The sequence below is a fragment of the Pantoea vagans genome (assembly GCF_004792415.1).
GTDB classification, from domain to species: Bacteria; Pseudomonadota; Gammaproteobacteria; order Enterobacterales; family Enterobacteriaceae; genus Pantoea; species Pantoea vagans.
Genome location: NZ_CP038853.1, coordinates 1,664,392 through 1,894,448 on the forward strand (window position 1 = coordinate 1,664,392; position 230,057 = coordinate 1,894,448).

The window sequence follows — 230,057 nt, forward strand, 5'->3', positions numbered from 1 at the left end:
GTGGCAGGCCGGAACCCACGCCAAGGTTAGAAATACTAGCCATGTTCATTCCTTTATAAGGTCGACAGAGAAATTGATACCTGGGTTATCGGCCTTGAATAAGGAAAGTTTAAAATTATTTGCCTTAGGGTAATGAGGTAAATAAGCACTATAGAGAAGGGTAATTCAGCGACTAGAAAATTAATGAATCAGGCCTAAAGAAGTTCGGCAGGGTGGCGATAACTTAAAACGTGACAGGCTGAAGCAGAAAAATTCGCCTGGTACTAAAAAAATTCTAAAGGTTGTTAAACGGCAGACGATAACAACTTTGACGGCGCTGAAGCCGGCGGGTTGAAGCCCACACCTTAACCGAAAGACTTGATTAACAGGAAAATTTATCATGGCCCAAGTCATTAATACCAACAGCCTCTCGCTGATCACTCAGAACAACATCAACAAGAACCAGTCAGCTCTGTCTACTTCAATGGAGCGTCTGTCTTCTGGTTTACGTATCAACAGCGCGAAAGATGACGCTGCTGGTCAGGCAATTGCCAACCGTTTCACCTCTAACATCAAGGGCCTGACTCAGGCTGCTCGTAACGCCAACGACGGTATCTCTGCTGCGCAGACGACTGAAGGCGCGCTGTCAGAAATCAACAACAACTTACAGCGTGTTCGTGAACTGACTGTACAGGCTCAGAACGGTACTAACTCAGCGTCTGACAAATCTTCAATCCAGGACGAAATCAAGTCACGTCTGAGCGAAATTGACCGCGTATCGGGTCAGACTCAGTTCAACGGCGTGAACGTGCTGGCTAAAGATGGCTCAATGAAAATTCAGGTTGGCGCTAACGATGGCGAAACCATCACCATCGACCTGAAGAAAATTGACTCTTCTACGCTGAAACTGAACACCTTCAACGTAAATGGTCCACAGGGTACCCCAACTGCTGCAGCTGCAGCTGACTTCCAGAAAGTCTACGGCTCAACCAGTAACGTAAGCAAAGCAACTGTAGCAGAAAATACTGGTGGTGATCTGGCCACTCGCCTGGGTGTTGCAGCAGCTAACGTTACTGTAACTGCAGACAAAGTTTACAAAGATGACAACGGCAACCTGTTTGCTAAAGTCAACGTGGCTTCAACCAGCGCTGCTGAAACTAACAGCCTGAAAGCTAACGGCTTTGATATCGCTAACGGTTCTAACCAGGACTTCTACGTTGCAGTTGATGCGCAGTCAGCAGCAACAACCGCAGGTGGTGATACCGCTGCGTTCACACTGGATACGGCTAACATGAGCCTGTCTAACGTAACCACGGGTTCAACTTCTGACCCGCTGGCCAAACTGGACGAAGCGATTGCAAGCGTGGATAAGTTCCGTTCTTCACTGGGTGCGATTCAGAACCGTCTGAACTCAGCCGTGACTAACCTGAGCAACACCACCACTAACCTGTCTGCAGCACAGTCTCGTATTCAGGATGCTGACTACGCTACTGAAGTTTCAAACATGTCTAAAGCGCAGATCGTACAGCAGGCTGGTAACTCAGTGTTGGCGAAAGCTAACCAGGTTCCACAGCAGGTTCTGTCTCTGCTGCAGGGCTAATCGCCTTCCGACCCCATTCAAAACCCCGCTTCGGCGGGGTTTTTTTTATGCGTACGATTAGCCCCTCTTTGCCCTGTTTCTCTGCCAATCAATCTCACACGGTTCATTTATTCTCCACTCAGACTCCTTTTTAAAATGCTTATTTAGAGCGGGTAAATAATGAAAAATATTACTGTCGTCGAACCGCTGTTTGTCAGTGCCTTTAAATGCATCGGGAGCGAATGCCGCGATCATTGCTGTAAAGGCTGGGATATCACTCTGGATAAGCCCACAGTCAATCGCTATCTGAAATCTTCGCTGATTGAAATCAAAACGCTGGCGGCTGAAAATATCACGACTACCCGTAAAAGCTTTGCCAGTTGGGGAACGATGAAGCTTAACACAGCTGGCAACTGTGCATTTATGGATGAAAATCGCCTGTGTAAGGTGCATTCGCAACTGGGCGCAGCCGCATTAAGCAACACCTGCGCGACTTATCCGCGTGCGGCAAATACATTTAAATATGAACAGCAAAAAACGCTGGCGCTATCCTGCCCGGAGGCAACCCGGCAGTTATTAGCCCTGCCAGATGCGATGCTATTTGAGCAGACTATCCGGACTCAGCATGAAGCCAATAAAGCGAAAGATCTCGATCAGCATAAGAAGCTGCTGAATCTGATGTGTCTCAATATTGTCAAATATAGCGGTGTAAATCTTGATGAAGCGTTTTATGCGCTGGCCAGCTTTCTGCTGGGTGCAGAAAGAGTAAATCCTGGAGATGACTGGCTGGTACAGATGGAGAGTCACTTTTCTGACGTGCTGAATAATCTGGAGCAGGGTGAAATCAGGCTGAATCTTGATCAGGTTAAGCCCGATCATAATCTGCAGTGGTCTTTACTGCTGCGATTACAGAGCTGGTTCAGCACCATGGCGGATAAGCGTGCGTTTCCTACCCTGAATCATTACGTCAATAAGCTGATTTACATTCAGGCTGAAGGCGCTAAAACCGATGACGTGAGTCAGTCGATGATCCGGCTGGATAACGTATGGCAGACTCAGGTCATGCCCTGGCTCGCGGAGCGTCCATGGATAATGAATAACTATATTCAGTACCGCATCTATGATGATTTTTTCCCTAATGACGAAGGCCGTAGTCCATTACTGAGTCTCTATCTTCTGACGGCGGAATGGTTCCTTCTTAAGTCCCTGATTGCCGCAAATGTTGAACTGGTCGGCACCCTTAATGAAGAAGATATTATTAATATCATCTATAGCTATCACTCAATAACCAAACACACGGCACAATCGGTGCTGGCGTTTCTGGATGAGATTGATAAGGTCAAGGTCAATGACGATCTGTCGCTGATTTACCTGCTTAAGTAAATAAAGACTCCGCTTCAGCGGAGTCTTTATTTATCCCATTCCCAAAAGAGACTCAAATTTTATCTCAGGTCAGGGTTTAGCGCTCGTTTAACGCATTTCGGGTCATGTCATGGGCAGTATGCTGGCTGTTCAGGCATAATGACTACCCGGAATACAGATCCTGCATGAAGACCTTTATCATTAATCTCGCCTCATCAACCGGGCGTCGCGCCACTATTGCTGCACAGTGCGACGCCGCCGGACTCGACTACGAATTTATTAACGCTGTAAATGGCCATGCATTAACTGAAGCGGAAATTGCGCAGCATACCCGTACGGTTAATTATGCGTTCAAACCGGGCGAAATAGGGTGTGCATTAAGCCACATCGCTATTTATCGGAAAATGAAGGATGAAAAAATTGCACAGGCGTTGGTTCTGGAAGATGACGCCTTATTTACCGAACAGCTCGGCGCGGTATTATCCAGTCCGGCAATGCAGTTATCCCCGGATAACCCGACGCTGGTACTGTTATCACGCGTCAATAGATACGTTGATAAAGCGATCGCTGCGGTAGCCGAAACATCTCATCTCTATCCGGTCTACAGCGCCACCACCGCACACGCTTATGTGATCAATCTGGAGGCCGCTACGCGACTGCTTAAACTGCTCTATCCGGTCTGGATGGCTGCCGATAAATGGTGCCTGTTTGAAGAGTATGGAGCTATGAAGCTACTGGCGGTGCATCCTGCACCGGTGCTGCTGCATGATCTGGCGCAGCAGACCACCATCCAGCATTTCAGCGATGTTGCTCAGCATAACCAGCAAAAACGCGATATCTGGACGATGCTAATGGCAAATCGACCGCTCCGCGTCAGACTGCGTCATCGCTATCGTCGGGCTATGCTTCCGCTGCTTCATCGCATCGTTGATGTCAACGCCGCTGCAGATCGTCAGAAATAGCGAAAATCCGTTTAGTGCGGTGCGGGCGCGAAGAGGGCCAGCGCCGCCGGTCGCAACGCAGATGATCGCCCATCCCGTTACAGTTCCCCCCCGTACTGCCGATAACTCCTCACAGAACAACATCATTTTTGATTTTAACTTTGTGGAGTGTCTATGCGCTTCAATTATGACCTTTTACCGGGCGAGCAGCTGACCTTCGATGAGATCGCCCGGCGTTATGCGCTGCAATATCCTGATGATAAAGAGCTGACGGCGCGTGCCTTGCTGAGTCCGTCAACCGGCCTGCGCACGCTGAAAATCCGTGCGGTGTTCGCGCGGGAGGAGAGCAACAGTCCGCTGGAAGATCTGCTGTTCATCTCCCATGACAACGAACGTAAAAATTATCTGCGCCGCTTTGAGCACTACCTTAAGCAGAATCTTTCTTTCCTCTATTTTCGTCGCAGCGACAACGAGAAGCGCGACAACCTGTGGAAAGTGATGGGCAGCAGTCAGGTCTTCGCGATGATCGATCCACAATCGGCCACGGCACAGAACCTGTTAAACAGTCGCGGCTACAAACTGGTGCTGATGCATCAGGATGATGAAGACATTTACTGGCAGCTCTTTAATCCGCAGGCGGACCCCTGTTTTCCGCAGTCGCAGCGTATTCAGTTCATCGTGGTGCTTAGTACGCCGCAGCACAAAGTCCCTGCGGCAGTGATGCCAGGCACTGAAGTGGGGCGTCGCGTGAAAGCACGGGTGCTGCAGCGTGCCAGCCAGGCGGAATTCAGCGCCGGTGTCAAAGCGCGCTACGGTGCCTGCGTGATGACCGGCACCGAGCTGACCGAACGGCACAACTGGCCCTGGGTGGAAGCCTGCCATATCGACACGCAGGAGGGCGATGACGGCGTCCTGGCAGACAACAGCATCGATAATGGCCTGTTTTTACGCAGCGATCTGCAGCGGCTATTTATTAACCGACTGATTAGCATTGATGCTGAATCAGGAACGATTCAGGTGCATCCCGGCGAGGAGGCGCGGCAGCACATTGCGCCCTGGTATCAGGAGCTGGAGGGTCGTGTCTGTAGTTTGTGGGCCGCGGTGCCGCCCGCCACACGGCAACGGCTGCGCGCCCGTCGTTAATTTCAGGAAGCGTGCAGAAATAACTGCACGCTGACTTAACAAAAATCAAATAGCCTCGTTTTACCCCGCCTATTCAGCCAATCGAAAACGCTACAGAATTGGATAATCATGCCGATAACTTCATTAACGCAGGGTAGTCAACGTGAACGATTTCTATACCGCCGAAGGCGTGATGGACAAGCATTCGCTCTGGCAGCGCTACGTGCCGCTGGTGCGCCATGAAGCGTTGCGTCTGCAGGTTCGCCTGCCGGCCAGCGTTGAGCTTGACGACTTGCTGCAGGCAGGTGGAATAGGGCTGTTAAATGCCGTAGAGCGTTACGACGCGCTCCAGGGCACAGCTTTCACCACCTACGCCGTGCAGCGTATTCGTGGCGCAATGCTCGACGAGCTTCGCAGTCGGGACTGGGCACCACGCAGCGTGCGTCGTAACGCACGTGAAGTGGCGGGCGCAATGCACAGAGTGGAACAGTCGCTGGGGCGTTCTGCTTCCGAGCAGGAAGTGGCGCAGCAGCTGAATGTTTCCATGGAGGAGTACCGGCAGATCCTGCTGGACACCAACAACAGTCAACTCTTCTCCTACGACGAGTATCGGGAAGAGCACGGCGACAGCGCGGAGCTGGTGACGGAAGGCCATGAAGAGGCTAATCCGCTTCATCAGCTGTTAGAAGGGAGTCTGCGTGAGCGCGTCATTGAAGCGATCGAAGCGTTACCCGATCGTGAAAAGATGGTGCTGACACTGTACTACCAGGAAGAACTGAACCTGAAAGAGATTGGCGCAGTACTTGATGTGGGTGAATCCCGTGTCAGCCAGCTGCACAGTCAGGCGATTAAACGCCTGCGGGCCCGACTTGCGGGAGCGCGCTAGCAGTATCAGTTCCTGGCGATTCAAAATTATAAGAAACCGGGGACTCAGTAATGGGAGCCAAGACCAAGGCCAGACCGTTAAGTCGTTATCTTAAAGACTATAAACACAGCCAGACCAACTGTTCACACTGTGGCAAGGTATTAGATCGAATGGCGCTCGTTTTTCGTGGCCAGATCATCAATAAAGAGGCCATCGCTCGGATGGACCAGATGATTGATGAGCAGCTGTGGCTGAAACTTCAGCCCGAACTGACCGCGCTTTGTCGTTTTTGTAGTGATATTTTTTGTAATACCCATCCTAATTACTTCGACATTATGGCGTTTAAACAATATTTGTTTGAACAGACAGAGATGAGCCCCAGCACGATTCGTGAATATGTGGTGCGTCTGCGTCGACTGGATGAGATGCTGAAAGCCAAAAATTTCCCGGCCGAAAAGCTTAAAGGAAATAGCTGGCATCAGTGTCTGGAAAGCGATCTGCCCGATGCCGGTAATAACAATTACCGTATCGCGCTGCGTAAGTACGATCAGTTCTTAGGCTGGCAGCAGGCGTAAGCCTGTTCTGCACCGATTGCTCCCCCGCGTGCCTCCGGCACGTTATCTCTTACCCGCCAGCCGGGTTAAGGGAAGGGGGAGCACGGCGCTTCTTTCTTCTCGTCTTTATACTACCGCATCTGCTGTCACCTGAATCAGAGTGATCCTTTTCGCATCTTCTGCAACACTGTAAGGATAATTTTCATGCCCGACCGGAGGCAGCATTGTCTTTACATCTGTTACATCAATTCCCGCGTCTTGAATTGCTTGGCGCACCCACACCGTTAGAACATCTGCCACGTCTTTCCGACTATCTGGGTCGCGATATTTTCATCAAACGTGATGACTTCACGCCGGTAGCGATGGGCGGCAACAAGCTGCGCAAGCTGGAGTTCCTGGCAGCTGATGCGCTGCGCGAAGGCGCAGATGTGCTGCTGACCGCGGGCGCAATCCAGTCTAACCATGTGCGCCAGACGGTGGCCGTCGCAGCCCGGCTTGGCCTGAAGTGTGTGGCACTGCTGGAAAACCCGATTGGCACCCACGCTGAAAACTACCTGAGCAACGGCAACCGTCTGTTGCTGGACCTGATGGACGCGGAAGTGATTATGGTTGATGCACTGCACAACCCCACTGAACAGCTGGCAGAAGAGGCCACGCGTCTGGAAGCGCAGGGATTCCGCCCTTACATTGTGCCGGTCGGCGGCTCAAATGCGCTGGGTGCACTAGGCTATGTAGAGTGCGCGCAGGAGATCGCCCATCAGAGCGAAGGCGTGGTCGATTTCGCCGCCGTGGTTGTCGCCTCGGGCAGTGCCGGCACCCATGCCGGACTGGCGGTAGGCCTGGAGTATCTGCTGCCGGAAACTGAGCTGGTCGGCGTCACCGTTTCACGTCAGGTCGAAGCGCAGTTGCCGCTGGTAGAGCGTTTACGTCAGTCGCTGGCGGAGACGCTTGAAGTGCAGGCTACGGCACCGATCACGCTGTGGGATGACTATTTTGCGCCACGCTACGGTGAACCCAATGATGAAGGCATGGCGGCAGTGAAACTGCTGGCGCAGCTGGAAGGCATCCTGCTCGACCCGGTGTATACCGGCAAGGCGATGGCCGGATTGCTGGATGGCATCAGCCAGAATCGTTTCCGCCGTGAAGGCCCGCTGCTGTTTATTCATACGGGCGGCGCACCGGCGTTATTTGCTTATCATCCTTCGGTCTGAGACAAGCGAATAAAACAGTTTATACTCCGTGCGTTATCATTCTGGACTGGCAGCAACATAGGGTGCTGCCCTTATAAGAACACACACACAATACTGTCAATAATGGGGTGAATATGTCCTTTTCTCGTGCAGGTCGTCAGATGGTGATGGGCGTGATGGCTGTGGCGCTGATTGCAGGCGTCAACGTTAAAACCTTTGCAGCCGAAAACCTGCTGAACAAAATTAAAGAGCGCGGCACGCTGCTGGTGGGCCTGGAAGGGACTTATCCGCCATTCAGCTTCCAGGATGAAAAGGGCAAGCTGACCGGCTTTGAAGTGGAATTCGCGGAACAGCTGGCGCAGCACATGGGCGTTAAGGCGAGCCTGAAACCGACCAAATGGGACGGCATGCTGGCCTCACTCGACGCGAAGCGCATCGATGTGGTCATCAACCAGGTCACCATCTCTGATGAGCGTAAGAAGAAGTATGACTTCTCCACGCCATACACGGTTTCCGGCATACAGGCGCTGACGATGAAAGCCAACGCGGGCACCATCACCAAACCGGCCGATCTGGCGGGCAAGAAAGTGGGCGTGGGCCTCGGCACCAACTACGAGCAGTGGCTGCGTGAGAACGTGAAGGGCGTGGACATCCGTACTTATGATGATGACCCGACAAAATATCAGGATCTGCGCTCTGGCCGTCTGAATGCCATCCTGGTTGACCGTCTTGCCGCGCTGGATCTGGTCAAGAAAACCGGCGATACCATGGCAGTTGCGGGTGATGCCTTCTCCCGTCAGGAATCGGGCGTTGCAGTGCGTAAAGGCAACGACGATCTGCTGAAAGCGATCGACCAGGCCATTGCTGATATGCAGAAAGATGGCTCGCTGAGCAAGCTGTCTCAGAAATGGTTTGGCGCGGACGTGACGAAATAATGCAGGAAAGTCTTAAACTGGTGCTGGATTCAGCACCTTTTTTATTAAAAGGCGCGCTGTTTACGCTGCAGCTCAGCATCGGCGGCATGTTCTTCGGTCTGCTGCTGGGCTTTATTCTGGCGCTGATGCGTCTGTCGCGCTTCTGGCCGGTTCGCTGGCTCGCGCGGATCTATGTCTCGATTTTCCGTGGCACCCCGCTGATCGCCCAGCTGTTTATGATCTACTACGGCCTGCCGCAGTTTGGCATTGAGCTGGATCCGATCCCCTCTGCGATGATTGGTCTTTCCCTGAACACCGCCGCCTATGCTTCTGAGTCACTGCGTGGCGCAATTGCATCGATTGAGCGCGGACAGTGGGAAGCGGCGGCGAGTATCGGTATGACCCGCTGGCAGACCCTGCGCCGGGTGATCCTGCCGCAGGCTGCACGTACTGCGCTGCCTCCGCTGGGTAACAGCTTTATCAGCCTGGTGAAAGATACCTCGCTGGCGGCGACCATTCAGGTGCCGGAACTGTTCCGCCAGGCGCAGCTGATCACCTCGCGTACGCTGGAAGTTTTTACCATGTATCTGGCGGCCTCGCTGATCTACTGGGTGATGGCAACGGTGTTATCTGCGTTGCAGAACCGGCTGGAACAGCATGTTAATCGTCAGGATTCGGAGTCGAAATGAGCGCCATCGAAGTCAGAAAGCTGGTGAAATCCTTTAACGGCCAGAAGGTGCTGCACGATATCGACCTTGATGTGGCCGCCGGTGAAGTGGTTGCAATTATCGGCCCCAGCGGCTCGGGTAAAACCACGCTGCTGCGCAGTATCAACCTGCTGGAAGTTCCGGATAGCGGCACTATCCGCGTCGGGGAGATTACCGTGGATGCGGCGCTGGCACAGAGTAAGCAAAAGGAGCAGGTGCGTCGTCTGCGTCAGCAGGTCGGGTTTGTTTTCCAGAACTTCAATCTGTTTCCGCACCGTTCGGTGCTGGAGAACATCATTGAAGGGCCGGTTATCGTTAAAGGCGAAGCGAAAGCGGATGCGGTAGCCCGCGCCCGCACGCTGCTGGCGAAGGTCGGGCTGCACGGCAAGGAAGAGAGCTATCCGCGTCGTCTGTCGGGTGGACAGCAGCAGCGCGTGGCGATCGCGCGTGCGCTGGCAATGCGGCCGGAAGTAATCCTGTTTGATGAACCAACCTCGGCGCTGGATCCGGAGCTGGTGGGTGAGGTGCTCAGCACCATTCGCGCACTGGCTGAAGAGAAGCGCACCATGGTCATCGTCACGCATGAGATGAGCTTTGCCCGCGACGTCGCTGACCGCGCTATTTTTATGGATCAGGGACGCATTGTGGAGCAGGGCGAGGCGAAAGCGTTGTTCAGTAATCCTCAGCAGCCGCGTACCCGTCAGTTTCTCGATAAGTTCCTCAGTCAGTAACCTCACTGCCTTCCCGGGAAGGCAGTTTTAACCGCCTTAATAATCTCACTTTTTAAACGATAACGGGCGGCTGTCAGCATAATGCGCGCCGTAATATCACAACCTATTATTCAGCCGTTAAACCTTTTGCCACATCTGACAAATCTTTTCCTTTCATCGGATATTTAATGGTTTTTCCTGATGCCGCTTTCTCTTATTTATATTTGCTGCAATATGAAACATTATTACCCTTTAGCGTGGCTTTGGTGCTGATAATTAGCCTGTTTGCATACTGATTAATAAGTGTAAGGAAAGGTTCTGCTGAGTAAATAACTGTGGCATCAGGGCCACCCGACGGCTTTTAAGAGTTTCGCTACATTCATCATCGGTTCAATGGCGAATAATCGCTGGATAATCATAAAAGCAATACTGATTTCCTCGCTTTTACTTTCCAGCATTCTGACCTACATAGCAGGAGTCATTGAATGAGCCAGACTAAGTCAGACCAGATATTATGGGTAGATACCCTGAAGGGCGCCTGCATATTGCTGGTGGTCCTGTATCACACGGTGTTACCGGGTTTTGAAGGGACGATGAAATACCTCACTGCCGGGTGGATCCCCGCTGAAATATGGATGCAGTTTAATACGGTCCTGTCGCCGCTGCGTATGCCTGCTTTTTTCTTTGTGTCGGGATTGCTGGCGACCAATGGCATTATTAACCGGCCCTGGAAACAGGTCTTTACCAGTCGTATCACCAATCTCTTTTATCTCTATATTCTGTGGGGGTTTATTCAGTGGTGGTCAATTATCGGCATCTCCACTGAAATTACCGGCCAGCGCATTTCGCAGAATCTGAATGCCGCCTATGCCGGTTCGCTGTTTGAATTTCTCAAGCTGACCTTTATGGCCATGAGTACCTCGTGGTATCTCTATGGGCTGGGACTCTATTTCCTCTGCGCCAAAATTTTCCGTCAATATAAGCTGGCCCTGGTAGCGGTGGCGATTCTGCTGAATTATCTGGCGGTTGAAAAAGTGATCCCGTTCTGGGGGCCGCAGAGCCTGGCGCAATATTTCCTGTTCTTCCTGTTAGGGGCGTTCTGGAGCCAGACGATGCTGCGCCTGAGTGAATGGCGGCGGGAGAACCTGATGCCCTGGGCGCTACTGGCGGCAGTTGCCGGGATTCATGTGATATTCGGCCTGGATAAGAGCCTGTTCCTGTGTGTGCTGGCGGTGTTGTTCAGTATCGCTGCCTGCCGCTGGCTGAATCAGCATTTCAGCATGCGCTATCTCAACTGGGTCGGCCGCAATACGCTGCAGATTTACGTCATCCACCGTATTTTCATCGAGTTCTTTGGGATGTCCGCGATTCTGTTCGCGCAGCGGCATCATCTGTTTGAGCAGGCGTGGTTTTCGTTCCTGTGGGCCTGTTTCTATCCGGTGGCTATCGTGGGGCTCTGTTCGCTCTGCTCAGTGGCGATCTGGTCGCTGACCAATCGCGGGGTGGGGCAGTCGCTGTTTGTGTTTCCGACGCTGATGAAGAGGGTGCCTGGCGGCGGGTGAGGGGCGCTTTGCAGCGAGGTGGACGGTAGCTTCCACCCGGAAGCGGGCAGGGTACGCTTTGCAGCGGGCTGGCACTGAGAAGGTTTCGCCCGCCAGGCGATGGGGAGTTTCAGGGTGCCGGTGCAGGCGGACGCGTTAAGGGGCGGACGCCCGCCCCTTAACAATCCCGGCGGGTAGCGGCCCGCCAGGTCTTGAGTTCGCTGCGCGAAAGGGCGCTGAGAGGGATTTCGTTCGTCTGGCGAGCTGGGCATGCTTTGCAGCGGGCTTACTCTGAGCGGGTTACGCCCGCCAGGCGGTCGGGAGTTTCAGGTTGCCCGTGCAGGCGGACGCGTCAAGGGGCGGACGCCCGCCCCTTAACAATCCCGGCGTCCGGCAGCCTGCGCGCCCCGCTTTGCGGGGTGCCCTCGTCACGCCCTGCGGCCGACGGACCGTCCGGACGCGCCATCCCTGGCGCGAACCGTCCTTTCGCCGACGTCCTGTCGGCTCATCCTGGCCTCCGGTTGTTCCTCAGCGCTTCGGATGCCTCTGGCAAACCCCCGCCTGTTATCTCTTTTTTTTTCTGTGGTGCTGTATTGTCTGCTGACCTGTAAAGCCAAAGCCAATCCCGGAAACGTAAAGCGATAAAATACCCAACTTAAGAAGAAGAAATAACAGCGAGGGGTCAGGGAGGCCGTCAGAACCGCTGAGCGGATGAGGGATTTCAGGACGAGCGACAGGGATGTCGCGAAGAGGCGGGTTCGCGCCAGGGATGGCGCGTCCCGGCGGTCCGTGAGAAATCCGGAAGAAGCGAAGGAACCGCGAAGCGGCGGTGAAGCAGGCCGGAGCCGGGGGTCAAGGGGCGCGGCGACTGGCGCCCCTTGTCGGTCGCCTGCAGAGGCGTGTCTGAAACTGCCCAGCTGATCAGGCGAACGAAACCCCTCTCAGCGCCCGTTCGCGCAGCGAACACCCCCAGCTTTAGCGCATGCATCCGGCAGGCGAACGAAACCCCTCTCAGCGCCCGTTCGCGCAGCGAACACCCCCAGCTTTAGCGTATGCATCCGGCAGGCGAACGAAACCCCTCACAGCGCCCGTTCGCGCAGCGAACACCCTCAGCTTTAGCGCATGCATCCGACAGGCGAACGAAATCCCTCTCAGCGCCCGTTCGCGCAGCGAACACCCTCAGCTTTAGCGCATGCATCCGACAGGCGAACGAAATCCCTCTCAGCGCCCGTTCGCGCAGCGAACACCCTTAGCCTCAGCGCCGCAGCAGCCCGTTCGCGCAGCGAACACTCCAGCGCAGGTTCGCCGCAGCGAACAACCCCCTTAAGCCTCAGCGCTACCCAATGGTCATCAGACTCGCATTACCACCCGCCGCCGCGGTATTCACACTCAGCGAGCGCTCAATCAGCAGACGCTCAAGCAGCAGATTGGTCTCGCCACGGGCGAAGCCCTGCACCGAGACAATTGCGCCGTCACGCGCCGCGATCTGCTCACACAGCGTACGCAGCTGATCGGCATCGCCGTGATAGATCACCGCATCAAACTCTGCCGCTAATGGATCACGAGCCAGCGTGATGCGCGCTTTCACGGCATCAGGCAGCGAGGCCCGCAGGGCACGATGCAGCTCATCATCCTGCCACAGCGCTTTACTGCCGACGCTGGTCACAGCAGCCAGCTGGATTAACGCATCCTGCTCATTGTCCGCCAGACAAAGCACCATATCGCGCGGCAGCAGCGAGAAGGTATTGCGCTCGCCCGTTGGGCCAGGCAGCAGACGGACTACGCCCGCCTGAGCCAGCTCGCCATAGTGCTGGCAGAGTTGCGCCAGTTCAGGCTTATCTTTCACCCAGCTGCTCAGCGCCTGATGCGGTGCCAGCAGTGACTGACGCAGCGTGCTGTCTGCCGGACGCTCGGCATCCTGACGATCAAAGGTCAGGCGCAGCGCGCCATCCGGGCGACTGGCCAGCAGGCGGTAGAGATAGAGCGGACCGCCCGCTTTCGGACCAGTTCCGGATAAGCCTTCGCCGCCAAACGGCTGAACGCCAACCACCGCGCCCACCATGTTGCGGTTCACGTAGAGGTTACCGACACGGGCGTTGGCCGTAACCTGTGCGATGGTCTCGTCGATGCGGGTATGCACACCCAGCGTCAGGCCATAGCCGGAGGCGTTGATCTGCTCAACCAGCTTCGGCAGGTTGTTGCGGGTGAAGCGCACTACATGCAGCACCGGTCCAAAAATCTCTTTATCCAGATCGCTGACCTGATTCAGCTCAATCAGCGTCGGTTTGACAAAGGTGCCGCTGGTCCACTCTTTGCTGTCCTGCGGGTTATCCTGCACCGCCTGGTAAACCGTGAAGCCCTTATTACGCATCGCCTGAATATGGCGTTCGATATTGGCTTTCGCCTCGGCATCAATCACCGGGCCGATGTCGGTTGAGAAGCGCTCCGGATTGCCCATGCGGCACTCCGCCATCGCGCCGCGCAGCATCTTCAGCGTATGGTCGGCGACATCTTCCTGAATGCAGAGCAGGCGCAGGGCTGAGCAGCGCTGTCCGGCACTGTCGAAAGCCGACGCGACGATATCGATCACTACCTGCTCAGTCAGCGCGGAGGAGTCGACGATCATCGCATTCATCCCGCCGGTCTCCGCAATCAGCGGCACCGGACGACCGTGTTGATCAAGGCGACCGGCCAGATTCCGCTGCAGCAGGGTCGCGACCGCGGTCGAGCCGGTAAACATCACGCCACGGACCCGATTGTCACCCGTCAGCTGCGCACCCACGGTTTCACCCTGGCCCGGCAGCAGTTGCAGCACGCCCGGCGGTACACCCGCATCCAGCAGGATCTGAACCGCCTGTGCGGCAATCAGCGGTGTCTGCTCAGCCGGTTTAGCCAGCACGCTGTTGCCTGCTGCCAGTGCAGCCGCAATCTGACCGGTGAAGATCGCCAGCGGGAAGTTCCATGGACTGATACAGACCACCGGACCCAGCGGACGATGCGTTTCGTTGTCAAAATCGTCGCGCACCATTCCGGCGTAGTAATAGAGGAAATCAACCGCTTCGCGCACTTCCGCGATGGCGTTGTTATAGGTCTTGCCTGCTTCACGCACCAGGATGCCAAGCAGCTGCTGCATCTGGCCTTCCATAATCTGTGCGGCGCGTTCCAGAATCGCCGCGCGCTCCTGCGGCGGGGTGGCAAACCAGATCGGCCCGCTGTTCACCGCGGCATCCAGCGCCACAGAGACGTCCTGCTCTGTGGCTTCACGTACCTGACCCACACGATCGTTTGGTGCAGCCGGGTTCAGAATGTCGCGCAACTCACCCGCACCCGCTTCACCGTCGATCATCGGCTCGGCCAGGCAGGGCTGTGCGGCACTGCTCAGCAGGGCGCTGGAAAGTGAGGCGAGACGGTGCTCGTTAGCCATATCCAGACCCGCTGAGTTGACGCGGTTCTCGCCATACAGCTCGCGCGGCAGGGGGATCTTCGGATGCGGCAGGCCAATGGCGCCTTCGCTGATACCCAGTTTCTCGACGGCGGTCACCGGATCGGCCACCAGCTCATCAATCGGCAGCGAGGTATCGGCAATGCGGTTTACAAACGAGGTGTTGGCTCCGTTTTCCAGCAGGCGGCGCACCAGATAGGCCAGCAGGGTTTCATGGGTGCCGACCGGCGCATAGATACGGCAGGGGCGATTCAGCTTACCGTCAGCGACTTTGCCGACCACCTGCTCATACAGCGGTTCACCCATGCCGTGCAGACACTGGAACTCATACTGCCCCGGATAGTAGTTGTTGCCTGCCAGCTGATAAATCGCGGCCAGGGTGTGGGCGTTGTGGGTGGCGAACTGCGGATAGATCAGGCTGGGAACGGAGAGCAGTTTGCGCGCGCAGGCCAGGTAAGATATATCGGTGTAAACCTTACGGGTGTAAACCGGGTAGCCTTCCAGACCTTCCATCTGGGCGCGCTTAATTTCGCTGTCCCAGTACGCGCCTTTCACCAGACGGATCATCAGACGACGGCGGCTGCGTTGCGCCAGATCGATCAGCTCATCGATCACAAACGGACAGCGTTTCATGTAAGCCTGAATCACGAAGCCGATGCCATTCCAGCCTTCCAGCTCTGGCTCGAAACAGAGTTTCTCCAGCATATCCAGCGACAGTTCCAGCCGGTCTGCCTCTTCTGCATCGATGTTGATGCCGATGTCATAGGAGCGGGCCAGCAGCGTCAGCGACTTCAGAATCGGATAGAGCTCTTCCATCACGCGCTCATACTGTGCGCGGCTGTAGCGGGGATGCAGCGCCGAGAGTTTGATGGAGATGCCCGGACCTTCATAAATGCCACGACCGTTGGAGGCTTTACCAATAGCGTGGATCGCCTGCTGATAAGAGAGCAGATAGGCTTTAGCATCGCCTGCGGTCAGGGCCGCTTCGCCCAGCATGTCATAGGAGTAGCGGAAGCCTTTCTCCTCCAGCTTGCGGGCGTTCGCCAGCGCTTCAGCAATGGTTTCACCGGTGACGAACTGCTCACCCATCAGACGCATCGCCATATCCACGCCTTTGCGGATCAGGGGCTCGCCGCCCTTACCGATGATGCGGTTGAGCGAGCTGGAAAGATTTGCCTCGTTGTGGGTCGAGACCAGACGGCCAGTAAACAACAGGCCCCAGGTGGCGGCGTTGACAAACAGCGACGGGCTGCGGCCCAGATGCGATTGCCAGTTGCCGTTGCTGATTTTGTCGCGGATGAGCGCATCGCGCGTTGGCTTGTCAGGAATACGCAGCAGCGCCTCTGCAAGGCACATCAGCGCCACGCCTTCATGTGAAGAAAGAGAGAACTCCTGAAGCAGGCTTTGCACCATACCGGCGCGTCCGGTTGCACCTTTCTGGTGCCGCAACTTGTCGGCGAGCTGATAAGCCAGCTGATGGGTTTTCTCTGCCAGCGCTGCCGGTAAGCGCGCCTGCTCCAGCATCATTGGCACCGCATCGGTCTCCGGACGACGCCAGGCGGCGGTCACTGCTGAACGGGTCACCGACTGAGGTAAAATCTGCTCTGCAAAGTCAAGGAATGGCTGGTGCGTCTCCTCTGGCTGGGTGTCGTCAGACTCGGCCGCCGCCTGGGCAGAAAGCGGGATCTCCGGCACGGCATCGCCGTTCTCCAGCTGGCCCAGGTAGTTAAAGATGGCCTGTTTAATCAGCCAGTGTGGCGTGCGATCAATACGCTGCGCAGCCAGTTTGATGCGCTCACGTGTTGCGTCATCCAGTTTCACACCCATGGTGGTTGTAGCCATGACTCCAGAGCTCCTTGATAGTGGTTCGATACGGCGTTGGCTGCACTATCACTTAAGTTGCAACTTTGTGCAACCGTGTTAAATGTGAGCCAGTTAACACCCTTCTTACATCGGCAATTGTTAAATCACGCAATGCGGCACGGATATTGCTGCAAGATCCTCGCCAGGTCGGCAGGCCTGATAAAAAGCGGGTTTATGGCCGGTTATACAGAGGTACAACCGGATAACTGTGAGCGAGTGCAACCTATCAGCACGTTTTCACAAACGGTTAGTGAAATCACTGTAACGCCTGTGTTAAATCCATTGTGCGCGGAACGCCTTTCCGGCAGGATACCGCGCCGCTGGGAAATGACTGACGCCCTGACGAAGAAAATCGACCCGCTTTGCCCCGTTCCGGCAGGCGGGTAGCTGGCGATTTCTCTGGGATATCAAATAATAAGTGGAGAGACAGATGAGTGTAAGTACACCGATGCTGGTGACCTTTGTGGTTTATATTCTTGGGATGGTATTAATCGGTTTTGCGGCTTATCGCTCGACCAAAAACTTCGATGATTACATCCTCGGTGGCCGCAGTCTGGGTAGCGTGGTCACGGCACTCTCTGCCGGTGCATCCGATATGAGCGGCTGGCTGCTGATGGGCTTACCGGGTGCCATCTTCATTTCCGGCATCTCTGAGAGCTGGATTGCGATTGGCCTGACCATCGGTGCCTGGCTGAACTGGAAAATCGTGGCGGGTCGCCTGCGTGTTCAGACCGAGCATCACAACAACGCGCTGACCCTGCCGGACTTCTTTACCAGCCGCTTTGAAGATCACAGTAAAATCCTGCGCGTGATTTCCGCCATCGTCATCCTGGTGTTTTTCACCATCTACTGCGCCTCGGGCGTGGTGGCCGGTGCGCGACTGTTTGAAAGCACCTTTGGCATGGACTACCAGACGGCTCTGTGGGCGGGTGCAGCAGCAACCATCCTCTATACGCTGGTCGGCGGTTTCCTGGCGGTGAGCTGGACCGATACCGTTCAGGCAAGCCTGATGATTTTTGCGCTGATCCTGACGCCGGTGTTTGTCATTATCGCAGTAGGCGGCTGGTCCGATTCGCTGACGGTGATTGAGGCGAAAAGCCTTGAAAACCTCGACATGCTCAAAGGGCTGAACTTCGTCGCGGTCATCTCCCTGCTCGGCTGGGGTCTGGGCTACTTCGGGCAACCCCATATTCTGGCGCGCTTTATGGCGGCAGATTCGCATCGCTCTATCCGCACCGCGCGCCGTATCGGTATGGCGTGGATGGTACTCTGTCTGGCGGGCGCGGTGGCAGTTGGCTTCTTCGGTATTGCCTACTTCCAGAACAACCCGACCCTGGCAACCGGCGTCAATGACAACGCTGAGCGCGTCTTTATCGAGCTGGCACGCATTCTCTTCAACCCGTGGATTGCCGGTATTCTGCTGTCAGCCATTCTGGCAGCCGTGATGTCCACGCTGAGCTGTCAGCTGCTGGTCTGCTCCAGCGCCCTGACCGAAGACCTCTATAAAGGCCTCCTGCGCAAAAATGCCAGTCAGAAAGAGCTGGTATGGGTAGGGCGTCTGATGGTGCTGCTGGTGGCGTTGATTGCGATTGCGCTGGCGTCGAACCCGGAAAACCGCGTACTGGGCCTGGTAAGCTACGCCTGGGCGGGCTTTGGTGCGGCGTTTGGTCCGGTAGTGCTGTTTGGCGTCTGCTGGAAGCGTATGAACCGCAACGGTGCGCTGGCGGGGATGATCATCGGTGCCCTGACCGTACTGGTATGGAAACAGTATGGCTGGCTGGGACTGTATGAAATCATCCCTGGCTTCATCTTAGCCAGCATCGCGATTGTGGTCTTCAGCCTGATGGGACGTGAACCCTCAGTCGAAGCGCAGCAGCGCTTTGCCGCCGCAGAAGCGGAGTTCCAGACCAAATAAGCGAAGCGTTAGTCATGAAAGCCCGCCCCGTAAGGAGCGGGCTTTTTTTTGTTACAAAGATAAATCACCCAAAGATGAAATTATCTCCGCCAGTAACTTGTTTTTTTCGCAGCGATAATGATAATCGGTATCGTTTACACTTTACCTGATTTTACTGTTCATTGACGCTGCTTAACATTCAAGAGGTTGGCGATGTTTGTTCCTTTTCTCATCATGCTGCGCGAAGGGCTCGAAGCCGCGCTGATTGTCAGCCTGATAGCCAGCTATCTCAAGCGCACTCAGCGCACCCAATGGTTTCCGGCGATGTGGGCGGGCGTGTTTATCGCTGCTGCGCTCTGTCTGGGCCTTGGCCTGTTCATCAATGCCACTACCGGTGAATTCCCGCAAAAAGAGCAGGAGCTGTTTGAGGGCATCGTGGCGGTGATTGCGGTGGTAATCCTGACCTCAATGGTGTTCTGGATGCGTAAAGTCGCCCGCAACATCAGGGTCGAGCTTGAGCAGGCGGTGGATCAGGCGCTGCAACGTTCCGGCCGGGGCGGTCTGGCGCTGGTGCTGATGGTGTTTCTTGCCGTGGCCCGTGAAGGGCTGGAGTCGGTGTTCTTCCTGCTGGCGGCGTTTACACAGGATGTCGGTTATGCGCCGCCGATTGGCGCGATACTGGGTCTGGCAACCGCCGTGGTGCTGGGCATGCTGCTTTACTGGGGCGGTATCCGCCTGAACATGGCGCATTTCTTCCGCTGGACCAGCGTTTTCATCCTGTTTGTCGCGGCGGGCCTGGCAGCCGGTGCGATTCGTGCCTTCCACGAAGCGGGATTATGGAATCGCTTTCAGGATGTGGCCTTCGATCTCAGCAATACCTTATCAACCCATTCGCTGTTCGGCACGCTGCTGGAAGGCATTCTGGGTTATCAGGAGACGCCAAGCGTCAGTGAAGTGACGGTTTACTTCGTCTACCTGATCCCGGCGCTGATTCTGTTCTTTATGCCTGCGCGTCCAGCAGCATCAGCGACGGTGTAATCAGACATTTTTAGGCGCGCCCGCCGCGCCTGCAACTTAACAGGGAATATTGAGATGACAATGCGTTTCCGCCGCAAGGCACTGCTGCTTCCTCTGCTGGCAATCTCCGCATCGGCGACCGCAGCGGTTCCTCAGGTTACCGTAAGCGTTAACGACAGGCAGTGTGAGCCGATGAGCCTGACGGTCAAGGCTGGCAAAACCCAGTTCCTGATTAAAAACAACAGCCAGAAAGCGCTGGAGTGGGAGATCCTCAAAGGCGTGCTGGTGGTGGAAGAGCGTGAAAACATCGCGCCGGGCTTCAGTCAGAAGCTGACCGCTAATCTGGAAGCGGGCGAATATGAGATGACCTGTGGCCTGCTGAGCAATCCAAAAGGCAAGCTGATTGTAAAGGGTGAGGGCGCAGCGACAAACAGCACTTCCTCACGTATGCAGCTGGAAGGGCCGATCACTGAATATAAAGCTTATGTAACGGAGCAGGTGAACCAGCTGGTGAGCAGCACTCAGGCGTTCACGGACGCGGTTAAAGCGGGCGATGTGGAAAAAGCCAAAGCGCTGTTTGCCCCGACCCGTCAGTACTATGAGCGCATTGAGCCGATTGCTGAGCTGTTCTCCGATCTCGACGGCAGTATCGATGCCCGTGAAGATGACTACGAGAAGAAATCAGCCGATCCGAAGTTCACCGGTTTCCACCGTCTGGAAAAAGCCCTGTTTGCTGATAACAGCACCAAAGACATGGCGGACTACGCGGATAAGCTGAATAAAGATGTGAAAGATCTGCAGGTGCGCATCAGCGAACTGGCCTTCCCGCCAGCCAAAGTCGTCGGCGGCGCAGCCGGTCTGATTGAAGAAGTGGCTTCCAGCAAAATCTCCGGTGAAGAAGATCGCTACAGCCGCACCGACCTGTGGGATTTCCAGGCCAATATCGATGGTGCACAGAAAATCGTTGAGCTGCTGCGACCGCTGGTGAGCAAAGCGAATCCGCAGCTGCTGGCCAAAGTTGACGCCAACTTTAAAAAAGTGGATGCGATCCTGAGCAAGTACCGCACCCAAACCGGTTTCGAATCCTATGAGAAGCTGACCAGCGCCGATCGTAACGCGCTGAAAGGGCCGATCACCGCCCTGGCGGAAGATCTTTCATTACTTCGTGGCACTCTGGGTCTGGATTAATCATGAGTCGTAAGGAAGATGACGCGCAGCCTGCGCGTCGTCGTTTACTGAAAGGACTGGGTCTGCTGGGCGGCGCGGCGGCCATCGGCGGCGGCTGTCCGTTCCATACCGCTGCCGCTGACAGCTTTTCGCCGGGTACGGTGACGCCGCAGGCGCGACAGCAGACGCAGCCGTTTTATGGTCAGCATCAGGCGGGTATCACGACGCCCCAGCAGGCATCAATGATGCTGGTGGCGTTTGATCTGCTCAGCAGCGATAAAGCTGAACTGAAACGTCTGTTTCAGCTGCTGACCCAGCGTATCGCCTTTCTCACGGCGGGCGGTCCGGCACCTGCGGTCACCAATCCGCAACTGCCTCCGATGGACTCCGGTATTCTGGGGGCGACTATCGCGCCGGATAATCTGACGATTACCGTGTCAGTCGGGCATTCGCTGTTTGATGAGCGCTTTGGTCTGGCGCCGCATAAGCCGAAAAAATTGCAGCCGATGACGCGCTTCCCCAATGATTCGCTGGATGCCAGCCAGTGTCACGGTGATTTGCTGTTGCAGATCTGTGCCAACACTCAGGATACGGTGATTCATGCCCTGCGTGACATCATCAAGCATACGCCCGACCTGCTGGGTGTACGCTGGCGGCGCGAAGGTTTCATCTCCGACCACGCGGCACGCAGTCAGGGGCAGGAGACGCCGATCAATCTGCTGGGCTTTAAAGATGGCACGGCGAATCCTGATACCCGTGATTCTGCACTGATGAATCAACTGCTTTGGGTGACCGCGGACCAGGAAGAGCCTGCCTGGGCACGCAACGGCAGCTATCAGGCCGTGCGGCTTATCCGCTTTCACGTGGAAATGTGGGACCGCACGCCGCTGGGTGAGCAGCAGACCATCTTTGGCCGCGAGAAGCTGAGCGGTGCGCCGCTGGGGATGAAGCATGAGCGTGACGTGCCGGATTACGCCCATGACCCGGACGGCGACGTGATTGCACTGGATGCACACATCCGTCTTGCTAACCCTCGCACGCCTGAGACGGCCAGCAGCCTGATGCTGCGACGCGGCTACAGTTACTCGGCGGGTATCTCCGCCTCCGGCCAGCTGGAGATGGGGCTGCTGTTTGTCTGCTACCAGCACGATCTGGAACGCGGATTTCTTACCGTGCAGCAGCGTCTGAACGGTGAAGCGCTGGAAGAATATATCCGGCCTTTCGGCGGCGGTTACTTTTTTGCTTTGCCCGGTGTCCCCGACGCCAGCCATTATTTAGCGCAGCCGTTGCTGGAGTCCTGATTAAATTTTAACCATCACAGGCGGCCCATCCCCGACCGCCTGCCTTTTTGGTTTCTGCGCTTTGCTTACTGAGTTTTCGCTGAGATTAAGCCGTTGCCTGGTATATATAAAATAATCTAAGCACCTGTAATGTAAGAGTTTTACATTTCACCTTAAAAGAAATAGTTACGTGTGATTAGCAATTCCTTTGCCAGCAGGTAAAATTACTATTGCAAAGGTCTAACGAAATGATGCACTTTATTCAACAGGCGTAATCGGATGTGTCGATGTATCACACTGGAGTTCGCGCATGGGTCGAGTCTTTTATGGAACGTTACTGTCACTGAATAAATTGCGCCTGACCGCGAGGGCAATTCTTCCTCGCTATTTCTCCCTTCCTTCAACCATTTCTTTTGTCTTAGCACAGCCTGTTTTATCCGGTGTTCAGCCACGCTATTGCGCTGCTGCATACCCACTATCCTGTCCTGTCATGGCTCAAAAGGAAGCCAACTGTAACCTCTAAAGCGTTCACGTAATCGCAACGGGCCATCAGCCTCGCGCGGGAAATGAAACCAACTGAAAGGTGCCACTATGGGAAGACAGAAAGCAGTGATCAAAGCGCGTCGTGAAGCGAGAAGAGTGCTTCGTAATGACTCACGGAGTCATCGTCAGCGTGAAGAAGAGTCGGTCACTTCGCTGGTGCATATGAGCGGACTGGATGCAATTGGCATGGCGCGCGATACGCGTGACCGGCTACCGATTGAAGCCCGCAATGAAGCTCAGGCGCACTATCTTAATGCCATAGGAACGAAACAGCTGATCTTTGCAACCGGTGAGGCCGGATGTGGTAAAACCTGGATCAGTGCTGCGAAAGCGGCTGAGGCCCTGATTAATAAGGATATCGACAGGATTATTGTTACGCGCCCGGTACTTCAGGCAGATGAGGATTTGGGATTCCTGCCCGGTGATATTTCTGAGAAATTCGCCCCTTATTTCCGCCCGGTTTATGACATTCTGGTTAAACGTCTTGGCGCATCATTTATGCAATATTGTCTGCGTCCGGAAATTGCCAAGGTAGAGATTGCGCCCTTCGCCTACATGCGAGGCCGCACCTTTGAAAATGCTGTGGTGATTCTGGACGAGGCGCAGAACGTAACCGCCGCGCAGATGAAAATGTTCCTGACCCGACTGGGCGAAAACGTCACGGTTATTGTTAACGGCGATATTACCCAGTGCGACTTGCCCGCTGGGGTGCCTTCCGGTCTCGCGGACGCGCTGGCGCGTTTTGAAGAGGACGAGATGGTGGGCATTGTGCGCTTTGGCAAAGAGGATTGTGTGCGTTCTGCGCTGTGTCAGCGCACCCTGCACGCATATAGCTAGCGTTCGATTGAGTAGAAGTGTAGCGCCCAAACCCGGCTCCGGCCGGGTTTTCTTTTGGGGCAGGGCTGCGCCCGCGGTCGTACTCACACGCCGGTCACCATGCAATAGGCAAAAAAAAAGCCTGAACATAAGTTCAGGCTCTTCTTTAGAATGTGGCGGTGAGAGGGGGATTGATTCGCTGCGCTCACCCTGCGGGCAGCGTCGCGGGCTCCGCTGTCCAGCATGCTGCGCATGCGGTCGAACCCCGGCGGGGCTTCTCACCCCCTTACTGTGCAATAGGCAAAAAAAACCTGAACTTTCGTTCAGGCTCTTCTTCAGAATGTGGCGGTGAGAGGGGGATTGATTCGCTGCGCTCACCCTGCGGGCAGCGTAGCAGACTCCGCTGTCCAGCATGCTGCGCATGCTGTCAAACTCCGGCGGGGCTTCTCACCCCCTCTCGCAGTGCATTAGGCAAAAAAAAAGCCTGAACATAAGTTCAGGCTCTTCTTTGAATGTGGCGGTGAGAGGGGGATTCGAACCCCCGATACGTTGCCGTATACACACTTTCCAGGCGTGCTCCTTCAGCCACTCGGACACCTCACCACATTTACTTCGCTGACCGCGCTGGGTCAACGGGGCGGTACTATAGGGAGTCGGCTGAAAAGGGTCAAGCACTATTTTTTTCTTTCGATCTATTCGCTTAAGCTCTGAACGAATCGATTTACTGCGGCTTAAAACCGGGCATTTATGCGCCATATTCCACAGTAATAAAAAAGCCGATAGGGTAATGTTAAGGACGGCGTGACGACTGAAATAACCCGGAGCAGCGTCCGGGCCTGTATCCCAGCCAGACGCCGCTCCGTCAGACGCTAAATCAGCTCTTCACCCGATTAGCGAAGCTCTTACGCAGCTTCTGCAGTTTCGGTGGGATGACTGCCATGCAGTAACCGTTGCGCTGACCAGCACCGTCCCAGTAATCCTGATGATAGGCTTCCGCGGGATACCACTCTTTCAGCGGCTCAATCGTGGTCACAACCGGCACATCATGATCAGCCTGGGCGCGTTCAATGGCGGCGCGCGCTTCTGCTTCCTGCCCGGCATTCGCCGGGAAAATGGCAGAGCGATACTGGGTGCCGATATCATTGCCCTGACGGTTCAGCTGTGTCGGATCATGCGTAACAAAGCTGATATCCAGCAGATCGCCGTAAGTTACCTGCTCCGGATCAAAGCCAATGCGGATCGCTTCTGCATGACCGGTTGCGCCGCTGCAGACCTGCTCATAAGTCGGATTAGGACGGGCACCGCCGGTATAGCCGCTTTCAACCGACTCTACGCCGATCACATCCTTAAATACCGCTTCGGTACACCAGAAACAGCCGCCAGCGATAACTGCGTATTCGATTGCCATAATAATTTACTCCTGTCAGGTCGAAAGAGGTGAATGGGGGCACAGCAGAGCGCTTTCAACTAGATGAGCATCTCCGGTTTAAAATCTCCGCTCTTATCCAGCATTTTGTCGCTCATCACGCTAAACCGGCCTTCACCGGTGTAGTGCAGGGTCGGGGGATATTCCGGCTGCTCGGCGACATGCGCTTTGACGATCTCAAAAATAAACAGGTTGTAGCGGGCGACCATGGCGTCGTCATAAAGCTGACATTCGAAGCTGGCAAAACATTCGGCAATCATCGGCGCACCCACTACCTGAGCCGGCTCCGGCGTCAGGCCAAACGCTTCAAACTTATCAATACTGTCCCCATGGCTGTTGCCGACAGCCACCACTTCATTAATCAGCGAGGCAGAAGGAATATTCAGCACGCACTGACCGCTGTTGCGGATCAGCTCATGGCTGTGATTCATACCGGCAATCATGCAGCCGACCAGTGACGGCGAGAACTCCAGCACCGTGTGCCAGCCGAGCGTCATAATGTCATGCTGATCCTGATACTGCGAGCTGAGCAGCAGCACCGGTCCCGGCTCAAGGTATTTGCGGGCTTTGCTGACCGGAAAAGCATATTTGTGCATGCGTTGGCTCATGGCGTAGCTCCTTTAACGGAAGGGTGCCATTAAGTGTAGAGCACACTGCGGGTGCGGCGGGAAGGTCAGCGGCCATAAAGGCAAGGTCAGCGGGGAAGCAGGGCAGAGCAGACATTTTTACCGGCAGCCTCACGAGCTTAAGGTTTCCTTAATATGCAGTCGCGATACTGCCTGCTTTAACGGAGGATAATGCTATGAAAACTGCGCCTGCTACCCTGTCTGTTACTGCTTCACGTCCGATGAGCGAATATGCGGCACTGCTGATCGCCGCAGCAACGGTTGTTCTGTTCCTGTCTGCCTGGTTTACCGCTTAAAACTTAATGACGGCCCGGCAACCGCTCCGGTCGCGACGGTTCTCTAAGAAAAACTGAAAACGGTGTAACTGGACGATGCGGCTGACAATGCTCAGCCCGAGTCCGATACCGCCATAGCGACTGTCCATCCGGATAAACGCTTTACTCAGCTCGCCACTTTTACTCTCATCAATGCCCGGTCCCTCATCTTCCACTACCATCATGGGCTGTGGCACAGACAACAGCTGCACGCTGATGGTGCTGTTATCCGGACTATAGCGATGGGCGTTCTCCACCAGGTTACGCAGCAGCATCTTGAGCAGGGTCGCATCACCACGCACAAACTGCTCCTGCGGCAGATCGAGCACCAGCGTCTGCTGATGCGCCTCCAGCATAATACTCAGCTCCGCTTCCATCGGCAGGATCACATCTTCAATCAGCCCGACGTTCTGATAGGTGCCCGAAGTGAATGACTGTCCGGCGCGCGCCAGATTCAGCAACTGCGACACGCTGTGCGTCATCTGATCAAGACGCTGCACCAGCGGCTGAACTTTGACATCGCTGTTGCGTTCGATTAACTCCAGATGCAGCCGTAATCCCGCCAGCGGCGTGCGCAACTCATGCGCTACGTCGGCGGTAAACAGCCGTTCGCGCTCCAGACTGCTGTTGAGGCGGGCGACCAGCTGATTGATCGCCTGAGTCACCGCATCGATCTCATGAACCTGACTGTGACAGGCGACGGGATCGAGATTCTCTTCGCTGCGGCTTTCGAGTTCCCGCTGCAGCTGATAGAGCGGCCGGGTGATCCATTTCACCGCCTGATAGCAAAGCAGCAGCGTCAGCGTAATCATCACCAGGCTCGGCACCGCCAGGCTGGCCACCGCTTCATGGACTTCGCGCTTCACGTGACTGTCCATGTTGCGCTTCTGCAGTTGGGCTTCCACCAGAAACTGAATCTGCTCTTTACTCTCATGCCACAGCCAGACCACGCTGATCACCTGGAAGACCAGCAGGATCAGACCAATGGTCAGGATCAGGCGAAAGCGCATACTGCGGTGATCGAAACGTTTTATCATGTTGCCTCGCGAACGCCATCCTGCGTCACCAGCGCATAACCAAACCCGCGCACGGTACGAATGGCGCTTTTGCCAATTTTGTCGCGCAGATTATGGATATGCACTTCCAGCGTATTAGTAGAAGGCTCGGTCTCCCAGTTATAGATGTCCTGGTAGAGAATTTCCCGGTGAACCGGATTGCCGGCCTTCAGCATCAGTCGTGACAGAATCGCAAACTCTTTGGGTGTCAGATCCAGCAGCACATCGCTGAGGGTGATCTGACGATGGGTCATATCCAGCGCCAGCGCGCCGACTCTCACCTGACTGTCGCCCTGATTGACGTGACGGCGGATCAGTGCGCGGATCCGCGCCAGCAGCTCATCCAGCGAAAACGGTTTAATCAGATAGTCGTCAGCACCCGCGTCGAGCCCGGCTATGCGCTCGCTGATGGTGTCGCGTGCGGTCAGAATCAACACCGGCGTCATCTTCTTCTGCCGGCGCAGGCGTATCAGGAAGTGCAGTCCATCTTCATCCGGCAAACCCAGATCCAGCACCACCAGACTATAGAGACCGCTGGCGAAATGCGCTTCTGCATCCCGCACCCGCGTCACGCCATCGCAGACATAGCCTTCGCCTTCCAGCGCCAGCATCAGGCCCTGCAGCAGCAGCGCATCATCTTCAACAATCAGTATCTTCATTAAGGTTGGCTCCGACACGACGTCAAAATATCATCCGCAGGCACATATTCGTGGGTCGCGGTGCCGGTTAATCCCAGCATGGTTGAAAACAGATTATCCTGTGAAAAATCGTCTGTCGCCGCCAGTTTATTCAGACAGCCGCGATTAACCGCATAACGTTTCTGATAATCATCGGACAGCCAGATCAGCATCGGCACATGTTTCTGCGTATCCGGGGCAATAGCATAGGGCAGGCCATGCAGGTAAGCGCCATTTTCACCCAGCGATTCACCGTGATCAGAAAGATAGACCAGGCTGGTGGTGAAGCGATCCTGATGCGCGCGCAGGACATTGATTGCCTTATCGACAATATGATCCACATTGACCAGCGTGTTGTCATAGGTGTTGATCAGCTGTTGTTGCGAACAGTCCTGAATCTGATTGGTGTCACAGGTCGGTTCAAACTGACGGAACTGTGGCGGATACCGATGGCTGTAGGTCGGGCCATGACTGCCAATGGTGTGCAGGACAATAACCCCGTTGCCTTTCAGCTGGCTGATGTAGTCGTCCAGACCGTGGAACAGCACGTCGTCATAACACTCACCATTAATACACATGCCGGGCAGGTTCAGGCTGGTCATGTCCTGATGCGGCACCCGGTCACAGGCCCCTTTGCAGCCACCATCATTTTCATTCCATAACACGCTGATGCCAGCGCGCTGAATAATATCCAGCAGTCCCTCCTGATGCGCGGCCAGCACATCATCATAGTGCGCGCGCGGCATGTTGGAGAACATGCAGGGCACCGAAACCGCCGTCGCCGTGCCGCACGAGGTGGTGTGCGGGAAGTAGATTACATCGTCTTTCGCCAGTAAAGGATTGGTCAGACGAGCGTAACCGCCCAGCGAGAAGTTTTGCGCGCGCGACGTCTCTCCCAGCACCAGAATCGTCAGATTCGGCTTACCGCTGCTGCGGCTGGGCTGCAGATGGGCATCTTCACCGATGCGCACCAGCGGCACATTCTGCAGTTGCTCATGCTTATACCAGGAGAGCGTTGCCGCAATGCTGTTCGACGGGCTGAGCGCTTTAACCAGCTCGCGGTTGTTGCGGAACAGCGAAGCGTAATCTTTATAGAAGAGCAGGGCGACCAGCACGATCAGCGCCGCCGACAGCAGCACGCTGAGCACGCGCGCCAGCACGCCACGCCACTGCTGCCGTTTTATGCGCGGCCAGAACACCAGCAACGCCATCAGCACGCCCGAGGTGAGCAGGGTGAAGAGCAGCTGCGGCGTAATCAGCGCAAAGGATTCAGAAGCGGTGGTATCCATCATGTTGGTGATCATCGAGCGATCGACCACGATGTTATAAGTCTGAATAAAAAACTGTGCCGACGCAGAGAGCAGAATAAACAGGGCGGCCAGCAGACGATCCAGCCAGACAAACGAGGCCAGCGTAATCACGATGTTAATCACGCTAAAGGCGACGAAAGGCATCGATAAAAATACCAGCGTGGTATGCAGATTGTTCAGCGGCATCACCGCCAGCACCTGACGGTAGTAGGCAATATTAAGGAAAACCGCGATATAAACCGCAGCCAGGATCAGCAAGGTAAGGCGGCTAATCAGCGGCCTCTTCAGAGTAAACGCCATGTGAGCAGGAACCAGAGTAATAAAAGTGTCACGAGATTGCGCTTTCTATATTAGGAATACCTTAAGAAGCTTAAGCTTTGAAGAATGTCATTTGTATGGAGTACGTAACGGGCATCACTCCAGCGTGATGCGGACCGATACCGCTACGATTATTAAAAAAGGAACAGGTGTGAATGGCGCTTTTCTGCTGACTTAACCGCAGCGGCTGGCATGAAAAGTGCATATTTCTGGCATAACCCCTGTTAATGACTACACTTAATGTGAAGATGTTCTCAGTTAGCCAGTATTGTCAGCAATGCGCTTGCAAGTTTGAGGAGAGTGACCTATCCAATCACCGCGTTTTACCCCTCAATCACCGCTTTATCAGAATTTCCCGCTTGCTGACCTGACTGCGTCAGGACATTCTTGTTTTAACTCAATGTTTTATTAAATTTGATTTTCAGGAGAAGTAACGTGACCCAAGCGGCAGACACCCATGCCAGGTACCCGACATTAAGCAGCGGGCAGTACGCCTTCTTTTTTGATGTCGACGGTACGCTGGCAGCGATACAGTCCCGTCCCGAAGCGGTATTTATTCCTGAGCAGGTCATCGCACAACTTCAACAGCTCTCTGCGCTGTCTCAGGGCGCACTGGCGCTGGTCTCCGGCAGACCCATCGAACAACTGGATGCGCTGGCTGCACCGTGGCACGGCCCGGCGGCGGGCGTGCATGGCGCTGAGCGTCGTGATGCAGAGGGTCATGTGCAGCGCATCAGCCTGCCTGTTGAGGTTGAACAAAATCTCAGGAAGGAATTGCAGGATGCGATGGCATGCTGGCCTGGCACTCAGCTTGAGGTGAAAGGCATGGCCTTTGCACTTCACTACCGTCAGGCGATGCAGCATGAGCAGGATGTGTTGCGACTGGCTGAACAGTCAGTGAAGCGTTTCCCGGGACTGGCGCTTCAGCCAGGGAAATGCGTGGTTGAGATTAAACCGGCAGGCATCGATAAAGGTGCCGCAATCAGCGACTTTATGCAGCAGCCCCCTTTTGCCGGACGCACGCCAGTCTTTATTGGCGACGATTTGACGGATGAGAAGGGCTTCCTGGCCGTCAACGAACGGCAGGGCGTCTCAGTTAAAGTCGGCGAAGGGTCAAGCCAGGCCGGTTATCGGCTTAATGATGTCGATGCCGTTTATGGCTGGCTGGAAAGAACATTATTACTATTAGAGCAAGACAACGTCGGTAAGGAGTTTAGGTTATGAGTCGTTTAGTGGTTGTATCTAACCGTGTCGCCATGCCAGATGGGTCTAAAACGAGTGCAGGCGGCCTGGCCGTCGGCATTCTCGATGCACTGAAAAGCACCGGTGGATTATGGTTTGGCTGGAACGGTGAAATCAGCGAATTCACCGGCGAAGAAGTAGAAGACGTCAGCGTGCAGGAACATGAAGGTATCGAGTATGCTTCCTTCCCACTGAGCCAGAACGATTACGATCTCTATTATTGCCAGTTCTCGAACACGGTTATCTGGCCCGCCTTCCATTATCGCCTCGATCTGGTGCAGTTCCAGCGTGAAGCGTGGGAAGGGTATTGCGAAGTTAATGACGCGGTGGCGCAGCGCTTAAAACCGCTGATCAAACCGGATGATATTGTCTGGATCCACGATTATCACTTCTTACCCTTTGCTGCAGCGCTGCGTCGGGCCGGTATTAATAACCGCATCGGCTTCTTCCTGCATATTCCGTTCCCGACGCCAGAAATATTCAATGCACTGCCTCCGCACAAAGAGCTGCTGGAAATGCTGTGTGAATATGACCTCCTTGGCTTCCAGACTGAATCGGATCGGGTGGCGTTCCTGGACAGCGTCAGTCAGCTTACGCAACTGCAGAATAAAGGCGACAAAAAGCATCGCGCCTTTGGCAACACCTTTATGACTGAGGTCTATCCGATCGGGATCGAGCCAGACAGTATTAAAGAGATGGCCGAAGGGCCACTGCCGCCGAAAATGGCAGCCATGAAGAAAGAGCTGGGCGATGCACGCAACATTATTGCCTGCGAACGCCTCGACTATTCCAAAGGGCTGCCAGAGCGCTTTCTTGCCTATGAAGCGCTGCTGGAAAACTTCCCGCAGCATCGCGGTAAAATCCGTTACTCGCAGATTGCACCGACCTCACGTGGTGATGTACAGGCCTATCAGGATATCCGGCATCAGCTGGAGACCGAAGCAGGACGGATTAACGGTAAGTACGGTACGCTGGGCTGGACCCCGCTTTACTACCTTAACCAGCATTTTGACCGTCGCCTGCTGATGAAAATCTTCCGCCTGACCGATGTAGGTCTGGTGACGCCGCTGCGTGATGGCATGAATCTGGTCGCGAAAGAGTATGTCGCTGCGCAGGACCCGGACGATCCGGGTGTACTGGTGCTGTCGCGCTTTGCTGGTGCCGCCAACGAGCTGACCTCAGCGCTGATAGTGAATCCGTATGACCGCGATGAAGTCGCTGCTGCGCTGGATAAGGCGATTACCATGCCGCGCACCGAAAGAATTTCACGCTACAACGACATGATGGCGGTATTACGCAAAAACGACATTACCGCCTGGCGTGAGAGCTTCCTGAAGGACCTGGAGCGCATTGACCCACGCAGTGTTGACCACAGCACCGTGAACAAGGTAGCGACCTTCCCGAAACTCGCCTGACCTGAGCCTATATCGCAATAATGGAAGCAGCGATACCACCCTGGTATCGCTGCTTTTTTTTCGGCCCAGCTCACAGAAAACTCGCCCGCTATCTGTTAATGACGCTGTGCGGCGATTTTGTGCCGATGTCCTCAGTGGCAGCGCAGAGTGGCCCGATATATGCAGAGAACCCCAAAACCCAGTCATACCGCTGTCTGCCGCTTTCTTTAACTACTTTGCTAAAGTTTTTCTTCAGACTGCCGATAGTGATAGTGCCAACGCATAACCCACCGTTAATTCATTCGTCTTTCTTATGTAACCCCTTGTTACATCGGGTGTCAGAGCCTGAACATTCCGCTGTCACTGTTAACACCAGGTTGCCATAAGCCCCCCTTACTGCCGTAGAAACCTTAACGATTTCATTACTCACACCCTGCGATACTCCCCTTAAGTAACTAATTTAACAGCAAATAACGCCCTGTCCTACCAGCATAATATGCTGACAACCCTGATTTAGATGGTTCTAAATAGGGTGTTAAAACGATTAACACCCGATAATCATTCCGGACTGCTTAAAGCGTCGAATAGCGATGCTTTTACCCCCTATTAAACCTTTCTCAGGACGAATTGGACTTAAAAACACACTTTTTTGTTCAAAAAGTGACCAGTCGGTAAGCAATCGTAAAGGGTTGCTGAAGAAATTTGCGTTAAAAGTGTGATCTACATCACACTTTATCTAAAATTTCATCTGGCTGTCGTTGTATGTCGAAATCAGACGATATAGATTTGCGTTGTTTTCGGAATAGTCCTAAAAAATGTAAGAAGGCGTCACGGAAGATGTCCGGAACTCGAAAATAGAATGGCATGGATTTTCGACCTTCAGTGGGTCTGAAACCCACGAAAATAGAAGGCGAAAAACAGTGACATTGAAATTATGTGAAGTTTTTTTTGCCATCTTTTGATTTAACAAACAGCAGCTCGAACCGCAGATTTTAATCTGCGATACAGTTACGTCGCATCTCTCAGGATGGAAAAATAATGGGCACCTCTGAAGTACTGAAACATATTTATGACCTCAACTTGTCTTATTTACTGCTCGCGCAGCGTTTAATTAACCAGGATAAAGCTTCTGCAATGTTTCGCCTCGGCATTGACGAGAAAATGGCGAACGCGTTATCTGAATTAACATTGCCTGAGATGGTAAAAATGGCGGAAACCAATCAACTGGTTTGCCAGTTCCGTTTTACCGATAGCAGCACCATTAATCGCCTGACGCAGGAATCACGCGTGGATGATTTACAACAAATCCACACCGGCATTTTATTATCGAGCCGTTTACTGCGTAATGCGTCTAAAGATGAAGCGCCTGCTAAAAAGAGAGCAATGTCATGAGTGAGAAAAGTATTGTTCAGGAAGCACGTGATATTCAGCTCGCGATGGAGCTGATCACTTTAGGTGCGCGCTTGCAGATGTTAGAGAGTGAAACTCAGCTGAGCCGTGGTCGTCTGATCAAGCTCTATAAAGAATTACGTGGCAGTCCGCCGCCAAAAGGCATGCTGCCGTTCTCCACGGACTGGTTTATGACGTGGGAGCAGAACATCCATGCTTCTATGTTCTGCAACGCCTGGAAATTTTTACTGAAAACTGGCCTGTGCAGTGGCGTCGATGCTGTCATCAAAGCCTACCGCCTGTATCTTGAACAGTGTCCTCAATCGGACGAGGGCCCGCTGTTGGCGCTGACTCGTGCCTGGACCCTGGTCCGATTCGTTGATAGCGGTATGCTGGAACTGGCCGATTGCAAATGCTGCAACGGCAGCTTTATTAATCATGCGCATCAGCCGGTTGGCAGCTTTACCTGCAGCCTGTGCCAGCCACCATCACGTGCCGTAAAAAGACGTAAACTTTCTGCAGAACCTGCCGATATGTTTCCACAACTGCTGGATGAACAGGTTAAACACGCCGTTTAAGTTTGTTCGCACTGTGGAAGCCATCCAGCAGCGGTTAATACCGCTGCTTTTTTTTTGCTTGCGGTTCAGGAATAACCTCTGCGGCTCTCTGGCTTAACTTCCACCAACACGTTACGGACGTAAGGATTTTTTTGTGCTGATAATTATAGGTTACCTGATTGTTTTAGGCTCCGTGTTGGGCGGATATGCGCTGGTAGGTGGCCATCTGGGCGCACTTTATCAGCCAGCCGAATTATTAATGATCGGCGGTGCTGGTGCCGGTGCTTTTTTAGTCGGTAACAATGGCAAGTCGATTAAAAAAACGCTGAAAGCGCTGCCTAAGTTATTTCGCGGCTCCAAATACAACAAAGCGGTTTACATGGATTTGATGGCGCTGCTTTATCGCCTGATGGCGAAGTCGCGTCAGCAGGGGATGTTATCGCTGGAACGCGATATTGAAGATCCCAGCCAGAGTGAAATTTTTGCTAATTATCCCCGCATCCTTGCCGATAAACAGTTAGTCGATTTTATTACTGACTACTTGCGCCTGATGGTCAGCGGCAACATGAACGCCTTTGAAATCGAAGCGTTGATGGATGAAGAGATTGAGACCTACGAACACGAGTGTGACGTACCAGCGCAAAGTATTGCTGCGGTGGGTGATGGTCTTCCGGCCTTTGGTATCGTGGCCGCGGTAATGGGCGTGGTGCATGCGCTGGCTTCGGCCGATCGTCCGGCTGCTGAACTGGGCGCGCTGGTCGCGCATGCGATGGTGGGAACTTTCCTGGGCATCCTGCTGGCGTACGGGTTTGTCTCTCCACTGTCGTCAGTACTGCGTCAGAAATGTGCGGAAACCACCAAGATGATGCAGTGCATTAAAGTGACATTGCTCTCGAGCCTCAATGGTTACGCGCCGCAGATTGCGGTGGAGTTTGGTCGTAAGACGCTCTATTCCGCTGAGCGTCCGTCGTTCAGCGAACTGGAAGAGCATGTGCGTAACGCCAAGAACCCGGCTAAACAGACTTCTGACGAGGCTTCATGAAACACGGCAATCGCCCCATTGTGCTGATCAAAAAGCGCAAACATAAAGGCCATGAAGGCAGCCACGGATCGTGGAAGATTGCCTACGCCGACTTTATGACGGCGATGATGGCCTTTTTTATGGTGATGTGGCTGCTGTCGATCGCCAACCCGCAGGAGCTGGTGCAGATTGCAGACTACTTCAAAACGCCGCTGAAAGTTGCGATCACAGGCGGTGCACGCAGCAGTGACAGTGACAGCCCGATCCCGGGTGGCGGCGATGATCCGACCAAAAAGATTGGCGAAGTGAACAAAGTCGTCGATATGGACGCCCAGAAACGCAAGCTGGATGAGATTCGCCTTAACCGGCTGCGTGAAAAGCTCGACCAGATGATTGAAGCGGATCCGCGTCTGAAAGCGCTGCGGCCGCATCTGATCATCAACATGGTGGAAGAGGGGCTGCGTATTCAGATTATCGACAGCCAGAATCGCCCGATGTTTAAGACCGGTCGGGCCGAGGTGGAGCCGTATATGCGCGATATTCTGCGTGCCATTGCGCCGATCCTTAACGACATTCCGAACCGTATCAGCCTGGCCGGACATACCGATGATTTTCAGTATGCCGGCGGTGACAAGGGCTACAGCAACTGGGAACTCTCTACCGACCGCGCTAACGCTTCACGCCGGGAACTGGTGATGGGCGGCCTGGATAGCGGCAAAGTTTTACGGGTGTTAGGTATGGCCGACACCATGCGCCTGAAAAATCGTGGCGGTAACGACGCAGTTAACCGCCGCATCAGCCTGCTGGTGTTGAACCATGACACTGAAGCAGCAATAGAAAAAGAGAACGCAGAAAGTGATGCCGTCCAGATCAGCGATCCGGCGGCCATTGAACAGATTCGCGCACCTGCAACACCAGGCAGCGCGGTGAATACAGCAGCCCCCTCACAGCCGAGGTGATTCCCGTGAGTATGGACATCAGCGATTTTTACCAGACGTTTTTTGATGAAGCCGATGAGCTGTTAGCGGATATGGAACAACACCTGTTGGGCCTTGACCCGCAGGAGCCAGATTCGGAACAGCTTAACGCCATCTTCCGTGCCGCTCACTCCATTAAGGGTGGGGCCGGAACCTTTGGTTTTACGGTACTACAGGAAACGACCCATATCCTGGAAAACATTCTGGATGGTGCTCGTCGCGGCGAGATGCAGCTCAGCACCGACATCATCAACCTGTTTTTGGAAACCAAAGATATTATGCAGGAACAGCTCGATGCTTATAAAACCGCGCAGGAGCCAAACGCGGAGAGCTTCAAATATATCTGTGAAGCACTGCGCCAGCTGGCGCTCGAGGCCAAAGGTCTGCCGGTTGATGTTCCGGCTACGGTAACCACTGCCAGCGCGGAACCGGCCAGCGCCAGCGGTCTGCGTGTACAGCTGATCGACCTCAAAGAGAAAGAAGTCGACCTGATGCTGGAAGAGATGAGCAATCTCGGCACCCTGACTAATGTGCAGAAGGGCAGCACCACGCTGGACGTCTGCATTGATGGCGTCGGTAAAGATGACATCGTGGCGGTGCTCTGCTTCGTGATCGACGAAGCGCAGATCCGCTTCCCGGCCGCTGACGAAGCCGTTGCCGCGCCGGTCGCTGCTGCTGTTGCAGCCGCACCGGTGGCAGAAGAGGTTCACACCGCCAGCGTTACCGAACTGCCTGTCGCAGCGGTGAAGCGTGAAAGTAAGCGCGTCGCAGCACCGGCCAAGTCGAGCGAATCGACCAGCATCCGTGTTGCGGTCGAGAAGGTCGATCAGCTGATCAACCTGGTCGGTGAACTGGTGATTACCCAGTCGATGCTCGCCCAGCGTTCCGGTGAACTCGACCCGGTGGCGCACGGCGACCTGCTGAACAGCATGGGCCAGCTGGAGCGTAACGCCCGCGACCTGCAGGAATCGGTGATGTCGATTCGTATGATGCCAATGGAATATGTCTTCAGCCGCTTCCCGCGCCTGGTGCGTGACCTGGCGAGCAAACTTGGCAAAGAGGTCGAACTGACCCTGCTGGGCAGCTCAACCGAACTCGATAAGAGCCTGATCGAACGCATCATCGACCCGTTAACGCACTTGGTGCGTAACAGTCTTGACCACGGTATCGAAACGCCAGAGAAACGTCTGGTGGCCGGTAAAGTGGCAACCGGTAACCTGACGCTTTCTGCGGAACACCAGGGCGGCAACATCTGTATCGAAGTGTCAGATGATGGTGCCGGTCTGAACCGTGAACGTATTCTGGCTAAAGCCCTGTCATCGGGCCTGCCGGTTCACGAGAACATGAGCGACGAAGAGGTCGGCATGCTGATCTTCGCACCGGGCTTCTCTACCGCGGAGCAGGTGACGGATGTTTCAGGACGCGGCGTCGGAATGGACGTGGTGAAACGAAATATTCAGGAGATGGGCGGTCACGTTGAAATCGCCTCGAAGCAGGGCAAAGGCACCACTATTCGTATCCTGCTGCCGCTGACGCTGGCCATCCTTGATGGCATGTCCGTTCGCGTCGCCGATGAAGTCTTTATTCTGCCGCTGAATGCGGTGATGGAATCACTGCAACCGCGTGCCGAAGAGCTGAAACCGCTGGCGGGTGGCGAGTGCGTGCTGGAAGTGCGTGGTGAATATCTGCCACTGGTCGAGTTGTGGAACGTCTTTGATGTGCAGGGTGCCAAAACCGAGGCCACGCAGGGCATCGTGGTGATCCTGCAGAGCGCGGGCAAACGTTACGCGCTGCTGGTTGATCAGCTGATTGGTCAGCATCAGGTGGTGGTGAAGAACCTGGAAAGTAACTATCGCAAAGTGCCGGGCATCTCCGCCGCGACCATTCTTGGCGATGGTAGCGTAGCGCTGATTGTTGATGTATCAGCACTGCAGTCACTTAACCGTGAAAAACGTGTGGCCGGCGCTGCCGCCTGACAGATAACGAAAGGGTAAATAACATGAATGGAATGGCAACCGTGACAAAAATTGCTGGCGAAACTGTGGGTCAGGAGTTTCTGGTCTTCACGCTGGGCGACGAAGAGTACGGCATCGATATCCTCAAAGTTCAGGAAATTCGCGGTTACGATCAGGTAACGCGTATTGCGAATACCCCTGAATTCATCCGCGGCGTCACGAACCTGCGCGGCGTAATCGTGCCGATTATCGATCTGCGCGTTAAGTTTGCGCAGCCAGACGTTGAGTACAATGACAACACCGTGGTCATCGTGCTGAATCTGGAAAATCGCGTGGTCGGTATCGTGGTCGATGGCGTTTCTGACGTGCTGTCACTGACCCAGGATCAGATTCGCCCTTCACCGGAGTTCGCGGTAACCATGTCTACCGAGTACCTGACCGGTCTGGGTGCGCTGGGCGATCGCATGCTGATTCTGGTCGACATTGAGAAGCTGCTGAGCAGCGACGAGATGGCGCTGGTGGATAACCTGCGTACCGCGTAATAGCCTCCTCACGGGCTGGCTCTGGCTGGCCCGTGATTGTTACATCATGTAATAATTTACTTAATATTCATATATTTAAAATCGCTTCTCCCCCTAATTTCCTGCTGTCACCTGCCGATAATCTCACTGTCACTTTTAAATCACCTACATTGTTCAGGGTTACTCATGTTAACGAAAATCCGTGTGGTCACCAGCCTGTTGCTGGTGTTGCTGGTGTTCGGGCTGTTGCAGGCCTTCTCCGGTTCAGTTTTCTATTCCGCATTAAGCCACGACAAGCAGAGCTTCGCCGTATCGCAGCTGGCGATGCAAAACACGCAGGTGCTCAATGACGCCTATATGAGTCTCAACCAGAGCCGTGTGCTGCTGACCCGCGTTCAGCTGCGTATCGCCACCAGTAAACTGGAAGGTAAAACGGCCGATATCGCCGGTCTGTTTGAGGATAGTCAGCGTTTCCAGCAGGCAGCAGCGGGTTTCTACAAGACGTTCAAAGATACGCCAGATACCCCAGGACAGGATGAGCAGCTTAACAATCAGCTTGACCAGCGCTTCAATGATTATGCGGGCGCGCTGAACAGCCTGCAGAGTGCGCTACAGGTCAATGATATGGCCGCAGCCGCAAAAGCCCCGGTGGCACCGAGCCAGAGTGCGTTTCTGACGCTTTACCGCGAATGGCGCGCCGATCAGAGTCGCCTGACCACACTGGGTGTGGCTGAGAACAGTAACGCCTATACCCGAATGATGTGGATCCTCTCTGCCATCATGGCTGCCGTGGTCGCGGTGATTGTGCTTTGCTGGTTTGGCCTGCGCAAAATCGTAATAACGCCGCTGAATGGCAGCATTAATCACATTCAGCATATCGCCCAGGGTGATTTAACCCAGCCGATCGCGGTGGAAGGGCGTAACGAGATGACGCAGCTCGCCGCCAGCCTGCATGAAATGCAGCAGTCGCTGGTCCGCACCGTGACCAATGTCCGTGAAGGATCGGATGCGATCTTCACCGGTGCCAGTGAAATCTCTGCCGGAAACAATGACCTGTCCGCCCGTACAGAGCAGCAGGCGGCGTCACTGGAGCAGACGGCGGCCAGTATGGAGCAGCTCACCGCCACCGTGAAACAGAACGCCGAGAACGCCCGCCAGGCGTCACAGCTGGCACTCAGCGCGTCTGAAACCGCAGAAAAAGGCGGTAGCGTCGTAGCGGGCGTGGTGAAAACCATGAGCGAAATCGCCGGCAGTTCGAAGAAGATTGCCGATATCACCAGCGTGATTGATGGCATCGCGTTCCAGACCAATATTCTGGCGCTTAACGCCGCCGTTGAAGCGGCGCGTGCCGGTGAACAGGGTCGCGGTTTTGCCGTGGTCGCGGGCGAAGTGCGTAGTCTGGCACAGCGCAGCGCCCAGGCCGCCAAAGAGATTAAAGGACTGATTGATGATTCAGTCAACCGCGTCAGCGTGGGTTCGCAGCTGGTCGGCACCGCCGGGGAAACCATGAGCGATATCGTCAGTGCGGTCACGCGCGTCACCGACATCATGGGCGAAATCGCCTCGGCGTCGGACGAGCAGAGTCGCGGTATCGACCAGGTCGGGCAGGCCGTTACCGAGATGGATCGCGTCACCCAGCAGAACGCCTCGCTGGTGGAAGAGTCCGCGGCAGCGGCCGCTTCGCTGGAAGATCAGGCCAGCCGGTTAAGCCAGTCAGTTTCGGTCTTTAAAATCAAACGTGAAGCCAGGCCGACGCTGACAAAGCATCTGCCGATTGCTTCGACCGTAACAAAGGCGCTGGCACCGTGCAAAGCCCTGACGACCCCGGTGAATGATACAAACTGGGAAACCTTCTGATGTAAAGCTGCGCATCCTGGGGGATGCGCAGCAACCCCCTTTATTCCTCTGCGTAAAGCCAAACTCCGCAACGCATGCTGATAAAAATAATTACAAAAGCCACAACTCTCCTGAAAGCGTCGAAAAGCGTTAATTAATCACAAAAACCCGCCGATATAGCCGCTGCACCTTAATCAACCTGCAGGGGAACGAGATGTTAAAAAAAATAAAAGTGGTCACCAGTTTAATCGCCGTACTGGTTATCTTTGGCGCGCTTCAGCTGATTTCTGGCAGCCTTTTCTGGTCGGCGCTGAATAATGATAAAGAGGCGTTTGCGCTGTCGCAGATTTCTAATCGCAACGTCACGTCGATGACAGATGCCTATATCGCCCTGAACAACAGCCGTACCGTGCTGAACCGCGCCATGCTGCGCTTACAGACCAGCATGGCCTCGCAGATGAATGGCGGTCAGCTCGACGATCTGATGAACAGCGCCAACGCCAGGCTGGCAGAGGCCGACCGTCACTTTAAAATCTATTACGATCTGCCCGCCACGCCGGGGCTTGAAGTGGCACTGCGTGACAAACTCGAAGCGGATTACGCGCAATATGAAAAAGGGCTGAAAGGCATGGTCGCCAGCCTGCAGGCCCGCGATCTGGAAGGGATGTTTAAACAGAATATTGAACAGAAACAGGTCGCGATGCAGAGCAGCTACGGTGAGTGGCGTGCACGTCAGACCGAGCTATCCGATCAGGGTATCGCACAGAACCATAAAGCCTTTACTCAGATGATGTGGCTGCTGGGCACCATTGGCGTCGCGGTCATCGTGGTGATCCTGGCCTGCTGGTTTGGCCTGCGTCAGGTTCTGATTCAGCCGCTGCAACACCTTCTGACCCAGATTCGCGCTATCGCCTCCGGCGATTTGACCCAGCCGATTGTGGTTGAAGGACGTAATGAGATGAGCCAGCTGGCTGCTGGTATCCATGAGATGCAGCAATCGCTGGTGATGACGGTCGGTAATGTGCGTGACGGCTCAGATGCCATCTTCACTGGTGCCAGCGAAATCGCCGCCGGTAATAACGACCTGTCAGCCCGCACCGAAGAACAGGCGGCCTCGCTGGAGCAGACTGCAGCCAGCATGGAGCAGCTCACCGCCACGGTGAAACAGAATGCTGACAACGCCCGTCAGGCCTCGCAGCTGGCGCTGACTGCCTCTGAAACCGCGCAGCAGGGCGGCAAAGTGGTGAATGGCGTGGTGACGACCATGAAAGAGATTGCGGGCAGCTCGAAGAAGATCGCAGACATCATCAGCGTGATCGACGGTATCGCCTTCCAGACCAACATCCTGGCGCTGAATGCCGCGGTTGAAGCGGCGCGTGCCGGTGAACAGGGTCGCGGTTTTGCGGTAGTGGCCGGTGAAGTGCGCAGCCTGGCACAGCGCAGTGCTCAGGCCGCCAAAGAGATCAAAGGCCTGATTGAGGACTCGGTGTCGCGCGTCAACAGCGGTTCACTGCAGGTTGAAAGCGCCGGCAGCACCATGAATGAGATTGTGGGTGCCGTGACCCGCGTGACCGATATCATGGGCGAGATCGCTTCTGCATCAGACGAGCAGAGCCGCGGTATTGAGCAGGTCGGTCTGGCCGTTACGGAAATGGATCGCGTGACCCAGCAGAACGCCTCGCTGGTGGAGGAGTCTGCCGCCGCCGCCGCCGCACTGGAGCAGCAGGCCAGCGTCCTCACCCAAGCCGTCTCGGTTTTCAAAATTTCCCGCGCCTGATTTTCTGCCTTTCAGCGTGGCGGCGGTTTAAAGCCGTTGCCACGCATAAAGTTCCCCCCGACGCCGCCGATAAATAAACACGAATCGCCAACCAATGAGGTGTTTATGTTTAGTCGAGTACGCGTTGTTTCCGGCCTGCTATGTGTGCTGGCGCTGTTTGCGCTGCTGCAGCTGTTTTCCGGCGGAATGTTTTTCAAAACTGTCAGTTCAGATAAAGAGAATTTTGCCTACAACCAGCGTCTGAATACGTTGCAACAGGCGATGGGCACCTCATGGGTTTCGCTGGTTCAGGCGCGTAACACCCTTAACCGCGCCGGTATCCGTTTTCTGCAGGATGCGCAGATGTCGGGATCGGGCGCCAGCGTAAAAGAGCTGGTCGCACTGGCGGGCGAAGAGCTGAAACAGGCTGAAGTCAACTATCAGATTTTCAACGATAACCTGTCAGAACAGGGCAAAACGGCTGAAAACGTCGTGGCGTTGCAGGCGAATTATAAGGCCTATCACGATGCGCTGGCAGAACTGATGGTGTTCTTCACCACCGGCAACTTCAAAGGGTTTGTGGATCAGCCAACGCAGAGTTTCCAGGACAAGTTCCAGAAAGATTACAGCGCCTGGCTTGAGAACAACAAAGCCCTGTCACAGCAGGGCGTGGAAGCCAACCAGCAGGCTTACAGCCGCTCCATCACTATCGTCATCGCCACGCTGGCCGTGACGTTGCTGATGATTATCCTGGTGTGGAACGTGATGCGTTCAGTGCTGATCCGTCCTCTGCGTCAGAGCATTGAGCACATCCAGCACATCGCACGCGGCGATCTGACCCAGCCGGTTGAGATTACCGTACGCAACGAAATTGGTGAGTTACTGACGTCACTGCAGCATATGCAGCAGGAGCTGGCGCGCACCGTCCGCACCGTGCGTGACGGCTCAGATGCCATCTATACCGGTGCCAGCGAAATCTCCATCGGCAATAACGATCTCTCTTCGCGTACCGAACAGCAGGCTGCCTCGCTGGAGCAGACCGCTGCCAGCATGGAGCAGCTCACTGCGACCGTGAAGCAGAATGCCGAAAACGCCCGTCAGGCGTCGAAGCTGGCGCTGACCGCCTCGGAAACCGCGCAGCAGGGCGGCAAAGTGGTGGATGGCGTGGTCACCACCATGAAAGAGATTGCAGGCAGCTCCAAGAAGATTGCCGATATTACCAGCGTGATTGACGGCATTGCCTTCCAGACCAACATCCTGGCACTGAATGCGGCGGTTGAAGCCGCACGGGCCGGTGAGCAGGGGCGCGGCTTTGCCGTCGTGGCGGGTGAAGTACGCAGTCTGGCGCAGCGCAGCGCCCAGGCCGCCAAAGAGATCAAGGGTCTTATTGAGGATTCCGTAAGCCGCGTTAATACCGGCTCGGTGCTGGTAGAGAGCGCCGGTGACACCATGAGCAACATCGTCAGCGCCGTCACACGCGTCACCGACATCATGGGCGAGATTGCCTCTGCGTCAGACGAACAGAGCCGTGGCATTGACCAGGTGGGCCTTGCCGTGACCGAGATGGATCGCGTCACGCAGCAGAACGCCTCACTGGTTGAAGAGTCAGCGGCAGCGGCTGCAGCGCTCGAAGATCAGGCAAGTCACTTAAAACAAGCGGTATCAGTGTTCAATATTGGTAAAGAATTTGTCGCGCAGGCCGTTAACAAGACAACGGCGACAAAAACGCTCCAGTCAGATGCACCGTTAGCCGTTGGTCGTTCGTCTGCGGTACGCAGCGACGACAACTGGGAAACCTTTTAATCGCCCGTGGCCCGGCCGCCATTGAGCCGCCGGGCATCGCAGCAGACAGTTAATGTATTCAGTTCGGGCCAGGTGCAGAGATGAAAAAATCGACGATTTTAGATCAAAATGAGACGACAACGCTGCTGTCGCAGATGGTGCAGCGTTTACCGCTCTCCGATACGCATTTTCGCCGTATCAGCCAGCTGATCTATCAGCGTGCCGGTATCGTACTGGCCGATCACAAGCGTGAGATGGTTTATAACCGTCTGGTTCGTCGCCTGCGCACGCTGAATATCGATGATTTCGGTCGTTACCTGGCGCTGCTGGAGTCCGATCCGAACAGTGCCGAATGGCAGGCGTTTATCAACGCCCTGACCACCAACCTGACCGCGTTCTTCCGCGAAGCGCATCACTTCCCGATTCTGGCGGAGCATGCACGTAAGCGCCAGGGCAACTTCAGCGTCTGGAGTACCGCAGCGTCAACCGGCGAAGAGCCTTATTCCATCGCCATGACGCTGGCGGAAACGCTGGGTACCGGGCCAGGTAAGTTCCAGGTCCATGCCAGCGATATCGACACGCAGGTGCTGGAAAAAGCGGTGTCAGGTGTTTATCGCCAGGAGGAGCTGCGCACGCTGTCACCGGCGCAAATGCAGCGTTTCTTCCTGCGCGGCACCGGTCCGCACGCCGGAATGGTGCGGGCGCGTCCCGAGCTGACCAACCTCGTCACCTATGCACAGCTTAACCTGCTGGCCAACGACTGGGCGCTGCCGGGTCAGTTCGACGCTATTTTCTGTCGCAATGTGATGATCTATTTCGATAAAGAGACGCAGGAGAAGATTCTGCGTCGGTTTGTCCCGCTGCTGAAGCCGGGCGGCATCCTGTTCGCCGGACACTCAGAAAACTTCAGTCAGATCAGTAAAGAGTTCTGGCTGCGCGGACAAACCGTCTATGGACTGACGAAGGAAAGATGATGAGCAAAATCACCGTGATGTGCGTAGATGACTCTGCGCTGATGCGGCAGTTGATGACCGAGATCATCAACAGCCATCCGGATATGGAGATGGTCGCTACCGCGCCCGATCCGCTGGTCGCCCGCGATTTGATCAAGCAGTTCAATCCGCAGGTGCTGACGCTGGATGTGGAAATGCCGCGCATGGATGGCCTCGATTTCCTGGAGAAACTCATGCGGTTACGGCCAATGCCGGTGGTGATGGTTTCATCGCTGACCGGGAAAGGCTCCGAAATCACTCTGCGGGCGCTGGAACTGGGGGCGGTGGATTTCGTCACCAAACCCCAGCTCGGCATCCGCGAAGGCATGCTGGCCTACAGCCAGATGATTGGCGACAAAATCCGCGCGGCGGCCCGGGCCCGACTGCACAACCGTGCTGCGATGCCGGTGCCGGCGACGCTGAAAGCGGGGCCACTGCTGAGTAGTGAGAAGCTGATTGCGATTGGCTCCTCTACCGGCGGCACCGAGGCGATTCGCCACGTGCTGCAGCCGTTACCGGCGACCAGCCCGGCGTTGCTGATTACCCAGCATATGCCGCCAGGCTTTACCCGCTCTTTTGCCGAGCGTCTGAACAAGCTGTGTCAGATCACGGTGAAAGAGGCCGAAGACGGTGAGCGTATTCTGCCAGGGCACGCTTATATCGCGCCAGGCGCAATGCACATGGAGCTGGCCCGAAGCGGTGCCAACTATGTGGTGAAACTGAATGAAGGTCCACCGGTTAACCGGCACAAACCCTCTGTGGATGTGCTGTTCAAATCGGTGGCAACGTACGCCGGACGAAATGCGGTGGGGGTCATCCTTACCGGCATGGGCAACGACGGTGCCGCCGGGATGCTGGAAATGCACCGGGCAGGTGCCTGGACTATCGCCCAGAACGAAGCCAGCTGTGTGGTATTTGGCATGCCGCGTGAGGCTATTGCCACAGGCGGCGTGAGCGAAGTCGTGGATTTAAGCAACATCAGCCAGCATATGCTGGCGAAAATTAGCGCCGGACAGGCATTGCGTATTTAACAGGCCCGTCCCGCCGGGCGAGACAACTCAGGAGTAGATATGGCTGATAAAAACATGCGCTTTTTGGTAGTAGACGACTTCAATACGATGCGTCGTATTGTGCGTAACCTGCTGAAAGAGCTGGGCTTCAATAACGTAGAAGAAGCGGAAGATGGTGTGGATGCCCTCGGCAAACTGAAAGCGGGCGGTTTCGACTTCGTGATTTCCGACTGGAACATGCCAAACATGGATGGCCTGCAGCTGCTGCAGACTATTCGTGCCGACGCGGCGATGAGTTCGCTGCCGGTGCTGATGGTGACCGCGGAAGCCAAGAAAGAGAACATTATCGCCGCCGCGCAGGCGGGAGCCAGCGGATATGTCGTGAAGCCATTCACTGCGGCAACCCTGGAAGAGAAGCTGGGTAAAATTTTCGAAAAACTGGGCATGTAAGGGGATGTGATGAGCGACTTTCCGAAACCAACTGAGGATGCCGCGGCACACGACATCATTTCACGTATTGGCTCACTGACGCGCATGCTGCGCGACAGTCTGCGCGAGCTGGGGCTGGATAAAGCCATTGCCGATGCAGCTGAAGCCATTCCTGATGCCCGCGATCGTCTTGATTATGTGGTGCAGATGACGGCGCAGGCCGCCGACCGTGCGCTGAACTGTGTTGAAGCAGCACAACCCCATCAGGATAAGATGGAAGCCGGGGCAACCCAGCTGAAAGGGCGTTGGGATGCGTGGTTTGAAAACCCGATTGAACTGGGTGATGCGCGGGAGTTGGTGACGGATACGCGCGAATTCCTCACCGCCGTGCCTGAGCACACCGCCTTTACCAACAAGCAGCTGCTTGAAATCATGATGGCGCAGGATTTCCAGGACCTGACCGGTCAGGTGATCAAGCGCATGATGGATGTGATCCAGGAAATTGAGCGCCAGCTGTTAATGGTGCTGCTGGAGAACATGCCAGAAGTCAGCGCTGAGAAGCGTCAGGAAGGCACCAGCCTGCTGAATGGACCGCAGATCCACGCCGATGCACCGGGCGTGGTGGCGAACCAGGATCAGGTTGATGACCTGCTGGACAGCTTAGGGTTCTAAGCTTCGTCCGCCTGCGGGCGGACAAAACGGCTCCCGGCGTTATAAAACAGGGTCACCTTCGGGTGGCCCCGTTCCGCATTGTCAGACCCATCCCCGAAAGAACGCCTGTTTTCCCCATCTTATCTCCGCTTTAACTTAAGCCAGATTTGGCATCCTATGCTCAGAATTCCTGCCAACCGAGGTTTGTCGTGGCTGAAGATAGCGACGAAGACAAAACAGAATCGCCCACGGCCCACCGACTTGAGAAAGCACGTGAAGAGGGCCAGATTCCGCGTTCGCGCGAACTGACGTCACTGCTGATGCTGCTGGCTGGCATCATGATCCTGTGGATGGGCGGCAACATGATGGCGCACCGGCTGGCGGCCATGGTCGCCACTGGACTCCGTTTTGACCACGGCATGGTCAGGGATGACAAAATTATCGTCAGCCACATCGGCAGCCTGATCACCCAGGCACTGATGGCCCTGCTGCCGCTGATGGGCGGTCTGGTGCTGGTGGCGATTGCCGCGCCCATGCTGCTGGGCGGACTTGTTTTCAGCGGTAAATCGATCAAGTTCGACCTGAAGAAGATGAGCCCGATGGCGGGGTTCAAGCGGATGTTCGCCGCGCAGGCCTGGACCGAACTGTTTAAAGGCATCCTCAAAACCATTCTGGTCGGCGCAGTGGGCTGGTGGTACATCTGGAGCCACTGGCCGGAGATGCTGCGACTGATCAGTGAGGCGCCCGTCACCGCGCTGATTCACGGCATGGAGATGATCGCGGTCTGCTGTTCACTGGTGATGCTCGGGCTGATCCCGATGGTGGGATATGACGTCTTCTGGCAGCTCTACAGCCACTTCAAAAAGCTGAAGATGTCGATGCAGGAGATCCGCGACGAGCATAAGCAGCAGGAAGGTGACCCGCACGTTAAAGGGCGTATCCGGCAGCAGATGCGCGCCGCCGCGCGACGCAGAATGATGGCCGATGTGCCAAAAGCCGATGTCATCGTCACCAACCCGACGCACTACTCGGTGGCATTGCAGTACAACGAGAAGAAGATGAGCGCGCCGAAGGTTGTGGCCAAAGGCGCGGGCGAGATCGCCCTGAGAATTCGTGAACTGGCTGCCGAACACCGCATCCCGGTTCTGGAAGCACCGCCGCTGGCGCGTGCGCTATACCGGCATACCGAAATTGGTCAGCACATCCCCGGCGCGCTCTATGCTGCCGTGGCCGAAGTACTGGCGTGGGTCTGGCAGTCGCGTCGCTGGAAGCGCGAAGGCGGCCTGATCCCAACCAAACCAAAAAACCTGCCGGTTCCGGCAGAGATGGACTTTGCAGGAGAGAGCAAAAACGATGGCTAATAACCTGGCCGCAAAACTACGTTTACCGGGCAACTTTAAAGATATGCAGTGGCAGGTGCTGGCTGGTCCGGTGCTGATCCTGATGATCCTGTCGATGATGGTTCTGCCATTACCGCCGTTCATCCTTGATCTGCTGTTCACCTTTAATATTGCGTTGTCGATCATGATCCTGCTGGTGTCGATGTTCACCCAGCGGACCCTGGAGTTTGCGGCGTTCCCGACCATTCTGCTGTTCTCTACTTTGCTGCGTCTGGCACTGAACGTGGCTTCAACCCGTATCATCCTGATGGAGGGGCACACCGGTGCCGCCGCGGCAGGACAGGTCGTTGAAGCCTTCGGTCACTTCCTGGTGGGCGGTAACTTCGCCATCGGTATCGTGGTGTTTATCATCCTGGTCATCATCAACTTCATGGTTATCACCAAGGGTGCAGGTCGTATCGCCGAAGTGGGCGCGCGCTTTGTATTGGACGGGATGCCCGGTAAGCAGATGGCGATCGATGCCGACCTCAACGCCGGTCTGATCGGTGAAGATGAAGCGAAACGCCGCCGTGCTGAAGTGACCCAGGAAGCGGACTTCTACGGTTCGATGGACGGGGCCAGTAAGTTCGTTCGTGGTGATGCCGTCGCCGGTATCATGATCATGGTGATCAACGTCATCGGCGGCCTGCTGGTGGGTGTGGTGCAGCACGGTATGGATGTCGGGCACGCCGCAGAGACCTATACGCTGCTGACCATCGGTGATGGTCTGGTTGCCCAGATCCCGGCGCTGGTTATCTCTACCGCAGCCGGTGTTATCGTGACGCGCGTCGCCACCGATCAGGATGTCGGCGAGCAGATGGTTACCCAGCTGTTTAAGGATCCCCGCGTACTGATGCTCAGCGCCGGGGTGATTGGCCTGCTGGGTCTGGTGCCTGGCATGCCTAACTTCGTCTTCCTGCTGTTCACCGCCGCCTTGCTGGGTCTGGCCTGGTGGCTGCGCGGACGCGAAACGCAGCCGAGGAAGAAAGTGGACGTTGCTGGCAGCATCAGCAACAAAGCGGCGGCGGACACGCCAGCCGCCACCGAAGCCTCCTGGACCGATGTACAGCTGGAAGATACGCTGGGCATGGAAGTGGGCTATCGCCTGATTCCGATGGTCGATCATCAGCAAAACGGCGAGCTGCTGGGCCGTATCCGCAGTATCCGTAAGAAAGTTGCGCAGGATGTCGGTTTCCTGCCGCCGGTGGTGCATATCCGTGACAACATGGAGTTGCCACCTGCGCGCTATCGCATCCTGATGAAAGGGGTGGAGATTGGCAGTGGTGATGCCTATCCTGGCCGCTGGATGGCGATTAACCCGGGCACGGCTGCCGGCAGTCTGCCGGGTGAAGCGACTGTCGATCCGGCCTTTGGTCTGGCGGCGGTCTGGATCGACAGCGCGCTGAAAGAGCAGGCGCAGATTCAGGGCTTTACCGTGGTAGAAGCCAGTACCGTGGTCGCAACACACCTTAACCATCTGATCGGCCAGTTCGCCAGCGAGCTGTTTGGCCGTCAGGAAGCGCAGCAGCTGCTGGATCGCGTGACGCAGGAGATGCCGAAGCTAACTGAAGATCTGGTGCCGGGGGTGATCTCGCTGACCACGCTGCATAAGGTACTGCAGAACCTGCTGGTGGAGCGGGTCTCGATTCGCGATATGCGCACCATTATTGAAACGCTGGCGGAGCATGCGCCGGTACAGAGCGATCCGCAGGAGCTGACCAGCGTGGTGCGTGTGGCGCTGGGCCGTGCGATTACGCAGCAGTGGTTCCCGGGCAATGAAGAAGTGCAGGTCATCGGGCTGGATTCCACACTGGAGCGTCTGCTGTTACAGGCATTGCAGGGCGGTGGCGGCCTGGAGCCGGGTCTGGCCGATCGACTGTTAAGTCAGGCACAGGCGGCATTGCAGCGTCAGGAGATGCTGGGCGCGCCACCGGTGCTGCTGGTCAATCATCCGCTGCGTGCGTTGCTGGCGCGATTCCTGCGCCGCAATCTGCCGCAGCTGGTGGTGCTCTCGAATCTGGAGCTGAGCGACAATCGCCAGATCCGTATGACTGCCACCATCGGAGGCAAATAATGCGCGGGCTGCTGATGGTGCTTTTCATGCTGCCGATGCTGGCTCAGGCGGCCGGTGGTGCCTGGAGTGCCACGGCCAACGGCCCGCTGCTGGCGAATCGCGGCAGCTGGCAACGGGCGCAGCCGCTGACGCCACCCGCCGATGTCGGCGGGGAGGTCAGCATCATTAACTGGCGTTATGAGCTGAGCAGACCAGCGCCGTCGGGCCTGGAAGTGCGGCTTTGCGGCGAGCAGCGCTGCACCACGCTTGAGGGTGCCAGCGGCACCACGCGCGGGCTGGCACATCTCAACGCTGGCGAAACCCTGCATATGGTGTTTGGTTTTGCCGGCAGCGGGGCGCTGCCACCCGGATTGCGGGTGGTGAGCAGCGAAGTCATGGTTAATTATCAGTAAAAGTCTTGCTGCTGAGTTGATGAAAAGGGAGACAGACGAACACCGTCTGGCTCCCTTTTTCATGATGGTGCTGGCTGTGAAATGATGTTGACCTGGCACGCCTGCCAGATGATGCACCTGTTCGACGCTCTGTCATGACCCTATGCGTGATAAAACTTTCACGCCACCTGATTCTCTTTCTGCGTCAGAAAATCCTTTAAGGGCGTTACACGGCTGATCTCCTCCTGAGCCCTGGTGTCATGCATGACTTCCCAGATATCGACACTGTTTTGCAGGTTAAGCCAGAACTCAACGCTGGTGTCAAAGGCGGCGGCCAGCCTGAAAGCCATATCCGGCGTCAGCTTCCGGTTGTTGTTCACCAGGGCACTGACCGTGTTGCGGTGCACCTTGAGCATCTCCGCTAAGTCGAGAATCTTCAGGCCGGTTGGCTCCAGATATTCGTAAAGTAATACATCGCCAACAGTGGTCGGTTTGCGTGTCGCCTGGTTCATAGTCTTGCTCTCTTTATTTACTGACAGAGGTTGATAAGGCTCTTTCATTCAGGCAGCAGGCTAGCGCACCGCAGCACAGTGCGCAAGTGCGCAATATGTCTTCAGGCGTTAACGCCCTTCATTCCCTCCTCAGAATAACGACCGCCTTTGACCTCAATCTGCTGATGAATCGTATTCAGCAACCGCACGTCATCCTCTTCCAGCCTGATATCCGCGGCCTGCGCATTCTCAGTGAGATAAGCAATCTGTTTAGTGCCCGGTATCGGCACAATTTTTTCATACTGGGCCAGCAACCACGCCAGCGCAATCTGCCCGGTGGTGGCGTGATATTTCTCCGCCAGCGGCGTTACCGCGTTAAGAAGTTGCAGATTGTGGTCGATATTGTCCTGCTGGAAACGGTCATTGTTTTTGCGGAAATCGTCTTCGGCAAAATCGCTGTTGTTGCGATATTTACCCGTCAGAAAACCTCTGCCCAGCGGTGAGTAGGGCACCAGTCCGATGCCAAGCTTTTTCACCATCGGCAAAATTTCTTCTTCGATGTCACGTGTCCAGAGTGAATACTCCGTCTGCAGCGCGGCCAGCGGATGGATCGCGTGCGCCCGACTCAGCGTTGCAGCAGAGGCTTCACACAGCCCAATCCGGGCGATCTTCCCCTCCTGCACCAGACGGCTGAGACACTGTATGCTCTCCTCAATCGGTGTCGCCGGGCTGATGCGATGCAGATAAAAGAGATCGATACGCTCAACGCCCAGCCGTTTCAGGGAAGCATGGCAGCTGCGGGTGATGTAGTCGGGCTGATTATTGATGGTGCGGGCATAGGCCTCGTCCGCCGGACGCTCAATGCCACATTTGGTGGTGACGGTAAATTTCAGCCGTTCGGCTTTGCTCAGCCCGGCAAGAAACTGGCCTATCAACTGCTCGTTGTGGCCGCGCCCGTAAAGGTCGGCGGTATCGATAAAGGTGATATCCAGGTCGCGCAGCTGGCTGAGCAGTTGCAGGGAATGACGGTCATCGGTCTGACCATAAAATTCGCTGAGCCCCATCGCGCCATAACCGATAGCGCTGACCTCCAGACCCTGAGTTAACGTTCGCTTTTTCATTGTCTCTCCTCGTAAGTGAGACGCGATTGTTTCACCGTAGGCCGAAGCATGGAATTGCTCCTTCCGTCATGCAGAAAAGGTATCAGCGAGTTTCAGGCAATATGGGTACGGATAGCACAGCGACTTAGTCGCGCGGATGGGCGGGGGTTTCGGGTTCAGCAGGCTGCGAGAGTGCGATCAGCGCATTCACTACTGCCGCACGGGTTTCATCGGCGCGAATCGCCGCATAAACGTCAATTGACAGCTGTTTAGCTGCATCGTCAGTCAGTGGCCGGTAACAGAGTCCTGCCTGATTAAAGGTGCATTTTGACTGCGGCATCAGCGCAAACCCTTTGCCTCTGGCGATGTGTGCCAGCATCAGCAGGGAATCTTCTGGCTCTCTGACCCGTTTCAGTGTGACGCGGAGCGTGGCGAAGTAGCGCTCGCATTTATCGTAAAACTGCGGATTGGCACTGCGCGCAAACCAGAAAAGTGGAAGGTCAGCCAGCGCCTCCAGCGCAACGTTTTCAGACAGGCTGGCGGGATGTGCTGACGGCATCGCAACCCACAGTGGCTCACGGTATACCCAGGCGTACCGGACGGCATCTTCCGCTTCCGGACCTTTTTCCCCGGTCAGGATCAAATCCAGGCTATTTTTCGCCAGGCACTGCAGCAACTGAGCCGAAGTGAGGCTGGGCATCTCCATCTCGTCGCTGGCATAAAAACTGGCGAGCTGCTTATTAAGCGGCGCGATGAGTTCGAAATTCAGCGTGCGGGTCAGCCCGATACGCAGCTGTGCTGCGACAGGCTGCGCATCCTCTTTTAGCGCATTCAGTGCGATAAGGATCGCTTCCGCTTTCGTAACCAGCGCCCGGCCAGACTCAGTCAGGGTGACCTCATGCGTCGTACGGCTGAACAGCGGCTGGCCCAGCAGATCTTCCAGACTCTGAATCTGACGGGTGAGCGGAGGCTGCGTCATGCTAAGGCGTTCTGCGGCCCGGCGAAAATTAAGCTCGTGCGCGACCGCCAGAAAGCACTGTAACTGTTTAATGGTGGGAAGGTGGCTGCTGATGAGATGCGCGGCTAAAGACATGGCGCCATCCTGCTGCTGAAAGAGTGAGGGAGTGTAGGGGAAACGTGTGAAGTCAGCAACGGAGAGGGAATTCCCTCTCCGTTGCAGCGATTACATGCGCTCGACGGTGTCGATACCCAGCGTATCCAGACCCTGCTTCAGCGTCTTCGCGGTCAGCGCGGCCAGCTGCAGTCGGCTCAGACGCGTCGCGTCTGATTCTGCGCTGAGAATCGGGCAGTGCTCGTAGAAGCCAGAGAACAGACCGGCCAGATCGTAGAGATAAGCACACATCACGTGTGGTGTACCGTCGCGCGCCACCTGCGTGATAACCTCTTCGAACTGCAGCAGACGGGTTGCCAGCTGTGCTTCGCGCTCTTCGCTAATCACGATCTCTGCATCCAGCGAATCGGCATCAATGCCTGCCTTGCGGAATACGGAGAGCACGCGGGTGTAGGCGTACTGCATGTAAGGCGCCGTGTTGCCTTCAAACGCCAGCATGTTGTCCCAGTCGAAGATGTAGTCGGTGGTGCGGCTTTTTGACAGGTCAGCGTATTTTACCGCGCTGATGCCCATCACTTCCGCCAGCGCTTTGACTTCCGCTTCGCTCATCTCCGGGTTCTTCTCACGCACCAGCGTGTAGGCACGCTGCCAGGCTTCGTCCAGCAGATCGGAGAGCTTGATAGTGCCGCCGCTGCGGGTTTTAAACGGACGGCCATCTTTGCCCAGCATCATGCCAAACGCATGGTGCTCCAGCGGTACCGATTCCGGCACATAACCCGCTTTACGCACGATAGTCCACGCCTGAACCAGATGCTGATGCTGACGGGAGTCGATGTAATAGAGCACACGATCGGCTTTCAGCGTTTCGTAACGGTATTTCGCACAGGCGATGTCAGTCGTTGTGTAGAGGTAGCCGCCATCCTTTTTCTGAATGATGACGCCCATCGGCTCACCTTCTTTGTTCTGGAATTCATCCAGGAACACCACGGTCGCGCCTTCGCTTTCAACAGCCAGACCTTTCTGTTTCAGATCGGCAACAATGCCAGGCAGCATATCGTTATAAAGGCTTTCACCCATCACGTCATTGCGCGTCAGCGTAACGTTCATGCGGTCATAGATTTTCTGGTTCTGACTCATGGTGATGTCGACCAGCTTCTTCCACATCTGGCGGCAGTACTCATCGCCACCCTGGAGTTTCACGACATAGCTGCGCGCACGCTCGGCAAACTCAGGATCTTCATCGTAGGTGCGCTTGGCTTCACGGTAGAAGCCTTCGAGATCGGCCAGTGCCATCTCAGCGTGGTTTTCATTCTGCTGTTTTTCCAGGAACGCAATCAGCATGCCGAACTGCGTACCCCAGTCGCCAACGTGGTTCGCCCGGATCACCTTATGGCCCAGAAACTCCAGCGTGCGCACCGCCGCATCACCAATGATGGTGGAGCGGATGTGGCCCACGTGCATCTCTTTCGCAACGTTGGGCGCAGAGTAGTCGACCACAATGGTCTGGGGTTCGGCCAGCTGCACACCAAGACGCGGCAGACTTAGTGCTTCGCGGGCATGCTTTGCCAGCCAGTTGTGGTCGAGGAAGATATTGATGAAGCCCGGTCCGGCAATTTCAACTTTGCTGGCGATGCCGGTCAGGTCGAGGTGCTGAATCACCGCTTCCGCTAATTGTCGCGGTGCCTGTCCCAGCTTTTTCGCCACGGCCATAATGCCGTTGGCCTGATAGTCTCCAAACTGAACCCGGGCAGACTGGCGAACCTGCGGTTCGCAATCGGTGGGTGCGCCGGCTAAAACCATTGCCTGACTGACTTTTGCGGAAAGAAGTGCCTGAATATTCACCGAGTTACCTTCATGTGCTGAACAACGCCCGGACCAAAAGCCGGGCTGTCATCATCTTGCCTGAGCGCATCGCGTAACGAATTGATAGAAACGGATGGGGCAGACAAAACGGAAAAAAATGAGGGGAAAAGTATACGTGAAATGTGGGTGGGCGTCAGCAGTTGGATGAAGCGGGGAAACAGAGCTGAAGAAGATGTTTCCCGGAGGCGTTAACGACGTCGCAGATGACGGCGTGGGTTCTTTACGCTTTTATCTTCGCGCACCTTCCAATGGCGGGAAATTGCAAACCCCATCAGTGCGATCAGGACAGCGACAACGATGAGCATAGACATAGAGCCATTCCTTTTGGTTGTGTTAGGTCAAATTTATAGGAAGGTGGGGGAGGCTGCAATTGTTTGCTCTTCAAATAAGAGTTATCTTATTGTATTAAAGAAGTTGATTTAAATCAATATATTAGACTGCTTTCATCAAGGAACTCATGGTCCTAAACAGGGGATAAATCCGAAATGAAAGATGTTATTATACGGTTTTGCGTTAAATTCCGGTCCAAATAAGATGAATCTTACCATTTTGTGACGCCGGACACGCGGCGCACAATAAACCAGACTGATTATAAATGCTAAACAAATAGAGAGGAATCCCGGTGGCTGAGCGATCTTTTCCGTCAGAATTGGATGATTTAAAGACAGATTTGGAACGTTTTGAAGAATCGTTGCAAATTTTTGCGCAGAGACTGGGTTTGCGCCTTAACGATCTGGACGTTGACCATATTGCGGTGCGTTGTCATCAGGACACGACGGCGATGCGCTGGCAGCAAGGCCTGCAGCAGATTGGTACTGAGTTTTCGGCAGCGATGATCAACGGACGACAGATTTGCCTGTTTAAACTACATGATCCGCTGTTGGTGGCGGGCAGGCAGGTTGATGTGGTTGAGCTGCCATGGCCGGGTGAAAAGCGTTACCGCCATGAAGGCTGGGAGCATATTGAGGTGGTGTTGCGCGGCGATCATCAGACGCTGGGCATGCGCGCGATGGCATTGCTCTCCGATGACGCGCTGACGCAGCCGGGTATTTCATTTAAAACCAGCTCACCAAAGGGCGAGAATGAGCGTCTGCCCAATCCGACCCTGGCGGTAACGGACGGGCAGACGACAATCAAGTTTCACCCATGGCGACTGGAAGAAATTGTCGCCAGCGAGCAGAACTAGATACGGGCGGCTACTGCGCGCTTCAGGCGCGCAACGGCCTCATCCAGCAGCGCACGAGTGCAGCCGAAATTGAGCCGGACAAACTGGTCATTGCCAAACTCACGTCCGGCCGATAAACCCAGTCCGTGCTTCTCAAAATAGAGTGCAGGGCTGGCCACGCCCAGCGCACTGGCGTCGATCCAGGCCAGGTAGGTCGCTTCCGGCACGGCGACGGACAGGCCGGTCATTTTATTGACCTGTGACACCAGCCAGTCACGGTTACTGCGCAGGTAGGTATTCTGCGCCTGCAGCCAGGGTTCACCTTCGCGCCATGCCGCTGCCGCAGCGGCGAGCGCCAGAATATCCACATCCGGCACAATCCCGCGTCGCATCCGGTTAAAGCGCGAACGCAATTCGGCATTAGGAATAATGGCAATGGACGCACCCAGACCGGCAATATTAAAGCTCTTGGAAGGTGACATCAGCGTGACACTGCGCTGCGCGGCATCTTCACTCAGCGACGCAAACGGAATGTGTTCAGCGCCCGGCTCCAGCAGCAGATCGCTGTGGATCTCGTCGGAACAGACGATCAGATCGTGCTTCTGCGCAAATTCCAGCTGTGCCTGCAGTTCGTCGCGGCGATAAACGGTGCCGCCCGGATTCTGCGGATTGCACAGCATTAACAGTCGCTCTTTGCCGGTGAGCTGATCGTCAGCCGCATCCATATCCACTACCCAGCGCCCCTGTTGCAGCGTCAGCGGCAGACTGAGCTGACGCCGTTCTGCCAGTTTTGCCGAACCGCGAAACGGCGGATAGATGGGCGTGGGGGCAATCGTCAGCTCGTCCGGTGCGGTAAACGCACGCACGGCGAGATTCAGTCCGCAAACCACGCCCGGCAAAACTACAATCCACTCCGGATTAACGTGCCACTGATAGCGTGAGGCGAGCCACGCTATCGCACTGTCAATAAACTCAACCGGCGTATCGCCATAACCAAAAATCCCATGCGCGGCGCGGGTCTTAATTGCCTCGATAACGCAGTCAGGCGATCGGAAATCCGTATCTGCCACCCACAACGGCAGAATGTCCTGGTCCGCATATTTGTTCCATTTAAGGCTATCGCTGTGACGACGGTCTATCCGTTGGTCGAAATTGAATGCCATAGTTAACTTTCCCGGTAAACTCATTCCAGCAGCCAGACTAACTGATGAATCTGCCTTGAACCAGAGTCATGTAAAGGAGAAGAGAATGACCACACTGGAAATTTGCTGCTATGGCGTGGATTGCGCCGTGACCGCACAACAGGCGGGCGCTGATCGGGTTGAACTTTGTGCCGCACCGCGTGAAGGCGGCCTGACGCCGTCGGCGGGGATGCTGAATGCCGCCCGGCGCGAGGTTTCGATTCCGGTTCATCCTATTGTCCGGCCACGGGGTGGCGATTTTTGTTATACCGCACGTGAATTCGAGGCGATGAAATCGGATGTGGCGTTAATCCGTGAACTCGGTTTTCCCGGTCTGGTGATTGGGATGCTGGATGAGGACGCCCATATTCATCAGGGCCAGATGCGACAGATTATGGCGCTGTGTGAGGGTCTGGCGGTAACCTTTCATCGCGCCTTCGATCTCTGTCACAGCCCTAAGCGCGCACTGGAAGCGTTAACGGATTTGGGGGTGGCGCGCATTCTGACATCCGGTCAGCAGCAGAGCGCTGAAAACGGAATTGCATTACTTCGGGAACTAAATGAGACCAGTACCGGTCCTATCATTATGGCGGGTGCGGGCGTGCGTCTCAGCAACCTGCAAAAGTTTCTCGACATGGGGATTGATGAAGTCCACAGCTCGGCCAGCCGCCTGATGGCGTCACCGATGCGCTACCGCAAAGCGGGGGTCTCCATGTGTTCAGAAGCCGAAACCGACGAGTTCAGCCGCTACTGTGTAGACGGCGATGTGGTTGAGGCGATGAAAAGCGTGATGCAGATGAGCACCGTTCGGGTTGCCTGAACCACAACAGATTTTGCCGCGCAGCACGCCGATCATTGACGTGGTGTTTGCAAGTACCAAACCCCAGTATGCTTGCTGGGGTTCTTTTTATCCGAAACAAAGGTTTATGATAAAAGCGATCTGGTTGTTGCCAAAATGACTCAGCAACAATAAACATCTGTAAATCTATGAACTCATTATTGAAGCCAGGATGATGATCCCATTAAGGTGCTTAACTCTGCTCAGCGCCTTAACGGGATTAGGGACTACTGAGCCGTCTTGCATCCAGCGTGCAAAAACATAGCTGTAGGGCGGGGTCAAAATGCCGTGTCTCCACAACTATTGCTTTGTTCAGACTGACAAACACCTCTGTGAAAAAGCCTGAATTGTATGAAATCTTTATCAGTCTTTACCCTTTGCTGTCTGCATTTATCATAACGGTTGGGCGCATTCATCAGTTCAGGAAAATCTTCCAGGAGTTTTTTTGTCACAGAGAAAAGCTCCCATCGTTATGTGCTGATATTCCTGGCAGCGTGGTTTAGGTCATACGCAAATGTGTGTCTGTAAACTTTACAGACCTGTACGGTTCTGCCTCCTGACTGTCGTGACAATCACTGGAAATCATCCGGCTCAGTCGACGCTCTTAACCTGATTCCCTTTTACTAAGCATCAGGGTGCATTAACCACAGCGAGATGGTGATTAAATACACGTCTTTCAGGCGTTTGAGTGTGCCCGCCTTGCTATGCAAGGGGCAGTGGAATACATCCTCCTCACTAATCTCCAACACAGCAACCCCTGGGCTCAGGACACCAAACTGTGAACCAAAGTTTCATTGCCGGATTGCAGATTTACAACGCCAGCATCTTCATTACAGATAAGGCGTTTGTCGAGAGCAATGCCTGTGAAATAACAACAGAATGAGTATGCAAAATATGCATTTCAATAAATGCTTGAATTGCAATTTTTAAAAATGCCAAAAGCGCAAAAACCCGGGCAAGCCGGGTGTTGAGTGCTATTATGAGGTTCAGCCGTGACGCTTAAACGATTGCGACTGGCTAATCATGACTTTGCCGAAGATGTAAAAGCGGTGCTCATTTGTTTCATCAATGAACCAGTCCCGATAGCGTGTGTTATCAGAAATGACGACGATTTTATCAGGAACAATCTGCAGACGCTTGATGTGTATTTTTCCATCAAAACCAAATACATATATCCCATCACCATCAAACTGAGTCACTGAAACATCTACAAAAATCAGGTCTCCAGGTTCAATAGTCCCTGACATGCTGTCGCCGCGAACGTTAACCATCTTTACAGTAGTCTGAGGCTTACCGCCGAAGAAGTTTCTGGCATGGTCGGCGTTGTACTCAATAGAGCGAATAACATCTACGATGTCACTTCCTATATACGCTCCTGGACCAGCACTCACATTTACATCAAGCAAATCCACACGATACACATCCCCCCCTTGTATGACTTTTTCGGAATCCTTACTGTTATTATATACAGTATTTTCTGGATTGGGAGGAATAAATAATTCTCCAAGGCTTACATTTAGTACGCTTGCAATTTTATTAAGCGATTGCTCAGTAAAGGATTTTTGCTTTCCTGTTTCAAGACGTGAAATATTTGCCTGATCGACGCCCACAGCATCTGCCAGATCGTTAAGCCTCATTCCCCGCGCAAGGCGAAGTTCTCTGATTCGATTTCCTATGTTCATAGGCCTATTTAATGACTGGCTTGCATGAAACGCAAATTAACTTGCGCAATCCGAATGCATACTCTAGCATGCGTATTATGCAATGAGTGATAAAAAGTGCACAAAATACCTATAAATTGCGTTTTGCGCAACAATGATCGCTTAGTGAAGTCGGTTTGGCTATTGGCTGGATAGAGGAGATCTGAGCCGTATGGAGCGCGGAGTGAGGGTTGAATCACGGAATACAGTTCAGTAACTGGCAGTGTTCATTCATGGGGAAATCAGTAAACCAGGCATTCTCTGTACCCAGCACTTTTCAAACTGGCACCATGTTTCAAATAACTACGTCATCAGTAACGAAATCAGAAGAGAGAGGGATAGCCGAGGATCAAACGCACTGGCATGAAGAAAAGGCACCAGCATGGCTGGGAGCGGCAATGGAAAAGATTATTTCAGGTATCCCGGGTGGGTTTACAAAAGCTGCTGAATCTCCTGGCAGGACTAAAGGGCGTTATTTAAGGGCTAATGGGCTAATGGGCTAATGATAATAAGATTTTTACAATGCACCTGGCCATGATTACAAATCAGACAAGTAGCATCAGGCACATTGCTAACGCTCTATCCCCGCGGTCAAACACCTTAAATGTTCCGCTGGTGGATATTAAAAATATTGATAATGCAGACATTAATCTATGCCTGATGAAATCAGTCGATGCCGTTAGAAAGCATTCAGCCTGCATTTACAAAATAACACGCTGACAGTCTGGTGGATGCGAATGAGCATATTTGAGAAAAAAGCCATCAATGCATGGCGATGCGGGCAGGGCAATTGACGCTAATGTATTGCCTGTTTTGTGTATCAGAAAAGGTGAATGCCGGGGATTGCAGTTCGTGGCGCTCGATGCGACTAAATTAACGTTTGTGGAGAACTAATCGCGTGATCAATTTAACCAGGCATTCAGGATTACCGCCATTTCATTGCCTTCATTCTGCCTGTGGTCGCTTATGTCATGGACCAGGGCATTACGGGCTCAATATACCAGGGATTATTAACGAAGTTTGTTACAGCTTTGTCGACAGGGCTGTAGACAATATAGATCAGTCGATGAAGGTGAAAATGCGAAAACTGACCGTATTGTCCATGATATATGCAGTATGCATGTGCGGGTCATTAGCGGGGAGTCAGAAAAAAACCAGATTATCTAATCGCATGAAAACGATGAACATGATGAGTGCTTCATTTCTCTCAAACTGTGTAAGCAATATTTCAGGGAGGTCAAAATAATTCATGAGCTTACTTCTGAAAATTAAGCCATTAGTAATTAGCCCGATGCTCGCCAAGCGTATTGGTTTGAATGAAGCGATAGTGCTGCAACAGATTTGCTACTGGCTGGAGGACACCCTATCTGGTGTCGAATATAACGGTACGCGCTGGGTTTATAACACTATCGAAGAGTGGACAAATCAGTTTCCATTTTGGTCATCGGACACAGTTAAACGTACTCTGAAATCACTTAAAAAACGTGATTTGATTTTTGTAGAGCAGCTGAAAAAAACACAGCATGATCGGACTAATTACTACGCAATCAATCATGCAAACCCACTGTTGGCCGATGAGGGTAATTTGCCCTCATCGAAGAATGCAATCCTCACTCGTCGGGCAGGGCACTCTGCTCTCTTCGACCGGGACAGTCTGCCATCGTCCATAGGTGCAAATTGCCCTCCTCTTACAGAGAATACAACAGAGAATACAACAGAGATTACAACAACCCCTACTTGTCAGTTTGCTACGCAATCAGACGATGAGTGGTCGTTCGTCAGGCGTTCCCGGAAAGTCTTATGCCATCTGAACAAGATTACCGGCGCTAAGTACACTGAGGCGCAGTCGTCGATGGGCCACATCCAGGCCCGGCTTAAAGATGCGTTTACAGTGGAAGAGCTTTGTCTGGTGGTGGATTACAAGCATGTCCACTGGGAAGGCACTCAGGAATATCAGTATATGCGTCCCAAAACGTTGTTCATCCCTGGCAATCTGCCTGGCTATCTGCAGTCAGCTGCCAAATGGGATAAGGCCGGGCGCCCACCGCGTTCTGAGTGGAAAGCCCTGAAACGAAACATTCAGCGGGATATCACGGTGGTGCCAAAACCTGATTGCTCCGTGCCCCATGGTTTTCGCGGCTAAAAGGAGAACAATATGGTCAATAACGAATTAAAAGTTCTTAAATTAATTACCCGCAGAGGTCCGCTAAAGGTCCGCGAACTCTGCATGCTGACCGGCATGCATGAAACCACTATAAAGCGTGTTATTAAACCACTCTTAACCAGAGGAGTGCTTAAACTTGTCAGCGACTGGCGTTATTCAATCAACAGCGAAATGGTCATAGAAGAGAGTGAACAATATCGCCAGCATGTAAAGCAGGCTACCTTGCTTGAGGCTAAAGGCTTTTGGTTGCGTGCGGTACAGGTATGGCGTGAAGCAATACTTGTAGCTCGATTGGATGCATCCCGAAGTGAAGCTAAAGAGAACTGCGATCGCTGTGCAATCAATGGAGCCCGGACTTACGTAAGTTATAGTGGGATTGAGACAGGGCGTATCCCTGAAAACACATTGCGTGAGGATCATCAGTGAAGGCAAGTCTACTGCGCCATTTCGGTGCCAATGAGATCGTATATCTGAATTATTAACTGCTGAACATTTATGAGGAGTATTTCGAAAGTAATTACAACATACAATATGTCATGTCAAACCAGTGGCAGGAGATTATGCGACATCTTTATCGCGGGTAAGTTTGACTTCCCCGGGTTGTTAAAGTCACTGATCGCGGCATTAAATCATTGACTGCGACAATCGTCAGTGCAAAGAGAAACTGGCTCAGCATGGGCAGACCAGACAGTACAAACGATGGGTAGAGTGGCAGAACTGGGCATGACTCGGCAGCGAAGCTGACGTTTCTTATAGCATCGCCAGACATGGTCGGAAGAGAATGGCAACGAATACCCATCATTTATTCGTGATATCGCTTTGCAGAGCGCCTCACGATGATCCGCACCAGGATACGAAAGTAGTTGAAGCAGAATATGGCAGCCAGGCTGAACCGTTATTCAGGTTCCTTAATTTCGCGACTAAATCTGGTGTAATCGCGACAAATGAAAAACTGAATGTGTGGGGAGAATTAAATATGCGTGATATGTCACAGGTATTAGAACGTTGGGCAGGATGGGCTAAATCAGAAAGTCGCAACATCGGTTACCCAACAATTGCAGCAGGGTTTAAAGGGCTGCTGCCGCAGGATTCAAAATTAACGCTTAGATGTAGTGATGAAGACGGGCTGATTATAGAGGGTTGCCTGTCAAGGCTTAAAGCCAGACGTCCGGATGAGCACGCGCTCATTGTGATGTATTACTTTTTCAATATTTCCAAGCGTACCCTTGCGAAGCAGGCTAAACGCGATGAGAAAATAGTAAGAATAGAAATACAGATGGCAGAAGGGTTTATTGAGGGATGTCTGGCAGCGTTGGATGTGCGGCTTGATATGGACGACGAATTGACGCCGAAAAAAAATTTTAAAAAACCTTTAATGCGGTCCGCAACTTCTCTAGTATTCTGATAAGGTTGATTGCTTTGAAGCAGGTTGAATGTGCTAATAAAATATTGAGCATTGAAATTCAGAATGCTGAAAAATTTATTAAGGGGCTGGATGCGCGGCTTGATCGGGGCGACGAATTGACCGAAAAATTTTTAAAAACTTCTCACGCGGTCCGCGACTTCTTTAGTATTCTGATAAAGTCGACTCTTGTGACGCAGGCAGAAAACGATAAGAAGATAGAAGAAATCAAAGCTAATATAGCTGAAGGCTTTATTGCGGTGTGTCTGACAACGTTGAATGCAGGCATTGTAAGGAAGAAGAGTTGACGCAAAAAAATATAAAAAAACGCTAGCGCGGTCCGCAATTTCCCTGGTAATGTGATAAGGTCGATTACCCGCTAATGCAGATTATCGGCAAAAGTCAGTTCCTGATGTGGATGTCAAAACGCCTCAGACCTCACCAGTCTGGAGGCGTTTTTATTTATCCCCTATAAAGGATAAGTCCTCATCTATCCCCTTGCGGGGATAAGATCCTGACCACTGTTGCCATATGTTAGGCAGTTAACCACGTAGTGCCAACGCTACTACCCTAGGAATGAAAGCAGATTTAATCCCCTTCAAATAAACCCGGTGCAGCCAGAATCCGCACATAGGCTTTCTCAGGATATATTTGAGGCCCTCATTCAGGCCGAAATGCGTTAACAGGCGTTAGAAACGGCGCTGGATGCGCAGGGAAAGCGGCTTGAATGAGTTACAACCTGATCGCTTTAGATATTCTGATTAAATGGCTCACTTCGGCGGGCCTTTTTTATTTCAACCTGCCAGCACCCAGAATACCGTAATTTTCAGGATGGCCATCAGCGACTTTTATGCAAAAAAATCCGTACAGCGGCGTGTTCTTTCTCATTAGCTACCCAACGGCGACCAGGCTTTTGTATCTCAATAGCCTGAAAGCTAACGGTCTTGTCCGGCTCGGAAAATAGACAATTTCTAATTGGTCAATTCCCCGAACCGGGATGGATATGTTTCGTATGAATCAACATGCAGACACTGCAATCAGCGGAGGCACCTGGATGGCAACTCTTTCGAGCCTGGCAGGTGTCGTGACACTCGACAGGGTGTACATGGTCACCGCCCTGGCAGGCTTGGTGATAGCCATCTTTGGGTATCTGGACAAACACCGTACAGAGACATTAAAGCGCAAAGAAATTGAACAAAACATGCTTAGCGAGCAGGAGCGCCTTGAACTGGACCGCGTTCGTGCACAGGCGGTGCTCGATTACCTCAACGGGTCTAAAGACTCACCTGCTGTACAGAAATCACCACAGGTCATCCAGGGCATTAACAGGGTGCTCGACTCCGTCAAGGATTAAACATAATGCTATCCCCACAGCTGAAAACAAAGCTAAGTGCAGCAATGCTGGCACTGATTGCTGCTGGTGCATCAGCGCCCACCCTGATGGAACAGTTCCAGAAGGAGAAAGAGGGAAGCAGCCTGAAAGCTTATGCTGACGCGGGTGGCGTGTGGACGATCTGCGGCGGCGTAACGCAAATAAAAGGTAAGTCAGTCCTACAGGGCATGAAGCTGACAGCCGATCAGTGCCGGATCCTCGACAGAGCGGAGCAGGCTAAGGCGCTGGCATGGGTAAACAGGCATGTAACCGTTCCGCTGACGGATCCACAGAGAGTCGGAATTGCTTCGTTTTGTCCCTGGAATATTGGTCCTGGTAAATGTCTGCCGTCATCATTTTACCGTAAGCTGAATGCCGGGAATCGCAGGGGCGCATGTGCAGAGATGAAACGCTGGATATTTGACGGGGGTAAAGACTGCCGCATACGCTCTAACCACTGCTTTGGACAGGTTGTGCGTCGCGATCAGGAATCAGAGTTAACGTGCTGGGGGCTGGATCAATGACGAGATTACTGCTGATAAGTATTGCGGTAGTAATGTGTCTGACCTGTGCAGGATTGCTGGCACTTCATTATCACGAGCAGGCTGTCACATTTGAATCTCAGCGCGACAAGGTAAAAGAACAACTGAGGCTGGCTAATGACACCATTATCAATTTGCAGATGCGCCAGCGCGATGTGGCCGCGCTTGATGCGAAATATACAAAGGAACTGGCAGAGGCTAAAGCCGGGCTTGATTCTCTTCAGCAGTGCGTTAGCTCTGGTAAGTGCAGGCTGCACCTCAACGCAACCTGCCCCAGAGGTGAGGCCACCATCACCGCCGGCCTGGATGTTGCAGCCAGCCCCGGACTTACTGACGCCGCTCAACGGAATTATTTCATCCTCAGAAAGCGAATCAGCCTTGCCGGAAAACAGATAGCGGGATTGCAGCAGTACATCAAAGAGCAGTGCCTGAGGTAGAAAACTGATGTTTATTTTTTTGTACCAGCAATTTACCCAGCCGATTCATCTGGCCCTGCATAAAGCGGGGCTTTTTTATGTGCCTGACCCGGGCATACCTTATCCCGGAGTCTGCAAAAATCGAGCCTTAAAGCCCCCCTCAGAATTGCGAATATCTTAGCCAGGCCTGACAGCTCATGGCGTACGACCTGACGGCTCGATAACTCGCTGCAATTGCTCCTTTTGAAGCGCGGGAAAGTAGATCTGCACAGTGTGACAGCAAAATGCCAAAAAACAGTAGTCCTGTAACAAAAATTTCTGGATAGGGGCATCGAAAATACCCGGAAGCTCACAGTCAGCTCCCTGTAATCGGAAGCCCGAGAGGTCCTGGATGGGAATACATCAGGCGTTATGCCGGAACCGGCGGCGGCTGGTCAGATCGTAAGGGATGGAGCACAAAGTATGTCATCAGTTCTGATGACAGCCTTCACACACTCAGAGATAAGGCCAGCAGCGCCTCACGAACCAGCATTCTACTGACGATAAATCGGCATGTATTAATCACTTTAAATCAATATCTTATGAAGATTTGGCAGGTGGTGCCATAAAGGGTAGCGTGCGGCTCGATTCAGCGACGTGACAAGCCCTGGCGTCGCGGCCCGCGACGATACCGATTTTGTATAGGTCCACTTTAGGCTAATGAAAACTGCAAGAGGGTTATCCGTTGAACAACGACAGCACGCAGCCTGGCTATCTGATCCCCACAGATACAGGCCCGGAATACGATGAGGCACTGGAGCATCAGATCAGTCGATGGATATGTGGCGTAACCGGACTGGCGACCGACATGGTGATGCCACGCTGGACAGAGCCGCAATCTCAGAAAGGATTGACCTGGTGCGGATTTGGTTTATCAGTCACCCCGCGTGATGGCACGCCGGCAACTATTCAGGGAGATGAAAGCAGCGAGCAGTGGACATGGGAGCAGGTGACGGTGCTGAGTAGTTTTTATGGTCCGTCCGGCGCTGGCATGGCCTCGCGATTCAGAGAGGGCATCGCAGTGGAACAGAATGCTGCCACGCTTCGTAGCGCGGCAGGTCTTTCACTTATCGAAACCGGGACAATCTCTGACCTGTCCCGGTTTATCGATAACGAATGGGTGCGCCGTTATGACATCACTACGACGCTTTCCCGCAAAAACATCCGTACCTATGGCGTTAAATCGCTGGTGGACGGTTCCATATCAATCACCGGAGAATAACTTATGGCACAGGGCTTACCTGTATCCAGCATTGTAAATGTTGACGTGATTCTGTCGCCCGCTGCGGCGGCAGGTCGTAATTTTGGTTCACTGCTCATTCTGGGCACTTCAACGGTCATTCCGGTGACCGAGCGCCTGCGGCTTTATACCCGTACAGAAGACATTAGCGCAGATTTTGGGGCAGACAGCCCCGAATATGCGGCTGCACAGGTTTATTTTTCTCAGTCACCGCAGCCGACGCAGGTCTATATCGGGCGCTGGGCAAAAACGCTGGAAGCCGGCGTGGCCGGTAGCACTGAAACACTGGCGCAGGCTGTCACCGCCGTTCTTCAGTTCACCAACTGGTACGGCCTGGCCATTGCTGATAAAGACGATCTGACCGCAGCGGATATCACAGCCACCGCTGCTGCTATTCAGGCGTCAGGCGAGAGCCGCATCTTTGCTGTGACTTCTGCAGATTCCGACATTCCTGATCCAGCGTCATCCACCGATATTGCATCAACGCTGAAAAAAGCGGGTTACAGCCGGACTTTCATTCAGTACTCAACAACCAGCAAATATGCTGCGCTGTCAGCATTCGGGCGCGCCTTTACGGTGAATTTCACCGGCAGTAACACCACCATCACGATGAAATTCAAAGATGAACCCGGCGTAGCTTATGAAACGCTGAGCAATGCTGCAGCGGCAGCGATCGATGCGAAAAATGCCAACGTCTATGTCTATTACGCGAATGACACGGCAATCCTTCAGCAGGGCGTTATGGCTAACGGCGATTTCTTCGATGAACGTCACGGGCTGGACTGGCTGCAGAACTTTGTACAGACCAACTATTTCAATCTGCTTTACACCTCACAGACCAAAATTCCCCAGACTGACGCGGGCGGGACCCGGCTGCTGGCTAATGTGGAGCAGTCAATGGAGCAGGCAGAAAAGAACGGTCTTATTGCGCCGGGCGTCTGGAATGGTGGCCCGATTGGAGAGCTTTCATCCGGCGATACCCTGACAAAAGGGTATTACTGCTATATCACACCCATCGCTGAACAGGCACAGGCCGATCGCGATAAGCGCAAAGCTCCCCTGCTGCAGATGGCCTGTAAGCTGGCAGGTGCGGTGCATTATGGCGATGTTCAGATCAACGTAGTCCGTTAAGGGGATTCTTATGAGTACTTATAGTTTTATTGATGTTACAGCGTCGCTGGCCGGTCCTTCAGGTGCCGTGGACCTGGGTTACGGAGCCGCAAACTCTGAGGAGGGGATTGTGGTTGCCATGACCGAGGCCAAAAACACGATGACAACGGGTGCAGATGGTGAAGGCATGCACAGCCTGCATGCGGGAAAAAGTGGCACAGTGACGATTAATCTCCTGAAAACCTCACCCGTGAATAAGAAGCTCTCAATCATGTACAACGCGCAGAGTCTTTCTTCCACGCTGTGGGGTAATAACGTGATTGTTGTGCGTAATACCGCATCCGGTGATTTGGTCACTGCGCGCGGTTGCGCTTTCCAGAAAGTACCGGACTTCAGTAACCCGAAGGTAGCAGGAACGGTAGCGTGGGTTTTTGACTGCATCAAAATCGATAAACTGCTCGGGGAATATTGATTATGGAATTTGAGATTAAAGGTGTGCGTTATCGCACCGCAAAACTCACTGTTTTTGATCAGCTTAAAGTTACCCGAAAACTGTTGCCGGTGCTGGCTGGCCTGTTTTCTGAGTTCGGCACTATTCGAAATCTTTTGCCAAAACCGGGCGATGAAAAAACGACCGGCACGCTTAACAGCTATGCACCACTTTTCGAAAAGCTGCTGCCGCATGTTGCGGATCAGCTGGCCGGGCTAAGTGAAGAGGATACCAACGCGATCATTTTCCCCTGTCTTGCCGTTGTGTCCCGCCATCAGGATAAAGCCTCATGGGTGCCGGTCACCAGACAGGGTGAACTGATGTTTGATGACATTGATCTCATCAGTATGCTGCAGATGGTGGGGCGGGTCGTGGGTGACAGCCTGGGAAATATTTTGCCCGCAGCCCCCGTCAGCGAGACTGCGGGCCAGTTGTTACCGGACTGATACTGGACAGTCTGCCGGACGATGAAAACTTCCTGATGCGCCCGGTGGATGCCGGGTACATCAGTTATGACAAGCTGCTTGACGGAACTGTCGATCTGGCTGACATCGCCCGGATGAATGACTGGCTGGATATGAAGGCTGACAATGAGGAGCGGATAAGACGCTGGAGAGAGGCGAATGAACGCTGAAACAATCAAAGATTTTCTGATAAGCCTCGGGTTTAAGGTTGATGATGCGGGTGCAAAAAAATTTGATGCCACTATCGCCGCAACCACATTACAGGCCGTTAAGCTGGCAGATGCTGTTAAAGCGACTGCATTATCAGTGGTCGCATTTACAACAAAAATCGCCAGCGGACTCGATAACCTCTACTGGATGTCGCAGCGTACCGGAACCAGCGCCAGAAGTATCGAGCAGATAGGCTATGCCGTATCTCAACTGGGTGGAACAGTTGATGGCGCACGTTCATCACTGGAGGGGCTGGCACAGTTTGTCCGTAATAGCCCCGGTGCTGAAGCCTTGCTGAATCGTCTGGGTGTAAAGACGCGGGATGCCAGCGGCAATCTGCTGGACATGGCGTCTGTTTTCACCCGCGTCGTTCAGATGCTGAATAAAATGCCTCCTGACCGCGCAAATCACTATGCGCAGATGCTGGGCATTGATGAAAAGACCCTGATAGCAACGCGCCGTGATGTGGGTCGGTTCAGTACACAGTACGCGCAGATGACGCAAGCTATCGGCTACAACCCTGACGTCGCGGCTGCCAGCTCTAACCGGTTTATGACCGCTCTGCGTTCATTTGGGCAGATGGCAGACATGACGCGGGATAAAATTGGTTCCGGTCTGGCTGACGGTCTGGCAGATTCAATTGATACGCTGACAAAGAAGGTGGTCGATAATTTTCCACTGATTGAGCGTACGATTACCCTCGGCATCGAGGGTATCGTGTGGCTGGGGGAGGTAATTGGGAAGGTAATTTTCAGGCTGATTCAGGCGGCCAATGATATCCGGGACTGGTGGAATACCCTTGATAGCAGTACGCAGCAATTGACAGCGATACTGGGCGGGCTTGTGGTTGCCTGGGGGCTTCTGAACAGTGCGTTTATGGTCTCACCAGTCGGTATTGTTGCTTCTCTGGGGATGGCAATCATTGGACTTTATGATGATTACCGGAAATGGAAAGAAGGCGGGGAATCGCTGATCGACTGGGAGGCGTGGGAGCCGGGGATTACGCAGGCCGTAAACAACATCGAGGGCATGGTCAGCAGTATTAAGGCGCTGGTAAGAGAAGCGGCTAAGTTGTTTGGTATCGATCCGAAAGCGTGGAGTCTGAAGTGGGAATTTACAGACCTGATGCGCAACCTGGGCGATCTGAAAAAAATGCTGACGCTTCTCGGGGACCTGCTGAACGCTCTGAACGAACATCGCTGGTCTGACGCAGTCAGCATCGGCAAACAACTGCTGCAACAGGGCAGTGAGAGGCCTGATGCATTACCCGGTGTGACAGAGAATGCCCAGGCGGCCCGAAAGGAGATTAGCGGCTGGTATCACACTTTCATGGATAAATTTAATCGCCTGCTCCTTCAGCGGTCAGGTGGCTCATCGGAACCTCCTGCTATACCGGGCAAGCCGGTAAAAGATACAGATACGCCGGCTCCTGATTACAGGCCAGCGCAACAGGCCAATGCCTTCCGTTATTCCCACCCGGCAAAAGAGGGTCTGACGCTACCGGACGCATTGCCGCCAGCCTTTAAGATGCTGGAGCAGTTATACCAGCTACCGGAAAGGCTTTTGCGCAGTGTGGCAATCTCCGGGTCCGGAGGTAATCCCGACACCGTTTCCGGCGCGGGCGCTCATGGGCTATTTCATATTCTGCCTCCTTTTGATCGCAATGTGGGGTTGCCGGGCAATGAGGCGCTTTACCCGGTAAAAGCCGCTGGCGCAGCAGAGCGATATCTTAATCAGCTACTTAAGGCTGATAACGGTGACCTGGCTAAATCACTGGCTTCTTATAACCTGGGGCTGGGCAATGTGCAGAGATATGGAATGTCACTTATGCCGGCAGAGACAAGAAGCAATCTGCCTGGAGAGATGAGCAACCTGCCGTCTTCTGGATACGGCCCGATTAGTCAGGAAACAAACATTCATGTTCATGGTGTCAACGATCCATACCGGGTAGCCACTGAGGTTGCTGATAAACAGCTGGCGGTTAACTCCCGCTTTATGCAGACCATCGTAACAGGGCCACGCTAATGGACATTCTCTCAACACTGTTTCACCAGCAGAAACGTAAAATTGAGCTGTTCGTTCCCAGTGTAGTCATTTCTGAGAAGCATGTTGACACGCTGGAAATCACCCAACATCCGGTAGAGGACAAGGCACCAATAACTGACCACGCCTTCCGTGTGCCCGCTGAAGTCGTCATGGAGGTAGGTTTTGCTGGCGGGGGGGCGCTGCTTGACCTGCTGGATACTTCATCTTACGGGCTGAGTTACAAGCTGGGCCCGCAAGAGATTTATATGCAGCTTCTGGAACTCCAGCGTAGTCGCGTACCTTTCGATGTGGTCACCGGCAAACGACTTTACCGCAACATGCTGATGCGCGTGCTGGATGTGACCACCGACAAAGCCAAAGAGAATGTATTGTCTGCCACGCTGACGCTGAGGGAGGTGTTAATTACCTCTGCGCAGAAAAACGCAATTGCAGATAAAACTAATATGAGCCAGGGGGTCAGCACCTCCGCTATTCAGAACGCCGGTGTTAAATCACTAAAGCCGGTAAATAAGCCGGGGCTGTACTGAATGGCTAATTTCCCAGGGGGAGTATATGCAGACCAGTGAAATTCCTTTGTCGCCGGATAACCAACAGTTCACCATTACAATTAACGGTGTCAATTACTCGATACTGACGCTGTGGCGAGATGAAGCAGGCTGGGTGATTGATCTGCTCGACAGCAGCGAGGTGGCGATTGTGACAGGTATTCCTCTCGTTACCGGTACAAACCTACTGGGACAGTCCGGCTTTCTTCATCCGGGATTTGGGCTGGTAGTGGTCTGTGATGATCCGGCGCAGAATTATCCGACACGGGATGATTTGGGGATAAAAAGCCACTTGCTGGTCATAACGGAGTAAACAGCATGTCACAGAACTGGATGCGCCATTTTGAGCTGCAGATTGTCAGTGAAAGCGGTAATGGCATCAGCCTGAGCGATTTTAAAGTGGTGTTTAATATCAACTGGACTGTAACCCGCTGGCCCGCAGCAGGAACAATAAAAATCTACAACCTCTCCGCGGATACCGCATCGCGGATACTGGGTAAGGAGTTTGCGAAGGTAAAAATCATTGCCGGTTATGACGGGCTGGCCCGGAACATTAATGCCAGTCAGGTCGGTGTTGTCACTAACCTTGAGGCCGATCAGGTGGGTAAGGTTAATGGCACTAACTTTGGAGAGATATTCAGTGGTGATATCCGTTATACGCTGACAGGCCGCGACGGTCCGACGGATAACTGGATACTGATTCAGGCTGTGGACGGACATAAGGCATTTACAAATGCCTACGTGGTTAAAACGCTGTCAGCCGGTTACAAAGTTGCCGATGTTCAGGCAGCCCTGATGCAAAACTTCAATCTGCATGGTATTACTCAGGGCACAAGAGGTAATTTTCCGGCAACCGTTTTTCCACGCGGGCGTGTACTCTATCAGCCTGCCAGGGATGTGATGGATAATGTGGCCGGACAGTGCGGCGCGACGTGGCAATTGTCTGGCGGTCAGTTACAGATGGTGCCGGTTGATAAATATGTTCGTGATCTCATCGTGCTAAACAGTGACACCGGTATGATCGGTATGCCGCAGCAGACAATGGATGCGGGCATCAATGTTTGCTGCCTGATTAATCCTAATATCCGCATCAACGGCCTGATTCAGATAGACCAAAGCTCAGTGTACCGGGCCAGTCTGTCAGAAGATAAGATTTTGAAACTATCGAAAAGGGTCAGTGAAACCCGTGTAGAGGGAAAACCACCGGATGATGTTAAAAATCTTCAGCCGTCAGCCATTGCCGCTGACGGGGTCTATATTGTCTATTCTATAGACTACAGTGGCGACACGCGTGGACAGGCCTGGTACATGAATCTCATGTGCCGTCCGAAAAACAATGCGACTCTGCAGATACAGGCTGTGGATTAACATGCTCAGCCATGATAACGCGGGAGAATTCCTGTTAAGCTACTGACAGAATCGGTCAGCCGGCAAGCAGTAAATCATTTACGGCTATATTGGAACAACGCCGCTTCAAAGCCAAAATGCCGGTGCAGTAAAAAGCCTCAGGGGCTATTCCACTTCAGAGGCCCCCAGCGCGCGACCTGTCTCAAACTGGTATTAACATCCTCATCCTGAACCCGCCTGCGTGCGGTTTTTTTTTTATTATCCGGAGTTTTCATGACAGTCTCTCCACAGTCGCTGGCAGGCGGTGAACAGCAATCCATGAAGGTACTGGCCGACAGCATTTTCTCCTCGCTGCGTGTTTCCCTGCCCGGCATTATTGAATCGTTTGACCCAAAATCCTGTACCTGCACGGTTCAGCCTGCGCTCAGAGGGCAGCTCACGGACAGCAGCGGAAATTACAGCTCGTCAGCGTTACCGCTGCTGGTGGATGTCCCGGTAATTTTCCCGCGCGGCGGAGGCTGTACCATCACATTTCCGATAGCCGCAGGGGACGAATGCCTGGTGATATTTTCCGACCGCTGCATTGATTTCTGGTGGCAGAATGGCGGGGTTCAGGAAACTGTCGATCCACGCATGCACGATCTGTCTGATGCTTTCGCTATAGTCGGTCCGCAGTCACAGGCGAAAAAAATCAGCGATATTACGACAACGTCTGTACAGATTCGCACGGATGACGGCGCCAGTTTTATTGAGCTAAAACAGGATGGAAACGTCAATATCACGACTGCATTACTGACAGTAAATGGAGACGTAAAGGTAAATGGCTCGGTCACATCAACTGGCGACCAGATGGCCGCAGGCATCAGTCAAACAGGACACATGCATAGCGGTGTCCAGAAAGGGGAAAGCATCACAGGAGGTCCGCAGTGAAATACCGGCGAGAGGATGAGAAGGGCGACTATACCTTCGGTCAGGGTGATAATACCTGGCTGACTAATTCACCGGAGGCGGTGGCACAGGCAGTAAAAAACCGATTCCTGCTCTGGTACGGTCAGTGGTTTCTTGATACGTCGGAGGGAACGCCCTGGATAGAGTCAGTGTTGGGTAAGCAGCGTCCGGACACTTACAATCTGGCTATCCGCAGACGAATTCTGGAAACACGCGGCGTTAATTCCATCATCGCATTTGATACCACCCTTAACACCTCATCCCGGCGCGTACTCTTTAGCGCGACGATTGACACTCTTTACGGAACGACAACAGTCATAAGCGAGGCGTAATGGCACTCAATATAGACACGCTGGGGTTATCGGCAACGATAACGGCCCAGGGCATCAGTGCGCCCGGATACCAGACTATCCTCGCCACCCTCACCGGTTATTTCCAGCAGATATATGGCAGTGATGCTTATCTGGAGCCCGACAGCAAAGACGGACAACTGGTTGCTCTGGTGGCGCTGGCTATCAACGATGCTAACAATACTGCTATACGGGTTTATAACTCTTTCTCTCCGTCCACAGGCATGGGATCTGCCCTGACTCGGAATGTTAAAATTAACGGCATTTCGCGGCATGGAGCAACGAATTCGACAGTTGACGTAACGCTGACCGGCACCACAGGAACGACCATCGTAAATGGTTCAGTGCGTGACACGAATAGTATTTTATGGAACCTGCCTGCGAGCGTCACGATCGGCATTGACGGTACGGTGTTAACGACAGCAACCTGCACAACATCCGGCCCGGTAGCCGCAGTTAAAGGGGCTGTTAACCAGATCAACACGCCCACACGCGGCTGGATGTCCGTTATTAATGCAACTGCTGCTGCAATCGGCAGTGCGGCAGAAACCGATGCTGAATTACGTGTGCGACAGGGGCAAAGCGTTGCACTGCCGGCGTTAACCCCCTTTGAAGCGCTGGACGGTGCTATTGCCAATATAACCGGTGTTACACGTCATAAACTTTATGAAAATGACACGGGTGAGATTGATGACAATGGACTTCCTGCCCATTCCATCGCGGCAATTGTCGATGGCGGGGATGCAACAGAGATTGCTCAGACTCTTCGCAAAAAGAAAACACTGGGTGCGCCCACATATGGAAAAACATCGGTAAGCCTTACGGATGCCCATGGTAATCCCGTAAAAATTTCATTCTCGCGTCCGGTCGCTGTTCCCATTTTTGTCAATATTGAAATAAAGGCGTTTACCGGTTACACCAGTGCCGTCGGGGACAAAATTATAAATGCGATGGTTAATTATATTAACAGCCTGGGAATTGGTAATAACATTTACTTCGGTCGATTATTTTCGCCAGCGAACCTGACAACGGGCACCGATAAAGACGATAGCCAGTTTTACGATATTGTCAGTATCGCTATTGGCACCGGTAAAACATCTGTGACGACATCGAACATAGTCATCGCCTATGACAGTCTGGCCACCTGTACCGCGGCTAATATTTCGATCAGGGTGGTTTCATGAGCAAATATGTGGAACTGATAACTAACGTTCACAGGAATAAATCCCGTTATGCAGATCACGTCGATCTTTCAACGCGGCCACTAAGTGATGTTTCTGCCGCGCTTAATGGACTTGATGACGACTTCGACCTTGACAGGGCAACCGGTGCACAACTTGACATTATAGGGGAGTGGGTGGGCCGTAACCGGCGTATAACTGCTCCGATAGACGACTATTTTTTTACGCTCGATAGTGACAGCCTGGGGTTTGATTTTGGCACATGGAAGGGACGATACACCCCAGATAATGGTGCTATTGACGTGGGCGATACCGAATTCAGGGCAATGCTCCGCGCCAGAATAGGTGCAAACAACTGGGATGGTACCGTCGAAAGTCTGACTCCTGTTCTGGACGGCATATACCCGGACGGTAATATCAAACTATCATTTACAGATAATCAGGATATGACCATGAGTATCTATGTAAACGGCAGCGTTATATCCGGTATCACAAAAGAAATAATCAGGCAGGGGTTTCTTTCCATCAAACCCGCTGGCGTTTCGGTTACATACGTAATAAACGGTGAATAAGATGGCAAAAAATGATTTCAAGGCATTTGCAACGGGTGAAAACGCCAACGTTCTGACTCAGGCTGAATATGAAGAACTGGCTGCACTGCCCGCGGGATTTAGCTCAGGTATTGCCCGAAGTGAACAGCTGAATAAAGTCTGGCGACAGGCATCGACGATTGCTGCGGTAGTGTCGTCATTCATGGCGGATAAGAGCGGCGATGATGTTCTGGATGAAGGGGATATCTCAGCGCTGAAAGCGACGCTTGTAAAAGCATTACTTGCCAATTCTCGCACTCAACTTGATGATGTTTACCTGCAGAAAGCCAGAAGTCTCGCCGATCTGCCAAATAAGCTCACCGCTCGTCAGAATCTCGAACTGGACAAAGTTGGAAACTTTACTTCGGTACAGCAGGGGGGCGGCGATGGGATGCTTACAAATAAAGTTTATGTGGGCTGGAATGGCACAAAAATGATTGCCCAGGTCGACGCGGTTCGTATGGGAGATTTGTATTACGGCAATAATCCACCACCTTATCCCGTCACTAGTGTTAATACTAAAACAGGGGCAGTAACCCTCGATAAATCAGATGTAGGCCTGGGAAATGTGGGCAACTGGCCTGCTGTTCAGGCCAACGGTGGCCTCCATTCATCCGGTAATCACCGTTATTACATGGATTGGGGAACGGACGGTAAACTACATATTACTGTTGATTCGACAGACGTCGGGGAGCTCTTTACCACTCAAAATCCCCCAAATGCTGCACAGACGGGCGCTTACCCTAAAACGGGTGGCATTCTGAATGAGGAAGCCAGCGTTACCGTAATGTCTAATCTCAAAAGTGGTAATTCAGGGCAGGCTCTTTATGCACCTTTGTTTCGATCGTGTCTTAAAAACCGTGGTGGCGACATGGATTTCAAGGATGGCGCTTCGGCATGTTTCCGCATGGTTGAGGTTATCAGCAATTATGCATTTGCTGAGATTCTGTTAGATGGTTTTGGTGTAGTCCAGTCATTTGCATTCCGCAGTGACGGTAGTTTCAGGTCGCCCAGTTCTGTCTATGCAGGCGGTGCTTTTATGCCACCCGATGGTAACGTCTACGGCAGTATGTGGGGCGGCTACCTGAACAACTGGATCAATGGGCAGCTTGGTAACGTAAATAATGCAATCAATGGAGTAAGAGGCACAGCAAACGATGCCTGGAACAAAGCACAGGATGCGCAGGTTAACAGAGTTTCAGATGTCGCCTTGGGTGGTGAAGGCGCATTTCAGATAGTTAAAAATGGCCAGCAGCGTGTTCCTGGTGGTTGTGTGATGACTGGCTGGAATTTTGAAGGCGATAACCCCGGCGGAGATACGGTATTTTACCGTCCGGTTCAGAAGCACTACCCCTCAATAGGCTGGGTAAACGTAGGACATACAGCATGATGTTAATACTGAAAAATTTCACGCAGTACATTCCGGAATATGCGGATTTAATGATTCCCGCCCTCTATTTTCAAAGTGAAGAGGGTGAGGACTGGTATTTTCACCGTATGCGCTTTAGTGCCGACACGCTAAAATTTTGTTATGACAGCGAGAGCGTAATTCGCTCTTTTGGATTTGATGCATCACGCCTTTACCCCGGCGGATATTCCATTGCAGAAGTTGATAAAAGTGCGGTACCTGAAGGTATCGCGATTGATGGTTCATGGATGTTTGATGGTTCCGCAATTGTGCCACGTACTTATACGCGGACTGAAAAAGTTGAGCTGGCAAATAAAAAACGCCTGTCACTTATGGCTGATGCGGTTACTGAAATGTCCCCGTTGTCGGATGCGGTTGAGCTGGGCAGGGCAACCGATGAGCAGTCGGAACGGCTGACGGTGCTCAAAAATTATCGACTTGATCTAATTGATCTTGATGTTTCAGAACCAGATGATATTGTCTGGCCGGAGCTAAACGCATGAAGAATTAATATCAATAGTGGTGTCATAAAAAATATTTATTATCTGAGATGTGAAATATATTAATTTCGGTGTTTAATTGAGTCGATTTAAATATGAGGGTGGAGGAGGGTAAAATGTTGCTTTTGGCTTGGAGAAGCCCCCGGCATTGCTGAATAGAGTCAATGCATCTGCAGTTTCAGGTAATAAGTGGCCAGAAGTACTTGTAGTCGTTACTTTAAAAGAAAAGCCCGCTGGAAAGGCGGGCAAACGACAGTGTTATTTAATTATTTAGTTTTTCATTCTCGCTGAGGTAGCGAATGTTTATAGTAGTATGTTTATCTTTATTTGATAAATTTTATTCCCGTTATTTGTGACGCTTTCTGTTTTTTAAAAAATAACGCCGCCATGAGAGAAAATATACTCTTCAGCGATCACAGAAGAAACTCGCCTATTTTTTGAAATTGACCAATTAGTCCAATCCTCTGAATGCAATAAAATTAATAAAGCCAGATGTAACAGCAAGTGGGCCTGGTCTGTTGGCGCCTGATCATCTGAAATTATGCCCAGTGAATTATTAAATAGATGTAACCAGGTATGGAAGATATATCGCTGCAAGGAATGCGCTTTGACATGATCTTACACTGTCAGACGAAGGATCGATTGATTATATGCAGGGGAAATTTCATATTCAATACTCCCCAGCTTTGAAGCGATCCGACCTTTTTGTACACACGAATAAAGGCGATCCTACTTTACGAGATAAGTCAGTTCTTGTGGCAAGTTAAGGTCAGAGTCAATCAACAAAACTCCATTTTTGGGTTGGCCTGGAGTAAGTTCTTAATTTTAGCATATTTGTTATCAGGCATTTCGATGTCTGGAGTCGCAAATCTAACTTCGAATGGAAGAACGCCAGGCTTGGAAGAGGGTTGATCTGTTACAATAACTATTTCGTCAGCATTATGGCATTGATTGAGGAAGATTTAGCATTAAGAAGGGCCTCATAAATAAAATCTTCTCTAACGGAAAGGCTCACTACACTATTAACTTTTTCTCTAACATAAAGTGTGTATTTAGCATGGCTATGTTATAACGCGCACTATTATGCATCTATGGCGATAGTGTCAGTAGCTAGCGTCCAACCTCCGACAGTGGAGTCTGGATCCTAAATGTGATTAGATGCCTGCATCTGCCAGCCGATGAAGTGCCGCCATGAATCCCAGGGAAAATATTGTCAGCCAGTTCAGTGCATTGTCGCCTGAGTTGCAACGTGCTGCCGAGTTCTCACTCCAGAATACGAATCAGCTGGTGGTGCAATCCATGCGTGCTTTTGCCACAGAAGCGGGAGTGAAGCCTGCCACGCTGCTGCGCCTGGCACAGCGCCTGGGCTATGAGGGCTGGGGTGAACTTAAAGACGCGTTTATTGACGATATAGGTCTGCGCGATGATACCTACGTATCCAAAGCTGAAAAGCTGATCGCAAAACCAACCCAACCTCAGCTCTACGAAGAGGTCTTTCAGGCGCATCAGGCTAACCTTGCGGCGACGCAACATGAGAATCATCAGAAGATGGATCAGGCTGTCACCCTGCTGGATGCGGCGGAAAACGTCTATATCTGTGGATTTCGTGCCAGTTTTCCCATCGCCTGGTCACTGTTTTATATCTATCGATTATTTAACCGCCAGGTTTCATTGATTGATGGCCTGGCGAGCAATATCGAAGTCTTTACCCGCGAACTGACGGCGCAGGACGCGATTCTGCTGACCAGTTTTGCCCCTTATTCACGCGAATCGCTGACGGTGTTACAGGCTGCCAGGCAGGCAGGCGCGAAAATCGTCGCCATTACGGATTCGCCGGTTTCCCCTCTGGCGCAGGCCGCCGACTGTACCTTACTCTTCTCGGTAGAGAGTCCCTCTTTCTTTCCTTCTGTGGTTTCCGGTATGGGGCTGGCCGAATGTCTGCTGGCGATGCTGGTGGCACGTCATGGCCGCGAGGCGGTCAGCAAAATCGAAAATGCCGAACGCTACCTGATTGATTCAGGTGCCTATGTGGTGCCTGGCAAACCCTGAAAGAAGATCCATTTGAATCCGTCATAAGAAAATAGAATGCATATGTATCATTCTTGCGTTGACGTGATCCAAATGGATCCGGCAAGATGCGCTGAGTTATCGCAGCGTATTCAGGAGCAGGACCCAGCATGAGCCATATCATTCACCGCAGTCTGCGCAGCACGCCCGCCGTTGCAACCGGCGCACACGGATCGTACATCTTTGATGCACAGGGAAAACAGTATCTGGATGCCTGCGGAGGCGCTGCGGTTTCCTGCTTAGGTCACGCGCATCCTGACGTGCTGGCTGCGATGCATCGCCAGATCGACCAGCTCGCCTATGCACATACCGGTTTTTTTACCAGTGACACGGTTGAACAACTCGCGGAACATCTGACCCGCCATGCGCCTGGCGATCTCAATTATGCCTATTTCGTTTCGGGTGGTTCCGAAGCCGTAGAAACGGCGCTGAAGCTGGCCCGGCAATATTTCGTTGAAATCGGTCAGCCGTCCCGTACTCGCTTTATTGCCCGCCAGCAGAGTTACCACGGTAATACGCTGGGTGCGCTGGCGGTGGGGGGCAACGAATGGCGTCGTCGCCAGTTTGCCCCGCTGTTAATCGACGTGATCCGCGTTTCTGCCTGTAATGAATATCGCGACCGCCGTGCTGATGAAACACAGCAGCAATATACGCAGCGCCTGCTGAATGAGCTGGAGCAGGCGATTATTGATGCCGGCCCGGAGACGATCATCGGTTTTTGCGCAGAGACAGTCGTAGGCGCGACCACCGGCGCAACGCCGCCTACACCGGGTTACTTCAAAGGCGTGCGCGCCCTGTGTGATAAGTACGGCCTGCTCTATATTGCGGATGAAGTGATGTGCGGCATGGGACGTACCGGAACGCTTTACGCGTTTGAACAGGATGAGGTGGTGCCGGATCTGGTGACCATCGCCAAAGGGCTGGGGGGTGGCTACCAGCCTATCGGTGCGGTACTGGCGAGCGAAAAAATTGTCTCCGCTCTGCAGGCGGGCAGCGGACTGTTCCAGCATGGTCATACCTATATCTGCCACGCAACGGCGGCATCGGCCGCTTTGGCGGTGCAGCAGGTCATTAACCGCGACAATTTATTAGCAGTCGTGAAACAGCAGGGGGATTACCTGCAACGTGCGCTGCGCGATCGGCTGGGCGAGCTGCCACAGGTCGGTGACACCCGCGGGCGCGGCCTGTTCGCCGGGGTTGAACTGGTTCGTGATAAAGCCAGCAAAACGCCGTTCGATCCGGCGCTGAAACTGCACGCCAGAATTAAAGCTAATTGTATGGCACGGGGTCTGATGGTTTATCCCATGGGCGGAACGATTGACGGGCAATACGGCGATCACATTCTGATTGCACCACCCTTTATCATCACGACAGCACAGCTTGATTTTGTGGTGGAAACGCTGGAGCAGGTGATTCGTGAAGAGACGGCCAGCTTATGATTAACCGTCTGCCGCCGCTGGCGCATCACGAATGGGACGATCAGCAACGTCCGCTCGCAGAAGAGATCATTAACGGGCCGCGCGGCGCGCTGCTGCCACCGTTTGAGCCGTTGCTACGCAGCCCTGAGCTGATGGCACACGCACAGCGCATGGGGGAATATCTGCGGTATCGCAGTGCGCTGGGACAGCGTTTATCAGAGCTGGCCATTCTGATGACCGCCCGGCACTGGTCACAGCCGGTAGAATGGGCAATCCATGCGCCGATAGCGCGCGAGAAGGGCATTACTGCGGCCGCCGTGCAGGCGATCAATGAAAAGCGCCCGCCGGAAGACCTCGAACCCGATGAGTGGGTGATTTATCACTTCTGCCAGCAGCTGCACCAGCAGCAGAAAGTCAGCGACGCTACCTGGCAGCAGGCCATCGATTTGTGGGGCGAGAAGGGCGTGGTGGATCTGATTGGCATTAACGGCTATTACAGTTTTCTCTCAATGATCATGAACGGCGCACAGACGCCGGTGCCCGACACGCAGGATCATATTATTCCTGAATAAGTCATCGTTTAATCCGGGCGCAGCCTGATACGCCCTGCATTTCAAATAAATTCTGTTCAGTCATTCCGGCGATAACCTCGCCGGATGATATTCACTGTACGCTATTTCACCGACGCCGGGGGTTAGATATGTCTGGATTATTCTCTAAATTAAAAGTCTCATTGGTATTAGTTGCCTGCTCAGCCAGTTTTATTACTACTGCTCAGGATAAACTGATGGTAGGTGTGGATACCGCATTTGTGCCCTTTGAATTTAAACAGGGCGATAAGTATGTGGGCTTCGATATTGACTTGTGGAATGCTATCGCTAAAAAGATGAACGTCAGCTATGAATTACGCCCGATGGATTTTGGTGGCTTAATTCCAGGGCTGCAGTCCCGTAATCTGGATGTTGCGATGGCTGGTATTACGATTACCGATGCGCGGAAACAGGTCGTTGATTTCAGTGACGGCTATTACAATGCGGATTTACTGATGGCGGTAAAAAGCAGTGATACCGCGATCAAAAAATTCAGCGATTTAGCCGGTAAGAAAGTGGGCCTGAAACAGGGCACCGCGGCGGCCAGCTTTATGAAGAGCAAATATAAAGCCGACTATGTTGAGTTTCCTAACATCGATAACGCTTATCTCGATTTGCAGGCGGGTAATCTTGACGCGGTAGTGCATGATTCGCCGAACGTACTCTATTACGTGAAAAAGGCGGGCAATGGCAAAGTGAAATCCACAGGTGAGACAGACAGCATTCTGCCGCAGCAGTACGGGTTCGCGATGCAAAAGAACAGCAGCCTGACGCCGAAAGTTAACGCTGCATTGCAGGCGCTGCGTGCGGATGGCACCTACGACAAAATCTATGTTAAGTGGTTTGCGAAACAGCCGAAATAATTCAGACAGGTCGGCACAGTCCGACCTCATTTCGCCTTAATGGATCGAACTATGAATTTTGACAGTAAATATATCTGGGAATCCCTGCCGTTATTATTGCAGGGTTTGCAACTGACGCTGATTATTTCATTATCGGGTTTGCTGGGTGGTTTCGTAATCGGTCTGCTGGCCGGAACCTGTCGCGTATTAGGTGGGCGAATAACTAAAACGCTGTCGCTGATTTTCGTTGAGTTAATTCGCGGCACGCCAATTATGGTGCAGGTGATGTTTATCTACTTTGCCCTGCCGGTGGTTATTCCTATTCGTATTGATCCCATTACAGCGGCGATTGTGACCATTGTGATTAATTCCGGTGCCTATATCGCCGAGATTACGCGCGGTGCGATCCTCTCTATCAATAAAGGATTTAAAGAGGCGAGTCTTGCTATGGGATTATCGCAGCGCAGCACCCTGTGGCATGTGATTATGCCGCTGGCACTGCGGCGTATGATCCCCGCGCTGGGCAACCAGTGGATCATCAGTATTAAAGATACGTCGCTATTTATTGTTATCGGTGTCGCGGAGCTAACCCGTCAGGGACAGGAGATTATTGCCGGTAATTTCCGCGCACTGGAGGTCTGGACCGCCGTCGCGATGATTTATCTGCTGGTGACGCTCTGCCTGAGTTTCCTGCTGAAGCAACTGGAAAAAAGGATCCACATTCTATGAGCATGGTTGAATTTAATGCTGTGTCGAAAAATTTTGGCGCGACGCAGGTCCTGCACGATATCAATCTGAAGATAGAGGCGGGCGAAGTGGTAGTGATCATCGGGCCGTCGGGATCGGGTAAATCAACGCTGCTGCGCTGTATTAACAAGCTGGAAGACATCTCTTCCGGAACGCTGCTGGTGGCGGGCAAGCACATCACCGATCCGCATGCGAATGAATGCGACATCCGCCGCGAGGCGGGCATGGTGTTCCAGCAGTTTCACCTGTTTCCTCACCTGACCGCGCTGGAAAATGTGATGTTTGGCCCTGTCCGCGTGCGCAGGCAGAGCAAAGCGGCGGCCCGCGAACAGGCGCTGGCCTTGCTGGACCGGGTCGGCCTGCGTGAACGTGCCAGTCATTACCCCGCAGAACTCTCTGGTGGACAGCAGCAGCGTGTGGCGATTGCGCGCGCACTGGCGGTAAAACCCAAAATGATGCTGTTTGATGAACCCACCTCTGCGCTGGATCCCGAACTGCGTCATGAGGTGCTGAAAGTGATGCGCTCGCTCGCCGAAGAGGGCATGACGATGGTGATTGTGACTCACGAGATTGGTTTTGCCCGGGATGTGGCCTCAAGACTCATCTTTATTGATGGCGGGACCATTGCTGAAGATGGCTCACCTGATAAGCTGCTTAACGACAGCACGAATCCGCGCCTTAAAGAATTCCTGCAACACGTCTCCTGAAAGAAGTGAATGACAGCACAATGAAAAAAATTGCAATCAGTGGTTCGGCGTTTGAAATCGGTCAGCAGCTCGGCGAATTTGGCCGGGAGGCGTGGCATCAGAAACTGACGCACATCGCGCTGTGGCAAACGGTCACGGCCATGAAACACACGGAACAGACTCAGCGCATGCGCGCGCAGGTTCAGGCTGACTTCCCGCAAATCTGGCTTGAGCTGGAAGGGCTGGCCAGCGGTTTGCAGGCATCCATTGACGACGTGTTTGCATGGAACTGCCGGGGCGATCTGGTGCGTTCTACCTCAGACGGCTGCACCACGGTGGCCGGGCAACGCCGCGATGGGGCGTTGGTCATTGCGCACAATGAAGATGGTTTTCCGCAGCTACGGGGTGACTGTGCAGTGGTTCGTGTGCTGCCGGATCAGGGCATCGGGTTCACCAGCTTTGCCTACCCGGGTTCGATTTGCGGCCATACGTTTGCCGTCAATGACCGTGGGGTGGTGAACACGGTGAATAACATTCGTGCCGTGCATCGTCCGGCTGGCCTGCCGCGCCAGATTCTGGCGCGTGCAGCGCTGAATGCAGCCACGCTTGATGAGGCGATTGCGCTACTGACGACGTCGCCGCGCGCAGGCGCTTTTCATCATACGCTGGGGCAGCGGGGCGATAGCCGACTGTTCAGCGTTGAAGCGACCGGTACAGGTTGTTCTGTCACGCAGCTGTCCGGCCTCTTTGTGCATGCTAACCATCTTATCCATCCGCAACTTACTGCGACTGAGCAGGTGATCACCGACAGCTCTGCTTCACGCCAGCAGCGTCTGGATGTGTGGCTGAAAGGAGATCCAGCATTTGATGGTGACGCTGCAAAAGCCATTCTGTCTGATCAGCATGATGTGGTATTGCCCATCTACCGGCTCTCTCCGCAGGATCCCGACGAAGAGAATACGCTGGCAACGGCTATCTTCACGCTGGAATCACAACAGGTTGAGTGGCAGGTGTTCACGCTGGATCGCGGACAGGCCGTTTTGCAGGATGTGGTTAGTGAATAAATAACCCAGACCTGGCGAGAGGATCGCCGAAGGAAAACGTTATAAACCCGCTCAGGCGGGTTTTTTATCGCCAGCGGATGAACGGCTATGCGCCGCGTCTGCTTCCTGTTGCCGGCTGTCAGCCTTCACGTACAGGCGTTTTTAATTGTCATCCAGGACTTTTATCAAAAGCCGCAACACAATCTGCACGCTATCCGTTACGCTGCCACAGCCGATGTCTGTCATGAGAGGTTGAGTTAAATCGTCCCGGATTTCCGCTGTTCATCCCCGCAGCGTTTACACTGAAAGCAACGTCGCCTGGAATTTACCCTATGAAACGCAATCAGATTCTTACTTTAAGCCTGATACTGACCGTACTGTGCAGCGGCAACGCTGCGGCCAGCGCATGCCGCGCTGACAACGCCGCCGTGGTCAACAGCAACACCCTGATTTTGCTGGGGGGCAATGCGAAAGGCGCAGTGAAGCAGGTGATTGCAGGTGAATTTGGCAAAGATGTGAATTCGCAAAAGCGGGTGCTGGGTCAGTTTGACGCCTGTGGCGATCTGACGGTGGCTGACGTCAGCTACGACAAAAGTGAACGTAACGTGATCCTCAGCATGGAGCAACATATCGCCAGGGTACAGGGCGGCTGGGTGGCGGAATATGCGTATCTGGTCAAAGTGCTGAAAGAGGGCAAAGAAGTCGTTGTTGATAACCGGCAGGGGACGATTAACTGGCAGAAAGGCCAGCATGGCAATATTACCAGCGCCTCCGACAGGTTTACCAGCATGGGTAAAACCGGCTTTACCGACACCACCTATCGTTACGATCGCCAGCTACGGCTTGAGAAGAGTGTGGCACGTGGCAGCGATCCGCTGACTAACGGCGAGTTCCATTACCACTGGAATCCAAAGGGGCTGGTGACGCGCACCACCTCCGCCCGGGGAACTGACGAATACACCTACGATCCCCAATGGCGTGAAGTGCGGCTCAACGGCACGGCGACCACACCGCTGAGCACCATCCGCTCGGTTGATGAGTGTCAGTCCTGGGATGAGGTCGGCAACTGTACCCTGAGCTATCTGCATGAAACCGAAATCTTCACGCGTGGCACCATCGAGCGCCATCTCAGTTCCGCCTACAAATATGAGTACTGGGACCAGCCTGCGGCAGAAGAGTAACAGGCGATCGAATGATCGCCTGTTGGCGGCTTATTTCACCGTCTGACTAAAAGCATCCAGCGCCAGCAGGGCGTTGGCGATATCCTCAGGTGACAGATGAGGATTAAGGTTTTTCAGCGTATCACCCTCACTGTTCGCCAGTGCCCCGACTTTCACCAGATTTTCCCAGCTTTCATTCTCCAGATGCATTTCACGCAGCGTGGTCGGCATGTTGATGCTGCGATAGAAACGGATATAGCGCGCAATTTCCTCATCCGACCGCTGCTCCAGCACCATCTGCGTCAGTGTGCCATAGGCGACTTTTTCGCCGTGGGTCAGATGGTGGATATCGCCATCGATTGCGGTAAAACCATTGTGAATAGCGTGTGCAGCTGCCAGCCCGCCGTTTTCGAAGCCCAGCCCCGAGAGCAGCGTGTTCGCCTCAACCACAGCTTCCACGGCGGGCGTGACCCGTTTTTCGGTAACGGCGATATAGGCGCTGTACCCCCACTTAAGCAGTGTTTCTTCGCAGGCGCGGGCAATCGCCAGTCCGGCAAGGGTCGGATCGCCGCTGACCATGGATTTAGCATGGGACCGCGCCACGGCCTGCGCTTCAACCCAGGTGGCCAGGCCATCGGCAATGCCGGAGGCAAAGAGCCGTGCAGGCGCACTGGCGCAGACTGCGGTATCCACCAGCACCAGATCGGGATTTTTGCTGTAGAAGCGATAGCTCTCAAATACGCCGCTGTCAGAGTAAATCACCGACAGCGCGCTACAGGGGGCATCGGTGGAGGCAATGGTCGGCACGATGGCTACCGGCTGTTTAAGTTCGTCCGCCACCGCCTTGACCGTGTCCAGCGTTTTGCCGCCGCCCAGCCCGACCACCACGTTACAGCCCTGACTCTTCGCCAGCGCACTGAGACGGGTGATCTCATTACTGGAGGCTTCGCCATTAAACTGCTGCCAGCTGAATTTCACCCCGGCGGACTGCAGCGTCTGTTGCGCCCGTTCGCCAATCAGTTTCCAGACAACCTCATCTGCCACCAGAAAAGCCTGATCGCCCAGCTCAGTCAGGTACGTGCCCAGCTCATCCAGTACACCGGCGCCCTGCACATATTTACGGGGTGATGAAAAAATAAATTTACTCATAATCACATCTCCTTAATATGAATGGTTCGACCCGATCCAGCCTGGCACAATCCGCTCAGCGTGGCAGGCGATCCCGCATATGACCGCGCCATGGGCTGTTAAGCTGCCTGAACACCCCTTGCTCAGAGATAACGGAGAATCATCATGAGCGCCACGCTCTTTTCATTTCTGTTTGCAATAACCATTCTGACACTCACACCTGGATTTGATACCGCGCTGGTGCTGCGAACCGCCATTGCGCAGGGCTGGCAGCGCGCCTGGGCGACAGCCCTTGGCGTGACGCTGGGTTGTCTGCTCTGGGGCATCGCAGTTGGGCTGGGACTGGGCGCGCTGCTGATGGCCTCTGAGATCGCCTATAACCTGCTGAAGTGGATCGGTGCCGGCTGGCTGCTCTATCTGGGCATAAAGATGCTGCTTAAGCCGCGTCAGCAATCCGTGGAGACAGCTGAACAGCCTGCACAACAGCAGGGCTATCTGGCCTGCTTCAGCCGGGGATTAATGGGAAATCTGCTGAACCCGAAAATTGGCGTATTTTACGTCACTTTTCTGCCGCAGTTTATCCCGGCGGGGGCGTCGGTGGCGCTCTGGTGCACGCTAATGGCGCTGGCACACATGCTGCTGGGGCTGATCTGGAATGCGGTCCTGATTGGCGGCAGCCACTATTTCTCCGGACATCTGCGAAAACCGAATGTGCTGAAGGGGATGGATCGCCTGACCGGCTGCGTGTTTATTGGATTTGCGGCGAAACTGGCGTTGTCTCGCCGCTAGGGCATTAAGGTTTGGTGGCGACCAGCACGGCGCGCAGGGGAGCCGGATAGCCTTCAACCGTTTTGCTGGGGTCCTCGGGATCGAGGAATTCCGCCAGCGACTCGCTGGTCATCCAGTCGGTGCGGCGCTGCTCTTCAGTGGTGGTCAGCGCAAAATCGACAATCCGCACATCGACAAACCCGCTTTTCTCCAGCCAGCTTTTCAGTGCTTCCGCTGAAGGAATGAAGAAGACGTTGCGCATCTGGGCATAGCGTTCACCGGGTACCAGCACCTGATTGACATCGCCTTCAATCACCAGCGTTTCCAGCACCAGCTCGCCCCCACTCACCAGCTGATTTTTCAGCTGTAACAGGTGATCCAGCGGGGAACGACGGTGATAGAGCACACCCATCGAAAATACGGTATCAAACGCCTGTAACGCCGGTAGCTGCTCAATGCCCAGCGGCAGCATATGCGCCCGGCGGTCGTCATTCAGCAGCTTACGCACTGCTTCGAACTGCACCAGGAACAGCTGCATTGGATCGATGCCCACGACCAGATGTGCGCCCGCGCCAATCATCCGCCACATGTGGTAACCGCTGCCACAGCCCACATCCAGCACCGTCCGGCCCGCCAGCGGGGAGATGTGCGGCAGCACGCGTTCCCACTTCCAGTCAGATCGCCATTCAGTGTTGATGTGGGTGCCGTAGAGGAAGTAGGGCCCTTTGCGCCACGGCATCAGGTTACGCAGTAGTTTCTCAATCCCCTGACGATGGCGGTCGCTGATGTCATCGCGGTCGGCGGTGACGCTGTGCAGCAGGTCGAGCTTTTGCGGCTCCAGCAGCGGCAGATACTCCAGCGACTTGTACCAGTCACGAAAGTGACCATGCAGGTTTTCACGCTGCCATTCGCTGATTTGCGCCGGTAATACTTCCAGCCACTTCGCCAGCGGGCCCACTGCAATTTGCTGATAAAAACGGCCAAAGTCGATCATTTCAACGCCACCAGAGATCCAAAATTAAAGCACTGGAACCAGAGTTCGGCGTGCGAGAAACCGGCCTGTTTCAGGCGGGCTTTATGCGCTTCGACGCTGTCAGTCAGCATCACATTTTCCAGCATGCTGCGTTTCTGGCTGATTTCCAGTTCGCTGTAGCCGTTGGCGCGTTTGAAGTCGTGATGCATGTTGAATAACAGCTCACCGACCTCGGCATCTTCAAAGCTGAACTTCTCCGACAGCACCAGCGCGCCGCCCGGTTTAAGTCCCTGCCAGATCTTTTCCAGCAGCGCCAGGCGTGCAGGCGGCTCCAGAAACTGCAGCGTGAAGTTGAGCACCACCAGTGAGGCGTCTTCAATCTCAATGTCGCGGATATCCGCTTCCAGCACCGTAACCGGCGTGTCAGCGCGAAACGCATCAAGATGCCGGCGGCAGCGCTCCACCATCGCCGGGGAGTTATCCACCGCGATGATCTGGCAACCTGGCACATGAATATTGCGGCGCACCGAGAGGGTGGCCGCGCCCAGCGAGCAGCCCAGGTCATAGACCCTGCTGTCCGGGGTAACAAAACGTTCTGCCAGCATGCCAATCATCGAAATGATGTTGGAATAGCCCGGCACCGAGCGCTGAATCATGTCAGGAAAGACTTCAGCTACACGCTCGTCAAAAGTCCAGTCGCCCAGTTTTGCAATGGGCGCTGAGAAGAGTTGATCGCGGTCAGACATATCGAAAATCCGAAGAGACGACGGAAAGGGCGTTATTCTCGCAGAAAGTGGGGCGGGCTGCACCCCTTAACCCAGGCTGGCTTAATGGAGCGTCAGGACCAGTTCCCACGGCATGTAGATCAGGTTGAAAATCACCATGCCGCACAGGGAAAACAGCGTCAGGAGCATGCCATATTTACGGCCCGCCATGGCACTGCTGCGCAATCCCCACGCATGCAGCAGGCGGCTGATAAAGAACAGCAGGCCGGTGAGATGTACCATCCAGATATCGGTGCCGTTCATCTCCATCATCACCAGCAGAAACAGCGCCAGCGGAATGGTTTCAATGGCATTGCCATGAATGCGGATCGCCATTTTCAGGTCGTGATAGCCGCCATCGCCATACGCCACCCGGTAGAACCGGCGGTAACGCACCACATCCAGCGTGAATTTCATTACCAGCAATGCCCCTATCACCACATATAACGCGCTAACCATAGCCACTCCAGCGACTGTCCATAATGATTCTATTCTAACGGGCGTGCAGCCCGCTGTCCTGTAACGCAATCAAAACAGTGACGTCTGTTGCGGCCAGTCTGGTCCATTGCCAATAGCCGGATCGATCTCCTGCAACTGCGGCCACAGTGCCTGCACCAGCGGAAAAACCTGGCCCATATCGGGGGTGTGCAGAAACAGCATGGCGTCGCCCTGTTGCTGCCACTCAGCCAGCTTGGGCCGCCAGATCTGAAACAGGGGAATGCTCTCGTCCACGCTATCGCTGCCGATAAAGCGCACCATCGGCTGGGAGCCGGTTCGCAGGGCATGCGGCGGCACTTTCGGCTTCTGCGAACGCGCGACCAGTGCCGCCGGACTTTGCGAGGTGGAGGCGTGAACCGGACGGCTATCGAGCATCACACGATTGATGCCGCGCTCAAGCAGGCCCCGATTGAGTGACCGTTCCGCCTCGCCCTTGGCGAAGAAAGCCGGATGACGCACTTCGACGCCGTAGTGAAAGCGGCGCGGCAGACTATCCAGAAAAAGCCACAGGTCGTTGAGCTGAGCCGGGGAGAAGCTGGCGGGCAGCTGCAGCCAGTACTGACCGATGCGGTCGGCTAGCGGTTCCATCAGGCGCAGAAAATCGGTCAGCAGATCATCGCTATGCTGCAGCGCCGCCTGATGGCTGATGGTACTGGGAAATTTAAAGCAGAAGCGAAATGCATCGTGCGTCATGTCGCGCCAGCGCATCACCGTTTCCGCATTCGGCAGCGCATAGAGGGTGGTATTTCCCTCTACGCAGTGGAAGTAGCGGGCATAGTCCGCCAGGCTTTCGATACCCCAGCGTTTCCAGTGTGAATGCTGCCACTGGGGCAGGCCAATACGAAGTGTCACGCGCGCTCCTGGCTGCAGGTTAAGAGATTGCATTATCCGCTATGGTCGGGCTGAGGGGCAAATGCACACAGGAAATCGGCGCTTTGGCGCTGATCTGCTTATCCTGTCTGGCTTTTTCCATTATAATGGCCGCCATTTTTGCGACAGCATCGCATCAGGTAACGCGGCCGGATGCTGTCAGCTGCAGCGGCGAAGTTAAAAGGATAGTGTTATGCGTACAGAATATTGCGGACAGCTCAATCTGTCTCATGTGGGTCAGCAAGTCACGCTTTGCGGCTGGGTAAACCGCCGTCGCGATCTGGGCAGTTTGATTTTTATCGACATGCGCGACCGTGAAGGCATCGTGCAGGTGTTTTTTGATCCCGATCGTCAGGACGCATTTAAGCTGGCTTCTGAACTGCGTAACGAATTCTGCATCCAGATCACCGGTACCGTGCGCGCACGCGATGAGAAGAACAAAAACAGCGACATGGCGACTGGCGAAGTCGAAGTGTTTGCCCAGGCGCTGACCATCATCAACCGCTCTGAGCCCCTGCCGCTGGACTCGAATCAGACCAACAGCGAAGAAGCGCGCCTGAAATACCGCTATCTGGATCTGCGTCGCCCTGAGATGGTGACGCGTCTGAAAACCCGCGCAAAAATTACCAGCTTTGTCCGTCGCTTTATGGATGATGAAGGTTTCCTGGATATCGAAACCCCGATGCTGACCAAGGCGACGCCAGAAGGCGCGCGCGACTATCTGGTGCCAAGCCGCGTTCACAAAGGCAAATTTTATGCGCTGCCGCAGTCACCACAGCTGTTCAAACAGCTGCTGATGATGTCCGGCTTTGACCGCTACTATCAGATCGTAAAATGCTTCCGCGACGAAGATTTACGAGCCGATCGCCAGCCAGAATTTACCCAGATCGACGTAGAAACCTCCTTTATGACTGCACCACAGGTGCGTGAAATCATGGAGCGTCTAATCCGCAATCTGTGGCAGGACGTGCAGGGCGTGGACCTCGGTGAGTTCCCGCAGATGACCTTTGCGGAAGCGATGCATCGCTACGGTTCCGATAAGCCGGATCTGCGTAACCCGATGGAGCTGGTGGACGTTGGCGACCTGCTGAAAAACGTGGAGTTCCAGGTCTTCTCTGGCCCGGCTAACGATGAAAAAGGCCGTGTTGCCGCGCTGCGCGTGCCGACCGGTGCCCAGCTGAGCCGTAAGCAGATTGATGAATATGGCAAGTTCGTCGAGATTTATGGTGCGAAAGGGCTGGCGTGGATGAAGGTTAACATCCGTGCCGACGGCCTGGAAGGCGTGCAGAGCCCGGTTGCCAAGTTCCTCAATGCAGAGATCGTTGAAGGCATTCTGAGCCGTACCGGCGCACAGGATGGCGACATCATCTTCTTTGGTGCCGATCGCGCCAAAGTGGTCGCGGACGCACTGGGGGCGCTGCGCCTGAAAGTGGGCCGCGAGCTGAGCATCACCGATGAGAAAGCCTGGGCACCGCTGTGGGTGATCGACTTCCCGATGTTTGAAGAGGACGAAGAGGACGGTCTGGCCGCGATGCACCATCCGTTCACTGCGCCGAAAGAGATGAGCGCAGAAGAGCTGGCGGCCGATCCGACCCGTGCCGTGGCGAACGCCTACGACATGGTGATCAATGGTTATGAAGTGGGTGGCGGTTCAGTGCGTATCCACAACGGCAAAATGCAGCAGACGGTGTTCAGCATTCTGGGTATTGAAGAGCACGAGCAGCGCGAGAAGTTTGGCTTCCTGCTGGATGCGCTGAAGTTCGGTACACCACCGCATGCGGGCCTGGCCTTTGGTCTGGATCGCCTGACCATGCTGCTGACCGGCACCGACAACATTCGTGATGTTATCGCGTTCCCGAAAACCACGGCCGCAGCCTGCATGATGACCGAAGCGCCAAGCGAAGCGAACCCGGCTTCTCTGCTGGAGCTCGGTATTCAGGTGGTTAAAAAAGAAAAGCCTGAGAATAAATAATGGGCTATAAACACCCGGTTTCAGTGCTGGTCGTCATTTCGGCGCGCGATACTGGCCGGGTGCTGATGCTGCAGCGGCGTGACGATCCCGCGTTCTGGCAGTCGGTGACCGGCAGCCTGGAAGCGGGAGAGTCACCGCTGGCAACTGCGTATCGTGAGGTGAATGAAGAGGTCGGCATTGACGTGCTGGCTGAGCGGCTGGAAATAGAGGATTGTCAGCGTCAGATTGACTTTGAAATCTTTCCCCATTTTCGCCATCGCTATGCACCGGATGTCACCCATAATCACGAACACTGGTTTCGCCTGCAACTGCCGGAAGAGCGGGATATCACGCTGACCGAGCATCTGGCGTTTCGCTGGCTGGCACCCGCTGACGCTGCAGCATTAACCCGATCGTGGAGTAACCGCCAGGCAATTGAAGAATTTATCTGAATGCTCGCCATCGCCCGGTATTCCGGCGGCGGATAGATTAAATTTTATGAATCTGGTGAGTTTTAACAGGACTACACCAACCTATTGAACAGTCAGGCGTCATCCTCGCCACGAAATTGTTCACCGTCAGCGCGACGTCGCCTCCGTATACCGCTACGTGAGGATGATGCGCAACGCTCGCCTCTCAGAGCAGTCAGGTTGTCACTTACCTGGCTGAGCACCGACGGTAAATAAGCTCGCAGCCAGGAGAGCCTGCACCCTGTAAAAGATCGGAGAAAAGTTAACATGGCAGGACACAGTAAGTGGGCAAACACCAAACACCGTAAGGCGGCGCAGGATGCCAAGCGCGGCAAAATCTTCACCAAAATCATTCGTGAACTGGTGACGGCGGCCAAGCTGGGCGGTGGCGATCCGGGTTCCAACCCGCGTCTGCGTGCAGCAATGGATAAAGCGCTGGCGAACAACATGACCCGTGACACCATGGATCGCGCTATCGCTCGCGGTGTGGGCGGCGATGACAACGCCAACATGGAAACCATCATCTATGAAGGTTACGGTCCTGGCGGCTCAGCCATCATGATTGAATGCCTGAGTGATAACCGTAACCGTACCGTGGGCGAAGTGCGTCACGCCTTCACCAAAACCGGCGGCAACCTTGGTACCGACGGCTCCGTGGCTTACCTGTTCAACAAAAAAGGCGTCATCTCCTTCGCGCCAGGTCAGGATGAAGACGCAGTGATGGAAGCCGCACTGGAAGCGGGCGGCGAAGACATCGTCACCTATGACGACGGCGCAATTGATGTCTTTACCGCATGGGAAGAGATGGGCACCGTGCGTGATGCACTGGAAGCCGCTGGCCTGAAAGCGGATACCGCAGAAGTGGCAATGATCCCGACGACCAAAGCGGAAATGGATGCGGAAACCGCACCAAAACTGCTGCGTCTGATCGACATGCTGGAAGATTGCGACGACGTGCAGGAGGTTTATCACAACGGTGAGATCTCCGACGAGGTGGCGGAAACGCTGTAATGGCGTTTACCGTCACAGCGTTAACCGGAGAGGCGTAATGTCGATTATTCTGGGTATCGATCCCGGCTCACGCATCACCGGTTATGGTGTTATTCGTCAGACCGGCCGCCAGCTCACCTATCTGGGCAGCGGCTGTATCCGCACCAATACCACCGAGTTGCCCGCCCGCCTGAAGCTGATTTATGCGGGCGTGTGCGAAATTATCACGCAGTTTTCACCCGATTTCTTCGCTATCGAGCAGGTGTTTATGGCGAAGAATGCTGACTCTGCGCTGAAGCTCGGCCAGGCGCGGGGTGCCGCGATCGTTGCTGCGGTAAACCACGATCTGCCGGTGTTTGAGTATGCCGCCCGTCAGGTTAAACAGACGGTGGTGGGCATCGGCAGCGCCGAGAAAAGTCAGGTGCAGCATATGGTGCGAACCCTGCTGAAACTGCCGGCAAACCCGCAGGCGGACGCCGCCGATGCGCTGGCGATAGCCATTACTCACTGTCACGTGGCGCAAAACGCCGCGCGCATGAGTGACAGCAAGCTGGTGCTGACGCGCGGACGGTTGCGCTCAGGTTAGGGCATCGCACAGAACAGACGCTCAGGCTGGATATTCATCCAGCCTTTTTTATGTTATAAAATCCGCCACATTCGTTAGTTAAGGAAGCATTCAGGTGATAGGTCGTTTACGGGGCAACATTCTGGAAAAGCAGCCGCCACTGGTGCTGCTTGAGGCACACGGCGTCGGTTATGAAATTTACATGCCCATGACCTGTTTTTATGAATTGCCTGAACTTCAGCACGAAGCGGTGATTTTTACCCACTTCGTGGTGCGTGAAGATGCTCAGCTGCTGTTTGGTTTTAACAGCAAGCAGGAGCGCGCACTGTTTCGCGAACTGATTAAAGTGAATGGCGTCGGCCCCAAGCTGGCACTGGCGATCCTCTCCGGCATGTCGGCGCAGCAGTTTGTGACCGCTGTTGAGAAAGAAGAGATCGCGTCACTGGTAAAACTGCCTGGCGTGGGTAAAAAGACCGCTGAGCGTCTGGTCGTCGAGATGAAGGACCGCTTCAAAGGGATGCACGGCGACCTGTTTGGCGGCGATTCGGCCTTTACGCTTACCACACCGAGCGCCGAGCCGGAAACCAACGATGCGGAATCCGAAGCGGTTGCAGCGCTGGTATCACTGGGTTATAAACCGCAGGAAGCGAGCCGTATGATCAGTAAAGTCGGCCGACCGGATGCGGATTGCGAAACCCTGATCCGCGAAGCGCTCCGCGCCGCCATTTGAGGTAAGTCATGATAGAAGCCGACCGCCTGGTCTCCGCTGCCAGTATTAACGAAGAAGAGATAATTGACCGCGCCATTCGCCCGAAGATGCTCACCGAGTATGTCGGTCAGCCGCAGGTGCGTGAGCAGATGGAGATTTTCATCAAAGCCGCACAGCTGCGTGGCGATGCGCTGGATCATCTGCTGATCTTCGGTCCGCCAGGTCTGGGGAAAACCACGCTGGCGAACATCGTGGCCAACGAGATGGGCGTGAACCTGCGTACCACCTCGGGTCCGGTGCTGGAGAAGGCGGGCGATCTGGCGGCGATGCTGACCAACCTTGAACCGCATGACGTGCTGTTTATCGATGAGATCCATCGCCTGTCACCAGTGGTGGAAGAGGTGCTCTACCCGGCAATGGAAGACTATCAGCTGGATATCATGATCGGTGAAGGCCCGGCAGCGCGTTCGATTAAGCTCGATTTGCCGCCGTTTACCCTGATTGGTGCCACCACCCGTGCAGGCTCGCTGACCTCGCCGTTGCGCGATCGCTTTGGCATTGTGCAGCGTCTGGAGTTCTATCAGGTGAAAGATTTGCAGCACATCGTGGGACGCAGTGCCGCCTGTCTGGGCCTGGCATTGAGTGACGAAGGGGCGTTAGAAATCGCCCGTCGCGCACGCGGCACCCCGCGTATCGCCAACCGCCTGCTGCGCCGCGTGCGTGACTTTGCCGAAGTGCGGGCTAATGGTGATCTCAGCGGTGAGGTCTCCTGCAGCGCGCTGGATATGCTTAACGTCGACAGCGAAGGGTTCGACTATATGGACCGCAAACTGCTGCTGGCGATCATCGACAAGTTTATGGGTGGGCCGGTGGGGCTGGATAACCTGGCGGCCGCGATTGGTGAAGAGCGTGAGACCATCGAAGATGTGATTGAACCCTTCCTGATTCAGCAGGGTTTTATTCAGCGCACACCGCGTGGCCGTCTGGCCACGCAGCATGCTTATCGTCACTTCGGCATTACGCGCGAAGAGTAATTACATAGCCGGTTTGCGCACCATGCTGAAGATAAACAGGATGGCGGCGCAGAGCACCACGGACGGCCCGGCAGGCGTGTCGTAGAACGCAGAGAAGGTAAGACCGCCGGTGACGGCAATCACGCCGATGACCACCGCAACGGCCGCCATGCCTTCCGGCGAGCGCACAAAACGACGTGCGGTGGCAGCCGGAATAATCAGCAGTGAAGTGATAATCAGCGCACCCACAAACTTCATCGCCACGCCAATTGTCAGCGCCGTAACCAGCATCAGAATCAGCCGGGTTCGCTGGATATTCACGCCATCCACCTGCGCCAGTTCCGGGCTGATGGTCATCGACAGCAGCGAACGCCACTGCCACGCCATCACCAGCAGCACAATTATCACGCCGCCACCCATCATCCAGAGGTCATCAGGCGTTACGGCCAGCAGGTCGCCAAACAGATACGCCATTAGATCGACGCGCACGTTCTTCATCAGGCTGACGACGACCAGGCCCAGCGACAGCGCGCTGTGCGCCATAATGCCCAGCAGGGTATCAATTGCCAGATGCGGACGCCGCTCCAGCCAGACCAGTCCCAGCGCCAGGCAGACCGTCACCAGAATCACCGCGTAGTAGGGGTTCACGTTCAGCAGCAGGCCAAAGGCTACGCCGAGCAGAGACGCATGCGCCAGGGTATCGCCAAAATAGGACATCTTGCGCCAGACGACGAACGAACCCAGCGGACCGGCAGCCAGCGCTAACATCACACCGCCTATCCAGCCTGGTAATAACAACTCAATCATGATGAACCCTGTCCTTTGCGTAAAACGATACGTCCCTGAAGGTCGTGACGGTGATTATGATGATGACGGTAGATCGCCAGCTCCTGCGCGCCACGCGGGCCAAACATCGCGATAAATTCGGGATGCTGCGAGACGGCTTCCGGCGTGCCCGAACAGCAGATATGGTGATTGAGGCACAACACTTCGTCGGTTTTTGCCATCACCAGATGCAGATCGTGGGAAACCATCAGCACGCCGCAGTTCAGTTCCACGCGTAACTGATTGATCAGGTCATACAGGGCAACCTGACCGTTCACATCCACACCCTGCGTCGGTTCATCCAGCACCAGCAACTGAGGCTGATTCAGCAGGGCGCGTGCCAGCAACACACGCTGAGTTTCACCGCCGGACAGCTTCTGCAGCGGGGAGTTGAGCAGATGGCCCGCCTGCACACGTTTCAGTGCTGGCATAATCTCCGCGTGTTTGCTGCCCCGGGTCAGACGCATAAAGCGCTCAACCGTGACCGGCAGGGTGGGATCGATGTGCAGCTTCTGTGGCACGTAGCCGATACGCAGAGCAGGATCACGCTGAACCGAACCGGTTGTAGGGGCGAGCAGGCCGAGCACCACACGCACCAGCGTTGATTTTCCGGCACCGTTGGGACCCAGCAGGGTGAGAATGCGGCCAGGCTGCAATGCCAGGCTGACGCCTGATAAGACATTGCGCTGGTTAAATTTTATCGAAACGTTATCGAGTGTGACAAGTGAGGTCATAGTATTTACAGGTTGCACAGAATTTCGAATGTTATAATATCACATTCCACCTCATGGTCACGATGGAATGACGCAATATGTTACATAATAAAAAGGGCACAATTTTCGCCCTGACTGCTTTATCTGTTTCAGCTTTGTTAACCCTTCCTGCCCAGGCGAATGTCGTGGCTTCACTCAAACCGGTAGGTTTTATTGCTGCTGCCATTGCCGATGGTGTCACACCGGTCGAGGTGCTGCTGCCGGATGGCGCGTCTGAACACGACTATGCCCTGCGGCCATCTGATGCAAAACGCTTAAAAAACGCGGACTTAGTTGTCTGGGTCGGGCCAGAAATGGAAGCCTTTATGGCGAAGTCTGCGGCTGAACTTCCGGCTCAAAAAAACCTCGCGATGGTGAACATCGACGGGGTAAAACCGTTATTGATTAGCGGTGGTGAAGATGAAGATGAACACGCAGCGGAAAAATCCGAAGATCAGGATGCTGAAGCGCATCATCATCATCACGGCGAGTTTAATATGCACCTGTGGTTGTCGCCAGAGATTGCGCGCAAAACCGCGGTTGCAATCCATGGAAAATTATTGGAACTTATGCCGCAAGATAAGGCCAAACTTGACGCCAACCTCCAGCAGTTTGAGGTAGCTTTGGCAGACACGGACAAACGCGTCAGCGCACAACTTGCTCCGGTCAGAAATAAAGGATATTTCGTTTTTCACGACGCTTACACGTACTTTGAAAAGCACTACGGTCTCTCGCCCGCCGGGCATTTTACCGTCAATCCTGAAATTCAACCGGGCGCTCAGCGTTTACACCAGATACGAACACAGTTGGTTGAGCAAAAGGCGGTCTGCGTCTTTGCTGAGCCACAATTCAGACCAGCAGTCATCGATGCTGTCTCCCGCGGAACACAGGTGCGTAAAGGCACGCTTGATCCCCTGGGCACGGACATCAGCTTAGCCAAAGACAGCTATGTGAAATTCCTCTCACAACTGTCGAGCCAGTATGAAAGCTGCCTGAATGGAGCATGAGGAATAGGTAAAAGTGCAGCAGATAGCCCGCTCTGTCGCCCTCGCATTTAATAATTTGCCGCGCCCCCACCGCGTAATGCTGGGATCGTTAACTGTAGTCACTCTGGCCGTCGCTGTCTGGCGGCCTTACGTTTATCATCCGACGGATGATGTGACGCCCATCGTTAAAAACATTGAACTGGATAAGAACACGCTCCGCACGCTGTTGCCGGAAGCCAGTGAGCCGATCGATCAGAGCACACCGGAACCGGACGAAGAGCTGCCTGCGGATGATGTCGACACTGACGTGCCCGAAACGGCAGGGGTGCATGACTACACCGTCTCATCCGGCGATACCCTGAGCAGTGCCCTGAATCAGTATGGCATCGACATCGGTGACATCAATGCGCTGGTGGTGAGCGATCGCGATCTGCGTAATCTGCAGGTCGGTCAGCAGCTGAGCTGGACGCTGGATGATGATGGTGGCCTGAAAACCCTGAGCTGGGAAATATCCCGTCGCGAAACCCGTACCTATGAGCGCACCCCAGCCGGTGGCTTTAAGATGGATGCGGAGATGCAGAAGGGCGAATGGCGCAACAGCGTGATGCAGGGCGAAGTGCGCGGCAGTTTCGCCGCCAGCGCCATGCGAGCGGGGTTGAGCGGGGCTGAAGCCAGCGCCGTGATTAAAGCGATGCAGTGGCAGATGGACTTCCGTAAGCTGCGTGCTGGCGACCAGTTCAGCGTGCTGATGTCACGTGAAATGCTGGATGGCAGGAGTGCGCAGAGTCAGTTGCTGGGCGTGCGCCTGCGCAGCGGTGGCAAAGACTATTACGCTTTCCGCGCGGAAGATGGCAAGTTCTACGATCGCAGCGGCTCCGGTCTGGCACGCGGTTTTATGCGCTTCCCGACGGTTAAGCAGTATCGTGTCTCTTCCAACTTTAATCCGCGTCGTCTTAACCCGGTAACCGGCCGCATTGCGCCGCACAAAGGCGTCGACTTTGCGCTGCCAATCGGTACGCCGGTGCTGGCCGTCGGTGATGGTGAGATCGTGGTAGCGAAAAACGGCGGTGCCGCCGGTAACTACGTCGCTATACGCCATGGCCGTCAGTATATGACGCGCTATATGCACATGAAGAAAGTGCTGGTGAAGCCAGGTCAGAAAGTGAAACGTGGTGACCGTATTGGACTGTCCGGCAACACCGGACGCTCCACCGGACCGCATCTGCATTTTGAAATCTGGATCAATAACCAGGCGGTTAACCCATTAACGGCGAAGCTGCCGCGCATGGAGGGTCTGACCGGCAAAGATCGCAGCGATTACATGGCACAGGTTAAATCCTGGCTGCCTCAGCTGGGTCTGAAGTAAGCGAATTTCGTCAAATCGCGCAAAAACCGACGGCTTCTCCGTCGGTTTTTTGCTATCTGGCGCAGGATGATTGCAAAATTTCAGGTCGACACTATCATAAGCCGGTCATTGCTTGAGGCGAGTGCATGGAAACCCGTAAAAAAAATAACATTGAATTTATTCCCGTTTTTGAACGTTCTTTTCTCAAACCTAAGTACTGGGGCAGCTGGCTGGCAATAGGTGCGCTGGCGGGTCTGGCGTATTTACCGCCGAAAGTGCGCGATCCGCTGCTGGGCCGGTTAGGCCGGTTTGCCGGTAAGCTGGCAAAGGGCGCACGTCGCCGCGCGCTGATTAATCTCTATTATTGCCTGCCGGAACTCAGTGAAGCGCAGCGTGCCACGCTGGTCGATGAGATGTTTGCGACAGCGCCGCAGGCGATGACAATGATGACCGAGCTGGTGCTGCGCGATCCTGCTCGCATCCGGCAGCGCGTTGAGTGGCATGGTCGTGAAATCATCGACCAGATGAAAGCTGAGCAGCAGAATGTGATTTTCCTGGTGCCACACGGCTGGGCGGTGGATATTCCTGCCATGCTGCTGGCGTCAGAAGGCCAGAAGATGGCGGCCATGTTCCACAATCAGAGCGACTCGCTGCTGGACTATGCCTGGAACACTGCCCGTCGTCGCTATGGCGGCCGGATGCATGCCCGCAACGACGGAATAAAACCGTTTATCAGTTCAGTACGTCAGGGTTACTGGGGCTACTATCTGCCCGATCAGGATCACGGTGCTGAGCACAGCGAATTTGTCGATTTCTTCGCTACCTATAAGGCAACATTGCCTGCGGTAGGCCGGCTGATGAAGGTGTGTCGTGCCCGCGTGGTGCCGCTGTTCCCGGTTTATAACAGTGAAACGCATAAGCTTGAGATTTATGTGCGTCCGCCGATGGACGATCTGCTGGAGGCAGACGATCACCAGCTGGCTCGCCGTATGAATGAAGAGGTGGAAGTGTTTGTCCGCCCGCATCCCGAGCAGTACACGTGGATCCTCAAGCTGCTTAAGACCCGTAAAGAGGGTGACATCGAACCCTATTCGCGCAAAGAGCTTTATCCGCGCAAATAGCAGAAAGGCCGCGAAAGCGGCCTTTTTGGTACGTCGGGTTTGGTTAGCGGTAAGTTCGAAAATGCTTAGGGAACACGGTCAGATCGGAAAGGCGCTTAAGCCATCCCTGGCCGCTCGGCCCGCGCGATTACGCACCTCATCCCTGAGGTGCGCCCGTAGCCGGGCCAACGCTTTGCGTTGTTCAAAAACGCTCCCGGCGTTTTTGTCCATGGCGCGGGACGCTTTCCTCCTCTGCCCGTGTTCCCTGCGCTTTAAGTTTATTTGCCGCTTTCAGATTCACCCAGATCCAGCGATTAAGTGATAATAAAAAGGCCGCTTTCGCAGCCTTTTATGAGTGAATAAAAGAGCTGGGTCAGGAAGCATACCCCCTGCGCAAAGACGCAAACCGCCATTCGTGGCATGCTCAACGCAGACGATTACGCAGCTCTGTTATAACGCCTCCAGCCTGCTGCGACGTTTACGCTCGCGCATAAACAGGGTCACGAGACCAAACCACAGCACGCCGCTGATAAAGTTAATCAGACAGAACCACAACGTGCCGCCGCTGAAGTAACCACTTTTTGCCAGCTCAATCCCCACCGCCAGCGTCAGAATACTGATCATCCCCAGCATGGCCGCCACGCTGCCTTTGCCTTCATCGCTGGCGTAGAGCGTCAGTCGATAGAGTCCGGCATTCACCATCCCCGCGCCAAAGGCGTAGAGGCTCAGGCCAGCCGTGATGAGCAGGTAACCGTGGCTGTTCAGCAGGCTTGCCACCAGCGCCAGACTCAGGCCAATCAGAATCGGCCAGGCGGCGAATTTCACCGGCTGTTCAATCGGCACCCGTCCGGCCAGCTTACTCAGCGTCAGGTTACCGGCAATCATCGCCAGAAACACCGGCAGCTGCAGCAGGGCATACTGCATGCGAGAAAGACCTTCGTCATGCATCAGGATCACCGGTGACAGCGCAACCCAGGTGAGGATCGGGATAAACACCAGCCCGATAGCAAAAGACCCGAACATCACCAGCCGGTCTTTCATCAGTCGGCCATAGTTACGCGCCAGGTTCGGCAGGGCGATGGAGTGGCTGCGGTCGCCTGCGGTTTCTGGCATCACACGCCACAGCACCACAAACGCAACGAGGCTGCAGGCGGCAAACAGCCAGAACATACTGCGCCAGCTGCCCACGGTGAGCCAGGCGGCACCGGCAAGCGGACCTGCCAGCGGAGCCAGCAGCGCCACGTTGGCCATCAGCGCCATCATGCGCACCGCCAGCGCCTCATCAAAGGCTTCCTGAATGGCGGCATAGCCGACCGCACCAATAAAGCAGAGGCTGATACCCTGAATAAAACGCAGGCCAACAAACTCTTCAATCGAACTGACCCAGTTGGTCAGTATGCAGGCGACGGCAAAAAACAGGATGCCGGAGAGCATCACCGGTCGCCGGCCAAACTTATCAGAGAGTGGACCCAGCAGCCATTGCAGCACCACGCCACCAATCAGGTAAGCGGTCAGCGACGTAGAAACCCATTCCGGGCCAACGGAGAACTCGCTGGTGACGATCAGCATGCCGGGCTGGATCATGTCGTGAGCGATATAGGTAGCAAACTCGAACAGCACTAACGCCAGAGGAAAAAGTAAAATTCGGCCGGTAAGCTGGCTGATGGGCTGGAAACGGGGCATCTTGCCTCCTTGTCAGAAAAGAAAAACGCGACTGCCAGGCAGTCGCGTCGTTGATTCTACACCGACAATGTAAACGCGGGCGCAATTAATCCACGCGCAGCACGCGGGTCGTGTTAGTGGTGCCGGTGGCGCCCATCACATCACCCTGGGTCACGATAACCAGATCGCCTGAAACCAGGAAACCTTTATCGCGCAGCAGGTTAACCGCGTCGTGTGCGGCCGCGACACCGTCGTTGTTACTGTCGAAGAACACTGGCGTCACACCGCGATAGAGTGCAGTGAGGTTCAGCGTGCGTTCATGGCGGGACATCGCAAAGATCGGCAGGCCCGACGTGATACGTGAGGTCATCAGCGGAGTACGGCCCGACTCGGTCATGGTGATGATCGCAGTAACGCCCTGCAGATGGTTTGCGGCGTACATGGACGACATGGCAATCGCTTCTTCGACGTTGTCGAACTGCACATCCAGACGATGTTTGGAGACGTTGACGCTTGGGATCTTCTCCGCGCCCAGGCAGACCTTCGCCATCGCTGAGACGGTTTCTGCCGGATACTGACCCGCTGCGGTTTCTGCAGAGAGCATTACGGCATCGGTGCCATCCAGCACGGCGTTAGCCACGTCCATGACTTCTGCGCGGGTTGGCATCGGGTTAGTAATCATCGACTCCATCATCTGCGTCGCGGTAATGATGGTGCGGTTAAGCTGACGGGCACGACGAATTAATGCTTTCTGAATGCCGACCAGTTCCGGGTCGCCAATCTCAACGCCCAGGTCGCCACGCGCAACCATCACCACGTCTGATGCCAGAATGATGTCATCCATCGCTTCCTGGCTGGCAACCGCTTCGGCACGTTCCACTTTAGCGACCAGCTTAGCGTCACAACCCGCTTCACGTGCCAGACGACGCGCCAGGTTCATATCTTCGCCACAGCGTGGGAAGGAGACGGCCAGATAATCGACGCGGATTTTAGCGGCGGTGATAATGTCTGCCTTGTCTTTTTCGGTCAGCGCTTCAGCTGACAGGCCGCCGCCCAGCTTGTTAATGCCTTTGTTGTTCGACAGCGGGCCACCCACGGTGACCTCGGTGAAGACTTTCGTGTCCTGAACTTCCAGCACCTTCAGCTGCACGCGGCCATCATCCAGCAGCAGGATATCGCCCGGCACCACATCTTCAGGCAGACCTTTATAGTCGATACCCACGCGCTCTTTATCGCCTTCGCCTTTACCCAGGCTGGCATCCAGCAGAAAACGGTCGCCGATATTCAGGAAAACTTTGCCTTCTTTGAAGGTCGAAACACGAATTTTTGGACCCTGGAGGTCACCGAGAATAGCCACGTGGCGGCCCAGTTTTGCGGCAATCTCACGCACTTTGTCGGCACGTAGCTGATGGTCTTCTGGCGTGCCGTGAGAGAAGTTGAGTCGTACAACGTTCGCACCGGCAGCGATGATTTTTTCGAGGTTATTATCACGATCGGTGGCCGGGCCGAGGGTTGTTACGATTTTGGTTCTTCTGAGACGTCTTGACATCGGGGACTCCGTAAACATTTAAGCGTGTCCGGGTCTGTGGACACAGCATGGTTATCTATTCTATATGATCGACGGGTTGTGATACGACTCACATTGTAAATGTGATGTTAATTTTTTTGCTGATCACTCTCTTCCCGAAGGGTGTTCTTTTCATAACGCGACGCTTTCAACGCCTCTTTCACGCGTTTCAGGTTTTCCCGGAAGGGGGCACCCCGTTCCAGGGTAAAACCGGTCGCCAGCACATCGATCACGGTTAACTGCGCCAGGCGCGACACCATCGGCAAATAGACATCCGTATCTTCCGGTACATCAAGCACTAAAGCTATCGCTGCTTCATGGGCAAGGGGTGAATCGGGAGAGGTGATGGCAATAACGGTGGAACCGTTTACACGGGCCAGGCGAGCCAGTTCTACCATATTTTTTGTGCGTCCAGTATGTGAAATGAGAACAAAAACGTCACCGGCTCGACTATTTATGCAACTCATGCGCTGGATCACAATATCGTCCGACCAGATGACCGGCAGATTAAAGCGCAGAAATTTGGTAAAGGCGTCATGCGCCACGACCGCCGATGCCCCCAGCCCGAAAAAGGCGAGTTTGTCGGCCTGCGCAAGCAGGGTGACGGCCTGTTGCAGCTGCGTGCTGTTCAGCTGATCGCGCACCCGCTGCAGGCCAGCCAGCGCCGAGTCGAAGATCTTGTGGCTGTAGTCCTCCACACTGTCGTTATCCTCCACACCCCGGCTGACCCAGCTGCTGCTTTTCACCAGGCTCTGCGCCAGCTGCAGTTTAAAGTCGGGAAAGCCGCGTGCGCCCAGGCGATGGCAGAAGCGGTTTACAGTGGGTTCACTCACGCCGGCAAAGCCTGCCAGCGTCGCAATGCTGGAGTGCATCGCCGCCTGGGGGGCAGCCAGAATCTGCCGGGCGACTTTCTGTTCCGCTTTGCTGAGTGCAGCGAACTGCGCCTCAATTTTTTCCAGCATATTCATAAGCCGATGACCATTATCGCTTTTATCAATTTCAATTATCACTGTCGTCAGCGCCGATTAACAGAGACTATATCGCGTTAGCAGCCGACAGGCGCAACGGCGGACAAGCCGATGGCGCTTTTTTTTGGGATACTTTGACCGGTGCCAGATTTCCTGACACCAGTAGACACAGAAAAAACCGGCAATCCGCACGTGTCATCACACGCGTGCCGCGCATCCGGTACAGAGTTAATGCGGTTGACCCGGCGAGTCGGTTTACCTGGCGCGGGGAAAAAAGTACATTGTGCTGAAAGAAAATAATAACCTGGACCCGGTGGCAGAGGATGCATCACCACCGGACTATCCTGCAACGAGGAGAGGAAAATGGCGGTAACACAAACAGCCCAGGCATGCGATCTGGTGATTTTCGGTGCCAAAGGCGATCTTGCACGCCGTAAACTGTTGCCTTCACTGTACCAGTTAGAGAAAGCGGGTCAGATCCACGAGGAAACCCGCATTATTGGTGTCGGCCGTGCCGAGTGGGACAAAGCGGAATACACCAAAGTGGTACGTGAAGCGCTGGAAACCTTCATGAAGGAGAAGATTGACGAAGCGCTGTGGGACAAACTCAGCAATCGTCTCGACTTCTGCAACCTCGATGTTAATGACACCACGCACTTCCCGAAACTGGGCAAGATGCTGGACCAGAAAAACCGCACCACCATTAACTACTTTGCGATGCCGCCGAGCACCTTTGGCGCCATCTGTCAGGGGCTGGGCACCGCGAAGCTGAATGCGAAACCGGCGCGCGTGGTGATGGAGAAGCCGCTCGGTACCTCACTGGAAACCTCGCAGGAGATCAACGACAGCGTTGGTGAATACTTCGATGAGAGCCAGGTGTTCCGTATCGACCACTATCTCGGCAAAGAGACCGTCCTTAACCTGCTGGCGCTGCGCTTTGCAAACTCTATCTTCGTGAATAACTGGGATAATCGCACCATCGACCACGTGCAGATCACCGTGGCCGAAGAGGTGGGTATCGAAGGCCGCTGGGGTTACTTCGATAAAGCGGGTCAGATGCGTGACATGATTCAGAACCACCTGTTGCAGATTCTGACCATGATCGCCATGTCGCCGCCGTCCGATCTCAGTGCCGACAGCATCCGTGACGAAAAAGTTAAAGTGCTGCGCTCGCTGCGCCGTATCGACCAGACCAACGTGCGTGAGAAGACCGTACGCGGTCAGTACACCGCGGGCTTTGTACAGGGTAAAAAAGTGCCGGGCTACCTGGAAGAAGAGGGGGCCAATAAAACGAGCGCTACGGAGACTTTCGTCGCAATTCGTGTCGATATCGACAACTGGCGCTGGGCAGGCGTGCCGTTCTACCTGCGTACCGGTAAGCGTTTACCGACCAAATGTTCCGAAGTGGTGGTGTACTTTAAAAACCCTGAGATGAACCTGTTCAAAGATTCCTACTCAGAGCTGCCGCAGAACAAGCTGACTATTCGTCTGCAGCCGGACGAGGGCGTGGATATCGAGATCCTGAATAAAGTGCCAGGCCTCGATCACAAGCACAAGCTGCAGACCACCAAACTGGATCTGAGCTACTCCGAGACGTTTAATCAGTCGCACCTTGCCGATGCTTACGAGCGTCTGCTGCTGGAGAGCATGCGCGGTATCCAGGCGCTGTTTGTGCGTCGCGATGAAGTGGAAGCCGCATGGACCTATGTTGATTCGATTATCAACGCATGGGCGGCAGATGGTGACTCTTCCAAACCATATCAGGCCGGCACCTGGGGCCCGGTGGCCTCGGTGGCGATGATCACCCGCGATGGTCGCTCGTGGAACGAGTTTGAATAACTGAAGTGATGATGAAGCCCGTAACGCGGTGGTGAGATTGGTGATTATGTCAGCCCGGTCTGTTGTAAGACTGTGACTGCGAAGGGAACACGGTCAGATCGGAAAGGCGCTTGAGCCAATCCCTGGCCGCTCGGCCCGCGCCGTCCATGGCGCGGGACGCTTTCCTCCTCTGCCCGTGTTCCCTGCGCCTTAAACTAAGACATTGAGGCCAGGCAAATACGAAACCTGGTTTCATCTGCAGTTACAGCCCGCCACGCGGGCTTTTTTTTCGCCTTGAAATCGTGCCAGCAGATACGACTAAAACTGAACTGCTGTTTCAAAATGGGCGCAGGAGGATAGACGCTCAGGAAGCGAATCATGTATGGTAGTGACGCAATCTACAGGGCAGGAGCCGATGCTCCATGACCGGGCCACAATCCCGGTGTTATCAAGCAAGGGGAACTGATGAAAAACTGGAAAACGAGTGCTGAACAGATTCTGACCACCGGACCTGTCGTGCCGGTCATCGTGGTAAACAAACTGGAACACGCTGTGCCGATGGCGAAAGCGCTGGTGGCAGGCGGTGTCAGAGTGCTGGAAGTCACGCTGCGCACGCCCGTAGCGATGGATGCACTGCGTGCGATGATCAAAGAAGTACCGGATGCGATTGTCGGTGCGGGCACAGTGATTAATCCGCAGCAGTTACAGGAAGTGACCGATGCCGGAGCACAGTTTGTTATCAGCCCTGGCGTCACGGAATCGCTGCTGAAAGCGGCGGTTGAAGGCCCGGTTCCATTGATTCCGGGAATCAGCACGGTTTCTGAGTTAATGACCGGTATGGACTATGGTCTGCGCGAGTTTAAGTTTTTCCCGGCAGAAGCAAATGGCGGCGTGAAAGCGCTGCAGGCGATTGGCGGACCTTTCCCGCAGGTGCGTTTCTGTCCGACCGGCGGTATCTCTCCGGCCAACTACCGTGACTATCTGGCGCTGAAAAGCGTGCTGTGCATCGGCGGCTCCTGGCTGGTGCCTAACGATGCGCTGGAAGCGGGCGACTGGGATCGCATCACCCGCCTGGCTCGCGAAGCTGTCGAAGGCGCGAAGTAAGTAATGGCGGTGAGCGTCTGCTCACCGCACACCTTTACCCCTGAACCGTAACCGCCGCTGCGCTGGCAACTGCACGCGCAATCGCCTGCGTGGTGCTGTCACCGCTGGCCAGCGCGACGCCCAGACGACGCTGACCGCTAATCTCCGGCTTGCCGAACAGCCGAAGTTGCAGACCGGCCCCCAGTGCGGCTTCGACATTCACAAACTGCACATTCTGGCTGGTCAGTTGCGGCAGGATAACGGCAGATGCCGATGGACCATACTGACGAATCCCGCCAATCGGCAGACCCAGGAACGCCCGCACGTGCAGCGCAAACTCTGACAAATCCTGTGAAATCAGCGTCACCATGCCGGTATCATGGGGACGGGGTGATACTTCACTGAACACCACCTCATCACCACAGACAAACAGCTCAACGCCAAACAGGCCATAGCCACCCAGCGCCTTCACCACCTGCGCGGCAACATCCTGTGCCCGCTGCAGCGCCAGTTCGCTCATCTGCTGCGGCTGCCAGGATTCACGGTAATCGCCATCCTCCTGACGGTGACCAATCGGCGCACAGAAGTGAATCCCATCGACGGCGCTGATGGTCAGCAGGGTGATCTCAAAATCAAAGTTAACAACGCCTTCAACGATGACGCGACCGGCACCGGCACGACCACCCTGTTGCGCATAGTCCCAGGCTTTCTCAAGCTGACTGGCGTCGCGGATAAAGCTCTGACCTTTACCGGATGAACTCATCACCGGCTTTACAATGCACGGGAAGCCGATCTCTGCGGCGGCTTCATCAAAACGCGCTTTGCTATCGGCAAAGCGATAGCTTGAGGTCGGCAACGACAGCTCTTCAGCCGCAAGGCGACGAATGCCTTCACGATTCATAGTCAGCTTTGCGGCGCGGGCGGTCGGAACCACGCGCTGGCCCTGCTGCTCCAGCTCAACCAGCGTATCCGTGGCGATGGCTTCAATTTCCGGCACCACAAAGTCTGGCTTCTCTTCGGCAATCAGCGCAGCCAGCGCTGCGCCATCCAGCATATTAATCACATGACTGCGATGGGCGACATGCATCGCCGGGGCATCGGCGTAACGATCAACTGCGATAACTTCCACACCCAGACGCTGACACTCCAGCGCCACCTCTTTACCCAGTTCACCTGAACCTAATAGCATTACACGCGTCGCCGCCGGACGCAGCGCTGTTCCGAGAGTCGTCATACATTCCTCTAAGCAGTCAAAATTCGCGCGCCAGTATAAACGAAAACGTTTGCGTTCTCATCTTTCGTCCATCTGGCACCGCCGTTTGCTGTACTTTTCCCGCTCTGACGTTTCCTGACATCCTTTTGGTCAGGATAGCGGGCTGACATCCTGAAAGGAGTGAATGATGAATAACTGGTTGCAACAGATTCAGTCGGTACTGGCAAAGAAGGGTGGTGAAGGAAAATCGGGCGGCGGCTTAAGTGACATGCTGGCACCGGGTGCGCTGGGCGGTCTGGCCGCCATGCTGGTCTCCAGTAAGTCTTCACGCAAACTGCTGACCAAATATGGCGGCAAAGCGCTGATTATTGGTGGTGGCGCGGCCGCTGGTGCGGTGCTGTGGAATAAATATAAGCAGCGGGTCAGCGAAGCGCACCAGAATGAACCTGACTTTGGCGTGGCTCAGACGCCAGTCGACCAGCGCGCTGAACGTCTGGTCACGGCGCTGGTGTTTGCCGCTAAAAGTGACGGACACATCGACGATCAGGAGCGGGCAGCCATTGAGCAGAATATTCATCAGTCCGGTTACGGCCAGGATGCAGAACAGCTGATTCAGAAAGCGATGAACCGTCCGCTGGATCCGCAATGGCTGGCCGCAGATGTGAAAAATGAGGAAGAGGCGCTGGAGCTTTACTTCCTGAGCTGTACCGCTATCGACGTCGATCACTTTATGGAACGCAGCTATCTCTCCGCGCTGGGCGACGCGCTGAAAATTCCTCAGGATGTCCGTGACGGCATCCAGCAGGATCTTGAGGCTGAAAAAGCCCGTCTGCCTGCCGGTTAATCCTGGCTGAAGTCCGCTGGCTGGTCACACGAAGTGATTGGCCAGCGGCAGCTTCTCTCGTCATACCTGGCTTCCGGCTGCTGAAGTGTTACGCTTACAGATCATTACGTTAATGGAGACGGATGGATGAAAGCACCCATCGCAAAAAAAATTCCCCATGAGATGACGCTGCACGGCGAGACGCGCGTTGACGATTATTACTGGCTGCGCGACGACAAACGTGAAAACAGCGAAGTCCTTGATTACCTGCGTGCCGAAAACAATTACGGCAAAAAAATCATGTCATCGCAGCAGCCGCTGCAGGACCGGGTATTAAAAGAGATTATCGATCGGCTGCCGCCGGAAGATCACTCAGTGCCCTATGTGAAAAACGGCTACCGCTATCAGAGCCGCTACCAGAGCGGTAACGAATATCCGGCCTATTACCGTCAGCCGGCAGCAAGCGAGGAGTCTGGCGAGTGGAGCCTGCTGCTGGATGCCAACCAGCGCGCCTCACACAGCGATTTTTACACGATGGGCGCGCTGCACATCAGCCCCGATAACCGGGTGATGGCGCTGGCCGAGGATTTCCTGTCGCGACGCCAGTACGGCATCCGGTTCCGCAACCTGGAGAGTGGCAGCTGGTATCCTGAAGTGCTGAGTAACGCCTCATCGAGCTTCGCCTGGGGCAACGATTCCCGTACGATCTACTATGTGCAGAAACATCCGCAGACGCTGCTCTCTTATCAGGTGTGGCGACATGAATTAGGTATGCCGCAGTGGGAAGACAAGCTCGTCTACGAAGAGCAGGATGACACCTATCATCTCAGCGTGCACAAGAGCACCTCCAAGCAGTTCATCATGATTGCGCTCTACAGCACCAATACCAGCGAAATTCAGCTGATCGATGCGAACTTCCCTGATGCGCAGCCACATGTGTTTCTGCCGCGCCGTCGCGATCATGAATACAGCATCGACCATTACGATCATCAGTTCTTCATTCGCTCCAACCGCGAAGGCAAAAACTTCGGGCTGTATCGCAGTCGCTATCTGGATGAGTCACGCTGGGAAACACTTATCCCGGCACGGGAACAGGTAGTGATGGAGGATTTCCAGCTGTTCCGCGACTGGCTGGTGGTTGAGGAGCGCCAGCGCGGCTTAACCAGCCTGCGACAGATTAACTGGGCCAGCGGCGAGACCAGCGGCATCGCCTTTGACGATCCGACCTATGTAACCTGGCTGGCATACAACCCGACGCCGCGCACCAGCAAACTGCGCTACGGCTATTCGTCGATGACCACGCCGACCACGCTGTTTGAACTGGATATGGATACCGGCGAACGCCGCATTCTCAAGCAGAGCCAGGTTAAAGGCTTTAACGCGGAAGATTACAAAAGCGAGCATCACTGGATCAAAGTCAGCGATGGCACCGAAGTACCGGTGTCGCTGGTCTATCACCGCAAGCATTATCAGCCCGGTCAGAACCCGATGCTGGTCTATGGATATGGCGCCTACGGCAGCAGCATGGATGCCGATTTCAGCGTCAGCCGTCTGAGCCTGCTGGATCGCGGCTTTGTCTATGCGCTGATACAGGTGCGCGGCGGCGGTGAGCTGGGGCAGCAATGGTATGACGGCGGTCGCCTGCTGAACAAAATGAACAGCTTCACCGACTTTATTGATGTCACAGATGCGCTGGTGGCGCGCGGCATCGGCCACCCGGAACGGCTCTATGCGATGGGTGGCAGTGCAGGCGGCCTGCTGATGGGCGGCGTGATTAATCTGGCGCCTCAGCGGTTCCACGGCGTGGTGGCGCAGGTGCCGTTTGTGGATGTGGTCACCACCATGCTGGATGAGTCGATTCCGCTGACGACCGGTGAGTATGACGAGTGGGGCAACCCCAACGATCCTGAGTACTACCACTACATCCGCCAGTACAGCCCCTATGACAACATTGAGGCGAAAGCGTATCCCCACCTGCTGGTTACCACCGGCCTGCACGACTCACAGGTGCAGTACTGGGAACCGGCCAAGTGGGTGGCGAAGCTGAGATCGCTGAAAACGGATAACAACCTGCTGCTGCTCTGCACGGATATGGATTCCGGTCACGGCGGCAAGTCGGGGCGTTACAAAGCCTACGAGGGTATCGCGATGGAATATACCTTCCTGCTGGGACTGGCGCAGGGCACCCTGCCGCCCGCTCAGGATTACTGAGACTCCGACAGGTATTTATTCAGCGCCTGCCGCAATGGCGGGCGCAGATCGCTGACATTATTCAGCACCCACTTCAGATAGCCCGGATCCTTTCTCGCAATCACCGCAATGGCCTGGCCGCGATATTTGCCGAACGGCAGAATATCGTCGCGCTGGGCCGCCGGTTGTGAACGCACAATCATCTCGGAAGCACCCCAGCCGGAGACCTCCATAATCCGAATCAGCAGCGCCGCCGTGACATAGCAGTCATAGAGCGCGCGGTGCGCATGCAGATCAGCGGGCGGCGTCACATCCAGCTTCAGCGAATGACGCAGTGCCTGGTTGCCATATTTAATGCCCGGCCAAAGCTGGCGCGCCAGCTGCATGGTGCAGATCCATTCACCGTACATCTCCGGCAGCATCCGGCGATCAAAGCTAGCATTATGCGCCACGTAGAAAGCGCTGCCGTAATAGCGCGGGATCGCCTCTTCAATGGTCGGTTTACCAGCGACCATTGCTTCAGTGATGCGATGCACCGCCATCGCCTGACGGCTGATAGGGCGGTCGGGCATGGTGAGATCGCTCATTGGATTCACAATCTGACCGTTGACCACATCCACGGACGCGACTTCCACCACGCCGCCCTGCAGACCGCAGGTTTCGGTATCGATAACGCGGAACATCATTGCTTCATCTTCGGTTCATAAGGAAGGCGCGACAGGCTGAGTGATGCCTGGCGGTATTGCATCAGACGCTGACGAAACCAGTCACGCAGCGCTTCGGGTTGCTCCTGCGCCACCATCTCGGCAACGACCGGCATGTTATAGCGCTCTTTGAACGCCACGCCCGCTGCCGCCAAATCGACATTGATCTTGTCTTTCTCTTCCTGGGACAGCACGGCAAGGTTATGGCTCATAATATTCTCCTGACGATAGCCGGCAAAAGTAATGTTTTCGGCGGTATGAATCAAGGATAAGGATCGCATCGCTGGCCTCGACAGTGCAAAATCAGCAGCGTATCCTTTTGCCACGTTTATCGCCCTGGCGGCGGTTAAAAGGATGATCTTATGCAGAAAAAACCCATTTCCCGCATGGTTATTGCGCTGGCGGCAGCCGGACTGATGGCATTCAGCTCGCTGGCCGCAGCGCATGCGCATCTCCAGTCTTCCGCACCCGCAGCTAAAGCGCAGGTTACGACATCCCCCGATGCGCTGACGCTGAACTTCAGTGAAGATATTGAAGCGGCATTCAGCGGCGTTACGCTGCTGGACAGTGCACAGAAACCCGTTGAGACGACCAAAGCCCGCGTTGAAGCTGACCAGAAAAATCGCCTGATTGTCGGCCTTTCTCAGCCGCTGAAAGCGGGCAGTTATCAGGTTAACTGGCATGTGCTGTCGGTGGATGGACATAAAACCGCAGGAAGCTATCGCTTCAGCGTGAAGTAAGCCGGTGACCACCCTCTGGATCCTGTTGCGCGGACTGCATTTCGCCGCTGTGATGCTGCTGACTGGCAGTGCCTGTTACAGCGCGCTGCTGGCACCCAAACGCTATCGACATCTGCTGGCGCGACGATTAAATCCGCTGGTGAAGGGCAGCGCCTGGCTGGCGCTGCTGAGTGCGCTGGCGATGCTGGCCTGCCAGAATGTGCTGATGAGCGGCGACAGTACCAATCTGGCCGATACCGACATCTGGCTGGCGGTACTCGACACACATTTTGGTGCGGTGTGGCAGTGGGAAATCATTTTCGGCGTTATGGGCATTGTTGCGCTGACACTGACCGGAAAGCTGCGTCAGCAGGTGTTACTGCTGGCGGGCGTGCTGCAACTGGCCTGCATGGCCCTGATTGGTCATGCCGCGATGCGCGACGGCTTGCCCGGTCTGCTTCAGCAGATCAACCAGGTAATGCATCTGATGGCGGCGGCGTTCTGGGTGGGCGGACTACTGCCGCTGCTGCTGTTGATGCGCGAGGCGCGCCAGATCGATCGCCGTACTGACGCGATTCGTACCATGATGCGGTTTTCGCGCTATGGTCATCTGGCGGTAGCGTTAACGCTGCTGAGCGGTGTGATAAACAGCGTGATGATCGCAGGCTGGCCACTGATGTGGCACGATTCACGCTACATTGTATTGTTGCTGTGCAAAGTACTGCTGGTAGCCCTGATGGTGCTGGTGGCGCTGATTAATCGATACTGGCTGGTGCCGCGCTTCCGCCTGGCGGGCAGCGGGACGCAGCAAAAATTTATTCGCATGACGCAGCTTGAACTGCTGCTGGCGTGTGGCGTGGTTGGGCTGGTGAGCGTATTTGCTACTTTGTCACCAGCCTGAATGTAGTTTAAGAGAGAAAAGGGTAGTTATGTTGCTGAAGAAAGTGATCCCCGCAATCCTGTTGTTATCCGTATGCGGCCAGGCGCTGGCGGCACAAATCATTACCGTCAGCCGCTTTGAGATCGGTAAAGAGAAGTGGCCGTTTAACCGTGAAGAAGTGATGCTGACCTGCGAGAAAGATGGTGCGATGTTTGCCATCAATCCAAGCACGCTGATGCAATACCCGCTGAACGATATCGCCGACCAGTTGTTTAAAAACAAACAGGTGAAAGCGCAGCCGATCAGCGTGATACAGGCCGAAGACAAGGCGCATCCGGGCCAGAGGATGAGTCTGCAGCCGATTGTTGAGCGCACTCAGGCGCTGTGCGGTAAATAAACCTCCCGGGTGCAGCTTTGCGCTGCGCCCAATCACCGATTTTTTGCCGTTGCGATCACAAACTGATCCAGTTTATGGCCCTGATCCCTGCGTTTACTGGCATTTCCACCGCGCTGTTCTAACCTTAAATTGCAAGGCGACACCGCCTTCATAAATGCCAACTTTTAGCGCACGGCTCCTTGAGAGCCATTTCCCTGGACCGAATATAGGAATCGTATTCGGTCTTTTTTTGGTTGGCTGAAGCTGAAGCCAGGATTTGAATCAACTCATCAGAATTATTATTTACCAAAGATAGCGGGATTTACCGAAACCTCAGTACACTCATCCATGTATGAAAATACACTAACCCTTTCAAAGACTTTCTGTGTATCAGACTATGACATGCTCACGTTGTTTTTCTTCGAAAATCAGTATCGACCTGGTGACGTTGTCCAGGAAACAACGATTTTAGGTGCTTGTTCCGCCTGCCTCGCTCCGAAAAAAGGGAGCAATAATTACAGAACGCTAAAATCAATATTAATAATGTGCTTAATTGGCAGTCATTGTAAGTGAAGCCAATTACAGCTAATACCAGACTTCATTTGTTCTTTGAGTTTGCTCTTGTCTGATAGATTTTTTTGGAAATGGATACGGTGATAACAGCCAGAAAGATCGAAAAAATTCCTAAAAAAATCATTAATGAAAGCAATGGGTTCAGCATTCCTCCTAAGCTTGTAAAATCACTCAGACTTGCCAGCTGTTCAGGTGTCGTTAGTCGAAGGGTAATCTCCGGTATAATTAGAAAAAAAATAATAACAACAGGGACATAAATCAACATTTTTTTTGCTTTACTCATCTTCTTTCTTGCCCTTAAAGGTGAACATGATCAAAAATTGGTTAAATGATACAACATGGACCTAAATAATGTCACAAACCTATTTGCAATTGAAGATGCAGGCTAATAAGCAGCTAGCGGTAGTTCTTACAAATTCTCTTAATGACATCCATGCAGACCATATATCTACAATTGAAAAATTCAGATTAGGTAGTCAAAGGCTTATGAATTATGGTTCATGTTTCGTTGCCGATGAATATTATCGCAGTTCATGCCGTGATACGTGGAGAGAGGACAAAAGGTTAGTTCTCGCTTTGGGTGAAATATATGCAAGAGATGACGTTAGTCTTGATATGGTTGAAATTTATTTTCGTAAAACGTTAGCAAAACTCGGGCCTCAAAAAAGTAGTGATCTTGTGTCTCGGATCCAGCAATTGATCGGCAAAGCAGCAGAACATGCTTCAACCAAAGCTAACAAGCTTTCCCTGTCACTGACTCTCGCTAATTTAATTCTTGAAAGTGGCGATTTCAAAAAAAACATGTCCAAATCGTTAACTCCTTCTCTACATGGTTTGTGAATGGAGCTACGCTGTATGCTAATGCACAAATTGCCGCAGCTGCAGCTAACAGGCTGAAGTTTCAGGATCCTTCTTACTATCATTCCTTGTGTCAGGAAAATATTGAAATGCTTTACTTTCTGATTGAGCCTCAAATGAGCCAGATAATTTATCAGATAAATTCAGGCGATAATAATGAAGAAAAAATCGCAGATGCTTTATATGAGATATTAAATAAATGAAGCGTGTACTTTTATGGCTAGTACAGTCTTTTTTCTATTTAATACCTTTTGCTGTCATTATGGCAGGTTTGTACATTTTTATCCGGTTTATTCCAGAGCATGCAGGGCTTCTTAGCATATCATGGATAGCTATCGTTTCTTATGTGTATATTAAATACAATAGATGGTATTAGCTCGCTCCGGAAATATTTAAATGTTCTATCCAAATCATGAGCGATTAAAGTGAGAGAAGAGTAACACCCTAAACAGGAGACCTGGTTTATATGTAGTGATTATATCAACTTGTCGTCACTGATTGAGGCTAAGAAAGCGTATCAGTTAATCTGACTAACGATCAGTGGCGTGCTCAAAAATCAATCACTGCTCCCCTATTTTTGTCATTATCTTAGGTCCAGTTAATGCTCATTGACGCTTTTACCTTACTGCCAGCATAACCGATCCTTTCCCGATAGCAGGTCATCCCCAAAATTGACCTCAATCAACCCTCCCCAACATCCTCCCCAAACCCCTTCCAACGTTTACCCACCGTATAAAAACCGGGACGTAACCTGCCCCGGTGATATTCAACCAGGGTCAGTTATGTTCTTAAAAAAAGTTATTCCTTGTGTGATTTTAGCGCTGGCAAGTGCCGCAATGTCAGGTTGTGTGATGGCTGATGGGGGTCATCACCGTGGCCCATCTTCTGACTGGCATCGTCATCATGAAGGCCAGCATAACAACACCAGCTGGAGCCATCACGCCGGACCAGCTACGGCGGCAAACAACGCTTCCCAGCATATGGGACCACCGCCAGCACCGGATAGTGCCGCTCAGCATATGGGGCCGCCACCCGCTGACAGTGGCATTCACCGCTGGCACTCTTAAGAGGCGTTTGAGCAATCAGTACGAAATCATCTGAAGCGAGAGGGGCTTAATCGCCCCTTTTAACGCGCAATGTTTACCTGACCAAATTGTTCAGTAAGCGCGCTTCATCTCTACCCGACAGAGAACGTAAGCCTGACGAAGCGTTGCCGCTAAACACGATCCCTAAAAAACCGACCCCACTCGCAAAAGTCACAACAACTCCCGCAGCAAGCACCCAAAGCTTACCTGTCATCTTGTCATCATCTCCGTTTGGCTTATTCTTAATCTCCAGTCAAAAGGAGGAATGTTTATGAAAGCGGCAATTGCTAATAGTGAACACCAGGTTGAAGTGGTTGAGAAGACGCTGCGTCCTCTCAAAACCGGCGAAGCGCGGCTCAGGATGGAATGCTGTGGTGTATGCCATACCGATTTGCATGTGAAGAACGGTGATTTTGGTGATAAGACCGGCGTCACGCTGGGTCACGAAGGGATCGGCATCGTTGAGGAAGTCGCGCCGGATGTCACCTCGCTCAAGCCGGGCGATCGCGCCAGCGTCGCCTGGTTCTTCAAGGGCTGCGGGCACTGTGAATATTGTAACTCCGGTAACGAAACGCTCTGCAGAGACGTCATCAATGCCGGTTATACCGCCGATGGCGGCATGGCTGAAGAGTGTATTGTTGTTGCAGATTACTCGGTTAAAGTTCCCGATGGACTCGATCCTTTCGCCGCCAGTAGCGTCACCTGCGCCGGTGTCACTACTTACAAAGCGGTAAAAGTATCAGAGGTCAAACCGGGGCAGTGGCTGGCGATTTATGGCCTTGGCGGGCTGGGTAATCTCGCTCTGCAATATGCGAAAAACGTCTTTAACGCCAAAGTGATTGCGATTGATGTCAGTGACGGACAGCTGGCGCTGGCGAAAGAGATGGGTGCCGATCTGGTCGTCAACTCTGCCAGCGAAGATGCGGCACGCTTTATTCAGGAGAAAACCGGTGGGGCGCATGCGGCTGTGGTTACAGCCGTCGCCAAAGCGGCCTTTAACTCGGCGGTGGATGCGGTCAGAGCCGGAGGTCGGGTTGTTGCAGTCGGACTGCCGCCGGAAGCGATGAGCCTGAATATCCCGCGACTGGTGCTTGATGGCATCCAGGTGGTGGGATCGCTGGTCGGAACGCGCAACGATCTGGCGGAAGCTTTCCAGTTTGCGGCAGAAGGCAATGTGGTACCTAAGGTAACTAAAAGGAAGATTGGTGAGGTCAATGCCATCTTCGATGAGATGATTCACGGCAAAATCCGCGGCAGGATGGTGATCGACTTTACCGGTCAGTCTGCCAGTTAGGACCCAACTGAGCGTCACTAAGGCCCGCGTATTGCGGGCTTTTTTTATGCCTGCAGCGCCTGGTCCTGCAACGTGAAAGCCTAAACGTGTATTCTCCACAAACATTAATAAGCGCGGCTTTATGTTTCATTGTGTGATTTTCACTTGCACTTTACCGGTAACATTATAGTTTATGAGGTGAGCTCTTGATTACACACAACTGAAGGAGGGTTATTTATGGCGAAGCATCACTTACTTAAATCCATTGAAATTGCTGCAATTGTACTGTTTGTCCTGATACTGGCGTATCTGGCCGTGACCGGTCTGATGTCATCAACGGGTATGGATCACGCCTGGCCTTATCCCACTAAGTAACTGAGTGCCGCACCAGGGAAACTATAAGTATAATAAATAGAAAATGACCCTCACACAGGGCAGAAAAAACCCCGCCATCGCGAGGTTAATCAGAGGTTACACCAGACTTACCGACAGAAGCGTCAGTTCTTCCGTTTCCAGCGACAGGCTTTTTTTGGTTTCAAACATAAAGGCTTCGAGCGCCTCCTCAACATTGTCACCCTCAATAAAGGCGTGCGTCGTGACATGATTTTCACCTTTTGGCTTAATCACGTAGGAAACAAACCACTTCTTCTTTTCCATAATGCTCTTCCTCTTCTGAAAATGGTGATGCCGCGTGGCGGTAAGGCATTAACAGGCCGTTTTCCCGCCGGGCCCTCAGCGGAACATGCCGTTGAAGGCAGCGTGGCCAACAAAGGCTAATCCAGCGGGGCAGGATGCAGCAGGTCAATCACGTCATCGATTTCATTACTGGCCGCATGGCGATCCAGGGCAACCGCATAGTAGCGTCCCTTACAGTAATGCTTTGTGACCGCCACCCGATGGCCGGTATCACTGTCAGCTTCACCGCCGCTCAGGGTCTGCAGATGGGGCGGGATAACCAGCTCGCTTTCGAGTTGTTCTGCTTCAATAATCACCGCGCCACCGTCACTGGATAGCAGCAGATGCTGAATGCTCATGTTCTCTCCTTTGCGTCAGATTGCTAACCGGGAAAGTGTAGTTCACCTAAACAGGCGTGCTGGCGACGGCGCGTAATCAATGCCTGTGCAGGGCTGATAACGAGCGTCAGAGGCAAAAAAAAAGCCCCAGTCAGGGGCTTAATCATGATTATTAGCGAACTCAGCTGGTCTGATCGGCCAGCTTCGGCTTCAGCACGCGCTTACCCATCTGAATGCCGGGCTTCTCAACATACTTATAGAGTAAAGAAGCCAGCGCATAGGTCACAGGGATAGCGGAAACGCAGACAATCAGGAAGCGTGTCATATCGCTCTTATACTCAATGTCGGTGTGAGTGAGCAGCAGGGCGATCAGCGGGATCACAATCAGCAGGTGCAGCAGATAGACTGAGAACGAGACGTCGCCCAGCCAGGTGCTGAGGCGGTTGTTCAGCAGCTTACGCGGCAGGGCAATCAGCTGTGCCATCATGCTGCCCTGCGGGTATTGCCACAGAATTGCCGCCATACCGACGATCATCAGCGCCTCCATAATCACCTGCAGCTTAATCGCGTCCATGCCAATCGCTACGGTGACGACCGGGCCGAGCAGCGCAAAGGCAACATAGAGCAGGGATTTACGGCGAATCGCTTCGGCCAGCAGCATACCCGCCAGGAACATGTTCAGCTTAATCAGGATCATCGAAGGCATCTCAAACGCCTCATAATAATCGGCCAGCACATAGCGACCGGCGCAGCAGAGCGCCATGATGCCAATCAGCGAGGCAGCATAACCAAAGCGCAGCGTGACCAGCATGATGAACGGGAACAGCAGATAGAACTGCATCTCCAGCCCGATGCTCCAGTCTGGCAGCACGGTGTTAAACCCATACTCGGGCAGCATGCCAAACAGGAAGCTGAAGTGAGTCAGGATGTTTGCCAGTGACTGGTCGTTGTAACGCGACGACTCCGTGGCGGTGCCGGAATAGAAATGCGCAATGGTGTCACGCATCTCACCAAACCACGGGCCATAAATCAGGGCGATGATTAACAGCAGATAGTAGAGTGGGGCGATACGGAAGAAGCGGCGGATCCAGAACTTCTTAATCGTCTCCGCGCTCTGCCATGGCTCCTTCTGCTGGCGCTCGACGTAGTTTTTCGCCATCAGATAACCCGATAACAGAATAAACAGGTCGACCCCGATGCCCGGTGATGAAATCAGCGTGATGTGGCAATGAACCAGTAAGCTGATATGGCCAACCAGAACCCAGAGAGAGGCAATGCCACGTAATCCTTCCAGCTCCGTTGACCAACCTCGTGTTGCAGACATAACTTTTCCTCGTTTTTATCCGGCTTTTGGCGCTCACTAAGCCTTAAGGCAAAAGATATGTAAACGGCCCTTTACAAAAGTAAGAGGATTCCGAGCACAGGAAAGAGAGAAAAATCAATCAGGAAAGGGAGGTAAAGCACAGTAAGTTAAGGGCGTGCAGTGACACACCCTTAACCTGGATTACTGATTATGGGGATCCATCAGGCCAGCTTTAACAGGATCATACCGGCCAGCAGCAGGGTCAGACCGGCCCACCCTTTGCGGTTCAGTCGCTGACCAAACAGCACCCATCCGGCCGCAACTGTGGCGATGATGCCAAAACCGCCCCAGACCGCATAGGCGATCGACAGATCGATACCTTTGACCGCCTGCGCCAGTGCGCTGAACGCGAGCAGGACACAGCAGAGTGACAGTACGCCGTGCAGCGGTTTCTTAAACCCATCAGAGTATTTAAGGAATATGTTGGCGGCAATCTCCAGCATGATCGCCAGCGCCAGCCAGGCGGCATGCACAAAATCAGCCATGACCATGATTAACCTCCGCTGATGATTGGGTGCCGGTCTTGATCAACACAATCCCGACGATCAGCGTCACCAGCCCGCAGATTTTCAGCGCGGACAGCGCTTCACCAAACAGCTGCACGCTGAATAAGGTAATCAGCATGATGCCGATACCTTCCCACAGGGCATAAGCCACGCCCAGCGCGATACGTTTGATGGCGAAACTCAGCAGAATATAGGAACAGGCAATCATGCCCAGCATCATCAGGTAGCCTGAATGGCTGCCATTAACGCTGGACCACTTCATGAAAAGGGTACCAATAATTTCAGTAACAATAGCGAGTGATAATAAAATCCAGGCGAACATGGATGCTCTCCAGCAACGATAAATGACGACCTGCCACAGTACACAGGGCAGACTCAGAACAGTGTCGAAGTGGTGAGGGGACTACAGGGCGTTACGCCAGTGCTGATCGGCGACGTTCCAGCCAGAAAGGAAGGTGGGGGTAAGATGTGACATGAACATTCTGCTCATAAAATTTACAACGCATCCACATTGTTGCTTCTCATCAGTGGACGGATAGTGCCTCCGGTTAAATCCACGCCGGATTTATAGCATTCTGCACATCATGAAATCAACAGCAGATGCTGCTTTATTTGACGCAGGTTAAGGTTTGATGGTTTGAAAAAGGAAGTCTATGTAAAAGGATGTATGGAAAAGGCGAGCCGTCAACCCTGCATAAAAAAAGCCGGGCAACAGTGTGCCCGGCCATTGCTACGTGACACCGTCACAAATTACTCTGTGCGCTGCGGCACGGTGCGAACCGGCGCGTCACCCGCGACATAATAAGAGGCGGTGCTGCGTGGCAGCGGATCGCGTCCACGAATCTTATCGGCAATCTTCTCACCAATCATGATGGTGGTGGCATTCAGGTTACCGGTGATGATCAGCGGCATAATCGACGCATCCACCACGCGTAATCCCTGCAATCCATGCACGCGTCCTTCGCCGTCCACGACGGCCATCGGGTCATTACCCATCTTACAGGTGCCGCATGGGTGATAGGCAGTTTCACCGTGGTTACGCACGAACTCGTCCAGCTGCTCATCCGTCTGGCAATCCAGGCCCGGACTGATTTCACGGCCACGATACTTATCCAGCGCTGGCTGGTTGATGATCTGGCGCGTAATGCGGATTGCATCACGGAACTCATGCCAGTCCTGCTCATGTGACATGTAGTTAAACAGAATGGCCGGATGACGACGTGGATCGCGTGACTTCAGGCGCACATGACCGCGGCTTGGCGAACGCATTGAGCCGACGTGACACTGGAAACCGTGAGCATCTACGGCGTTTGACCCGTTGTAGTTAATCGCCACCGGCAGGAAGTGATACTGAATGTTCGGCCAGGTGAACTCTTCGCGGCTGCGGATAAAGCCGCCTGCTTCAAACTGGTTGCTGGCGCCGATACCGGTGCCGTTAAACATCCACTCTGCACCGATTTTCGGCTGGTTCCACCACTTCAGGGCCGGATAGATAGAAACCGGCTCTTTACATTCATACTGCAGATACATCTCCAGATGGTCCTGCAGGTTTTCACCCACGCCCGGCAGGTCATGCACCAGCGGGATGTCGAACTGCTTCAGCAGCTCAGGCGAACCCACGCCAGAACGCTGCAGGATCTGCGGCGAAGCGATAGCGCCCGCGCACAGCAGCACTTCACGGCGAGCGGTCACTTTGTTAATGGTGTTGCTGTCGCCCTGCAGATACTCCACGCCGACCGCGCGCTTGCCGTCGAAGATGATGCGATCGGTGGTGGCATGCGTAATGATCTTCAGGTTAGGGCGGCCTTTGGCCATATCGAGATAGCCACGCGCGGTGCTGGAGCGACGACCCTTTGGCGTCACGGTACGATCCATCGGACCGAAACCTTCCTGCTGGTAGCCATTCAGGTCGTCGGTGCGCGGATAACCCGCCTGCACGCCTGCCTCAATCATCGCTTCAAACAGCACGTTGTTGCCCGCTTTAGGGGTTGCAACGCACACCGGGCCATCGCCGCCGTGGAAATCGTTCGGGCCGATATCACGGGTTTCCGCTTTACGGTAGTAGGGCAGGCAGTCCAGATAGCTCCAGTTTTCCAGCCCCGGCTCGCTGGCCCAGTTGTCCAGATCCATCGCGTTGCCGCGGATGTAACACATGCCGTTAATCAGGGATGAACCGCCCAGGCCTTTGCCGCGACCACACTCCATGCGGCGGTTGTTCATGTAAGGCTCTGGTTCGGTTTCATACGCCCAGTTATAGCGTTTTCCCTGCAGCGGGAAGGCAAGGGCCGCAGGCATCTGGGTGCGAAAATCAAAACGGTAATCCGGGCCGCCCGCTTCCAGCAACAGAACGCTCACATTGCTTTCTTCGGTCAGGCGGGTCGCCAGAACGTTTCCTGCGGATCCGGCTCCAATAATAATGTAATCAAATTCCATTCGTCGTTCCTCAGGTTAAGTGATTAAAAGACTGACTGAAAACGCGTCAGCTCAACCTGCACTGACTTCACCTGGGTGTAGCTCTGCAGCGTCATCAGGCCATTCTCGCGGCCAATGCCGGAGTGCTTGTAGCCGCCCACCGGCATCTCTGCGGCGGACTCGCCCCAGGTGTTGATCCAGCAGATACCGGCTTCGATCTGATGAATCACACGGTGTGCTTTATTCAGATCCTGCGTCACCAGTCCTGCGGCCAGACCGAATTCGGTGTCGTTGGCGCGGCGGATCACTTCTTCTTCGGTTTCGTAGCTCAGGATCGACATCACCGGCCCGAAGATCTCTTCACGGACAATCTTCATCTCATCCCGGCAGTCGGTGAACACGGTTGGTGCCACCCAGGCACCCTGGTCGAAATCGCCACCGGTCAGACGTTTACCGCCGCACAGCACGCGTGCGCCTTCAGCAATGCCGGACTCGATGTAACGCATCACGTTGTCGCGATGGCTGAAGCTGACCAGCGGGCCAAAGTTGGTGGCCGGGTCACGCAGATCGCCTGCTTTGATACGGGCAACGCGTTCGCTGATTTTCGCCTCGAACGCCGCCTGCAGTTTTGCAGGAATAAAGACGCGGGTGCCATTGGTGCAGACCTGACCGGAGCTGTAGAAGTTCGCCATCATGGCGATATCTGCGGCCAGATCGAGATCGGCATCATCAAAGATGATCAGCGGTGATTTACCGCCCAGTTCCATGGTGACCTCTTTCAGCGTTGAACCCGCTGCATTGGCCATCACTTTTTTGCCGCTGACAACGCCGCCGGTGAAGGAGACTTTATCAATGCCAGGATGCTCAGTGAGCAGCTGACCGGTCACCGAACCGATGCCCGGCAGCACGTTAAACACGCCATCCGGCAGGCCCGCCTCGGTGTAGATTTCAGCCAGCTTCAGGGCGGTAAGCGGGGTCATTTCGCTGGGTTTGAAAATCATCGCGTTACCCGCTGCCAGTGCAGGTGCGGATTTCCACAGGGCGATCTGAATCGGGTAGTTCCAGGCACCGATACCGGCGACCACTCCCAGCGGTTCGCGGCGGGTATAAATAAAGGAGGTTTCACGCAGGGGGATCTGCTGACCTTCCAGCGCCGGAACCAGACCCGCGTAGTACTCCAGCACGTCGGCACCGGTGACGATATCGACCGCTGAGGTTTCGCTGTAAGGCTTACCGGTGTCGAGCATTTCCAGCTCTGCCAGCTCATCATTACGCTCACGCAGAATATCGACGGCGCGACGCAGGATGCGTGAACGCTCCATGGCGGTCATGGCGGCCCAGACCTTCTGGCCTTTTCTGGCGGCAGCAACGGCGCGATTGACATCGTCCTGGCCGGCGGCATGAACCTCTGCCAGCACTTCGCCGTTGACCGGATTAATCGTCTGGAACGTTTCGCCAGACGCTGCGGCAACATAAGCGCCATCGATGTAGAGTTTCTGCTCGGTGAATCGGGACATGTTTTCTCCTTCCGTTATTCGTGCTCGCCAGCCAGTTGCTGACGGATGAATTGGGTGGTCAGTGTGAGGGCGATAGCGGGATCGAATGGCTTACCGCTCAGCGCGGCGCGCAGCCACAGACCGTCGATCAGGGCCGCCAGACCGTGTGCGGCCAGGCGTGCTTTTTCCAGTGGCAGTTCACGCCGGAATTCGACCACCAGTGTTGAGTAGAGCCGACGGCTGCTGACCCGCTCAAGTCTGTTGAGCTGGGGCTGATGCATGCTGCTCGACCAGAAGTCGAGCCAGGCTTTCATCACTGCGGTGTGCACCTGGGTTTCATCGAAATTCCCGTCGACAATGGCACACAGCCGCTGTTCTGCGGAAGCATCGGCCAGCGGTTTCAGCCGCGTCAATACCGCTTCGCGCAGCTGACGCGTCACATCACGCATCGTAGCTTCCAGCAAACCGTTCTTGTCCCTGAAGTAGTGACTGATGATGCCGGTTGAGACCCCGGCCCGTCGGGCAATCTGGGCAATCGTGGCATCATTAATCCCCATCTCATTAATCGTGCTCAGGGTCGCATCAATCAGTTGCCGACGTCGTATCGGCTGCATCCCTACCTTTGGCATAGCTCCAGCTCCACCCTCAAATCGAGCCCCTATTAAATCTTTTTTTGATTGCACGTTCAATATAAAAAGAAAATTTGTTAGGATGCTGTTTTTTAAATGTAGCGTAAGCGAAACGGCAATGAGTGCTAAAATAGGCTGGATTGTCATAGCGATTAACAGGAAGTGACAGAACGAAACAGAGCCGCACGGCCTGAACACCGTGGGCGGCAAGACGTATCCATTGCGTATTTTCAGGACATTAACCAGAGGTAATCGATGAATAATCCACCTGCCGGTGAAAAAGACAGACTCAATCCCGTTGTATTTTATACCTCTGCCGGATTGATTCTGACGTTTTCACTTGTGACGATTCTCTACAGTGAACTGGCCGCGAGCTGGATCCTCAAGGCGGTCAACTGGGTTTCCGCCACCTTCGGCTGGTACTACATGCTGGCTGCCACGCTCTATATTGTCTTTGTGCTCTATATGGCCTGCTCACGCTTTGGCTCTATTAAGCTCGGGCCGGAGCACTCCAAACCCGAATTCAGCGTGCTCAGTTGGTCCGCCATGCTGTTTGCTGCCGGGATTGGCATCGACCTGATGTTCTTCTCGGTCGCCGAACCGGTGACGCAATATATGCAGCCGCCGGAAGGAGCAGGGCAGACGCTGGAAGCCGCCCGCCAGGCGATGGTCTGGACGCTGTTCCACTACGGACTGACTGGCTGGTCGATGTATGCACTGATGGGCATCGCGCTGGGCTACTTCAGCTACCGCTATAACCTGCCGCTGACTATTCGTTCGGCGCTCTATCCCATCTTCGGTAAACGCATCTATGGCCCGATTGGTCACACGGTAGATATCGCAGCCGTGGTCGGCACCATCTTTGGTATCGCCACTACGCTCGGCATTGGGGTCGTGCAGCTGAACTACGGCCTGAAAGTGCTGTTTGATATCCCGGAAGGCCTGACCGCGCAGACTGCGCTGATTGTCCTCTCCGTGGTGATCGCCACCATCTCTGTAACGTCGGGCGTTGATAAAGGGATTCGTTTCCTCTCCGAACTCAATGTGATCATGGCGCTGGGACTGATTCTGTTTGTGCTGTTCTTCGGCAACACCGAGTTCCTGCTGAATGCGCTGGTGCTTAACGTCGGCGATTACATCAACCGCTTCATGGGCATGACGCTCAATACGTTTGCCTTTGATCGTCCGACTCAATGGATGAACAGCTGGACGCTCTTCTTCTGGGCGTGGTGGGTGGCCTGGTCACCGTTTGTCGGCCTGTTCCTGGCGCGTATCTCACGCGGTCGTACCATCCGTGAGTTCGTACTGGGCACGCTGATTATTCCGTTTACCTTTACGCTGCTGTGGCTGTCCGTGTTCGGTAACGCGGCGCTGTACCAGATTATTCACGGCAATACGGAATTTGCGCAGGAAGTGATGAACCATGCGGAGCGCGGCTTCTACAGTCTGCTGGCGCAGTATCCGGCGTTTAAGCTCAGCGCATCGGTTGCCACCATCACCGGCATGCTGTTCTACGTTACCTCGGCGGATTCCGGTTCGCTGGTGCTGGGTAACTTCACCTCGCGGCTGAAAGACATTAACAGCGATGCGCCGAACTGGCTGCGCATCTTCTGGTCCGTAGCGATTGGGGTGCTGACGCTCAGCATGCTGATGACTAACGGGATTACTGCCCTGCAGAACACCACGGTGATCATGGGACTGCCGTTCAGCTTTGTGATCTTCTTTGTGATGGCGGGTCTGTTTAAATCGCTGAAGATTGAGGATCACCGCCGGGCCAGCGCGACGCGCGACACCGCGCCCTATCTGGCGCATGCGACCGACCGTCTGACCTGGAAGAAGCGTCTGTCACGCCTGATGAACTACCCAGGCTCGCGTTACACCCAGCAGATGATGGAAAAGACCATTTTCCCGGCGATGCAGGAAGTGGCGAAAGAGCTGGAACTGCGTGATGCCCGCGTCACGCTGGAAAGTGTCGAAGCAGATGAGGCGAACCCGATTGGCTATCTGGATTTGCGCGTCCATCTGGGCGACGAGCAGGACTTCATTTATCAGGTCTGGCCGCAGCAATATTCGATTCCGGGGTTTACCTATCGCGCCCGCAGCGGTAAGTCGACCTACTATCGACTGGAAACCTTCCTGATGGAGGGCAGCCAGGGTAACGACCTGATGGATTACAGCAAAGAGCAGGTGATCATCGACATACTGGATCAGTATGAGCGACACCTGAACTTCATCCATCTCAACCGTGAAGCCCCGGGCAGCAATATCAGCTTCCCGAGCGTGTAAACCAGGGCCCGTCAGCAGTGTGCTGGCGGGCTTTTTTTTGCCATCGACGAGTTGTTAAACGCCGTCGCCTGCCGATATCGTCTATCTTTAGGGCTTTGCTGGCCTGATGCCTGAAGGGTATAGACAGGGAGTCATATGGGAAAAATATTCAGTACGTTTCTGCCGCTCTACACCACCACGCTGTTGATGCTGCTCGGTTCCGGTCTGCTGACCACCTATGTCTCATTACGGCTGGCCAGTGAGCAGGTTAACGGTGCGCTGATTGGTGCGATTATCGCGGCAAACTATATCGGGCTGGTGATTGGCGGCAAGGTAGGGCACAACCTGATTGCCCGCGTCGGCCATATCCGCGCCTATGTGGCCTGCGCCGGAATTATTACCGCCTCCGTGGTGGGTCACGGCCTGACTGACTTTATTCCGCTGTGGGTCTTTCTGCGTCTGATTATCGGACTCTGCATGATGTGCCAGTACATGGTGCTGGAGAGCTGGCTCAACGATCAGGCGGAATCGTCCCAGCGTGGCATGATTTTCGGCTTATATATGGTCGCGACCTACCTTGGACTCAGTGGCGGACAGGTGATACTGAGCCTGCAGACCGGATTTGGTGTCAGCACGCTGCTGATTGTCGCACTCTGCTTCGCGCTCTGTCTGGTGCCGATAGCGCTGACCACCCGCACCCATGTCAGGCCGATGACACCCGCGCCGATGGAACTGGGCTATTTTATCCGCACCATCCCCAAACTGCTCGGCACCACGCTGGTAACCGGCATGGTCATTGGTGCCTTCTACGGTCTGGCACCGGTTTATGGCAGCAGCAAAGGCTTCACCACCAGCCAGACCGGCTATTTTATGAGTCTTACGATCTTTGCCGGGCTGGTGTCGCAGTTTCCGCTGAGCTGGCTTTCTGACCGCTACGATCGTCAGCGGCTGTTATTTATCATTGCCATGCTGTTTGCCGTCATCTGCGTCCCGCTGATCCTGCTGCCGCATCTGACGTTTGACTGGATGATCGGCATCGCCTTTGCCGCCAGCATGATGCAGTTCGCGCTCTATCCGTTGCAGGTGGCGCTTGCCAACGATCAGGTTGCCGCCGAGCGCCGCGTGTCGTTAACCGCCTGTCTGCTGATGGCATTTGGTATTGGTGCCAGTATCGGCCCGCTGGTGGTGGGTGCGCTGATGCAGCCGCTGGGCAGCAATATGCTTTATCTCTTCTTTGCGCTCTGTGCGCTGGTGATTGGCGGACTCAGTTTTGTCCGTGCGCCAGGTCCGCTTCCCACAACCGAAGTGCCGCTGCCGCACGTGGTCATGCCTGACAGTCTGGCGACCTCACCACTGGGTGCTGCGCTGATCCCGACGCTGGAAGAGGAGGTGATTCAGGCGTCAATGGGCGGTCAGGAGCCGGAAGTGGAGAGCGATGAGGATGCTGAAACGGCTGATGAAGAGGTATTGCCCGATGATCATCCCGGTGATGTTCGGGAAGATCAGCGTCATTAATAGCCGCGACAGGGCATCACGTTGTTCGCCCCTCTCTGCGGGGTTAAATGCATGATGTCCGGATCTGGCTCACTTCTGTCCGGTCGCTGGCTCGACATCCGGGCCAGCAGCGGCGATGCTGGGTAACCCGTTTCTTCAGGAGTCACACCATGCTGGAACTGCGCCCTAATTGTGAACGCTGCGACGTCGATCTGCCGCCATCCTCTCTGGCGGCACGCATCTGCTCGTTTGAATGTACTTTCTGCGCTGACTGCGATGAGCATTTCGCGCATGTTTGTCCCAACTGCGGTGGTGAACTGGTGCGCCGTCCGGTGCGTCCGGCAGAGAAGCTACAGAAATATCCAGCTAAAATGCGCAGCCGATCTCAAATGACGACGAATACGTCAGAGGCAGAATAGCCTGCGCGGCCCGATGTCGTTATGATGAATTTCGTCCCTGACAGAGCTACCACCTTAACTGAGTGCCGGAGATAAGCGCCGGGAGGGACGCACTTTTCAGGCCCGGCGAATTTTTCATTCCCGACAGCGTGACGCCTTCTCTTTCACACCCTGCTTTCTCTCTCCTCACTCCTGTTCACCGTCAGCTCTTATACTCTTAGGGTACTTTCAGCACAGAGAGGCGCATGCACCGATGTATTATGAATTCCTGAATGGCGCAGCATGGCGACGGATTTGGGTCACTGGCGATCTGCATGGCTGCCGCCGCGAACTTGATGCGCTGTTGCAGCAACATCAGTTTGACCCGCAGCAGGATTTACTGATTTCGGTTGGTGACATCATCGATCGCGGGCCAGACAGTCTGGGCTGTCTGGCGTTGCTGCAGGAGCCCTGGTTTCGCTGCGTGCGCGGCAATCATGAAGAGATGGCGCTGTCGGCGTTACAGGGGCAGGACATGGCGCTCTGGCAAATGAACGGGGGCGACTGGTTCTTTCGGCTGCGGGGCGCAGCGTTAATCGCGGCCCGCCACGCGTTGCGGCGCTGCCGTGAACTGCCGCTGATACTGCATCTGCAATTGGGTGAGCGCACTGTTGTGATTGCTCATGCGGACTATCCGGCACGGGAATACGCGCTGAATAAGCCACTCGACTGGCAAAAGATAGTCTGGAGCCGTCAGCGACTGGAGGAGTTGGAGTCAGGTGAGCAGGCGGGCATCCGTGGCGCAGATGCCTTTTACTTCGGTCATACTCCGCTGAAACAGCCGCTGACGATTGCCAATCTGCATTACATCGATACCGGCGCAGTGTTTGGCAATCATCTGACGATGCTGCAACTAAAGTGACTCAGCGGAACAGGCGGCCGTCACGCACCAGTTCGCGTGGATAGCTGTTCTTGATGCGATTGCCGACTTTCTTCGCCAGCCCCAGCGGCTGCTGCTGATAGGTCACAATCATCTCATTGTTAGCCGGTGCCGTTTCCGGATAGATATCGCGGCCGCGATACCACTCTTCTGCTTCTGCCGCCGTAAGCTCAAAGGTCTGCGTCGCATCAGGTTGCGCCAGTGCTATCACCGCTTCATGTTGCCAGCGATAGCCTTTAGCAAAGGTTTCTGCCAGCTTCAGGCCAATGCGCGAGAAGCGCACTTTGCCCAGCAGCGGGGTAACGGCCTTAGGGAACAGCCAGATCTCTTTATCTCGCTGCCAGAGTTCCAGTGCGTCATCCCATTTGACAGAGACAGCAGCGGCAGCCTGTACGATCTCACTTTCCAGCTTACGGCTGAGATGGGAGAAGGGCAGCTTGCCGACTTTGTAGCCCGGCACAGGCAGTGGCTCGACTGATGCGGTTTTACGCAGACGCGCCACGAAAAAGCCTTCGCTGTCGAACATCTGCGGAAAGACATGCAGATAGCCCTCGGGTGTCGCGGCCCGATCGGCACCCTCAAACAGCCCGTCGAGCGGCACGACCTCAACCGCATCCGGATAGCGCTGCAGCAGCCAGTCAATCACCTGCTGATTCTCAATCTGATTCAGTGTGCAGGTTGAATAAACCAGCGTGCCACCGGGTTTGAGTGCGTGAAAGGCACTGTCGAGCAGATCGCGCTGGGTCGCGGCGATCTCTTCGGTGCTCGCCAGCGACCAGTTTTTCAGCGCATCTGCATCTTTGCGAATCACTCCTTCGCCGGAGCAGGGCGCGTCCAGCAGGATGGCGTCGAACTGTTCCGGCAGCGCTGGCCCGAAGACCCGCGCGTCAAAGTGCGTCAGGGCACTGTTGCTGACGCCGCAGCGGCTGATATTAGCGTGCAGCACTTTTACCCGGCTGGAGGAGAACTCATTTGCGAGGATAACGCCCTGATTGCCCATCCGGGCCGCAATCTGGGTGGTTTTAGAACCCGGTGCCGCTGCCATATCCATCACGGCGCTGACCTCTGGCTGGGCGTCAAACAGGGCGGTTACCGGTAGCATGGAGCTGGCTTCCTGGATGTAAAACAGGCCGCTGAGATGTTCAGCCACGCTGCCCAGCGGCAGGCTCTCATCTTCCCGGCTGATCCAGAATCCCTCTTCGCACCACGGCACCGGCGTCAGCTGCCAGTCATAACCCGCCGTCTGGCTCAGAAAATCGGCCACGCTGATCTTCAGGGTATTGACGCGAATACTGCGGCGCAGGGGCTGCTGACTGTAAGCGATGAACTGCGCGAAGCTCGCCTCATCGGGCAGGCTCTGACGCATTAATGAGAGAAAATCGGCGGGGAAAAACGAAGACGCATCTGACACGGGCACATTCCAGTTAAGGCAAAGGCGGCAGTGTACCATGAGGAATGAAAACGGGCAGCCAGGCTGCCCGTTTGAGGGTGTGAATAACGTGAAGGCTCATATTGGCCGCTCGGAATCCGCTTTTTCCGACGGCTCAAAACGCAAAGCGATGGGAGCACACGCCTGGAGCAAAGCATCGCGGTCCAGGGACAAAAACGCCGGGAGCGTTTTTGAACAACGCGAAGCGTTGGCCCGGCTACGGGCGCACCTCAGGGATGAGGTACGTAATCGCCCGCGCTGAGCCTAGCCTTAGAGGGCGTCTTTTGCGTCTTTGCGGAAGGCGTATGCTCCCTGAGCCACTGCTGATTTAAACGCTCAACCGGGCAGAACAGTCTGCCCGGTTGAGTTAGCCTTTACTGCGGAGACGGAATCGCCGTTCCCCAGTTGCGCCACTCTTTCGGTGCTTCATCCTGCAGCAGGAAGTGTTTATCGGGGTTGGCCTGCGGTGCCAGCGGCACCGTCGGTGGCGTCGCAAACTGAATGCCACCGCGAATAAACTGCTGGAAGGTCCCGGTTTTCACCACGCCGCCTACCAGACCGAAGTCGAGGTTGTAGCCGGACGCCAGCCAGAACACCGAATTGTTCCGCACCAGATGCTGATACTTCTTACTGATGCGCAGGGCGATCTGCACGCGGTCCGCCATGTTCCCCAGTGACGTGCCGGTGACGGTACCCACTTCCACACCCCGGAACAGCACCGGCGTACCCAGCGACAGGGAACCCGCCTCGGTGGCATCAACATAAATGTTCAGGCCATTCAGGTAGCGCGAATCGGTAATGGTGCTCTCCTGCAATTCAAAGGTGCGTGCGGCACTGCCTTTGCCCGGATCAACGTTGACGTATGGCTGCAACAGGGTCTCCAGATGATTCACGCCGGTAGCGGAAATCTCCGGTGAAACCACTGAGAAACGGCTGCCGAGGCGGGCAAAGTCATTCACATACTCAGGGTAAAGTACGGCTTTCGCCACGACCTGATTGTTATCTTTGCTTAACGACAGAGATTCCACCTGACCAACGTTGATACCGAGATAACGAATCGGCATTCCGGCAGAGAGTTTGCTGGCGTCATAGGTGTGCAGCGTAATCTGACTGCCCACCGCGCGGGCGGCGGTTTCAGAGGAGTAGAGCATGCGTTTAGCCCCTTTGACCGACTGCGCACCACTCATATTGTCGAAACTGATTGCGCCTTTTAGCGCACGGTTAAGCGGCGAGGCCTGCACCGTCAGGCCGCTGCCGTTCAGGCTGACGCGTGCGCCACCCTCAGCCCAGAACACGCTTTCGCTGGTCAGCAGCTTGCGATACTCCGGCTGAATGTGCACCGCGATATCAAAGGCGTCAGCGCGCGGCGTCACTTTGACAATCTCACCCACCTGGAATTTACGGTAAAGCACGACCGAACCGGCCTGTACGTCAGGCAGGCTGCTGGCGGTCAGCATCAGCGTCGTGGACGGGCCATCGCCGGTAATGCCTTCGTCCGCTTTTTCAGCATCGGCAAACAGCGGATAGGCCGTTTTCGGCTCGCCTTTTTTACCCGGCTCCAGCCGGATACCGCCATCCACCCACTCGCGGGCACTGGCACCTAACACCTGCATGCCATCAAGGCCGAACTTCACATCGAGGCGACTGTTGACGATAAATTTGCTGTCGCCATGCACCAGATTACGGTTTTCAGGATTGACCGCGACGACGAAATTGACGCCATTTTCATCCAGCGAACGCGACATCACCTGACCAATCTGCATGCCGTGCAGCATCAGCGGCTGGCCCTGATCGATGCCGTAGCTCTCAGGTGCGCTGAGTTTTACCGTCAGCACGTTGGGTTTCTGCAGCAGGGTCTCATTGGACGCCAGCACGGTGTAGTGCTGCTGCGGTTCGCCTTCACCCGGCACCAGTTCCAGCGTATTACCGGTCAGCAGTGCGCTGAGGCTGGTATCGGTCAGGCTGATTTTCGGGCTGTGCATCTCGATGCGGGTGCCGCTGCGCATCAGGCCGACCACAGAAGGATCAATCGTCAGCTCGCCGGTCACCTTGCCGCCATCCAGCAGGTTCAGTTTGGTCAGCGTACCGACCTCCAGGCCCTGGTACATCAGCGGCGTGCTGCCGGCCTTGAGATTTTTACCGTTGGGCAGGTCAAGCGTGATCTGTACGCCGCGCTGGCTGTGCGCCAGATCGGGATAGAGCCGGTAGTTCTGCTCCGCTTTGGCGGTTTCCGCCCCCTGCGGTGAGTCAAACGCAATCGCGCCATTAACCAGCGCCGCCAGACTTTCCAGCTGGACTTTAGCCCCGCTCAGGCTGACGTCGGCATTGACGCCCGACACGTTCCAGAAGCGGCTGTTGGTCTTCACCAGATTGATAAAGCGACGGTCAATCAGCACATCAATTGCCACGCCATCGGCTTTATTATCAATGCTGTAGTCATAGACCCGGCCAACCGGAATTTTGCGGTAGTAGACCAGCGAGCCAGTGTTGAGTGAGCCGAGATCGGGCGCATGCAGATGGATCATCAGCTCGCCAGTATTGACCCGATATTTCGGTTGCGTATCCAGCGCGGTAAACGCCTCGCTGGGTTTACCTTTACCTGGCATCATCCCGATGTAGTTACCACCGACCAGCGCATCCAGACCCGAGACGCCCGCCAGTGAAGCTTTGGGCGTCACCAGCCAGAACTGGGTATCTTCACGCAGCGCGTCGCGCATGTCGCTCTTGATGCTGGCTTTAATCTGGATGCTGCGATAATCGTCGCTGAGATTAATACCCTGCACGGTGCCTACTTCCACGCCCTGATAACGGATCGGGGTACGACCCGGCACGATACCATCCGCCGTCTGGAAATTGATGGTGATAGTGGTGCCGCGCTCCTGATAATTGGTCCAGAGCAGCCAGCAGGCGATCAGCATCGCAATGACCGGCAGCAGCCAGAAGGGCGAAATTTTTCGCTTATTACGCAGCGTTGCGTTAGTCGGTGTAGTCGGCGTTTCCTGTTGCATGTGCATCCCAGAGCAGGCGGCTGTCCAGCCACTCAACAGACATAATGGTCAGGATGACGGCCGCGCCAAAAAATAGCGCAGCCGGTCCCATGGTAAAAGCCAGCAGCTGATCACGGTTGACCAGCGACATGGTTAATGAAATGACAAACAGATCGAGCATGGACCAGCGGCCAACCCAGGTCACAAACCTCAGCAACCGGATGCGGGTTCTCAGTCCCTGTTCACAGCGGAAATGAATGCTGAGCAGCAGGGTCAGCATGACCAGTACTTTGGTAAAGGGCACCAGAATACTGGCGATAAACACAATCGCTGCCACCGGAATGTTGCCTTCACCCAGCCCCAGGATGCCGGAGAAGATGGTGTCCTCGCGCCGTGAACCGTTGAGGTAAACCACGGAAATGGGCATCAGGTTCGCGGGTATCAGCAGTACGATCGACGCGATCAGCGCGGCCCAGGATTTCTGCAGGCTGTGGCGGCGTCGGAAGTCGAGCGGCGTGTGGCAGCGCGGGCAGCGCCCCCGTTCGTCAGGTATGCCGGTGTTATGACAGTTGAGGCAGACCTGCATGTCGTCACGGGCCATATTGCCGGGGCTTTGCGGATAGAAATGCTCCCACAGCTGCTCCATATTCAGATGGATCATGGTCAGCACGCTCAGCACCGTCAGGGCAATGTAAGCCGCCAGCCCATAGCCAATCTCCAGCGAAGCATAGTCCTGCACTTTGATGGATGCCACGGCGATGCCGATCAGATAGATGTCGAGCATCACCCACTCTTTGAGCTTCTCCAGCATGATCAATACGGGCCGCAGGTTCATGCCCAGGCGATGACCGATACCGAGATAACAGATGCCGGCGACCAGTGTAACCGGCGCGCCAATAGTGCAGAACGCCACCATCGAAGCGGTCAGCACATCACCCTGCTGGGTCATCTGAATCACCCCTTCCAGTACGCTGGCATTGATGCGCATACCCAGCAGCCGGATATCCACCAGCGGCATGGAAAAGGCGAAGGGCATTAACACGATCATGGTGGCGGCCATGGCCATCAGTCGGGTCATTGGCCAGTCGCGTCCACTGAGAATCTCAGCGTTGCAGCGCGGGCAGTGTGCCGACTGATGCGTTTTCACATCCGGTAAGGAAAAAAGGGTATCGCATTGCGGGCAACGCTGATAACGTGCGTGAGGCAATGTCTGGCTGATAGCGTGAATTTTCATAGGGTGATGCAATTTTCGCTCTTCAGAGGGAACAGATATCGGTCATTAAGACATTGTCTGTGTGCCTGTCTCGGGCATCACGCTTCGATCCACAGAATGCTAAGGGTATAGCAACTAACGCTATGATTCACCTTGTGGCTCTGGATATTTAAAACTTATTTTTAACGAACGGTCTCTATTACCCGTTCAGATGTCATTGGTAACGGTTGAATAATGAACAAAACTGCCTTTTACGCCGATTTGAATCGCGATATGCGCGCCTTGCTGGCGGGAGAAACGGCGTTCCTCGCCGCGATGGGAAACTTTAGCGCGCTGCTGTACGAACGTCTCGATGGCGTGAACTGGGCAGGTTTCTACCTGCTGACGGAAGCCGATACGCTGGTGCTTGGCCCGTTCCAGGGGAAAATCGCCTGTGTGCGTATTCCGGTCGGTAAAGGTGTGTGTGGCACGGCGCTGGCAGAAGAAAAAGTGCAACGCGTAGATGATGTGCATGCTTTCCCGGGCCACATCGCCTGTGACGTTGCCAGTAATGCTGAGATTGTGATTCCTCTGAAAGTGAATGGCACTGTGGTTGGAGTGCTGGACATCGACAGCGTTGAGTACAATCGCTTTGACAGCGACGACGAATCGGGGCTGGTCACACTGACTGATGGGCTTTGTGAAGTGCTTGCGAACAGCGACTTAGAAAAATATCTGCAGCTGACGCGCAGCTAATCGACTGGATCACATGGCATTTAGCGATGTTGTCATTATAATGTCGCCTGTTCATGCCTGCGCTGGTCGGCAAACCCGTTGTAATCAGGAAATTTCATGGAAAATCAACCTAAGTTGAATAGCAGTAAAGAAGTCATCACTTTTCTGGCGGAGCGCTTTCCGCACTGCTTTAGCGCTGAAGGTGAAGCGCGTCCGCTCAAAATCGGTATCTTTCAGGATCTGGTCGAGCGTGTTCAGGGCGAAATGGGTCTGAGCAAAACACAGCTGCGTTCCGCGCTGCGTCTTTATACGTCAAGCTGGCGTTATCTGTACGGCATCAAAGCCGGTGCGATTCGTGTCGATCTCGACGGCAACGCCTGTGGCGTGCTGGATGAGCAGCACGTTGAGCATGCCCGCAAGCAGCTGGAAGAAGCCAAAGCGCGCGTTCAGGCGCAGCGTGACCAGCAGCGTGCTGCACGCCGTGAAGCAGGCGAAAGCGAAGAGGGCGCCGCACCGCGTCGTCCACGCAAGCCCGCGCCACGTAAGCCTGCAGAAGGCGATGCTGCGCGTAAACCCCGTCCGCAGACGACTGCTCCGCGTGCGACCGCCTCACAGCATCGCAAGCCAGCCCCACGTCCGGAGCAGGAAGCCCGACCCATCACTGATACCTCAACTTTGCAACCCGGCCAGAGTATTAAAGTTAAAGCAGGCAAAAGTGCGATGGACGCTACCGTTCTTGAAGTCTCTAAAGACGGCGTTCGGGTCCAGCTCGCTTCCGGCATGGCAATGATTGTGCGCGCAGAACACTTGCAGTTCTGAAACGGAGGCTAACCCCGGCATGAACACCCTTTTTAAAGTTGGACTTATTGCGGGCCTGCTCTTAGCAGGCCCAACCTTCGGCGCAGAGAATATTACCCGCGCCGATCAGATTCCCCAGCTTCACGAAGACCCGCAGGATCCGACGGTCAGTGAGCGCGTCACGTCGCGCTTTACCCGTTCCCACTACCGCCAGTTCGATCTGGATCAGAACTTTTCCGCGAAAATTTTTGATCGCTACCTGAACATGCTCGACTACAGCCACAATGTGCTGCTGGCGTCAGATGTGGCGCAGTTTGCCAGCAAAAAAACCACCGTCGGCGATGAGCTGCGCAGTGGCAAGCTGGATCTCTTTTACGATATTTATAATCTGGCGCAGAAACGCCGTTTTGAGCGCTATCAGTATGCGCTGACGGTGCTGGCGCGTCCGATGAATTTCAGCGGCAATGACACCATCGACATTGACCGCGCCAAAGCGCCCTGGCCGAAAGATCAGGCTGAGCTGAACGCGCTCTGGGATGCCAAGGTCAAATATGACCAGCTGAGTCTGAAGCTGGCAGGCAAAGACGATAACGAGATCCGCGACGTTCTGACCAAGCGTTATAACTTCGCGATCCGTCGTCTGGCCCAGAGCAACGGCGAAGACGTTTTCCAGCTGGTGATGAACGCCTTTGCCCGCGAAATCGATCCGCATACCAGCTATCTGTCGCCGCGTAACACCGAGCAGTTCAATACCGAGATGAGCCTGTCACTGGAAGGCATCGGTGCAGTCCTGCAGATGGATGACGACTACACCGTGATCAACTCGATGGTCGCAGGCGGTCCGGCAGCGAAAAGCAAAGCCATCACCGTGGGCGATCGCATCGTGGGTGTCGGTCAGCCAGGCAAGCCGATGGAAGATGTGATCGGCTGGCGTCTGGATGATGTCGTGGCAAAAATCAAAGGACCCAAGGGCAGCAAAGTGCGCCTGGAAATTCTGCCTGCCGGTAAGGGCACCAAAACCCGTACCGTGACGCTGACGCGTGAGAAAATCCGTCTGGAAGATCGCGCGGTTAAACTGACTATCAAAAATGTCGGCAAGCAGAAAGTGGGCGTGCTCGATATTCCTGGCTTCTATGTCGGTCTCACCGACGACGTGAAAGTCCAGCTGCAGAAACTGCAGAAACAGAACGTCGATAGCGTGGTGATCGATCTGCGCACCAACGGCGGCGGTGCGCTGACCGAAGCGGTCTCGCTTTCCGGCCTGTTTATTCCGAGTGGTCCGGTGGTGCAGGTTCGCGACAATAATGGTCGGGTGCGTGAAGACAGCGATAACGACGGCGTGGTCTACTACAAAGGTCCGCTGGTGGTGCTGGTCGATCGCTTCAGCGCCTCTGCTTCTGAGATCTTTGCTGCCGCGATGCAGGATTACGGTCGTGCAGTGATTGTCGGCGAGCCAACCTTTGGTAAAGGCACCGTTCAGCAGTATCGCTCGCTGAACCGCATCTACGATCAGATGCTGCGTCCGGAGTGGCCAGCGTTAGGCTCCGTTTCTTACACCATCCAGAAGTTCTATCGCATTAACGGCGGCAGCACACAGCGTAAAGGCGTCACGCCGGACCTGCTGATGCCAACCGGCGTTGAAGCGGCTGAAACCGGTGAGAAATTTGAAGATAACGCCCTGCCATGGGACAGCATCAAAGCGGCCACCTATACCAAAACCGGTGATGTTAAACCGCTGGTCGCGCAGCTGACGAAGCAGCATGCTGACCGTATCGCTCAGGATCGCGAGTTCCAGTACATCATGAAGGACATTGCCCGTTACAATGCCCTGAAAGATAAGCGCAACATCGTGTCACTCAATCTTGCGCAGCGCGAGAAAGAGAACCACGAAGATGATGCGTCACGTCTGGAGCGAATCAATGCGCGCTATCAGGCCGAAGGCAAAAAACCGCTGAAGAACCTGGATGAGTTGCCGAAAGATTATAAAGAGCCGGATCCGTATCTCGATGAGACGGTGAAGATCGCTAACGATCTTGCGCAACTGGAGAAATCCCAGCCAGACGCGCCAGCAGCGAAATAATCCGCTGTTGTCAGAAAAAGCACCGCTTTGCGGTGCTTTTTTTTGCCCCCGGAAAAGTTTCCGGTAACCAATGATTAGCGATGGTGAACCCGTCTGCAGGCCGTGCCGCCCGGCAGACGTGTCAGAATGTAAAGTTATGTCTTTTTAGGCACTTAAACGTTAAGGTCGCTTGAAAAGCCGCACAATGCTCATAGGATATGTATCCGCGTATAGGCGCGTGAACTACTGAGGAAGATTAACAAAAATGATGCGTATTGCTCTTTTCCTGATGACCAACCTGGCTGTGATGTTGGTATTCGGGCTGATTCTCAGCCTGACAGGGATCCAGTCAAGCAGTGTTCAGGGCCTGATGATCATGGCAGGTCTGTTTGGCTTCGGCGGTGCGTTTGTTTCACTGCTGATGTCGAAGTGGATGGCGCTGCGATCGGTTGGCGGTGAAGTGATTGAACAGCCACGCAACGAAACCGAGCGCTGGCTGGTGGATACCATTGGCCGTCAGGCCCAGCAGGCGGGCATTGCGATGCCACAGGTTGCGATCTATCACGCACCAGATATCAACGCCTTTGCGACCGGTGCGCGTCGTAACGCCTCACTGGTGGCTGTCTCAACCGGTCTGCTGCAGAACATGAGCCGTGATGAGGCGGAAGCGGTGCTGGCTCACGAAGTGTCGCACATCGCTAACGGTGACATGATCACCATGACGCTGATCCAGGGTGTGGTGAACACCTTCGTGATTTTCGTTTCACGTATTCTGGCGCAGATTGCGGCGGGCTTTATGTCCGGCAACCGTGATGGTGAGGAGAGCAGCAACGGCAATCCGCTGGTCTACTTTGCGGTGTCGATGGTGCTGGAACTGGTGTTTGGTATTCTCGCCAGCATCATCACCATGTGGTTCTCCCGTCATCGTGAGTTCCACGCCGATGCCGGTTCAGCGAAGCTGGTCGGTCGTGAGAAGATGATTGCGGCGTTACAGCGTCTGAAAACCAGCTACGAACCGCAGGAGCCGAGCAGCATGATGGCGTTCTGTATCAACGGTAAGGGCAAATCGTTCAGCGAGCTGTTCATGTCGCACCCGCCGTTAGACAAGCGTATTGAAGCCCTGCGCAGCGGTCAGTATCTGAAGTAGCGCTAAGCAGAGTAAACAAGGCGACCCGCGGGTCGCCTTTTCTGTTTATGGAATTACGTGCGGGTCTGCGTCATGCGCGACACGCTCACCAGCGCCGCCACGGCGGCAAAGCTCCCTGCAAGCAGCAGCGAAACGTGCGTCCCACGTTCATCAAACAGATTAAACATCAGTGCGACCAGCGCGGCACCCATACTCTGCCCCAGAAGACGCGCAGTACCCAGCATGCCGCTGGCTCCGCCACTGCGATTACGTGGCGCGGAGGTGACAATCGTGTGGTTGTTGGGTGACTGGAACAGCCCGAAACCGGCACCGCACAGCATCATGCGCCAGATAATATCGCCATCGCCCGGATTTACCGGCAGCCAGGCGAGCAGGAACAGTCCCAGCGCGAACATCGCCAGTCCGATCCCCCCTAACAACCCGGCATGCACCCGTTCAATCAGACGGCCGGCAATCGGCGCAAATACCATCGTTGCCAGCGGCCAGGGCGTCAGCAGCAACCCGGTCGCCACCTCATTACGCTGCAGGACGTTCTGCAGAAAGAAGGGCAGTGAGACCATCGCCAGCATCTGGGCACAGAACGAACAGACCGACGTTCCCATCGACAGGCTGAAAATCGGGATACGCAGCAGATCAACCGGCAGCAGCGGCACCGCCATATTGAGCTGACGACGAATAAAGAACCAGCCCACGACCAGCAGCGCAACGACCTCGGAGAGCACCAGCAGATGACTCTGTCCCTGGGCAAAGCCGCTCAGAGCGGAAATGATCAGGCCAAAGAACAGGGCGTTCATGATCGCGCTGGGCACATCGAATTTCTGTGTTGTGGCTTTCTGCGGGTTATCAGGCAGGGTTCGCAGCGCCAGCCAGAGTGCAATGGCCCCCAGCGGGACGTTAATCAGAAACAGCCATTTCCAGCTGGCTACCGAGAGTATTGCTGCCGCTACCGTCGGGCCAGCCGCGGTTGATACGGCCACGACCAGCGAGTTGATCGCCATGCCGCGTCCCAGATAGCGCTGCGGATAGATAATGCGTATCAGCGCGGTATTCACACTCATCAGCGCCGCGCCGCCCAACCCCTGCAGCACGCGGGCAAAAGTCAGCATGGTTAGCGTGGTCGAAAAGGCGCAGAACAGTGAGGTCGCAATAAACAGTGCCAGGCCAGCCTGATAGACGCGGCGATAACCCAGCATGTCGCCCAGAAACGAAAGTGACAGCAGCGAGACGATAATCGCAATCTGATAGGCATTCACAATCCAGATGGACTGTGCCGGACTGGCATTCAGTTCACGGGATATGGTCGGTAACGCGACATTAGCAATCGCGCCGTCTAATACCGCCATGGTCAGGCCCAGCGCAATGGTGACGATAGCCATATAGCGCTGACGCGGAGGTAATCCATCCTGAGGAGGAGAGAGTGTCATAAGTTAATTACTAAAGAGGGTGAATATCATCATGCTAATGAAATCAGCGCTGAAAAGCAGCGTCCGGCCGGATAAAAAACTGTCTTAAAATATGACTCAATGGTTAAAACATTGCTGCCGTCCTGTGCATCCCTCTATACTGACAGTCCGTTCCATTTTTTTTGAAACAGGTTTAACAAGGTGCGCGATGTCCTCTGCTGAAAATGATAAACAGCCCGATTCCGTCTCTTCGGTTCTTAAAGTGTTCGGCATTCTGCAGGCGCTGGGTGAAGAGCGCGATCACGGTATAACCGAGCTTGCGCAGCGCGTGATGATGTCAAAAAGTACCGTCTACCGTTTCCTGCAAACCATGAAATCGCTGGGCTATGTGACACAGGAAGGTGAGAGCGAGAAGTACTCACTGACGCTGAAGCTGTTTGAACTGGGTGCTAAGGCGCTGCAGAACGTCGATTTGATCCGCAGTGCGGATGTACAGATGCGTGAGCTGTCGCGTCTGACTAAAGAGACGATCCACCTGGGGGCGCTGGAAGAGGACAGCATTGTCTACATCCATAAAATCGACTCACTCTATAACCTGCGCATGTATTCGCGCATTGGCCGTCGCAACCCGCTGCATACCACCGCGATTGGTAAAGTCCTGCTCGCCTGGCGCGATCGCAGCGATGTTGAGGAAATCCTGCGGGATGTGGAGTTTAAACGCAGCACAGCCAATACGCTGCTGAGCGCGGAAGCGCTGATTACGACGCTGGATCAGGTCAAAGCGCAGGGTTACGGCGAAGATAATGAAGAGCAGGAAGAGGGATTACGCTGCCTTGCCGTGCCGGTGTTCGATCGGTTTGGCGTGGTGATTGCGGGACTCAGCATCTCGTTTCCCACCATTCGCTTTTCGGAAGATGCCCGCCAGGATTATGTGGCAATGCTGCATCGGGCGGCGCGTACGCTTTCAGCAGAAATGGGCTATCACGACTACCCATTCTGAATAAAGCGGGCCATCCGGCCCGCTTTATCACTAGTTATCGATCACTTCTCCGCTTTTCTTCAGCAACGGACAATCCGTCACGCCCACCACGCCACTGTCGGTATGCAGATACTGCGCGCTGATCACGCCGCGAGCGGTAAGATAGCTGCACTGCAGGCCAAGTCCGGCAGCATTTTTAGTACTGCCGGTTAACACACCATAGCCGGTAAGCAGCATTGCCAGCCAGATCACCGCCAGCAAGCCTATTGTGCGAATAAACAGTTTCATTGTGTCTCCTTGTGAAAGATAACTCAGCGCGCCACCTGGTGCTGCCGGTTATGATGATATCAGCATGCCTCGCTTTTCTGGTGGGATCGATCAGAGATAACTGAAACGGCAAATTCTGCATTGCTGTATTCCCCATTATCTTTTGCGATGGCTACAGGTAGAATAGGCGGTTGCCATGTTCTGGCGTTTCCACTGAGTTTTACGAGGCAGTTATGAATGAGTTAGCCGCAAATCCGGGCCCCCTGGTCAGCTATGGCCTGCTGGTCATTATTTTGATTGTGGCGTTTATCGTCTGGTTCTTTGTTAACCGGGCCAGCGTACGCGCAGGTGAGCAAATCCACTTACTGGAATCCTTACTGGAAGAGCAGAAGAAGCAGAATCAGCTGCTGCGCCGCCTGATTGAGATGCAGCCTGGGGCAGAAAATACAAAAACCGATGACGATCGGGAGAAGCGCGACTTTATCCGGTTAATCCCGGAACGTTAATCACAACAGAGAGACGGAATGGCCTGGAAAAATCCGTGGTATGACAGCAGTAAAGCGCATCACACGCCAGAGGGATTCCGTAATCCTGAACCGGAACAACGAAAACCGGGTGACCTGCAACGCTGGCGCAGGGAGCGTAAAGCACAGGCGCTCCCTGCGCCACCCCAGCAGGGTTATGCGGCCTTCACCAGGCAATGGTGGCAGCCCGCGGATATCAGCGGCAGTGACGATCGTATCTGGTGGCTGGGACATGCTGCCGTCCTGTTACGGCTCAATGGACAATATATTCTGATCGATCCGGCGCTCTCACCACGCGCCTCACCGCTGGCGTTTGCGGGGCCACAGCGTAAAACGCCCGCGCCCATCAGCATCGCTGATCTGCCGCAGCTTGATGTCGTGCTGATTTCACACAACCATTACGATCATCTGGATAAACTGACGGTTAAAGCGATTATCCGGCATTTTCCGCAGGCGACCTTTATTGTGCCGCTGGGACTGGCGAAATGGTGCAGAGCGAAGGGCGTGAAACAGGTGCACCAGATCGACTGGTGGCAGCAGATAACGCTCGGCGACCTCTGTTTTGATGCGGTGCCAGCCCGTCACTGGAGTATGCGAACCCCACGCGATCGCAACCGTTCGCTCTGGTGCGGCTGGGTCGTGCGCTCTGCCTCCCTGCGTTTCTGGTTTTCGGGCGACAGTGGCTACAGTGATAGCCTGCTGGAGATTCCGGCCCGGCTTGGCCCGTTCAGCGTGGCTGCGTTGCCGATTGGCGCGTATGCACCCAAATGGTTCATGGCAAGCCAGCATATGGATCCCGATCAGGCGGTGGCGTTATGGCAGGCGGCAGGCAGGCCATTGACGCTGCCTATTCACTGGGGCGTGTTTGAGCTGGCCGATGAGTCGCTGGATGCGCCACCCCAGGAGCTGGCGAATGCGCTACAGCGGGCAGACGAACATAACGGCCGCTTCGCCCCCTGGCGAATAGGCGAAGGTCGCAGTCTGAATAATTGCAGCCAGGAATAATCCTAAAGCCTCCGGTATAAATAAAAGCCGGAGGTTTTTTATCAGACATCAATTTTTCAAATCGAAAGTTAAATTCCTAATAAGGAAAATCCGCATCGTTGCTTTTATTTGGAGCAAGGCTAATGGCTGGCTCCTGATTTTGGTGCAAAAAAAGCGTTATTTGTACGAAATAAAAGTCGCTGTACAGGATTGACGCCCAATCTTTGATATCTGCCACAGTTACCGTTTCGCTTAATCATTTCGCTATTGCCATATTTGTGAAATATTAATTTCTTATGGTATCCATCAGGTTAAGCCTGGCAACACAGGCAGGAGAGGGCGCTGGCTGCCCGCGTACTTTATTCGCAGACGCAGTTGTAAACCCCACGGAACAGGCAATGTGAGCCTTCTGGCAAATATGTGCGCAGGCGCGCCAGGGCTTTAAAAATGGCTTGCCATTATTTTTGGGATATGTGATAACAATTCGTGGGTTAAACGAGGTACAGTTCTGTTTATGCATGGCATCTTCAGTAAAGAAGTACGAGTAAAGACGTTGACGTTGAATACCGCTTCCTTGCCGAACCTTAATTAGTGCCTCATGCAGTAATGTCTCTGGTTTTTCTGTAAGACAGCCTTCGGGCTAAATAAACATCTAAAGGAATTTGCAAAATGGCAAAGATTAAAGGTCAGGTTAAGTGGTTCAACGAGTCTAAAGGTTTTGGTTTTATTACTCCTGCTGACGGCAGCAAAGATGTGTTCGTACACTTCTCTGCTATTCAGGGCAACGGTTTTAAAACCCTGGCTGAAGGCCAGAGCGTTGAGTTCGAGATTCAGGACGGCCAGAAAGGCCCTGCAGCTGTTAACGTCACTGCTATCTGATTCGACTCCACCTCGGTGCAATGCACCCTGACATGGAATCTTAAAGCCCTGGCTCTTCAGCCGGGGCTTTCTTTATGCTTCCGATGCGTAAACGTTAAGGTTACACTGCGCCGCGTTATCTGATGCCGGAGCACCCTATGTCCCTGATTTGCCCTCTTTGTCACTCTCCACTGACCCTCACTGACCGCAGCTGGTGCTGTGAAAACCGCCATCAGTTCGATCAGGCGAAAGAAGGGTATGTCAATCTGCTGCCCGTTCAGCATAAACGGTCGCGTGAACCGGGTGACAGTGCAGAGATGATGCAGGCACGACGGGAGTTTCTTGAGGCAGGCTATTATCAGCCGCTGCGTGAGCAGGTAGTCAGCCTGCTTGCGCCGGTACTGAATCTGCCAGAGTGTAAAATCCTGGATATCGGCTGCGGTGAAGGGTACTACACCGCCGCACTGGCGGAGGCGGCGAACGGAGACGCTGAGATTTATGGCCTGGATGTTGCCAGAATGGCCATCCGGCTGGCGGCTAAGCGCTATCCTGCGGTGCGTTTCTGCGTGGCTTCCAGTCAGCGCTTACCCTTTGCCGATCAGTCCCTGGATGCGATTGTACGCATCTACGCACCCTGCAATGAAGCGGAACTGGCTCGCGTGCTGAAGCCGGGTGGTCTGGTGCTGACGGTCACTCCAGGCCCGCATCATCTGCAGCAGTTCAAAGCGCTGATTTATCGCGAAGTGCAGCTGCATGTGCCGGAACAGAAAGATTATCCTGGCTTCCGGCAGGTAGCGCAGCATGCCCTGCGTTATCCGATGGCATTAACCGGCGCAGCGGCGACGACATTGCTGCAGATGACGCCCTTTGCCTGGCGGGCGCGTGAAGACGTCTGGCAAACGCTGCAGCAGAGTGAGCAGTTCAGCTGCGATGCTGATTTTACCCTGACAATGTGGCAGCGCGACTAGCGCGCCTCGACCAGCGTATTGTAGATGCGCTCCAGGTCGTCGAGTTGCTGCACCGCAATCAGCAGACGGCGTTGCTCCAGCTGAATCACCAGAATGCCATCCTCAGAAAGATTCATGCCCTGAATCCGCCGGTAATCGATCCAGACACCGGCGTAAAACAATCCCTCATTTTTCATCAGCAGCGTGGGTTTGCGCAGCCAGAAGAGCCAGAACGCCATAAAACTCAGCACCATCAGCAGTGAGGTGGTGAGCTGTGGGCCGTGATGACTGACATTGTTCCACAGTAAAATCAGCAGCAGGCCGATGAATATCAGGCTATCAAGTTTATGCTGCCTGCGCAGCGTTACCCGTAAGCGGGTCGGTCCGTGCCGACGCGGCAGAATCGCCTCATGGTAAACGGCAAATCCCATCAGGGCGGCGATACAACACGCAATCAACGCGTCAGTTAAGGACATCACGTCTACCTCAAACAGGGTGAGCTCAGCCGGTTGTGGCTCAGCTCACCACGCTTAAAAGCCGGGAGCAGAGGCTCCCGGCAGGATGAAATTACAGACCGAGCAGGCCGATCCAGTAACCAAAGATACCGATGGCAAAGAAGCCGACGATAATCCACAGCGCATTCACTTTACGGCGTAACAGCCACATACAGCCAAAGGTCAGCAGCAGCGGCACAATGCCTGGCATCAGCTGATCGAGGATTGACTGTACCGTAGTGACGGTGGTTTTGCCGGTGGAGTCAGTAATGCGCGATACCACCAGCGGGATGTTGACGTGCGTCCACTTGTTGACCAGCGCCCCCATGACAAACAGCCCCAGAATTGAGGCGCCCTCCGTGAGCTTCTGCAGGAAACCGCCGCCCATGTCGCTGACGATGTCGATCCCTTTGCGATAGCCATACGCCACGCCGTAGTAGCGGGTCAGCAGACGGGCCAGGTTAAACAGTACGAAGAACAGCAGCGGACCCAGCAGACTGCCGCTCATGGCAATACCGGCACCCAGCGCGGCAAACACCGGACGTACCGTACCCCAGAAGATCGGGTCGCCAACACCGGCCAGCGGCCCCATCAGCCCGACTTTCAGGCCGTTAATCGCACCGTCGTCGATAGGTGCGCCGTTGGCACGCTGCTCTTCCATCGCCATGGTAACGCCCAGTACCGGCGCGGCGACATAAGGATGGGTATTGAAAAACTCCAGATGACGTTTGATCGCCTGCCTGCGTTCATCGTTATTCTCAGGATAGAGGCGGCGGATGACCGGCACCATTGAGAAGCAGAAGCCCAGCGCCTGCATACGCTCAAAGTTCCATGAACCCTGGAAAAGGTTAGAGCGCAGAAAAACGGCGCGGACATCACCGGGGGTCAGTTTCTTTTCAACTTTCGTCATATCAACCATGTGATCACCTGTTCCTTAATCGAGTTCGTTATCAAGATCGTTTGCGGTTGCAGCACCTGTCGGTACGCCCGCCACACGGTTGTATTTCGGGCTGAGCTGAATGTAGAGCACCGCCATCACCACGCCAATGACGCCCAGCGCCACCAGGTTGAAGTTGGTGAAGGCCGCGGTAACGAAGCCCAGGTAGAAGAACGGCATCAGATAGCCTGCGCGCATCATATTGATGACCATCGCGTAACCGACCACCACAATCATGCCACCGGCGATATTCAGGCCGTTGGTGACCACTTCAGGAATGGAACTCAGCAGCGCATGAACGGCACTGGTGCCGACCGAAATCGCCACAATCAGCGCCGGGATGGCGATACGCATCGCCTGTAACAGCAGGGCAGAGACATGGATCCAGGAGATGGCCGTAAGGTTACCTTTCTCGGCGGCTTTATCAGCCGCGTGCTGGAAGGCCACGGTGAGCGTACGCACGATAATGGTCAGCACCTGTCCGGCGGCAGCCAGCGGAATCGCCAGTGCAATACCGGCACCCACACTCTGACCGCCAGCGATGACCAGGATAGTGGAGATGATAGAGGCGAGGGCGGCATCAGGGGCAACCGCGGCACCGATGTTCATCCAGCCCAGCGCAATCATCTCCAGCGTACCGCCGATGATAATACCGGTTTTCATATCACCCAGTACGATACCAATCAGCGTACAGGCGACCAGCGGGCGGTGAAACTGGAACTCATCCAGAATCGACCCCATACCGGCAATACAGGCGACAATAAAAATCAAAATAATTTGTAGCGAGGTTATTTCCATCATACTTCTTGTCCTCAGCAGGATAATCAGGAGCCCGGAAACGCAGGCGCAGAAGTGCTTCTGTTACGCGTTTACTTTCGCAATCAGATCCATCATTTTCAGTTTTTGATCGCTGGAAACTTTTCGCACTTCCAGTTCAATATTGCGTTCATTGAGTTTGCGGAATGCGGCGATATCTTTTTCATCAACCGAGACCGCATTATTGACCTGGGTTTTCCCCTGGCGGAACGCCATCCCGCCGATGTTGACCGTTTTAATATCGACACCCTGTTCAACTACGCGCAGGACATCGGCGGGGTTGGTAAACAGCAGCATGACGCGATCCTGACCATACTTCGGGTTGTTCCACACCCGCACCATTTTGTCGACATCCACCACATGGGCCGTCACGCCGGGCGGCGCGACCTGCGTCAGCAGGGTTTTGCGCACGTGATCGTTGGCCACTTCATCGCTGACCACGATAATACGCTGAACGTTGGTCTCTTTAGTCCAGCGCGTGGCGACCTGTCCATGAATCAGACGGTCGTCAATGCGCGCCAGCCCGATCTTCATGTGATCACCAGGCGCCATTGGCTTAGCCGGTTGTGCCGCAGCGGCCGGTTTCACCGCAGCCAGTGCCGGTGCTTCTTCTTTCGCTTTCAGGGCTTTGACCCCTTCACGACCGGTCTCCACCGCCACGGCGACCAGTTCGTCAAATCCGGGATCGTCATCACGCGCCATCAGGGTTTCGACCAGCATCGGAATATTGACCCCGGCGATGACCTCATAGTGTGGCTTGTCGACAACAATGCGGCTGGCCGCATTGAACGGGCTGCCGCCCCAGGTATCGACCAGAAAAAGAACCCCCTTGCTGGTATCCAGTTCTGCCAGTCGTGCCTGATATTTTTCAATCAGCGTTTCTGCATTTTCACCGGGGACAAAGTCTATCCAGCCGATATTCTCCTGCTCGCCTAACAGCATTTCTGCTGTTTTCAGCAGTTGTTCCGCTGCCCAGCCGTGTGTACCAATTACTATCGCAATGGTCACGTGCTACCTCCGTTCGCTAGAGATGCTCATCTGAGTAAATGAACTGTATTGAGACATGTTTTGATTATCTGTTTAACCCGGTCATTCGACTTTCTGATATAGCGCCGAAAAAACAGGGGTTAACTTCATCAAGGCGGTAAAGTCGCGATTTATTTTAGTGATCGAAAAAATAAATTATGTGATGTCTGTCAGCTATTCACCCCGTCAGGTGGCGCTTTACCTTTTTTATGCGCCCGATCATCCGTTATGCAGATTGTAAAAATAAGAAAATTTTTTGACGCAATTTACCGACCTGATACATTAACGTTCTGTTTATTACTCAGGAGTAACGGGCTTCAGCCCACCTTTATGGATCGTCACCGACGTCGCTTAATCTGTTCTTTGCGCCTGCTGGCGCGTCACCTTTCGCCTCGCGGCGTTTTCACCGCTTTCCCGACTACCCGGATGTCACGCTTCGCTGCGCTGACAGGCACCGGCTCGATCTGTTCCCTGTTCTGGAGTCATAAATAATGGAATTTTTATTCGACCCCTCAATCTGGGCGGGTTTACTGACGCTTATCGTGCTGGAAATCGTACTCGGTATCGATAACCTGGTGTTTATTGCTATCCTGGCCGACAAACTGCCGCCAAAGCAGCGTGATAAAGCACGTCTGATTGGCCTGTCGCTGGCGCTGGTGATGCGTCTGGGCCTGTTGTCGCTGATCTCCTGGATTGTCACGCTGACCACGCCTCTCTTCAGCGTAGGCGGTTTCAGCTTTTCCGGACGAGATTTAATCCTGCTGTTCGGTGGTTTCTTCCTGTTGTTTAAAGCGACCATGGAGCTACACGAGAGGCTGGAGAACCGTCAGCTTGATGGTTCCGCAAATCGGGGATATGCCAGTTTCTGGGCAGTGGTATTGCAGATTGTGGTGCTGGACGCGGTCTTCTCACTGGATGCGGTGATTACCGCCGTGGGTATGGTGAACCACCTGCCGGTGATGATGACTGCCGTGGTGATTGCCATGGGTGTGATGCTGCTGGCGTCTAAACCGCTAACCAACTTTGTTAACGCGCATCCGACCGTGGTGGTGCTCTGTCTGAGCTTCCTGCTGATGATCGGTCTGTCGCTGGTGGCAGAAGGCTTTGGTTTCCATATTCCGAAAGGCTACCTCTATGCGGCGATTGGCTTCTCGATTCTGATTGAGCTGTTCAACCAGATTGCACGTCGTAACTTTATTCGCCATCAGTCAAATCGTCCGATGCGTGAGCGTACCGCAGAGGCGATTCTGCGCCTGATGGGCGGCCGTAACCGTGCTCAGACGGCCAGCAATGGCAATAACAGCAGTAACGCCAGCGCCAGTGAAGAGTCGGCGCTGACGGAAGCGATGCCGCAGGAAGCGTTTAAAGATGAAGAGCGCTACATGATTAATGGCGTGCTGACGCTGGCTTCCCGCTCGATTCGCAGCATCATGACGCCGCGCGGTGATATCTCCTGGGTTGATGCGAATCGTCCGGTGGATGAGATTCGCGGTCAGCTGCTGGATACGCCTCACAGCCTGTTCCCGGTCTGCCGGGGTGAACTGGATGAAATTGTTGGCGTGGTGCGCGCCAAAGAGCTGCTGGTGGCGCTGGAGCAGGGTGTGGATGTGGCGACCTTCGCGGCGAATACACCGACCATTGTGGTGCCGGAGACGCTGGATCCGATCAACCTGCTTGGCGTGCTGCGTCGTGCCAAAGGCAGCTTCGTGATCGTCACCAATGAGTTTGGCGTGGTGCAGGGTCTGATTACGCCGCTGGACGTGCTGGAAGCGATTGCGGGTGAATTCCCGGATGAAGATGAAACGCCTGATATTGTTGCAGATGGCGATGGCTGGTTAGTAAAAGGCGGAACCGATCTGCACTCGCTGCAGCAGTTACTCGACTTCCATGAGCTGGTCGATCCGACAGAAGATCACGCTTCTCTGGCGGGCCTGCTGATTGAGCAGAAAGGGCAGTTACCGCTTCCCGGCGAGGTGATTGATATCACGCCGCTGCACTTCCAGATTATCGAAGCGACGGATTACCGTATCGATCTGGTGCGTGTTACCAAAGATAAACCGCATGACGAGGAAGATGAGGAGTAACGCTTCACGTTGTTACTGAGGCGCTGCCGGTATCACCGGCAGCGCTGAATCTCTCTGACAGCCGCTGCTGAAACGCCGCGGCTGTTTTTTTGTGTGCAGGGAGTTATATCAGGGCGGCGCGGCGCTGACGCGGCAGTTAACGGCGGGCATCAGCCTGATGCAGCGTCAGCCAGGCTGGAAAGTCTTCCAGCGGCATCGGGCGGGCAAAATAGTAGCCCTGCAGATGATCCACCCCGCGTTCGCGCAGATAATCCGCCTGTTCAGCCGTTTCCACCCCTTCAGCCACCAGACTGATATTCAGGCGCTGGGCCAGCGAAATCACCATATCCGTTACCGTGGCGTTAATGGCATCCGTACCGATAGCCGCTGTGAAAATCTTGTCGATTTTGAGCACGTCTGGCTGCAAATCTTTCAGGTAGGAGAGCGAGCTGTGACCGGTGCCAAAGTCATCAATCGCCAGCCGGACGCCAATGTCGTGCAGTTGTGCAATCACCGATTGATCGACGACCGGCAGGGCATCCCGCTCAGTGAGTTCCACTACCAGTTGCGGCACCGGACTGGCAGGCCACCACAGGTTCTGCAGATCGTCCAGAATGGCGCGGTCGCGGAAATGACTGGCGGCCACATTGATGGCGATATGAAAAGCGGGATCATCGGGCAACTGCGGCAGCTGTCTCACCACCTCGTTCAGCACAAAGCGCGTCAGCGGCTTGATCAGATTCTGGCGCTCGGCCAGCGGAATAAAGACATCCGGTGCGATCCAGCCCTGGCGGGCGTTATGCCAGCGCAGCAGCAATTCTATCCCGTCACACTCGCCGCTTTTGCTGTTGATCAGCGGCTGGCAATAGACCATAAACTCACGGGCCGTAATGCCGTAGCTGATTTGCCAGCTGAGGCTCATGCGATTTGCCGTCGCCAGCCAGATAATGTAGCCCATCAGCAGGCTCAGCAGCAGCGCCAGCGGCAGCTGTGAGGGAAGTGTCGCCAGCGCCAGCCGTGTCGGCGAAGGGCCATAGAGGGTGAGCGTAAACGGGTAGCGCAGCGAACCCTGCTCGTAACTCACTTCGTCATCTGCCGGCACCGTTGGCTCTATTAACGGATTGCCATACTCCAGGCTCTCACCATTAACATTAAACACAGCGCGTTCCACCCAGGGCAACTGAGGCTCCAGCAGGTAGTTACTCATCATTTCAATGTTGATGACCTGCAATATTCCCGAACGGTTATCCAGGCTTTTTGGCGTCCACAGCAGTAAAACCGGCGAGCCTTTCAGCAGATACTGATCGGTTGAGAGGGTCATACGCTGGCTGTTGAAGGCAAGGTCAGGATAAGTCTGGCTGAAAGGGATATTGCGCGGGCCGTAAATACTGGAGCAGTAAAGCATGTCGTTTTCGACCAGCAGAATGGCACGTACCGTCTGCAGAGAGGAGATTTTTTCGACGAGCGGAAAACGCACGTCCTGACAGGGAACGCCCACCAGCCCCAGCGTATTATTGGCTGAAACCTCCAGCGGTGAAAACATCCGGTCAAACCGCATAATCGCTTTGTCGGCGAAATCCATCGCCTGCTGTTCAATACGTGACTTCTCTTCGATGTAGCGAAAGGCCAGCGTTAATATCAGCACCACGGTGGCGATTGACAGTGCGATCAGCAAACGCTTGCGTCTGAATTGTCCAACAAATTGCTGGGCCATAAACATCAGTATCCACCTTCACAAAAAGCCAGAAAAAAGCAAAAAATAACGGGGTTAGTATCGGCACGGCCAGGTCAATATTGAGGCCGGAATGCAGAAAAGCGGGTCTGGAAAGCTGCGCAGACCGGACGGCTGCGCGGAAAACACTCTACCGTTTAAACCTGCGCTGAGATAGCGCAGGATGCGGATTTTATTACGTTTGCACGTTATTTATACGATCAAACGTTTCGCTTAATCACACTGAACTTTAATCGCCAGACCGCCACGGGAAGTTTCACGGTATTTCGCGTTCATATCCTTGCCGGTCTCATACATGGTCTCAATAACCTTATCCAGCGAGACGCGGGGTTCACTGGTGCGGCGGAGTGCCATACGCGCCGCGTTAATAGCTTTAACCGAGGCAATAGCATTACGTTCAATGCAGGGAACCTGAACCTGACCGGCCACGGGATCGCAGGTCAGTCCCAGGTTATGCTCCATGCCGATTTCAGCGGCGACGCACACCTGTTCCGGGCTGCCGCCCAGCAGCTCTGCCAGACCGGCCGCCGCCATCGAACAGGCGACACCCACTTCACCCTGGCAGCCCACTTCCGCGCCCGATATAGAGGCGTTCATTTTGTACAGCACGCCTATGGCCCCCGAGGCGAGGAAATAGCGCAGGAAAATATCGGGTGTCACCGGCTCGATAAAGTGATCGTAGTAAGCCAGCACCGCAGGCACGATACCGCAGGCACCGTTCGTCGGCGCCGTGACCACACGGCCTCCCGCGGCATTCTCTTCGTTGACCGCCAGCGCAAACATATTGATCCAGTCGATAACAATCATCGGATCGCTGGAGTGCTTGGTGGAGGAGGTCAGCAGGCGGCGCAGGGAGGCGGCACGACGGGGTACGCGCAGCGGTCCTGGCAACACGCCTTCAGTATTCAGACCGCGATCGATACAGGCCTGCATGGTCTGCCAGATGTGGGTGAAATAGGCATGAATCTCGTCGCGGCTGTGCAGTGCCAACTCATTTTTCATCACCAGACCCGACAGCGACAGGCCGGTTTCGCGACAGTGCGCCAGCAGATCTTTGGCGGAGTGGAACGGCCAGGGCACAGAGACCTCATCCAGTGCCGACTGACCGAAGTGCTCTTCATCCACAATGAACCCACCGCCCACGGAGTAGTAGGTTTTCGACAGGATCAGCAGGTCGCCCGCAAACGCCAGCAGGCGCAGGCCATTTTCATGCAGTGAAAGGTTCTCACTGCGGAACACCATGCCGCCTTCACGCGGGAAATCAACTTCATGCGCGCCTTTTGCCAGCAGCAGACGCTCACGCTGTTCAACATCTTTAATAAATGCGGGAATGGCATCGATATCTACCGTGTCCGGCGATTCGCCAGCCAGACCCATAATAATGGCGATATCCGTGTGATGCCCTTTGCCGGTCAGCGACAGAGAACCGTAAACATCCACGGCGATCCGGGTGACCTCCTGCAGCTTTCCCTGTTCGCACAGCAAATCCACAAATTGTTTACCCGCTTTCATCGGGCCGACAGTATGCGAACTCGAGGGGCCAATGCCCACTTTGAACATGTCGAAAACACTAATCACAGGTGACACTCCTCACATTTATTCTCAGTCTGCCGGGGCAGTTTATGGCGCCCATAGTAATGGTCATGCCCCGGAAAAGAGCAGCTTTTCGCATGAAATAAACTTATCAAAACAGATAGAAAAAATTATAGCTCAGCCCGGCAGGTCGCTGACGGGCTGGAAGGGAGAAAAAGAAGTAGAAAGGTCTCAGAAGGCGATCTGCGTACTCAGTGAACGGATAATCCCTGCTGTCATGCCCCACACCAGATAATCCTGATAGCGCGACAGCCAGACCGGATGGCGTACACCCGCCCTATGCACCTCCAGCGCGCTATAGCGGCTGAGCTGCAGTGCCTCAGCCAGCGGCATCTCGAAGGCACTGCTCACCTCATCCGGATTAATCGTTAAGCGCAGATCGGCTGGAATAATGCCCAGCACCGGTGTTACCTGAAATCCGGTACTGCTGGTGACAGCGGGCAGCGCGCCTAATATCTCGACCTGCTGTGGATCGATACCGACTTCTTCCTGCGCCTCACGCAGGGCGGTGGCGATCAGCGAGGCATCGGTGTCATCCTGCATCCCGCCGGGAAAGGCGACCTGTCCGGCATGTTTGCGCAGGGCGTGCGAGCGCTGCGTCAGCAACAGACCCGGTTCATGACGGGCTACAACCGGCACCAGCACCGCGGCATGACGTCCGGAAAGACGCTGCGTGCTGCGGGCTGGCTGCTGCAGGAGAAAGCGGCTGCGGAAAACCTCAAGCGTCAGTGCCAACTGAACCTCCTGTCTGTTCGAGAGCCGGTAAAATCCGGCTGACTTTGTCGAGCGTTTCCTGATACTCCGCTTCTGGATCGCTGTCTGCCACCAGCCCGCCACCTGCGGCACAGTAAAGCTGCTGGCCTTCGGCAATCAGCGTGCGGATCGTGATGCTGGTATCCATCCGGCCACACAGGCTGATATAGCCGATACTGCCGCACCAGGCATTACGCCGCTGCGGCTCCAGTTCATCAATAATCTCCATCGCCCGAATCTTGGGCGCACCGGTTATTGAGCCGCCCGGAAAACAGGCGCGCAGCAGATCGGTAGCCTGCAGGGTGTCAGGCAACTGCGCCCGTACCGTGCTCACCAGATGATGGACGGCGGGGAAGGGTTCAACCACAAACAGTTCCGGCACCGTGACCGAGCCGGGCAGCGCCACGCGACCAATATCGTTGCGCAGCAAATCGACAATCATCAGGTTTTCAGCCCGATCTTTCTCCGCATGACGCAGTGCCTCAGCCTGTCGCGCATCGGCAATCGGATCGGCACAGCGTGGCCGGGTGCCTTTAATCGGTCGGGTTTCAATCTGGTGTTGATTCAGCGACAGAAAGCGCTCCGGCGACAGGCTGAGGATTGCACTTTCCGGCAGGCGCAGAAACGCGCTGAACGGCGCGCGGTTAGCCGCGTTAAGCAGAGTAAACGCCTGCCACTCATCACCCTGATAACCGGCCTGAAAACGCTGCGCCAGGTTGACCTGGTAACAGTCACCGGCCTGAATATAGGCCTGAACCGCGGCAAAGCGCGTAGCGTATTCGGCATAGCTCAGATTAGAACGCCAGCCGCTGGTCAGTGAAAAAGGCACGTCTTCACGCGCGGGCCACTGCGTCAGCCAGGCGGCGCGTGCTTCAGCGTTCTTCAGTGCCACCAGCGTCAGGGTTTGCTGATGATGATCGGCAATCAAGGCCCAGTCATAGATCCCCACGGCCATGTCCGGCGTTGTAAGATCGGCTGCGGCTTTGTGGGGCAGCAACTCAAACCGGCGGCCCAGATCATAACCAAACAGGCCGAGCGCGCCGCCCTGAAACGGCAGCGCTTCGCAGGCCGCAGGCGTCACGCCCAGCGCATCACACTGTTGCTGCACCAGCAGCAGGGGATCCGCAGTCGATTCGGACGTGCCGGTCGCGTCGCTGATGGTCGTTAGCGGCCCGCGGGTCACCAAGGTGGCGCGGGGATCGGCCGTCAGAATATCGAAGCGGTTGTCGCTGTGGCTGGCCTGCGCGGAGGAGAGCAGCATCGCCCACGGCAGATGGGCAAGGGTGGCGAAACGCTGAGTCAGCGCATCCGGGGTATAATCAAGCGTGAGGGTTTCAACAATCATCGGGCAGACAAATCAGCAGGCAAAGAGGCGGTCAGACTGACATATTTTTTCCCGACTGGCACCTGTTAGTTCCGCATGGGATACTGTCGGCCCCAACGCAGGAGTAGAACATGTTTATTGGATTACCGGCTCTCTCACATGAGCAGCAACAGCAGGCCGTCGAACGTATTCAGGAGTTAATGACGGGTGGTTTATCGAGCGGTGTAGCGATCGCCCAGGTGGCGCAGGAAATCCGTCAGAATCACAAGGGCGAACAGATTCGGGCGTTATTCGACGACGAAGATGAAGAAAACGAAGAGGAATAACACCCGACGTCTTTAGCGTGCAGCGATGATTTTAATTTCGATTTTGTATTTAGGATTCAGCAGCCCGGCCTGAACGGTGCAGCGCACTGGCGCATTGCCCGGTGAGACCCAGGCGTCCCAGGCGCGGTTCATGGCGGGGAAATCGGCTTTATCCACCAGAAACAGCGTCGCATCCAGGATCTTACTTTTATCACTGCCGAGGCGGGTCAGGATCGCGTCAATGACCGCCAGCGCATTGGCGGTCTGCGCTTCTGCGTCAGCATCCAGGTTTTCAGGCACGCTGGTGTAATAGATGGTGTCGTTATGAATAACAGCTTCGGACATGCGATGTTCCGGGTCAATGCGGGTAATACTCATCGGTTTCTCCCTGGTTAAGTGCGCATTAGCCTGGCACACTCCCGATATCGCTGTCACTCTTTACGGCCCTCTCGCCTTACAGGCAGCGTTCAACAATCGCCTGTCTGTCTGCCATCACATCCGGGGACATCCGGAATGTGGTGAAATATTTCACCTCCGCCCCTTTTCTGTGGGGTGAGACGTCCGCAAAAATCGAATCTTCCCAGGTGAAGACGCTGATCTCGCTGCCAGCAGGCTGGGTGTGAGTGGTGTTATCCCGGGCAATAACGCTGGTGGTGGACCAGCCACGATAAATACAGTCGCTGAGCTGAGGGACGGTACGGGTGCTTTGACCCTGAAAAACGGGTGGCTGCAGACGAGCCTGATCAGGCGTGGGAGCCTGGCAGCCACAAAGCAGCAGCACGCCAGCCAGAGAGCCGATGCGGTAATAGTTCATAACATGCCTCCGCCTGAGTCAGGCAGTCGGGTTAAGGCCATCTGCATAACACCGCCTGAACGGCAATGTTAAGCCAGTCTCAGCACGTCAGCCTACGGGTGCCACATCCCAACAGTAAGCTGATTTAATCATTATAATCCGGGCGGTTATTTCCTCGCTGCGTTCCTCTGCAATTGATAACTGCATCACACTGTCGGTCTGGCAGGATTGAATGAGGTATCACAGGTTACTCGCCAGCCCATGACGTTAACAGGCGAGCTAAGGCACGGAATTGAGGGCGCTGATGGCTTAAAAATGATATAAATCCGCCCAAAGTTAACGCCACAGGATGAGGATGAGAACATGGCGAATACGCAGTATCTGTTTTGGGTGATGGCTGGCGCACTGACGCTGCTGTTTATTGTTATTGCGGCGTTTGTGGGGTTATCCAAAGGCAGTAAGCAGGGCGTGATTACGTTTGCGGTACTGTTCGTCATTATGCTGGCGGGCGCGCTTTACATACACCACTAGCGCTGAGTAATCGGATCATTTTCAGACTGTTACAGCAATTTCACGCCTTGCTCACATTTCAGGCGGAAAATGTGCGGCCTCGGGTGCCGGTTAACTATGCTCAGTTGAAATAGCAGCACTGCTATTTATCACCGGAGGTAATTATGTCTGAACGTCCTGATTATGATGAACCGCTGCCAGATGATGCTGAGATCTATCCGGAAGATGAAGAAGAGGATGAGGAAGACGATCCGTCAGAAAAGGATGTTTAACCGTCTGAAAGGGATAGCTGTCGAAGTGCCTTTCTTCTGATTCAGGCTTACACCGCAAAACCGCCAGTCGTGCAGTTTTGCGGTTTCTCACTTCTGTAGCCTGCACCGATTCGCCTCTTTCATCGCTGTTTTATCTCTGAGCCTGCCGATCAATTTGTTCTTCAGGTTTGCTGCTGAGTCTATTTCCTGAGGCAGATAATCCATTTTAATTATCGCGAAAACCGTTATTTGGAATATAAATCCTACAAGTGATATTTATTAAATTAACATCGATAAAAATTATAGACTCGTTATTCAATCCTGTTTTGATTAACCGCATTTTGTCATCTTGCTGACGCAAAGCAGAGAGGAATAGTATTCCTGCCGCACATTAGCTTATTAAGCAGGGATAAAATGAAACAACTAAAAATGTTAAGTCTGGTTATAGCGATTTCGTCTGTCAGCGCAGCAGGCGCCGCAGAGCCACACTGGACGTATGAAGGCAAAGCCGGTCCGGCGCACTGGAGTGAACTGACCAGCGACTTCCACATGTGTCACGAAGGCAAGTCACAGTCGCCCATTAATATTACAAATCCGATCGAGGGACATTTACAGCCGCTTGATCTGGCTTATCACACATCCGCTGAAAAGGTTATTAACAATGGTCACACCATTCAGGTAACCGTTGATGAGGAAGATGACTTTGTGCTGGATGGGGAAAAATTCACACTGCGTCAGTATCATTTTCATACGCCGAGTGAAAACCAGATTAACGGAGAAGCGTTTCCGCTTGAAGCCCACTTTGTTCACAGCAAAGAAGATGGCGATCTGGCCGTGGTTGCGGTGATGTTTAAGGTTGGTAAAGAGAATCCGGCACTGGTGCCATTAATTGACGCAATGCCGAAACAGGAAAACAAACAGGTAAACATTAACCGGCAGGTAGATTTACGCGCACTCTTTCCGGCAGACCTGCACTACTATCGTTTCAGTGGTTCCCTCACCACGCCACCCTGCAGCGAAGGTATTCGCTGGCTGGTGCTGAAAGATCCGGTTACGCTCTCTCAGGCGCAGCTCGACGCGTTTAAGCAGGCGCTGAAAACTACCAATAACCGTCCGCTGCAGCATCTGAATGGCAGGATGATTGTTCAGTAATAACGGCTTTTAGCGCTTCTTCAGCCTGCGCAAATGACGGCTATGTCCTCAGGCATACCGGCAACGCGACGGGTTCTTTTCAGGCGGCTTCGGGCCGCCTTTTCTGTGTCTGTCAGCTGTAAATTCGGGTGGCTTAAGACGGTATTGCTATCGGCATAAAAATCATAAGTGGTTGATATTTTTCGATTTTGCTTTGTTAATCCAATACTGACATAATTACAGTGTTTTTGCCGTTCTTAGTGAGGGTATGTGGCAGACGATTTTGCAGTGGATGGCGCTCTGGCGCTGGCGATCGCAGGCTTTAAGCCGCGTGAAGCACAACGTGAGATGGCGCAGGCGGTATCTGAAGCCGTAAAACAGCAGGGTGAACTGGTGGTCGAAGCCGGCACCGGCACCGGTAAAACCTATGCTTACCTGGCACCCGCTTTGCGAGCCGGTAAAAAAGTGATTGTCTCCACCGGATCCAAAGCGCTGCAGGATCAGCTCTATGCCCGCGATCTGCCCACGATGATCAAGGCGCTAAAGTTCAAAGGCAAAACGGCCTTACTGAAAGGACGTTCCAACTATCTCTGTCTGGAACGCATGGAACAGCAATCTATGGCAGGCGGCGATCTCACCGTACAGGCTCTGACTGACCTGGTGACGCTGCGCAGCTGGTCATCACAGACGGAAGATGGCGACATCAGCAGCTGTGCGGGCGTCACTGAAGACAGCCCGGTCTGGCCGCTGGTGACCAGCACCAACGATAACTGCCTTGGCACCGATTGCCCGCGCTATAAAGAGTGCTTCGTGGTTAAAGCGCGTAAGCGCGCCATGGACGCCGATGTGGTCGTGGTTAACCACCACCTGTTTCTTGCCGACCTGGTGGTGAAAGAGGGCGGCTTCGGTGAACTGATTCCCGAAGCGGATGTGATGATATTCGACGAAGCCCATCAGTTGCCTGACATCGCCAGTCAGTATTTTGGTCAGCAGCTCTCCAGCCGTCAGTTACTCGATCTCGCCAAAGATATTATTACCGCCTACCGCACCGAGGTGCGTGATGCTCAGCAGCTGCAGAAATCCGCTGACCGCCTGGCGCAGTGCGCGCAGGATTTCCGCCTGGCATTAGGCGATCCCGGCTATCGCGGAAATCTGCGCGAACTGCTCAGCGATAATCAGATACTGCGTATGTTCACCCTGCTGGATGATGCGCTGGAGCTCTGTTACGACGTCATCAAACTTTCTCTGGGGCGTTCAGCCCTGCTGGATGCCGCCTTTGAGCGGGCCGCGCTCTATCGTGGCCGGTTAAAACGGCTGCGGGCGATCAACGAGCCGGGCTACAGCTACTGGTATGAATGCACTTCACGCCACTTTATCCTGGCGCTGACGCCGCTCTCGGTAGCGGAACGTTTTCGTGAGGTAATGGATAACCGCAAGGCGGCGTGGATTTTCACCTCGGCGACACTGGCGGTAGATGAGAAAATGGCCCACTTCGCCGAACGACTGGGTGTGAATGCGGCAAAGAGCCTGATTCTGAACAGCCCGTTCGATTTTGCGAAGCAGGCCCTGCTTTGTGTACCACGCAATCTTCCGGAACCTAACCGTCCCGGTGGCGCTCGCCAGCTGGCCGCGATGATGAAACCGCTGATCGATGCCAATAAAGGCCGCTGTTTCTTCCTCTGTACTTCGCATCTGATGATGCGAGAGCTGGCCGCAGAGTTTCGCGCCTCGATGACACTGCCGGTGCTGGTACAGGGTGAAACCAGCAAAGGTCAGTTACTGAAACAGTTCATTGAGAAGGGCAATGCTCTGCTGGTGGCGACCAGCAGCTTCTGGGAAGGGGTGGACGTGCGCGGTGATGCGCTATCGCTGGTGATCATCGACAAACTGCCCTTTACCTCACCGGAAGATCCATTGCTGAAAGCCCGAATGGAAGACTGCCGGATTCGCGGCGGCGATCCCTTTGCCGATGTGCAGTTGCCGGATGCGGTAATCACCCTGAAGCAGGGGGTAGGCCGTCTGATTCGTGATACGGACGATCGTGGTGTGCTGGTCATTTGCGATCAGCGTCTGGTCTCACGACCTTATGGCGCGCTGTTTCTCAACAGCTTGCCGCCGACGCCGCGCACCCGGGACATTGCCCGTGCCATTGCCTTTATCCGCCAGCAACCCGAACCAGACGCATAATTTTATGCTAAGATGCGCGCCGTTTTCTTTCTTCTGAGGTAGTCATGTCAGCCCGAATTTTAGCGCTGGATACGGCGACAGAAGCCTGTTCAGCCGCCTTGCTGAATCAGCAACAAATTGATGCCCGATTCGAGATTGCTCCGCGCGATCATACGCAGCGTATTCTGCCGCTGGTCGAGGAGCTGCTGCTGGCGCAGCAGCTGGAGCTGACCGAGCTGGACGCGCTCGCCTTTGGCCGGGGTCCTGGCAGTTTTACCGGCGTGCGGATCGGTATTGGTATTGCGCAGGGACTGGCACTGGGCGCATCACTGCCGATGATCGCCGTTTCCACCCTGGCGACGCTGGCGGAAGGGGCCTGGCGTCTGCACGGGGCAGCCCGGGTCTTGACCGCTATCGATGCGCGGATGGGCGAGGTTTACTGGGCCGAATATCAGCGTGATGAGCAGGGTGCCTGGCAGGGTGAGGCCAGTGAAAGCGTGCTGTCACCCGAGGCAGCACTCGCCCGGATGCAGGCGCTTTCTGGTGACTGGATGACCGCCGGTACCGGCTGGCAGGCTTATCCGGCACTGCAGCAGGGGCACGATCTGACCCTGAACGCCAGCGACGTTACACTGCCCGCCGCTCAGGATATGCTGCCACTGGCGAGCCTGGCGCTGGCGCAGGGCAATACGCTGCTGCCGGAGACGGCGGAGCCGACGTATCTGCGGAATGAAGTTGCCTGGAAAAAATTACCTGGCCGGTAAAATCCACGCAACTTATTGTTATACGTCCAGTCTAAGTCTTTACCTAACGGGAGAACGTCTATGTCGTCAATGTGTGGTAAAGGGCTTTCAGGTCTGCTGCTGACCTGTGTGCTGGCGTTAACCGGCTGTGTTTCCATTCCTGACACGCTGCAGGGCAGCTCACCTCAGCCGCAGCAGGATCTGTTGCGGGTGATGAGCGATCCCTCGCTCTTTGTCGGGCAGGAATCGCGCTTTGGCGGCAAGGTGGTGAATGTCACTAACCTGAACGGCAAAACCCGGCTTGAGATTGCGGCACAGCCGCTGGATGAGAGCGCCAGACCGCGTCTGGGTGCGGCCTCGGTTGGCCGGATTTATGCTGACATACACGGTTTTGTTGATCCGGTGGATGTCAGAAACCAGTACGTTACCGTGCTGGGTACGCTGAAGGGTACGGAGCAGGGTAAAATTGGCGAGGCCGATTACAAATTTGTGGTCATCGATGTGCGCGGTTATCAGCGCTGGCGGATTGCCCAGCAGGTAACAGCACCGCCACAGCCGATCGATCCCTGGATCTGGTATGGTCCGACCCGTCATCGCGGCGGATACTGGGGACCTAATCCCTACTGGGGAATGGTCAACACCGGACCTTCAGAGGTGCAGACCATCCTGACCGAATAAGTGTAAACATGATTTATCCAGCCCGGTCGCGGTGCTCGCTACCGGGCTTTTTATTGGCCTGTTTTCCCGGCACGAAATTTAGTGATGCACTTCGCAACCTCAACATGCCGAAACAGGCAAACTGGTACAATCAGTTAAAATATTGTTAACAAACCAGATTGGCTGAGGCAGCGATGGAAATACAACATAATTATCGGGGTGGATCCTTGAATAAGGTTTGGCTGAAACGCTACCCGGCAGATGTGCCTGCCGAAATAAGTGCAGATCGTTACACCTCGCTGGTGGATCTGTTTGAGCAGGCCGCAAAACGCTACGCCGATCAACCCGCGTTCCTGAACATGGGTCAGAAGATGAGTTATCGTCAGCTGGAAGAGAAGAGCCGTGCCTTTGCTGCTTATCTCCAGCACCAACTGGGCCTGAAAGCAGGTGACCGGGTGGCGCTGATGATGCCTAACTTACTGCAGTATCCGGTGGCCCTGTTTGGTGTGCTGCGTGCCGGTATGGTGGTGGTCAACGTGAATCCGCTCTACACGCCGCGTGAGCTGAAGCATCAGCTCAATGACAGTGGAGCCAGCGCCATCGTGATCGTCTCTAATTTTGCGCATACGCTGGAAAAAGTGGTGGCGGAAACCGCTGTGCGGCATGTCATCCTGACCCGGATGGGCGATCAGCTGGCACCGATAAAAGCCACACTGGTTAACTTTGTCGTTAAGTATATTAAGAAGCTGGTGCCGAAATACCATTTACCGGGTGCCATTTCGTTTCGCCAGGTACTGGAAGTGGGTGCCACGCTCAATTATCAGCGACCGACGGTTTCGAATGACGATCTCGCCTTCCTGCAATACACCGGTGGCACCACCGGCGTGGCGAAAGGGGCGATGCTGACCCATCGCAATATGCAGGCGAACCTGGAGCAGACCCGCGCGACCTATGGCAAAGTGCTGCGTGACGGAAAAGAATTTGTGGTCACCGCGCTGCCGCTTTATCACATCTTCGCTTTAACCGTGAATGGCCTGCTCTTCCTGGAGCTTGGCGGTCAGAATCTGCTGATCACCAATCCCCGCGATATTCCCGGCTTCGTTAAAGAGCTGGGTAAAGTGCCGTTTACAGCGATTACCGGCGTGAACACGCTGTTTAATGCGCTGCTCAACGATGAGCAGTTCAATAAACTCGATTTTTCAACGCTGCGTCTCTCTGCGGGTGGCGGAATGGCGGTGCAGAAAGTGGTGGCTGAGCGCTGGGAAAAGCTTACCGGACACTATCTGCTGGAAGGCTACGGCCTGACCGAATGTTCGCCGCTGGTATCAGTCAATCCGTATGACATCAGCTGCCACACGGGCAGTATCGGCCTGCCGGTTCCTTCAACCGACGTACGCATTCTGGATGATGCCGGAAACGAAGTGCCGCCGGGGGAGCCAGGCGAACTCTGTATCAGCGGTCCGCAGGTGATGCTGGGCTACTGGCAGCATCCGGAAGCGACAGCGGAAGTGCTGAAAAATGGCTGGCTCCACAGCGGTGATATTGTTAACGTTGACGAGGAAGGGTTTATTCGCATCGTTGACCGCAAAAAAGATATGATTCTGGTCTCAGGCTTTAATGTCTATCCGAATGAGATCGAAGATGTGCTGATGCAGCATCCGAAAGTGCGTGAAGCCGCGGCAATTGGCGTACCCAGCGATCTGTCAGGTGAAGCGGTAAAAGTCTGCATCGTGAAAAAAGAGGCGTCGCTGACCAAAGAAGAGGTGCTCGATCACTGCCGCCGCCAGCTGACCGGTTACAAGGTGCCAAAAATCATTGAGTTTCGTGATGAGCTACCCAAAACCAATGTAGGCAAGATCCTGCGACGTGAGCTGCGCGACGAGGCGAAGCCCGGCGCGAACTGAATCTTTATAAGAATTGAGGTTGAACGCCGGCATGTCCGGCGTTTTTATTGTGTTTAACATGGAGCGCCGCGCGTTGTTGGCTGCGGTGGAAATCAGACGTGAACTATTCCCTTATTGACCAGGATGAACAACTGGCTGACGTGTGCCAGAAAGCCCGCCAGCATACGGCGGTGGCACTGGATACCGAATTTGTCCGCACCCGCACCTACTACCCGCAGCTTGGCCTGATCCAGCTGTTCGACGATCACCAGCTGGTACTGATTGACCCGCTGAATATCCGTGACTGGTCACCCTTTATTGCGCTACTGACCGACACCAGCGTGACTAAATTCCTGCATGCCGGGGGAGAAGATCTGGAAGTCTTCCTGCACCGTTTCGGCGTGCTGCCGACGCCGATGATCGACACCCAGATTCTGGCAGCCTTCTCTGGACAGCCCCTCTCCTGGGGCTTTGCCTCCATGGTGGCGCATTTCACGCAGGTCGAGCTGGATAAAAGTGAATCACGTACCGACTGGCTGGCTCGCCCTCTGACCCAGCGTCAGTGCGAGTATGCGGCGGCGGACGTTCACTATCTGCTGCCGATTGCCCGTCAGCTGATGATCAACACGGAAGAGGCGGGCAACATGGCGGCGGCACTGAGTGAGTGCGATAACCTGTGTCAGCGCCGTCTCGACAGTGTGGCACCGGATGAAGCCTGGCGGGATATCACCAACGCCTGGCAACTGCGTCCGCGTCAGCTGGCGGCACTGCAACGGCTGGCGGCCTGGCGTCTGAAGCTGGCACGTGAAAAGGATATGGCGGTTAATTTTGTGGTGCGCGAAGAGCATCTCTGGAAAGTGGCGCGCTTTATGCCTGGCTCTCTGGGAGAGCTGGATCATCTGGGGCTGTCAGGCCACGAAATCCGTTTCCACGGCAAAACGCTGGTGGCGTTGGTGGCCGAAGCAGAGGCGCTTGACGAGAATGAACTGCCGGCTCCGCTGGGCAATCTGATCGACCATCCGCACTACAAGCAGGTGTTTAAGGCAATGAAGGCGCTGGTGCAGCAGGTGAGCGAGCAGAGCGGATTCAGTCAGGAGTTACTGGCATCGCGACGTCAGATTAATCAGGTGTTAAGCCTGCACTGGGGCCTGAAGCCACAGGGACGTCAGCCGGAGCTACTTACCGGATGGCGGGGCGAACTGCTGAAACCCGGCATTGAGGAGATTCTTGCGGGTTGTTAACCGGTTAAATTTCCCCTGCCACTGCGCAGGGGAAATTCAGGAAACGGTCAGCGTCATTTAGTCACTTCATCCGTTTCCGGCAGCGTGACGTTCAGCTCCAGAATCGAGATGTCATCACCTTTCTGATCGAGCTGTACCGTGACCATTTCCGGATCGATCTTCACATATCTGCAAATCACTTCCAGAATGTCGCGCTTAAGTTGCGGAAGATAGTGGGGCTCACTGTCGCCCCTTCTCCGTTCTGCCACGATAATCTGCAGCCGTTCCTTGGCTATGTTGGCAGTGTTCTTCTTCCGGGATAAAAAGAAATCAAGTAATGCCATGGTTTATCCCCCGAACAGGCGTTTCAGGAAACCCTTCTTCTCTTCTTCGATAAAGCGGAAGGGGCGTACTTCACCGAGTAACCGTTCAACGGTATCGGCATAGGCTTTGCCAGCATCAGATTCGCCGTCAAGAATCACCGGCTCGCCCTGGTTAGAGGCACGTAACACCGATTGATCTTCAGGGATCACGCCGACCAGAGGAATGCGCAGAATTTCCAGCACATCTTCCATGCTCAGCATATCGCCACGGTTTACCCGGCCAGGGTTATAACGGGTCAGCAGCAGATGCTCCTTCACCGGGTCCTGACTGTTTTCAGCGCGGCGGGATTTAGAGGAGATGATGCCGAGGATGCGGTCGGAGTCGCGGACAGAAGAGACTTCCGGGTTGGTGGTGATGATGGCTTCATCAGCAAAGTAGAGCGCCATCAGTGCGCCCGTTTCAATCCCTGCCGGTGAATCGCAGACGATGAAATCAAACTCCATTGCGGCTAAATCGTTCAGGACTTTCTCAACACCTTCACGGGTCAGCGCATCTTTATCGCGGGTCTGCGATGCAGGCAGAATGTAGAGCTGCTCAGTGCGTTTGTCGCGAATCAGCGCCTGGTTGAGTGTGGCATCGCCCTGGATAACGTTAACGAAGTCGTAGACCACACGGCGCTCACAGCCCATGATCAAATCCAGGTTACGCAGACCGATATCAAAGTCGATAACGACCGTCTTTTTGCCTTTCTGCGCTAAACCGGTGGCGATGGCCGCGCTTGACGTGGTCTTACCAACGCCCCCTTTACCGGATGTAACTACAATAATGCGTGCCATAAATGTTGATTTCCTTAACAAAAGAAAAGGGGCCTAATTAAGTGTCTGGATAGTCAGCGCGCCATCCTGCAGGCACAGGCGCGCGGCTTTACCAAAAAATTCTTGTGGGATCTGATCCATGATCCAGTACTCCCCGGCAATCGAGACCAGCTCGGCCGCCAGGTTAGTACAGAAAATCTGGCAGTTGCGATCGCCGCTGGCACCTGCCAGGGCGCGACCGCGCATCATGCCGTAAATATGAATGTTGCCATCGGCAACCAGTTCGGCACCGGCACTGACGCTGCTGGTGATGATTAAGTCGGCGTCACGCGCATAAATCTGCTGGCCTGAGCGCACCGGCGTGTTCACGATGCGGGTTTTCGCTGCTGCCGTCTCGGTTACAACCGGCTGCGGTTCAGGAGTGGGGGCTGGCTGCGGTGCCTCGGCGCGCGGCCTGGCCTCTTTGCCTTCTGCCAGTACCGGCAGCCCTGCACGCGCGATCATGCGTTTCAGGGCTTCATCTTTGCAGCCGCTTACGCCGACAATGCGTAAACCGGTAGCAAGAATCGCCTGCTGCAGCTGTTTCCAGTTAACATCGGCACTCAATGTGGCGACGTTAAGCACCACCGGGGCGTTTTTCAGGAAATCGGGAGCCTGGTCAATCTTGTCCTGGAGTGCCTTGCGAATCACCGCAGGGTCATGGTGATGCAAATGGACGACAGACAGGGTGAAACTGCTACCTTTGAATTCGATTGGCGTTTGCGACATCTGTCCCGACTCAGTCCTGTTTTCACTACCGTTAACCTGACGATGATAAAATCATCGCTGAAGCGCTAACGGTGAATATTCGAAGTTCTGCAAGCATGTTATAGTTACAGCTATATTCAGACAAGCCTCAACGCCGGTTAATTCGAGTAAAAAATATGTTTTGTGTGATCTACAGAAGCCCGTTACGTGACCAGACTTATCTCTATGTTGAAAAAAAGGACGATTTTTCGCGCGTTCCGGAAGAATTGCTGAAAGGATTTGGCAAGCCGCAGCTGGCGATGGTGCTAAAGCTGGCGGGCCGCGACAGGCTGGCTAATGCGGATATCAATAAAGTTAAGCAGGGATTGAGCGAGCAGGGTTATTATTTACAGCTTCCACCGCCGATTGAAAGTCTGCTAAAAATTCATTTAGAGGCCGATAAAAAAGTTTAACTCGGATTCTTCTGTAAATATAAATCCTGTTGGTGCGATACTGCAGGGTTAATATTGCTCTGAAGCTGCGCAAAATTAACGGCGCAGCTTATCTGTTTCACCCCTGTTTAAATACCCAGTCCACATTTTCACACCTTATTTGTACGATTATTCAGCATGCCAGGGGCATCGTTTACGCTTTTTGACAAATTCCGCACCCTGGATGGTTAAAAGGATCTTATTATCACGCTCTGTTGCTGGCATTTCGATCAATGCATCAGCAAACATCAACCCGCCAGCCGCGCTGGCATCACACCTAACCTGAACAGGGGATGAGCATGTATCAGCATCATAACTGGCAAGGCGCTCTGTTAGATTTTCCGGTCAGCAAAGTGGTTTGCGTCGGCAGTAATTATGCAAAACACATTAAAGAGATGGGCAGTGCGACGCCAACCGAGCCGGTGATCTTTATCAAACCGGAAACGGCGCTGTGTGATTTGCGCCAGCCGCTCTCCATCCCCGACGCCTTTGGCGAAGTTCATCACGAAGTCGAACTGGCGGTGTTGATTGGTGCGACGCTGAAGCAGGCGAGTGAAGAACATGTGGCTAAGGCGATTGCAGGCTATGGCGTGGCGCTGGATCTGACGCTGCGCGACCTGCAGTCCGGGCTGAAAAAAGCGGGACAGCCATGGGAAAAATCGAAAGGCTTTGATAACGCCTGTCCCATCTCCGGTTTCATCCCGGTAGCCGAATTCAGTGATGATCCACAGAATGTCGAGCTTAAGCTGGTGGTAAACGGAGAAGTGCGTCAGCACGGCAACACCGCCGATATGATTCACAAAATTCTGCCGCTGATTGCCCATATGAGCCACTATTTTACGCTGCGTGCAGGCGATGTCATTCTGACCGGAACACCTGAGGGTGTGGGTCCGATGCGCTCGGGTGACAAGCTGGAAGTGTCGCTGGCGGGTCACGGCATCAGCACGCGCGTACTCTAAAAACTTGCATCACCGCAGCATAGGCTTTATAAGGTGCGTTTCAGGCACAACCCGGACAAATCATCATGACTGACACCCCTTTCTGGCAACAAAAACGCCTGGCACAAATGAGCGATGAGGAATGGGAATCCTTGTGTGATGGTTGTGGCCAGTGTTGCCTGAACAAGTTGCAGGACGCTGACACGGATGAGATTTACTTCACCAACGTCGCCTGCAATCAGCTCAATATTAAAACCTGCCAGTGCCGTAACTATGAGCGCCGCTTCGAATTAGAAGAGGATTGCATCAAGCTGACGCGCGAAAATCTGACCACCTTCAACTGGCTGCCGCGCACCTGCGCCTACCGGTTGCTGGGTGAGGGCAAAGGATTGCCAGTCTGGCATCCGCTGCGGGCCGGTTCGAAAACCGCGATGCATGCGCAGCGAATTTCGGTGCGTTATATTGCGGTGCGGGAGAGTGAAGTGCGGGACTGGGAAGATCACATTATTGATCGCCCCGATCGCAACGGCTAAACGCCACGACATCATCTGAAACGTAAAAAGGCTGCCAGTGGCAGCCTTTTTTGATCTCAGCACGTTTCGTGTCAGCGACCAAAGAGATCGCGACGCTTAGGTTTGAAAGGCTGAGCAATCAGTACCAGCACGGCGACCAGCAGATAACCGGCAAACACCCCAATCATCCACTGCGGCATGCTGAGCGTCAGGAAAGTCCAGCTGCGTTCTGCACAGTCGCCGCTGGCCAGAAACACCGACGGCAGCCACTTATCCAGTGGTAACCCGCTGGGAAAACGGGCAGCAAAATCACAGGTCGTAAACGGGTTTGGATGCAGCTGAATCATCGTATGTTCATAAGAGAGACGCAGGCCCTCCCAGGCACTGTAAATCCATAACACCAGAGCACCCAGACGCAGCGGTGATTTCGGCGCAATCGCACCGACCAGACCCGCGCCCAGCACACCAAACAGCGCATTACGTTCATAAATACACATCACGCAGGGCTTTAATCCCATCACGTGCTGAAAGAAGAGTGCCGTCAATTCCAGTGCAAGCGCCGTCAGTGCCAGTAATAACCAGGCTCCCCGACCACGAGAACATTGATTCAGATATCGCAACATATTGCATTCCCTGTAAACGTTAATGCCACGCAGTGTAAACCAAAAGCGCGGGCAAACCAGCCAGGGACAGGGAAAAATCGTGTGCAAACATGACCTGATTCTGATCCAGAGCAGGTTACAGGAGGATAAGCGGAGGCCCTCCAGCTGATGCCTGCTCAGTTAACAGCGCCAGGATGGCGACGTTGAGAAAAACCCGGCTGCAATGGGCAGAAAGCGAAACGGCAAGTGCAGGCCATCCGGAACCCGCATACTGTGCTTGAGGATAATTTTCTGCTGCTTTTGAGACTGAATGTTCCGGCACAGAAAAACGTGCATCCGGCCGTCGTCTTATAACAGCAGCGTTCGCCGCCAGCCAGTCTGAAATATGCGCCCGCGCCCGGTTTTAATGGTTACGCAGGCTATATCCGCTATAGGGCGTCTGGTATGATGAGTCCCCATCATGATTAGAAAAGCAACGAGAACACATTGCTATGGTTATAAAGGCTCAGAGTCCAGCGGGATTTGCTGAAGAGTATATTATTGAAAGCATCTGGAACAGTCGCTTTCCGCCCGGATCGATTCTTCCTGCTGAGCGTGAGCTTTCTGAATTGATTGGGGTAACGCGCACCACATTGCGTGAGGTGTTACAGCGCCTGGCACGTGACGGCTGGCTGACGATTCAGCACGGCAAACCGACGCGCGTGAACGATTTCTGGGAGACCTCCGGCCTTAATATTCTGGAAACGCTCGCCCGCCTTGATCACGACAGTGTGCCGGTGCTGATTGACAATCTGCTGTCAGTCCGCAGCAACATTTCATCGATTTTTATCAGCCGTGCGCTGCGCCATCATCCGGACAAAGCGCGTGAAGTGCTGGAGACGGTAAGTGCCGCGGCCGATCAGGCGGATGCCTATACCGAGCTCGACTACCGGGTGTTCCGCGGTCTGGCATTTGCATCAGGCAATCCGATTTACGGTCTGATCCTCAATGGCCTCAAAGGTCTCTACACCCGTGTGGGCCGTCACTACTTCTCTAATCCGGAGGCCCGTCAGGTCGCGCGCGATTTCTATCTGAAACTTCTGGCGCTGTGTGATAAAGAGCCGGGACAGGATGAGATTGTGGATGTAGTGCGCAACTATGGCCGTCGCAGTGGTGAAATCTGGCACAGCATGCAGAAGAACCTGCCAGACGACCTCGGCAATAAACGATAAAAAAAACCGGACATCGCGTCCGGTTTTTTGTTTTTAGCCTATCAGAGCGATGAACCGCGCGGCGGATTACGATCCAGCAATTCGACGCTGCCATCTTCGTTCTGCTGTTCCAGGATCACATCAAATCCCCACAGACGATGCACATGCTTCAGCACCTCGCGACGACTCTTATCAAGCGGCGTACGGCTCTGTGGCACATAGCGCAGAGTCAGCGAACGATCGCCACGCAGATCGACGTTGTAGACCTGAATATTAGGCTCAAGATTACTCAGGTTGTACTGTGCAGAGAGCTGCTGCCGAATGGCGCGATAGCCCACCTCATCGTGGATGGCAGCGATCTCCAGATAGTTGTTGCGGTCGTCATCCAGTACGGTGAAGAGACGGAAATCACGCATCACTTTCGGCGACAGGAACTGGCTGATAAAACTTTCATCCTTAAACTCACGCATCGCAAAATGCAGCGTTTCCAGCCAGTCGGAGCCGGCGATATCCGGGAACCAGTAGCGATCCTCTTCAGTCGGTGACTGACAGATCCGTTTGATATCCTGCATCATCGCAAACCCTAATGCATAAGGGTTGATGCCGTTGTACCACTGACTGTTATAGGGCGGCTGATAAACGACGTTGGTGTGACTGTGCAGGAACTCCATCATAAAACGTTCCGACACTTTGCCTTCATCGTACAGGTGATTAAGTATGGTGTAGTGCCAGAACGTCGCCCAGCCTTCGTTCATGACCTGCGTCTGCTTCTGCGGATAGAAATACTGGCTCACCTTGCGCACAATGCGCAGGATCTCACGCTGCCAGGGCTCCAGCAGCGGGGCATTTTTTTCCATAAAATAGAGCAGGTTTTCCTGCGGCTCAGAAGGGTAGCGTGCCGCTTCAAAAGCCACTGTCTCTTTCTCACGCCGTGGCAGCGTTCGCCACAGGGTATTCACCTGGCTCTGCAGATACTCTTCACGGCTTTTCTGCCGCGCCTTCTCCTCCTGAAGGGAGATTTTCTGCGGGCGTTTATAGCGATCGACGCCATAATTCATCAGGGCATGGCAGGAGTCGAGCAGTCGCTCGACCTCTTCAACGCCATAACGCTCTTCGCAGTCACTGATATAGTTTTTGGCGAACAGCAGGTAATCGACAATCGAGCCGGCATCGGTCCAGCTGCGGAACAGATAGTTATTCTTGAAGAAGGAGTTATGACCATAGCAGGCATGCGCCATCACCAGCGCCTGCATGGTCATGGTGTTCTCTTCCATCAGGTAGGCGATGCAGGGGTTAGAGTTGATAACGATTTCATAGGCCAGCCCCTGCTGACCATGCTTATAGCGCTGCTCGGTCTCGATAAACTTTTTACCGAATGACCAGTGTGAATAGTTGATGGGCATGCCAACGCTGGAATAGGCATCCATCATCTGTTCTGAGGTAATCACTTCAATCTGGTGCGGGTAGGTATCAAGCCGGTAGAGTTTAGCAACCCGGTCTATCTCTGCTAAATAGACATCAAGCAGTTCGAATGTCCAGTCTGGTCCGTCATTGAGTCGTTTGCTGTCTCTGATGGCTTCGTCAAAGATTGTCGTCATAGCGCACCTCTTTTTTGCAAACCGGCTGACCCGAAAGACAACCCGTTCTGGTTATTTAAGGCTTCATCCTGAAAAAGGGAACCCGAAAAAAACTGAGCGAACACAACAATGATAGCCCACTGTCGCTTATCCGAAATGCGAACTCAAACGAATTCTTTGGCACAAAATCATTAAGACAGGTGCGGCAGAGAATTTAATAGCCTTTAATTCGAACGTTATTTGAAAGTGCGGAATATCATCCTGTTTATAAGCAGAATGTATGGGGTTGAATGATTCTCCTGCCATGCGCAGATTTAACTGCTTTCGTTGTCATTTATTTCTGTGTTTATGGATTAAGGCGCATAAAGCGCTGAAATTGGCCGTGCGACAAGATTTTAGTTACCTGAAAAATGAAAAAGATGTGAAATAGATGCTGAATTTATGGGGTGGTGTCCGCTGTGTAAATCCGCTGACTATCATCTGCTGAACAGTGAATTATGCTTTTATATGCCGGGTGGGGGAGCTATGCACGTAGTCATTCTTGGAAGTGGTGTGGTTGGCGTGGCAAGCGCCTGGTATCTGGCGCGTGCCGGACATCAGGTTACCGTCATCGATCGTCAGCCCGCTGCCGCGATGGAGACCAGCGCAGGCAATGCGGGTCAAATCTCACCGGGCTATGCCGCACCCTGGGCGGCGCCAGGCGTGCCGCTGAAAGCGGTGAAGTGGATGTTCCAGCGCCACGCGCCGCTGGCTATCCGGCTCGATGGCAGCAGTTTCCAGCTGGAGTGGATGTGGCACATGCTGCGCAACTGCGACATCAACCACTACCAGCAGAATAAAAGCCGCATGGTGCGGATTGCCGAATACAGTCGTGACTGTCTGAAAGCGTTGCGCGCTGAGACCGGCATCGCCTATGAGGGTCGTCAGGGCGGAACCTTGCAGCTGTTTCGCACGCAGCAGCAGTTCGACAGCGCCAGTAAAGATATTGCGGTACTGCGCGACGCGGGCGTGCCCTATGAGCTGCTGGAGGCGCATGAACTGTCTCGCGTGGAACCGGCGCTGGCGGCAACCCAGCATAAACTCACTGGCGGACTGCGCCTGCCTAACGATGAAACCGGTGACTGCCAGCTCTTTACGCAGCGGCTGGCAAAAATGGCCGAAGAGGCGGGCGTGGTTTTCCGCTTTAACACCCCGGTCGATCACCTGCTGCGCGATGGCAATCGCATTTATGGTGTGAAGTGCGGCGAGGAGATCATCAAGGCGGACAGCTATGTAGTGGCCTTTGGCTCCTACTCGACCGCACTGCTGAAAAACGTCATTGATATTCCGGTCTATCCGCTGAAAGGCTACTCACTCACTATTCCGATTAAAAATCCTGAGGCTGCACCGGTTTCGACGATTCTGGATGAGACCTACAAAGTGGCGGTGACCCGGTTTGACGATCGTATCCGCGTCGGCGGGATGGCGGAAATTGTTGGTTTTAACACCAGACTCACCAAAGCGCGGCGGGAAACGCTGGAGATGGTGGTCAGTGATCTCTATCCTGAAGGCGGTCATCTCGCGCAGGCGAGTTTCTGGACCGGTCTGCGTCCGATGACGCCAGACGGTACGCCGATTGTCGGTGCCACGCCACTCTCCAATCTTTATCTTAATACCGGTCACGGTACGCTGGGCTGGACGATGGCATGTGGTTCTGGTCAGCTGCTGGCCGATCTCATCTCCGGTAAAAAGCCAGCCATTGCGGCGGATGACTTAGCGGTGTTCCGCTACTTACCCGGTTTCGCGGCGACCTCATCGCCGCTGCGTAACGCCAACGCAACTCGTTAAGTATTCAGGGAGAGAAAGGATGTCACGTCCGATTGTCGCTACCATTAACCAGCAGGCGCTTCGTCATAACCTGACTGTTGTTCGCCAGGCGGCGCCCGCATCCCGCGTCTGGTCAGTGGTGAAAGCCAATGCTTATGGTCATGGCATTGAGCGCGTACGCGAAGCGTTATCTGCCACCGACGGCTTTGCGCTGCTTAATATGGAAGAAGCCATTCTGCTGCGCGAGCAGGGCTGGAAAAAACCGATTCTGCTGCTGGAGGGATTTTTCCAGCCAGAGGATCTGCAGCTGATTGACCGCTATCGCCTGACCACCAGCGTACACAGTAACTGGCAAATCAAGGCGCTGGCCAGTGCCAGCCTCTCTGCGCCGGTTGATATCTATCTCAAAATGAACAGCGGCATGAACCGTCTGGGCTTTCGCCCGGAGCAGGTTTCTGGCGCCTGGCAGAAGCTGCGGGCGCTGAGCAATGTCGGTGAGATGACGCTGATGGCCCATTTTGCCGATGCCGAAAATCCGCAGGGCCTGATTGCACCGCTGCAGCGTGTTGAGCAGGCGGCGGAGGGGCTGAACTGCCCACGGTCGCTTTCGAATTCCGCCTGCACCTTATGGCATCCTGAAGCGCATTTTGACTGGGTCCGGCCCGGTATTATTCTGTACGGCGCGTCGCCCAGTGGTGACTGGCAGGACATTGCCGGCAGCGGCCTGAAGCCAGTGATGACTCTGAGCAGTGAGATTATTGCGGTTCAGCAGTTACAGGCGGGCGATGGCGTCGGTTACGGCTACCGTTATCACGCCAGCACAGCGCAGCGGATTGGCGTCGTAGCCTGTGGGTACGCCGATGGCTATCCGCGCCATGCCCCGACCGGCACGCCGGTCTGCGTCGATGGTGTGATGACACAGGTGGTTGGCGCGGTTTCCATGGATATGATTACGGTGGATTTAACCCCCTGTCCGCAGGCGGGCATCGGTTCATCTGTTGAGCTGTGGGGTGAGCAGGTGAAAATCGATCAGGTGGCAAAAGCGGCCGGAACGGTAGGGTACGAGCTGATGTGCGCGCTGGCACCCCGCGTCCCGGTCACGGTTATTTAAGCGCGGTCAGGCTGCCGCGCATCTTTCTGCTGCAGCGCCAGGCGATAAAGGCCAGCGCTGCACCCAACAGCATCATCAGACTCAGCGACAGCTTCTCCGCCACCGGCAGCGCAACGATTACCAGGCTGCCTGCCGCACCACCGGCCATCTGAATAAAGCCCTGCAGGGCGGACGCCACGCCCGCCTGTTGCTGATAGGGCTCCAGCGCATAGCTGGTGGCCGGCCCCACCGTAAAGGCCAGCCCGGCCACCGACACGGCGACCGGGAACATGTAGAGCGCCCAGTGCGTCTGCATCTCCGCCGGGAAAATCTGCATCCCTGCCACCAGCAGCACCGCGCCCAGCAGCATGGTGAAGAATCCCATTGCCAGGCAGAACGGTCGACCCGCTTTACGAATCGCTTTATTCACGAACATGCTGACAAACATGATCCAGAAACCGTTAGCGCCAAACGCAAAGGAGAACTGGATCGGCGTCAGCCCGCCTTCGGTCATTAACACCTGCGGTGCCAGCGACACATAGGTCAGCACCATACCCAGCGCACCGGCATTGGCAAAGGCGAAGGCCAGGAAGCGCGGCTGACGCAGAATTTCAGCGTACTGCTTAATCGGCAAGCCTTTCACCCGCAGCGTATTCGCCGGACGGGTTTCTGGCAGCCAGATAATCACCAGAAGTGTAATCAGCACGCCATAGGCGCAGAGGAACCAGAAGGGTGCGCGCCAGTCAAAGGCGCTGGCCAGCAGTCCGCCCAGCAGCGGGGCCAGAGCCGGGACGATGTTCAGTGCGCCGTTCAGGAAGCCATAGGCGCGGGCGGCATCATCACCGCTGAGTCGGTCACGCACGCCGCTAAAGGCGACTACCGCGCTGCAGCAGACGCCACAGCCCTGCACCAGGCGAGCCACGACAAACAGCGGGAATGAGGTCGCGGTGGCGGCAATGGCGCTGCCGGTGATGTAGAGCCCCAGCCCCAGCAGGGCAATCGGCTTACGGCCATAGTTGTCCACCAGCGGACCGGTCACCAGTTGTCCCAGTCCCATCACCAGCAGAAACAGAGGAATGGTGGTCTGTACCAGTGAGACCGGCGTATTCAGCCCTTCTGCGATTTGCGGCAGCGTGGGCAAATAGAGATCGATGCCTAAAGGTGCCAGCAGCACCAGGCTTAATAACAGCAGAGTAAATTTTTGCATAACAACCAGAGGGTAAACGTTCTGTTAAAAAACGAGCGCAGAGGGTAATGATTCAGAGGCAAAAAAGATAGAGGAAGTCGTGCGGAAAGTGCGATGCCTGCTGTAAACAGGCATCGCAGGCTCTTGCTTAGTAAGCACCGTCGCGGCGTAGCACCACGCCTGCGGTTTTGAACAGGATCGCGATATCGGTCCAGAGCGCCCAGTTTTTGACATACCAGGAGTCAAAATAGACGCGGGTATCATAGTCGATATCGTTACGTCCGCTGACCTGCCAGAGGCCGGTCATGCCTGGCTTGGCCATCAGGTAGTAGTCAACGTCACCGGCATAACGCTCCAGTTCAGCTTCGATGACCGGACGCGGGCCGACCAGACTCATCTCACCACGAATCACGTTCCACAGCTGCGGCAATTCGTCGAGGCTGGTTTTACGCAGGAAGCTGCCAATTCGGGTTACGCGCGGGTCATTTTTCAGTTTGAAATCTTTGTCCCACTCCATCCGGGCCTCTTCACTGGTCGCCAGCAATTTCTCCAGCACCTCTTTGGAATTGGTCACCATGGAACGGAATTTCAGGCATTTGAATTTTTTGCCATTCTGACCCACACGCTCGTGACCATAAATTGCATTGCCGCCGTCACGCTTCACCATATAGCAAAGCAGGGCGAAGATTGGGCCAAGGAACAGCAGCAGCATCGACGCGACGACAATATCAAAGGCACGCTTCATGAAACGGGAGGAGTGTTTCGCCAGGTTATTGCTGACGCGCAGGATCATCACTTCATGACTGAAGATGAAAGACATGTCCGTGCCGTAAAGCGGCACGCCGCGCAGCGTCGGGATCACCGAAACTGACCGGCAGTTCATCTTCGACAGGAACTTCAGCCAGCGATCGCGCATCGGCTGCTGCTCATACTCCATAGCAACAATAAACTGCACGTTGTCACGGTCAATGGTCTGCCAGTTAATATCTTTCCAGGTGATCACTGGCACACCATTCACGCTCTGCTGAGCCGGAACATCATCGACCGAGATAAAGGCCTGCACGTTGTAGCCCAGAATCTCTTCACTCTGCAGCGCCGCATACGCTTCAGTGGCGTTGCGGCCGGAACCGATAATGATGGTCTCTTTCTGCCACTGGCCCGCCTTGTTAATGGCACGTTTAACCAGAGCGCGCATCAGCGGCAGCAGCAGCAGGGCATATGTCCAGCTGAAGACCCACACCATGCGGGAGAAGTCCCATTTAGAGAAGGCGATAAGCGCCAGGTCGAGCAGCGAGAAAACAAATAATGTTTTAACGATCTCTTTCAGCTCAAACCAGAAGGGTTTGCGATAGGTATAATGGCGCAGTCGTACCCAGAACCAGCCGGTACACATCACTGACATAATAAACTGCGCCACAAAACGATATTCAATCTGATGCGGTGGAATAAAGGTATCCAGCTCGCCCCAAATACCCTGTATTGTCGCGGCAGATAAAAACAGCGCCAGGTTAAGTGCAATCAGATCGGAAAAACTCAGGGCGAATTTCACGATGATATTTTTACGCGTTCCGCTCCACGAGCGGCTCGGGCTATTCATTATCAATGTACTTGCCATAAAACCTGCTCTCTTTCTCAAGTAAAAGATGGCCTGATCAGAATCAAATACGCGCTCAGGAGTGGGCCTCTGAAAAATTAAAAAATAATTTTCAGTCTGTTGCAGTCAGTACAGCCAGTGCAGCTGCAAAAAAGGTAACGATTAAAGCGTGATGGTACTCACGAAATGTTGCAGCATTGAGAATGAGTATGCAGGAGTTATTTGACAGAGTTAATACGGAAAAAATCTGAAAACATCAAAAGTGATTAAAGTTTTAAATCGCTAACTGCAGGTTTTTATTGAATAAAATAAGGAAGGGGTCGGTTATAACTAAACTGTTTAAGACGCTTTTTAGGAATTACCGCCAAATCATATGACTGGCGGTAGTGATAGTGGCTCAGGCAGGTTTCTTTAAAATCCAACGGTCCTGCTGTTTATCGTAGTGGCCAATCTGCAGATTCACCGGCTCCCCGTCAATCCAGGCCGGTACGCTGGTATCACGATCCCAGCCATCGAGTTGGGTAATTAAGCCGGGATTAGTGTGACAGGGAATACTGACGGTGTCTGCGTTCTCACTGTCAAGATCGGCATCTACAATCTCATAACGACCAATTTTAACCACGTGTCCCATTCATTTCTCCCGTTTTAACTGGCATAGACAGTTAAGCTTAGCGCACTGAGAGAAAATAACGTGGCTGAATGATTAGGATTATTCCTTCTCTTCAGCCGGACGGACACCAATCTTCACGATGCGGTTATCCTCTTTCTCTGCGACGGTCCAGGTCAGCTGATTCCACTCCACCTGATCGCCGACGACCGGCGAGCCGCCCAGCATTGCCAGCACCAGTTGCCCCAGTGACTGCTGATCGTTAGTGCTCTCATCCAGCTCAAGTCCGTAAATCTGCGCAACGTCGCGCAGGCGGGCCTCTGCATCCAGAATAAAGTCACCAAAGAAGCGCTGATCGAGCGATACCGGCGGTGACTGGCTGAACATCTTGCCCAGCGCCGGAAGATCGCGCTCACGACCAATCACGCAGATGACGTCATTCTCTTTCAGCCGTGTCCCGCCGTTGGGGTGCATCAGTACATTGTCACGGAACAGGGCGGCGATGCGGGTCTCGCGCGGCATCTGCAGGTCACGCAGGGCGGCACCCACGCACCACTTGTCAGCGCTGAGCTGATAAACAAACTGCTCCCACGGATTTTCCGGATGAATATCAAGGCCGACACGGCTGATTGGCGAGGCGGTGGGCGGCACCACCACTTTGGCTTTTTTCGCCGCAAAGCCCAGCGAGGTGCCCTGCAACATCAGGGAAACCAGCACCACGAAGAAGGCGATATTGAAATAGAGCGAGGCGTTCTCTAATCCAGCCATCATCGGGAAGACCGCAAGGATAATCGGCACCGCACCGCGTAAGCCGACCCAGCTGATAAAAAAGCGTTCGCGCGTGGTGAAGCTGCGGAACGGCAGTAGCCCAATAAACACCGATAACGGGCGCGCTACCAGAATCAGCCATAGCGAGAGGATCATCGCCGGCACCGCGATATGCCATAAATCAGACGGCGTCACCAGCAGCCCCAGCACGATGAACATGCCAATCTGGCTCAGCCACGCCATCCCATCAAAGGTCTGCAGAATGCCGTGTCGGTTGCGAATCGGGCTGTTGCCCAGTAAAAAGCCACACAGATAGACCGCCAGGATACCGCTGCCCTCTAACACTGTGGTCAGGGCGAACACCAGAATGCCACCGCTCAGCGCCAGCAGCGGATAAAGCCCTGGGGCCAGACTGATGCGATTAATCAGCTGCTGCAGTGCCCAGCCGCCGCCCAGGCCTAACACAATACCCAGGCCAAACTGCTGCACCAGATGCACCAGGAACATCCAGTCAAGGCCGCTGCGGCCCTGCTCGATCATCTCAATCAGGGTGATGGTCAGAAACACCGCCATTGGGTCATTGCTGCCCGACTCAATCTCCAGCGTGGAGCTGACGCGCTCATTCAGGCCTTTATCACCCAGCAGAGAGAAGACGGCGGCGGCGTCTGTAGAGCCGATGATGGCGCCAATCAGGAAGCCCTGCATCATATCAAGATTAAATAACCAGGCCGCCACCACGCCGGTCAGGCCCGCGGTGATCATTACCCCGACGGTAGCCAGCGACAGCGCAGGCCCCAGCGCAACTTTAAACGAGCTGGCCTTAGTTCGCATGCCGCCATCCAGCAGGATGATCGCCAGCGCCAGGTTTGAAATCAGATACGCCGCCGGATAGTTATCAAAGGCGATGCCGCCGATACCATCAATACCGGTCAGCATACCCAGTGCGAGGAAGATAACCAGAATAGGAATGCCCAGCCGGGATGAGAAAGAGCTGAGCAGAATACTCGATGCGACCAGCACGGAACCGATGATAAACAGACTGTAGACAATAGTGTGGTTCAAACCCGGTCTCCTGAGATATGGCAGTGCGATGCGGCAACTGATGACAAATATCCATGCTATCTCTGAAAGATAATGTTTTATCAAGGAGTTGTCATTGTGAAAATGCGTATTATACGAATTGCTTAACAGCATATGGAATCAGATTAATGTGAAGAATGAGGGGGTTGGCAGGCAAGCGGGAGAAAACAGACTGTTTTAGCAGGTTATTCGGCAGATAAAAATAGCCGGTGGTTAACCGGCTTAGTGCATCAGGCTTCCGTTGCCTGTTTATGGAACAGCGATCGGAACACCGGATAGATATCTTCCGGCTCACGAATATGTTCAATGGCAAAGTTATCAAACGTCGCCTGCAGATGCTCATACTCGCGCCACAGGGTCTGATGCGCCCGGCGGGTGATCTCGATATAACTGTAGTAACGCACGACCGGCAGAATGTGCTTCGCCAGAATTTCATGGCAAAGCGGTGAGTCGTCAGCCCAGTTATCCCCATCCGAGGCCTGTGCTGCATAGATGTTCCATTGCGCCGGGTCATAACGCTCTTTCACCACCTCATCCATCAGTTTCAGCGCACTGGAAACGATGGTGCCGCCGGTCTCCTGAGAGTAGAAGAACTCCTGTTCATCGACTTCTTTAGCCTGCGTATGATGGCGGATATAAACCACATCGACATTCTTGTAGGTGCGGCTCAGGAACAGGTAGAGCAGGATATAGAAGCGTTTGGCCATATCCTTAGTCGCCTGATCCATTGAACCGGATACATCCATCAGACAGAACATGACTGCCTGGCTGGAAGGCTCCGGGCGCTTCTCAAAGTTTTTGTAGCGCAGATCGAAGGTGTCGATAAAGGGCACGCGTTCAATACGCGCCCGTAACTCGGCAATCTCTCTGCGCAGCCGTTCCTCTTCCAGTAACTGAGCCGGTTCAGAGTTCTCAACTTCCTGCAGCGTCTCTTCCAGTTCATGCAGCATCCGGCGTTTACCTGCTGTCATCGCCGTACGACGCGCCAGTGAGTTCTGCAATGAGCGCACAACGCTGATATTGGCCGGCACGCCATTGGAGGTGAAACCGGCCCGGTGGGTCTTATACTCATTCAGCTGACGATGCTGGTTACGACGCAGGTTAGGCAGGGCGAGGTCTTCAAACAGCAGGTCAAGATATTCATCTTTCGATATCTGAAAGACAAACTCATCCTGACCTTCACCATCCTGACTGGCATTGCCCTGACCACTGCCGCCGCCACCGCCACCCTGCGGACGTTCGACGCGGTCGTTCTGCACAAAATGGTCGTTGCCCGGATGGACCCGATGGCGGTTACCGCCGCGCCCCTGATGGAAAATCGGCTCATTGATATCGTCAATCGGGATAGAGACGGACTCACCGCTGCTTACGTCGGTCACCGAGCGTTTATTGATGGCCTCGGAGATCGACTGCTTAATTTGCGACTTATAACGGCGCAAGAAGCGCTGGCGGTTTACCGCGCTCTTGTTTTTGCCGTTAAGCCGGCGATCGATGAAATAGGCCATGGTATTCCCCCAAACTACATTGTAAGCAGGCCGGGCGAACCCGACCCTGTCAGACCGGTATCACTTACCGGCAAGCTTACAGACTCTTATCAGGACGATTTACGCACACGCAGATACCATTCACACAGCAGGCGAACCTGTTTGCGGGTATAGCCTTTTTCCATCATGCGATCGACAAAATCATCATGCTTTTTCTGCTCATCGGTAGAGGTCTTGGTGTTAAACGAGATGACCGGCAGCAACTCTTCCGTATTCGAGAACATTTTCTTCTCAATCACGGTGCGCAATTTCTCGTAACTGGTCCAGTTCGGATTGCGGCCGTTATTGTGTGCCCTGGCGCGCAGCACGAAGTTGACGATCTCGTTACGGAAATCTTTCGGGTTACTGATGCCAGCAGGCTTCTCGATCTTCTCCAGCTCCGCGTTGAGCGATTCACGGTCAAACAACTGGCCGGTATCGGGATCGCGATACTCCTGATCCTGGATCCAGAAGTCGGCATAGGTCACGTAGCGGTCAAAAATGTTCTGACCATATTCAGAGTAGGATTCCAGATAAGCGGTCTGAATCTCTTTGCCAATAAACTCAGCATATTTGGGAATCAGATAGCCTTTGAGGTGCTCAAGGTATTTCTCCGCCTGATCCTGCGGGAACTGCTCACGCTCAATCTGCTGCTCCAGCACGTAGAACAGGTGCACCGGGTTAGCTGCGACTTCGGCGTGATCGAAGTTAAATACCCGCGACAGAATCTTAAAGGCAAAGCGGGTCGAGAGACCGTTCATGCCTTCATCCACACCGGCGTAGTCGTGATACTCCTGCCAGGACTTCGCTTTAGGGTCGGTGTCTTTCAGGCTCTCACCATCGTACACCCGCATTTTGGAGTAGATGCTGGAGTTCTCAGGATCCTTGAGTCGTGACAGGATTGAGAAGCGTGCCAGCGTTTCCAGCGTGCCCGGTGCGCAGGGCGAGGTTGCCAGCTCACTGTGATTAAGCAGTTTGTCGTAGATTTTGATCTCTTCAGAGACCCGCAGGCAGTAGGGCACCTTGACGATGTAAACGCGGTCAAGGAACGCCTCATTATTCTTGTTGTTACGGAACGTCACCCACTCTGATTCGTTGGAGTGCGCCAGAATAATGCCGTTAAACGGCAGCGCCGAAATCCCCTCGGTGCCGTTGTAGTTACCTTCCTGCGTTGCCGTCAGGAGTGGATGCAGCACCTTAATCGGCGCTTTAAACATCTCTACGAATTCCATAATGCCCTGGTTCGCGCGGCAGAGTGCACCAGAGTAGCCGTAGGCATCAGGATCGTTTTGCGCGTGGTTTTCCAGTTTACGGATGTCCACCTTACCCACCAGCGCAGAGATATCCTGGTTGTTCTCATCACCCGGCTCGGTTTTGGCGATCGCCAGTTGTTCCAGAATCGACGGCCAGACTTTTACGACTTTGAACCGCGAAATATCGCCACCAAAGTCGTGAAGGCGTTTCGCAGCCCACGGCGACATGATAGTGCCGAGGTAACGGCGCGGCACGCCATACTCTTTTTCAAGAATATGCGCGTCTTCCTGCGGATTAAACAGGCAAAGAGGATGATCGTTGACCGGACTGCGTTCACCGTCAGCGCTCAGCACATAGATGGGCACCCGCTGCATCAGCGACTTAAGCCGTTCCGCCAGAGAAGATTTACCGCCACCCACCGGACCCAGTAAATAGAGGATCTGTTTCTTCTCCTCAAGTCCCTGAGCGGCATGTTTCAGATAGGAGACGATCTGTTCAATCGCTTCCTCCATGCCGTAAAACTCCTCGAACGCCGGATAGCGTCCCATCACACGGTTGGAGAATATTCTGGAAAGGCGTGGCTCCTGAGCAGTGTCGACCATTACTGGCTCTCCGATAGCCATTAACAGTCGCTCTGCAGCGTTGGCGTATGCACTGCGATCCTGCTTACAGATGGCAAGAAATTCCTGCAGTGTGAACTCTTCGTCCTTGGCAGCTTCATAACGCTGACGATAGTGATCGAATATATTCATAGCGATGCCCGTCCTTTCGTTTTTAGCACAGGTAAGGAGCGTAATTTAAGACTTGTAGCAGCTCCCGGAAGATATTCTCTGTTGAGTACAGCAACCCTTATGCCAACCTGATCTTTTTTATCGGGATACACAACTTTTGTGGTTACTCTGCTCGTACAAAATCTCTGCTGTTAATTCTAACTGTAGATGGCTTCTAGGAAATTTCCTCCATGGGTTTGGGCGAATGAGGGGGAGATCAAGACTAATTCGGGTCAGTTGTGAGATGAGTTCATATGGGTGATGCTTTAACTTAACTTGTTTTTAACCTTTGGTGCCACTTTCATCTGTTGGTTGCTTAAAGGATTTCGATATAAGTTAATCCAGCCGTAAAAAAACGTTAGACTTCCTGTTTGATTGTTATATTTATGGAATGAATAAATTGTGAACCAATTCAAATTTAAGACGCTTGTTGCACTTTTACCCTGTTATTTACTGGCGGCGCACGCCAATGCCGCTCCGCTTTCTGTTGGGGCATCGGTCATCTATGCCGACTCACCTTATCGTGGCGGACAGGACCGTTATCTTCCGGTTCCGGTCATCAATTATGAGGGTGAAGACTTCTGGTTCCGCAGCCTGCAGGGCGGTTACTACCTGTGGAAAGATCCTCAGAATCAGCTCTCGCTGACGCTGCTGGGCTCACCGCAGGAGTACAAACCCAGCGACAATGATCTGGGCGATATGAAAGGGCTGGATAAGCGCCGCATGACGCTGATGGGTGGCGCTACTTATCGTCACACCGCCGACTGGGGGGTTGTCCGCACGGCATTGCTGGGCGACGTGCTGAATAACAGCAACGGCATGATCTGGGACCTGACTTACCTCTATCCCATCCAGATGGGCGACTTCAGCCTGACGCCGGGCATCGGTGCCATGTGGAATAGCGCCAATCAAAACCGTTATTATTATGGTGTTTCCGCGCATGAAAGCGCACGTACCGGCATCAGTCGTTACAATCCGGACGACAGCTGGTCACCTTATGTTGAGCTGAGTGCCAGCTATCAGATTGCAGCGCAGTGGAATGTTGGCGTGGTGGGACGTTACACCCGCTTCGACAGCGAAATTAAAGACAGCCCGATGATTGATAAGAGCGGGCAGACGACGATCTGGACAGGTGTCAGCTACACCTTCTGATAACGCACCGAAAGAGGGCACCCAGTGCCCTCTGTTCTTTTATGGGGCCTCAGAATGAGGCGGGAGAGCAGAATGCGCAACACGATCAACTTCGCTGGCTTCAGCGACCTGCCGGTAATCGGTCAGGGCACGTGGTATATGGGCGAAAACCCGGCTCAGCGGGCCGGTGAAGTCGCGGCCTTACAGGCAGGTCTTGAGTGTGGATTGCAGCTGATTGATACCGCCGAAATGTATGCAGACGGCGGCGCTGAAGAGGTGGTCGGGCAGGCACTGCTGGGGCGTCGCGATAAAGCATTGCTGGTGTCGAAAGTCTATCCGTGGAATGCCGGCGAAGTAGATGCCATTGAAGCCTGTGAACGCAGCCTGCGTCGTCTGCAGACCGACTACCTTGATCTCTATCTGCTGCACTGGCGCGGTAATATCCCGCTGGAAGAGACTCTGCGTGCCATGGAACGCCTGCAGCAGCAGGGCAAGATTCGTCACTGGGGCGTCTCGAATTTTGATACTGATGATATGGCCGAACTGTGGGACGAACCCGGAGGCAATCAGTGCGCGACCAATCAGGTGCTCTACCATCTGGCTTCACGCGGTATTGAATTTGATCTGCTGCCCGTCTGTCAGCAGCGTGGCGTGCCGGTGATGGCCTATTGTCCGCTGGCACAGGCTGGACGGTTGCGGGACGCACTGTTTACCGACGTGGTGCTGAATCAGATTGCACAACAGAAGGGCATCAGCGTGGCGCAATTACTGCTGGCCTGGGTAATTCGTCAGCCTGGCGTCATTGCCATTCCCAAAGCCAGTTCTGTGGTTCACGTCCAGGAAAATGCTGCGGCGCTGGAGGTGGAACTGACCGATGAAGAGTTGCAGCTCATCGATCGTGCCTGGCCAGCACCACAGCATAAATTACCGCTGGATATCGTTTAGCCTTAAGCTTTGTCGCTGGCTGCGACTTTCTTCTTAAGACGGAACGTTGTGGCCAGGCGTGCCGGCTTTTCACCCGCACTGCGCAGCGGCTTACTGATTCGGGCCGTCTCTACACAGACCATTGTTTTATAACCTTCATTCGCCATATCCGCCATGCTGCAGGAGAGTTCTACTCCCGGATTCCAGGTGACAACGTCACTGTGATGGTGGTGGTAAACTTCGATCTGTCGCTCACCGGCTGTATCATTGATGACCGAGCAATCTTCTGCTGCAGTGAAGATACGGTCGATGCGTCCCGGATAGCGCTGTTTGCCATCACTGCTGGCAACCTCACCGTTATTTACTTTGTCGATATAGCTGTTGCCCAGACCGGAAACCTCAACGCCGTTGATGTCACTGACGGTAAAGTAGCTATGCAGTGCTGCCGTGGCTTTAAAGTCACCATGCGCTTCCAGTTCAATTTCACAATGCTGACCCAGGCGGAAGCGGGCAATCAGGGTAAATTCGTGTGGCCACAGTTTCAGCGTCTGAGCGTTGCTCTCAAGCACCAGCGTCAGCATTACGCCATCTTCATTCTCATCATGCGCCGTAAGCTTCCATGTCTGAATCCGGGCAAAACCGTGTGCCGGTTCGCCTGCCGGACCAAACCAGGGCCAGCAGATCGGTACGCCGCCACGAATCGCTTTGCCTGGTGAAAACAGACTCTTGTCGCTCAGCCACAGTACCGGCTTTTCGCCACTTGGCTGCCAGGCGATCAGGTGCGCGCCCTGCAGCGTAATCGCTGCCCGTACTTTAGGGTGACTGACAACAATCGTCGGCAGTTCGCCAACCTGACGTTGCGAAAGGTAAGGGGAGATCTGTGTGACCACGGGCAGAGAAAACAGTTTATCTTGCATGTTCGATTCCTTCCTGTGCGGATCAAAAAAAGGGCGACCGAAGTCGCCCTTAATCTCAATGATGTCTGTCTGCCTTATTTAGCAGAAACCAGCGCAATCAGGTCGAGAACTTTGTTTGAGTAGCCAGTTTCGTTGTCGTACCAGGAAACCAGTTTCACAAAGTTGTCGTTCAGCGCGATACCCGCTTTAGCATCGAATACTGAAGTCAGGACTTCGCCATTGAAGTCGGTAGAAACCACGTCATCTTCAACGTAGCCCAGAACGTCTTTCATCTCACCTTCTGCAGCCGCTTTGATTGCAGCACAGATTTCTTTGTAAGAGGCCGCTTTTTCCAGACGCACGGTCAGGTCAACAACGGAAACGTTAGGGGTAGGTACGCGGAATGCCATACCGGTCAGTTTACCGTTCAGCTCTGGCAGAACTTTACCAACGGCTTTTGCTGCGCCAGTTGATGAAGGAATGATGTTCTGCGATGCGCCACGGCCGCCGCGCCAGTCTTTGTGAGACGGGCCATCAACGGTTTTCTGAGTCGCAGTGGTAGCGTGAACGGTGGTCATCAGACCTTCAACGATACCAAACTTGTCGTTGATGACTTTTGCCAGTGGAGCCAGGCAGTTAGTGGTACAGGAAGCGTTAGAAACGATATCCTGGCCATCATATTTGTCGAAGTTTGCACCACGAACAAACATAGGGGTGTCATCTTTAGATGGACCGGTCAGAACGACTTTCTTAGCACCTGCGGTGATGTGTTTACGCGCGGTTTCGTCGGTCAGGAAGATACCGGTTGCTTCAGCAACAACGTCAACGCCCACTTCATCCCATTTCAGGTTGGCTGGATCACGCTCAGCAGTAACACGGATTTTTTTACCGTTAACGACCAGTGCGCCATCCTGAACTTCTACGGTGCCGTCGAAACGACCGTGCGTAGAGTCATACTTCAGCATGTACGCCATGTAATCCGCGTCCAGCAGGTCGTTGATAGCAACGATTTCGATGTCAGAACGTTTCTGAGCAGCACGGAAAACGATGCGACCGATACGGCCAAAACCGTTGATACCTACTTTGATAGTCATATATTCCACCAGCTATTTGTTAGTGAATAAAAGGTTGCCTGTAAAATTACAAAAACCTTACCAGGCGTCAAGCGGAATCGTGTCAATTGTTGCGACAAATCAATTCGCCTGAGAGGAATTATTCAGTGCGCAACCGCTTGCGCACCGCCAATGATATCGTGCTTCGTCGAATCAATCGCCGAATATATAGGGATGCCCGGAACAAAAGGTGATCGAAGTCACAAATCCGCTTAGCGGAAGGCAGACTGAAAGGGTGAGCACAAAAAAAGACCCGGCTTATGTTGATCATTTGTTAGAATAATAGTCGAATTTTTCAGAATGGCACTTCCCGGAATCCTAAAATGGCTAAAGACACCGCACCCGAAGCAAAAATTGCGCAGCTGACTGAAATGCAGCGCTACGTCACTCAGCATCGCGGAACGGAACCGCCTTACAGCGGCGCGTTGCTCCACAACAAGCAGGAAGGGATCTACCACTGTCTGGTTTGTGAGGCGCCACTTTTCCTCTCAGAGACTAAATATGATTCAGGCTGTGGCTGGCCCAGTTTTTACCAGCCGGTGAATGATGATGCGATTCGCTATATCGAAGACAACTCTCATGGCATGCAGCGTGTTGAGATCCGCTGCGGGAGTTGCGATGCGCATCTGGGGCATGTCTTCCCCGATGGTCCGCAACCGACTGGTGAACGCTACTGTGTTAACTCCGCCTCGCTGAATTTCACCGACGAGCAGGGCGAACAGACCAAAGGGTAAGGCGATGAAGGAACAACTTGAAGCAATGCTTGCGTCGATGACACCTGAAGTCTACGAACGACTGGCAACAGCAGTTGAGATTGGAAAATGGCCGGATGGCGTGGCACTGACGCAGGAGCAGCGCGACAACTGCCTGCAACTGGTTATGTTGTGGCAGGCAAGACACAACGATGCGCCGCAACATATGACCATCGCTAAGGGCGGCGAGATGGTGATGAAGTCGAAGAAAGAGCTGAAAGAAGCGTTCGGCATCGACCCGGATGTCACCCGCATTCATCTGCACTAAAAAAAAGCTGGCGTCATGCCAGCTCCATTTTTAAATCAGAATCGCGCCCTGAGCCGTCATCTGAGCAAAGGCGATTTCACTGTCCTCAGGATTCAGATTGACGCCACGGCAGCCTTCTTTGACTACCTCGACGTGATACCCCAATTCCAGCGCATCCAGCACGCTATATTTCACGCAGTAATCTGTCGCCAGCCCCAGCATCACCAGATGGGTGATGCCACGCTCACGCAGCCAGCTGTCCAGCTCGGTTTTACGACGGTGGCCATTATCAAAAAAGGCGCTGTAGCTGTCGACATCCTGATCTTCACCTTTATGGAACGTCGCATCGAACAGTGAACGATCCAGACCAGGATGGAAGTCGGCACCTTCTGAGCCCTGAATGCCGTGATCGGGCCACCAGATTTGCGCCAGACCATTTAACTCGCCCAGCGTGTAGACCGGCTCACCGGAAACCGAGGCAAAGCTGCCGTGATCGGCCGGGTGCCAGTCCTGCAGGGCCAGTACGCATTCACCGTTTTCACGGAACAGCCGCGCATAGCGATTGGCCACCTCGACCGTGTGGTCGCCCTCATGGACTGCCATCGGGCCGCCGGGGCAAAAATCGTTCTGAATATCAATAATGATGAGTGCCCGCTTCATTACATGTCGCTCCGTTTCAGTCTTCAGTCAGTTCGCCGCGCAAATTCTGCTGCATTCTGGCACGGATTTGATCGGCAGAGAGTTCCTGGCTGAGTAAAAAGTGTAGCTTGGTCAGCGCGGCTTCTACCGTCAGGTCAAATCCGCTAATCACGCCAGCTTCTTCCAGCGCATTGCCGGTGGCGTATCCGCCCATATTCACCTTGCCTGAAATACACTGGGTCAGGTTAACTACCACGATACCACGTTCGCTGGCCTGCTGAAGTTCGGTCAGAAATTCCTTGTTCTGCGGGGCGTTGCCCACGCCATAAGAACGCAGGATCAGCGCCTTCACCGGCTGACGCAGGAAGTTACGCACCACGTCGGCGGAAATTCCAGGATAGATGGTCACCACGCCAATAGGCTGAGGCGTAATGGTGTGAACTTTCAGTTCGCCCTGACCGGATGGGGCAGGTGGCGTATTGAGGCGGCGAATATGAATGCCCGCTTCCAGTAGTGCAGAGAGGTTAGGCGACGCAAAGGCGTTGAAGCCATCGGCATGGGCCTTGGTCGTACGGTTACCGCGATAAAGCGTGTTATTGAAAAACAGAGACACTTCGCTAATCGGGTAGTTAGCCGCCACGTAGAGCGAATTTAACAGATTCTGCTGACCATCTGAGCGCAGCTCCGCCAGGGGGATCTGCGACCCGGTCACGATCACCGGCTTGGCCAGATTTTCCAGCATGAACGAGAGCGCGGAAGCGGTAAACGCCATGGTGTCAGTGCCATGCAGAATCACAAAGCCATCATAGCGATCGTAATTTTTTCGGATATCGTTGGCGATAAACTGCCAGTCTTCCGGAGTCATGTCAGATGAGTCGATCAGCGGCTGATATTCATGAATGGTGAAATCAGGCATCTCGGGGCGGTGGAACTCGGGCATATTCGCCAGCTGCTGCTGCAGGTGCCCTGAGACCGGAATATAGCCCTGCGCAGAGCGCTGCATACCGATTGTCCCGCCCGTGTAGGCTACGTAGATGTTTTTCTTTTGCATTAGAGAACTCAGACTCGCCATAAAACGCGCAGTATAAGGGGAATAGCGGGGAAAAGCAGCCCGACCAGCGGCCGGGCTGAGAGGTTTATCGCACTTCGCCGCAGTTCAGGCAGAAGGCATAACGGTTCTGAGGATCGTTCTGCTTATCGAACAGACCCGGCTGAGCTTTCATGGCACTCATGACATCCAGCATCGGTGCGGGCAGCCAGGCTTTCAGCGTATCCGGCAATACGGCCTGTACAGAGGCGTTCATCTGGCCCAGCACCATATCCAGGAAGGTCGGTTCATCCTGATACCAGCTCAGCATGGGTTTACTGACTTTCGCCAGCTCGCCCGCCTTCTTCACGGCATCATCGAAGTCACCCAGCGCATCCACCAGCCCATTGGCTTTGGCATCGCTGCCGGTCCAGACATGGCCCTGCGCTATCGCATCAATCTGCTCGGGGGTTTTATGACGCGACTTCGCCACCAGACCCACAAAGTTGCGGTAACCATTTTCGATAGTCAGCTGCATCAGCTGCTGAACTTCCGCTGGCAGCGCCTTGGTGGTGGAGATATCCGCCAGCGGGGAGGTCGCGACACCATCTGTGTGCACGCCAATGCTGTCCAGACTGTTCTCCAGCGTATTGATCACGCCGAAGATACCAATCGAGCCGGTCAGCGTGCTGGGGTTCGCCACAATGTAGCTGGCAGGCGTTGAGATCCAGTAACCACCGGATGCCGCCATGCCGCCCATAGAGACCACAATCGGCTTACCTGCGGCCTGGGCCGCCGCCAGCTCTTCACGAATCGCTTCCGAAGCTGTCACGCTGCCACCCGGGCTGTTCACCCGCAGAATAATCGCTTTGATTTTTGGATCGAGGCGCGCATCGCGGATCTGAGCAGCTGTTGTGTCGCCACCGACGTTGCCCGGCGTCTCTTCGCCATCCATGATGGCACCGCTGGCCATGACGACCGCAATGTTGCCATCCTGCTGCGAGGAGGCCGGTTTCACGCTGTAGTCATAGATGCTGACGCTACGGTAATCGTTGCTCTGCTTATCCAGACCAAAGGTTTTCACCAGCTCCTGATCGGCCGCTGCACGGGAACCCAGGGCATCGACCAGCTTGTTATCCAGCGCATATTGCGCGGTGTCGCCTTTAACCGCGTTTAAACCAGCAATAATCGCTGCTGCACCCGGGAAGAGTTGTTTCGGCGTCAGCTGGCGATTCGCCGCCACGGTATTCAGGTAGTTCTGCCACAGCTGACCTACCCAGCGGCTGTCAGCGTCACGTGCCGCGGGTGACATGTCGTCACGCAGGAACGGCTCGACCGCTGATTTGTAGGTCCCGACACGGAAGACGTGTGAGGTGACTTTCAGCTTCTCCAGCAGGGTTTTGTAATAGAGTCCGTTGGTGGCGAAGCCATGCAGATCCACGGTGCCCTGCGGCGACAGATAGATTTTCGTGGCGTAGCTGGCAAGGTAGTATTGCGCCTGGCTGTAGCTGTCGCCCAGAGCATAAATTGGCTTGCCGCTGTCGCGAAATTCACGCAGCGCTTTACCCACATATTGCAGCGAAGGCTGATCGCCACCAGCAAACTCGCGTAAATCCAGCACCATGCCTTTAATGTTGCTGTCACCCTTTGCCTGGCGAATGGCATCGACCACATCAAACAGCGAATTTTCCTGTAAACGGTCACTGCTGGCACCCAGCAGCTGGCGGCCGATTTTACTCAGACGATTGCTCACTGACGGTTTATCCACCAGTACGCCGCTGAGATCGACTTTCAGTGCGCCCTGCTGAATCGGCGCTGAACTGCCGCCCGATCCGCTGACCTGCAGCCAGATCCCCACACCCACCACAATCAATAAAATCAGGAAAATATTCAGAATGAATTCCCTGATAAAATTCAATACCCGCCAGCTCCAGCGGAACAGACCTGCAATTATTCGCCACAATGTGCGCATCAGACTCTCCATAAATATGTAGCAGGAAGTGGCCGCCGCGCGGACCAGACTTCCCCGACGAGCTCATCCTAAAGAGCGGCGTGTTAAAAGTCAGCAGGAAATCACTGCGCACTGTTACAAAAAATCTGCCTGTGCCAGGATAATGGCAACATTACAGAGATCGGGAGAGAAACATGGACGCACTGGAGTTACTGGTCAACCGACGTTCGGCTTCACGCCTGACTGAGCCGGCACCGGCGGGTGACGCACTGGAAAATATCCTGCGGGCTGGCATGCGCGCGCCGGATCACGGCACGCTGCAACCCTGGCGCTTCATCATTGTGGAAAATGAAGGCCGCGACCGGATGAGTCAGCTGCTGGAGAAGGCGGCACGCGATAGCCAGCTGGATGAAAAGGCGATTAATAAAGCAAGCCAGGCGCCGTTTCGCGCACCGATGATCATTACAGTGGTGGCACATTGCGAAGTGCATCACAAAGTGCCGCGCTGGGAACAGATTGCCTCGGCCAGCTGTGCAGTGATGGCGATGCAGATGGCGGCGCTTGCTCAGGGGTACAACGGTATCTGGCGCAGCGGTCCCTGGACCGATGACGAGCAGGTCCGGCAGGGTTTTGGCTGCCGCGAGCAGGATGCCATTGTTGGCTTCCTTTATCTGGGTACCCCGCAACTGAAATCCAGCATCACGGTGCTCCCGCCTGACACTGCGCCTTTCGTCCGTTACTTCTGATCTGCCTGTCCGGTTCCGGCAGGGTGTGTTTCAGCCCTGCCTGTTGCACGGTTCCTGTGCGAACGATCGCTAACACCGCGCGTCATGCTTACACCCGAAGCCCTGCCAGGCTAACATAGCCCGCGAGATTCCAACCGACAGCGAACAACCGGTTATCACTGTGTTCCCCTGATGTTAAGGATGTCCTGATTCAATGCGTTTGTTTATTGCGGAAAAACCGAGCCTTGGGCGTGCTATCGCAGATGTGCTGCCGAAACCGCATCGCCGCGGTGATGGCTTTATTGCCTGCGGCAACGATCAGATCGTCACCTGGTGCGTGGGACACCTTCTTGAGCAGGCGCAGCCCGACAGTTATGACAGCCGTTACGCGCGCTGGTCGCTGAACGATCTGCCGATCATTCCGGAAAAATGGCAGCTGAAACCACGTCCGTCGGTTGCGAAGCAGCTGAAAGTGGTTGAGGGCCTGCTGGCGCAGGCGAGTGAAGTGGTGCATGCCGGTGACCCGGATCGGGAAGGGCAGTTGCTGGTGGATGAGGTGCTGGATTACCTGAACCTGCCCGCTGAAAAACGCAGTAAAGTGCAGCGCTGTCTGATCAACGATCTTAACCCTCAGGCAGTGGATCGCGCCGTAAATCGCCTGCGTGAGAATCGCGAGTTTATCCCGCTGTGCGTCTCTGCGCTGGCCCGCGCCCGGGCTGACTGGCTTTACGGCATCAATATGACACGCGCCTGGACGCTGCTGGGACGCAATGCCGGCTACGATGGTGTGCTGTCAGTAGGCCGGGTACAGACACCGGTGCTGGGGCTGGTAGTGCGGCGCGATGAGGAGATCGAGAACTTCGTGCCGAAAGACTACTTCGAAGTTAAAGCGCATATCCTCACGCCTGATGGTGCCAGATTTGTTGCCAGCTGGATCCCCAGCGAAGCCTGTGAGCCGTGGCAGGATGAAGAGGGCCGGCTGCTCAAACGCGCACTGGCAGATCATGTGGTGGCGCGTATCACCGGTCAGCCCGCCATTGTCACGGCCTACAGCGATAAGCGCGAAAATGACGTCGCTCCGCTGCCATTCTCCCTGTCCAGCCTGCAGATCGAGGCCGCAAAACGGTACGGACTGAGTGCCCAGACGGTCCTGGACACCTGTCAGCGGCTCTATGAAACCCACAAACTGATTACCTACCCGCGTTCAGACAGCCGCTATCTGCCGGAAGAGCATTTTGCCGGTCGTCATGCGGTCTTGAAGGCGATACAGGCGCATCAGCCCCAGCTCACGCCACCAGCAGACTTTAACGCCGATCGCAGAAATCGCTGCTGGGACGATAAAAAAGTCGATGCTCACCACGCCATTATTCCCACGGCCCGAAGCAGCGTGGTGAAGCTCAGTGAAAACGAACAGCATATTTATGAGCTGGTGGCGCGCCAGTATCTGATGCAGTTCTGCCCGGATGCGGTATTCCGTAAATGTGTCATCGACCTTGATATTGCGGGCGGAAAGTTTGTGGCGAAAGCGCGCTTCCTGGCTGAAGCGGGCTGGCGTGCGCTGCTGGGCAGCAAAGAGCGGGATGAAGAGAACGACGGCATGCCGCTGCCGGTAGTGGCGAAAGGCGATGAGCTGCTGTGTGAGCGTGGCGAGGTGCTGGCGAAGCAGACTCAGCCGCCACGCCCGTTTACCGATGCGACGATTCTTTCTGCAATGACCGGCATCGCCCGTTTCGTTCAGGATAAAGAATTAAAGAAAGTGCTGCGTGCGACCGATGGTTTAGGAACGGAAGCCACACGCGCCGGCATTATCGAATTACTGTTTCGTCGTGGCTTCCTGGTGAAGAAGGGCCGTTACATCTATTCCACGGATGCCGGACGCGCCCTGATTCACTCTCTGCCCGATCTGGCAGCGCGCCCGGATATGACGGCGCAGTGGGAATCGACACTGACGCGTATCAGCGAAAAGGCCTGCCGCTATGATGAGTTTATGCAGCCGCTGGTGCAGACCTTAACCGGCCTTATCCAGCAGGCGCGGCAGCAGCCTGCGGCGCATGCATTTCGGGGATTACCGTCCACCGGACAGAAACGTCCGGTGCGCAAAACCAGGCGTAAAGTGAAGGAGACGGAATGAGGCGTTATTCGGTATTTCTGGTCGTGGCTCTGACGCTGGTGACCAGCGCAGTGCAGGCCAACAGTCGTTATCAGTCGATGCCACAACAGGGCAGCAACGGTGTGAACACCGATGTGGTGGTGGATATGCCGCCAGAAGCCTGGACGCAGTCAGAGAGACGTCAGCAGGACTGTCTCCGCTGCTGTATCTTTGAGAACCGCAACTACACAGAAGGCGCGGTAGTGAAATCTGAGGGCGTGCTGCTGCAGTGCGCGCGTGATGAACAGTCTCTTGGCACCAACAACCTGATCTGGAAAATAGTGAAATAGTCGTCGCGTGGCGTTCTGCCACGCGACCATTAATTAAAAGCGGAAGGTTGACCAGATGGGGGCGTGGTCAGACGGCTTCTCCATGCCCCGAATCTCATAATCAATGCCGCTCTCAACGCAGTGCGCTGCCAGATTTTTACTTGCCAGCACTAAATCAATGCGTAAGCCACGATTATCATCAAACCCTTTCGAACGATAATCGAACCAGGAGAAACGGTCCGCCACCTCCGGGTTGTGCTCGCGCCAGGTATCCACCAGTCCCCAGCCCAGCAGGCGATCCATCCACTCGCGCTCTTCCGGCAGGAAAGAGCATTTGCCGGTGCGCAGCCAGCGCTTGCGACTCTCCTCACCAATGCCAATATCCCGATCGGTGCTGCTGATATTCATGTCGCCCATAACCAGAACCGGTTTATCGGCAGGCAGATCGTCGGTCAGCAGGCGTTGCAGATCGCGATAGAACTTCTCTTTAGCCGGGAACTTGGTGTGATGGTCGCGACTCTCGCCCTGTGGGAAATAGCCATTGATCACTGTGATGTCGCCGATCGGGCTGGGGATTTCCGCCATGATCAGGCGGCGCTGGGACTCTTCGTCATCGCCCGGAAAGCCCCGGCTCACTGAAACGGGCTGCGCTTTGGTTAGCAACGCCACGCCGTAGTGGCCTTTCTGCCCATGATAAAAGACGTGATAGCCAAGCTTAGCCACCTCATCCAGCGGAAACATGTCGTCGTGGACCTTGGTTTCCTGCAGACCGATCACATCGGGCTGATGCTGTTCGACAAGCGCCTGAAGCTGATGCGGGCGGGCACGCAACCCATTGATGTTAAATGAAACAAATTTCATGAGATCGACCATTGTTCAGCGAGTAATGGGCAAAGATGGTAGCGATTTTTATTGAAGAAGTCATGGCAGAACAGGCTGAGATTGTGTGAAAGCGGGTAAAAAACGTGAGGAGGTGTAAGGCAGACCAGGTATCGTTTTGGGATTGTCTGCAACATGCAAGATGGTGGTGGGAGAAGGATTATTCGGCGCGTTGCGCCTCACCCTCCGGGCCGCGCTGAAGCGCGTTGTCTCGCGATGCTCGACACGAACCTTGATCGAAGGTTCTCATCCCTCTCCCCACAGAACAGGAGGCTTTGATATTTTTTTGGGATGGAGTGCGACATACGAGATGGTGGTGGGAGAAGGATTATTCGGCACGTTGCGCCTCACCCTTCGGGCCGCGCTGAAGCGCGTTGTCTCGCGATGCTCGACCCGAACCTTGATCGAAGGTTCTCATCCCTCTCCCCGCAGAACAGGAAGCTTTTGAGTTAGTTTGGGATTGTCTGCAACATGCAAGATGGTGGTGGGAGAAGGATTCGAACCTTCGAAGTCTGTGACGGCAGATTTACAGTCTGCTCCCTTTGGCCGCTCGGGAATCCCACCAGAGATATTTGAAGTGGCTTAAGATGATTCAGATTCAGATGGTGGTGGGAGAAGGATTCGAACCTTCGAAGTCTGTGACGGCAGATTTACAGTCTGCTCCCTTTGGCCGCTCGGGAATCCCACCATGGCCTGAATCTTTGTCTCTTAAAGCGGGGCGCATCATACCAAATGCAATAAGGGTGTAAAGCGCCCACTGGCAAAACCGCAACTGTTTGCCCACTTTTTACACGTAGCGCTGAATCTGCAGACAATTCAGCGCCCTGGCTGATTAAAGAATAATCGTACGGTTGCCGTAAACGAACACGCGCTGTCCCAGTACTTTGTACAGTGCGTTGCTCAGGACATTCTTTTCTACGTCGCGACCGGCACGCATCATCTCATCCGCGGTGTAGCTGTGATCGACGTTAATCACATCCTGCATGATGATTGGACCTTCATCGAGATTGTCATTCACGTAGTGCGCGGTAGCACCGATGATTTTCACGCCACGCTCATAAGCCTGATGGTAAGGGCGGGCTCCGATAAAGGCGGGCAGGAAGGAGTGATGAATATTGATAATCTGGTTAGGATAACGCTGCACGAAAGCGGGCGTCAGAACGCGCATATATTTTGCCAGCACCACGTAATCGGGCTGATAGCGGTCAATCTCTTCTACCATGCGGTTATCGTGCTCTTCCCGCGTCAGCCCCTCGTGACTCACCAGCACAAACGGAATATCGAAACGCTCAACCAGTGAACGCAGGGTGTCGTGGTTACCCACTACCGCTGCAATTTCCATATCCAGGCCGCCAAACGCGCTCTTCATTAACAGATCGCCCAGGCAGTGTGCCTCTTTAGTCACCAGAATCACTACACGACGGCGACCGGCACTGTGAAGTTCCCGCACGGAACCCTGCGGCAGGGCGCTGTCGAGATCGGCGAGCAGGGTATTGTCGTTGAAAATCCCTTCCAGCTCGGTGCGCATGAAAAAACGCCCGGTGCGATGATCAACAAACTCATTGTTCTGCACGATATTAAGTTCGTGCTTGTAACAAATATTGGTGATTTTGGCGATCAGACCTTTTGCATCGGGACAAATGGTTCGTAAAACTTTTCTTTGCATGGTTTGCGCTTGCATCTCAATCAGAGTCCTGTCAAAGCATTAGGGGTGTAAACCGCTGGGGTAGCCGTCAGCTTAACCACAACATTTTTTGTATTTTTTGCCACTGCCGCACGGGCAGGGATCGTTACGCCCCATGGGCGGTTTTGTTCCGTCAACATAGTACCAGCGTTGATCCTCGCGAAGAAAGCGTGAACACTCATGAATGGCATGAATGTTGGTTTTCTCGCGGCATCGCGCAAAAAAGGTAACGAAAGCTTCGTTCTCATGGCTTCCATGAATACAACGGGTTACATTCAGGCTAAGCCATTCGGTGCCTGGAAAACTTTCAGATAAAAGCCCCGATAGCGCCGGATGGCGTTTCTCAGGATGCCAGGTTGCAACCAGATAGTCCGCATTATGCTGAACATAGGCGCAATAACGGGATCGCATAAGTTGTTCAGCTGTAACAGGAATCTGGTTACCCTGCAGAAAGGGCCCGCAACATACGCTATACTGCTCTCCGCTACAACATGGGCAGGTTTCTGACACATTGTCTCCCGGGAATGATGAGTCGATTTCACAAGCGCGCTATGTTAGCTGACCCCACGTTGTGACGCTACGTATTGACGGCAGGACCAGATACAAATGAGAAAGGTAAAAATTGGATTGGCTCTGGGGTCTGGAGCGGCCAAGGGATGGGCGCATATTGGCGTGATTAACGCGCTGGAACGTGCGGGCATTGAGATCGACGTTGTTGCAGGCTGCTCAGTCGGCGCACTGGTCGGGTCTGCCTATGTGAATAACCGTCTGCCACTGATGCAAAAATGGGTGAGCGCATTTCGCTACTGGGATGTAATTCGCTTGATGGATGTCTCATGGCAGCGTGGCGGGCTATTACGCGGCGAGCGGGTATTCAGCCATGTCCGTCAGCTGATCCCGAATGATGCGATAGAGCACTGTAATAAACCCTTTGGCGTGGTGGCGACCAACCTGAGTACGGGGCGTGAGCTCTGGCTGACTGAAGGCGATCTTCATCAGGCGGTACGCGCATCCTGCAGTATGCCAGGTTTATTACCGCCGGTGGGCTACAATGGGTATTGGCTGGTGGATGGCGCCGTCGTGAACCCGGTGCCGATTTCACTGACGCGTGCCCTGGGGGCAGACATTGTTATCGCCGTTGACTTACAGCATGACGCACATTTAATGCAGCAGGATCTCTTTTCCGTTACACCTCAGAACAGTGAAGAAGAAGCCGCCGCAGCGGCATTGAGTTGGGGTGGAAAGTTGCGACAGCGCCTGGTGAATTTCACCCAGCGCCGTGCATTTCAGTCACCTGGCGCGATGGAGATTATGTCTACCTCTATCCAGGTGCTGGAGAATCGCCTTAAGCGAAACCGTATGGCAGGCGATCCGCCCGATGTTTTGATACAGCCGGTCTGTCCGCAAATTTCGACGCTGGACTTTCATCGTGCTGAAGAGGCCATTGAGGCAGGCAGGGCCGCCGTAGAGAAGAAAATGGATGAACTATTACCACTGGTCCGTGGCAGATAATCAGGTTGTTCATTCAAAACGGTGACTTCGGGCAATTCTGAAAGGCGCAACTGCGTTTTATGAACCACTATTGAATTATCTGGTACGCAGGGGGAAAGAATGGAAAAACCACTACTCGGCAAAAAGATACTCATTGTCGAAGATGAGGCTGTTTTCCGTTCGTTGCTGGACCAATTTTTGTTATCGATGGGTGCTGTGACGTTACAAGCGGAAGATGGTCTGGAAGCAATTGCACAACTACAACAGCATACTGTCGACCTGATTATCTGCGATCTGGAAATGCCCCGTATGAGTGGCATCCAGTTCGTTGAGCATATTCGTACCCGTGGCAATGTCGTGCCGATTCTGATCATCTCGGCCACTGAAAATATGTCCGATATCGCCCACGTACTGCGTCTTGGGGTGCAGGATGTGCTGCTTAAGCCACTCAAAAACTTCGAACGCTTCCGTGAAGCGGTATATGAGTGCCTTTATCCCTCAATGTTCACCTCAAAAGTGGAAGAGGATGAGCAGCTTTTCCAGGACTGGGATGCGCTGGTTCGCGATCCAAAAGCAGCCGCCAAGCTGCTCAAGCAACTCCAGCCGCCGGTGCAACAGACCATTGCTAACTGCCGGATTAACTACCGTCAGCTGACGATGGCCGAGCAGCCTGGGCTGGTACTTGATATCGCGGCACTCTCCGATAAAGATCTGGCGTTTTACTGTCTCGACGTGACGCGCGCCGGTGATAACGGCGTGCTGGCGGCGTTATTACTTCGTGCACTGTTTAATGGCCTGCTGCAGGAGCAGCTTACGGGCCAAAAACAGCGTCTGCCGGAGTTGAATGGACTACTCAGACAGGTCAATCTGCTGCTGCGCCAGGCGAATCTGAGCGGTCAGTTCCCGCTGCTGGTGGGTTACTATCATCGCGGTTTAAAAAATCTGATTCTGGTTTCGGCCGGATTAAACGCCACGCTTCATGTTCATGCCCATCAGATTCAGCTCAGTAATGGTGTCCCGCTTGGCACTATGGGCAGCACCCATCTTAATCAAATCAGTCAGCGCGCAGACAACTGGCAGTGCCACGTCTGGGGTGCGGGTGGCCGTATCCGGCTGATGCTGTCCACGGAAGAATAAGTGCAAAAAACAGTGAGATTCTGGCGCTGATCTCAGGGCCAGAGTTTAGCTTTACAGTTGGGTAATAGTCTTAATTTCGACGGTTTGGTCCCTTCCAGGATAAATCCGTTCGATACTAACTGATATACTCATTTCCGATTTTAAACCGACATATCAAGTATTAACTTGAACGGCCTATGAGAGAGGTATCTTAATGTCTGCCAATAATACCAAAGTAAAAAAAGCGGTAATCCCGGTAGCGGGTTTGGGTACGCGTATGCTCCCGGCTACCAAAGCGATTCCAAAAGAGATGTTACCGCTGGTTGATAAGCCGTTAATCCAGTATGTCGTTAACGAGTGTATCGCTGCTGGCATCAACGAAATTGTGCTGGTCACGCATTCATCAAAAAATGCCATCGAAAACCACTTTGATACCAGCTTCGAACTGGAATCAATGCTGGAAAAACGCGTTAAGCGTCAGCTGCTGGATGAAATCCAGTCTATCTGCCCGCCACACGTTACCATCATGCAGGTCCGTCAGGGCATCGCTAAAGGTCTGGGTCACGCTGTGATGTGTGCACACCCGCTGATCGGTGATGAGCCATTTGCGGTCATCCTGCCAGACGTCATCATCGACGAATATGAATCCAACCCAACCAAAGATAACCTGGCAGAGATGCTGAGCCGTTATGAAGAGTCTGGCCGCAGCCAGATCATGGTTGAGCCGGTTGCCGATGTTACCGCGTACGGCGTTGTTGATTGCCAGGGCGCAGAACTGAACCCAGGCGACAGCGCACCTATGGTCGGTGTGGTTGAGAAGCCTAAAGCGTCAGAATCACCATCAAACCTGGCCGTTGTAGGTCGTTATGTGCTGTCTTCAGACATCTGGCCTCTGCTGGCGAAAACGCCTCCAGGTGCAGGTGGCGAAGTTCAGCTGACTGACTCCATTGCTATGCTGATGGAAAAAGAGACTGTTGAAGCTTATCACCTGAAAGGCGTGAGCCATGACTGTGGTAACAAGCTGGGCTACATGCAGGCTTTCGTTGAGTACGGTGTTCGTCATCCGGTATTGGGCAAAGATTTCTCTGAATGGCTCGATGGCGCAGTTGGCAACAAAAAGTAATTCATAAACACAGGATAACTCGATGAAAGTCACTGTATTTGGTATCGGCTATGTCGGTCTGGTTCAGGCTGCGGTGTTAGCCGAAGTCGGACATGACGTTCTCTGCATTGATGTCGACGCTAATAAAGTCGAAAATCTGAAAAAAGGCATCATTCCTATTTTCGAACCAGGTTTAACGCCGCTGGTAATGTCCAATTACGAAGCGGGTCGTCTGAAGTTCAGCACTGATGCTGAGCTGGGCGTAAACCATGGTGTTATGCAGTTTATTGCAGTCGGTACACCACCGGACGAAGACGGCTCTGCCGATCTGAAATATGTGACCGCCGTAGCGCGCACCATTGCGCAGCATATGAACGATCACAAAGTGGTTATCGACAAATCAACCGTTCCGGTTGGCACAGCAGACAAAGTTCGTGCAGTAATGACGGAAGCGCTGAAAGCGCGTGATGCCAACATCACCTTCGATGTGGTTTCAAACCCGGAATTCCTGAAAGAGGGTGCAGCAGTTAATGACTGTATGCGTCCGGAGCGTATTGTTGTCGGTACCGACAACGACGACGTGGTCGAACTGTTACGCGAGCTCTATGAGCCGTTTAACCGTAACCACGATCGCATGATCATGATGGATATCCGCAGCGCAGAGCTGACCAAGTATGCCGCAAACTGCATGCTGGCAACCAAAATCAGCTTTATGAACGAGATGTCTAACCTGGCTGAACGTTTAGGCGCGGATATTGAGAAAGTACGCCAGGGTATCGGTTCTGATCCCCGCATTGGCTATCACTTTATTTATCCTGGCTGTGGCTACGGCGGCTCCTGCTTCCCGAAAGATGTGCAGGCGTTAATCCGTACCGCTGAGTCCATTGGCTATCAGCCACGTCTCTTGCAGGCGGTGGAAGATGTGAATGACAACCAGAAAAACAAGCTGCCTACCTTCATTAAGCGTCATTTTGGTGACGATCTGAAAGGTAAAACGTTTGCACTCTGGGGCCTGTCATTCAAGCCGAACACTGACGACATGCGTGAAGCCTCCAGCCGTGTGCTGATGGAAACACTGTGGGAAGCGGGCGCATCTGTTCAGGCATTTGACCCTGAAGCGATGGATGAAGCGCAGCGCATCTATGGTCACCGCAGCGATCTGAAGCTGATGGGAACCAAAGAAGCCGCACTGCAGGGCGCAGACGGTCTGGTCATCTGTACGGAGTGGCAAAACTTCCGTGCGCCTGACTTCGACGTTATCAAAAATGCACTGAAAGAAGCCGTGATTTTTGATGGTCGTAACCTGTATGATCCAGAGCGTATCAGCAAACGCGGTTTCGTTTATTATGCAATCGGCCGCGGAGCGTCTATTCAAACTGCATAATTAACGAGGGATTTATGAACTTTCTGGTCACCGGCGCCGCAGGCTTTATTGGTTTTCATGTCAGTCAGCGTCTGCTGGCCGCCGGTCACCAGGTTGTCGGTATCGACAACCTGAATGATTATTACGACGTAAATCTCAAGCATGCCCGTCTCGATTTAATTAAAACTGATTCTGGTTTTACATTTATTGAGATGGATCTGGCGGACCGTGACGCAATTGCGTCACTGTTCGACCAGCACACATTCCAGCGCGTTATTCACCTTGGCGCTCAGGCTGGCGTCAGGTACTCCATTGAAAACCCTCATGCCTACGCAGACTCAAATCTGATCGGCCACCTCAATATTCTTGAAGGCTGCCGTCATCATAAAATTGAACATCTGCTCTACGCCTCATCCAGTTCAGTTTATGGTCTGAATCGCAAAATGCCGTTCTCAACCGAAGACAGCGTTGATCACCCGGTTTCTTTATATGCGGCGACCAAAAAAGCTAATGAGTTAATGTCGCACACTTACTCACATCTTTATCAGTTGCCGACGACCGGACTGCGCTTCTTTACCGTTTACGGTCCATGGGGCCGTCCTGATATGGCACTCTTTAAGTTCACCCGGGCAATGATTGCGGGTGAAGCGATAGATGTTTATAACCAGGGCCAGATGAAACGCGACTTTACCTATATTGACGATATTGCTGAAGCGATTGTCCGACTGCAGGATGTTATTCCGCAACAGGATGATAACTGGACCGTTGAAACCGGTTCACCCGCAACCAGCTCTGCGCCTTATCGGGTTTACAATATTGGTAACAGTCAGCCGGTTACGTTGATGAACTATATCGAAGCGATTGAGAAAGCCCTGGGGATTACGGCGAAGAAAAATCTGATGCCAATGCAGCCCGGCGACGTACTGGAAACCAGTGCGGATACCGAAGCGCTGTATAAAGGCATTGGTTTTAAACCGCAGACCGGGGTCGAAGAGGGCGTTAAAAACTTCGTTGAGTGGTATCGCGATTTCTACCGCGTCTGATTAACAGAAAAAGGAAGCTTCGGCTTCCTTTTTTATTGGTATCAGGCTAACGCTTAAGCGGCGAAGCCGCATGCATTACAGTAAAAAATCGTCCAGTGATTTACCCTGTTCTTCCAGCGCCTTTTTAATCACGGCCGGAGTCCGTCCCTGACCGGTCCAGGTTCTGGACTCGCCTTTTTCATCGGAGTAACCATATTTGGCCGGACGCACTGAGCGTTTACCTTTTGCCGCAGCGCGGGGAGTGACGGTCAGCGTGTTAATCAGTTCATTCGGGTCGATTCCATCCGCCAGCAGCATTTCACGATACTGATTAAGCTTACGCGTGCGTTCTTCATTTTCTGCCTGAAAATGTGACTCTTCTTCGCGGCGTTCTTTTACCACCACGTCCAGTTTTTCCAGCATCTCTTCCAGTGTTTCGACGGAATACTCTCTGGCCTGGGCGCGCAGCGTACGGATATTATTAAGAACTTTTAGTGCTTCGCTCATTGTCCTGGTCTCTGAATAAGGGAAAAGTTGTGTTGCCCGCTAATAGTAGTGGTGACATTAAATAACTTCAATCTTAAAAAAATATTCAGAACGATAATTGCCAGAGTAATTAAAATAATCACTGTCAAAATTCCACGGTAATGGCAAATAAAAAATAGTTTTCGCGGGTCTGATATGCAATAAATTTAATGTATTTAGCGTAGTAACAAAAATGTCATTCCTTATGTTGCGGGTAAAATAAGCAAAACTTATCCAGCGTGAAGTGTACATAACCGGCACCCTGTGAAGCACGAAGAGGAATAACCACTCAGCCGTTACGCTTTAATTGCCGCTACAGCGCAACGTATTACCTGCACTTTGTGATAATATGCGCGCCATTCCGTTAAGTCCTGATGAAGATATGCTCCTATGGCTCAACTCTATTTTTATTACTCTGCTATGAATGCAGGGAAATCGACGGCACTGCTGCAATCCTCCTATAACTATCAGGAGCGCGGCATGCGTTCGCTGGTCTATACCGCTGAGATCGATAACCGGTTCGGTGCCGGGCAGGTGAGTTCCCGTATCGGACTCTCGTCACCGGCCATGCTCTACAATGCTGAAACCGCACTCTACAGCGACATTGCCGCCGAACATGCTGCGCAGCCAATCCACTGCGTGCTGGTTGATGAGAGTCAGTTCCTGACCCGGGAGCAGGTTAAAGCGCTCTCTGATGTCGTAGACGATCTGGATATTCCGGTGCTCTGCTATGGCCTGAGAACCGATTTTCGCGGTGAGCTGTTTGTGGGCAGTCAGTATCTGCTGGCATGGGCAGATAAGCTGGTTGAACTTAAAACCATTTGTCACTGTGGCCGCAAGGCGAGCATGGTGCTGCGACTTGATAGCGAAGGTAAACCTTTCAGTGAAGGCGAGCAGGTGGTCATTGGCGGTAATGAACGCTATATCTCCGTCTGCCGTAAGCATTACAAACAGGCGATAGAGCAGGGATCGTTACAGGCGATTCACGGCGCACAGACTCCGCTGAATTAACCGCGTCATTCAGGCAATAAAAAACCCGCCGAGGCGGGTTTTTTTATCAGACAGTCAGAAGCGGGCTATCAGACTTTTTTCACTTTCTTATCAACTTTCACGCCTTTTACCGGCTGCTCAGCTACGGCTTCGGCGACACTTGAGAACGGTTCGACAAATTCACGTCCGTAGTAGGTATCGAGCATAATCTGTTTCAGCTCAGCAATCAGCGGATAGCGTGGGTTCGCGCCAGTACACTGGTCATCGAACGCATCATCGGCCAGTTTGTCGACTTTCGCCAGGAAGTCCGCTTCCTGCACACCGGCTTCGCGGATTGAGGTCGGAATACCGAGTTCAGTTTTGATCTCGTCCAGCCATGCCAGTAGCTTCTCAATTTTCTGCGCGGTGCGGTCGCCTGGTGCGCTCAGACCTAAGTGGTCAGCAATCTCAGCGTAACGACGGCGCGCCTGTGGACGATCATACTGGCTGAACGCAGTCTGTTTGGTCGGGTTGTCATTCGCGTTGTAGCGGATAACGTTCGAGATTAACAGGGCATTCGCCAGACCGTGTGGGATATGGAACTCTGAACCCAGTTTGTGGGCCATTGAGTGACAGACCCCGAGGAAGGCGTTGGCAAACGCAATACCGGCGATAGTCGCGGCATTGTGAACGCGTTCACGCGCCACCGGGTTTTTAGCACCCTCGGCATAGCTGGCCGGCAGGTTCTCTTTCAGCAGTTTCAGTGCCTGCAGCGCCTGACCATCAGAGTATTCATTTGCCAGTACAGAAACATAAGCTTCCAGCGCGTGGGTTACCGCATCCAGACCACCGAAGGCGCAGAGTGAACGCGGCATATCCATCACCAGGTTGGCATCAACAATCGCCATATCCGGCGTCAATGCATAGTCAGCCAGAGGATATTTCTGACCGGTCGCATCATCGGTCACCACAGCGAACGGTGTGACTTCTGAACCGGTACCTGAGGTTGTTGTAATGGCAACCATACGTGCTTTGACGCCCATTTTCGGGAACTTGTAGATACGTTTACGGATGTCCATGAAACGTAACGCCAGCTCTTCGAAGTGGGTTTCCGGATGTTCGTACATCACCCACATGATTTTCGCGGCATCCATTGGGGAACCGCCGCCAAGGGCAATGATGACGTCAGGTTTAAAGCTGTTCATCTGCTCTGCACCTTTACGTACGATGCTCAGCGTTGGGTCAGCTTCAACTTCGAAGAACACTTCAGTCTCGATGCCGTGTGATTTCAGCACGCGGGTCACCTGGTCAGCATAACCGTTATTGAACAGGAAGCGGTCAGTGACGATAAAGGCACGTTTCGCGCCGTCCGTTGCCACCTCTTCCAGCGCAATTGGCAGTGAACCCCGACGGAAGTAGATGGATTTAGGAAGTTTATGCCACAACATATTCTCAGCTCGCTTGGCGACAGTTTTGGTATTGATCAGGTGTTTTGGACCGACGTTCTCTGAAATAGAGTTACCGCCCCAGGAACCACAACCCAGCGTCAGAGACGGCGCCAGTTTAAAGTTGTAGAGGTCACCGATACCACCCTGAGAAGCTGGGGTGTTGATCAGAATACGCGCGGTTTTCATTTTGTCGCCGAAATAGTGCACGCGCTCAGTCTGGTTATCCTGGTCGGTGTAAAGGCAGGAGGTGTGACCGATACCGCCCATGGCGACCAGTTTCTCCGCTTTATCTACGGCATCCTGGAAATCTTTTGCCCGATACATCGCGAGGGTAGGTGAGAGTTTTTCGTGGGCGAATGGCTCAGACTCATCCACCAGTTTTACCTCACCAATCAGGATTTTAGTGCTCGGTGGCACGCTGAGACCCGCCATCTCTGCAATTTTGAAGGCAGGCTGACCCACGATGGCCGCATTCAGGCCGCCGTTTTTAAGGATGATATTCTGTACAGCGCTCAGTTCAGCACCCTGCAGCATGTAGCCGCCATGGCTGGCGAAACGTTCACGCACGGCGTCATAAACTGAATCAACCACAATGACAGATTGTTCAGAGGCGCAGATCACTCCGTTATCAAAGGTTTTCGACATCAGAATGGAGGCAACGGCACGTTTCACATTGGCGGTTTCATCGATCACTACCGGCGTGTTACCGGCACCGACACCAATCGCCGGTTTACCGGAGCTGTATGCCGCTTTCACCATGCCCGGACCGCCGGTGGCGAGAATCAGGTTGATGTCAGGGTGATGCATCAGCTGGTTTGACAGCTCAACAGACGGGGCATCGATCCAGCCGATAATGTCTTTAGGCGCACCGGCAGCAATGGCGGCCTGCAAGACGATATCGGCAGCTTTGTTTGTTGCGTCTTTGGCGCGTGGGTGGGGCGAAAAGATAATGCCGTTACGGGTTTTAAGACTGATTAACGCTTTAAAGATGGCGGTTGAGGTTGGGTTGGTGGTCGGGACGATACCGCAAATCAGGCCAATCGGCTCGGCGATGGTAATGGTACCGAACGTATCATCAGTGGCTAACACGCCACAGGTCTTTTCATCTTTATAGGCGTTGTAGATATACTCAGAAGCAAAGTGGTTTTTAATGACTTTGTCTTCGACGATGCCCATACCGGATTCGGCAACGGCCATCTTAGCTAGCGGGATTCGGGCGTCTGCGGCGGCAAGGGCGGCGGCACGAAAGATGGCGTCGACCTGTTGTTGAGAAAAGTTGGCATATTCACGCTGGGCTTTTTTTACACGTTCGACCAGTGCATTGAGTTCAGCGACATTGGTTACGGCCATGGTGTTCTCCTGAAGGAAGTTAAACTTTTTTAGTAAACAATCCTGCGTCCTGAGTATAGTCACGCTGAAATAACGTGACTGGCTGGCAGGGAACGCCTGAATTTTCAACTGTTTACTGAACGAGTCTTCTGCTGGCGTTAACGAGCTTTCTTACGCTGACGCTTATACTTCCGTTAAGAAAAGATTACCTGGTTTGGGGTAGTTCAATTTTGATGCAGATCAATTTAAGCGCAAGCTGACACCTTTCAGCACCCCTTTTTACTGCTTTTCTATTAAGCCGGTCTGCTCCTGCGCTTAGCCCTTATGGTAGTGGCTAAATCCAGCCACTTTTTAATCTCTGGCGGAAAGCGCTAAATGCTTTGCTGTTCATCAGGATAAATAGCCAGGCGCACATCTGGCGTCTCTGCACGTTTTCACATACATTAGGCGCGTTTTCCCCCTGTGGTACGGAGTAATGTTGTGAATCCAGCGCTGTTAGATCTATCAGGCTATATAAAATTTTTTGTCGGGCTCTTTGCGCTGGTCAATCCGGTAGGCATTATTCCGGTGTTCATCAGCATGACGCGTTATCAGGGGGTGGCGGAGCGTAACAAAACCAACCTTACGGCTAATCTGGCCGTTGCCATTATTCTCTGGACGTCACTTTTCCTCGGCGATGCGATTTTGCGGGTGTTTGGCATTTCGATTGACTCGTTCCGCATTGCGGGCGGCATTCTGGTTGTCACCATTGCGATGTCGATGATCAGCGGCAAGCTGGGCGAGGATAAGCAGAATAAACAGGAGAAGTCAGAAACCGCGATTCGTGAAAGTGTGGGTGTAGTGCCGCTGGCATTACCGCTGATGGCAGGACCAGGGGCCATCAGCTCGACCATCGTCTGGAGTACCCGCTACCACAGCTGGATAAATCTGCTGGGATTCACGCTGGCGATTGCCATTTTTGCGTTCTGCTGCTGGCTGTTGTTCCGGGCTGCGCCATTAATGGTGCGCATTCTTGGGCAGACCGGCATCAACGTCATTACCCGAATTATGGGTCTGTTACTGATGGCGCTGGGCATTGAATTTGTCGTCACCGGTATGAAGTCGATTTTCCCCGGCTTACTGAACTAAAAACTCACTTATTTCATGCAGCGAAGCGAAAGGGTGACCTGAAGTGGTGCAGTAAAGCGTTTTATTGCACCATAACAATGCAGTTATTCATCCTGCTTAATAAAAACAGAGGATTATAAATTCCGTTACTGCGGGTTTGCTCACAGACTTTTTTTTGCAAAATAATGTCACTATTTTCACACGACAATCTGCTATCTGATTTCCACTTAACCCGATAAATCCCCATACTTCAGTGCTCAGCCTGAATTTCATCACGTCCTTGCCATTTTAATCAATACAAATACCAAAACAGACGCTTTTTGCGGCTCCATACCGCCCTGGAAGCAGGTTTCCAGCTAAATAGTCTATTTTTCATATCGATATAATATTTTCAGAACGAAAATTAACACTTTCGCTGCCTGACATCTCATGATAAAAGAGAATTAGTTAACATTTTAGCTATTTTGCTTTGGCGCCCCTTCACGGCTTCTGATAATTTTTGGCACAGCGTAAATTTTTTCTCCGAAAGTCCAAAGTGAGAACGCTTTTTGCTTAAGCCTATCGGGATACTTAATTAAAGGTTGGCGTTTCGCATGATTGGGATGAAAAACTTGCAACAACAGCGGTCAGCAATCGCACTCTTTTTGTTCACGGCTTTTTCTCCGGCTTACGCCGCCACGGTTCCGCCTGGAACGGTTCTGGCAGCGCAACAGCAAATAGTGATCAACAACGGAAGCGAAGTCTCCTCACTGGATCCGCATAAAACCGAAGGCGTGCCGGAATCCAATGTTATTCATAACCTGCTGGATGGCCTGGTAAACACCGATAACTTTGGTCAGGTTGTGCCGGGCGTCGCCAAAAGCTGGGAAAATCCACAACCCACAGTCTGGATTTTTACTCTGCGGGACGATGCGAAGTGGAGCAATGGTGAACCGGTAACCGCCGCTGATTTCGTCTATAGCTGGCGTCGTCTGGTAGACCCGAAAACGGCGTCGCCTTACTCCAGCTATCCGCAGGCCGCTCATTTTGCCAGTATCGATGCCATCCTTGCCGGTAAAGCGTCACCCGACCAGCTGGGCGTGAAAGCGCTGGATGCCCATCGCCTGCAGATTACGCTGAGTGAACCGGTGCCTTACCTGGTGGCGATGTTAGCGCACACGGCGATGACGCCGGTTTATGCGCCTGCCATTAAGCAGTGGGGCGACGCCTGGACCCGTCCCGATCACTACATCGGCAACGGTGCCTATACGCTGAGCGACTGGGTGGTGAATGAAAAAATCGTCGTGAAGCGTAATCCCCATTACTGGGATAATGCGCATACGGTGATTGAGCAGGGGACCTTCCTGCCGATCGCCTCTGAAAACAGTGATATCAATCGCTACCGCAGCGGCGGCACGGATATAACCAATAGTGCGGTGCCGCCGGAGATGTTTGGCAAGCTGCGCAAAGAGCTGGGCGATGAAGTAAAGGTCAGCCCGCTGCTCTGCACCTTCTACTACGAAATTAACAACAAAAAAGCGCCGTTCACCGATGCACGAGTGCGCGCCGCACTGAAAATGACCCTCGATCGTGAGGTGATAGCTAATAAAATCATGGCTCAGGGGCAGATTCCAGCCTATAGCCTCACGCCACCCTTTACGGCGGGTATTAAGCTATCCCCGCCTGAATGGTTCACCTGGACACAGGCGCAGCGTAATGAGGCGGCGAAAAAGCTGCTGGCAGAGGCGGGCTTTGATGCCAGCCATCCGCTGACCTTTACGCTGCTCTATAACACCTCTGATCAGAACAAACGCCAGGCAATTGCGGCCGCATCGATGTGGCAGAAAAACCTGGGCGCGAAGGTGACGCTGCAGAATCAGGAGTGGAAAACCATGCTGGAGACCCGTCATCAGGCCCAGTATGACGTGGTGCGTGCCACCTGGTGTGCCGATTACAACGAGCCCTCCACCTTCCTGAACATGCTGATCAGTAACGCCTCGATCAACACCGCATTCTACAGCAGCGCGACCTTTGATCGCTTAATGGCGGAAACGCTGACGGCGGGCAGCGAGGCGCAGCGCGCCGGCCTGTATCAGCAGGCTGAAACACAACTCGACAAAGACTCACCAATTGTGCCAGTTTACTACCGCGTAAGTGTGCGCCTGGTAAAGCCCTGGGTTGGCGGCTTTACGGGCAAAGACCCGCAGGACATGACAGACCTGAAGTACTATTTCATCAAACAACACTGATCTGATCGCCGCTTCGGCGAGACAGTCGGGACACGCATCAGCGTACAGACCATTTTGGGGTCAATCTCCCTGGGAACAGGCCAGGGAGCCCGGAGACGGGGGACGCCGGGGCAGAGCATCGCCACGGTGACGATAATAAAACTGGAGTGTAATAATGAACAACATCACGAAAAAAAGCCTGATTGCAGCGGGCGTTTTCGCCGCAGTGAGTGCCCTGGCAGGGAATGCGGCTTTCGCAGCAACCGTGCCTGCGGGCGTTGAACTGGCTGCAAAACAGGAGCTGGTTCGCGGCAATGGCGATGAAGTCCAGTCGCTCGATCCGCACAAAATTGAAGGCGTGCCGGAAGACAACGTGGCGCGCGACCTTTACGAAGGTCTGCTGGTCAATGACAGCAACGGTAAACCGATTCCGGGCGTAGCGGAAAGTTACGAAAACAAAGATTTCAAAGTGTGGACGTTCCACTTACGTAAAAATGCCAAATGGTCCAATGGCGAGCCGGTGACCGCGCAGGACTTCGTCTACAGCTGGGAGCGTCTGGTCGATCCTAAAACGGCTTCCCCGTACGCCAGCTATCCGCAGTATGGTCATATCCTGAACGTCGATGACATCATCGCCGGGAAAAAACCGATTACCGATCTGGGCGTAAAAGCCATTGATGACCACACGCTGGAAGTCACCCTGAGCGAGCCGGTTCCCTATTTTGATAAGCTGCTGATTAACTCCGTCATGTCACCGGTTTATAAACCGGCAATTGAGAAGTTTGGCGAGCAGTGGACCCAGCCACAGAACTGGGTCGGCAACGGTGCCTTTAAACTGGACGCGCACGTGATTAACGAGCGCATCACCCTGGTCCGTAACCCGAACTACTGGGACAACGAACACACCGTGCTGAACAAGGTCACCTACCTGCCAATCAGTTCTGAAGTCAGTGACGTTAACCGTTACTTCTCTGAGAACGGCAGCGACATGACCTACAACAATCTGCCGATTGAGCTGTTTAAAAAGCTGCAGCGTGACAATGGTAAAGAGCTGCACGTCGATCCTTACCTCTGCACCTACTACTACGAAATCAACAACCAGAAAGCGCCATTCACCGATCCCCGCGTGCGCGCGGCCCTTAAGCTGGGTCTGGATCGTGACATCATGGTGAATAAAGTGCTGGCGCAGGGCCAGAAACCAGCTTACAGCTACACGCCGCCATCCACTGACGGCATGGAAATTCTGCCGCCAGACTGGTTCACATGGTCGCAGGACAAACGTAACGCCGAAGCGAAAAAACTGCTGGCTGAAGCGGGCTACACCGCCGACAAACCGCTGACCTTTAACCTGCTGTATAACACTTCCGATCTGCACAAGAAGCTGGCGATTGCCGCCTCGTCGATCTGGAAGAAAAACATCGGCGTGAACATCAAGCTGGAAAACCAGGAGTGGAAAACCTTCCTGGATACCCGTCATCAGGGTAACTTCGATGTGTCGCGTGCGGCATGGTGTGCGGACTACAACGAACCGACCTCCTTCCTGAACACCATGGTGTCCAACAGCAGCAGTAACACCGCACACTATAAGAGTGATGCGTTTGACAAAGTAGTGCGTGATGCGATCAAAGCGCCGGATGCCAAAGCCCGCGCAGCGGACTATCAGAAGGCGGAACAGATCCTGGATAAAGACAGCACCATCGTACCGGTTTACTACTACGTGAATACGCGTCTGGTGAAACCTTATGTCGGCGGTTACACCGGTAAAGATCCCCTGGATAAAACGCTGTCTAAAGACTTCTACATCATTAAACACTAATAGCTTTCAGGCTATCAGCAGTGGCGGCGCGTCTGGCGCCGCCTTTTTTAATTTTTTATATGTTGTGAAGCAACAGCCTGGTAGGTACGGCAATGTTAAAATTCATCCTGCGTCGCTTGCTTGAAGCGCTACCGACGCTGTTCGTCCTGATTACCATCTCCTTCTTTATGATGCGCCTGGCCCCCGGTAGTCCCTTTACCGGCGAGCGTACGCTGGCACCCGAAGTCATGGCCAACATTGAGGCGAAGTATCACCTCAACGATCCCATTGGTAAGCAGTATGTCGATTACCTTGTGCAGCTGGCGCACGGCGATTTCGGCCCATCGTTTAAATACAAAGACTATTCGGTCAACTATCTGGTCGCACATGCGTTCCCGGTTTCTGCCAAACTCGGCCTGGCCGCGTTCCTGCTGGCGATAGTGCTGGGCGTAACCGCTGGCGTCATCGCCGCGCTCAAACAAAATACGTTGTGGGACTTCGCGGTGATGGGGGTGGCAATGACCGGAGTGGTCATACCCAGTTTCGTGGTCGCGCCGCTGCTGGTCCTGCTGTTCGCCATCAGCCTGAAATGGCTGCCGGGCGGCGGCTGGAATGGCGGGCAGTGGAACTACATGCTGCTGCCGATGGTGGCGCTGTCGCTGGCGTATATCGCCAGTATCGCCCGTATTACCCGCGGGTCGATGATTGAAGTGATGCACTCCAACTTTATCCGTACCGCGCGTGCCAAAGGCCTGCCGCTGCGCCGCATTGTGCTGCGTCATGCGCTGAAGCCCGCATTGCTGCCGGTGATCTCCTACATGGGACCGGCGTTTGTCGGCATTATTACCGGTTCGATGGTGATTGAGTCGATCTACGGTCTGCCGGGCATCGGTCAGCTGTTTGTGAACGGTGCGCTGAACCGTGACTACTCACTGGTGATGAGCCTGACCATTCTGGTCGGTTTGCTGACCATTGTCTTCAATGCGATTGTTGACGTGCTCTATGCCGTTATCGATCCAAAAATTCGTTACTGATAGCGGAGTTCGCCATGATGTTAAGTAAGAAAAACAGCGAAGCTCTTGATGCGTTCAGTGAGAAGCTGGAAGTAGAAGGGCGCAGTCTCTGGCAGGACGCGCGTCGTCGTTTTATTCATAACCGTGCTGCCTCAATCAGCCTGCTGGTGCTGTTACTGATTACCCTGTTCGTGATTTTTGCGCCGATGCTGGCGCAGTTCACCTACGACGATACCGACTGGGCCATGATGTCCTCGCCGCCGGATACCACTTCCGGCCACTGGTTCGGCACTGACTCATCGGGTCGTGACCTGCTGGTGCGCGTGGCGATTGGTGGCCGCATCTCCCTGATGGTGGGTGTGGCCTCTGCGCTCATCGCGGTGATCGTGGGCACGCTTTACGGTTCGATTGCTGGCTATCTCGGCGGCAAAACGGACTCGGTGATGATGCGTATTCTGGAAATCCTCAACTCCTTCCCGTTTATGTTCTTCGTGATCCTGCTGGTGACCTTCTTTGGTCGCAACATCCTGCTGATTTTTGCCGCTATCGGCATGGTTTCGTGGCTGGATATGGCACGTATTGTGCGCGGCCAGACGCTGAGCCTGAAGCGTAAAGAGTTTATCGAAGCGGCCCATGTCGGCGGGGTATCAACCTGGAAAATCGTGGTGCGCCATATCGTGCCGAACGTGCTGGGGGTAGTGGTGGTTTACGCCTCGCTGCTGGTGCCAAGCATGATCCTGTTTGAATCCTTCCTGAGCTTCCTGGGTCTGGGTACGCAGGAACCTTTAAGCAGCTGGGGCGCACTGCTCAGCGACGGCGCTAACTCGATGGAGGTGTCGCCGTGGCTGCTGCTCTATCCGGCGGGCTTCCTGGTGGTGACGCTGTTCTGTTTCAACTTTATCGGCGATGGCCTGCGTGATGCCCTCGACCCGAAAGATCGTTAAGGAGTTTCCCGATGACTATTCATGAATTTCAGCCAGCAATGGCGGCCCGCGCGGGAAGCGAACAGCTACTTACGGTCAAAGATTTACGCGTGACCTTTGGCACGCACGATGGGGATGTGACCGCTGTTAATGACCTGAACTTCTCGCTGCGCGCGGGTGAGACGCTGGGCATTGTTGGTGAGTCGGGTTCAGGCAAATCACAGACGGCCTTTGCCCTGATGGGGTTGCTGGCTAAAAATGGCCGCATTGGCGGCTCGGCGATGTTCAACGGCAAAGAGATCCTGAACCTGCCTGAGAACCAGCTCAATAAACTGCGCGCCGAACAGATTGCCATGATCTTCCAGGACCCGATGACGTCGCTGAACCCCTATATGCGGGTGGGCGAGCAGCTAATGGAAGTGCTTAAGCTGCACAAAGGAATGAACAGCGCACAGGCGTTTGAAGAGTCAGTGAGAATGCTGGACGCGGTGAAAATGCCGGAAGCGCGCAAACGCATGAAGATGTACCCGCATGAGTTCTCTGGCGGGATGCGTCAGCGTGTGATGATCGCGATGGCGCTGCTGTGCCGGCCAAAACTGCTGATCGCCGACGAGCCCACTACGGCGCTGGATGTGACGGTGCAGGCGCAGATCATGACGCTGCTCAACGATCTGAAGCGTGAATTCAACACTGCCATTATCATGATCACCCACGATCTCGGCGTGGTAGCTGGGATCTGCGATAAGGTGCTGGTGATGTATGCCGGGCGCACCATGGAGTATGGCCGCGCCCGCGATGTCTTTTATCAGCCTGCGCACCCTTACTCAATCGGTCTGCTGAATGCAGTGCCGCGCCTGGATGCGGAGGGCGAGAGCCTGACCACTATTCCGGGCAATCCACCCAATCTGCTGCGTCTGCCGCAGGGCTGTCCGTTCCAGCCGCGTTGTTCGCACGCCATGGATATCTGCACTCAGGCTCCGCCGCTGGAGCCGTTTGGCGATGGCCGTCTGCGTGCCTGCTTTAAGCCGGTGGAGGAGTTAGTATGAGCACCGTAGCTGAAAAAAGAGTATTACTGGAAATCGCCGACCTCAAAGTCCATTTCGACATCAAAGATGGCAGGCAGTGGTTCTGGCAGCCGTCAAAAACTCTGAAGGCGGTGGATGGCGTCAGCCTGCGCCTTTATGAGGGAGAAACGCTGGGCGTGGTAGGCGAGTCTGGCTGCGGTAAATCGACCCTGGCGCGCGCCATTATCGGGCTGGTTAAAGCGACAGAAGGTCGGGTGGCCTGGTTAGGCCGCGATCTGCTCGGCCAGAGTGAAGAGGAGTGGCGCAAAGCGCGCAGCGATATCCAGATGATATTCCAGGACCCGCTGGCGTCGCTGAACCCGCGTATGACCATCGGCGATATCATCGCCGAGCCACTGCGCACCTACCATCCGAAAATGGCGCGGCAGGAAGTGAAAGACCGCGTCAAAAATATGATGATGAAAGTGGGGCTGCTGCCTAACCTGATTAACCGCTACCCGCATGAGTTTTCGGGCGGTCAGTGTCAGCGTATCGGTATCGCCCGTGCGCTGATTCTGGAGCCGAAGTTGATCATCTGCGATGAACCGGTCTCGGCGCTGGATGTTTCGATTCAGGCGCAGGTGGTGAATCTGCTGCAGCAGTTACAGCGTGAGATGGGGCTGTCGCTCATCTTCATTGCCCACGATCTGGCTGTGGTGAAGCATATCTCTGACCGTGTGCTGGTGATGTATCTGGGGCATGCAGTGGAGCTGGGTACCTACAGCGAGGTCTACAGCAATCCGCAGCATCCTTACACCCGTGCGCTGATGTCTGCCGTGCCGATTCCCGATCCCGATCTGGAAAAGAACAAGCAGATTCAGCTGCTGGAAGGGGAGTTGCCATCGCCGATTAATCCGCCGTCAGGCTGCGTGTTCCGCACCCGCTGTCCGATCGCCGGCCCGGAATGTGCGAAAACCCGGCCGCTGCTGGAAGGTAGTTTCCACCATGCGGTCTCCTGTCTGAAGGTCGATCCGCTCTAAAGCAAAACGCCGGGCAAGTGCCCGGCGTTTTGTTATCTGATGCTTACTCGCGCCACAGGATATGACAGAGCTTGTGATCTTTCTCGCGGCACAGCAGCACGCGGGCAAAGACATCAGTGATCGGCTCACCATCCGCTTCACCCAGCCCGATGACCACCTCAGCGAAAAAGTCCGGGTTCAGATCGAAATCGACATGATCTTTCCAGTCTTCAGAGGGATCAAACAGCTCTGCGCCACCGCGCTCTTCGAACTGCAGATTGAAGAGAATGACATCTGCCGGGTCGAGATTGTCGACGGCCAGTTCGAGAAAAATATCGTAGGCCTGTTCCAGCGTTTCATCTTCGGTAAGGCGATTATTCAAATCCATAGTCTGTCCTGTCGGCCTGCGGCCATTTACACAATCTGGCTCGTTTTACAGTAAAGGGCTGAAGAAGTAAAACAGTCGTTCGACGATGCGCTGCCACCACGCACGTTTTGCCCAGCGCTTGCCATCCAGCAGGCGTGAGCGGGCGATATAGTCATCCTGCACACAGGCGAGATCGCTGCCAAATCCGGCATCATCCACCACCAGCGTCACTTCAAAATTCAGCCATAAACTGCGCATATCGAGATTGACGGTTCCCACCAGACTCAGCTGTCCGTCGACCAGCACGCTTTTAGTGTGCAACAGCCCATCTTCGAACTGATAGATCTTCACGCCCGCTTCCAGCAGTTCGCTGAAGAAGGAGCGGCTGGCCCAGCCGACCAGCAGCGAGTCATTGTGACGCGGCACAATCACGCTGACACTGACGCCACGCTGTGCGGCTGTACAGATAGCATGCAGCAGATCGTCGCTCGGCACTAAATAGGGCGTGGTCATAATCAGCTGTTCACGCGCGGAATAAACCGCGGTCAGCAGTGCCTGATGGATCATATCTTCCGGGAAGCCAGGACCGGAGGCGATAACCTGCACGGTGTGGCCGCTCTCCTGCTCAAACGGCATGATGTTGCGATCGGGCGGTGGTGGAAGAATACGTTTACCGGTCTCAATCTCCCAGTCACAGCTGAACACAATGCCCATCGCGGTCGCGACCGGGCCTTCCATACGCGCCATCAGATCAATCCACTGGCCCACACCCGCGCTCTGTTTAAAGAAGCGCGGATCCACCAGGTTCATGCTGCCGGTATAGGCGATGTAATTATCAATCAGAACGATTTTGCGATGCTGACGCAAATCCATCCGTCGCAGGAACACGCGCAGCAGGCTGACCTGTAAGGCTTCCACGACGTCGATACCGGCATTGCGCATCATGCCGACCCATGGGCTGCGGAAAAAGTTGACGCTGCCTGCGGAGTCGAGCAGCAGTCGGCAATGAACGCCACGGCGTGATGCAGCCATCAGCGATTCTGCGACCTCATCCGCCAGTCCGCCGGGATGCCAGATGTAAAACACCATCTCAATATTATGACGGGCCAGCTGGATATCACGAATCAGCGCCTGCATGACGTCGTCCGCGCTGGTGAGCAGCTGGAGTTGGTTGCCCTTGACCCCGGCAATGCCCTGACGATGGTAGCAGAGCTCAAACAGTGAACGGGCAACGTCGCTGTGCTCGGTGGCAAAAATTTCCCGGCACTGTTTCAGGTCGTTGAGCCAGCGGGCGGTCGACGGCCACATGGTGCGGGCGCGCTCCGCGCGACGTTTGCCCAGATGCAGTTCGCCAAACGAGAGATAAGCGATAATACCCACCAGCGGCAGAATATAGATTACCAGCAGCCATGCCATCGCCGAGGTTACGGCCCGGCGCTTCATTAACACGCGCAGCGTAACCCCGGCGATCAGCAGCCAGTAACCAAATACCAGCAACCAGCTGATCAGGGTATAAAAAGTGGTCATAAAGTGGACATCCCGTTCGCGCTTTCGTCTGGCAAGTTTACGTGCAGATCACCGCTAACGAAACCCTTTATCCCGGACAGTCTCGATGAGAGATCTGATTTGGCATTACGGCGGAGATCTCTATAATGCCCTCGCACAGGTTTGCACGTATGAAGTCAGAGAGGAAGTGATGAAACGAAGCAGAAATGAAGTGGCGCGCTGGAGAATGTTACGTCAGGTGCATCGCCGCCGCTCCCGCTGGCTGGAAGGGCAGTCGCGGCGTTACAAGCGTATCCATTGCATTCGCCATCAGCTGGCCCAGCAACAACGTCGCTCGATCCTGTTTATTACGCAGTTAGTCTAGGTTATTTCGGGAACAGCCCTGTTCAGGCTTCAAAAAATCCCGATTCTGCCATGACGCGTCGCGCCATTGAATGTTCCTGACGCGACGCACCCCGGTCGGTGACTTCGCGCATCAGGCACTCCATCGTGCTGCCCAGCGCCGTCGGTCTGCGATATCCCGTCCGATCGTACCATTCGTAAGACCATTTTCCCGATTTACGCTGGTAATAGACGGTCAGCCACGCAGAGCAGTTTGCAGGGTAGCCACTCATAACTTCGATTTTCGGATCAACAATCGCCACAATTCGTGATAACAGTGGGTCGAGCAGAGTAAGTGCCTGGCCGGGATACGTTTTATTCATAATTTGCCCGCGATTCCGCTGTGCTTCCATTCAGAGGTTTAACTCACAAGAGCTAAATGTAGACAGCTCTGCCAGATAATTCCTCCCGACTGCTAAAAAAATGACACAGAGATCATTTTTTAAGGCGAAACAGGCCATCTCAGGGTGTATTTATGGGGGTGTACAGCCGCTGACGTTAAACCTGTACAACTTTACATTTTATCAAGTCATTGTTATGTAATGGTTTATCGATTTAATCAGCAGGCAGGGCGATATTTTGCGTTAAATACCTGTACAAGGAAGGCGTTGTTGTATAACTTTACCGCATCGGTTAGTAACTTTTAATGAATCCTATGAGGGTCAACCATGCAGACTAACGTTCGTATCCCCGCTTCAGTATCTGACATCTCCGCTTATTTACACAGTGCTGCGCAGCCTTCCCAGCAGGCCATTCTGGGTTCTGTGGTGACGGAAATTATCGCCTCTGGTCGTAGCCTGAATCGTAAAGCGATTTGCTCAAAACTCATCAGCCGTTTACAGCATGTCACCAGCCCGGAAGAAGAGCAGCACTATCATGCGCTGATCGGTCTGATTCTGGACAGGGGTTAATTCAACGCAACTGTGCCAGTGAGTGACGGGAAATCAAAGCGGGTTAACTGAGCAGGCAGGCCCGCTTAGCCATGAATAAGCGCTTAACGGTTATCCAGCGATCGTCGCGTTCAGCCGTATAAACAGAGGCGTAATGCAGTGCGAAAGCCCTGTCTCGCAGAGGGTATTCACGTTAATAAGCTGTATGAATAATTAACCCGAAAGACGTTGTGACGTCATCATCAGCGTTACATTCACCAACTGCAGTGCTGCCGCCAGCACGATCAGCATCACAATCCACTGCTTTTTATTACGCCAGCCCTTTGCTCGCCAGAGGTATAGCGCACCGCCAATCAGTAAAGCGATAATTGCCAGTAGCCCCGGAATGATTATCTGCATCTTTTCTCTCTGAATATTCAAAACAAAAATGGCTTCTGTGCCAGGCACAGAAGCCATTCTGACTGCAGATACGTTATCAGAAGACGCGTTTAAACGGCTTAACCGAGACCTGTTTGTAGACGCCCGCCGCAAAGTAAGGATCATCCTGCGCCCAGGACTGCGCGGCTTCTAATGATGGGAACTCAGCAATAACGGTTGAGCCGGTAAAGCCCGCCACGCCAGGATCGTTGCTATCCACAGCAGGCATCGGGCCTGCGATGATCAGGCGTCCCTCTTCCTGCAGCAGTTTGAGTCGCGCCAGATGGGCAGGGCGCACGGCGTTACGTTTTTCCAGTGACTCTGCAGTATCTTCTGCATAAATGACGTAAAGCACTAAGGAACTCCTGGTTATCAGAATTTTGCAACACGTTAAGGGATTGACGATTAGAGTGCAAACGAAACCTGTGGGCGGCTAATGGCTCAGCATAAAGGGCTAAAAAGCGCTTTTCTTCAGGCCGGATGGCGGGAGTTATTGAAACTGATTGCTATTTGCATTTAAAATCGCTGTTCTATTCAATCACTGCGACTGTTATGACCACGCTGACTATGCCATTACCTAAACGCACCCCTGTCTCTATGTTGTTGTCTGTTGCGCTGCATGGAGTCGTGATTGCCGGAATTCTTTATGCTTCATTCCAGCAGGTGATTGAGGTCCCCAAAGCATCGCAGCCCATCAGCGTTACCATGGTCGCGCCTGAAGTTCAGCCCGAGCCTGCACCGGCTATCGCAGAGCCACCTGCGCCACAACCTGAACCGCAGCCGGAGCCGGAACCGCAGCCCGTGCCGGAACCGCCAAAAGCGGAGCCGGTACCCATTCCGAAACCTGAGCCGAAGCCTAAGCCTAAACCAAAGCCGGAACACAAACGGGAGCAGCCAAAACGCGAGGTGAAGCCGCGTCAGGAGAGTAAGCCTCAGGCCGATCCGTTTAAGCAGGAAGCACCGGCGACACAAAGCAAACCGGCGACGGCGCCAAAAGCAACGCCGGCTCCCACCGCGTCGGCATCAAACGGTCCTAAGGCACTGAGCGTGAGTAAGCCTGGTTATCCTCAACGTGCCTTTGCATTGCGGGTAGAAGGGCGTGTCAGGGTGAAGTTTGATGTGGACAGCGACGGACGGGTGGATAACATCCAGATTCTCTCTGCTGAACCGCGCAATATGTTTGAGCGGGATGTTAAGCAGGCGATGAAAAAATGGCGCTATCAGAGCGGACAGCCAGGACAGGGTCTTACCATGAATATCGTGTTTAAAATTAATGGTGGCGCCAGCATTGAATAAGGCGTCGGGTCAGGCAGAAGCCGCCTGACCCGTCACTTATTCGGCAGGCTGCTGATTGGCGCGACCGGCTGGCAGAGGACGTGAATTGCCCTCATTGTCGACCGCCACATAAATAAAGACCGCCTCTGTGGCACAGTAGGTCTGCCCGATGGGCTCAGACGACACTTTTTTAATCCATACTTCCACATTAATCGTCATCGAACTGTTGCCGGTCCGGAGACAGCTTGCATGACAGCTCACCACGTCACCCACCGCGACAGGCTTCATAAATGACATGCCGTCGACGCGCACGGTAACAACGCGCCCTTCAGCGATCTCTTTCGCCAGGATAGCGCCGCCCATATCCATCTGTGACATCAGCCAGCCGCCAAAAATATCGCCATTGGCGTTGGTATCTGCCGGCATGGCGAGCGTACGCAGCACCATTTCGCCTTGCGGCAATTTATGTTTTTCGCTCATTGCTTCCACTTCTTATGCAGATGAATGCTAAAAAAATGCCCGGCGTACCGGGCAGATGATTATTTTTGTTCCTGCTGCGGCATCTGACGCCAGATATAAAGCCCGCTGAGCAGGGTAAACAGTAAGGTCAGACCGGAGAGACCGAACACTTTAAAGTTAACCCAAAACGCCTGAGATAACCAAAAGGCGACATAGATGTTCACCAGGCCGCAGATCAGAAAGAACAGCGCCCAGGCGACGTTCAGCCGACGCCAGACCGCGTCAGGCAACTGCAGCTCTTTACCCAGCATGCGCTGAATCAGCGTCTGTTGCATAAACCACTGGCTGTAAAGCAGGGCGGCGGCAAACAGGGTGTAGATCACCGTGACTTTCCACTTAATGAACTCATCGTTGTGGAACACCAGCGTCAGGGTGCCAAAGACGGCCACCAGCACAAAGGTGAAAATCGTCATCTTTTCCAGCTTGCGATAGAGCACCCAGCTGACGACCAGGGCCAGGCCAGTGGCCACAATCAGAGCGCCCGAGGCGACAAAAATGTCATACAGCTTGTAGAAGATGAAAAAGATCACCAGGGGAAGAAAGTCGAGTAGCTGCTTCATAGTTTTTCCATTCAGAGTTGCCTGCGAATGTGCCCGAAGGCACACCGTCAATCAACGTAACAGCATATAGAGCCGATAGAGATAGATAATCAACATGGCTGAAACCACATTGCCTGCCGCGGTAAAAATCACCGACGAGACATTGAGGGGTAATACCGTCAGCGATGAGAAGAAAAGCATCACAATGACTTTAGCCAGCAGCCAGAGCAGAATTGCCGGGGCGATCAGCCTGACATTCTTCCACGCCATCCGCATGCTGGCGCGCATGGCAGCAAAGACACCCATCTTCTCACTGGCCACCATTACTGGCGCCAGCGACAGCAGGATCGTCAGCAGAATGCCTGGCACCACCAGCACCATAAAGCCCAGCTGCGCGACCAGCGTCATCAGGAAGGTGAGCAGCAGCAGCTTTGGCAGCAGCGGTGCTGACGCGCCAATGGCCCGCAACGCACTGACGCGCTGGCCGGAAGAGACCATCGGAATCAGATAGAGCATACCGCCAAGCAGCAGCGTATTCCCCATCAGCGCGGCAAAGGTGCTGGCCGCCGAGGCGCGCAGCAGCACCTGTTGCTGTTCCGGTGACATATTCTGCACTATCTCAAACAACGAACTGGCGCTGTCATCGCCCTGCTGCAGGATGGCCATCTGATCGGCACCAGGTGTCAGCACATGCACCAGCATGACGGTGACAAACGCGGCCAGCAGCGACATCAACAGCACCGTAGCCAGTTGATGGCGCGCGAAATTTCCTGTGTCACGGTATAACGAGCTTGCCGTGATAGACATGTACACTCCTTGGAGGAACCGGGTTAATTAACCCGGCGATTGTACATGTTCTGGCAGCTCCGGGGCACCCGGCAGGGCATAACTTTCTGTAATATGAGGTAAAGAGGGTGCAAAAAGGGGAGGAAGGCCATAACGCGCGCGGGCGCGATCGCAGGCTTCGTTATGGATACCTTCTTCACCCGACATTGAGAACTCCCGACAGGGCGTCGGGCGTTGTTCATAAATGCCGCAGGAGACGCAGCCGCCAATGTCACCCTGCAGGGCGACGCAGCGAGGCGCACGATCGTTCGTACCACGCATGTTGCGCATTAACAGGCTTAGCGGCTCAGTTAATTCAGTGGGCACCAGACCGCCTGCATCGTCGGCTTCAGCCCAGTAAAATGAGACGCGGAAATGGGCGCAGCAGGCGCCACAGCTGACACAAGGGTTAGAGAGTTCACTCATTTGATCACCCGCCCCTCCCAGGGCATCGAACCAAAATCAACAATGAAGATAAGCAACATAGAGCTGGCGAAATTATTCAGCAAGCGGTATTTGCGTGCTGCTGAAAGCTCCGAAATTGATCTAAATCAATTCATTGTTTTTTAAGTAATTTATCTCAGGGCTACTGAGTGCAATTTTCTGTAAATCACGTTAAATAATTGCCAGCAAAAAAAGCGATTCCGTTCGCGACATTAACATTAAGCAAAGGAGTGATAATGAAACTGGCAAAATGCGCGATGCTGCTGGCCCTGGCTCTGCCTCAACTGGCGATGGCCCACGAAGCAGGCGACTTCTTTATGCGTGCCGGCAGCGCCACCGTCCGGCCCACCGAGGGTTCCGATAACGTGTTAGGCATGGGCGAGTTCAGCGCCACTAACGACACGCAGCTGGGCCTGACCTTCACGTACATGGCAACGGACAATATCGGTGTCGAGTTACTGGCCGCCACGCCTTTCCGTCACAAAGTGGGTCTTGGCCCGACCGGTACGCTGGCTACCGTACGCCAGTTACCGCCGACGCTGATGGCGCAGTACTATTTCTTCGACAGTAAAAGCAAAGCGCGCCCTTACGTTGGCGTGGGGATCAACTACACCACCTTTTATGATGCCGATTTCAACCAGACCGGTC

The 230,057-nt window shown here is 54.2% G+C and carries 222 protein-coding genes, 3 tRNA genes, 2 other RNA genes and 1 pseudogene (2 of these 228 only partly in view); 142 read left to right on the forward strand and 86 right to left on the reverse strand.

Annotated features, from left to right (window positions below):
- A protein-coding gene (gene fliD, locus EGO56_RS07705; RefSeq protein WP_135908332.1) for a flagellar filament capping protein FliD crosses the window boundary here: on the reverse strand, window positions 1-43 show its 5' portion. It extends 1,373 nt beyond the left edge of the window; only the first 43 of its 1,416 coding nucleotides appear in the window; the start codon lies at window positions 41-43; its stop codon lies off the left edge, out of view.
- A 336-nt stretch (window positions 44-379) separates the two neighbouring features.
- On the opposite strand from fliD, the gene EGO56_RS07710 reads away from it, so the two are divergent.
- From EGO56_RS07710 to EGO56_RS07760, 11 genes are all read left to right on the forward strand, one after another.
- Entirely contained in the window at window positions 380-1,579 is a 1,200-nt protein-coding gene (locus EGO56_RS07710; protein WP_135908334.1) for a FliC/FljB family flagellin, read from the forward strand.
- Window positions 1,580-1,738: 159 nt separating this feature from the next.
- Window positions 1,739-2,941: a flagellin lysine-N-methylase gene (gene fliB, locus EGO56_RS07715; RefSeq protein WP_135908336.1), complete on the forward strand. Its 1,203-nt coding sequence runs from the start codon at window positions 1,739-1,741 to the stop codon at window positions 2,939-2,941.
- Window positions 2,942-3,105: 164 nt separating this feature from the next.
- Complete coding sequence (locus EGO56_RS07720; RefSeq protein ID WP_135908338.1) at window positions 3,106-3,882, forward strand: glycosyltransferase family 25 protein; 777 nt, start codon at window positions 3,106-3,108, stop codon at window positions 3,880-3,882.
- Between the two features lie 153 nt (window positions 3,883-4,035).
- Complete coding sequence (locus EGO56_RS07725) at window positions 4,036-5,004, forward strand: HNH endonuclease signature motif containing protein (RefSeq protein WP_013358255.1); 969 nt, start codon at window positions 4,036-4,038, stop codon at window positions 5,002-5,004.
- 142 nt (window positions 5,005-5,146) lie between these two features.
- Window positions 5,147-5,869 (forward strand): RNA polymerase sigma factor FliA, encoded by a 723-nt coding sequence (locus EGO56_RS07730; protein ID WP_003854529.1) that lies wholly within the window; start codon window positions 5,147-5,149, stop codon window positions 5,867-5,869.
- A gap of 50 nt (window positions 5,870-5,919) precedes the next feature.
- Window positions 5,920-6,423 carry a flagella biosynthesis regulatory protein FliZ gene (gene fliZ / locus EGO56_RS07735; RefSeq protein WP_013358254.1) on the forward strand — a complete coding sequence of 168 codons (504 nt, stop codon included), beginning with the start codon at window positions 5,920-5,922 and terminating at the stop codon, window positions 6,421-6,423.
- A 203-nt stretch (window positions 6,424-6,626) separates the two neighbouring features.
- Window positions 6,627-7,613 carry a D-cysteine desulfhydrase gene (locus tag EGO56_RS07740; RefSeq protein WP_135908340.1) on the forward strand — a complete coding sequence of 329 codons (987 nt, stop codon included), beginning with the start codon at window positions 6,627-6,629 and terminating at the stop codon, window positions 7,611-7,613.
- A 113-nt stretch (window positions 7,614-7,726) separates the two neighbouring features.
- Complete coding sequence (gene tcyJ / locus EGO56_RS07745; protein WP_013358252.1) at window positions 7,727-8,527, forward strand: cystine ABC transporter substrate-binding protein; 801 nt, start codon at window positions 7,727-7,729, stop codon at window positions 8,525-8,527.
- A complete protein-coding gene (gene tcyL, locus EGO56_RS07750) occupies window positions 8,527-9,195 on the forward strand; it encodes a cystine ABC transporter permease (protein ID WP_135908342.1) in 669 nt (222 codons plus the stop codon). The genes tcyJ and tcyL overlap by 1 nt, the downstream gene beginning before the upstream one ends.
- Window positions 9,192-9,944 carry an L-cystine ABC transporter ATP-binding protein TcyN gene (gene tcyN, locus EGO56_RS07755; protein WP_135908344.1) on the forward strand — a complete coding sequence of 251 codons (753 nt, stop codon included), beginning with the start codon at window positions 9,192-9,194 and terminating at the stop codon, window positions 9,942-9,944. The genes tcyL and tcyN overlap by 4 nt, the downstream gene beginning before the upstream one ends.
- A gap of 464 nt (window positions 9,945-10,408) precedes the next feature.
- Window positions 10,409-11,485, forward strand: coding sequence for an acyltransferase family protein (locus EGO56_RS07760; RefSeq protein ID WP_135908346.1), 1,077 nt, complete (start codon window positions 10,409-10,411; stop codon window positions 11,483-11,485).
- Between the two features lie 1,315 nt (window positions 11,486-12,800).
- Here the strand turns inward: EGO56_RS07760 and putA are convergent.
- Window positions 12,801-16,748 carry a trifunctional transcriptional regulator/proline dehydrogenase/L-glutamate gamma-semialdehyde dehydrogenase gene (gene putA / locus EGO56_RS07765; protein WP_135908348.1) on the reverse strand — a complete coding sequence of 1,316 codons (3,948 nt, stop codon included), beginning with the start codon at window positions 16,746-16,748 and terminating at the stop codon, window positions 12,801-12,803.
- 451 nt (window positions 16,749-17,199) lie between these two features.
- Here putA and putP point away from each other — a divergent pair, with 451 nt between their 5' ends.
- The 5 genes from putP to phoH all read left to right on the forward strand — a co-directional run bounded on the left by putP (window position 17,200) and on the right by phoH (window position 23,507).
- Window positions 17,200-18,684, forward strand: a complete 1,485-nt coding sequence (gene putP / locus EGO56_RS07770) for a sodium/proline symporter PutP (protein WP_135908350.1) — start codon at window positions 17,200-17,202, stop codon at window positions 18,682-18,684.
- A gap of 192 nt (window positions 18,685-18,876) precedes the next feature.
- Window positions 18,877-19,701: an iron uptake transporter permease EfeU gene (gene efeU / locus EGO56_RS07775; RefSeq protein ID WP_135908352.1), complete on the forward strand. Its 825-nt coding sequence runs from the start codon at window positions 18,877-18,879 to the stop codon at window positions 19,699-19,701.
- Window positions 19,702-19,755: 54 nt separating this feature from the next.
- Window positions 19,756-20,868, forward strand: coding sequence for an iron uptake system protein EfeO (gene efeO, locus EGO56_RS07780; RefSeq protein WP_135908354.1), 1,113 nt, complete (start codon window positions 19,756-19,758; stop codon window positions 20,866-20,868).
- A gap of 2 nt (window positions 20,869-20,870) precedes the next feature.
- Window positions 20,871-22,148, forward strand: a complete 1,278-nt coding sequence (gene efeB, locus EGO56_RS07785) for an iron uptake transporter deferrochelatase/peroxidase subunit (RefSeq protein WP_135908356.1) — start codon at window positions 20,871-20,873, stop codon at window positions 22,146-22,148.
- A gap of 570 nt (window positions 22,149-22,718) precedes the next feature.
- Entirely contained in the window at window positions 22,719-23,507 is a 789-nt protein-coding gene (phoH, locus tag EGO56_RS07790) for a phosphate starvation-inducible protein PhoH (protein WP_033732961.1), read from the forward strand.
- Window positions 23,508-24,001: 494 nt separating this feature from the next.
- On the opposite strand, the gene EGO56_RS07795 is transcribed toward phoH, so the two are convergent.
- From EGO56_RS07795 to eptA, 6 genes are all read right to left on the reverse strand, one after another.
- Window positions 24,002-24,089 (reverse strand) — tRNA-Ser (locus EGO56_RS07795).
- A 271-nt stretch (window positions 24,090-24,360) separates the two neighbouring features.
- Window positions 24,361-24,894, reverse strand: coding sequence for a peptide-methionine (S)-S-oxide reductase MsrA (gene msrA, locus EGO56_RS07800; protein ID WP_135908358.1), 534 nt, complete (start codon window positions 24,892-24,894; stop codon window positions 24,361-24,363).
- Between the two features lie 59 nt (window positions 24,895-24,953).
- Complete coding sequence (locus tag EGO56_RS07805; RefSeq protein ID WP_033783350.1) at window positions 24,954-25,520, reverse strand: flavin reductase family protein; 567 nt, start codon at window positions 25,518-25,520, stop codon at window positions 24,954-24,956.
- Window positions 25,521-25,830: 310 nt separating this feature from the next.
- Window positions 25,831-26,889 (reverse strand): two-component system sensor histidine kinase PmrB, encoded by a 1,059-nt coding sequence (pmrB, locus tag EGO56_RS07810; RefSeq protein ID WP_013358238.1) that lies wholly within the window; start codon window positions 26,887-26,889, stop codon window positions 25,831-25,833.
- On the reverse strand, window positions 26,886-27,566 hold the full coding sequence (pmrA, locus tag EGO56_RS07815; protein ID WP_033732956.1) for a two-component system response regulator PmrA: 681 nt from the start codon (window positions 27,564-27,566) through the stop codon (window positions 26,886-26,888). The genes pmrB and pmrA overlap by 4 nt, the downstream gene beginning before the upstream one ends.
- Entirely contained in the window at window positions 27,566-29,194 is a 1,629-nt protein-coding gene (gene eptA / locus EGO56_RS07820) for a phosphoethanolamine transferase EptA (protein ID WP_135908360.1), read from the reverse strand. Before eptA ends, pmrA begins: the two co-directional genes overlap by 1 nt.
- Before the next feature lie 453 nt (window positions 29,195-29,647).
- Here eptA and otsB point away from each other — a divergent pair, with 453 nt between their 5' ends.
- From otsB to flhE, 18 genes are all read left to right on the forward strand, one after another.
- Window positions 29,648-30,436: a trehalose-phosphatase gene (gene otsB, locus EGO56_RS07825; RefSeq protein ID WP_135908362.1), complete on the forward strand. Its 789-nt coding sequence runs from the start codon at window positions 29,648-29,650 to the stop codon at window positions 30,434-30,436.
- Window positions 30,433-31,869, forward strand: a complete 1,437-nt coding sequence (gene otsA / locus EGO56_RS07830) for an alpha,alpha-trehalose-phosphate synthase (protein ID WP_013358235.1) — start codon at window positions 30,433-30,435, stop codon at window positions 31,867-31,869. Before otsB ends, otsA begins: the two co-directional genes overlap by 4 nt.
- Window positions 31,870-32,886: 1,017 nt before the next feature.
- Window positions 32,887-33,240, forward strand: a complete 354-nt coding sequence (flhD, locus tag EGO56_RS07835; RefSeq protein WP_033732952.1) for a flagellar transcriptional regulator FlhD — start codon at window positions 32,887-32,889, stop codon at window positions 33,238-33,240.
- A complete protein-coding gene (flhC, locus tag EGO56_RS07840; protein ID WP_033732951.1) occupies window positions 33,237-33,815 on the forward strand; it encodes a flagellar transcriptional regulator FlhC in 579 nt (192 codons plus the stop codon). The genes flhD and flhC overlap by 4 nt, the downstream gene beginning before the upstream one ends.
- Window positions 33,816-33,948: 133 nt before the next feature.
- Entirely contained in the window at window positions 33,949-34,836 is an 888-nt protein-coding gene (motA, locus tag EGO56_RS07845; protein ID WP_003849139.1) for a flagellar motor stator protein MotA, read from the forward strand.
- Window positions 34,833-35,774: a flagellar motor protein MotB gene (gene motB, locus EGO56_RS07850; protein ID WP_135908364.1), complete on the forward strand. Its 942-nt coding sequence runs from the start codon at window positions 34,833-34,835 to the stop codon at window positions 35,772-35,774. Before motA ends, motB begins: the two co-directional genes overlap by 4 nt.
- Before the next feature lie 11 nt (window positions 35,775-35,785).
- Window positions 35,786-37,768 carry a chemotaxis protein CheA gene (gene cheA / locus EGO56_RS07855; protein ID WP_185948883.1) on the forward strand — a complete coding sequence of 661 codons (1,983 nt, stop codon included), beginning with the start codon at window positions 35,786-35,788 and terminating at the stop codon, window positions 37,766-37,768.
- Window positions 37,769-37,791: 23 nt separating this feature from the next.
- Window positions 37,792-38,289 carry a chemotaxis protein CheW gene (gene cheW, locus EGO56_RS07860; RefSeq protein WP_013358230.1) on the forward strand — a complete coding sequence of 166 codons (498 nt, stop codon included), beginning with the start codon at window positions 37,792-37,794 and terminating at the stop codon, window positions 38,287-38,289.
- 165 nt (window positions 38,290-38,454) lie between these two features.
- Window positions 38,455-40,125, forward strand: coding sequence for a methyl-accepting chemotaxis protein (locus EGO56_RS07865; protein ID WP_135908365.1), 1,671 nt, complete (start codon window positions 38,455-38,457; stop codon window positions 40,123-40,125).
- 193 nt (window positions 40,126-40,318) lie between these two features.
- Complete coding sequence (locus EGO56_RS07870) at window positions 40,319-41,881, forward strand: methyl-accepting chemotaxis protein (protein ID WP_135908367.1); 1,563 nt, start codon at window positions 40,319-40,321, stop codon at window positions 41,879-41,881.
- Window positions 41,882-41,986: 105 nt separating this feature from the next.
- Window positions 41,987-43,663 (forward strand): methyl-accepting chemotaxis protein, encoded by a 1,677-nt coding sequence (locus EGO56_RS07875; RefSeq protein WP_033732948.1) that lies wholly within the window; start codon window positions 41,987-41,989, stop codon window positions 43,661-43,663.
- Window positions 43,664-43,743: 80 nt separating this feature from the next.
- On the forward strand, window positions 43,744-44,616 hold the full coding sequence (gene cheR / locus EGO56_RS07880) for a protein-glutamate O-methyltransferase CheR (protein ID WP_013358226.1): 873 nt from the start codon (window positions 43,744-43,746) through the stop codon (window positions 44,614-44,616).
- Complete coding sequence (locus EGO56_RS07885; protein WP_033783339.1) at window positions 44,616-45,665, forward strand: protein-glutamate methylesterase/protein-glutamine glutaminase; 1,050 nt, start codon at window positions 44,616-44,618, stop codon at window positions 45,663-45,665. Before cheR ends, EGO56_RS07885 begins: the two co-directional genes overlap by 1 nt.
- A 39-nt stretch (window positions 45,666-45,704) precedes the next feature.
- Window positions 45,705-46,094, forward strand: coding sequence for a chemotaxis response regulator CheY (gene cheY, locus EGO56_RS07890; RefSeq protein WP_010258559.1), 390 nt, complete (start codon window positions 45,705-45,707; stop codon window positions 46,092-46,094).
- A 9-nt stretch (window positions 46,095-46,103) separates the two neighbouring features.
- Window positions 46,104-46,745: a protein phosphatase CheZ gene (gene cheZ / locus EGO56_RS07895; protein ID WP_013358224.1), complete on the forward strand. Its 642-nt coding sequence runs from the start codon at window positions 46,104-46,106 to the stop codon at window positions 46,743-46,745.
- 188 nt (window positions 46,746-46,933) lie between these two features.
- The gene (gene flhB / locus EGO56_RS07900) at window positions 46,934-48,085 is read left to right on the forward strand and encodes a flagellar biosynthesis protein FlhB (RefSeq protein WP_013358223.1); all 1,152 of its coding nucleotides are present in this window, start codon (window positions 46,934-46,936) and stop codon (window positions 48,083-48,085) included.
- Complete coding sequence (gene flhA, locus EGO56_RS07905) at window positions 48,078-50,177, forward strand: flagellar biosynthesis protein FlhA (RefSeq protein WP_135908369.1); 2,100 nt, start codon at window positions 48,078-48,080, stop codon at window positions 50,175-50,177. The genes flhB and flhA overlap by 8 nt, the downstream gene beginning before the upstream one ends.
- Window positions 50,177-50,569: a flagellar protein FlhE gene (gene flhE, locus EGO56_RS07910; RefSeq protein ID WP_135908371.1), complete on the forward strand. Its 393-nt coding sequence runs from the start codon at window positions 50,177-50,179 to the stop codon at window positions 50,567-50,569. Before flhA ends, flhE begins: the two co-directional genes overlap by 1 nt.
- A 158-nt stretch (window positions 50,570-50,727) precedes the next feature.
- Here the strand turns inward: flhE and EGO56_RS07915 are convergent, their stop codons facing one another.
- From EGO56_RS07915 to EGO56_RS22605, 5 genes are all read right to left on the reverse strand, one after another.
- Entirely contained in the window at window positions 50,728-51,060 is a 333-nt protein-coding gene (locus EGO56_RS07915; RefSeq protein ID WP_135908373.1) for a HigA family addiction module antitoxin, read from the reverse strand.
- A 101-nt stretch (window positions 51,061-51,161) separates the two neighbouring features.
- Window positions 51,162-52,160: an aldo/keto reductase gene (locus tag EGO56_RS07920; protein ID WP_135908375.1), complete on the reverse strand. Its 999-nt coding sequence runs from the start codon at window positions 52,158-52,160 to the stop codon at window positions 51,162-51,164.
- A 124-nt stretch (window positions 52,161-52,284) separates the two neighbouring features.
- Window positions 52,285-53,232, reverse strand: a complete 948-nt coding sequence (locus EGO56_RS07925) for a LysR family transcriptional regulator (protein ID WP_135908377.1) — start codon at window positions 53,230-53,232, stop codon at window positions 52,285-52,287.
- A gap of 90 nt (window positions 53,233-53,322) precedes the next feature.
- Window positions 53,323-55,053, reverse strand: a complete 1,731-nt coding sequence (gene argS / locus EGO56_RS07930) for an arginine--tRNA ligase (protein WP_135908379.1) — start codon at window positions 55,051-55,053, stop codon at window positions 53,323-53,325.
- 209 nt (window positions 55,054-55,262) lie between these two features.
- Complete coding sequence (locus EGO56_RS22605) at window positions 55,263-55,385, reverse strand: hypothetical protein (protein WP_009089698.1); 123 nt, start codon at window positions 55,383-55,385, stop codon at window positions 55,263-55,265.
- Window positions 55,386-55,696: 311 nt separating this feature from the next.
- Between EGO56_RS22605 and EGO56_RS07935 the strand changes: the two genes are divergently transcribed.
- Window positions 55,697-56,260: a VOC family protein gene (locus tag EGO56_RS07935; protein ID WP_135908381.1), complete on the forward strand. Its 564-nt coding sequence runs from the start codon at window positions 55,697-55,699 to the stop codon at window positions 56,258-56,260.
- Here the strand turns inward: EGO56_RS07935 and EGO56_RS07940 are convergent.
- On the reverse strand, window positions 56,257-57,402 hold the full coding sequence (locus tag EGO56_RS07940) for a MalY/PatB family protein (RefSeq protein WP_135908383.1): 1,146 nt from the start codon (window positions 57,400-57,402) through the stop codon (window positions 56,257-56,259). The two genes, EGO56_RS07935 and EGO56_RS07940, sit on opposite strands and share 4 nt — an antisense overlap.
- Window positions 57,403-57,487: 85 nt before the next feature.
- Between EGO56_RS07940 and cutC the strand changes: the two genes are divergently transcribed.
- Window positions 57,488-58,240, forward strand: a complete 753-nt coding sequence (gene cutC / locus EGO56_RS07945; protein WP_135908385.1) for a copper homeostasis protein CutC — start codon at window positions 57,488-57,490, stop codon at window positions 58,238-58,240.
- Window positions 58,241-59,244: 1,004 nt separating this feature from the next.
- On the opposite strand, the gene EGO56_RS07950 is transcribed toward cutC, so the two are convergent.
- Window positions 59,245-59,940 carry an XRE family transcriptional regulator gene (locus EGO56_RS07950; protein WP_135908387.1) on the reverse strand — a complete coding sequence of 232 codons (696 nt, stop codon included), beginning with the start codon at window positions 59,938-59,940 and terminating at the stop codon, window positions 59,245-59,247.
- 251 nt (window positions 59,941-60,191) lie between these two features.
- Here EGO56_RS07950 and EGO56_RS07955 point away from each other — a divergent pair, with 251 nt between their 5' ends.
- The 32 genes and pseudogenes from EGO56_RS07955 to EGO56_RS08105 all read left to right on the forward strand — a co-directional run bounded on the left by EGO56_RS07955 (window position 60,192) and on the right by EGO56_RS08105 (window position 86,896).
- A complete protein-coding gene (locus tag EGO56_RS07955) occupies window positions 60,192-60,461 on the forward strand; it encodes a hypothetical protein (protein WP_135908389.1) in 270 nt (89 codons plus the stop codon).
- 746 nt (window positions 60,462-61,207) lie between these two features.
- Complete coding sequence (locus EGO56_RS07960) at window positions 61,208-62,101, forward strand: conserved phage C-terminal domain-containing protein (protein ID WP_135908391.1); 894 nt, start codon at window positions 61,208-61,210, stop codon at window positions 62,099-62,101.
- 12 nt (window positions 62,102-62,113) lie between these two features.
- Window positions 62,114-62,548, forward strand: coding sequence for a hypothetical protein (locus EGO56_RS07965; RefSeq protein WP_135908393.1), 435 nt, complete (start codon window positions 62,114-62,116; stop codon window positions 62,546-62,548).
- Between the two features lie 355 nt (window positions 62,549-62,903).
- Window positions 62,904-62,993, forward strand: a pseudogene (locus EGO56_RS22725) (hypothetical protein); the annotation flags it as partial.
- Window positions 62,994-63,098: 105 nt separating this feature from the next.
- Window positions 63,099-63,527, forward strand: a complete 429-nt coding sequence (locus EGO56_RS07970) for an antiterminator Q family protein (protein WP_167493446.1) — start codon at window positions 63,099-63,101, stop codon at window positions 63,525-63,527.
- 14 nt (window positions 63,528-63,541) lie between these two features.
- On the forward strand, window positions 63,542-63,832 hold the full coding sequence (locus EGO56_RS07975) for a hypothetical protein (RefSeq protein WP_135908396.1): 291 nt from the start codon (window positions 63,542-63,544) through the stop codon (window positions 63,830-63,832).
- 704 nt (window positions 63,833-64,536) lie between these two features.
- A complete protein-coding gene (locus EGO56_RS07980; RefSeq protein ID WP_135908398.1) occupies window positions 64,537-64,878 on the forward strand; it encodes a hypothetical protein in 342 nt (113 codons plus the stop codon).
- Window positions 64,879-64,922: 44 nt separating this feature from the next.
- Window positions 64,923-65,420, forward strand: coding sequence for a lysozyme (locus tag EGO56_RS07985; RefSeq protein WP_238349010.1), 498 nt, complete (start codon window positions 64,923-64,925; stop codon window positions 65,418-65,420).
- Window positions 65,417-65,875, forward strand: coding sequence for a lysis protein (locus EGO56_RS07990; RefSeq protein ID WP_135908402.1), 459 nt, complete (start codon window positions 65,417-65,419; stop codon window positions 65,873-65,875). The genes EGO56_RS07985 and EGO56_RS07990 overlap by 4 nt, the downstream gene beginning before the upstream one ends.
- Before the next feature lie 703 nt (window positions 65,876-66,578).
- Window positions 66,579-67,115: a phage neck terminator protein gene (locus EGO56_RS07995; RefSeq protein WP_013358205.1), complete on the forward strand. Its 537-nt coding sequence runs from the start codon at window positions 66,579-66,581 to the stop codon at window positions 67,113-67,115.
- A gap of 3 nt (window positions 67,116-67,118) precedes the next feature.
- The gene (locus tag EGO56_RS08000) at window positions 67,119-68,264 is read left to right on the forward strand and encodes a DUF3383 family protein (protein WP_135908404.1); all 1,146 of its coding nucleotides are present in this window, start codon (window positions 67,119-67,121) and stop codon (window positions 68,262-68,264) included.
- Between the two features lie 10 nt (window positions 68,265-68,274).
- Window positions 68,275-68,715 (forward strand): DUF3277 family protein, encoded by a 441-nt coding sequence (locus EGO56_RS08005; RefSeq protein WP_135908406.1) that lies wholly within the window; start codon window positions 68,275-68,277, stop codon window positions 68,713-68,715.
- A gap of 2 nt (window positions 68,716-68,717) precedes the next feature.
- Window positions 68,718-69,179 (forward strand): phage tail assembly chaperone, encoded by a 462-nt coding sequence (locus EGO56_RS08010; protein ID WP_135908408.1) that lies wholly within the window; start codon window positions 68,718-68,720, stop codon window positions 69,177-69,179.
- Between the two features lie 35 nt (window positions 69,180-69,214).
- Window positions 69,215-69,367, forward strand: coding sequence for a DUF6889 family protein (locus tag EGO56_RS08015; protein ID WP_013358201.1), 153 nt, complete (start codon window positions 69,215-69,217; stop codon window positions 69,365-69,367).
- Complete coding sequence (locus EGO56_RS08020) at window positions 69,357-71,432, forward strand: transglycosylase SLT domain-containing protein (protein WP_135908410.1); 2,076 nt, start codon at window positions 69,357-69,359, stop codon at window positions 71,430-71,432. The genes EGO56_RS08015 and EGO56_RS08020 overlap by 11 nt, the downstream gene beginning before the upstream one ends.
- Complete coding sequence (locus EGO56_RS08025) at window positions 71,432-71,980, forward strand: phage baseplate protein (protein WP_135908412.1); 549 nt, start codon at window positions 71,432-71,434, stop codon at window positions 71,978-71,980. The genes EGO56_RS08020 and EGO56_RS08025 overlap by 1 nt, the downstream gene beginning before the upstream one ends.
- Before the next feature lie 25 nt (window positions 71,981-72,005).
- A complete protein-coding gene (locus EGO56_RS08030; protein ID WP_041456913.1) occupies window positions 72,006-72,311 on the forward strand; it encodes a phage baseplate plug family protein in 306 nt (101 codons plus the stop codon).
- 5 nt (window positions 72,312-72,316) lie between these two features.
- Window positions 72,317-73,366, forward strand: coding sequence for a hypothetical protein (locus EGO56_RS08035; RefSeq protein ID WP_135908414.1), 1,050 nt, complete (start codon window positions 72,317-72,319; stop codon window positions 73,364-73,366).
- A 252-nt stretch (window positions 73,367-73,618) separates the two neighbouring features.
- A complete protein-coding gene (locus EGO56_RS08040; protein WP_135908416.1) occupies window positions 73,619-74,275 on the forward strand; it encodes a Gp138 family membrane-puncturing spike protein in 657 nt (218 codons plus the stop codon).
- A complete protein-coding gene (locus EGO56_RS08045; protein ID WP_135908418.1) occupies window positions 74,272-74,625 on the forward strand; it encodes a contractile injection system sheath initiator in 354 nt (117 codons plus the stop codon). The genes EGO56_RS08040 and EGO56_RS08045 overlap by 4 nt, the downstream gene beginning before the upstream one ends.
- Window positions 74,625-75,827, forward strand: a complete 1,203-nt coding sequence (locus tag EGO56_RS08050; protein WP_135908420.1) for a baseplate J/gp47 family protein — start codon at window positions 74,625-74,627, stop codon at window positions 75,825-75,827. Before EGO56_RS08045 ends, EGO56_RS08050 begins: the two co-directional genes overlap by 1 nt.
- Window positions 75,824-76,396 (forward strand): DUF2612 domain-containing protein, encoded by a 573-nt coding sequence (locus EGO56_RS08055; RefSeq protein ID WP_135908422.1) that lies wholly within the window; start codon window positions 75,824-75,826, stop codon window positions 76,394-76,396. Before EGO56_RS08050 ends, EGO56_RS08055 begins: the two co-directional genes overlap by 4 nt.
- A 1-nt stretch (window position 76,397) precedes the next feature.
- Entirely contained in the window at window positions 76,398-77,804 is a 1,407-nt protein-coding gene (locus tag EGO56_RS08060) for a hypothetical protein (RefSeq protein WP_135908424.1), read from the forward strand.
- Entirely contained in the window at window positions 77,801-78,325 is a 525-nt protein-coding gene (locus EGO56_RS08065) for a tail fiber assembly protein (RefSeq protein ID WP_135908426.1), read from the forward strand. The genes EGO56_RS08060 and EGO56_RS08065 overlap by 4 nt, the downstream gene beginning before the upstream one ends.
- A gap of 1,188 nt (window positions 78,326-79,513) precedes the next feature.
- Complete coding sequence (locus EGO56_RS08070; protein ID WP_135908428.1) at window positions 79,514-80,371, forward strand: MurR/RpiR family transcriptional regulator; 858 nt, start codon at window positions 79,514-79,516, stop codon at window positions 80,369-80,371.
- Between the two features lie 128 nt (window positions 80,372-80,499).
- Complete coding sequence (locus EGO56_RS08075; protein WP_135908430.1) at window positions 80,500-81,828, forward strand: aspartate aminotransferase family protein; 1,329 nt, start codon at window positions 80,500-80,502, stop codon at window positions 81,826-81,828.
- Window positions 81,825-82,379, forward strand: a complete 555-nt coding sequence (locus tag EGO56_RS08080) for a carboxymuconolactone decarboxylase family protein (RefSeq protein WP_185948876.1) — start codon at window positions 81,825-81,827, stop codon at window positions 82,377-82,379. The genes EGO56_RS08075 and EGO56_RS08080 overlap by 4 nt, the downstream gene beginning before the upstream one ends.
- 128 nt (window positions 82,380-82,507) lie before the next feature.
- Entirely contained in the window at window positions 82,508-83,260 is a 753-nt protein-coding gene (gene glnH / locus EGO56_RS08085) for a glutamine ABC transporter substrate-binding protein GlnH (protein ID WP_135908432.1), read from the forward strand.
- A 51-nt stretch (window positions 83,261-83,311) separates the two neighbouring features.
- On the forward strand, window positions 83,312-83,968 hold the full coding sequence (gene glnP / locus EGO56_RS08090; protein ID WP_135908434.1) for a glutamine ABC transporter permease GlnP: 657 nt from the start codon (window positions 83,312-83,314) through the stop codon (window positions 83,966-83,968).
- Window positions 83,969-83,970: 2 nt separating this feature from the next.
- Window positions 83,971-84,693 (forward strand): glutamine ABC transporter ATP-binding protein GlnQ, encoded by a 723-nt coding sequence (glnQ, locus tag EGO56_RS08095; protein WP_135910542.1) that lies wholly within the window; start codon window positions 83,971-83,973, stop codon window positions 84,691-84,693.
- Window positions 84,694-84,713: 20 nt separating this feature from the next.
- Window positions 84,714-85,736, forward strand: a complete 1,023-nt coding sequence (locus EGO56_RS08100; RefSeq protein ID WP_135908436.1) for a C45 family autoproteolytic acyltransferase/hydrolase — start codon at window positions 84,714-84,716, stop codon at window positions 85,734-85,736.
- Window positions 85,737-86,047: 311 nt separating this feature from the next.
- Window positions 86,048-86,896: a hypothetical protein gene (locus EGO56_RS08105; protein ID WP_135908438.1), complete on the forward strand. Its 849-nt coding sequence runs from the start codon at window positions 86,048-86,050 to the stop codon at window positions 86,894-86,896.
- A 30-nt stretch (window positions 86,897-86,926) separates the two neighbouring features.
- On the opposite strand, the gene EGO56_RS08110 is transcribed toward EGO56_RS08105, so the two are convergent.
- On the reverse strand, window positions 86,927-88,024 hold the full coding sequence (locus tag EGO56_RS08110) for a glycerol dehydrogenase (RefSeq protein WP_135908440.1): 1,098 nt from the start codon (window positions 88,022-88,024) through the stop codon (window positions 86,927-86,929).
- A gap of 144 nt (window positions 88,025-88,168) precedes the next feature.
- Between EGO56_RS08110 and EGO56_RS08115 the strand changes: the two genes are divergently transcribed.
- A complete protein-coding gene (locus EGO56_RS08115) occupies window positions 88,169-88,792 on the forward strand; it encodes a LysE family translocator (protein ID WP_135908442.1) in 624 nt (207 codons plus the stop codon).
- A 4-nt stretch (window positions 88,793-88,796) separates the two neighbouring features.
- Here EGO56_RS08115 and cmoB read toward each other — a convergent pair whose 3' ends face one another.
- From cmoB to EGO56_RS08135, 4 genes are all read right to left on the reverse strand, one after another.
- A complete protein-coding gene (gene cmoB, locus EGO56_RS08120) occupies window positions 88,797-89,765 on the reverse strand; it encodes a tRNA 5-methoxyuridine(34)/uridine 5-oxyacetic acid(34) synthase CmoB (protein WP_033732928.1) in 969 nt (322 codons plus the stop codon).
- Complete coding sequence (gene cmoA, locus EGO56_RS08125) at window positions 89,762-90,490, reverse strand: carboxy-S-adenosyl-L-methionine synthase CmoA (protein ID WP_033732927.1); 729 nt, start codon at window positions 90,488-90,490, stop codon at window positions 89,762-89,764. Before cmoA ends, cmoB begins: the two co-directional genes overlap by 4 nt.
- An 81-nt stretch (window positions 90,491-90,571) precedes the next feature.
- Window positions 90,572-90,967 (reverse strand): MAPEG family protein, encoded by a 396-nt coding sequence (locus EGO56_RS08130; protein WP_135908444.1) that lies wholly within the window; start codon window positions 90,965-90,967, stop codon window positions 90,572-90,574.
- 69 nt (window positions 90,968-91,036) lie between these two features.
- A complete protein-coding gene (locus EGO56_RS08135; RefSeq protein WP_135908446.1) occupies window positions 91,037-91,858 on the reverse strand; it encodes a DUF72 domain-containing protein in 822 nt (273 codons plus the stop codon).
- A 211-nt stretch (window positions 91,859-92,069) separates the two neighbouring features.
- Here EGO56_RS08135 and aspS point away from each other — a divergent pair, with 211 nt between their 5' ends.
- The 6 genes from aspS (at window position 92,070) to ruvB (ending at window position 97,595) form a co-directional block, all read left to right on the forward strand.
- The gene (aspS, locus tag EGO56_RS08140; RefSeq protein WP_135908448.1) at window positions 92,070-93,848 is read left to right on the forward strand and encodes an aspartate--tRNA ligase; all 1,779 of its coding nucleotides are present in this window, start codon (window positions 92,070-92,072) and stop codon (window positions 93,846-93,848) included.
- Complete coding sequence (gene nudB, locus EGO56_RS08145; protein ID WP_135908450.1) at window positions 93,848-94,279, forward strand: dihydroneopterin triphosphate diphosphatase; 432 nt, start codon at window positions 93,848-93,850, stop codon at window positions 94,277-94,279. The genes aspS and nudB overlap by 1 nt, the downstream gene beginning before the upstream one ends.
- 285 nt (window positions 94,280-94,564) lie before the next feature.
- The gene (locus EGO56_RS08150; RefSeq protein ID WP_033732924.1) at window positions 94,565-95,308 is read left to right on the forward strand and encodes a YebC/PmpR family DNA-binding transcriptional regulator; all 744 of its coding nucleotides are present in this window, start codon (window positions 94,565-94,567) and stop codon (window positions 95,306-95,308) included.
- Window positions 95,309-95,345: 37 nt separating this feature from the next.
- The gene (ruvC, locus tag EGO56_RS08155; RefSeq protein ID WP_003849205.1) at window positions 95,346-95,873 is read left to right on the forward strand and encodes a crossover junction endodeoxyribonuclease RuvC; all 528 of its coding nucleotides are present in this window, start codon (window positions 95,346-95,348) and stop codon (window positions 95,871-95,873) included.
- Between the two features lie 94 nt (window positions 95,874-95,967).
- Entirely contained in the window at window positions 95,968-96,582 is a 615-nt protein-coding gene (gene ruvA / locus EGO56_RS08160) for a Holliday junction branch migration protein RuvA (protein ID WP_003849207.1), read from the forward strand.
- An 8-nt stretch (window positions 96,583-96,590) separates the two neighbouring features.
- A complete protein-coding gene (gene ruvB, locus EGO56_RS08165) occupies window positions 96,591-97,595 on the forward strand; it encodes a Holliday junction branch migration DNA helicase RuvB (protein ID WP_061062680.1) in 1,005 nt (334 codons plus the stop codon).
- Here ruvB and znuB read toward each other — a convergent pair whose 3' ends face one another.
- Both znuB and znuC read right to left on the reverse strand, forming a co-directional pair.
- Window positions 97,596-98,381: a zinc ABC transporter permease subunit ZnuB gene (gene znuB, locus EGO56_RS08170; RefSeq protein WP_013358169.1), complete on the reverse strand. Its 786-nt coding sequence runs from the start codon at window positions 98,379-98,381 to the stop codon at window positions 97,596-97,598.
- On the reverse strand, window positions 98,378-99,133 hold the full coding sequence (gene znuC / locus EGO56_RS08175; RefSeq protein WP_013358168.1) for a zinc ABC transporter ATP-binding protein ZnuC: 756 nt from the start codon (window positions 99,131-99,133) through the stop codon (window positions 98,378-98,380). The genes znuB and znuC overlap by 4 nt, the downstream gene beginning before the upstream one ends.
- A 77-nt stretch (window positions 99,134-99,210) precedes the next feature.
- Between znuC and znuA the strand changes: the two genes are divergently transcribed.
- From znuA to lpxM, 3 genes are all read left to right on the forward strand, one after another.
- Entirely contained in the window at window positions 99,211-100,158 is a 948-nt protein-coding gene (gene znuA / locus EGO56_RS08180) for a zinc ABC transporter substrate-binding protein ZnuA (RefSeq protein WP_095707041.1), read from the forward strand.
- A 13-nt stretch (window positions 100,159-100,171) separates the two neighbouring features.
- Window positions 100,172-101,503 carry a murein DD-endopeptidase MepM gene (gene mepM, locus EGO56_RS08185; protein WP_135908452.1) on the forward strand — a complete coding sequence of 444 codons (1,332 nt, stop codon included), beginning with the start codon at window positions 100,172-100,174 and terminating at the stop codon, window positions 101,501-101,503.
- A 125-nt stretch (window positions 101,504-101,628) separates the two neighbouring features.
- Window positions 101,629-102,603, forward strand: a complete 975-nt coding sequence (gene lpxM, locus EGO56_RS08190) for a lauroyl-Kdo(2)-lipid IV(A) myristoyltransferase (protein WP_135908454.1) — start codon at window positions 101,629-101,631, stop codon at window positions 102,601-102,603.
- Window positions 102,604-103,032: 429 nt separating this feature from the next.
- Here lpxM and EGO56_RS08195 read toward each other — a convergent pair whose 3' ends face one another.
- From EGO56_RS08195 to EGO56_RS08205, 3 genes are all read right to left on the reverse strand, one after another.
- Complete coding sequence (locus tag EGO56_RS08195; protein ID WP_135908456.1) at window positions 103,033-104,265, reverse strand: MFS transporter; 1,233 nt, start codon at window positions 104,263-104,265, stop codon at window positions 103,033-103,035.
- An 85-nt stretch (window positions 104,266-104,350) separates the two neighbouring features.
- The gene (pyk, locus tag EGO56_RS08200) at window positions 104,351-105,793 is read right to left on the reverse strand and encodes a pyruvate kinase (RefSeq protein ID WP_013358162.1); all 1,443 of its coding nucleotides are present in this window, start codon (window positions 105,791-105,793) and stop codon (window positions 104,351-104,353) included.
- 107 nt (window positions 105,794-105,900) lie between these two features.
- A complete protein-coding gene (locus tag EGO56_RS08205; protein ID WP_167493425.1) occupies window positions 105,901-106,779 on the reverse strand; it encodes a MurR/RpiR family transcriptional regulator in 879 nt (292 codons plus the stop codon).
- Between the two features lie 363 nt (window positions 106,780-107,142).
- Here EGO56_RS08205 and zwf point away from each other — a divergent pair, with 363 nt between their 5' ends.
- Entirely contained in the window at window positions 107,143-108,618 is a 1,476-nt protein-coding gene (gene zwf / locus EGO56_RS08210) for a glucose-6-phosphate dehydrogenase (RefSeq protein ID WP_013358160.1), read from the forward strand.
- Window positions 108,619-109,062: 444 nt separating this feature from the next.
- On the forward strand, window positions 109,063-109,701 hold the full coding sequence (locus EGO56_RS08215; protein WP_010258674.1) for a bifunctional 4-hydroxy-2-oxoglutarate aldolase/2-dehydro-3-deoxy-phosphogluconate aldolase: 639 nt from the start codon (window positions 109,063-109,065) through the stop codon (window positions 109,699-109,701).
- 34 nt (window positions 109,702-109,735) lie between these two features.
- Here EGO56_RS08215 and purT read toward each other — a convergent pair whose 3' ends face one another.
- Complete coding sequence (purT, locus tag EGO56_RS08220; RefSeq protein ID WP_135908458.1) at window positions 109,736-110,914, reverse strand: formate-dependent phosphoribosylglycinamide formyltransferase; 1,179 nt, start codon at window positions 110,912-110,914, stop codon at window positions 109,736-109,738.
- Between the two features lie 166 nt (window positions 110,915-111,080).
- Here purT and EGO56_RS08225 point away from each other — a divergent pair, with 166 nt between their 5' ends.
- The gene (locus tag EGO56_RS08225) at window positions 111,081-111,737 is read left to right on the forward strand and encodes a tellurite resistance TerB family protein (protein WP_135910544.1); all 657 of its coding nucleotides are present in this window, start codon (window positions 111,081-111,083) and stop codon (window positions 111,735-111,737) included.
- 126 nt (window positions 111,738-111,863) lie between these two features.
- A complete protein-coding gene (locus tag EGO56_RS08230; protein WP_135908460.1) occupies window positions 111,864-113,927 on the forward strand; it encodes a prolyl oligopeptidase family serine peptidase in 2,064 nt (687 codons plus the stop codon).
- Here EGO56_RS08230 and exoX read toward each other — a convergent pair.
- Together exoX and EGO56_RS08240 are read right to left on the reverse strand one after the other, a co-directional pair.
- Window positions 113,921-114,589 carry an exodeoxyribonuclease X gene (exoX, locus tag EGO56_RS08235; RefSeq protein ID WP_135910545.1) on the reverse strand — a complete coding sequence of 223 codons (669 nt, stop codon included), beginning with the start codon at window positions 114,587-114,589 and terminating at the stop codon, window positions 113,921-113,923. The two genes, EGO56_RS08230 and exoX, sit on opposite strands and share 7 nt — an antisense overlap.
- Complete coding sequence (locus EGO56_RS08240) at window positions 114,589-114,822, reverse strand: DNA polymerase III subunit theta (protein ID WP_033733020.1); 234 nt, start codon at window positions 114,820-114,822, stop codon at window positions 114,589-114,591. The genes exoX and EGO56_RS08240 overlap by 1 nt, the downstream gene beginning before the upstream one ends.
- A gap of 150 nt (window positions 114,823-114,972) precedes the next feature.
- On the opposite strand from EGO56_RS08240, the gene copC reads away from it, so the two are divergent.
- From copC to EGO56_RS08255, 3 genes are read left to right on the forward strand one after another with little or no spacing between them, the layout of a single operon-like run.
- The gene (copC, locus tag EGO56_RS08245) at window positions 114,973-115,350 is read left to right on the forward strand and encodes a copper homeostasis periplasmic binding protein CopC (protein ID WP_135908462.1); all 378 of its coding nucleotides are present in this window, start codon (window positions 114,973-114,975) and stop codon (window positions 115,348-115,350) included.
- A gap of 4 nt (window positions 115,351-115,354) precedes the next feature.
- Window positions 115,355-116,230 (forward strand): copper homeostasis membrane protein CopD, encoded by an 876-nt coding sequence (gene copD / locus EGO56_RS08250; protein ID WP_135908464.1) that lies wholly within the window; start codon window positions 115,355-115,357, stop codon window positions 116,228-116,230.
- A 28-nt stretch (window positions 116,231-116,258) separates the two neighbouring features.
- Window positions 116,259-116,606, forward strand: a complete 348-nt coding sequence (locus tag EGO56_RS08255) for a YebY family protein (RefSeq protein ID WP_135908466.1) — start codon at window positions 116,259-116,261, stop codon at window positions 116,604-116,606.
- Window positions 116,607-117,183: 577 nt separating this feature from the next.
- On the opposite strand, the gene EGO56_RS08260 is transcribed toward EGO56_RS08255, so the two are convergent.
- The gene (locus tag EGO56_RS08260) at window positions 117,184-117,441 is read right to left on the reverse strand and encodes a hypothetical protein (RefSeq protein WP_238349011.1); all 258 of its coding nucleotides are present in this window, start codon (window positions 117,439-117,441) and stop codon (window positions 117,184-117,186) included.
- Window positions 117,442-117,509: 68 nt separating this feature from the next.
- Between EGO56_RS08260 and EGO56_RS08265 the strand changes: the two genes are divergently transcribed.
- The 5 genes from EGO56_RS08265 (at window position 117,510) to EGO56_RS22285 (ending at window position 120,749) form a co-directional block, all read left to right on the forward strand.
- Window positions 117,510-117,998: a hypothetical protein gene (locus tag EGO56_RS08265; protein WP_238349012.1), complete on the forward strand. Its 489-nt coding sequence runs from the start codon at window positions 117,510-117,512 to the stop codon at window positions 117,996-117,998.
- The gene (locus tag EGO56_RS22485; RefSeq protein ID WP_238349013.1) at window positions 117,995-118,219 is read left to right on the forward strand and encodes a hypothetical protein; all 225 of its coding nucleotides are present in this window, start codon (window positions 117,995-117,997) and stop codon (window positions 118,217-118,219) included. The genes EGO56_RS08265 and EGO56_RS22485 overlap by 4 nt, the downstream gene beginning before the upstream one ends.
- A 579-nt stretch (window positions 118,220-118,798) precedes the next feature.
- Window positions 118,799-119,083 (forward strand): hypothetical protein, encoded by a 285-nt coding sequence (locus EGO56_RS08270; protein ID WP_135908468.1) that lies wholly within the window; start codon window positions 118,799-118,801, stop codon window positions 119,081-119,083.
- A gap of 289 nt (window positions 119,084-119,372) precedes the next feature.
- Entirely contained in the window at window positions 119,373-120,395 is a 1,023-nt protein-coding gene (adhP, locus tag EGO56_RS08275) for an alcohol dehydrogenase AdhP (protein ID WP_135908470.1), read from the forward strand.
- A 216-nt stretch (window positions 120,396-120,611) separates the two neighbouring features.
- Window positions 120,612-120,749, forward strand: coding sequence for a hypothetical protein (locus tag EGO56_RS22285; RefSeq protein ID WP_167493426.1), 138 nt, complete (start codon window positions 120,612-120,614; stop codon window positions 120,747-120,749).
- A 96-nt stretch (window positions 120,750-120,845) separates the two neighbouring features.
- On the opposite strand, the gene EGO56_RS08280 is transcribed toward EGO56_RS22285, so the two are convergent.
- The 8 genes from EGO56_RS08280 to betI all read right to left on the reverse strand — a co-directional run bounded on the left by EGO56_RS08280 (window position 120,846) and on the right by betI (window position 127,793).
- A complete protein-coding gene (locus tag EGO56_RS08280) occupies window positions 120,846-121,031 on the reverse strand; it encodes a hypothetical protein (RefSeq protein WP_013358127.1) in 186 nt (61 codons plus the stop codon).
- Window positions 121,032-121,147: 116 nt separating this feature from the next.
- Window positions 121,148-121,408 carry a hypothetical protein gene (locus EGO56_RS08285; protein ID WP_013358126.1) on the reverse strand — a complete coding sequence of 87 codons (261 nt, stop codon included), beginning with the start codon at window positions 121,406-121,408 and terminating at the stop codon, window positions 121,148-121,150.
- 160 nt (window positions 121,409-121,568) lie between these two features.
- Window positions 121,569-122,711: an acyltransferase family protein gene (locus EGO56_RS08290; RefSeq protein ID WP_135908472.1), complete on the reverse strand. Its 1,143-nt coding sequence runs from the start codon at window positions 122,709-122,711 to the stop codon at window positions 121,569-121,571.
- 200 nt (window positions 122,712-122,911) lie between these two features.
- Window positions 122,912-123,241: a multidrug/spermidine efflux SMR transporter subunit MdtI gene (mdtI, locus tag EGO56_RS08295; RefSeq protein ID WP_095707087.1), complete on the reverse strand. Its 330-nt coding sequence runs from the start codon at window positions 123,239-123,241 to the stop codon at window positions 122,912-122,914.
- Window positions 123,228-123,578 (reverse strand): multidrug/spermidine efflux SMR transporter subunit MdtJ, encoded by a 351-nt coding sequence (gene mdtJ, locus EGO56_RS08300; RefSeq protein ID WP_013358123.1) that lies wholly within the window; start codon window positions 123,576-123,578, stop codon window positions 123,228-123,230. Before mdtJ ends, mdtI begins: the two co-directional genes overlap by 14 nt.
- 428 nt (window positions 123,579-124,006) lie before the next feature.
- Window positions 124,007-125,689 (reverse strand): choline dehydrogenase, encoded by a 1,683-nt coding sequence (gene betA, locus EGO56_RS08305; protein ID WP_135908474.1) that lies wholly within the window; start codon window positions 125,687-125,689, stop codon window positions 124,007-124,009.
- Between the two features lie 23 nt (window positions 125,690-125,712).
- The gene (gene betB, locus EGO56_RS08310) at window positions 125,713-127,185 is read right to left on the reverse strand and encodes a betaine-aldehyde dehydrogenase (protein ID WP_135908476.1); all 1,473 of its coding nucleotides are present in this window, start codon (window positions 127,183-127,185) and stop codon (window positions 125,713-125,715) included.
- A 14-nt stretch (window positions 127,186-127,199) separates the two neighbouring features.
- Window positions 127,200-127,793 carry a transcriptional regulator BetI gene (gene betI / locus EGO56_RS08315; RefSeq protein ID WP_135908478.1) on the reverse strand — a complete coding sequence of 198 codons (594 nt, stop codon included), beginning with the start codon at window positions 127,791-127,793 and terminating at the stop codon, window positions 127,200-127,202.
- 255 nt (window positions 127,794-128,048) lie between these two features.
- Here betI and EGO56_RS08320 point away from each other — a divergent pair, with 255 nt between their 5' ends.
- From EGO56_RS08320 to EGO56_RS08335, 4 genes are all read left to right on the forward strand, one after another.
- Entirely contained in the window at window positions 128,049-130,079 is a 2,031-nt protein-coding gene (locus tag EGO56_RS08320) for a choline transporter (protein ID WP_135908481.1), read from the forward strand.
- A gap of 135 nt (window positions 130,080-130,214) precedes the next feature.
- Window positions 130,215-131,573 (forward strand): MFS transporter, encoded by a 1,359-nt coding sequence (locus EGO56_RS08325; RefSeq protein WP_135908483.1) that lies wholly within the window; start codon window positions 130,215-130,217, stop codon window positions 131,571-131,573.
- Between the two features lie 149 nt (window positions 131,574-131,722).
- Entirely contained in the window at window positions 131,723-131,971 is a 249-nt protein-coding gene (locus tag EGO56_RS08330) for a DUF1272 domain-containing protein (protein WP_033783299.1), read from the forward strand.
- Between the two features lie 232 nt (window positions 131,972-132,203).
- Complete coding sequence (locus EGO56_RS08335) at window positions 132,204-132,851, forward strand: metallophosphoesterase (protein ID WP_135908485.1); 648 nt, start codon at window positions 132,204-132,206, stop codon at window positions 132,849-132,851.
- Window position 132,852: 1 nt separating this feature from the next.
- Here EGO56_RS08335 and rsmF read toward each other — a convergent pair whose 3' ends face one another.
- The 3 genes from rsmF to yebS all read right to left on the reverse strand — a co-directional run bounded on the left by rsmF (window position 132,853) and on the right by yebS (window position 138,519).
- Entirely contained in the window at window positions 132,853-134,280 is a 1,428-nt protein-coding gene (gene rsmF / locus EGO56_RS08340; RefSeq protein ID WP_197732146.1) for a 16S rRNA (cytosine(1407)-C(5))-methyltransferase RsmF, read from the reverse strand.
- Window positions 134,281-134,672: 392 nt separating this feature from the next.
- Window positions 134,673-137,306 (reverse strand): PqiB family protein, encoded by a 2,634-nt coding sequence (locus EGO56_RS08350; protein ID WP_135908490.1) that lies wholly within the window; start codon window positions 137,304-137,306, stop codon window positions 134,673-134,675.
- Entirely contained in the window at window positions 137,275-138,519 is a 1,245-nt protein-coding gene (gene yebS / locus EGO56_RS08355) for a membrane integrity lipid transport subunit YebS (RefSeq protein ID WP_135908492.1), read from the reverse strand. Before yebS ends, EGO56_RS08350 begins: the two co-directional genes overlap by 32 nt.
- Window positions 138,520-138,732: 213 nt before the next feature.
- Between yebS and EGO56_RS08360 the strand changes: the two genes are divergently transcribed.
- The 4 genes from EGO56_RS08360 to htpX all read left to right on the forward strand — a co-directional run bounded on the left by EGO56_RS08360 (window position 138,733) and on the right by htpX (window position 143,216).
- On the forward strand, window positions 138,733-139,233 hold the full coding sequence (locus EGO56_RS08360; protein WP_135908494.1) for a GAF domain-containing protein: 501 nt from the start codon (window positions 138,733-138,735) through the stop codon (window positions 139,231-139,233).
- A gap of 96 nt (window positions 139,234-139,329) precedes the next feature.
- Window positions 139,330-140,031, forward strand: a complete 702-nt coding sequence (gene proQ, locus EGO56_RS08365) for an RNA chaperone ProQ (RefSeq protein WP_033732888.1) — start codon at window positions 139,330-139,332, stop codon at window positions 140,029-140,031.
- Window positions 140,032-140,050: 19 nt separating this feature from the next.
- Window positions 140,051-142,090, forward strand: coding sequence for a carboxy terminal-processing peptidase (gene prc, locus EGO56_RS08370; RefSeq protein WP_135908496.1), 2,040 nt, complete (start codon window positions 140,051-140,053; stop codon window positions 142,088-142,090).
- Window positions 142,091-142,334: 244 nt separating this feature from the next.
- Window positions 142,335-143,216: a protease HtpX gene (htpX, locus tag EGO56_RS08375; protein WP_003852678.1), complete on the forward strand. Its 882-nt coding sequence runs from the start codon at window positions 142,335-142,337 to the stop codon at window positions 143,214-143,216.
- Between the two features lie 53 nt (window positions 143,217-143,269).
- Here the strand turns inward: htpX and EGO56_RS08380 are convergent, their stop codons facing one another.
- Window positions 143,270-144,640 carry an MFS transporter gene (locus EGO56_RS08380; RefSeq protein ID WP_135908498.1) on the reverse strand — a complete coding sequence of 457 codons (1,371 nt, stop codon included), beginning with the start codon at window positions 144,638-144,640 and terminating at the stop codon, window positions 143,270-143,272.
- 187 nt (window positions 144,641-144,827) lie between these two features.
- Here EGO56_RS08380 and kdgR point away from each other — a divergent pair, with 187 nt between their 5' ends.
- A complete protein-coding gene (kdgR, locus tag EGO56_RS08385) occupies window positions 144,828-145,619 on the forward strand; it encodes a DNA-binding transcriptional regulator KdgR (RefSeq protein ID WP_013358108.1) in 792 nt (263 codons plus the stop codon).
- 30 nt (window positions 145,620-145,649) lie between these two features.
- On the opposite strand, the gene EGO56_RS08390 is transcribed toward kdgR, so the two are convergent.
- A complete protein-coding gene (locus EGO56_RS08390; RefSeq protein WP_033732884.1) occupies window positions 145,650-145,886 on the reverse strand; it encodes a YobH family protein in 237 nt (78 codons plus the stop codon).
- Between the two features lie 212 nt (window positions 145,887-146,098).
- Here EGO56_RS08390 and EGO56_RS08395 point away from each other — a divergent pair, with 212 nt between their 5' ends.
- From EGO56_RS08395 to rlmA, 4 genes are all read left to right on the forward strand, one after another.
- Window positions 146,099-146,371, forward strand: coding sequence for a YebO family protein (locus tag EGO56_RS08395; protein WP_135908500.1), 273 nt, complete (start codon window positions 146,099-146,101; stop codon window positions 146,369-146,371).
- A gap of 18 nt (window positions 146,372-146,389) precedes the next feature.
- Window positions 146,390-147,394, forward strand: a complete 1,005-nt coding sequence (locus EGO56_RS08400) for an MBL fold metallo-hydrolase (protein ID WP_135908502.1) — start codon at window positions 146,390-146,392, stop codon at window positions 147,392-147,394.
- A gap of 648 nt (window positions 147,395-148,042) precedes the next feature.
- The gene (gene cspE / locus EGO56_RS08410; RefSeq protein ID WP_003852684.1) at window positions 148,043-148,252 is read left to right on the forward strand and encodes a transcription antiterminator/RNA stability regulator CspE; all 210 of its coding nucleotides are present in this window, start codon (window positions 148,043-148,045) and stop codon (window positions 148,250-148,252) included.
- A gap of 137 nt (window positions 148,253-148,389) precedes the next feature.
- The gene (gene rlmA / locus EGO56_RS08415) at window positions 148,390-149,199 is read left to right on the forward strand and encodes a 23S rRNA (guanine(745)-N(1))-methyltransferase (protein WP_135908504.1); all 810 of its coding nucleotides are present in this window, start codon (window positions 148,390-148,392) and stop codon (window positions 149,197-149,199) included.
- Here the strand turns inward: rlmA and EGO56_RS08420 are convergent.
- The 4 genes from EGO56_RS08420 to manX all read right to left on the reverse strand — a co-directional run bounded on the left by EGO56_RS08420 (window position 149,196) and on the right by manX (window position 152,433).
- Window positions 149,196-149,654 (reverse strand): DUF986 family protein, encoded by a 459-nt coding sequence (locus tag EGO56_RS08420; RefSeq protein ID WP_135908506.1) that lies wholly within the window; start codon window positions 149,652-149,654, stop codon window positions 149,196-149,198. The two genes, rlmA and EGO56_RS08420, sit on opposite strands and share 4 nt — an antisense overlap.
- 91 nt (window positions 149,655-149,745) lie before the next feature.
- On the reverse strand, window positions 149,746-150,591 hold the full coding sequence (locus tag EGO56_RS08425; protein WP_033783289.1) for a PTS mannose transporter subunit IID: 846 nt from the start codon (window positions 150,589-150,591) through the stop codon (window positions 149,746-149,748).
- Between the two features lie 15 nt (window positions 150,592-150,606).
- Window positions 150,607-151,407: a PTS mannose/fructose/sorbose transporter subunit IIC gene (locus tag EGO56_RS08430; RefSeq protein WP_135910547.1), complete on the reverse strand. Its 801-nt coding sequence runs from the start codon at window positions 151,405-151,407 to the stop codon at window positions 150,607-150,609.
- A gap of 63 nt (window positions 151,408-151,470) precedes the next feature.
- Window positions 151,471-152,433, reverse strand: a complete 963-nt coding sequence (gene manX / locus EGO56_RS08435; protein WP_135908508.1) for a PTS mannose transporter subunit IIAB — start codon at window positions 152,431-152,433, stop codon at window positions 151,471-151,473.
- Between the two features lie 509 nt (window positions 152,434-152,942).
- Between manX and EGO56_RS08440 the strand changes: the two genes are divergently transcribed.
- The gene (locus EGO56_RS08440; protein WP_135908510.1) at window positions 152,943-154,535 is read left to right on the forward strand and encodes a TerC family protein; all 1,593 of its coding nucleotides are present in this window, start codon (window positions 152,943-152,945) and stop codon (window positions 154,533-154,535) included.
- Window positions 154,536-154,671: 136 nt separating this feature from the next.
- Here EGO56_RS08440 and EGO56_RS08445 read toward each other — a convergent pair whose 3' ends face one another.
- From EGO56_RS08445 to pabB, 4 genes are all read right to left on the reverse strand, one after another.
- Entirely contained in the window at window positions 154,672-156,234 is a 1,563-nt protein-coding gene (locus EGO56_RS08445) for an EAL domain-containing protein (RefSeq protein ID WP_135908512.1), read from the reverse strand.
- A gap of 225 nt (window positions 156,235-156,459) precedes the next feature.
- The gene (locus tag EGO56_RS08450) at window positions 156,460-157,824 is read right to left on the reverse strand and encodes an L-serine ammonia-lyase (protein WP_135908514.1); all 1,365 of its coding nucleotides are present in this window, start codon (window positions 157,822-157,824) and stop codon (window positions 156,460-156,462) included.
- Between the two features lie 186 nt (window positions 157,825-158,010).
- Window positions 158,011-158,574: a CoA pyrophosphatase gene (locus EGO56_RS08455; RefSeq protein WP_135908516.1), complete on the reverse strand. Its 564-nt coding sequence runs from the start codon at window positions 158,572-158,574 to the stop codon at window positions 158,011-158,013.
- Window positions 158,558-159,937: an aminodeoxychorismate synthase component 1 gene (gene pabB, locus EGO56_RS08460; protein ID WP_135908518.1), complete on the reverse strand. Its 1,380-nt coding sequence runs from the start codon at window positions 159,935-159,937 to the stop codon at window positions 158,558-158,560. The genes EGO56_RS08455 and pabB overlap by 17 nt, the downstream gene beginning before the upstream one ends.
- A 110-nt stretch (window positions 159,938-160,047) precedes the next feature.
- Between pabB and EGO56_RS08465 the strand changes: the two genes are divergently transcribed.
- Entirely contained in the window at window positions 160,048-160,242 is a 195-nt protein-coding gene (locus EGO56_RS08465) for a YoaH family protein (RefSeq protein WP_135908520.1), read from the forward strand.
- Window positions 160,243-160,254: 12 nt separating this feature from the next.
- Here the strand turns inward: EGO56_RS08465 and EGO56_RS08470 are convergent, their stop codons facing one another.
- Entirely contained in the window at window positions 160,255-160,599 is a 345-nt protein-coding gene (locus tag EGO56_RS08470; protein WP_003852699.1) for a RidA family protein, read from the reverse strand.
- Window positions 160,600-160,675: 76 nt separating this feature from the next.
- Complete coding sequence (locus tag EGO56_RS08475; protein WP_095707099.1) at window positions 160,676-161,035, reverse strand: hypothetical protein; 360 nt, start codon at window positions 161,033-161,035, stop codon at window positions 160,676-160,678.
- A 342-nt stretch (window positions 161,036-161,377) separates the two neighbouring features.
- On the opposite strand from EGO56_RS08475, the gene EGO56_RS22290 reads away from it, so the two are divergent.
- From EGO56_RS22290 to rnd, 7 genes are all read left to right on the forward strand, one after another.
- Entirely contained in the window at window positions 161,378-161,545 is a 168-nt protein-coding gene (locus EGO56_RS22290) for a hypothetical protein (RefSeq protein WP_013358089.1), read from the forward strand.
- 644 nt (window positions 161,546-162,189) lie between these two features.
- Window positions 162,190-162,927 (forward strand): carbonic anhydrase, encoded by a 738-nt coding sequence (locus EGO56_RS08480; protein WP_135908522.1) that lies wholly within the window; start codon window positions 162,190-162,192, stop codon window positions 162,925-162,927.
- Between the two features lie 249 nt (window positions 162,928-163,176).
- Entirely contained in the window at window positions 163,177-165,093 is a 1,917-nt protein-coding gene (locus tag EGO56_RS08485) for a DNA repair helicase YoaA (RefSeq protein WP_013358086.1), read from the forward strand.
- 44 nt (window positions 165,094-165,137) lie between these two features.
- Window positions 165,138-165,836, forward strand: a complete 699-nt coding sequence (tsaB, locus tag EGO56_RS08490; RefSeq protein ID WP_135908524.1) for a tRNA (adenosine(37)-N6)-threonylcarbamoyltransferase complex dimerization subunit type 1 TsaB — start codon at window positions 165,138-165,140, stop codon at window positions 165,834-165,836.
- 60 nt (window positions 165,837-165,896) lie between these two features.
- Window positions 165,897-166,493 (forward strand): Slp family lipoprotein, encoded by a 597-nt coding sequence (locus EGO56_RS08495; protein ID WP_135908526.1) that lies wholly within the window; start codon window positions 165,897-165,899, stop codon window positions 166,491-166,493.
- A 206-nt stretch (window positions 166,494-166,699) separates the two neighbouring features.
- Entirely contained in the window at window positions 166,700-168,376 is a 1,677-nt protein-coding gene (gene fadD, locus EGO56_RS08500) for a long-chain-fatty-acid--CoA ligase FadD (RefSeq protein ID WP_135908528.1), read from the forward strand.
- A gap of 98 nt (window positions 168,377-168,474) precedes the next feature.
- On the forward strand, window positions 168,475-169,596 hold the full coding sequence (gene rnd, locus EGO56_RS08505; RefSeq protein WP_135908530.1) for a ribonuclease D: 1,122 nt from the start codon (window positions 168,475-168,477) through the stop codon (window positions 169,594-169,596).
- Between the two features lie 53 nt (window positions 169,597-169,649).
- On the opposite strand, the gene minE is transcribed toward rnd, so the two are convergent.
- Genes minE through minC form a run of 3 tightly spaced genes read right to left on the reverse strand, consistent with a single transcriptional unit; the run spans window position 169,650 to window position 171,482 of the window.
- On the reverse strand, window positions 169,650-169,919 hold the full coding sequence (minE, locus tag EGO56_RS08510; protein WP_008925314.1) for a cell division topological specificity factor MinE: 270 nt from the start codon (window positions 169,917-169,919) through the stop codon (window positions 169,650-169,652).
- A gap of 3 nt (window positions 169,920-169,922) precedes the next feature.
- The gene (gene minD, locus EGO56_RS08515) at window positions 169,923-170,735 is read right to left on the reverse strand and encodes a septum site-determining protein MinD (protein ID WP_003852716.1); all 813 of its coding nucleotides are present in this window, start codon (window positions 170,733-170,735) and stop codon (window positions 169,923-169,925) included.
- Window positions 170,736-170,768: 33 nt separating this feature from the next.
- Entirely contained in the window at window positions 170,769-171,482 is a 714-nt protein-coding gene (gene minC / locus EGO56_RS08520) for a septum site-determining protein MinC (protein WP_061062624.1), read from the reverse strand.
- Between the two features lie 155 nt (window positions 171,483-171,637).
- Here minC and EGO56_RS08525 point away from each other — a divergent pair, with 155 nt between their 5' ends.
- From EGO56_RS08525 to EGO56_RS08535, 3 genes are all read left to right on the forward strand, one after another.
- Complete coding sequence (locus EGO56_RS08525; protein ID WP_003852719.1) at window positions 171,638-171,913, forward strand: YcgL domain-containing protein; 276 nt, start codon at window positions 171,638-171,640, stop codon at window positions 171,911-171,913.
- A gap of 317 nt (window positions 171,914-172,230) precedes the next feature.
- A complete protein-coding gene (locus EGO56_RS08530; RefSeq protein ID WP_013358079.1) occupies window positions 172,231-172,890 on the forward strand; it encodes a fumarylacetoacetate hydrolase family protein in 660 nt (219 codons plus the stop codon).
- A 65-nt stretch (window positions 172,891-172,955) separates the two neighbouring features.
- Window positions 172,956-173,402 carry a YcgN family cysteine cluster protein gene (locus tag EGO56_RS08535; protein WP_013358078.1) on the forward strand — a complete coding sequence of 149 codons (447 nt, stop codon included), beginning with the start codon at window positions 172,956-172,958 and terminating at the stop codon, window positions 173,400-173,402.
- A gap of 71 nt (window positions 173,403-173,473) precedes the next feature.
- Here the strand turns inward: EGO56_RS08535 and dsbB are convergent, their stop codons facing one another.
- A complete protein-coding gene (dsbB, locus tag EGO56_RS08540; protein ID WP_135908532.1) occupies window positions 173,474-174,004 on the reverse strand; it encodes a disulfide bond formation protein DsbB in 531 nt (176 codons plus the stop codon).
- 470 nt (window positions 174,005-174,474) lie between these two features.
- On the opposite strand from dsbB, the gene fadR reads away from it, so the two are divergent.
- Window positions 174,475-175,194 carry a fatty acid metabolism transcriptional regulator FadR gene (gene fadR / locus EGO56_RS08545; protein ID WP_003852726.1) on the forward strand — a complete coding sequence of 240 codons (720 nt, stop codon included), beginning with the start codon at window positions 174,475-174,477 and terminating at the stop codon, window positions 175,192-175,194.
- Between the two features lie 41 nt (window positions 175,195-175,235).
- Here fadR and EGO56_RS08550 read toward each other — a convergent pair whose 3' ends face one another.
- The gene (locus tag EGO56_RS08550) at window positions 175,236-176,771 is read right to left on the reverse strand and encodes a SpoVR family protein (RefSeq protein ID WP_135908534.1); all 1,536 of its coding nucleotides are present in this window, start codon (window positions 176,769-176,771) and stop codon (window positions 175,236-175,238) included.
- A gap of 504 nt (window positions 176,772-177,275) precedes the next feature.
- Between EGO56_RS08550 and EGO56_RS08555 the strand changes: the two genes are divergently transcribed.
- Together EGO56_RS08555 and dadX are read left to right on the forward strand one after the other, a co-directional pair.
- Window positions 177,276-178,577 carry a D-amino acid dehydrogenase gene (locus EGO56_RS08555; RefSeq protein WP_135908536.1) on the forward strand — a complete coding sequence of 434 codons (1,302 nt, stop codon included), beginning with the start codon at window positions 177,276-177,278 and terminating at the stop codon, window positions 178,575-178,577.
- A 19-nt stretch (window positions 178,578-178,596) separates the two neighbouring features.
- A complete protein-coding gene (gene dadX / locus EGO56_RS08560) occupies window positions 178,597-179,667 on the forward strand; it encodes a catabolic alanine racemase DadX (protein ID WP_110330380.1) in 1,071 nt (356 codons plus the stop codon).
- Here dadX and EGO56_RS08565 read toward each other — a convergent pair.
- The 6 genes from EGO56_RS08565 to yeaG form a co-directional block, all read right to left on the reverse strand.
- A complete protein-coding gene (locus tag EGO56_RS08565; protein WP_135908538.1) occupies window positions 179,660-180,853 on the reverse strand; it encodes a multidrug effflux MFS transporter in 1,194 nt (397 codons plus the stop codon). The genes dadX and EGO56_RS08565 overlap by 8 nt on opposite strands.
- Before the next feature lie 127 nt (window positions 180,854-180,980).
- On the reverse strand, window positions 180,981-182,447 hold the full coding sequence (gene wbaP / locus EGO56_RS08570; protein WP_013358070.1) for an undecaprenyl-phosphate galactose phosphotransferase WbaP: 1,467 nt from the start codon (window positions 182,445-182,447) through the stop codon (window positions 180,981-180,983).
- A 376-nt stretch (window positions 182,448-182,823) separates the two neighbouring features.
- Window positions 182,824-183,057: a DUF1480 family protein gene (locus EGO56_RS08575; protein ID WP_013358069.1), complete on the reverse strand. Its 234-nt coding sequence runs from the start codon at window positions 183,055-183,057 to the stop codon at window positions 182,824-182,826.
- 78 nt (window positions 183,058-183,135) lie between these two features.
- Window positions 183,136-184,863, reverse strand: a complete 1,728-nt coding sequence (locus EGO56_RS08580) for a potassium/proton antiporter (protein WP_033783277.1) — start codon at window positions 184,861-184,863, stop codon at window positions 183,136-183,138.
- Window positions 184,864-185,111: 248 nt separating this feature from the next.
- A complete protein-coding gene (locus tag EGO56_RS08585; protein ID WP_135908540.1) occupies window positions 185,112-186,386 on the reverse strand; it encodes a YeaH/YhbH family protein in 1,275 nt (424 codons plus the stop codon).
- A gap of 89 nt (window positions 186,387-186,475) precedes the next feature.
- The gene (yeaG, locus tag EGO56_RS08590; RefSeq protein WP_003852739.1) at window positions 186,476-188,410 is read right to left on the reverse strand and encodes a protein kinase YeaG; all 1,935 of its coding nucleotides are present in this window, start codon (window positions 188,408-188,410) and stop codon (window positions 186,476-186,478) included.
- Window positions 188,411-188,830: 420 nt separating this feature from the next.
- On the opposite strand from yeaG, the gene EGO56_RS08595 reads away from it, so the two are divergent.
- Window positions 188,831-189,580 carry a MipA/OmpV family protein gene (locus EGO56_RS08595; protein ID WP_135908542.1) on the forward strand — a complete coding sequence of 250 codons (750 nt, stop codon included), beginning with the start codon at window positions 188,831-188,833 and terminating at the stop codon, window positions 189,578-189,580.
- A 72-nt stretch (window positions 189,581-189,652) separates the two neighbouring features.
- Window positions 189,653-190,504: an aldo/keto reductase gene (locus EGO56_RS08600; RefSeq protein WP_135908543.1), complete on the forward strand. Its 852-nt coding sequence runs from the start codon at window positions 189,653-189,655 to the stop codon at window positions 190,502-190,504.
- Window positions 190,505-190,506: 2 nt separating this feature from the next.
- Here the strand turns inward: EGO56_RS08600 and EGO56_RS08605 are convergent, their stop codons facing one another.
- Together EGO56_RS08605 and gapA are read right to left on the reverse strand one after the other, a co-directional pair.
- A complete protein-coding gene (locus EGO56_RS08605; RefSeq protein WP_135908545.1) occupies window positions 190,507-191,400 on the reverse strand; it encodes a D-hexose-6-phosphate mutarotase in 894 nt (297 codons plus the stop codon).
- Window positions 191,401-191,474: 74 nt separating this feature from the next.
- On the reverse strand, window positions 191,475-192,473 hold the full coding sequence (gene gapA / locus EGO56_RS08610; RefSeq protein ID WP_013358063.1) for a glyceraldehyde-3-phosphate dehydrogenase: 999 nt from the start codon (window positions 192,471-192,473) through the stop codon (window positions 191,475-191,477).
- Between the two features lie 341 nt (window positions 192,474-192,814).
- Between gapA and msrB the strand changes: the two genes are divergently transcribed.
- Both msrB and EGO56_RS08620 read left to right on the forward strand, forming a co-directional pair.
- A complete protein-coding gene (msrB, locus tag EGO56_RS08615; RefSeq protein WP_013358062.1) occupies window positions 192,815-193,225 on the forward strand; it encodes a peptide-methionine (R)-S-oxide reductase MsrB in 411 nt (136 codons plus the stop codon).
- A gap of 4 nt (window positions 193,226-193,229) precedes the next feature.
- Complete coding sequence (locus EGO56_RS08620) at window positions 193,230-193,511, forward strand: YeaC family protein (protein WP_013358061.1); 282 nt, start codon at window positions 193,230-193,232, stop codon at window positions 193,509-193,511.
- A gap of 30 nt (window positions 193,512-193,541) precedes the next feature.
- On the opposite strand, the gene pncA is transcribed toward EGO56_RS08620, so the two are convergent.
- From pncA to sppA, 3 genes are all read right to left on the reverse strand, one after another.
- The gene (pncA, locus tag EGO56_RS08625) at window positions 193,542-194,150 is read right to left on the reverse strand and encodes a bifunctional nicotinamidase/pyrazinamidase (protein ID WP_095707109.1); all 609 of its coding nucleotides are present in this window, start codon (window positions 194,148-194,150) and stop codon (window positions 193,542-193,544) included.
- A gap of 16 nt (window positions 194,151-194,166) precedes the next feature.
- Window positions 194,167-195,180: an asparaginase gene (gene ansA, locus EGO56_RS08630; protein WP_135908547.1), complete on the reverse strand. Its 1,014-nt coding sequence runs from the start codon at window positions 195,178-195,180 to the stop codon at window positions 194,167-194,169.
- Window positions 195,181-195,265: 85 nt separating this feature from the next.
- Entirely contained in the window at window positions 195,266-197,128 is a 1,863-nt protein-coding gene (sppA, locus tag EGO56_RS08635; RefSeq protein WP_135908549.1) for a signal peptide peptidase SppA, read from the reverse strand.
- A 173-nt stretch (window positions 197,129-197,301) separates the two neighbouring features.
- Between sppA and EGO56_RS08640 the strand changes: the two genes are divergently transcribed.
- The 3 genes from EGO56_RS08640 to EGO56_RS08650 all read left to right on the forward strand — a co-directional run bounded on the left by EGO56_RS08640 (window position 197,302) and on the right by EGO56_RS08650 (window position 200,271).
- Window positions 197,302-197,853: an NAD(P)H nitroreductase gene (locus tag EGO56_RS08640; RefSeq protein WP_135908551.1), complete on the forward strand. Its 552-nt coding sequence runs from the start codon at window positions 197,302-197,304 to the stop codon at window positions 197,851-197,853.
- A 193-nt stretch (window positions 197,854-198,046) separates the two neighbouring features.
- Entirely contained in the window at window positions 198,047-199,963 is a 1,917-nt protein-coding gene (locus tag EGO56_RS08645; RefSeq protein ID WP_135908553.1) for a DNA topoisomerase III, read from the forward strand.
- Window positions 199,960-200,271 carry a DUF1496 domain-containing protein gene (locus EGO56_RS08650; RefSeq protein WP_033732846.1) on the forward strand — a complete coding sequence of 104 codons (312 nt, stop codon included), beginning with the start codon at window positions 199,960-199,962 and terminating at the stop codon, window positions 200,269-200,271. The genes EGO56_RS08645 and EGO56_RS08650 overlap by 4 nt, the downstream gene beginning before the upstream one ends.
- A gap of 33 nt (window positions 200,272-200,304) precedes the next feature.
- On the opposite strand, the gene xthA is transcribed toward EGO56_RS08650, so the two are convergent.
- The 7 genes from xthA to EGO56_RS08685 form a co-directional block, all read right to left on the reverse strand.
- Complete coding sequence (xthA, locus tag EGO56_RS08655) at window positions 200,305-201,111, reverse strand: exodeoxyribonuclease III (RefSeq protein ID WP_135908555.1); 807 nt, start codon at window positions 201,109-201,111, stop codon at window positions 200,305-200,307.
- A 161-nt stretch (window positions 201,112-201,272) separates the two neighbouring features.
- A non-coding RNA gene (locus tag EGO56_RS08660) (RtT sRNA) lies at window positions 201,273-201,400 on the reverse strand.
- 40 nt (window positions 201,401-201,440) lie between these two features.
- Window positions 201,441-201,568: non-coding RNA, RtT sRNA (locus EGO56_RS08665), on the reverse strand.
- Window positions 201,569-201,608: 40 nt separating this feature from the next.
- Window positions 201,609-201,693 (reverse strand) — tRNA-Tyr (locus EGO56_RS08670).
- Window positions 201,694-201,732: 39 nt separating this feature from the next.
- Window positions 201,733-201,817, reverse strand: a tRNA-Tyr gene (locus EGO56_RS08675).
- A 144-nt stretch (window positions 201,818-201,961) separates the two neighbouring features.
- Window positions 201,962-202,810: a formyltetrahydrofolate deformylase gene (gene purU, locus EGO56_RS08680; RefSeq protein WP_003852258.1), complete on the reverse strand. Its 849-nt coding sequence runs from the start codon at window positions 202,808-202,810 to the stop codon at window positions 201,962-201,964.
- A gap of 57 nt (window positions 202,811-202,867) precedes the next feature.
- Complete coding sequence (locus tag EGO56_RS08685; RefSeq protein ID WP_135908558.1) at window positions 202,868-203,323, reverse strand: YchJ family protein; 456 nt, start codon at window positions 203,321-203,323, stop codon at window positions 202,868-202,870.
- Window positions 203,324-203,419: 96 nt separating this feature from the next.
- On the opposite strand from EGO56_RS08685, the gene rssA reads away from it, so the two are divergent.
- The 5 genes from rssA to EGO56_RS08710 all read left to right on the forward strand — a co-directional run bounded on the left by rssA (window position 203,420) and on the right by EGO56_RS08710 (window position 208,928).
- A complete protein-coding gene (gene rssA, locus EGO56_RS08690) occupies window positions 203,420-204,325 on the forward strand; it encodes a patatin-like phospholipase RssA (RefSeq protein WP_135908560.1) in 906 nt (301 codons plus the stop codon).
- 99 nt (window positions 204,326-204,424) lie between these two features.
- Window positions 204,425-205,441 (forward strand): two-component system response regulator RssB, encoded by a 1,017-nt coding sequence (gene rssB / locus EGO56_RS08695; protein ID WP_013358053.1) that lies wholly within the window; start codon window positions 204,425-204,427, stop codon window positions 205,439-205,441.
- A gap of 193 nt (window positions 205,442-205,634) precedes the next feature.
- A complete protein-coding gene (gene galU / locus EGO56_RS08700) occupies window positions 205,635-206,543 on the forward strand; it encodes a UTP--glucose-1-phosphate uridylyltransferase GalU (protein WP_013358052.1) in 909 nt (302 codons plus the stop codon).
- 22 nt (window positions 206,544-206,565) lie between these two features.
- Window positions 206,566-207,906 (forward strand): UDP-glucose dehydrogenase family protein, encoded by a 1,341-nt coding sequence (locus EGO56_RS08705; RefSeq protein ID WP_013358051.1) that lies wholly within the window; start codon window positions 206,566-206,568, stop codon window positions 207,904-207,906.
- Window positions 207,907-207,920: 14 nt separating this feature from the next.
- Window positions 207,921-208,928, forward strand: a complete 1,008-nt coding sequence (locus tag EGO56_RS08710) for an NAD-dependent epimerase (protein ID WP_135908562.1) — start codon at window positions 207,921-207,923, stop codon at window positions 208,926-208,928.
- Between the two features lie 75 nt (window positions 208,929-209,003).
- On the opposite strand, the gene hns is transcribed toward EGO56_RS08710, so the two are convergent.
- On the reverse strand, window positions 209,004-209,414 hold the full coding sequence (hns, locus tag EGO56_RS08715; RefSeq protein ID WP_135908564.1) for a histone-like nucleoid-structuring protein H-NS: 411 nt from the start codon (window positions 209,412-209,414) through the stop codon (window positions 209,004-209,006).
- 408 nt (window positions 209,415-209,822) lie between these two features.
- On the opposite strand from hns, the gene tdk reads away from it, so the two are divergent.
- Complete coding sequence (gene tdk, locus EGO56_RS08720; protein WP_033783265.1) at window positions 209,823-210,443, forward strand: thymidine kinase; 621 nt, start codon at window positions 209,823-209,825, stop codon at window positions 210,441-210,443.
- 68 nt (window positions 210,444-210,511) lie between these two features.
- On the opposite strand, the gene adhE is transcribed toward tdk, so the two are convergent.
- Window positions 210,512-213,199, reverse strand: a complete 2,688-nt coding sequence (gene adhE / locus EGO56_RS08725) for a bifunctional acetaldehyde-CoA/alcohol dehydrogenase (RefSeq protein ID WP_135908566.1) — start codon at window positions 213,197-213,199, stop codon at window positions 210,512-210,514.
- A gap of 459 nt (window positions 213,200-213,658) precedes the next feature.
- On the opposite strand from adhE, the gene EGO56_RS08730 reads away from it, so the two are divergent.
- The 7 genes from EGO56_RS08730 to oppF all read left to right on the forward strand — a co-directional run bounded on the left by EGO56_RS08730 (window position 213,659) and on the right by oppF (window position 222,267).
- Window positions 213,659-214,306, forward strand: coding sequence for a YchE family NAAT transporter (locus EGO56_RS08730; RefSeq protein WP_013358045.1), 648 nt, complete (start codon window positions 213,659-213,661; stop codon window positions 214,304-214,306).
- 581 nt (window positions 214,307-214,887) lie between these two features.
- Complete coding sequence (locus EGO56_RS08735; protein WP_135908568.1) at window positions 214,888-216,513, forward strand: ABC transporter substrate-binding protein; 1,626 nt, start codon at window positions 214,888-214,890, stop codon at window positions 216,511-216,513.
- Window positions 216,514-216,667: 154 nt separating this feature from the next.
- Entirely contained in the window at window positions 216,668-218,308 is a 1,641-nt protein-coding gene (oppA, locus tag EGO56_RS08740) for an oligopeptide ABC transporter substrate-binding protein OppA (protein WP_135908570.1), read from the forward strand.
- 92 nt (window positions 218,309-218,400) lie between these two features.
- Complete coding sequence (gene oppB / locus EGO56_RS08745) at window positions 218,401-219,321, forward strand: oligopeptide ABC transporter permease OppB (RefSeq protein ID WP_013358042.1); 921 nt, start codon at window positions 218,401-218,403, stop codon at window positions 219,319-219,321.
- A 14-nt stretch (window positions 219,322-219,335) separates the two neighbouring features.
- Window positions 219,336-220,244, forward strand: coding sequence for an oligopeptide ABC transporter permease OppC (oppC, locus tag EGO56_RS08750; RefSeq protein ID WP_090960513.1), 909 nt, complete (start codon window positions 219,336-219,338; stop codon window positions 220,242-220,244).
- An 11-nt stretch (window positions 220,245-220,255) separates the two neighbouring features.
- Window positions 220,256-221,269: an ABC transporter ATP-binding protein gene (gene oppD, locus EGO56_RS08755; RefSeq protein WP_013358040.1), complete on the forward strand. Its 1,014-nt coding sequence runs from the start codon at window positions 220,256-220,258 to the stop codon at window positions 221,267-221,269.
- Entirely contained in the window at window positions 221,266-222,267 is a 1,002-nt protein-coding gene (oppF, locus tag EGO56_RS08760; protein ID WP_013358039.1) for a murein tripeptide/oligopeptide ABC transporter ATP binding protein OppF, read from the forward strand. The genes oppD and oppF overlap by 4 nt, the downstream gene beginning before the upstream one ends.
- 43 nt (window positions 222,268-222,310) lie before the next feature.
- Here oppF and EGO56_RS08765 read toward each other — a convergent pair whose 3' ends face one another.
- Both EGO56_RS08765 and cls read right to left on the reverse strand, forming a co-directional pair.
- Window positions 222,311-222,634, reverse strand: a complete 324-nt coding sequence (locus EGO56_RS08765; protein ID WP_003853921.1) for an HI1450 family dsDNA-mimic protein — start codon at window positions 222,632-222,634, stop codon at window positions 222,311-222,313.
- Window positions 222,635-222,679: 45 nt separating this feature from the next.
- Window positions 222,680-224,140: a cardiolipin synthase gene (cls, locus tag EGO56_RS08770; RefSeq protein ID WP_013358038.1), complete on the reverse strand. Its 1,461-nt coding sequence runs from the start codon at window positions 224,138-224,140 to the stop codon at window positions 222,680-222,682.
- Between the two features lie 169 nt (window positions 224,141-224,309).
- Between cls and EGO56_RS08775 the strand changes: the two genes are divergently transcribed.
- Complete coding sequence (locus tag EGO56_RS08775; RefSeq protein ID WP_095707117.1) at window positions 224,310-224,483, forward strand: YciY family protein; 174 nt, start codon at window positions 224,310-224,312, stop codon at window positions 224,481-224,483.
- A 22-nt stretch (window positions 224,484-224,505) separates the two neighbouring features.
- Here EGO56_RS08775 and EGO56_RS08780 read toward each other — a convergent pair whose 3' ends face one another.
- Complete coding sequence (locus tag EGO56_RS08780) at window positions 224,506-224,823, reverse strand: hypothetical protein (RefSeq protein WP_135908572.1); 318 nt, start codon at window positions 224,821-224,823, stop codon at window positions 224,506-224,508.
- Window positions 224,824-225,168: 345 nt separating this feature from the next.
- Here EGO56_RS08780 and ycgZ point away from each other — a divergent pair, with 345 nt between their 5' ends.
- Complete coding sequence (gene ycgZ, locus EGO56_RS08785; RefSeq protein WP_033732828.1) at window positions 225,169-225,411, forward strand: regulatory protein YcgZ; 243 nt, start codon at window positions 225,169-225,171, stop codon at window positions 225,409-225,411.
- 192 nt (window positions 225,412-225,603) lie between these two features.
- Here ycgZ and EGO56_RS08790 read toward each other — a convergent pair whose 3' ends face one another.
- Entirely contained in the window at window positions 225,604-225,789 is a 186-nt protein-coding gene (locus EGO56_RS08790) for a hypothetical protein (protein ID WP_135908574.1), read from the reverse strand.
- A 76-nt stretch (window positions 225,790-225,865) separates the two neighbouring features.
- On the reverse strand, window positions 225,866-226,162 hold the full coding sequence (locus tag EGO56_RS08795; RefSeq protein WP_003853909.1) for a YciI family protein: 297 nt from the start codon (window positions 226,160-226,162) through the stop codon (window positions 225,866-225,868).
- Between the two features lie 197 nt (window positions 226,163-226,359).
- Here EGO56_RS08795 and tonB point away from each other — a divergent pair, with 197 nt between their 5' ends.
- On the forward strand, window positions 226,360-227,103 hold the full coding sequence (tonB, locus tag EGO56_RS08800) for a TonB system transport protein TonB (protein ID WP_135908576.1): 744 nt from the start codon (window positions 226,360-226,362) through the stop codon (window positions 227,101-227,103).
- 36 nt (window positions 227,104-227,139) lie between these two features.
- Here the strand turns inward: tonB and yciA are convergent, their stop codons facing one another.
- The 4 genes from yciA to EGO56_RS08820 are packed head-to-tail and all read right to left on the reverse strand — an operon-like array spanning window position 227,140 to window position 229,391.
- Window positions 227,140-227,562: an acyl-CoA thioester hydrolase YciA gene (gene yciA / locus EGO56_RS08805; RefSeq protein ID WP_135908578.1), complete on the reverse strand. Its 423-nt coding sequence runs from the start codon at window positions 227,560-227,562 to the stop codon at window positions 227,140-227,142.
- Between the two features lie 59 nt (window positions 227,563-227,621).
- The gene (locus tag EGO56_RS08810; protein ID WP_135908580.1) at window positions 227,622-228,161 is read right to left on the reverse strand and encodes a septation protein A; all 540 of its coding nucleotides are present in this window, start codon (window positions 228,159-228,161) and stop codon (window positions 227,622-227,624) included.
- 51 nt (window positions 228,162-228,212) lie between these two features.
- Window positions 228,213-228,947, reverse strand: coding sequence for a YciC family protein (locus tag EGO56_RS08815; protein WP_013358030.1), 735 nt, complete (start codon window positions 228,945-228,947; stop codon window positions 228,213-228,215).
- A gap of 27 nt (window positions 228,948-228,974) precedes the next feature.
- Window positions 228,975-229,391: a YkgJ family cysteine cluster protein gene (locus tag EGO56_RS08820; protein WP_013358029.1), complete on the reverse strand. Its 417-nt coding sequence runs from the start codon at window positions 229,389-229,391 to the stop codon at window positions 228,975-228,977.
- Window positions 229,392-229,645: 254 nt separating this feature from the next.
- On the opposite strand from EGO56_RS08820, the gene ompW reads away from it, so the two are divergent.
- Window positions 229,646-230,057: the 5' portion of an outer membrane protein OmpW gene (ompW, locus tag EGO56_RS08825; protein ID WP_033732824.1), read on the forward strand. Its footprint extends 221 nt past the window's final position; only the first 412 of its 633 coding nucleotides appear in the window; it begins with the start codon at window positions 229,646-229,648; its stop codon lies beyond the right edge, outside the window.

What these genes read in the sequence shown, in the direction of transcription:
- EGO56_RS07710 (WP_135908334.1), top strand. Translation starts at nt 380, where the DNA reads ATGGCCCAAGTCATTAATACCAACAGCCTCTCGCTGATCACTCAGAAC.
- fliB (WP_135908336.1), top strand. Translation starts at nt 1,739, where the DNA reads ATGAAAAATATTACTGTCGTCGAACCGCTGTTTGTCAGTGCCTTTAAA.
- EGO56_RS07720 (WP_135908338.1), top strand. Translation starts at nt 3,106, where the DNA reads ATGAAGACCTTTATCATTAATCTCGCCTCATCAACCGGGCGTCGCGCC.
- EGO56_RS07725 (WP_013358255.1), top strand. Translation starts at nt 4,036, where the DNA reads ATGCGCTTCAATTATGACCTTTTACCGGGCGAGCAGCTGACCTTCGAT.
- fliZ (WP_013358254.1), top strand. Translation starts at nt 5,920, where the DNA reads ATGGGAGCCAAGACCAAGGCCAGACCGTTAAGTCGTTATCTTAAAGAC.
- tcyJ (WP_013358252.1), top strand. Translation starts at nt 7,727, where the DNA reads ATGTCCTTTTCTCGTGCAGGTCGTCAGATGGTGATGGGCGTGATGGCT.
- tcyL (WP_135908342.1), top strand. Translation starts at nt 8,527, where the DNA reads ATGCAGGAAAGTCTTAAACTGGTGCTGGATTCAGCACCTTTTTTATTA.
- tcyN (WP_135908344.1), top strand. Translation starts at nt 9,192, where the DNA reads ATGAGCGCCATCGAAGTCAGAAAGCTGGTGAAATCCTTTAACGGCCAG.
- EGO56_RS07760 (WP_135908346.1), top strand. Translation starts at nt 10,409, where the DNA reads ATGAGCCAGACTAAGTCAGACCAGATATTATGGGTAGATACCCTGAAG.
- putA (WP_135908348.1), bottom strand. Translation starts at nt 16,748, where the DNA reads ATGGCTACAACCACCATGGGTGTGAAACTGGATGACGCAACACGTGAG.
- putP (WP_135908350.1), top strand. Translation starts at nt 17,200, where the DNA reads ATGAGTGTAAGTACACCGATGCTGGTGACCTTTGTGGTTTATATTCTT.
- efeU (WP_135908352.1), top strand. Translation starts at nt 18,877, where the DNA reads ATGTTTGTTCCTTTTCTCATCATGCTGCGCGAAGGGCTCGAAGCCGCG.
- efeO (WP_135908354.1), top strand. Translation starts at nt 19,756, where the DNA reads ATGACAATGCGTTTCCGCCGCAAGGCACTGCTGCTTCCTCTGCTGGCA.
- efeB (WP_135908356.1), top strand. Translation starts at nt 20,871, where the DNA reads ATGAGTCGTAAGGAAGATGACGCGCAGCCTGCGCGTCGTCGTTTACTG.
- phoH (WP_033732961.1), top strand. Translation starts at nt 22,719, where the DNA reads ATGGGAAGACAGAAAGCAGTGATCAAAGCGCGTCGTGAAGCGAGAAGA.
- msrA (WP_135908358.1), bottom strand. Translation starts at nt 24,894, where the DNA reads ATGGCAATCGAATACGCAGTTATCGCTGGCGGCTGTTTCTGGTGTACC.
- EGO56_RS07805 (WP_033783350.1), bottom strand. Translation starts at nt 25,520, where the DNA reads ATGAGCCAACGCATGCACAAATATGCTTTTCCGGTCAGCAAAGCCCGC.
- pmrB (WP_013358238.1), bottom strand. Translation starts at nt 26,889, where the DNA reads ATGATAAAACGTTTCGATCACCGCAGTATGCGCTTTCGCCTGATCCTG.
- pmrA (WP_033732956.1), bottom strand. Translation starts at nt 27,566, where the DNA reads ATGAAGATACTGATTGTTGAAGATGATGCGCTGCTGCTGCAGGGCCTG.
- eptA (WP_135908360.1), bottom strand. Translation starts at nt 29,194, where the DNA reads ATGGCGTTTACTCTGAAGAGGCCGCTGATTAGCCGCCTTACCTTGCTG.
- otsA (WP_013358235.1), top strand. Translation starts at nt 30,433, where the DNA reads ATGAGTCGTTTAGTGGTTGTATCTAACCGTGTCGCCATGCCAGATGGG.
- flhD (WP_033732952.1), top strand. Translation starts at nt 32,887, where the DNA reads ATGGGCACCTCTGAAGTACTGAAACATATTTATGACCTCAACTTGTCT.
- flhC (WP_033732951.1), top strand. Translation starts at nt 33,237, where the DNA reads ATGAGTGAGAAAAGTATTGTTCAGGAAGCACGTGATATTCAGCTCGCG.
- motB (WP_135908364.1), top strand. Translation starts at nt 34,833, where the DNA reads ATGAAACACGGCAATCGCCCCATTGTGCTGATCAAAAAGCGCAAACAT.
- cheA (WP_185948883.1), top strand. Translation starts at nt 35,786, where the DNA reads ATGGACATCAGCGATTTTTACCAGACGTTTTTTGATGAAGCCGATGAG.
- cheW (WP_013358230.1), top strand. Translation starts at nt 37,792, where the DNA reads ATGAATGGAATGGCAACCGTGACAAAAATTGCTGGCGAAACTGTGGGT.
- EGO56_RS07865 (WP_135908365.1), top strand. Translation starts at nt 38,455, where the DNA reads ATGTTAACGAAAATCCGTGTGGTCACCAGCCTGTTGCTGGTGTTGCTG.
- EGO56_RS07870 (WP_135908367.1), top strand. Translation starts at nt 40,319, where the DNA reads ATGTTAAAAAAAATAAAAGTGGTCACCAGTTTAATCGCCGTACTGGTT.
- EGO56_RS07875 (WP_033732948.1), top strand. Translation starts at nt 41,987, where the DNA reads ATGTTTAGTCGAGTACGCGTTGTTTCCGGCCTGCTATGTGTGCTGGCG.
- cheR (WP_013358226.1), top strand. Translation starts at nt 43,744, where the DNA reads ATGAAAAAATCGACGATTTTAGATCAAAATGAGACGACAACGCTGCTG.
- EGO56_RS07885 (WP_033783339.1), top strand. Translation starts at nt 44,616, where the DNA reads ATGAGCAAAATCACCGTGATGTGCGTAGATGACTCTGCGCTGATGCGG.
- cheY (WP_010258559.1), top strand. Translation starts at nt 45,705, where the DNA reads ATGGCTGATAAAAACATGCGCTTTTTGGTAGTAGACGACTTCAATACG.
- cheZ (WP_013358224.1), top strand. Translation starts at nt 46,104, where the DNA reads ATGAGCGACTTTCCGAAACCAACTGAGGATGCCGCGGCACACGACATC.
- flhA (WP_135908369.1), top strand. Translation starts at nt 48,078, where the DNA reads ATGGCTAATAACCTGGCCGCAAAACTACGTTTACCGGGCAACTTTAAA.
- flhE (WP_135908371.1), top strand. Translation starts at nt 50,177, where the DNA reads ATGCGCGGGCTGCTGATGGTGCTTTTCATGCTGCCGATGCTGGCTCAG.
- EGO56_RS07915 (WP_135908373.1), bottom strand. Translation starts at nt 51,060, where the DNA reads ATGAACCAGGCGACACGCAAACCGACCACTGTTGGCGATGTATTACTT.
- EGO56_RS07920 (WP_135908375.1), bottom strand. Translation starts at nt 52,160, where the DNA reads ATGAAAAAGCGAACGTTAACTCAGGGTCTGGAGGTCAGCGCTATCGGT.
- EGO56_RS07925 (WP_135908377.1), bottom strand. Translation starts at nt 53,232, where the DNA reads ATGTCTTTAGCCGCGCATCTCATCAGCAGCCACCTTCCCACCATTAAA.
- EGO56_RS22605 (WP_009089698.1), bottom strand. Translation starts at nt 55,385, where the DNA reads ATGTCTATGCTCATCGTTGTCGCTGTCCTGATCGCACTGATGGGGTTT.
- EGO56_RS07940 (WP_135908383.1), bottom strand. Translation starts at nt 57,402, where the DNA reads ATGGCATTCAATTTCGACCAACGGATAGACCGTCGTCACAGCGATAGC.
- cutC (WP_135908385.1), top strand. Translation starts at nt 57,488, where the DNA reads ATGACCACACTGGAAATTTGCTGCTATGGCGTGGATTGCGCCGTGACC.
- EGO56_RS07950 (WP_135908387.1), bottom strand. Translation starts at nt 59,940, where the DNA reads ATGAACATAGGAAATCGAATCAGAGAACTTCGCCTTGCGCGGGGAATG.
- EGO56_RS07955 (WP_135908389.1), top strand. Translation starts at nt 60,192, where the DNA reads ATGGGGAAATCAGTAAACCAGGCATTCTCTGTACCCAGCACTTTTCAA.
- EGO56_RS07960 (WP_135908391.1), top strand. Translation starts at nt 61,208, where the DNA reads ATGAGCTTACTTCTGAAAATTAAGCCATTAGTAATTAGCCCGATGCTC.
- EGO56_RS07965 (WP_135908393.1), top strand. Translation starts at nt 62,114, where the DNA reads ATGGTCAATAACGAATTAAAAGTTCTTAAATTAATTACCCGCAGAGGT.
- EGO56_RS07970 (WP_167493446.1), top strand. Translation starts at nt 63,099, where the DNA reads ATGCGTGATATGTCACAGGTATTAGAACGTTGGGCAGGATGGGCTAAA.
- EGO56_RS07980 (WP_135908398.1), top strand. Translation starts at nt 64,537, where the DNA reads ATGAATCAACATGCAGACACTGCAATCAGCGGAGGCACCTGGATGGCA.
- EGO56_RS07985 (WP_238349010.1), top strand. Translation starts at nt 64,923, where the DNA reads ATGCTGGCACTGATTGCTGCTGGTGCATCAGCGCCCACCCTGATGGAA.
- EGO56_RS07990 (WP_135908402.1), top strand. Translation starts at nt 65,417, where the DNA reads ATGACGAGATTACTGCTGATAAGTATTGCGGTAGTAATGTGTCTGACC.
- EGO56_RS08000 (WP_135908404.1), top strand. Translation starts at nt 67,119, where the DNA reads ATGGCACAGGGCTTACCTGTATCCAGCATTGTAAATGTTGACGTGATT.
- EGO56_RS08005 (WP_135908406.1), top strand. Translation starts at nt 68,275, where the DNA reads ATGAGTACTTATAGTTTTATTGATGTTACAGCGTCGCTGGCCGGTCCT.
- EGO56_RS08010 (WP_135908408.1), top strand. Translation starts at nt 68,718, where the DNA reads ATGGAATTTGAGATTAAAGGTGTGCGTTATCGCACCGCAAAACTCACT.
- EGO56_RS08015 (WP_013358201.1), top strand. Translation starts at nt 69,215, where the DNA reads ATGCGCCCGGTGGATGCCGGGTACATCAGTTATGACAAGCTGCTTGAC.
- EGO56_RS08020 (WP_135908410.1), top strand. Translation starts at nt 69,357, where the DNA reads ATGAACGCTGAAACAATCAAAGATTTTCTGATAAGCCTCGGGTTTAAG.
- EGO56_RS08025 (WP_135908412.1), top strand. Translation starts at nt 71,432, where the DNA reads ATGGACATTCTCTCAACACTGTTTCACCAGCAGAAACGTAAAATTGAG.
- EGO56_RS08030 (WP_041456913.1), top strand. Translation starts at nt 72,006, where the DNA reads ATGCAGACCAGTGAAATTCCTTTGTCGCCGGATAACCAACAGTTCACC.
- EGO56_RS08035 (WP_135908414.1), top strand. Translation starts at nt 72,317, where the DNA reads ATGTCACAGAACTGGATGCGCCATTTTGAGCTGCAGATTGTCAGTGAA.
- EGO56_RS08040 (WP_135908416.1), top strand. Translation starts at nt 73,619, where the DNA reads ATGACAGTCTCTCCACAGTCGCTGGCAGGCGGTGAACAGCAATCCATG.
- EGO56_RS08050 (WP_135908420.1), top strand. Translation starts at nt 74,625, where the DNA reads ATGGCACTCAATATAGACACGCTGGGGTTATCGGCAACGATAACGGCC.
- EGO56_RS08055 (WP_135908422.1), top strand. Translation starts at nt 75,824, where the DNA reads ATGAGCAAATATGTGGAACTGATAACTAACGTTCACAGGAATAAATCC.
- EGO56_RS08060 (WP_135908424.1), top strand. Translation starts at nt 76,398, where the DNA reads ATGGCAAAAAATGATTTCAAGGCATTTGCAACGGGTGAAAACGCCAAC.
- EGO56_RS08065 (WP_135908426.1), top strand. Translation starts at nt 77,801, where the DNA reads ATGATGTTAATACTGAAAAATTTCACGCAGTACATTCCGGAATATGCG.
- EGO56_RS08070 (WP_135908428.1), top strand. Translation starts at nt 79,514, where the DNA reads ATGAATCCCAGGGAAAATATTGTCAGCCAGTTCAGTGCATTGTCGCCT.
- EGO56_RS08075 (WP_135908430.1), top strand. Translation starts at nt 80,500, where the DNA reads ATGAGCCATATCATTCACCGCAGTCTGCGCAGCACGCCCGCCGTTGCA.
- EGO56_RS08080 (WP_185948876.1), top strand. Translation starts at nt 81,825, where the DNA reads ATGATTAACCGTCTGCCGCCGCTGGCGCATCACGAATGGGACGATCAG.
- glnH (WP_135908432.1), top strand. Translation starts at nt 82,508, where the DNA reads ATGTCTGGATTATTCTCTAAATTAAAAGTCTCATTGGTATTAGTTGCC.
- glnP (WP_135908434.1), top strand. Translation starts at nt 83,312, where the DNA reads ATGAATTTTGACAGTAAATATATCTGGGAATCCCTGCCGTTATTATTG.
- glnQ (WP_135910542.1), top strand. Translation starts at nt 83,971, where the DNA reads ATGGTTGAATTTAATGCTGTGTCGAAAAATTTTGGCGCGACGCAGGTC.
- EGO56_RS08100 (WP_135908436.1), top strand. Translation starts at nt 84,714, where the DNA reads ATGAAAAAAATTGCAATCAGTGGTTCGGCGTTTGAAATCGGTCAGCAG.
- EGO56_RS08105 (WP_135908438.1), top strand. Translation starts at nt 86,048, where the DNA reads ATGAAACGCAATCAGATTCTTACTTTAAGCCTGATACTGACCGTACTG.
- EGO56_RS08110 (WP_135908440.1), bottom strand. Translation starts at nt 88,024, where the DNA reads ATGAGTAAATTTATTTTTTCATCACCCCGTAAATATGTGCAGGGCGCC.
- EGO56_RS08115 (WP_135908442.1), top strand. Translation starts at nt 88,169, where the DNA reads ATGAGCGCCACGCTCTTTTCATTTCTGTTTGCAATAACCATTCTGACA.
- cmoB (WP_033732928.1), bottom strand. Translation starts at nt 89,765, where the DNA reads ATGATCGACTTTGGCCGTTTTTATCAGCAAATTGCAGTGGGCCCGCTG.
- cmoA (WP_033732927.1), bottom strand. Translation starts at nt 90,490, where the DNA reads ATGTCTGACCGCGATCAACTCTTCTCAGCGCCCATTGCAAAACTGGGC.
- EGO56_RS08130 (WP_135908444.1), bottom strand. Translation starts at nt 90,967, where the DNA reads ATGGTTAGCGCGTTATATGTGGTGATAGGGGCATTGCTGGTAATGAAA.
- aspS (WP_135908448.1), top strand. Translation starts at nt 92,070, where the DNA reads ATGCGTACAGAATATTGCGGACAGCTCAATCTGTCTCATGTGGGTCAG.
- nudB (WP_135908450.1), top strand. Translation starts at nt 93,848, where the DNA reads ATGGGCTATAAACACCCGGTTTCAGTGCTGGTCGTCATTTCGGCGCGC.
- EGO56_RS08150 (WP_033732924.1), top strand. Translation starts at nt 94,565, where the DNA reads ATGGCAGGACACAGTAAGTGGGCAAACACCAAACACCGTAAGGCGGCG.
- ruvC (WP_003849205.1), top strand. Translation starts at nt 95,346, where the DNA reads ATGTCGATTATTCTGGGTATCGATCCCGGCTCACGCATCACCGGTTAT.
- ruvB (WP_061062680.1), top strand. Translation starts at nt 96,591, where the DNA reads ATGATAGAAGCCGACCGCCTGGTCTCCGCTGCCAGTATTAACGAAGAA.
- znuB (WP_013358169.1), bottom strand. Translation starts at nt 98,381, where the DNA reads ATGATTGAGTTGTTATTACCAGGCTGGATAGGCGGTGTGATGTTAGCG.
- znuC (WP_013358168.1), bottom strand. Translation starts at nt 99,133, where the DNA reads ATGACCTCACTTGTCACACTCGATAACGTTTCGATAAAATTTAACCAG.
- znuA (WP_095707041.1), top strand. Translation starts at nt 99,211, where the DNA reads ATGTTACATAATAAAAAGGGCACAATTTTCGCCCTGACTGCTTTATCT.
- lpxM (WP_135908454.1), top strand. Translation starts at nt 101,629, where the DNA reads ATGGAAACCCGTAAAAAAAATAACATTGAATTTATTCCCGTTTTTGAA.
- EGO56_RS08195 (WP_135908456.1), bottom strand. Translation starts at nt 104,265, where the DNA reads ATGCCCCGTTTCCAGCCCATCAGCCAGCTTACCGGCCGAATTTTACTT.
- pyk (WP_013358162.1), bottom strand. Translation starts at nt 105,793, where the DNA reads ATGTCAAGACGTCTCAGAAGAACCAAAATCGTAACAACCCTCGGCCCG.
- EGO56_RS08205 (WP_167493425.1), bottom strand. Translation starts at nt 106,779, where the DNA reads ATGAATATGCTGGAAAAAATTGAGGCGCAGTTCGCTGCACTCAGCAAA.
- zwf (WP_013358160.1), top strand. Translation starts at nt 107,143, where the DNA reads ATGGCGGTAACACAAACAGCCCAGGCATGCGATCTGGTGATTTTCGGT.
- EGO56_RS08215 (WP_010258674.1), top strand. Translation starts at nt 109,063, where the DNA reads ATGAAAAACTGGAAAACGAGTGCTGAACAGATTCTGACCACCGGACCT.
- purT (WP_135908458.1), bottom strand. Translation starts at nt 110,914, where the DNA reads ATGACGACTCTCGGAACAGCGCTGCGTCCGGCGGCGACGCGTGTAATG.
- EGO56_RS08225 (WP_135910544.1), top strand. Translation starts at nt 111,081, where the DNA reads ATGAATAACTGGTTGCAACAGATTCAGTCGGTACTGGCAAAGAAGGGT.
- EGO56_RS08230 (WP_135908460.1), top strand. Translation starts at nt 111,864, where the DNA reads ATGAAAGCACCCATCGCAAAAAAAATTCCCCATGAGATGACGCTGCAC.
- exoX (WP_135910545.1), bottom strand. Translation starts at nt 114,589, where the DNA reads ATGTTCCGCGTTATCGATACCGAAACCTGCGGTCTGCAGGGCGGCGTG.
- EGO56_RS08240 (WP_033733020.1), bottom strand. Translation starts at nt 114,822, where the DNA reads ATGAGCCATAACCTTGCCGTGCTGTCCCAGGAAGAGAAAGACAAGATC.
- copC (WP_135908462.1), top strand. Translation starts at nt 114,973, where the DNA reads ATGCAGAAAAAACCCATTTCCCGCATGGTTATTGCGCTGGCGGCAGCC.
- EGO56_RS08255 (WP_135908466.1), top strand. Translation starts at nt 116,259, where the DNA reads ATGTTGCTGAAGAAAGTGATCCCCGCAATCCTGTTGTTATCCGTATGC.
- EGO56_RS08260 (WP_238349011.1), bottom strand. Translation starts at nt 117,441, where the DNA reads ATGAGTAAAGCAAAAAAAATGTTGATTTATGTCCCTGTTGTTATTATT.
- EGO56_RS08265 (WP_238349012.1), top strand. Translation starts at nt 117,510, where the DNA reads ATGTCACAAACCTATTTGCAATTGAAGATGCAGGCTAATAAGCAGCTA.
- EGO56_RS08270 (WP_135908468.1), top strand. Translation starts at nt 118,799, where the DNA reads ATGTTCTTAAAAAAAGTTATTCCTTGTGTGATTTTAGCGCTGGCAAGT.
- adhP (WP_135908470.1), top strand. Translation starts at nt 119,373, where the DNA reads ATGAAAGCGGCAATTGCTAATAGTGAACACCAGGTTGAAGTGGTTGAG.
- EGO56_RS22285 (WP_167493426.1), top strand. Translation starts at nt 120,612, where the DNA reads ATGGCGAAGCATCACTTACTTAAATCCATTGAAATTGCTGCAATTGTA.
- EGO56_RS08280 (WP_013358127.1), bottom strand. Translation starts at nt 121,031, where the DNA reads ATGGAAAAGAAGAAGTGGTTTGTTTCCTACGTGATTAAGCCAAAAGGT.
- EGO56_RS08285 (WP_013358126.1), bottom strand. Translation starts at nt 121,408, where the DNA reads ATGAGCATTCAGCATCTGCTGCTATCCAGTGACGGTGGCGCGGTGATT.
- EGO56_RS08290 (WP_135908472.1), bottom strand. Translation starts at nt 122,711, where the DNA reads ATGTCTGCAACACGAGGTTGGTCAACGGAGCTGGAAGGATTACGTGGC.
- mdtI (WP_095707087.1), bottom strand. Translation starts at nt 123,241, where the DNA reads ATGGTCATGGCTGATTTTGTGCATGCCGCCTGGCTGGCGCTGGCGATC.
- mdtJ (WP_013358123.1), bottom strand. Translation starts at nt 123,578, where the DNA reads ATGTTCGCCTGGATTTTATTATCACTCGCTATTGTTACTGAAATTATT.
- betA (WP_135908474.1), bottom strand. Translation starts at nt 125,689, where the DNA reads ATGGAATTTGATTACATTATTATTGGAGCCGGATCCGCAGGAAACGTT.
- betB (WP_135908476.1), bottom strand. Translation starts at nt 127,185, where the DNA reads ATGTCCCGATTCACCGAGCAGAAACTCTACATCGATGGCGCTTATGTT.
- betI (WP_135908478.1), bottom strand. Translation starts at nt 127,793, where the DNA reads ATGCCAAAGGTAGGGATGCAGCCGATACGACGTCGGCAACTGATTGAT.
- EGO56_RS08320 (WP_135908481.1), top strand. Translation starts at nt 128,049, where the DNA reads ATGAATAATCCACCTGCCGGTGAAAAAGACAGACTCAATCCCGTTGTA.
- EGO56_RS08325 (WP_135908483.1), top strand. Translation starts at nt 130,215, where the DNA reads ATGGGAAAAATATTCAGTACGTTTCTGCCGCTCTACACCACCACGCTG.
- EGO56_RS08330 (WP_033783299.1), top strand. Translation starts at nt 131,723, where the DNA reads ATGCTGGAACTGCGCCCTAATTGTGAACGCTGCGACGTCGATCTGCCG.
- EGO56_RS08335 (WP_135908485.1), top strand. Translation starts at nt 132,204, where the DNA reads ATGTATTATGAATTCCTGAATGGCGCAGCATGGCGACGGATTTGGGTC.
- EGO56_RS08350 (WP_135908490.1), bottom strand. Translation starts at nt 137,306, where the DNA reads ATGCAACAGGAAACGCCGACTACACCGACTAACGCAACGCTGCGTAAT.
- yebS (WP_135908492.1), bottom strand. Translation starts at nt 138,519, where the DNA reads ATGAAAATTCACGCTATCAGCCAGACATTGCCTCACGCACGTTATCAG.
- EGO56_RS08360 (WP_135908494.1), top strand. Translation starts at nt 138,733, where the DNA reads ATGAACAAAACTGCCTTTTACGCCGATTTGAATCGCGATATGCGCGCC.
- proQ (WP_033732888.1), top strand. Translation starts at nt 139,330, where the DNA reads ATGGAAAATCAACCTAAGTTGAATAGCAGTAAAGAAGTCATCACTTTT.
- prc (WP_135908496.1), top strand. Translation starts at nt 140,051, where the DNA reads ATGAACACCCTTTTTAAAGTTGGACTTATTGCGGGCCTGCTCTTAGCA.
- htpX (WP_003852678.1), top strand. Translation starts at nt 142,335, where the DNA reads ATGATGCGTATTGCTCTTTTCCTGATGACCAACCTGGCTGTGATGTTG.
- EGO56_RS08380 (WP_135908498.1), bottom strand. Translation starts at nt 144,640, where the DNA reads ATGACACTCTCTCCTCCTCAGGATGGATTACCTCCGCGTCAGCGCTAT.
- kdgR (WP_013358108.1), top strand. Translation starts at nt 144,828, where the DNA reads ATGTCCTCTGCTGAAAATGATAAACAGCCCGATTCCGTCTCTTCGGTT.
- EGO56_RS08390 (WP_033732884.1), bottom strand. Translation starts at nt 145,886, where the DNA reads ATGAAACTGTTTATTCGCACAATAGGCTTGCTGGCGGTGATCTGGCTG.
- EGO56_RS08395 (WP_135908500.1), top strand. Translation starts at nt 146,099, where the DNA reads ATGAATGAGTTAGCCGCAAATCCGGGCCCCCTGGTCAGCTATGGCCTG.
- EGO56_RS08400 (WP_135908502.1), top strand. Translation starts at nt 146,390, where the DNA reads ATGGCCTGGAAAAATCCGTGGTATGACAGCAGTAAAGCGCATCACACG.
- cspE (WP_003852684.1), top strand. Translation starts at nt 148,043, where the DNA reads ATGGCAAAGATTAAAGGTCAGGTTAAGTGGTTCAACGAGTCTAAAGGT.
- rlmA (WP_135908504.1), top strand. Translation starts at nt 148,390, where the DNA reads ATGTCCCTGATTTGCCCTCTTTGTCACTCTCCACTGACCCTCACTGAC.
- EGO56_RS08420 (WP_135908506.1), bottom strand. Translation starts at nt 149,654, where the DNA reads ATGTCCTTAACTGACGCGTTGATTGCGTGTTGTATCGCCGCCCTGATG.
- EGO56_RS08425 (WP_033783289.1), bottom strand. Translation starts at nt 150,591, where the DNA reads ATGGTTGATATGACGAAAGTTGAAAAGAAACTGACCCCCGGTGATGTC.
- EGO56_RS08430 (WP_135910547.1), bottom strand. Translation starts at nt 151,407, where the DNA reads ATGGAAATAACCTCGCTACAAATTATTTTGATTTTTATTGTCGCCTGT.
- EGO56_RS08440 (WP_135908510.1), top strand. Translation starts at nt 152,943, where the DNA reads ATGGAATTTTTATTCGACCCCTCAATCTGGGCGGGTTTACTGACGCTT.
- EGO56_RS08445 (WP_135908512.1), bottom strand. Translation starts at nt 156,234, where the DNA reads ATGTTTATGGCCCAGCAATTTGTTGGACAATTCAGACGCAAGCGTTTG.
- pabB (WP_135908518.1), bottom strand. Translation starts at nt 159,937, where the DNA reads ATGATTGTTGAAACCCTCACGCTTGATTATACCCCGGATGCGCTGACT.
- EGO56_RS08465 (WP_135908520.1), top strand. Translation starts at nt 160,048, where the DNA reads ATGTTTATTGGATTACCGGCTCTCTCACATGAGCAGCAACAGCAGGCC.
- EGO56_RS08470 (WP_003852699.1), bottom strand. Translation starts at nt 160,599, where the DNA reads ATGAGTATTACCCGCATTGACCCGGAACATCGCATGTCCGAAGCTGTT.
- EGO56_RS08475 (WP_095707099.1), bottom strand. Translation starts at nt 161,035, where the DNA reads ATGAACTATTACCGCATCGGCTCTCTGGCTGGCGTGCTGCTGCTTTGT.
- EGO56_RS22290 (WP_013358089.1), top strand. Translation starts at nt 161,378, where the DNA reads ATGGCGAATACGCAGTATCTGTTTTGGGTGATGGCTGGCGCACTGACG.
- EGO56_RS08480 (WP_135908522.1), top strand. Translation starts at nt 162,190, where the DNA reads ATGAAACAACTAAAAATGTTAAGTCTGGTTATAGCGATTTCGTCTGTC.
- tsaB (WP_135908524.1), top strand. Translation starts at nt 165,138, where the DNA reads ATGTCAGCCCGAATTTTAGCGCTGGATACGGCGACAGAAGCCTGTTCA.
- EGO56_RS08495 (WP_135908526.1), top strand. Translation starts at nt 165,897, where the DNA reads ATGTCGTCAATGTGTGGTAAAGGGCTTTCAGGTCTGCTGCTGACCTGT.
- minE (WP_008925314.1), bottom strand. Translation starts at nt 169,919, where the DNA reads ATGGCATTACTTGATTTCTTTTTATCCCGGAAGAAGAACACTGCCAAC.
- minD (WP_003852716.1), bottom strand. Translation starts at nt 170,735, where the DNA reads ATGGCACGCATTATTGTAGTTACATCCGGTAAAGGGGGCGTTGGTAAG.
- minC (WP_061062624.1), bottom strand. Translation starts at nt 171,482, where the DNA reads ATGTCGCAAACGCCAATCGAATTCAAAGGTAGCAGTTTCACCCTGTCT.
- EGO56_RS08525 (WP_003852719.1), top strand. Translation starts at nt 171,638, where the DNA reads ATGTTTTGTGTGATCTACAGAAGCCCGTTACGTGACCAGACTTATCTC.
- EGO56_RS08530 (WP_013358079.1), top strand. Translation starts at nt 172,231, where the DNA reads ATGTATCAGCATCATAACTGGCAAGGCGCTCTGTTAGATTTTCCGGTC.
- EGO56_RS08535 (WP_013358078.1), top strand. Translation starts at nt 172,956, where the DNA reads ATGACTGACACCCCTTTCTGGCAACAAAAACGCCTGGCACAAATGAGC.
- dsbB (WP_135908532.1), bottom strand. Translation starts at nt 174,004, where the DNA reads ATGTTGCGATATCTGAATCAATGTTCTCGTGGTCGGGGAGCCTGGTTA.
- fadR (WP_003852726.1), top strand. Translation starts at nt 174,475, where the DNA reads ATGGTTATAAAGGCTCAGAGTCCAGCGGGATTTGCTGAAGAGTATATT.
- EGO56_RS08550 (WP_135908534.1), bottom strand. Translation starts at nt 176,771, where the DNA reads ATGACGACAATCTTTGACGAAGCCATCAGAGACAGCAAACGACTCAAT.
- EGO56_RS08555 (WP_135908536.1), top strand. Translation starts at nt 177,276, where the DNA reads ATGCACGTAGTCATTCTTGGAAGTGGTGTGGTTGGCGTGGCAAGCGCC.
- dadX (WP_110330380.1), top strand. Translation starts at nt 178,597, where the DNA reads ATGTCACGTCCGATTGTCGCTACCATTAACCAGCAGGCGCTTCGTCAT.
- EGO56_RS08565 (WP_135908538.1), bottom strand. Translation starts at nt 180,853, where the DNA reads ATGCAAAAATTTACTCTGCTGTTATTAAGCCTGGTGCTGCTGGCACCT.
- wbaP (WP_013358070.1), bottom strand. Translation starts at nt 182,447, where the DNA reads ATGGCAAGTACATTGATAATGAATAGCCCGAGCCGCTCGTGGAGCGGA.
- EGO56_RS08575 (WP_013358069.1), bottom strand. Translation starts at nt 183,057, where the DNA reads ATGGGACACGTGGTTAAAATTGGTCGTTATGAGATTGTAGATGCCGAT.
- EGO56_RS08585 (WP_135908540.1), bottom strand. Translation starts at nt 186,386, where the DNA reads ATGGCCTATTTCATCGATCGCCGGCTTAACGGCAAAAACAAGAGCGCG.
- yeaG (WP_003852739.1), bottom strand. Translation starts at nt 188,410, where the DNA reads ATGAATATATTCGATCACTATCGTCAGCGTTATGAAGCTGCCAAGGAC.
- EGO56_RS08600 (WP_135908543.1), top strand. Translation starts at nt 189,653, where the DNA reads ATGCGCAACACGATCAACTTCGCTGGCTTCAGCGACCTGCCGGTAATC.
- EGO56_RS08605 (WP_135908545.1), bottom strand. Translation starts at nt 191,400, where the DNA reads ATGCAAGATAAACTGTTTTCTCTGCCCGTGGTCACACAGATCTCCCCT.
- gapA (WP_013358063.1), bottom strand. Translation starts at nt 192,473, where the DNA reads ATGACTATCAAAGTAGGTATCAACGGTTTTGGCCGTATCGGTCGCATC.
- msrB (WP_013358062.1), top strand. Translation starts at nt 192,815, where the DNA reads ATGGCTAAAGACACCGCACCCGAAGCAAAAATTGCGCAGCTGACTGAA.
- EGO56_RS08620 (WP_013358061.1), top strand. Translation starts at nt 193,230, where the DNA reads ATGAAGGAACAACTTGAAGCAATGCTTGCGTCGATGACACCTGAAGTC.
- pncA (WP_095707109.1), bottom strand. Translation starts at nt 194,150, where the DNA reads ATGAAGCGGGCACTCATCATTATTGATATTCAGAACGATTTTTGCCCC.
- ansA (WP_135908547.1), bottom strand. Translation starts at nt 195,180, where the DNA reads ATGCAAAAGAAAAACATCTACGTAGCCTACACGGGCGGGACAATCGGT.
- sppA (WP_135908549.1), bottom strand. Translation starts at nt 197,128, where the DNA reads ATGCGCACATTGTGGCGAATAATTGCAGGTCTGTTCCGCTGGAGCTGG.
- EGO56_RS08640 (WP_135908551.1), top strand. Translation starts at nt 197,302, where the DNA reads ATGGACGCACTGGAGTTACTGGTCAACCGACGTTCGGCTTCACGCCTG.
- EGO56_RS08645 (WP_135908553.1), top strand. Translation starts at nt 198,047, where the DNA reads ATGCGTTTGTTTATTGCGGAAAAACCGAGCCTTGGGCGTGCTATCGCA.
- EGO56_RS08650 (WP_033732846.1), top strand. Translation starts at nt 199,960, where the DNA reads ATGAGGCGTTATTCGGTATTTCTGGTCGTGGCTCTGACGCTGGTGACC.
- xthA (WP_135908555.1), bottom strand. Translation starts at nt 201,111, where the DNA reads ATGAAATTTGTTTCATTTAACATCAATGGGTTGCGTGCCCGCCCGCAT.
- purU (WP_003852258.1), bottom strand. Translation starts at nt 202,810, where the DNA reads ATGCAAGCGCAAACCATGCAAAGAAAAGTTTTACGAACCATTTGTCCC.
- rssA (WP_135908560.1), top strand. Translation starts at nt 203,420, where the DNA reads ATGAGAAAGGTAAAAATTGGATTGGCTCTGGGGTCTGGAGCGGCCAAG.
- rssB (WP_013358053.1), top strand. Translation starts at nt 204,425, where the DNA reads ATGGAAAAACCACTACTCGGCAAAAAGATACTCATTGTCGAAGATGAG.
- galU (WP_013358052.1), top strand. Translation starts at nt 205,635, where the DNA reads ATGTCTGCCAATAATACCAAAGTAAAAAAAGCGGTAATCCCGGTAGCG.
- EGO56_RS08705 (WP_013358051.1), top strand. Translation starts at nt 206,566, where the DNA reads ATGAAAGTCACTGTATTTGGTATCGGCTATGTCGGTCTGGTTCAGGCT.
- EGO56_RS08710 (WP_135908562.1), top strand. Translation starts at nt 207,921, where the DNA reads ATGAACTTTCTGGTCACCGGCGCCGCAGGCTTTATTGGTTTTCATGTC.
- hns (WP_135908564.1), bottom strand. Translation starts at nt 209,414, where the DNA reads ATGAGCGAAGCACTAAAAGTTCTTAATAATATCCGTACGCTGCGCGCC.
- tdk (WP_033783265.1), top strand. Translation starts at nt 209,823, where the DNA reads ATGGCTCAACTCTATTTTTATTACTCTGCTATGAATGCAGGGAAATCG.
- adhE (WP_135908566.1), bottom strand. Translation starts at nt 213,199, where the DNA reads ATGGCCGTAACCAATGTCGCTGAACTCAATGCACTGGTCGAACGTGTA.
- EGO56_RS08735 (WP_135908568.1), top strand. Translation starts at nt 214,888, where the DNA reads ATGAAAAACTTGCAACAACAGCGGTCAGCAATCGCACTCTTTTTGTTC.
- oppA (WP_135908570.1), top strand. Translation starts at nt 216,668, where the DNA reads ATGAACAACATCACGAAAAAAAGCCTGATTGCAGCGGGCGTTTTCGCC.
- oppB (WP_013358042.1), top strand. Translation starts at nt 218,401, where the DNA reads ATGTTAAAATTCATCCTGCGTCGCTTGCTTGAAGCGCTACCGACGCTG.
- oppC (WP_090960513.1), top strand. Translation starts at nt 219,336, where the DNA reads ATGATGTTAAGTAAGAAAAACAGCGAAGCTCTTGATGCGTTCAGTGAG.
- oppD (WP_013358040.1), top strand. Translation starts at nt 220,256, where the DNA reads ATGACTATTCATGAATTTCAGCCAGCAATGGCGGCCCGCGCGGGAAGC.
- oppF (WP_013358039.1), top strand. Translation starts at nt 221,266, where the DNA reads ATGAGCACCGTAGCTGAAAAAAGAGTATTACTGGAAATCGCCGACCTC.
- EGO56_RS08765 (WP_003853921.1), bottom strand. Translation starts at nt 222,634, where the DNA reads ATGGATTTGAATAATCGCCTTACCGAAGATGAAACGCTGGAACAGGCC.
- cls (WP_013358038.1), bottom strand. Translation starts at nt 224,140, where the DNA reads ATGACCACTTTTTATACCCTGATCAGCTGGTTGCTGGTATTTGGTTAC.
- EGO56_RS08775 (WP_095707117.1), top strand. Translation starts at nt 224,310, where the DNA reads ATGAAACGAAGCAGAAATGAAGTGGCGCGCTGGAGAATGTTACGTCAG.
- EGO56_RS08780 (WP_135908572.1), bottom strand. Translation starts at nt 224,823, where the DNA reads ATGAATAAAACGTATCCCGGCCAGGCACTTACTCTGCTCGACCCACTG.
- ycgZ (WP_033732828.1), top strand. Translation starts at nt 225,169, where the DNA reads ATGCAGACTAACGTTCGTATCCCCGCTTCAGTATCTGACATCTCCGCT.
- EGO56_RS08790 (WP_135908574.1), bottom strand. Translation starts at nt 225,789, where the DNA reads ATGCAGATAATCATTCCGGGGCTACTGGCAATTATCGCTTTACTGATT.
- tonB (WP_135908576.1), top strand. Translation starts at nt 226,360, where the DNA reads ATGACCACGCTGACTATGCCATTACCTAAACGCACCCCTGTCTCTATG.
- yciA (WP_135908578.1), bottom strand. Translation starts at nt 227,562, where the DNA reads ATGAGCGAAAAACATAAATTGCCGCAAGGCGAAATGGTGCTGCGTACG.
- EGO56_RS08810 (WP_135908580.1), bottom strand. Translation starts at nt 228,161, where the DNA reads ATGAAGCAGCTACTCGACTTTCTTCCCCTGGTGATCTTTTTCATCTTC.
- EGO56_RS08815 (WP_013358030.1), bottom strand. Translation starts at nt 228,947, where the DNA reads ATGTCTATCACGGCAAGCTCGTTATACCGTGACACAGGAAATTTCGCG.
- EGO56_RS08820 (WP_013358029.1), bottom strand. Translation starts at nt 229,391, where the DNA reads ATGAGTGAACTCTCTAACCCTTGTGTCAGCTGTGGCGCCTGCTGCGCC.